The organism is Paractinoplanes ovalisporus (assembly GCF_016834655.1).
GTDB classification, from domain to species: domain Bacteria; phylum Actinomycetota; class Actinomycetes; order Mycobacteriales; family Micromonosporaceae; genus Actinoplanes; species Actinoplanes ovalisporus.
Map to the genome: position 1 here is coordinate 1 of NZ_JAENHP010000022.1, position 185,723 is coordinate 185,723.

Annotated in this window: 162 protein-coding genes, 3 tRNA genes and 1 riboswitch; of the genes, 91 read left to right on the top strand and 74 right to left on the bottom strand. The window is 70.7% G+C overall.

The genetic code is table 11. The features are described 5' to 3' along the window. Positions 1-94: 94 nt before the first annotated feature. Positions 95-844, top strand: a complete 750-nt coding sequence (locus JIG36_RS40640; protein ID WP_203381893.1) for an SDR family NAD(P)-dependent oxidoreductase — start codon at positions 95-97, stop codon at positions 842-844. Here JIG36_RS40640 and JIG36_RS40645 read toward each other — a convergent pair. From JIG36_RS40645 to cbiE, 3 genes are read right to left on the bottom strand one after another with little or no spacing between them, the layout of a single operon-like run. Then, positions 835-1,551, bottom strand: a complete 717-nt coding sequence (locus tag JIG36_RS40645; protein WP_203381895.1) for a cobalt-precorrin-6A reductase — start codon at positions 1,549-1,551, stop codon at positions 835-837. The two genes, JIG36_RS40640 and JIG36_RS40645, sit on opposite strands and share 10 nt — an antisense overlap. Before the next feature lie 5 nt (positions 1,552-1,556). Next, the gene (gene cobM / locus JIG36_RS40650; protein ID WP_236049213.1) at positions 1,557-2,348 is read right to left on the bottom strand and encodes a precorrin-4 C(11)-methyltransferase; all 792 of its coding nucleotides are present in this window, start codon (positions 2,346-2,348) and stop codon (positions 1,557-1,559) included. Continuing rightward, on the bottom strand, positions 2,303-3,511 hold the full coding sequence (cbiE, locus tag JIG36_RS40655; protein WP_203381897.1) for a precorrin-6y C5,15-methyltransferase (decarboxylating) subunit CbiE: 1,209 nt from the start codon (positions 3,509-3,511) through the stop codon (positions 2,303-2,305). The genes cobM and cbiE overlap by 46 nt, the downstream gene beginning before the upstream one ends. A 164-nt stretch (positions 3,512-3,675) precedes the next feature. On the opposite strand from cbiE, the gene JIG36_RS40660 reads away from it, so the two are divergent. From JIG36_RS40660 to JIG36_RS40685, 6 genes are all read left to right on the top strand, one after another. Then, positions 3,676-5,319, top strand: coding sequence for a ferredoxin reductase family protein (locus JIG36_RS40660; protein WP_236049214.1), 1,644 nt, complete (start codon positions 3,676-3,678; stop codon positions 5,317-5,319). 22 nt (positions 5,320-5,341) lie between these two features. Further along, a complete protein-coding gene (locus JIG36_RS40665; protein WP_203381899.1) occupies positions 5,342-5,842 on the top strand; it encodes an FMN-binding protein in 501 nt (166 codons plus the stop codon). A 32-nt stretch (positions 5,843-5,874) separates the two neighbouring features. Further along, entirely contained in the window at positions 5,875-6,603 is a 729-nt protein-coding gene (locus tag JIG36_RS40670) for an FAD:protein FMN transferase (RefSeq protein ID WP_203382162.1), read from the top strand. A 187-nt stretch (positions 6,604-6,790) separates the two neighbouring features. Then, positions 6,791-8,383, top strand: coding sequence for an ABC transporter transmembrane domain-containing protein (locus JIG36_RS40675; protein ID WP_236049215.1), 1,593 nt, complete (start codon positions 6,791-6,793; stop codon positions 8,381-8,383). Then, on the top strand, positions 8,380-10,092 hold the full coding sequence (locus tag JIG36_RS40680) for an ABC transporter ATP-binding protein (protein WP_203381902.1): 1,713 nt from the start codon (positions 8,380-8,382) through the stop codon (positions 10,090-10,092). Before JIG36_RS40675 ends, JIG36_RS40680 begins: the two co-directional genes overlap by 4 nt. 137 nt (positions 10,093-10,229) lie before the next feature. After that, the gene (locus JIG36_RS40685) at positions 10,230-11,183 is read left to right on the top strand and encodes a zinc metalloprotease (protein ID WP_203381904.1); all 954 of its coding nucleotides are present in this window, start codon (positions 10,230-10,232) and stop codon (positions 11,181-11,183) included. 35 nt (positions 11,184-11,218) lie between these two features. Here the strand turns inward: JIG36_RS40685 and JIG36_RS40690 are convergent, their stop codons facing one another. From JIG36_RS40690 to JIG36_RS40710, 5 genes are all read right to left on the bottom strand, one after another. Continuing rightward, a complete protein-coding gene (locus tag JIG36_RS40690; RefSeq protein ID WP_307873109.1) occupies positions 11,219-11,407 on the bottom strand; it encodes a DUF5808 domain-containing protein in 189 nt (62 codons plus the stop codon). Between the two features lie 151 nt (positions 11,408-11,558). Beyond that, positions 11,559-12,527 carry an AraC family transcriptional regulator gene (locus JIG36_RS40695; RefSeq protein ID WP_203381908.1) on the bottom strand — a complete coding sequence of 323 codons (969 nt, stop codon included), beginning with the start codon at positions 12,525-12,527 and terminating at the stop codon, positions 11,559-11,561. 109 nt (positions 12,528-12,636) lie between these two features. Then, complete coding sequence (locus JIG36_RS40700; protein WP_203381910.1) at positions 12,637-14,514, bottom strand: tetratricopeptide repeat-containing protein; 1,878 nt, start codon at positions 14,512-14,514, stop codon at positions 12,637-12,639. Positions 14,515-14,906: 392 nt separating this feature from the next. Further along, positions 14,907-16,319 carry an argininosuccinate synthase gene (gene argG / locus JIG36_RS40705; RefSeq protein ID WP_203381912.1) on the bottom strand — a complete coding sequence of 471 codons (1,413 nt, stop codon included), beginning with the start codon at positions 16,317-16,319 and terminating at the stop codon, positions 14,907-14,909. A gap of 135 nt (positions 16,320-16,454) precedes the next feature. Then, on the bottom strand, positions 16,455-17,024 hold the full coding sequence (locus JIG36_RS40710) for a TetR/AcrR family transcriptional regulator (RefSeq protein WP_203381914.1): 570 nt from the start codon (positions 17,022-17,024) through the stop codon (positions 16,455-16,457). Between the two features lie 225 nt (positions 17,025-17,249). Here JIG36_RS40710 and JIG36_RS40715 point away from each other — a divergent pair, with 225 nt between their 5' ends. Beyond that, complete coding sequence (locus JIG36_RS40715) at positions 17,250-18,839, top strand: CocE/NonD family hydrolase (RefSeq protein WP_203381916.1); 1,590 nt, start codon at positions 17,250-17,252, stop codon at positions 18,837-18,839. A gap of 316 nt (positions 18,840-19,155) precedes the next feature. On the opposite strand, the gene JIG36_RS40720 is transcribed toward JIG36_RS40715, so the two are convergent. Next, positions 19,156-19,488, bottom strand: a complete 333-nt coding sequence (locus tag JIG36_RS40720) for a hypothetical protein (RefSeq protein WP_203381918.1) — start codon at positions 19,486-19,488, stop codon at positions 19,156-19,158. Between the two features lie 137 nt (positions 19,489-19,625). Next, complete coding sequence (locus JIG36_RS40725) at positions 19,626-20,807, bottom strand: GNAT family N-acetyltransferase (protein WP_203381920.1); 1,182 nt, start codon at positions 20,805-20,807, stop codon at positions 19,626-19,628. Positions 20,808-20,981: 174 nt separating this feature from the next. Between JIG36_RS40725 and JIG36_RS40730 the strand changes: the two genes are divergently transcribed. From JIG36_RS40730 to JIG36_RS40740, 3 genes are all read left to right on the top strand, one after another. Further along, a tRNA-Gly gene (locus JIG36_RS40730) sits at positions 20,982-21,054 on the top strand. Positions 21,055-21,088: 34 nt separating this feature from the next. Continuing rightward, positions 21,089-21,159: transfer RNA gene (locus tag JIG36_RS40735), tRNA-Cys, on the top strand. A gap of 20 nt (positions 21,160-21,179) precedes the next feature. Continuing rightward, positions 21,180-21,251 (top strand) — tRNA-Val (locus tag JIG36_RS40740). A gap of 435 nt (positions 21,252-21,686) precedes the next feature. On the opposite strand, the gene JIG36_RS54445 is transcribed toward JIG36_RS40740, so the two are convergent. Continuing rightward, entirely contained in the window at positions 21,687-22,121 is a 435-nt protein-coding gene (locus JIG36_RS54445) for a LacI family DNA-binding transcriptional regulator (RefSeq protein ID WP_307873110.1), read from the bottom strand. 159 nt (positions 22,122-22,280) lie between these two features. Here JIG36_RS54445 and JIG36_RS40750 point away from each other — a divergent pair, with 159 nt between their 5' ends. Next, positions 22,281-22,898 carry a hypothetical protein gene (locus JIG36_RS40750; RefSeq protein ID WP_203381921.1) on the top strand — a complete coding sequence of 206 codons (618 nt, stop codon included), beginning with the start codon at positions 22,281-22,283 and terminating at the stop codon, positions 22,896-22,898. Between the two features lie 325 nt (positions 22,899-23,223). Here the strand turns inward: JIG36_RS40750 and tsaD are convergent, their stop codons facing one another. Both tsaD and alaS read right to left on the bottom strand, forming a co-directional pair. Next, on the bottom strand, positions 23,224-24,240 hold the full coding sequence (gene tsaD / locus JIG36_RS40755) for a tRNA (adenosine(37)-N6)-threonylcarbamoyltransferase complex transferase subunit TsaD (protein ID WP_203381923.1): 1,017 nt from the start codon (positions 24,238-24,240) through the stop codon (positions 23,224-23,226). Positions 24,241-24,260: 20 nt separating this feature from the next. Beyond that, positions 24,261-26,867: an alanine--tRNA ligase gene (gene alaS / locus JIG36_RS40760; protein WP_203381925.1), complete on the bottom strand. Its 2,607-nt coding sequence runs from the start codon at positions 26,865-26,867 to the stop codon at positions 24,261-24,263. Between the two features lie 49 nt (positions 26,868-26,916). On the opposite strand from alaS, the gene JIG36_RS52770 reads away from it, so the two are divergent. From JIG36_RS52770 to JIG36_RS40805, 9 genes are all read left to right on the top strand, one after another. Then, positions 26,917-27,258, top strand: coding sequence for a peptide deformylase (locus tag JIG36_RS52770; RefSeq protein ID WP_307873111.1), 342 nt, complete (start codon positions 26,917-26,919; stop codon positions 27,256-27,258). Between the two features lie 37 nt (positions 27,259-27,295). Next, the gene (locus JIG36_RS40770) at positions 27,296-27,925 is read left to right on the top strand and encodes a superoxide dismutase (RefSeq protein WP_203381927.1); all 630 of its coding nucleotides are present in this window, start codon (positions 27,296-27,298) and stop codon (positions 27,923-27,925) included. 2 nt (positions 27,926-27,927) lie between these two features. Further along, complete coding sequence (locus tag JIG36_RS40775) at positions 27,928-28,209, top strand: superoxide dismutase (RefSeq protein WP_236049216.1); 282 nt, start codon at positions 27,928-27,930, stop codon at positions 28,207-28,209. Positions 28,210-28,310: 101 nt separating this feature from the next. Continuing rightward, a complete protein-coding gene (locus JIG36_RS40780) occupies positions 28,311-29,399 on the top strand; it encodes a FecCD family ABC transporter permease (RefSeq protein WP_203381929.1) in 1,089 nt (362 codons plus the stop codon). Beyond that, a complete protein-coding gene (locus JIG36_RS40785) occupies positions 29,396-30,358 on the top strand; it encodes an ABC transporter substrate-binding protein (protein WP_203381931.1) in 963 nt (320 codons plus the stop codon). Before JIG36_RS40780 ends, JIG36_RS40785 begins: the two co-directional genes overlap by 4 nt. Beyond that, the gene (locus tag JIG36_RS40790; protein WP_203381933.1) at positions 30,355-31,161 is read left to right on the top strand and encodes an ABC transporter ATP-binding protein; all 807 of its coding nucleotides are present in this window, start codon (positions 30,355-30,357) and stop codon (positions 31,159-31,161) included. Before JIG36_RS40785 ends, JIG36_RS40790 begins: the two co-directional genes overlap by 4 nt. After that, positions 31,158-31,820 (top strand): class I SAM-dependent methyltransferase, encoded by a 663-nt coding sequence (locus JIG36_RS40795; RefSeq protein WP_203381935.1) that lies wholly within the window; start codon positions 31,158-31,160, stop codon positions 31,818-31,820. The genes JIG36_RS40790 and JIG36_RS40795 overlap by 4 nt, the downstream gene beginning before the upstream one ends. Continuing rightward, positions 31,820-32,431: a nitroreductase family protein gene (locus tag JIG36_RS40800; protein WP_203381937.1), complete on the top strand. Its 612-nt coding sequence runs from the start codon at positions 31,820-31,822 to the stop codon at positions 32,429-32,431. The genes JIG36_RS40795 and JIG36_RS40800 overlap by 1 nt, the downstream gene beginning before the upstream one ends. A gap of 290 nt (positions 32,432-32,721) precedes the next feature. Further along, positions 32,722-33,165, top strand: a complete 444-nt coding sequence (locus tag JIG36_RS40805) for a Fur family transcriptional regulator (RefSeq protein ID WP_203381939.1) — start codon at positions 32,722-32,724, stop codon at positions 33,163-33,165. Positions 33,166-33,475: 310 nt separating this feature from the next. On the opposite strand, the gene JIG36_RS40810 is transcribed toward JIG36_RS40805, so the two are convergent. From JIG36_RS40810 to JIG36_RS40820, 3 genes are all read right to left on the bottom strand, one after another. Further along, on the bottom strand, positions 33,476-33,880 hold the full coding sequence (locus JIG36_RS40810; protein WP_203381941.1) for a hypothetical protein: 405 nt from the start codon (positions 33,878-33,880) through the stop codon (positions 33,476-33,478). A gap of 9 nt (positions 33,881-33,889) precedes the next feature. After that, on the bottom strand, positions 33,890-34,591 hold the full coding sequence (locus JIG36_RS40815; RefSeq protein WP_307873112.1) for a SprT family zinc-dependent metalloprotease: 702 nt from the start codon (positions 34,589-34,591) through the stop codon (positions 33,890-33,892). 98 nt (positions 34,592-34,689) lie between these two features. After that, positions 34,690-35,625, bottom strand: coding sequence for a phosphotransferase (locus JIG36_RS40820; RefSeq protein ID WP_203381943.1), 936 nt, complete (start codon positions 35,623-35,625; stop codon positions 34,690-34,692). Between the two features lie 37 nt (positions 35,626-35,662). Between JIG36_RS40820 and JIG36_RS40825 the strand changes: the two genes are divergently transcribed. Beyond that, positions 35,663-38,881 (top strand): NACHT domain-containing protein, encoded by a 3,219-nt coding sequence (locus JIG36_RS40825; RefSeq protein WP_203381945.1) that lies wholly within the window; start codon positions 35,663-35,665, stop codon positions 38,879-38,881. On the opposite strand, the gene JIG36_RS40830 is transcribed toward JIG36_RS40825, so the two are convergent. The 7 genes from JIG36_RS40830 to JIG36_RS40860 are packed head-to-tail and all read right to left on the bottom strand — an operon-like array spanning position 38,872 to position 48,167. Beyond that, positions 38,872-40,578 carry an ABC transporter ATP-binding protein gene (locus tag JIG36_RS40830; protein WP_203381947.1) on the bottom strand — a complete coding sequence of 569 codons (1,707 nt, stop codon included), beginning with the start codon at positions 40,576-40,578 and terminating at the stop codon, positions 38,872-38,874. The two genes, JIG36_RS40825 and JIG36_RS40830, sit on opposite strands and share 10 nt — an antisense overlap. Then, positions 40,575-42,389 (bottom strand): ABC transporter ATP-binding protein, encoded by a 1,815-nt coding sequence (locus tag JIG36_RS52775; protein ID WP_307873113.1) that lies wholly within the window; start codon positions 42,387-42,389, stop codon positions 40,575-40,577. Before JIG36_RS52775 ends, JIG36_RS40830 begins: the two co-directional genes overlap by 4 nt. Beyond that, a complete protein-coding gene (locus JIG36_RS40840) occupies positions 42,386-43,207 on the bottom strand; it encodes an ABC transporter ATP-binding protein (protein WP_203382170.1) in 822 nt (273 codons plus the stop codon). The genes JIG36_RS52775 and JIG36_RS40840 overlap by 4 nt, the downstream gene beginning before the upstream one ends. A gap of 2 nt (positions 43,208-43,209) precedes the next feature. Next, a complete protein-coding gene (locus JIG36_RS40845; protein WP_203381949.1) occupies positions 43,210-44,256 on the bottom strand; it encodes a FecCD family ABC transporter permease in 1,047 nt (348 codons plus the stop codon). Further along, positions 44,253-45,251, bottom strand: a complete 999-nt coding sequence (locus JIG36_RS40850; RefSeq protein ID WP_307873114.1) for a FecCD family ABC transporter permease — start codon at positions 45,249-45,251, stop codon at positions 44,253-44,255. Before JIG36_RS40850 ends, JIG36_RS40845 begins: the two co-directional genes overlap by 4 nt. A 41-nt stretch (positions 45,252-45,292) precedes the next feature. Further along, positions 45,293-46,276, bottom strand: a complete 984-nt coding sequence (locus tag JIG36_RS40855; protein ID WP_203381951.1) for an ABC transporter substrate-binding protein — start codon at positions 46,274-46,276, stop codon at positions 45,293-45,295. 34 nt (positions 46,277-46,310) lie between these two features. Then, positions 46,311-48,167: a siderophore-interacting protein gene (locus tag JIG36_RS40860; protein WP_203381953.1), complete on the bottom strand. Its 1,857-nt coding sequence runs from the start codon at positions 48,165-48,167 to the stop codon at positions 46,311-46,313. A gap of 99 nt (positions 48,168-48,266) precedes the next feature. On the opposite strand from JIG36_RS40860, the gene JIG36_RS40865 reads away from it, so the two are divergent. The 3 genes from JIG36_RS40865 to JIG36_RS40875 all read left to right on the top strand — a co-directional run bounded on the left by JIG36_RS40865 (position 48,267) and on the right by JIG36_RS40875 (position 51,360). Continuing rightward, positions 48,267-49,811, top strand: a complete 1,545-nt coding sequence (locus JIG36_RS40865) for a helix-turn-helix transcriptional regulator (protein ID WP_203381954.1) — start codon at positions 48,267-48,269, stop codon at positions 49,809-49,811. A gap of 199 nt (positions 49,812-50,010) precedes the next feature. Next, positions 50,011-50,709, top strand: a complete 699-nt coding sequence (locus JIG36_RS40870) for a hypothetical protein (protein ID WP_203381956.1) — start codon at positions 50,011-50,013, stop codon at positions 50,707-50,709. Positions 50,710-50,733: 24 nt separating this feature from the next. Beyond that, positions 50,734-51,360 (top strand): NADPH-dependent FMN reductase, encoded by a 627-nt coding sequence (locus JIG36_RS40875; RefSeq protein WP_203381958.1) that lies wholly within the window; start codon positions 50,734-50,736, stop codon positions 51,358-51,360. A 4-nt stretch (positions 51,361-51,364) separates the two neighbouring features. On the opposite strand, the gene JIG36_RS40880 is transcribed toward JIG36_RS40875, so the two are convergent. Next, positions 51,365-53,023: a VWA domain-containing protein gene (locus JIG36_RS40880; protein WP_236049217.1), complete on the bottom strand. Its 1,659-nt coding sequence runs from the start codon at positions 53,021-53,023 to the stop codon at positions 51,365-51,367. A gap of 267 nt (positions 53,024-53,290) precedes the next feature. On the opposite strand from JIG36_RS40880, the gene JIG36_RS40885 reads away from it, so the two are divergent. Continuing rightward, positions 53,291-53,785, top strand: a complete 495-nt coding sequence (locus JIG36_RS40885; protein WP_203381960.1) for an Lrp/AsnC family transcriptional regulator — start codon at positions 53,291-53,293, stop codon at positions 53,783-53,785. Between the two features lie 324 nt (positions 53,786-54,109). Beyond that, positions 54,110-54,712, top strand: coding sequence for a GNAT family N-acetyltransferase (locus tag JIG36_RS40890; protein WP_236049218.1), 603 nt, complete (start codon positions 54,110-54,112; stop codon positions 54,710-54,712). Between the two features lie 210 nt (positions 54,713-54,922). On the opposite strand, the gene JIG36_RS40895 is transcribed toward JIG36_RS40890, so the two are convergent. Both JIG36_RS40895 and JIG36_RS40900 read right to left on the bottom strand, forming a co-directional pair. Beyond that, positions 54,923-56,461 carry an APC family permease gene (locus JIG36_RS40895; protein WP_203381962.1) on the bottom strand — a complete coding sequence of 513 codons (1,539 nt, stop codon included), beginning with the start codon at positions 56,459-56,461 and terminating at the stop codon, positions 54,923-54,925. Positions 56,462-56,523: 62 nt separating this feature from the next. Continuing rightward, positions 56,524-57,162: a GOLPH3/VPS74 family protein gene (locus JIG36_RS40900; protein ID WP_203381963.1), complete on the bottom strand. Its 639-nt coding sequence runs from the start codon at positions 57,160-57,162 to the stop codon at positions 56,524-56,526. A gap of 231 nt (positions 57,163-57,393) precedes the next feature. On the opposite strand from JIG36_RS40900, the gene JIG36_RS40905 reads away from it, so the two are divergent. Together JIG36_RS40905 and JIG36_RS40910 are read left to right on the top strand one after the other, a co-directional pair. Continuing rightward, positions 57,394-58,242: a helix-turn-helix domain-containing protein gene (locus JIG36_RS40905; RefSeq protein WP_203381965.1), complete on the top strand. Its 849-nt coding sequence runs from the start codon at positions 57,394-57,396 to the stop codon at positions 58,240-58,242. Between the two features lie 46 nt (positions 58,243-58,288). Further along, complete coding sequence (locus JIG36_RS40910) at positions 58,289-58,519, top strand: DUF397 domain-containing protein (RefSeq protein ID WP_203382178.1); 231 nt, start codon at positions 58,289-58,291, stop codon at positions 58,517-58,519. Between the two features lie 117 nt (positions 58,520-58,636). On the opposite strand, the gene JIG36_RS40915 is transcribed toward JIG36_RS40910, so the two are convergent. The 3 genes from JIG36_RS40915 to JIG36_RS40925 are packed head-to-tail and all read right to left on the bottom strand — an operon-like array spanning position 58,637 to position 61,349. Beyond that, a complete protein-coding gene (locus JIG36_RS40915; RefSeq protein ID WP_203381967.1) occupies positions 58,637-59,596 on the bottom strand; it encodes an SIS domain-containing protein in 960 nt (319 codons plus the stop codon). Next, entirely contained in the window at positions 59,593-60,741 is a 1,149-nt protein-coding gene (locus tag JIG36_RS40920) for a hypothetical protein (protein ID WP_203381969.1), read from the bottom strand. Before JIG36_RS40920 ends, JIG36_RS40915 begins: the two co-directional genes overlap by 4 nt. Next, positions 60,738-61,349 carry a TetR/AcrR family transcriptional regulator gene (locus JIG36_RS40925; protein WP_203381971.1) on the bottom strand — a complete coding sequence of 204 codons (612 nt, stop codon included), beginning with the start codon at positions 61,347-61,349 and terminating at the stop codon, positions 60,738-60,740. The genes JIG36_RS40920 and JIG36_RS40925 overlap by 4 nt, the downstream gene beginning before the upstream one ends. A 149-nt stretch (positions 61,350-61,498) precedes the next feature. Between JIG36_RS40925 and JIG36_RS40930 the strand changes: the two genes are divergently transcribed. Further along, positions 61,499-62,755: a glycosyltransferase gene (locus tag JIG36_RS40930; RefSeq protein WP_236049220.1), complete on the top strand. Its 1,257-nt coding sequence runs from the start codon at positions 61,499-61,501 to the stop codon at positions 62,753-62,755. 121 nt (positions 62,756-62,876) lie between these two features. Further along, positions 62,877-64,316: an aminobutyraldehyde dehydrogenase gene (locus JIG36_RS40935; RefSeq protein WP_203381975.1), complete on the top strand. Its 1,440-nt coding sequence runs from the start codon at positions 62,877-62,879 to the stop codon at positions 64,314-64,316. Between the two features lie 514 nt (positions 64,317-64,830). Here JIG36_RS40935 and JIG36_RS40940 read toward each other — a convergent pair. Further along, positions 64,831-65,343, bottom strand: coding sequence for a CAP domain-containing protein (locus JIG36_RS40940; RefSeq protein WP_203381977.1), 513 nt, complete (start codon positions 65,341-65,343; stop codon positions 64,831-64,833). Positions 65,344-65,530: 187 nt separating this feature from the next. Continuing rightward, positions 65,531-67,474: a M4 family metallopeptidase gene (locus JIG36_RS40945; RefSeq protein ID WP_438870794.1), complete on the bottom strand. Its 1,944-nt coding sequence runs from the start codon at positions 67,472-67,474 to the stop codon at positions 65,531-65,533. A 384-nt stretch (positions 67,475-67,858) separates the two neighbouring features. On the opposite strand from JIG36_RS40945, the gene JIG36_RS40950 reads away from it, so the two are divergent. Next, positions 67,859-68,812 carry a helix-turn-helix domain-containing protein gene (locus tag JIG36_RS40950; RefSeq protein ID WP_203381979.1) on the top strand — a complete coding sequence of 318 codons (954 nt, stop codon included), beginning with the start codon at positions 67,859-67,861 and terminating at the stop codon, positions 68,810-68,812. Here JIG36_RS40950 and JIG36_RS40955 read toward each other — a convergent pair. From JIG36_RS40955 to JIG36_RS54450, 5 genes are all read right to left on the bottom strand, one after another. Next, a complete protein-coding gene (locus tag JIG36_RS40955) occupies positions 68,809-69,339 on the bottom strand; it encodes a peptide deformylase (RefSeq protein WP_203381981.1) in 531 nt (176 codons plus the stop codon). The genes JIG36_RS40950 and JIG36_RS40955 overlap by 4 nt on opposite strands. Before the next feature lie 203 nt (positions 69,340-69,542). Then, a complete protein-coding gene (locus JIG36_RS40960) occupies positions 69,543-70,388 on the bottom strand; it encodes a class I SAM-dependent methyltransferase (protein WP_203381983.1) in 846 nt (281 codons plus the stop codon). Positions 70,389-70,818: 430 nt separating this feature from the next. Further along, positions 70,819-72,012 carry a CynX/NimT family MFS transporter gene (locus tag JIG36_RS40965; protein ID WP_203381985.1) on the bottom strand — a complete coding sequence of 398 codons (1,194 nt, stop codon included), beginning with the start codon at positions 72,010-72,012 and terminating at the stop codon, positions 70,819-70,821. 31 nt (positions 72,013-72,043) lie between these two features. Beyond that, positions 72,044-72,874: a siderophore-interacting protein gene (locus JIG36_RS40970; RefSeq protein ID WP_203381987.1), complete on the bottom strand. Its 831-nt coding sequence runs from the start codon at positions 72,872-72,874 to the stop codon at positions 72,044-72,046. Positions 72,875-73,121: 247 nt separating this feature from the next. Further along, positions 73,122-74,555: a hypothetical protein gene (locus JIG36_RS54450; protein ID WP_203381989.1), complete on the bottom strand. Its 1,434-nt coding sequence runs from the start codon at positions 74,553-74,555 to the stop codon at positions 73,122-73,124. A 460-nt stretch (positions 74,556-75,015) separates the two neighbouring features. On the opposite strand from JIG36_RS54450, the gene JIG36_RS40980 reads away from it, so the two are divergent. After that, a complete protein-coding gene (locus JIG36_RS40980; RefSeq protein WP_203381990.1) occupies positions 75,016-75,951 on the top strand; it encodes a hypothetical protein in 936 nt (311 codons plus the stop codon). A gap of 223 nt (positions 75,952-76,174) precedes the next feature. After that, on the top strand, positions 76,175-76,345 hold the full coding sequence (locus tag JIG36_RS40985) for a hypothetical protein (RefSeq protein WP_203381992.1): 171 nt from the start codon (positions 76,175-76,177) through the stop codon (positions 76,343-76,345). A 305-nt stretch (positions 76,346-76,650) separates the two neighbouring features. Here the strand turns inward: JIG36_RS40985 and JIG36_RS40990 are convergent, their stop codons facing one another. Then, positions 76,651-77,412, bottom strand: coding sequence for a glycerophosphodiester phosphodiesterase family protein (locus tag JIG36_RS40990; RefSeq protein WP_203381994.1), 762 nt, complete (start codon positions 77,410-77,412; stop codon positions 76,651-76,653). 96 nt (positions 77,413-77,508) lie between these two features. On the opposite strand from JIG36_RS40990, the gene JIG36_RS40995 reads away from it, so the two are divergent. The 15 genes from JIG36_RS40995 to JIG36_RS41065 all read left to right on the top strand — a co-directional run bounded on the left by JIG36_RS40995 (position 77,509) and on the right by JIG36_RS41065 (position 96,942). Beyond that, positions 77,509-79,065, top strand: coding sequence for a GMC family oxidoreductase (locus JIG36_RS40995; protein ID WP_236049221.1), 1,557 nt, complete (start codon positions 77,509-77,511; stop codon positions 79,063-79,065). A gap of 12 nt (positions 79,066-79,077) precedes the next feature. Next, positions 79,078-80,112, top strand: coding sequence for a quaternary amine ABC transporter ATP-binding protein (locus JIG36_RS41000; RefSeq protein ID WP_203381995.1), 1,035 nt, complete (start codon positions 79,078-79,080; stop codon positions 80,110-80,112). Further along, the gene (locus JIG36_RS41005; RefSeq protein ID WP_203381997.1) at positions 80,109-82,040 is read left to right on the top strand and encodes an ABC transporter permease; all 1,932 of its coding nucleotides are present in this window, start codon (positions 80,109-80,111) and stop codon (positions 82,038-82,040) included. Before JIG36_RS41000 ends, JIG36_RS41005 begins: the two co-directional genes overlap by 4 nt. Then, positions 82,037-82,987 (top strand): ABC transporter substrate-binding protein, encoded by a 951-nt coding sequence (locus JIG36_RS41010; RefSeq protein WP_203381999.1) that lies wholly within the window; start codon positions 82,037-82,039, stop codon positions 82,985-82,987. The genes JIG36_RS41005 and JIG36_RS41010 overlap by 4 nt, the downstream gene beginning before the upstream one ends. Next, complete coding sequence (locus tag JIG36_RS41015) at positions 82,984-85,344, top strand: GcvT family protein (RefSeq protein WP_203382002.1); 2,361 nt, start codon at positions 82,984-82,986, stop codon at positions 85,342-85,344. Before JIG36_RS41010 ends, JIG36_RS41015 begins: the two co-directional genes overlap by 4 nt. Before the next feature lie 17 nt (positions 85,345-85,361). After that, positions 85,362-86,498 carry an N-methyl-L-tryptophan oxidase gene (gene solA, locus JIG36_RS41020; protein WP_203382004.1) on the top strand — a complete coding sequence of 379 codons (1,137 nt, stop codon included), beginning with the start codon at positions 85,362-85,364 and terminating at the stop codon, positions 86,496-86,498. Further along, a complete protein-coding gene (locus tag JIG36_RS41025) occupies positions 86,495-87,610 on the top strand; it encodes an aromatic ring-hydroxylating oxygenase subunit alpha (RefSeq protein ID WP_203382006.1) in 1,116 nt (371 codons plus the stop codon). Before solA ends, JIG36_RS41025 begins: the two co-directional genes overlap by 4 nt. Positions 87,611-87,697: 87 nt before the next feature. Then, entirely contained in the window at positions 87,698-88,474 is a 777-nt protein-coding gene (locus JIG36_RS41030; protein WP_203382185.1) for an L-type lectin-domain containing protein, read from the top strand. 141 nt (positions 88,475-88,615) lie between these two features. Further along, entirely contained in the window at positions 88,616-89,368 is a 753-nt protein-coding gene (locus JIG36_RS41035) for a glycosyltransferase family 2 protein (protein ID WP_307873115.1), read from the top strand. Next, positions 89,365-90,489 carry a glycosyltransferase family 4 protein gene (locus tag JIG36_RS41040; RefSeq protein ID WP_307873116.1) on the top strand — a complete coding sequence of 375 codons (1,125 nt, stop codon included), beginning with the start codon at positions 89,365-89,367 and terminating at the stop codon, positions 90,487-90,489. The genes JIG36_RS41035 and JIG36_RS41040 overlap by 4 nt, the downstream gene beginning before the upstream one ends. After that, positions 90,486-92,420, top strand: a complete 1,935-nt coding sequence (locus JIG36_RS41045) for a hypothetical protein (RefSeq protein WP_203382012.1) — start codon at positions 90,486-90,488, stop codon at positions 92,418-92,420. Before JIG36_RS41040 ends, JIG36_RS41045 begins: the two co-directional genes overlap by 4 nt. Next, complete coding sequence (locus JIG36_RS41050) at positions 92,417-93,220, top strand: hypothetical protein (protein WP_203382014.1); 804 nt, start codon at positions 92,417-92,419, stop codon at positions 93,218-93,220. The genes JIG36_RS41045 and JIG36_RS41050 overlap by 4 nt, the downstream gene beginning before the upstream one ends. Continuing rightward, positions 93,214-94,473, top strand: a complete 1,260-nt coding sequence (locus JIG36_RS41055) for a lipopolysaccharide biosynthesis protein (protein WP_307873117.1) — start codon at positions 93,214-93,216, stop codon at positions 94,471-94,473. Before JIG36_RS41050 ends, JIG36_RS41055 begins: the two co-directional genes overlap by 7 nt. Beyond that, on the top strand, positions 94,470-95,702 hold the full coding sequence (locus tag JIG36_RS41060; protein WP_203382016.1) for a glycosyltransferase family 4 protein: 1,233 nt from the start codon (positions 94,470-94,472) through the stop codon (positions 95,700-95,702). The genes JIG36_RS41055 and JIG36_RS41060 overlap by 4 nt, the downstream gene beginning before the upstream one ends. Then, entirely contained in the window at positions 95,674-96,942 is a 1,269-nt protein-coding gene (locus JIG36_RS41065; protein ID WP_307873118.1) for a glycosyltransferase, read from the top strand. The genes JIG36_RS41060 and JIG36_RS41065 overlap by 29 nt, the downstream gene beginning before the upstream one ends. On the opposite strand, the gene JIG36_RS41070 is transcribed toward JIG36_RS41065, so the two are convergent. The 4 genes from JIG36_RS41070 to JIG36_RS41085 form a co-directional block, all read right to left on the bottom strand. Then, complete coding sequence (locus JIG36_RS41070) at positions 96,876-98,432, bottom strand: glycoside hydrolase 5 family protein (protein WP_307873119.1); 1,557 nt, start codon at positions 98,430-98,432, stop codon at positions 96,876-96,878. The genes JIG36_RS41065 and JIG36_RS41070 overlap by 67 nt on opposite strands. 237 nt (positions 98,433-98,669) lie before the next feature. Next, positions 98,670-100,457: a precorrin-2 C(20)-methyltransferase gene (locus JIG36_RS41075; RefSeq protein WP_203382020.1), complete on the bottom strand. Its 1,788-nt coding sequence runs from the start codon at positions 100,455-100,457 to the stop codon at positions 98,670-98,672. A gap of 1 nt (position 100,458) precedes the next feature. Then, positions 100,459-101,076: a precorrin-8X methylmutase gene (locus JIG36_RS41080; protein WP_236049223.1), complete on the bottom strand. Its 618-nt coding sequence runs from the start codon at positions 101,074-101,076 to the stop codon at positions 100,459-100,461. Further along, positions 101,076-102,410: a ferredoxin-like domain-containing protein gene (locus JIG36_RS41085; RefSeq protein WP_307873120.1), complete on the bottom strand. Its 1,335-nt coding sequence runs from the start codon at positions 102,408-102,410 to the stop codon at positions 101,076-101,078. The genes JIG36_RS41080 and JIG36_RS41085 overlap by 1 nt, the downstream gene beginning before the upstream one ends. A gap of 129 nt (positions 102,411-102,539) precedes the next feature. After that, positions 102,540-102,607, top strand: a riboswitch (cobalamin riboswitch). 52 nt (positions 102,608-102,659) lie between these two features. Here JIG36_RS41085 and cobN point away from each other — a divergent pair. From cobN to JIG36_RS41120, 7 genes are all read left to right on the top strand, one after another. After that, positions 102,660-106,358: a cobaltochelatase subunit CobN gene (gene cobN, locus JIG36_RS41090; RefSeq protein WP_203382022.1), complete on the top strand. Its 3,699-nt coding sequence runs from the start codon at positions 102,660-102,662 to the stop codon at positions 106,356-106,358. A 51-nt stretch (positions 106,359-106,409) separates the two neighbouring features. After that, positions 106,410-106,913 carry a permease-like cell division protein FtsX gene (locus JIG36_RS52785; RefSeq protein WP_203382024.1) on the top strand — a complete coding sequence of 168 codons (504 nt, stop codon included), beginning with the start codon at positions 106,410-106,412 and terminating at the stop codon, positions 106,911-106,913. A 205-nt stretch (positions 106,914-107,118) separates the two neighbouring features. Then, complete coding sequence (locus JIG36_RS41100) at positions 107,119-108,876, top strand: galactose-binding domain-containing protein (protein WP_203382026.1); 1,758 nt, start codon at positions 107,119-107,121, stop codon at positions 108,874-108,876. A 54-nt stretch (positions 108,877-108,930) separates the two neighbouring features. Next, positions 108,931-110,196, top strand: coding sequence for a DUF1996 domain-containing protein (locus JIG36_RS54455; RefSeq protein ID WP_307873121.1), 1,266 nt, complete (start codon positions 108,931-108,933; stop codon positions 110,194-110,196). An 83-nt stretch (positions 110,197-110,279) separates the two neighbouring features. Continuing rightward, positions 110,280-111,326 carry a LacI family DNA-binding transcriptional regulator gene (locus JIG36_RS41110; RefSeq protein WP_236049224.1) on the top strand — a complete coding sequence of 349 codons (1,047 nt, stop codon included), beginning with the start codon at positions 110,280-110,282 and terminating at the stop codon, positions 111,324-111,326. A 21-nt stretch (positions 111,327-111,347) separates the two neighbouring features. Then, positions 111,348-111,992 (top strand): SDR family oxidoreductase, encoded by a 645-nt coding sequence (locus JIG36_RS41115; RefSeq protein ID WP_203382028.1) that lies wholly within the window; start codon positions 111,348-111,350, stop codon positions 111,990-111,992. 40 nt (positions 111,993-112,032) lie between these two features. Next, entirely contained in the window at positions 112,033-112,746 is a 714-nt protein-coding gene (locus JIG36_RS41120; protein ID WP_203382030.1) for a tetratricopeptide repeat protein, read from the top strand. Here JIG36_RS41120 and JIG36_RS41125 read toward each other — a convergent pair. Next, positions 112,743-113,678: a GNAT family N-acetyltransferase gene (locus JIG36_RS41125; protein WP_203382032.1), complete on the bottom strand. Its 936-nt coding sequence runs from the start codon at positions 113,676-113,678 to the stop codon at positions 112,743-112,745. The two genes, JIG36_RS41120 and JIG36_RS41125, sit on opposite strands and share 4 nt — an antisense overlap. 130 nt (positions 113,679-113,808) lie before the next feature. Between JIG36_RS41125 and JIG36_RS41130 the strand changes: the two genes are divergently transcribed. The 8 genes from JIG36_RS41130 to JIG36_RS41165 all read left to right on the top strand — a co-directional run bounded on the left by JIG36_RS41130 (position 113,809) and on the right by JIG36_RS41165 (position 123,747). Beyond that, the gene (locus JIG36_RS41130) at positions 113,809-115,221 is read left to right on the top strand and encodes an Hsp70 family protein (protein WP_203382034.1); all 1,413 of its coding nucleotides are present in this window, start codon (positions 113,809-113,811) and stop codon (positions 115,219-115,221) included. A gap of 54 nt (positions 115,222-115,275) precedes the next feature. Continuing rightward, positions 115,276-116,181 carry a TIGR03619 family F420-dependent LLM class oxidoreductase gene (locus JIG36_RS41135; protein ID WP_203382036.1) on the top strand — a complete coding sequence of 302 codons (906 nt, stop codon included), beginning with the start codon at positions 115,276-115,278 and terminating at the stop codon, positions 116,179-116,181. Positions 116,182-116,963: 782 nt separating this feature from the next. After that, on the top strand, positions 116,964-117,980 hold the full coding sequence (locus tag JIG36_RS41140; protein WP_236049252.1) for an ABC transporter permease: 1,017 nt from the start codon (positions 116,964-116,966) through the stop codon (positions 117,978-117,980). Between the two features lie 31 nt (positions 117,981-118,011). After that, positions 118,012-119,757 (top strand): ABC transporter substrate-binding protein, encoded by a 1,746-nt coding sequence (locus tag JIG36_RS41145; protein WP_203382040.1) that lies wholly within the window; start codon positions 118,012-118,014, stop codon positions 119,755-119,757. 171 nt (positions 119,758-119,928) lie between these two features. Further along, positions 119,929-120,906: an ABC transporter permease gene (locus JIG36_RS41150; protein WP_203382042.1), complete on the top strand. Its 978-nt coding sequence runs from the start codon at positions 119,929-119,931 to the stop codon at positions 120,904-120,906. Between the two features lie 49 nt (positions 120,907-120,955). Then, the gene (locus tag JIG36_RS41155) at positions 120,956-122,044 is read left to right on the top strand and encodes an ABC transporter ATP-binding protein (protein WP_203382044.1); all 1,089 of its coding nucleotides are present in this window, start codon (positions 120,956-120,958) and stop codon (positions 122,042-122,044) included. 12 nt (positions 122,045-122,056) lie between these two features. Beyond that, on the top strand, positions 122,057-123,112 hold the full coding sequence (locus tag JIG36_RS41160; protein ID WP_203382046.1) for an ABC transporter ATP-binding protein: 1,056 nt from the start codon (positions 122,057-122,059) through the stop codon (positions 123,110-123,112). A 2-nt stretch (positions 123,113-123,114) separates the two neighbouring features. After that, the gene (locus JIG36_RS41165) at positions 123,115-123,747 is read left to right on the top strand and encodes a carbohydrate-binding protein (RefSeq protein ID WP_203382048.1); all 633 of its coding nucleotides are present in this window, start codon (positions 123,115-123,117) and stop codon (positions 123,745-123,747) included. Positions 123,748-123,791: 44 nt separating this feature from the next. On the opposite strand, the gene JIG36_RS41170 is transcribed toward JIG36_RS41165, so the two are convergent. Further along, positions 123,792-124,166, bottom strand: a complete 375-nt coding sequence (locus JIG36_RS41170) for an Hsp20/alpha crystallin family protein (protein WP_203382050.1) — start codon at positions 124,164-124,166, stop codon at positions 123,792-123,794. Positions 124,167-124,303: 137 nt separating this feature from the next. Further along, positions 124,304-124,744 (bottom strand): cupin domain-containing protein, encoded by a 441-nt coding sequence (locus JIG36_RS41175; protein WP_203382052.1) that lies wholly within the window; start codon positions 124,742-124,744, stop codon positions 124,304-124,306. A 91-nt stretch (positions 124,745-124,835) separates the two neighbouring features. On the opposite strand from JIG36_RS41175, the gene JIG36_RS41180 reads away from it, so the two are divergent. The 5 genes from JIG36_RS41180 to dinB are packed head-to-tail and all read left to right on the top strand — an operon-like array spanning position 124,836 to position 129,530. Further along, positions 124,836-125,561, top strand: a complete 726-nt coding sequence (locus tag JIG36_RS41180; protein ID WP_203382054.1) for an ABC transporter ATP-binding protein — start codon at positions 124,836-124,838, stop codon at positions 125,559-125,561. Next, positions 125,558-126,313: a DUF2705 family protein gene (locus tag JIG36_RS41185; RefSeq protein WP_203382056.1), complete on the top strand. Its 756-nt coding sequence runs from the start codon at positions 125,558-125,560 to the stop codon at positions 126,311-126,313. Before JIG36_RS41180 ends, JIG36_RS41185 begins: the two co-directional genes overlap by 4 nt. A 20-nt stretch (positions 126,314-126,333) precedes the next feature. Continuing rightward, the gene (locus tag JIG36_RS41190) at positions 126,334-127,623 is read left to right on the top strand and encodes a sensor histidine kinase (RefSeq protein WP_203382058.1); all 1,290 of its coding nucleotides are present in this window, start codon (positions 126,334-126,336) and stop codon (positions 127,621-127,623) included. Positions 127,624-127,677: 54 nt separating this feature from the next. Beyond that, the gene (locus JIG36_RS41195) at positions 127,678-128,322 is read left to right on the top strand and encodes a response regulator transcription factor (protein WP_203382060.1); all 645 of its coding nucleotides are present in this window, start codon (positions 127,678-127,680) and stop codon (positions 128,320-128,322) included. An 11-nt stretch (positions 128,323-128,333) separates the two neighbouring features. Then, positions 128,334-129,530, top strand: a complete 1,197-nt coding sequence (gene dinB, locus JIG36_RS41200; protein ID WP_203382062.1) for a DNA polymerase IV — start codon at positions 128,334-128,336, stop codon at positions 129,528-129,530. Here the strand turns inward: dinB and JIG36_RS41205 are convergent. After that, positions 129,527-130,000: a winged helix-turn-helix transcriptional regulator gene (locus JIG36_RS41205; RefSeq protein ID WP_203382064.1), complete on the bottom strand. Its 474-nt coding sequence runs from the start codon at positions 129,998-130,000 to the stop codon at positions 129,527-129,529. The genes dinB and JIG36_RS41205 overlap by 4 nt on opposite strands. 50 nt (positions 130,001-130,050) lie before the next feature. On the opposite strand from JIG36_RS41205, the gene JIG36_RS41210 reads away from it, so the two are divergent. After that, on the top strand, positions 130,051-131,040 hold the full coding sequence (locus JIG36_RS41210) for a zinc-dependent alcohol dehydrogenase family protein (protein WP_203382066.1): 990 nt from the start codon (positions 130,051-130,053) through the stop codon (positions 131,038-131,040). A 29-nt stretch (positions 131,041-131,069) separates the two neighbouring features. Further along, a complete protein-coding gene (gene cobF / locus JIG36_RS41215) occupies positions 131,070-131,825 on the top strand; it encodes a precorrin-6A synthase (deacetylating) (RefSeq protein ID WP_203382068.1) in 756 nt (251 codons plus the stop codon). Here the strand turns inward: cobF and JIG36_RS41220 are convergent. Further along, complete coding sequence (locus JIG36_RS41220; protein ID WP_203382070.1) at positions 131,819-132,307, bottom strand: hypothetical protein; 489 nt, start codon at positions 132,305-132,307, stop codon at positions 131,819-131,821. The two genes, cobF and JIG36_RS41220, sit on opposite strands and share 7 nt — an antisense overlap. A 105-nt stretch (positions 132,308-132,412) precedes the next feature. Between JIG36_RS41220 and JIG36_RS41225 the strand changes: the two genes are divergently transcribed. After that, entirely contained in the window at positions 132,413-133,033 is a 621-nt protein-coding gene (locus JIG36_RS41225; RefSeq protein WP_203382072.1) for a lipoprotein, read from the top strand. A gap of 2 nt (positions 133,034-133,035) precedes the next feature. Here JIG36_RS41225 and JIG36_RS41230 read toward each other — a convergent pair whose 3' ends face one another. The 5 genes from JIG36_RS41230 to JIG36_RS41250 form a co-directional block, all read right to left on the bottom strand. Continuing rightward, entirely contained in the window at positions 133,036-134,313 is a 1,278-nt protein-coding gene (locus JIG36_RS41230; RefSeq protein WP_203382074.1) for an MFS transporter, read from the bottom strand. A 201-nt stretch (positions 134,314-134,514) separates the two neighbouring features. Continuing rightward, positions 134,515-135,828: a DUF6236 family protein gene (locus JIG36_RS41235; protein WP_203382076.1), complete on the bottom strand. Its 1,314-nt coding sequence runs from the start codon at positions 135,826-135,828 to the stop codon at positions 134,515-134,517. A 125-nt stretch (positions 135,829-135,953) separates the two neighbouring features. Continuing rightward, complete coding sequence (locus JIG36_RS41240; RefSeq protein ID WP_307873122.1) at positions 135,954-137,378, bottom strand: hypothetical protein; 1,425 nt, start codon at positions 137,376-137,378, stop codon at positions 135,954-135,956. Then, positions 137,371-138,714 (bottom strand): type III PLP-dependent enzyme, encoded by a 1,344-nt coding sequence (locus JIG36_RS41245; RefSeq protein WP_203382078.1) that lies wholly within the window; start codon positions 138,712-138,714, stop codon positions 137,371-137,373. Before JIG36_RS41245 ends, JIG36_RS41240 begins: the two co-directional genes overlap by 8 nt. Before the next feature lie 94 nt (positions 138,715-138,808). After that, the gene (locus JIG36_RS41250; RefSeq protein WP_203382080.1) at positions 138,809-141,526 is read right to left on the bottom strand and encodes an EAL domain-containing protein; all 2,718 of its coding nucleotides are present in this window, start codon (positions 141,524-141,526) and stop codon (positions 138,809-138,811) included. Positions 141,527-141,696: 170 nt separating this feature from the next. Between JIG36_RS41250 and JIG36_RS41255 the strand changes: the two genes are divergently transcribed. Beyond that, positions 141,697-144,876 carry a GH92 family glycosyl hydrolase gene (locus tag JIG36_RS41255; protein WP_203382082.1) on the top strand — a complete coding sequence of 1,060 codons (3,180 nt, stop codon included), beginning with the start codon at positions 141,697-141,699 and terminating at the stop codon, positions 144,874-144,876. On the opposite strand, the gene JIG36_RS41260 is transcribed toward JIG36_RS41255, so the two are convergent. Beyond that, positions 144,863-146,644, bottom strand: coding sequence for a hypothetical protein (locus JIG36_RS41260; protein WP_203382084.1), 1,782 nt, complete (start codon positions 146,642-146,644; stop codon positions 144,863-144,865). The two genes, JIG36_RS41255 and JIG36_RS41260, sit on opposite strands and share 14 nt — an antisense overlap. A 75-nt stretch (positions 146,645-146,719) precedes the next feature. Between JIG36_RS41260 and JIG36_RS41265 the strand changes: the two genes are divergently transcribed. Beyond that, complete coding sequence (locus tag JIG36_RS41265) at positions 146,720-147,364, top strand: GNAT family N-acetyltransferase (RefSeq protein WP_203382086.1); 645 nt, start codon at positions 146,720-146,722, stop codon at positions 147,362-147,364. Position 147,365: 1 nt separating this feature from the next. Here the strand turns inward: JIG36_RS41265 and JIG36_RS41270 are convergent, their stop codons facing one another. Then, positions 147,366-147,908, bottom strand: coding sequence for a TDT family transporter (locus JIG36_RS41270; protein ID WP_203382088.1), 543 nt, complete (start codon positions 147,906-147,908; stop codon positions 147,366-147,368). Positions 147,909-147,981: 73 nt separating this feature from the next. On the opposite strand from JIG36_RS41270, the gene JIG36_RS41275 reads away from it, so the two are divergent. Both JIG36_RS41275 and JIG36_RS41280 read left to right on the top strand, forming a co-directional pair. Continuing rightward, complete coding sequence (locus tag JIG36_RS41275) at positions 147,982-148,623, top strand: TetR/AcrR family transcriptional regulator C-terminal domain-containing protein (protein ID WP_203382090.1); 642 nt, start codon at positions 147,982-147,984, stop codon at positions 148,621-148,623. 100 nt (positions 148,624-148,723) lie between these two features. Continuing rightward, complete coding sequence (locus JIG36_RS41280; RefSeq protein ID WP_203382092.1) at positions 148,724-149,269, top strand: GNAT family N-acetyltransferase; 546 nt, start codon at positions 148,724-148,726, stop codon at positions 149,267-149,269. A gap of 64 nt (positions 149,270-149,333) precedes the next feature. Here the strand turns inward: JIG36_RS41280 and JIG36_RS41285 are convergent, their stop codons facing one another. The 3 genes from JIG36_RS41285 to JIG36_RS41295 all read right to left on the bottom strand — a co-directional run bounded on the left by JIG36_RS41285 (position 149,334) and on the right by JIG36_RS41295 (position 153,349). Continuing rightward, positions 149,334-151,376 (bottom strand): NAD(+) synthase, encoded by a 2,043-nt coding sequence (locus JIG36_RS41285; RefSeq protein ID WP_203382094.1) that lies wholly within the window; start codon positions 151,374-151,376, stop codon positions 149,334-149,336. A 545-nt stretch (positions 151,377-151,921) separates the two neighbouring features. Next, positions 151,922-152,455: a hypothetical protein gene (locus JIG36_RS53680; protein ID WP_203382096.1), complete on the bottom strand. Its 534-nt coding sequence runs from the start codon at positions 152,453-152,455 to the stop codon at positions 151,922-151,924. Positions 152,456-152,488: 33 nt separating this feature from the next. Continuing rightward, complete coding sequence (locus tag JIG36_RS41295) at positions 152,489-153,349, bottom strand: SDR family NAD(P)-dependent oxidoreductase (protein ID WP_203382098.1); 861 nt, start codon at positions 153,347-153,349, stop codon at positions 152,489-152,491. A 67-nt stretch (positions 153,350-153,416) separates the two neighbouring features. Between JIG36_RS41295 and JIG36_RS41300 the strand changes: the two genes are divergently transcribed. Next, positions 153,417-154,052, top strand: a complete 636-nt coding sequence (locus JIG36_RS41300; RefSeq protein WP_203382100.1) for a TetR/AcrR family transcriptional regulator — start codon at positions 153,417-153,419, stop codon at positions 154,050-154,052. On the opposite strand, the gene JIG36_RS41305 is transcribed toward JIG36_RS41300, so the two are convergent. Genes JIG36_RS41305 through JIG36_RS41315 form a run of 3 tightly spaced genes read right to left on the bottom strand, consistent with a single transcriptional unit; the run spans position 153,979 to position 159,688 of the window. Further along, complete coding sequence (locus JIG36_RS41305; protein WP_203382102.1) at positions 153,979-155,037, bottom strand: DNA glycosylase AlkZ-like family protein; 1,059 nt, start codon at positions 155,035-155,037, stop codon at positions 153,979-153,981. The two genes, JIG36_RS41300 and JIG36_RS41305, sit on opposite strands and share 74 nt — an antisense overlap. Then, complete coding sequence (locus JIG36_RS41310; RefSeq protein ID WP_203382104.1) at positions 155,034-155,447, bottom strand: PPOX class F420-dependent oxidoreductase; 414 nt, start codon at positions 155,445-155,447, stop codon at positions 155,034-155,036. The genes JIG36_RS41305 and JIG36_RS41310 overlap by 4 nt, the downstream gene beginning before the upstream one ends. A 53-nt stretch (positions 155,448-155,500) precedes the next feature. Then, positions 155,501-159,688 carry a GH92 family glycosyl hydrolase gene (locus tag JIG36_RS41315; RefSeq protein ID WP_438870795.1) on the bottom strand — a complete coding sequence of 1,396 codons (4,188 nt, stop codon included), beginning with the start codon at positions 159,686-159,688 and terminating at the stop codon, positions 155,501-155,503. Between the two features lie 200 nt (positions 159,689-159,888). Between JIG36_RS41315 and JIG36_RS41320 the strand changes: the two genes are divergently transcribed. Further along, entirely contained in the window at positions 159,889-160,728 is an 840-nt protein-coding gene (locus JIG36_RS41320; protein WP_203382106.1) for a PhzF family phenazine biosynthesis protein, read from the top strand. Between the two features lie 135 nt (positions 160,729-160,863). Here the strand turns inward: JIG36_RS41320 and JIG36_RS41325 are convergent, their stop codons facing one another. The 4 genes from JIG36_RS41325 to JIG36_RS41340 are packed head-to-tail and all read right to left on the bottom strand — an operon-like array spanning position 160,864 to position 164,284. Then, positions 160,864-161,973, bottom strand: a complete 1,110-nt coding sequence (locus tag JIG36_RS41325; protein ID WP_203382108.1) for a hypothetical protein — start codon at positions 161,971-161,973, stop codon at positions 160,864-160,866. 4 nt (positions 161,974-161,977) lie between these two features. Then, entirely contained in the window at positions 161,978-162,514 is a 537-nt protein-coding gene (locus tag JIG36_RS41330) for a P-loop NTPase family protein (protein WP_203382110.1), read from the bottom strand. Between the two features lie 4 nt (positions 162,515-162,518). Next, positions 162,519-163,181: a response regulator gene (locus JIG36_RS41335; RefSeq protein WP_203382112.1), complete on the bottom strand. Its 663-nt coding sequence runs from the start codon at positions 163,179-163,181 to the stop codon at positions 162,519-162,521. After that, positions 163,178-164,284 carry a sensor histidine kinase gene (locus JIG36_RS41340; RefSeq protein WP_203382114.1) on the bottom strand — a complete coding sequence of 369 codons (1,107 nt, stop codon included), beginning with the start codon at positions 164,282-164,284 and terminating at the stop codon, positions 163,178-163,180. Before JIG36_RS41340 ends, JIG36_RS41335 begins: the two co-directional genes overlap by 4 nt. 120 nt (positions 164,285-164,404) lie before the next feature. Between JIG36_RS41340 and JIG36_RS41345 the strand changes: the two genes are divergently transcribed. Further along, entirely contained in the window at positions 164,405-164,932 is a 528-nt protein-coding gene (locus JIG36_RS41345; protein WP_203382116.1) for a hypothetical protein, read from the top strand. 45 nt (positions 164,933-164,977) lie between these two features. Next, positions 164,978-165,742: an ArsR/SmtB family transcription factor gene (locus JIG36_RS41350; RefSeq protein ID WP_307873123.1), complete on the top strand. Its 765-nt coding sequence runs from the start codon at positions 164,978-164,980 to the stop codon at positions 165,740-165,742. Between the two features lie 13 nt (positions 165,743-165,755). On the opposite strand, the gene JIG36_RS41355 is transcribed toward JIG36_RS41350, so the two are convergent. Further along, positions 165,756-166,433 (bottom strand): alpha/beta fold hydrolase, encoded by a 678-nt coding sequence (locus JIG36_RS41355; protein WP_203382118.1) that lies wholly within the window; start codon positions 166,431-166,433, stop codon positions 165,756-165,758. A gap of 53 nt (positions 166,434-166,486) precedes the next feature. Here JIG36_RS41355 and JIG36_RS41360 point away from each other — a divergent pair, with 53 nt between their 5' ends. Next, entirely contained in the window at positions 166,487-167,446 is a 960-nt protein-coding gene (locus JIG36_RS41360) for a helix-turn-helix transcriptional regulator (protein ID WP_203382120.1), read from the top strand. 304 nt (positions 167,447-167,750) lie between these two features. Here the strand turns inward: JIG36_RS41360 and JIG36_RS41365 are convergent, their stop codons facing one another. From JIG36_RS41365 to JIG36_RS41390, 6 genes are all read right to left on the bottom strand, one after another. After that, the gene (locus JIG36_RS41365) at positions 167,751-168,707 is read right to left on the bottom strand and encodes a DNA polymerase domain-containing protein (RefSeq protein ID WP_203382122.1); all 957 of its coding nucleotides are present in this window, start codon (positions 168,705-168,707) and stop codon (positions 167,751-167,753) included. A 103-nt stretch (positions 168,708-168,810) separates the two neighbouring features. Beyond that, positions 168,811-169,125, bottom strand: coding sequence for a hypothetical protein (locus tag JIG36_RS41370; protein ID WP_203382124.1), 315 nt, complete (start codon positions 169,123-169,125; stop codon positions 168,811-168,813). A gap of 115 nt (positions 169,126-169,240) precedes the next feature. Then, positions 169,241-170,125 (bottom strand): carbohydrate ABC transporter permease, encoded by an 885-nt coding sequence (locus JIG36_RS41375; protein ID WP_203382126.1) that lies wholly within the window; start codon positions 170,123-170,125, stop codon positions 169,241-169,243. Then, positions 170,122-171,015, bottom strand: a complete 894-nt coding sequence (locus JIG36_RS41380; RefSeq protein WP_203382128.1) for a carbohydrate ABC transporter permease — start codon at positions 171,013-171,015, stop codon at positions 170,122-170,124. Before JIG36_RS41380 ends, JIG36_RS41375 begins: the two co-directional genes overlap by 4 nt. A 67-nt stretch (positions 171,016-171,082) precedes the next feature. Next, positions 171,083-172,396 (bottom strand): ABC transporter substrate-binding protein, encoded by a 1,314-nt coding sequence (locus tag JIG36_RS41385; RefSeq protein ID WP_203382130.1) that lies wholly within the window; start codon positions 172,394-172,396, stop codon positions 171,083-171,085. A 521-nt stretch (positions 172,397-172,917) separates the two neighbouring features. Further along, positions 172,918-173,889 (bottom strand): LacI family DNA-binding transcriptional regulator, encoded by a 972-nt coding sequence (locus tag JIG36_RS41390; protein ID WP_307873124.1) that lies wholly within the window; start codon positions 173,887-173,889, stop codon positions 172,918-172,920. Positions 173,890-174,277: 388 nt separating this feature from the next. On the opposite strand from JIG36_RS41390, the gene JIG36_RS41395 reads away from it, so the two are divergent. Then, positions 174,278-175,360 carry an NAD(P)-dependent oxidoreductase gene (locus JIG36_RS41395; RefSeq protein WP_203382134.1) on the top strand — a complete coding sequence of 361 codons (1,083 nt, stop codon included), beginning with the start codon at positions 174,278-174,280 and terminating at the stop codon, positions 175,358-175,360. Between the two features lie 147 nt (positions 175,361-175,507). Here JIG36_RS41395 and JIG36_RS41400 read toward each other — a convergent pair whose 3' ends face one another. The 4 genes from JIG36_RS41400 to rnhA form a co-directional block, all read right to left on the bottom strand. Beyond that, on the bottom strand, positions 175,508-175,855 hold the full coding sequence (locus JIG36_RS41400) for an MmcQ/YjbR family DNA-binding protein (RefSeq protein WP_203382136.1): 348 nt from the start codon (positions 175,853-175,855) through the stop codon (positions 175,508-175,510). A gap of 107 nt (positions 175,856-175,962) precedes the next feature. Further along, positions 175,963-176,649: a hypothetical protein gene (locus JIG36_RS41405; RefSeq protein WP_203382138.1), complete on the bottom strand. Its 687-nt coding sequence runs from the start codon at positions 176,647-176,649 to the stop codon at positions 175,963-175,965. Between the two features lie 77 nt (positions 176,650-176,726). Further along, the gene (locus JIG36_RS41410; protein ID WP_203382140.1) at positions 176,727-177,845 is read right to left on the bottom strand and encodes an epoxide hydrolase family protein; all 1,119 of its coding nucleotides are present in this window, start codon (positions 177,843-177,845) and stop codon (positions 176,727-176,729) included. Between the two features lie 6 nt (positions 177,846-177,851). Further along, positions 177,852-178,319 (bottom strand): ribonuclease HI, encoded by a 468-nt coding sequence (rnhA, locus tag JIG36_RS41415; RefSeq protein WP_203382142.1) that lies wholly within the window; start codon positions 178,317-178,319, stop codon positions 177,852-177,854. 69 nt (positions 178,320-178,388) lie between these two features. On the opposite strand from rnhA, the gene JIG36_RS41420 reads away from it, so the two are divergent. The 9 genes from JIG36_RS41420 to JIG36_RS41460 all read left to right on the top strand — a co-directional run. Further along, positions 178,389-179,300 (top strand): ABC transporter ATP-binding protein, encoded by a 912-nt coding sequence (locus tag JIG36_RS41420; protein WP_203382144.1) that lies wholly within the window; start codon positions 178,389-178,391, stop codon positions 179,298-179,300. Then, the gene (locus JIG36_RS41425) at positions 179,297-180,061 is read left to right on the top strand and encodes an ABC transporter permease (RefSeq protein WP_203382146.1); all 765 of its coding nucleotides are present in this window, start codon (positions 179,297-179,299) and stop codon (positions 180,059-180,061) included. The genes JIG36_RS41420 and JIG36_RS41425 overlap by 4 nt, the downstream gene beginning before the upstream one ends. A gap of 105 nt (positions 180,062-180,166) precedes the next feature. Beyond that, complete coding sequence (locus JIG36_RS41430) at positions 180,167-181,012, top strand: ABC transporter ATP-binding protein (protein ID WP_203382205.1); 846 nt, start codon at positions 180,167-180,169, stop codon at positions 181,010-181,012. Beyond that, a complete protein-coding gene (locus tag JIG36_RS41435; RefSeq protein ID WP_203382148.1) occupies positions 181,009-181,800 on the top strand; it encodes an ABC transporter permease in 792 nt (263 codons plus the stop codon). Before JIG36_RS41430 ends, JIG36_RS41435 begins: the two co-directional genes overlap by 4 nt. After that, the gene (locus tag JIG36_RS41440; protein ID WP_307873125.1) at positions 181,761-182,906 is read left to right on the top strand and encodes a sensor histidine kinase; all 1,146 of its coding nucleotides are present in this window, start codon (positions 181,761-181,763) and stop codon (positions 182,904-182,906) included. The genes JIG36_RS41435 and JIG36_RS41440 overlap by 40 nt, the downstream gene beginning before the upstream one ends. Then, positions 182,903-183,520: a response regulator gene (locus JIG36_RS41445; RefSeq protein ID WP_203382150.1), complete on the top strand. Its 618-nt coding sequence runs from the start codon at positions 182,903-182,905 to the stop codon at positions 183,518-183,520. The genes JIG36_RS41440 and JIG36_RS41445 overlap by 4 nt, the downstream gene beginning before the upstream one ends. A 200-nt stretch (positions 183,521-183,720) precedes the next feature. Further along, complete coding sequence (locus JIG36_RS41450) at positions 183,721-183,981, top strand: hypothetical protein (RefSeq protein WP_203382152.1); 261 nt, start codon at positions 183,721-183,723, stop codon at positions 183,979-183,981. Between the two features lies 1 nt (position 183,982). After that, a complete protein-coding gene (locus JIG36_RS41455) occupies positions 183,983-184,969 on the top strand; it encodes an FAD:protein FMN transferase (protein WP_203382154.1) in 987 nt (328 codons plus the stop codon). After that, on the top strand, positions 184,966-185,723 hold a 758-nt coding region (locus JIG36_RS41460; protein ID WP_307873126.1), incomplete at its 3' end, for a ferric reductase-like transmembrane domain-containing protein. The genes JIG36_RS41455 and JIG36_RS41460, both read left to right, overlap by 4 nt.

Below are 185,723 nucleotides of genomic sequence, written 5' to 3' on the forward strand. Positions count from 1 at the left end.
GATCGAGCTTACCAGTTGTGTACCGATCGATCCGGAAGTGCTAGCGTACTTCTGTACCGATCGGTTGGTACAAAAATAGAACTGGAGAAAAAAGATGCTCAAGGGGAAAACAGCCGTCGTCACCGGTAGCGGCACGCGGGGAATCGGCCGGGCCACCGCCGCGCGACTGGTGGCCGAGGGTGCGTACGTCTTCATCACCGGCCGCCGCAAGGCCGAGCTGGATGAGGCGGTCGAGGCCATCGGCTCGTCGGTCACCGCGGTGCCGGGCGACATCACCGATCCGGACGACCTCGACCGGCTCTACGCCGCGGTCCGCGAGCGCGGGCAGGGCCTCGACATCCTGTTCGCCAACGCCGGCACCGCGTCGTTCGCGACCCTCGACGACCTCGCCCCGGAGGAGCTCGACCGGATCTTCGATGTCAACGTCAAGGGCACCTTCGCCACCGTGCAGAAGGCGTTGCCGCTGCTCAACCCGGGTGCCTCAATCATCCTGAACGCCTCCACCTCGGGTGACCGGGGCGCACCGGCCTTCGGGGCCTACGCCGCGTCCAAGGCCGCCGTCCGGTCCTTCGCCCGCACCTGGGCGAACGAGCTCGCCGGCCGGGGCATCCGGGTCAACGCGATCTCACCGGGGCCGGTCGACACCAGCGGCGTCGAGGAGCTGAGCGCGGCGCACGGGCAGGACCACGAGGCCGTCAAGACCGCCCTGGCCGCCTCGGTGCCGCTCGGCCGCACGGGCAGCCCGGACGAGGTCGCCCACGCCGTCGCCTTCCTGGCCTCGCCGGAGAGCAGCTTCATCGTGGGAGCGAACCTCTACGTCGACGGCGGCGCGAATCAGGTCTGACGGATCAGGGCCTCGGCCTCGGGCGCGGTGGTTGCCACCAGGGCCCCCGGAAGAGCCGGGCGGTCGACCATGACAACGGGGACACCGAGCTCGCGGGCCGCCGTCAGCTTGGCGTCCGGACCGCCGCTGTCCTTGGTCACCAGCACGTCGATCCGGTGTTCGCCGATCAGGCGCCGCTCGCCGGAAAGGGTGAACGGGCCCCGGTCCAGCAGCACCTCGAGCCGCCGGGGCATGGGCGGCTCCGGCGGTTCCACCGAGCGGGCCAGGAACCACGCGTCCACCTGGGCGAACGCGCTGATTCCCTGCCGGCCGGTGGTCAGGAAGACCCGGTGGCCGAGGTGGGGGAGGAGGGCGGCGGCTCCGGCCAGGTCCCGTACGCGGTGCCACCGGTCGCCCGGCTTCTCGACCCATCCGGGCCGGCGCAGCACGATCAACGGCACCCCGGCCCGGGCCGCCGCCTCGGCCGCGTTGACGCTGATCACGGCCGCGAACGGATGGGTCGCGTCGACCAGGACGTCGATGCGCTGCTCCCGCAGATAGGCGACCAGGCCGTCCACACCGCCGAAGCCGCCGATCCGCACCTCGCCCGCGGGCCGCCGGGGAGAGGACGTACGACCGGCCAGCGAGGTGATCACCCGCAGGTCGGTGAGCCGGTCGGCCAGGGCGCGGGCCTCGCTGGTCCCGCCGAGAACGAGGACGTGCCGCATGACGGTCAGGAGCCGGGGCGGCTGCGGGCGGCGGAATAGAGGTGGCTGTCGGGGAACTGGACCGCGGTCAGGGCCGGCCCGACCACGATGATCGCCGTACGCCGGATGCCGGCCGCGCTGACCTGCCCGGCGATGTCACCCAGGGTGCCGCGCAGGATCACCTCGTCGGGGCGGCTGGCCCGCGCCACCACGGCCACCGGGCAGTCCGCGCCATAGGCCGGGATCAGCTCGGCCGCCACCGCCTCCATCCGCTGGACGGCCAGGTGCAGCACCATCGTCGAGCGGCTGGCGGCCAGGGTGGTCAGGTCTTCGCCCTCGGGCATGGCGGTGGCCCGTTCGGCGGTCCGGGTCAGGATCACCGTCTGGGCCACGCCGGGGACCGTGAACTCGCGCGCCAGCGAGGCGGCCGCGGCGGCAAAGGAGGGGACACCGGGGGTGACGTCGTACGGGATTCCGGCCGCGTCGAGGCGGCGCATCTGCTCGGCCACGGCGCTGAAGACCGACGGGTCGCCCGAGTGCAGGCGGGCCACGTCATGCCCGGCCTCGTGGGCCGCGGTCATCTCGGCGATGATCTCGTCGAGGGTCAGCTCCCAGGTGTCGACCTGACGGCAGCCGGGCGGGCACGATTCCAGCAGCTCGACCGGCACCAGACTGCCCGCATAGAGGCAGACAGGAGAAGAGCCGATCAACTGCTTTCCCCGTACGGTGATCAGGTCGGCCGCACCCGGCCCGGCGCCGATGAAATGCACCGTCACGGTGTCACCGACCAGATCGTCACCGGCATCATGGGTCTCCATCCCGTGAAGCCGCCCACCGGTGAGCCCCGGCTCACCGACAGGCGGGTCAGTTCCCCGCCCAGCTTGGCGTAGGCGGCCGCCAGCGTGGCCTCGGACTCCAGCGTCACCGCGCTCGCGACCAGGCGGCCGCCCGGGCGCAGCGCGGCCAGGCCCGCTTCCAGCACACCCTCGCCGGTCAGGCCGCCGCCGATGAACACCGCGTCGGGCGTGGGCAGGCCGGCCAGGGCCGCCGGCGCGTGGCCGGTCACCGTCTGCAACCCGGGGACACCGAGCGTGGCGGCGTTGGCCCGGATCGTGGCCACGCGGGCGGCCGACGACTCGACGGCGACGGCCCGGCACGAGGGGTGGCTGCGCATCCACTCGATGCCGATCGAACCCGACCCGGCGCCGACGTCCCACAGCAGCTCGCCGGGCACGGGCGCCAGCACGGCCAGGGTCACGGCCCGCACCTCACGCTTGGTGAGCTGCCCGTCCGTCTCGTACGCGGAATCGGGCAGCCCGGGCACGACCGAGACCGACGGGCCGGGGCCGCAGTCGACGGCGATCACGTTGAGCGGGTCGCCGGGCGGGTGCTCCCACGAGCCGGCCGGAGCCGAGAAGATCCGTTCGGCGGGGCCGCCCAGCTGCTCCAGCACCGTGAGCTCGGCCGACTCGAAACCCGCGGCGGCCACCAGCGACGCCACGGCAGCGGGGGTGGCGGCGTCGCGGGCGAGCACCAGCAGGCGACGGCCGGGGTTCAGAGACTTCCGTACGGTGGCCGGGTCGGCGGTGACCAGGCTCAGCACCTCGGTCGTGGCGAGCGGCCAGCCCAACCGGGCGGCGGCCAGCGCGGCGGACGACGGGTGGGGCAGCACCCGTACGCGGGAAGCCCCGATCAGACGCACGAGCGTGGCGCCGATGCCGTGGAACATCGGATCGCCGCTGGCCAGCACAGACAGCCCGGCCGCGGCGTGCTCCTCGACGAGATCGCCCAGCGCCGGGAGCAGCGGAGACGGCAACGGGACACGGCGGGCCGTCACCGAGGGCGGCAGAAGCGACAAATGCCGCGGACCACCGATGATGACGCCGCTGGAGGCGAGCGTGCTCACCGCCGTACGGGAAAGGTCCTCCCACCCGCCGGCGCCGATGCCGACCACCGTGACCAGGTCGGGTTCGGCGCTCATAGGCCGAACCTATCGGAGCCGGTGGCCGCGAGAATTTCCGCATCCGGTTGAGCGAAGGCGGCGCCGGGTGCGTACAACAGCCCGACGGCTCCCCGAGACCGGGTCGTCACGTCCGCCGCAGGGGGTGGCAGACGCCCAAGACGACCGCTGAACGGGTGAGGATCATGGCGCAAGGGCCGCCGACGTTCCAGACCTTTCAAGATCAGCGCTACTCGCCGGACGAGGACGCGCAATACTTCGCCGACCTGCGCGCCACGCCTCAGGACGACCGGGGCGCCGACCCCTGGGGTGAGCAGGACGACGACCGCCGCCTCTCCGACGGCTGGGGCGTGCGCGAGGTCGACGAGGCCCGTGATCCCTGGCCCGACGACCCGTACCGCGACGACCCGTACCGCCGCAGCGACATCCTGGTCGAGTCGAACACCGACCCGACCGGCTGGAAGGCCTCGGGCCCGGCCCAGCCGCCGATCCCCGACGACCGCCCGCCGGCCGAGGCCATCTCGGGCAACCGGCTGCTCACGGTCCTGCTGTTCTTCGCGGGCCTGGCCACCAGTGTCTCGCTCTGGCTGTTCGAGACCCAGTCCGGCGAGATCAGCGACACCGCGTCCCTCATGCTGGCCGCCGGTCGCATCACCGGCCTGATCGGCGGTTACATCCTGTTCATCCAGCTGCTCATGATGAGCCGGGTCAGCTGGCTCGAGGAGTGGGTGGGCGCCCGCGACCTGCTGCGCTGGCACCGCTGGCTCGGCACCTCGCTCTGCGTCTTCGTGCTGGCCCACGTCGTGTTCATCGTCTACGGCTACGCGCTCACCGCCGAGACCGGCGTCGTCGAGCAGGGCTGGACGATCATCACCACGCTGCCCGAGATGCTGAGCGCCAGCGCCGCCACGATCATCCTGGTGGTGATCAGCCTGATCTCGATGCGGGCGGCAAGGACCAGGCTTCCGTACGAGTTGTGGCACCTGATCCACCTCACCGGCTACCTCGTGCTGCTGCTCGGCTACGGCCACCAGGTCGCCACCGGCGCCAACCTCAGCGGCAAGTTCGCCTCGATCTTCTGGCCCGCCCTGACCGCGCTGGTCATCTCGGCCCTGGTCTGGGGCCGCCTGATCGAGCCGCTGTGGCTCAACATGCGACACCGCTTCGAGGTGGCCGAGGTCGTCTCCGAGGGCGGCAACACGTTCTCGATCTACATCGACGGCAAGAACCTGGAGAAGCTGCCCGCCCAGGCCGGCCAGTTCATGCGGTGGCGGTTCCTGACCCGCAACGGCTGGTGGCAGTCGCACCCGTTCTCGCTCTCGGCCGCGCCCAACTCGCAGTGGCTGCGGCTCACGGTGACCGCGGTCGGCGGCCACACCCGCAAGCTGGCCTCGATGAAGGCGGGCACGCCGGTCTGGGCCGAGGGCCCGTTCGGGGTGTTCACCGCCCAGCGCCGCACCCGCCGCCGGGCCCTGCTGATCGCCGGCGGCAGCGGCATCGCGCCGATCCGGGCCCTGCTCGAAGACATGCCGCCGGACACGATCGTCATCTACCGGGCCAGCCGCCCCGACGAGCTGGTCTTCCGCGGCGAGCTGGAAGACCTGGCCGAACAGCGCGACGCCTGGGTGCGCTACATCGTCGGCGGCCGCAACGACCCCGGCCCGCGCCGGCTGTTCACGCCCGAGGGGCTGCTCGGCCTGGTACCTGACGTGACCCGCCGCGACGTCTACCTGTGCGGTCCGCCCGGTCTCGTCGAGGCCGCGGTGGGGACGTTGCGTGACCTCGACGTCCCGGACAGCCAGCTGCACCTCGACCCGTTCGAGTTCTGAGAAGACACGAGGAGTTCTCGACATGCGACGCAGTACCGCAGCAGCCGTCGGCACCCTGACCGGCGCCGCCCTGATCATCGGGGTGCGACTGAGCGTGACGCCGCCCGAGGCTCCCGTCGCCCAGGCGCCGGTCGCCGACCTGCAGGACAGCTCTCCGGCGCCGGCCAAGAAGCCGACGACGAAGCCGGCCGCCAACGGCGAGGGCGCGAAGGAGGAGGAGAAGGCGCCCGAGAAGGCCAAGACCGGCTTCAAGGACGGCGTCTTCAAGGGGAACGCGGCGGCCAACCCGTACGGGAAAATCCAGGTCACCATCAAGGTCGAGGGTGGCGAGATCACGGGTGCGGACGCCACCTATCCCACCGCCAACGACAGCGGGACGATCAATCCGCCGGCCATCGCGACCCTCAAGCAGTCGACCCTGGGCGCCACGAGCGCCGACGTCGCGGCCGTCTCCGGGGCCACTTACACCAGTGAGTCCTATGTCAAGTCACTGCAGGCAGCGCTGGACGCCGCAAAGGCGTAGGGTCACGCTCTGTGCGCCATGTCGAACATGTGATGGGTACGACGGTCAGCATCGAACTGGCCGACGACCGGCCGGAGGAGGAGCTCCGTCGGCTCATCGCGGGCGTGTGTGACTGGCTGCACGAGGTCGACGCGCGGTTCAGCACCTACAAGGCGGACAGCGAGGTGTCCCGGCTGGCGCGCGGCGAGCTGCGGATCGACGACTGCTCGGCCGACCTGCGGCACGTCCTCAAGATGTGCGCCGACCTGTGGCGCGACACCGACGGTTACTTCGACGCGTACGCCGGGGGCTCGCTCGACCCGTCCGGTTACGTGAAGGGCTGGTCGGTCGAGGTGGCCTCGGCCCGGCTGGCCGACGCCGGGTCGCACGACCACTACATCAACGCGGGCGGCGACATCCGCATGCGCGGCCGGCATCCGGAGGGCGGCCCGTGGCGGGTCGGCATCCGGCACCCGTGGGAGGCCGACAAGGTCAGCTGGGTGCTCGCGCTCAACGACGGCGCGGTGGCGACCTCGGGCACCTACGAGCGGGGCGATCACGTGATCAATCCGCGGACCGGGCAGCCGGCCCGTGGGTTGCGCTCGGTGACCGTGGTCGGGCCCGATCTGTCGGTGGCCGACGCTTATGCCACGGCGGCGCTCGCGATGGGGGAGGCCGGGATCGCCTGGCTCGCCAAGCGGGCGGCCGATGGTTACGACTCCGCTGTGGTGACGGATGACGGGCGGGCGTTCAGCTCGGCGAATCTCCCCGCGGCCGTCTGATACCGCCCAGTTTATATGGGCATTTTCCTCATCCCCAGCCTGGGCGGTCCGTCCGTGCGGTTATCCACAAGCGGGTGAAACTGGGCGGCGTTCATCGACTCCCATGAGGCAGCATGGCGACGTGGACTTACGGGGACCGGCGCGCTTTCTCTGGTGGTTGGGCAGATCGAACAAGGGCCGAGTGGGGATGGGAGCCCTCTTCGGGTCGCTGTGGTTCCTCAGCCTGGCGACCACGCCCTGGCTGCTCTCACAGGCCATCGACCACGGGCTCGCGCCGCACGAACCCCGTACGCTGATCGCCTGGGCCGCCGCCGTGCTGATCGTCGGCGCGGCCAGTGCCGGGCTCGGCATCATGCGCCACCGCAGCATGACGAGGCTGCGCATGGCGGCCGCGCTGCAGACGGCCGACCTGGTCATGTCGCACGCCACCCGGCTCGGATCGGCGCTGCCCCGCCGCATCACCGCGGGCGAGGTCGTCACCATCGGCATCTCCGACGTGTGGACGATCGGCCGCGCGATGAACGTGGGCGGCGTCGGTGTCGCCTCCACGCTGGCCATCTCGGTGGTGGCGACCATCCTCTTCCAGACCTCGCACATGCTGGCCGCCGTCGTGCTGATCGGCGTGCCGGTTCTCGCCGTCTTCGTCGGCCCGCTGTTGCAGCGCGGGCAGAAGGCCGGCCTGGTCTATCGCGAGCAGCAGGGGGAGCTCAACACCCGCCTGGTCGACGTGCTCGGCGGCCTGCGCATCCTCAACGGGCTCGGCGGCAAGCAGACACACCTTTCCCGGTACGACGACCAGTCCGCGCGACTGCGTGACCAGGGATATCGCGTCGGTGGCCCGTTCAGCTGGATCGGCGCGCTCGGCGACGGGCTCCCGGTCGTGTTCCTGGCCGTGGTCGTCTGGCTGGCGGCCCGGCTCGCGGTCTCCGGTGAGCTGACCGTCGGCGAGCTGGTGGCCGTCTACGGCTACACGGCCATGCTGGTCATCCCGGTCAACGTGCTGATCTTCTGCTCGTTCGACGTCACCCGCGGGCTGGTCGCGGCCCGCCGCGTGGTCGACTTCCTGCGCCTGCCCGCCGACGACCCGTCCGGCGTGCCCGGCCCTCCGCATCCGGCCGTGCTGCGCGACCCGGAATCCGGTGTGGTCGCCGAACCGGGCCGCCTGACCGCCCTGGCCGGCTCCCGTCCGGCCGACGCGGCCGAGGTGATCGACCGGCTCGGTGGTTACGGCGAGACTGCCGTGACCTGGGGCGACATCCCGCTCGCGGAGGTCGCCCAGCCCGAGGTCCGGGCCCGTCTCCTGGTGGCGCAGCCCGGCGCCGACCTGTTCGCGGGCGAGCTGCGCGACGTGGTGGCCGGCCGGGACGACGCCGACGACGAGCGGGTCCGCGGCGCGATCACCACCGCCGTCGCCCACGACGTGGCGTCCAGCCTCGACCGGCCGATCGAGTGGTCCGGCCGCAACATCTCCGGCGGTCAGCGCCAGCGCGTCCGCCTGGCCCGGGCCGTGCACGCCGACCCCGAGATGCTGCTCGCGGCCGAACCCACCTCGGCCGTCGACGCGCACACCGAGGCCGCCATCGCCGAACGCCTCACCGCCGCCCGGCGGGGCCGCGGCACGGTCGTCGCCACCACCTCGCCGGTGATGCTCGACCAAGCCGACGTCGTGCACTACCTGGTCGACGGCCGGGTCGCCGCCACCGGCACGCACCGGTCGCTGCTCCTGGAGAACCCGGGCTATCGCGCTCTCGTGTCGCGCGTCTTCGGGGAGGACGCGTGACGGCCGCGCTTCCCGTCGCCGATCAACGCGGTGTGGCCCGGGCCGCCCTGGCCCTGATCCGGGCCGACCGCCGCTCGGTGGCCGTCATGACCGTGATCAACGTGCTGGCCGCGCTGGCCGGTCTGGGCGGCCCGTGGCTGCTGGGCCGCATCATCGACACCGTCGCCGGCGGGGGCGGCGCCGGCCGGGTCGACCAGCTCGCCGCGGGTGTGCTGGCCTGCGCCGTGCTGCAGACGCTGCTGGCCCGGCAGTCGCTGGCGATCGCGTACCGCTTCGGCGAACGCACCGCCGCCCGCATCCGCGAGGGTTTCCTGCGCCGCTCGCTCGGCCTGCCCGCGGCCGTGATCGAACGGGTTCCGGCCGGTGACCTGGCCGCCCGCGGCACCACCGACGTCGACGCGGTTGCCAACACGCTGCGCGACATCCTGCCCAACATCCTCATCGGCGTCGTCCAGATCATCTTCATCGTGGTCGCCGTGCTGCTGCTCAACCCGCTGCTCGGCGTCGTCGGTGTGCTCGGCCTGTCCGGCATCTGGTTCGCCACCCGGTGGTACCTGCGCGTGGCCCGCTCCGCCTACCTCAAGGAGGGCGAGGCCAACTCCCGGCTCGCCGACGAACTGGCCGCGACCACCGCCGGCGCCCGCACCATCGAGGCGTTCGGCCTGGCCGAGCGGCGCCTCTCGGCCGGCCGCGAAGCGATCATCGAGACCCGGCGCACGCGCCTGGCGACCCTGGGCCTGCGCAGCGTCTTCTTCCCGTCGGTCGAGATCTCATACGCCGTACCCAGCGTGCTGGTGCTGCTGCTGGGCGGCTTCCTCTACTTCGACGGCCACGTGAGCCTGGGTACGGTCGGCGCCGCGGTGCTCTACCTGCGTCAGCTGGTCGGCCCGCTCGACATGATCCTCATCTGGATCGAGTCGTTGCAGAGCAGCAGCGCCTCCTTCGCCCGCATCGAGGGCCTGGCCGCCGTGCCCGCCGGGCCACCGGTCTCGACCACCCTGCCGCAGGGCGACCGCATCGAGATCTCCCAGGTGCGATACGCGTACGACGAGGGCCGCGACGTGCTGCACGACGTGAACCTGACCGTGCGCCCCGGCGAGCGGCTGGCCATCGTCGGGCTCTCCGGCGCCGGCAAGTCCACATTGGGCCGCCTGATCGCCGGCGTCGACCGCCCCGCGTCCGGCTCGCTGACCGTCGGCGGTGTCCCGGTCGCCGACCTGCCGGCCGACGAGCTGCGCCGCCAGGTAGTCCTGGTCACCCAGGAGCATCACGTCTTCCGCGAGTCCCTGCGCGACAACCTGATGATCGAGGCCCCCGACGACGACCTGCGGCGGGCCCTCAAGACGGTGGGCGCCGACTGGGCCGACGACCTCGACCGTGACCTGGGCGTGAATCCGCCCGACGGCGCCCAGGCCCAGCAGCTGGCCCTGGCCCGGGTGGTGCTGGCCGACCCCCACACGGTCATCCTCGACGAGGCCACCGCGCTGCTCGACCCCACGGCGGCCCGCACGGCCGAGCGCGCCCTGGCCGCGGTGCTCCACGAACGTACGGTGATCGCGATCGCCCACCGCTTGCAGACAGCACACGACGCCGACCGGGTGGTGGTCATGGAGGACGGCCGCATCATCGAGGTCGGCACGCACGACACTCTGGTCGCGGCCGGTGGCCCGTACGCGGCCCTGTGGCACTCCTGGCACAGCAGCGATTAGCCGATCTTCGCGGTCCTGGTGGCCGCACGGACGGTATCGGTGACCGTCATTGGCTCCTACCTTCGGTGATTGTCCGATTACCGGCGGCCGCATCGACGGCCGTCGGTCTTGCCGGATCCTCACGAGGAGGAACCCTCATGCAACGAAGGCGAATCAGCACCGTCGTGATCGGAGTCCTCGGGGCGGCGCTGATCACGGCCCCGTCGAGCGGGGTGGCCGTCGCCGCGGCCGACTCCGTCGCGGCGTGCACCTCCGTCTCGAGCGAACGTGTGCGCGGCAACCGGCCCGGCGGGTCCGACCCCAACGACCTGACCCGCAGCGAGGCCACCCAGGCCGAGAAGCAGATGACCGCCAAGCTGAGGTCGAAGGGTCTTACCTGGAAGTCGAAGGTGCCGAGAGGCCAGATCACCATCGACGTGCGCGTGCACGTGATCACCCGCGCCGACGGCACCGGGGGAGTGACGAAGAAGCAGATCGCCGACCAGATCGCGGTGCTCAACGCGGCCTACGGCGGCCGGACCTCACCCTTCGACGCCCGTACGATCTTCCGCTTCACCACGAAGTCGGTCGACTACACCCGCAACGACGACTGGTTCGACTGGGCCGACCCCGACGTCGACCCGTCCGACGACCAGGAGGCCAAGGCGGCCCTGCACCGCGGCGGCTACGACGACCTCAACATCTACATCGCCGGCTTGTCGGGCGGCCTGCTCGGCTACGCGTACTACCCCAACGAGGCCACGCTGATCCAGGACGGTGTCGTGGTCCTCAACGAGAGCCTGCCCGGCGGCGCGGCGGCCCCCTACAACGAGGGCGACACCCTGACCCACGAGGTCGGCCACTGGCTGGGCCTCTACCACACGTTCGAGAACGGTTGCACCGCTCCCGGCGACCAGGTCTTCGACACCCCCTACCAGGCCGACGGCGACAACATCTTCGAGTGCAACGAGTCCGACGACACCTGCCCCGCCCCCGGCCGCGACCCCGTACACAACTTCATGAGCTACGGCGACGACCCGTGCCTCGACCGTTTCACCCTGGGCCAGAGCATCCGCATGGCCCTGATCTGGTTCGCCTACCGAGCCGGCTGACCCGTGGCCGGAGCCCGCGCCCGCTGACGTGCCGGTCAATGGGCGAGGGCTCCGGCCAGCACCCCGGCGACGGGAATCGCGAGCAGGAGGGTGAGCACAGCCCAGCCGGCCGGGTGTCCGAAGTTGACTGTCCAGCCCAGGCCGCTGCGGCGGGGGACCAGCAGGCGGGGGTCGTCCCGGTTGACGTAGAACATGCCGGCGCGCCAGTGCTCGTCCTCCGGCACCTGGGATCTGCTTGTGTGCGGCCGGGATGCGTACGCGGTCATGCCGAGAAATCCGCCCAAGCCGGCGGCGAAGCAGAGTGCCGCCGCGATCGCGGTGCCGGCGCCCAGATTGCCGTCGTGCCAGATGCGGTCGGGGCCCTGTCTCCGGTCATCAGGTCTGCAGGGTCTGGCTCGGGCGGCGGCCGAACGCCTCGCGGTAGTAGCCGGCGAACCGGCCCAGGTTGGCGAACCCCCAGCGATACGCGATGTCCGCGACGGTGTCCCCCCTCGCGGCGTCGGCGGCCTGCAGGTCGCGGTGCGCCCGCTGCAGCCTCACGTGACGCAGGTAAGCGGCCGGAGTGGTGTCGAGGTGACGGCGGAAACCGACCTGCAGCGTACGGGTCCCGATGCCGGCCGCGGCGGCGATCTCCTCCACGGTGAGCGGTTCGGCGGCGTGCTCGTCCACATAGGCGACCGCCCGGCGGATGACGGCGGGCGCTATCCGGCCGGGTTCCGCGATGTAGTCGACCGTCATGGCGGTGTTCGGGAACACGGTCACCGCCGTCGTCGTCACCACGTCGAGGGCGGTTCTGAGCAACAGCTGATGGATCTCCGGGCCGGCCATCAACTGGTTGAGATAGGTGGCGGTGGCCTCCCAGCGGCGGGCCGCGGCGGGCGACACCGGGTTCATCGCGTCGAACCGGAAATCGGCCGGGTCGAGGCCGAACCGCTCGGAGACCCGCCGCACCTCGCCGACCGGAAACTGAATGGCGATCTGGGTCGACCGGTCCAGCGAGATCTCGAGCGGAAGACCGACCGGATACAGAAGTGCGCTGCCCGCTTTCGCGCCGGCCTGCTGCCGACCGGCGGTCACCTCGGCCCTGCCGTCGACCACGGTCAGAATGTGGATCGCGTCGAACGGCTGGGTGTGAAAGGTCATGCCGGCCCGCCATTGCGGCGAATCGACGATGAGCGGGCCCGCGGTGGCCATGCGAGACCGGAAGAGAAAGTCGGGCTCCGTGCTGCCCGCCTGGGTGTGGTGATCGACGTAGCGCCGCCGGAGCAGATCTTCCGACTCGCCGAAGTCGTAGGTCTCCATGCTGGTGCGCAAAATCGGAACAGAACCCGGCTCCGCGGACATGGCGACCCCTCCTCCGCGGAGAATAGGCCGCCCTCGCCGTGATCAGAATGACCCACCTGGACGATTCCGGGGCACGCTCCCACGCCCTCCCGCGTCGCCGTCCGGGTGCTCAACGGGGCACGATGATGACCTTCTTACGGACCGGATCGCCACTGGATCTGTAGGCGATGGTCACGCCGCGCAGACTCGAAGGCCCATCCGGCCCGGGGCACGGTGCCCGCGGGAACTCCACGTCCACCGGCGCGTCGCCTTCGGAATCCCAGATCTTCAGTTCCTGGCCCGAGAACACGACCGCCTTCTGGCCGCCCAGGTCGATCACCTTCTGCCGGCCGCGTTCCCGGCCCAGATAGATGAGGCGCAGCCCGTGTGAGTCCGGCCCGTCCGGCGCGAGCATCAGAAGATACTCATTCGGATCCACCTGGATGGCGGCCAGCGTCGCCGCCGCGACCGCGAGATATTGGTCAAAGGCCTCATTCGCCGGTGGGTACAGGCTGGTTCCGCCCGATCCGGTGCCCATGAGGTGATGCCAGGCGTGAATAATGATCTTGGATGCGAGCCGGCGGGTGGTGCGGGGATCGTTGGCCGCAGCGGCGTCGGTCAGGCCCGCCATGATGGCCTCGTGCAGGTCGGCGGTGAGGACTTCCCGGTTGTCCCGCAACGCATCGCGGAGAAGCGCCCTGGTCAGGTCGTGCATGCGGACTCCGTCGTCCGTCATGTCGATCAGGAACAGATCGCGGAGATGCTCGAGTGCTTCCTGGGTGGCGGCCCGCGCGACCTGCGGCCCGGGTGTTCCGTTCGGTCCCGGCTTCCGGAACGCCTGGAACAGGAACCTCACCTTGAGCGGTCCGCTCCCGGCATACGCGATCATCCCGAGGAGCAGCGCCTTTCGCGGATGCCGCGCTCGAAGGTCGTGATAGGTCTCGCGGTAGATCTGCGCCAGACCGGGCCGCTCCCGGTCATCGAAACCGTCCAGCAGCAGCGGGGCGTGTCTCTGAAGATCACTGACAAGGCCGTCGACATCCGACGATTCCCTCTGCTTGAGGCGTCCGCAGATCGCTGTGACGGCGAGTGGATGATTGCCGACGGCGCCGGCCAGGGCGGCTCGCTGGTCCGCCGTCAGGTCATCACCGAGAAGGTGTTCGGCCAGCTCGATCGCCTCGGTGGTGCTCATCGCGCCCACCTCGATCACCGCTTCGGGTGGCAGCAGCCGATGCCGGATCCGCGTCGTCACGACGACCGTGCCCTCCCAGTCGGGTGGGATCAGGCGCTCGAGGTCTTCCGCTCGCCGGACGTCATCGAGTATCAGTGATCGGCTCGTTCTGAGATACCGGTGGAATGCCAGTTCCAGCTGCGGGACGGTATACGTCGCCGACCGCGCATGGTGGCTCAGGATCTCTCGCATCCCCCGCTCGATGTCGCTCTCTGAGGTGCACAGGATCACAGGGGCGTCCGCGCCGGCCAGCGACGTCGCCAACGTCGTCTTCCCGGTGCCGGCCGAGCCGACCAGGGCCACGAGCGGGGAGCCCGACTGCACGAGCTTCCGGTAGTTCCCGGACAGCTCCGGCCGGTCGACAAACGGGTGTTTCTGCTTGACGATCAGGGCTTTCCGGCGAGGCTTCGCGCTCGACCGGCGAACGCGGGCGGTGGCCATCTCGTGAAAGAGGGCGTCCGCACGCTGTACCTCCTCGGAGCCTCCACCGAGCGCCCGGGTCAGATCCTCGACCTGTCTCCTGCTCGCCGGCCGGACGCGGCCCGACAGGATGCGGGAGACCTGCTCGTCGCTCAGATGGACAGCGGCGCCGATTTTCAGGAACGACAGCCGTTCTCCGGCCGGCCTGGACTCACGGAGGTCATCGAGCAGCTCCAGCAGCTCCCGATGCGGACCACCGGCGGGCCAGGCTCCACGTGGAGTCTCTTGAGGCTTACGGGGCACCCGGCCTCCCGTCAGGTCGTTCGGGCGGCCATCGTAACGAATCGAAAGCCACATCCAATGCCACGACCGGGCGCCCGCGTCGCTTCGTTTCAGCAGGTCAGAGCACGCCGGGCAGCGTGCTGGGACGAGGTGGCATTCGTGTGGCCATCAGCTGCCCGTTCACTCCGCAGTGTCGGTCGCGACAGCGGCTTCGGCCGGCGAACGGCAGCACAGAGGAGTGACGATGGCGCACTGGCTGGAATGGGCCTCGATGATTGTCGAGGTGCTGCATCTGGGGGTGGCGGCGACAACCCTGGCCCTGGTTGTCCGATCCGATCGCGGCTCGGGTCCCGGCGCGTGATCGCCGCGCCGGGCGGCTGTCCGGCCGCCCGGCACTGAGCCTTCCGGCCGGCCACGCCGGGGCCGGCAGCCGGCGGCCTGATCGGGCCGCCGGCTGGTGCTGGGGTTCAGTCGGTGCCGGACTCCATGGCGGCCTGGTCGAGCAGGTCGTCCTCGACCGGGACGGCGCCGCGCGAGGCGATCTCTTCGGCGCCGCCGGCGGGCAGGGCGCCGACCAGCCCCTGGGGGCTGCCGACCATGCCGAGGCGGGCGTACTGCTCGAGCTTGGCCCGGCTGTCGGCGATGTCGAGGTTGCGCATCGTCAGCTGGCCGATCCGGTCGGCCGGGGCGAACGCCGGGGTCTCGGTCCGTTCCATCGACAGCTTGTCGGGGTGGTAGCTGAACGCCGGACCCGTCGTGTTGAGCACCGAATAGTCGTCGCCGCGCCGCAGGCGGAGCGTGACCTCACCGGTGATCGCGTTGCCGACCCAGCGCTGCAGGGACTCGCGCAGCATGAGCGCCTGCGGGTCGAGCCAGCGGCCCTCGTACATGAGCCGGCCCAGCTTGCGGCCGTCGTTGTGATAGCTGGTGACCGTGTCTTCGTTGTGGATCGCGTTGACCAGCCGCTCGTACGCGATGTGGAGCAGGGCCATGCCGGGCGCCTCGTAGATGCCGCGGCTCTTGGCCTCGATGATCCGGTTCTCGATCTGGTCGGACATGCCCAGACCGTGGCGGCCGCCGATCGCGTTGGCCTCGAGCACCAGGTCGACCGCCGAGCCGAACTCCTTGCCGTTGATCGTCACCGGGCGGCCCTCGGCGAAGCCGATGGTCGCGTCTTCGGTCGCGATCGCCACGTCGGTGTCCCAGAACCGCACGCCCATGATCGGGTCGACGATCTCGATGCCGTTGTCGAGGTGTTCGAGCGACTTGGCCTCGTGGGTGGCGCCCCAGATGTTGGCGTCGGTCGAATACGCCTTCTCGGTGGAGTCACGGTAGGGCAGGTCGTGGGCGAGCAGCCATTCGCTCATCTCCTTGCGGCCGCCGAGCTCGGTGACGAAGGTCTTGTCGAGCCACGGCTTGTAGATGCGCAGCGACGGGTTGGCGAGCAGGCCGTAACGGTAGAACCGCTCGATGTCGTTGCCCTTGAACGTCGAGCCGTCGCCCCAGATCTGCACCTGGTCTTCGAGCATGGCCCGCACGAGCAGTGTGCCGGTGACGGCCCGGCCCAGCGGAGTCGTGTTGAAATAGGTGCGGCCGCCCGAGCGGATGTGGAACGCGCCGCAGGCCAGGGCGGCGAGCCCCTCCTCGACGAGGGCCGACCGGCAGTCGACCAGCCGGGCGATCTCGGCGCCGTACGCGATGGCGCGGTCGGGCACGGAGGTCACGTCGGGCTCGTCGTACTGGCCGATCTCGGCCGTATACGCGCAGGGCACAGCACCCTTCTCACGCATCCACGCGACCGCAACCGACGTGTCGAGGCCACCGGAGAACGCGATGCCGACCCGCTCGCCGACCGGAAGTGAAGACAGAACCTTGGTCACACCGAGGATTATGCACTACTCCGCATTTTCATGCGAGCCGCCACCCTCTTCCGTGTCCGACCTGACCTCCCGCGCTGCGGCGCCGGCGCAGCGTGCAAGCAGCACCGCGAGCTTGTCCGCAACCGGAAGGCGGGCTCAGTGCGAGCGGAACACCCCGTCCAGGGCCAGGTCGATCGTGCGGTCGGCGGCGGCCTGGGGCTGGGCCGCGCCGTCGAGTGTGCCCTCCAGGACGCCCTCGACCATCGTGAAGATCAGCACCAGGTCGCCGGGCTCGAGGTCGCGGCGTACGTAGCCGTGTTCCTGGGCCCGGCGCAGCGGTTCGGCCAGCAGGGCGACGATCCGGCGCAGGAACCGGCCCTGGACGGCGGGTTCGAGCCGGCGCGCCAGCCGTACGAGGGGACGCATGGTGACCTGGGAACGCAGCACGGCGTCGAGGATCGATCGGAACGCGGCCGGCTGCTGGCTGGTGGCGGCGACACAGGCCGCGAGACGGTCGACCTGAAGGCCGATGACCGCGGCCGTCAGGGCGTACCGGTCGGGAAAGTGCCGGTAGAGCGTCGCCTGGCCGACCCCCGCCCGGCGGGCGATCTCGGGCATGCCCACCGCGGAGCGTTCGCTGGTCATCAGATCGCAGGCGGCGCGCACGATGGCGTCCCGGTTGCGTTGCGCGTCGCGTCGCCGTGGCGCCTGAACCCCGTACAGCATCGGGCTGCCTCCGCTCGTCCGCCGCTCGTCCGCCAGCCTCGAAGTGACCTACGTTACTGGCTAGTAACGATAATGTCATGAAGTTCAATTTCTCGGAACCGGCCCATACGCTGCCGAAACTGGAGCGCTCCAGCCCCTCCCACCGACGAACCGCCCATCCGGGTGGGCGTGCCACCGCGTCCCCCGTACGGGCTCGTCGACCTTGCTCTGCACTGAGGAGAGCGCATGGAGCTCCGTCGGAAGATCATGCTCAGCGTCGCCCTGGCCACCGGACTCGTCCTCTCCGGTGCCGGCCCCGCCCCCGTCTCGGCCGCCCCCGCGCCGGGCTCGGCCACCCCCGCGGTCGCGCGTTTTCAAGCCGTCGCCACCACCGGCTACAAGTTCGTCGACATTCCCGGCTCGGGGGTGACCCTCAAGGCCAACGTGATCGCCCCGGCCGCCGCCGGCCGCTACCCGGCGGTGATCTTCCCGGCGAGCTGGGGGCTCAACGACCTCGAATACCTCGCCCAGGCCAGGAAGTTCGCCGAGGGCGGGTACGTCGTCGTCTCGTACACGCCCCGCGGCTGGTGGGCCTCCGGCGGGGAGATCGACACGGCCGGCCCGAAGGACATGGCCGATCTCTCCAAGGTCGTCGACTGGACGCTGGCGAACACGGCCGCCGACCCCGCTCGCCTCGGCGCGGCCGGGATCTCGTACGGGGCGGGAATCAGCCTGCTCGGCGCGGCTTTCGACAAACGTCTGCGCGTCGTGGCGATGATGAGTGGCTGGACCGACCTGGTGTATTCGCTGTACAGCGACTCCACCCGCCACCGTCAGTCGGCCGGGCTGCTGGAACTGGCGGCCGGCCTGCTCGGCAACCCCGGGCCGGAGCTGAGCGGCAAACTCGCCGACTTCAAGGCCAACCGCAACGTCGGCGAGGTGATGGCGTGGGCGCGCGTCCGTTCGGCGTCGACCTACCTGTCGCAGCTCAACACGAACGCCCCGGCCGTGCTGATCGCCAACGCCTGGGGCGACTCGTTCTTCCCACCCAACCAGTTGGTTGATTTTTATCGGCAGCTGACCGGCCCGAAGCGTCTCGAACTGCGGCCCGGCGACCACGCGATCGCGGAGCTGGGCGGCATCTTCGGTTTCCAGAACGACGTCTGGGCTTCCGTACGGGCATGGTTCGATCAGCACCTGACCGGCGCGAGCGGTTCCGGGCAGCCGGTGCTGGTGCGCCCCGAGAACGCGTCGGTGGAGTCGTACGCCGACTGGTCGGCCCTGAGCACGTCGACCACACGCTACGGCCTGGGCCGCATCCGCACCCTCGACGGCACCGGCCTGCTGGGCGGCGCCCCCACCACGGGCTGGACGAAGGCGCTGCCGACCGACAAGGACACCACCGCGAACGGCGGGGTCGTGCTGCTGACCAACGGCATCTCGGCCTTCACCAACACCCGCCCGTCGGTCTGGCTCCCCACGGTCGATCGTTCCCGGGCCGGCGTCTGGGCGTCGTCCCGCCCCGGCAGCACGCTCAAGATCCGAGGCATCCCGCGCGCCCACCTGAAGGTGTCCCAGTCCGAGGGGTCGGCGGTGGTCTACCTGTATGACCTGGACGCCCTCGGAACGGCCCGCCTGATCACGCACTCTCCGGTCGCGTGGTCGGGGACGACCGAGGTCGACCTGGCCTTGTCGGCGGCCGCCTATGACGTGCCCGCGGGCCACTCGCTGACGCTGGTCGTGGACACTGTGGATCCGCTCTACTACGACGCCAACGAGCCCAACCGGCAGATCACCATCACCGGCGGCTCCTACCTGGACGTGCCGACCCGCTGATTTCCCGTACGCCCATAGGGCCGCCCCGCCCACCCAGGGCGCGGGCGGCCGCGCACGTTCACGTCGGCCGCACCCAAGTCACGCGCCGAGCCACCTCAGGGCCACTCACCAGCATCGCGCCCCGCCAACCTGGGCGCGGTGGGTCGCGGACGTGCACGCCGGCTGCCCCCGAGTCACGCGGCGAGCCGCCTCAGGGCCGATCACCAGCATCGCGCCCCGCGCGTGCCCCCTTCTTCCGCTCGCGTCCACGCGGGCGCGACCATTTCTCAGAAGTGCCGGCGTGCCCCACCCACTTCCATGCGGGCGCGACCGCTTCTCAGGCGTGCCCGTGCTCCCGCTTACGCCCGTGTACCCGATGCGGGTGGCCACGATGCGCGCGCCCCTGCCCGCGGCCCTTGACCGGAGGCTGGTCCGGGCTGGCCAGGATCGCCCACCGGCTCCGCCAGGCCATCACGGAACCGATCGAGACCGCCGACAGCACCGACCCGATCGACAGCCACGAGCCGATCGACAGGATCGAGCAGTTCGACCCGATCGACCCGATGGACAACGACGACCCGACCGAGCCGATCGACAGCACCGACCCCTTCGAATAGATGCTCAGAACGGAACCCTGGGACTTGTACGACAGGATCGATCTGTCATTCATCCCGTGATTATCGCCTCCTTCGCCCCTCGCCAGAACCCCGCGCGACCGCCGGCCACAACTCCGCGACCGCCGGCCGGGAATCCGCGCGGGCGCCGGTCAGAATCCGCGGCCACCGGCCATGACTCCGCGCGCGTGGGTCAGAAGTCCGCGCAGATGTACGGCATCTCACGCGGGAACATGCTGCTCAACACGCCCACGGCCGCGCCGTCGACCCGTCCCAGGCCACGCGTGATCACCTCGATCGGGTCGAGAACGCCGTACAGCAAACCGCTGAACCCACCCACCGAGAGCGTCGCCGCCGGTTCCGCCGTCCCCTTGGTCACCGTCAGCCGGCCGCCCTCGCCCACGAGCCGCCACGACCCGCCGACGAGCGTGTCGTCCGGGATCTCGATCGTCACGTCACCGTCCCCCACCGCGGTTCCGCTCAGGCCCGGCATGTCGAGCACCCGCACCATCGCCCCGCCGTGCGTCGGAAAGTCGACACGCCCCTCGGTCGTCACCGCGAAATCCGTGCCCCACAACTCAGGAACGTCATCGGTGCCCACCCGGACCCGCACCCGCGCGACCTGATCAACGTGCCGCGAGAGGAACTGCAGCAGCAGCGCCCGCCCCAACGGCCCCGTCGTCAGAAGATCAGAACCAACAAGCTCCCCGCCGTACGCCTTCACCTGGTACGACAACGCCCCGACCACCTCACCGTCGACGCGCGCGATCGCCACCCACCGCTTGTCGTCACGGAACTCGGCCGCACGGGTCTCGTCGTACACCGCGAACCCGTGGCGCGTCTCGACCAGCCGGCGCTGCAGCCCCTGCCACTCGGCGAACCCGTCGCGCATCGGCAGCCGCTCCACTTCACCCGGCAGCTCGGCCCGGTTCAGGTGAGACAGACCTTCCGGGGCAAACGTCGCGATGCGGTGCCGAGGCGTGCCGACATAGCCGAACCGGGCATAGAACGACGGCCGGAACGGATAAAGCGCGCTGACGGTGTGCCCCTCATCGCGAGCCTGACCCAGCAGCCGCTCGATCACCCCCCGAACCAGCCCCCGCCGCCGAGCCGACGGATGCGAGGCCACCGACGCCACACCCGCCATGTCGTGCACCGTGCCCCGCACGTTCTGCCGCATCCGCAACGCCGCCGCGCAGGCCAGCGTCTCCCCGTTCTCCTCCGCGACCCAGTTCAGAGCCGTCTCGAAGAACTTCATGCGTTCCCCGTACGCCTCCTGGTCGCCCTCAGGCCAGGGCGATGACACAAACGCGTACGACTGGAGGGGAAACATGCTCGCCGTGCGCTCCACCGCGCTGATCTGCCGGAAGGTCATGGGCTCATCCAACACCGAACGGCCCTCGGGCCGCCCGCCCGTTTTCCAGGCTGTGGATAACTCCGGAACCCCAGGTGAGCCCCCGACCGCGACGCGCCGGGGGACCCCGGTTTGGCAAGGCCCCAGGGGACCCGCTAATGTTTCTTCCGTCGCCGGGGGAGCCCGGGCAGACAAGCGGACGTAGCGCAGCTGGTAGCGCATCACCTTGCCAAGGTGAGGGTCGCGGGTTCGAATCCCGTCGTCCGCTCGGAGAGGCCTTCACAGTCGTGCTGGGCCGGCTCGGTGGAGTGGCCGAGAGGCGAGGCAACGGCCTGCAAAGCCGTCTACACGGGTTCAAATCCCGTCTCCACCTCGGCAGTATGATGTACCCGAGGGCGATTGGCGCAGCGGGAGCGCGCTTCCTTGACACGGAAGAGGTCACTGGTTCGATCCCAGTATCGCCCACGAGATGCAGGGGCCGTGTGTCCGCGGAAAGCGCGGACCGCGGCCTCTCGTCATGTCTGCTCAGGGGGCCGAGCCCCCTGAAACCCCACGGTGCGATGGTCACGGTGGGAGATCAGCTCCCAGCACTCCGGCCTCGGATCTTCCTTGATCCGCGCAGGCACTCATTCGGCTGGCTCCATCAACAGCCTGTCGAGCACGGCCACCAGTGACCGCGAATCGGATCGGCCGGTGAGCCTTCAGCGCCGGCCGCCAGAGCGCGGTCAGTCCGTCCAGAAGCCGTTGGGTCATCTCCCTGAGTGACGTGGGAGTGGATGGCCTGCACCGAGCCGTCGGCGTGACCCATCAGGGCGTCCATCAACGCCGCAGGTGTACCCAGCTCGATCGCCAGGGTCTTGTAGGTGTGCCGCAGCCCGTGCGGCGTCAGCCCCGAAGCCATCAGCAACCAGCACGAATCGGCCTTCGCGGTCGCGCCCCGTCCGCGCACCGGAACGCCCGGCTACGGATCAGCCGGCACCGGGACAGGCGCGGAGCCTTCGCCGGATAACGACCCGTCACGGCCGGCTGGAACAGCCAGGTGGCGAAGCCGTTACGCCGCCGGTGAGCGGCAAGCTGTCCCGCAGGACGGCCACGCACGTAGCCCGGGTCCTCCACGGCGGCCATCACCCGATCCCGAGTTGCCGGAGCAACGACCGGCTTACCCGCGAGCACGGCCGAGGCCGTACCCACAGCGACCGCGGCCCGGCGAGCGACATCCACCAGCCGTGGACCTGCCGGTTCCGTGCACCCGGCGCGTTCCGCAGGGACGGCCAGGTGAGCACCTCTGCCGCTGTTCATGCGGCCCCGGACAAGCCGCAGCCGGGCCGTTCCCATCGCGATGGAAAGTCACGGACCCGTACGGGGTCCACCGACCGGCTATCCGCTGACGATCTGTTCAGCACTCAGAGGTGGCCGTCCGCTCGACATCCTGTGTCGGTTAAATGCGGTTTGTCCGAATGTACAGCGCCACGCAAGCAGTACGAGAGGATCACGATGAACAAGCTCACCCGCGCCCTCGCCCTGGGAGGGTTCGGCGTTCTCACCGCTTTGACCGTTGGCATGGGTCCGGCTCAAGCTGCCCCGGCCGGGCCGGTCGGGCCGGCGGCAACGGACAGCAAGATCACCGCCAGCCAGAACATGTGGCGGGGCGAGAGCCAGATCGTCGGCTTCTACCGCTCGTTGCGGGCCTGCCAGCTGGCCGGCATGTACGGCGAGCGCAGCGGCGCCTGGGACGACTTCGACTGCAGCGCCGTTCGTGTCGGCCCCCGCCGCGGTGCCTGGGCCCTCGAGGTCGCTGACTACGACAACTGGGGCTCGTTCGGCTTCGGCCGGCCGTTCCAGGTCGTGCGTGGCTTCCCGGCTCAGTTCCGTCCCGCCTGGGCGGGCCAGTTCCGCCAGGGTCGTCCGGGTCAGTTCCGGCACTTCCGCCCGGGTTCGCACCGCAACGACTGGATGCGGGACCGGGACCGTCGCCACGGTGGCTGGGACCGCAATGACGGTCGCGGTGGCCGGGACAATGACGGTCGCGGTGGCCGGGACAACGACGGCCGGGACCGGGGCAACGACGGCCGCGGCAACCAGGGCAACAACCCGCGCGGCGACCGGCACTGACGCCACGAGCACGATCTCGGGCGCGCCGGCCCCCGGGCCTCCGGGGCATCAGACGCATCCGAGTAGCGCGAGGAGGGGATGCGTTGTCGCGCGATCCCCATACCGATAGGTGACTTACAAACCTTTGGCCGCCAGGCGATCACTTCGCTTGGCGGCCAAGGCCTTTCTGGCCTTGTTGGACAGGCTTCGGCATAACGCACGGTGACGGCGGCAACCGATGCGTTCACGATTGCGCTGGTGCGGCGCGGAAACGAACTGCTGCGATTGGCAACAAGGGGAACCTGAACAGGGAAAACGTGGTTCTTATTTTGACGGCCGGATCGCGTCAGGGATGCACGAGCGCGTGGGTGAGGGTCGCGGTGGGGTGCATGGCGAGGTCGAGCGGGCTGGGCGGCAGCCCGGCGCGGATCACGAGGTCGCCGACGGCGGCGATCATGGCGCCGTTGTCGGTGCACAACCGGGGCGTGGGTACGCGCAACTCGATCCCGGCCTTGGCGCATCGCTGAGCGGTGAGCGCGCGGACCCGGCTGTTCGCGGCCACCCCGCCGACCATCAACAGCGTCGAGGCGTCGTGTTCGTGGCAGGCGGCGACGGCCTTGCGGGAGAGGGTGTCGGCGACGGCTTCCTGGAACGAGGCGGCGACGTCGGCGACGGGCACCGGGCCCGGGTGACGTTCGACCCAGCGCGCGACGGCGGTCTTGAGGCCGGAGAACGAGAACGTGTGGGTGCCGGGCAGGGCTCGCGGAAACGCGATGGCGTGCGGGTCTCCCTCGCGGGCGACCCGGTCGATGGCCGGTCCGCCGGGGTAGGACAGGCCGAGGAGGCGGGCGACCTTGTCGAAGGCTTCGCCCGCGGCGTCGTCGAGAGTGTCGCCGAGGTGGACGATCGGGTCGCGGGCGAGGTCGCCGAGCAGCAGCAGTGAGGTGTGTCCGCCGGACACGATCAACGCGATGCACCGGCCGGGCAGCGGCCCGTGTTCGAGGGTGTCGACGGCGGCGTGACCGGCCAGGTGGTGCACCCCGTAGAGGGGCACCGCGAGGGCCAGCGCGTACGCCTTGCCGGCGGCGAGCCCGACCTGCACGGCGGAGGCCAGGCCGGGGCCGGCGGTGACCGCGACGGCGTCGATGTCGGCGAAGGCGACGCCGGCCCGGTCGAGGGCGTGCCGGACCATCGCCGGCAGGGCTTCCAGGTGGGCGCGGGCGGCGATCTCGGGGACGACGCCGCCGAAGCGGGCGTGCTGGTCCATGCTGGAGGCGAGGGCGTCGCCGAGCAGCACGCCGTCGCGGACGAGGCCGACGCCGGTCTCGTCGCACGAGGTCTCGATGCCCAGTACGAGCGGCACGGCTCAGCCCCGGTCGGCGGTCATGCCGCGGCGACCAGGTCACGCAGGCGGGTCAGCAGCTCGGCCGGGCTCCCGGTCGCCTTGCCCTGGGCGAACGCGTCGTTGCCGCCTCCCCGGCCGGACAGCAGTTGCTTGACCAGGTCGGCGGCGGACAGGCCGCGCTCGGCCGCGGCCGGAGTGGTGGCGACGACCGCGCCGGAGCCGGCGATCACGCCGATGACGGCGGGGCGGTTGCCGAACCGGTCGCGGACCTTCTCGGCGAGCTTGCGGCCGTCGCCGGTGGTGGTGACTCCGACGTAGGTGATGCCGCCGAGGTCGAGCGCGCCGGCCGTGTACTCGGCGACGTCGAGGTCGAGGATCCGGTCGCGCAGGTCGCCGGCTTCGCGTTCGACCTGCTTCATCCGGGCCAGCAGGGCGGTGACCCGCTCCGGTAGTTCCTCGGGGCGGGCCTTGAGCTGGGCGGCGAGCCGGCCGACGAGGTCGCGTTCGCGGGCCAGGTAGCGGAACGCCTCGATGCCGGTGACCGCCTCGATGCGACGTTGCCCGGCGCCGACCGACTGCTCGCCGGTGATCGCGAGCGAGCCGATCTGAGCGGACCGGTCGACGTGGGTGCCGCCGCACAGCTCCCGCGACCAGTCCCCGCCGATCTCCACCACGCGGACGGTTTCGTCGTAGGTCTCGCCGAACAGGGCCAGTGCGCCTTCGGCCCGGGCCTGGTCAAGGGGCAGGTAGCGCACGCCGACCGGCAGGTCGCGGCGGATCGCGAGGTTGGCGACCTCCTCGACCTCGCTGCGGGTGGCGTCGGACAGGCCGCCGCGCCAGGCGAAGTCGAGGCGCAGATAGCCGGGGCGGTTGTACGAGCCGGACTGCAGCGCGCCGGGGCCGAGCACCTGCCGCAGCGCGGCGTGCACCACGTGGGTGCCCGAGTGGGCCTGCCGGGCGCCGGTACGCCATTCCGGGTCAACCTGCGCGTGCACGGTGTCACCGACCGCGATGGTGCCGTCAAGGATCCGTACGGTGTGCGCGATCAGATTCTTGATCGGGCGTTGCACGTCGATGACCTCGGCGCGCAGGTTCGGGCCGGTGAGCAGGCCGGCGTCGGAGTCCTGACCGCCGCTCTCGGCGTAGAAGGGGCTGCGGTCGAGCGCGACGGTGACGATCTCCCCGGCTCCCCACACGGCCAGGACCCGCGACTCGGTCTCGAGGGTCTCGTACGCGAGCCAGTCGGTCGGCCCGTGGGCGTCGAGCACGGTGCGGTAGGCGGACAGGTCGGCGTGGCCGGTCTTGCGGGCCTTGGCCCGGGCGCGCTGCTCGGCCATCAGCGCCCGGAACCCGTCGGCGTCGACGTCGAGGCCCTGCTCGTCGGCGATCTCCAGGGTCAGGTCGATCGGGAAGCCGTACGTGTCGTGCAGCTGGAACGCCTTCTCACCGGTGATCGCCGAGCGGCCGGCCGCTCTGGTCTCGGCGATCGCCGTGTCGAGGATCGTGGTGCCGGCCCGCAACGTACCGAGGAAGGTTTCCTCTTCGCCGTAGGCCGTCTGCTCGATGCGGTCGAACTCCTTGGCCAGCTCGGGATAGGACGGCGCCATGCAGTCCCGGGCCACCGGCAGCAGCTCGGGCAGCGCCCGTCCGTGCCAGCCGAGCAGCCGCATGGCCCGGATCGCCCGGCGCATGATCCGGCGCAGCACATAGCCACGACCCTCGTTGGCGGGTGTGACACCGTCGCCGATGAGCATCAGTGCCGTGCGGACGTGGTCGGCGATGACCCGCAGACGTACGTCGTCGGGGTGGCTCTGCGCGGCGGCGGGCCCGGAGTGCACACCGTAGGTCTTGCCGGTCAGCTCGGCGGCCCGGCTCAGGATCGGCCGGACCTCGTCGATCTCGTACAGGTTGTCGACGCCCTGCAGCAGCGAGGCCATGCGTTCCAGGCCCATGCCGGTGTCGATGTTCCTGGCCGGAAGATCCCCGACGATCCGGAAGTCCTCCTTGGAGACCACGTCGGCGATCTCGTACTGCATGAAGACCAGGTTCCAGAATTCGAGGTAGCGGTCCTCATCGACCTCGGGACCGCCCTCGGCGCCGTAGGCCGGACCGCGGTCGTAGTAGAGCTCGGAGCACGGCCCGGCCGGTCCGGGGATGCCCATCGACCAGAAGTTGTCGCTGCGGCCCCGGCGCACGATCCGGTCGGCCGGCAGCCCGGTGCGCTTCCAGATGTCGATGGCCTCGTCGTCGTCGAGGTAGACCGTCGCCCAGATCCGTTCCGGATCGAGCCCGAAGCCGCCCTGGTCGATCGGCTTGGTGGACAGCTCCCACGCGAGCGGGATGGCGTCGGCCTTGAAGTAGTCGCCGAACGAGAAGTTGCCGTTCATCTGGAAGAACGTGCCGTGGCGCGAGGTCTTGCCGACCTCGTCGATGTCCGGTGTGCGGATGCACTTCTGCACCGACGTCGCCGTGGCGTAGGGCGGTGTCTGCTGACCGAGGAAGTACGGCACGAACTGCACCATGCCCGCCGCGACGAACAGCAGGTTCGGATCGCCGACGGCCGGCAGCGGCGCACTCGGCACGACCGCGTGGCCGTGCGCCTCGAAATGCGCAAGGTAGCGCCGTTTGATCTCCGCCGTCCGCAAGACGCACCCCTTATTGCCGCTGAGTTGCAAATGCATAGTATGGGCAACTGTGCAGACGCGTTCCGGTACCCCGCGCCCGATCACCCGCCACGGCGAGCAGGTGCTGCATCGCCGGTGCGCCGAGGTGACCATGTTCGACGACGGTCTCGCCCAGCTCGTGGCCGACATGTTCGCCGGCATGGCCGCGGCCCGCGGGGTCGGGCCGGCCGCGAATCAGATCGGCGTCGATGCCCGCGTGTTCGTCGTCGACTGTCCCGACGCCACCGGCGCGCACGTGGTGGCGCCGAGCATCCCGGCGTCGGCGCCGGCACCCCGAACGACGCGAGCTGAGGCCTGCGGCGAGGATAGGGCAGCCTTACTCAAATGCCTCTCGATTGGTGTTGCAAGATAGTGGCAATAGCTTGATCACGGCAAGTGGAAGGTTCAGCATGGCCATCTACACGCTTCCTGACATGCCCTACGACTACGGCGCGCTCGAGCCCGCGATGAGCGGCCAGATTCTCGAGCTGCACCACAGCAAGCACCACGCCGCGTACGTCAAGGGCAGCAACGACACCCTCGACCAGCTGGCCGAGGCCCGCGACAAGGGCGACTACCACGCCCTGGTCGGCCTGGAGAAGACGCTCGCGTTCAACCTGTCCGGGCACGTCCTGCACTCGATCTTCTGGAACAACCTGCGTCCCGGCGGCAGCGCCGACCGGCCCGAGGGTGACCTCGAAGCCGCGATCATCGAGCACTTCGGTTCGTACGAGGCGTTCTCCGCGCAACTGTCCACGGCGACCAAGGGTGTGCAGGGCTCGGGCTGGGGCGTTCTCGCGTGGGAGCCGCTGTCGCAGCGGCTCATCGTCGAGCAGATCTACGACCACCACGGCAACGTCGGGCAGGGCTCGACGCCGATCCTGGTCTTCGACGCCTGGGAGCACGCGTACTACCTGCAGTACAAGAACGTGCGCCCCGACTACGTCGACCGCCTGTGGAACCTGGTCAACTGGGCCGACGTCACCAAGCGTTTCGACGCCGCCCGCGCCGCCGGCAACCCGATCATCGTCGCGCCCTGATCGTGGACGCCGCCGACGCTTTTGCCGGCGCGCAACGTGCCGCCGGGGTCATCGCGGCCAAGCACCGCGGTGACCTCGCCGGCGCGCACGACCTGCTGGCCGCCTTCCCCGACGAGCAGGCCCGCACCCAGGGCTTCCAGCTGCTGGCCGAGTTGGCGCTGACGATTCTGCGCACCCAGACCGGCGAGACCATGGACGAGATCGTGCAGGAGATCAGCCTGCACATCGCGGCCGCGGCGGTGAGCGGGCCGCCGGCGGAAGGCGGCCCGCGGCAAGATCGGTGAGGCTTCACACAGCTTCGCGCCCCTTCTTCTCGCCCCGATCTGCTTGGTACGTTCTTGCCTAACTTTGGCAATAGCCGAATCAAGGCAAGTGGGGGATCAGCGTGTCGACCGTCCTCTCGGACGTCCGGGAGCCCGACGTGCTGGGGGTCGGTGCGCAACGCCGCCGCACGAGCGTCTGGCTCGTGTCGCTGAGCGCCGGGCTGATCGTCACCGCGGTGGTCGCGGTGGGCACCGGGGCCATCGCGATCGATCCCCTCACCGTGGCCCGCATCCTCGGCCATCAGTTGTTCGGCCTGGGCGAGGTGACCTGGGAGCCGCCGCAGGAGGCCATCGTCTGGCAGGTACGGCTCCCGCGCGTGCTGCTCGGCATGCTGGTCGGCGGCGGGCTCGCCGTCTGCGGCGTCGCGCTGCAGGCCATGGTGCGCAACGTGCTGGCCGACCCCTATCTGCTGGGCATCAACTCGGGTGCGTCCAGCGGCGCCGCCGCGGCCATCCTGTTCGGGGCGGGCGCCGGCTTCGGCCAGTACGCCCTGTCCACCAGCGCTTTTCTCGGCGCGCTGGCCGCCTCGCTGCTGGTCTTCCTGATCGCGCGCAGCGGCGGCCGCATCACCTCGATCCGGCTGCTGCTCTCCGGGGTCGCCGTCGGCTACGCGCTGTACGCCACCACCAGCTTCCTGATCTTCGCCTCGGGATCGGCCGAGGGTGCTCGCTCGGTCATGTTCTGGCTGCTCGGCTCGCTCGGCTTGGCCCGCTGGGACGCGTTGCTCACGGTGGCCGCGGTCGTGATCGGCGGCACCACGCTCTATCTGACCGTCGTGGGCCGTCGGCTCGACGCGCTCGCGGTCGGTGACGAGACCGCGCACACCCTGGGGATCAACCCCGACCGTTTCCGCGTACGGCTTCTGGTCGTGGTCTCGCTCTGCGTCGGTGTGCTGGTCTCCGCGTCGGGCAGCATCGGCTTCGTCGGCCTGGTCGTGCCGCACCTGGCCCGTCGGCTGGTCGGCGCTCCGCACGTCCGTGTGGTGCCGGTGGCCGCCCTGCTCGGCGCGATCCTGCTGGTCTGGGCCGACGTGATCGCCCGGGTGCTGCTGGCCCCGCAGGAGATCCCGATCGGCATCATCACCGCCCTGCTCGGCGCCCCGTTCCTGCTCGTCCTCATCCGCCGACTGCACGCCGGAGGCATCGCGTGAAGAGAATCGCCGCCCTGTCCACCGTCCTCGTCCTGGCTGCCGGGTGCGGCGCCGCCGCCGACGACACCCAAGCGGGATCGTCGGGCGCCGGCTACCCGTTGACGATGAAGAACTGCGGCGCCGACGTCACCTTCGACAAGGCCCCCGAGCGTCTGGTCATGCTCAAGAGCTCGGCCGTGCCGTTCCTGCACGACCTGGGCGTGATGGACCGGGTCACCGCCCGCGCCGGGCAATATCCGAAGGAGTACTACGACGCGGCGACGCAGGCTGAGATCGACAAGGTCCCGCTGCTCACCGACAAGACCGACACCAGCGGCCACCTGCAGATCAGCAAGGAGGTCGTGATCAGTCAGCAGCCCGACCTCGTGCTCGGCGAGGTCGACAACCTGTCGCGCGACACGCTCTCGGCCGTGGACATCCCGCTGCTCGAAGAGCCGACCATGTGCGAGGGCAACACCGACGCGCCCACCTTCGACTCCATTTACGCGCAGATGGAGGCGTACGGGAAGGTCTTCGGTCGTCAGTCCGAGGCGGCGACTGCGGTCACGGCGCTCAAGGACCGCATGTCCAAGATCAAAGCCGAGAAGAGCGGCCGTACGGCGGCAGTCCTGTACCCGACCGTCGGCGGTGGAGTCACGTACGCGTACGGAAATGCCTCCATGGCGCACCCCCAGCTGGAGGCGGCCGGGTTCACGAACGTGTTCGCCGACAGCAAGGAACGCGTCTTCGAAGTCACCCTGGAGGAACTGCTCGGACGCAACCCCGACGTGCTGATCCTGCTCTACGGCGACGGCGACCCCAAGGCGGTCGAGCAGGCGGTCACCGGGCTGCCCGGCGCCGAGAAGCTGAAGGCCGTGCAGAACAAGAACCTGATGACGCAGCTGTTCAACTTCACCGAGCCGCCGACGCCGCTGTCGATCGACGGCCTCGAGCGCATCGTGGAACGGTTCCCGGGTTGATCACCGCGACCGGTGTCTCCTGGCGGTACGGCGCCAACCCCGTGATCGACGGGGTCAGCGTGACCGCCCGGCCGGGTCGTGTGCTGGGGCTGATCGGGCCCAACGGCAGCGGCAAGACCACGCTGTTGCGGCTGCTCTACGGCGCCCTTCGCAGCCCCACGGGCAGCGTCACGGTCGACGACTCCGCGCTGCCGTCGCTGAGCGCCCGCGAGGCGGCGCTCCGGATGGCGGTGGTCGTGCAGGAGAGTGGGGGCGAGACCGCGCTCACCGTGGCCGAGATGGTGCTGCTGGGCCGTGGCCCGCATCTGTCGACGTTCCAGCGCACCGGCCGGGCCGACCACGAGATCGCCGCCCGCTGCCTGGCCCGGGTCGGCGCCACCCACCTCGGGCCGCGCGCCTTCGCCGGTCTGTCCGGCGGTGAGCGCCAGCGGGTGCTGATCGCCCGTGCGCTGGCCCAGGAAGCCACCCACCTGCTGCTCGACGAGCCGACCAACCACCTCGACATCCGCTTCCAGCACGAGGTGCTGGCGCTGGTGCGTGGCCTGGGCACCTGCTCGATCGTGGTGCTGCACGACCTCAACCTGGCCGCTCGCTACTGCGACGACCTGGTGCTGCTGGGGGCGGGCGGGGTCGCGGCGGCCGGGCCGGTCGACGAGGTGCTCGACCCCGCGATCCTCGAACCGGTCTACGGCATCGGCATCAAGCGCCTCGACCTCGACGGCGACCTGCATCTGCTGTTCCACCCGTTCGCCGAGGAAGCCCGAGAAGCCGAAGAAGCCGAAGAAGCCCAGGAGGCCGCATGACCGCCCAGGACCGCATCAACGACTACTGGACCGGCCGCGCCCCCAGCTACGCCGAATACCAGCGGCAGCCCGCGCGGCTGGCCGACGACCTCGCGGCCTGGTCGCAGGTCTGGGCCGGCGCACTGCCCCCGGCGCCGCTGGACGTGCTCGACGTCGGCACCGGCAGCGGCCAGGTCGCCGGGGTGCTGGCCGGGCTCGGTCACCGGGTCACGGGTATCGACCTGTCACCCGGCATGCTCGAGCAGGCCCGTTCCACGTACGGGAATGTGGGTTTCCGCCTCGGTGACGCCGTCGAGCCGCCTTTCCCGCCGTCGTCCTTCGACGCGGTGACCGGCCGCTACGTCATGTGGACGCTGCGCGACCCCGGCGCCGCGGTGGCGAACTGGATGCGGCTGCTTCGCCCCGGCGGCACGGTCGCGGTCGTCGACAGCACGTGGTTCCCGGACGGGCCGCAGTCGTTCTACGATCCGTCGGTGTGGGAAGCCCTGCCCCTGGCCCAGGCCGAGTCCATCAACCAGACCGCCGCCGTCCTCGAGCAGGCCGGCTTGGCCGACGTCACGGTCACGCCGCTGACCACGATTTATGAGCTGGACGAGAAGTACGGGGTCGCGCCGGGTCACGAGCTGCAGACGCAATATCTGATCACCGGGCACGTCTGATGGAGTTCCGCGAGGCGCTGCGCGGCCGGCGGATCGTCCGCAATTACCGCCCGGACCCGGTACCCGACGAAGTGGTCGAGCGGATCGTCAAGGTCGTGCACCGCGCGCCCAGCGCCGGTTTCAGCCAGGGCCACCGCCTGGTCGTGGTCACCGACCCCGCCGTGCGGGCCGCATTGGCCGCGGTCGCCGAGCCCTGGTATCTGGAGAACGGCTTCGAGCCGTGGATCTCGCTGGCTCCGGTGCAGATCGTGCTCGGCATCCGCGAGCAGTCGTACCACGAGCGCTACACCGAGGCCGACAAGCTCGAGGAGGACGGCGAGGAGATACCGTGGCCGGTGCCGTTCTGGTGGTTCGACTCCGGCGCCCTGTTCACGCTCCTGCAGCTGGCCGCGGCCGACGAGGGCCTGGCCAGCGGCTTCTACAGCCCGGCCCCGCCCGAGGAACTGGCCGCTCTGGCCGCCGCCGCGGGATTGCCGGACGATGTCGCGGTGGCCGGGGTGCTGACCCTTGGCTATCCGGCCGGCGACGGCGCTGTGCCGTCGGCCAAGCTGGCCAAGCACCGCAAGCCGCTCAATGAGCTCGTCACCTGGCGACGCGCCGCCGCGAGTTGATCCACCGGCCTTCCGTCCGGCTCAGATCCGTCGAGTAGGTGGCCGCCGATCCGGTCGGTGCGGCGTAGTGGGCCGGTCCGCGACACAGGCTGACTCCCGGGCCGGGTCCGCCTCCCGCGGGAGGCTCGTTCCAGGGCGGGAGCGCGAAGCACTGCTGGTAGATGACGTGAAGCTGGGCCTGCCGGGCGCGCAGGCCGGCCGCCGTCACCGGTTCGATGACCACCGTCGCGGTCCCTTTCTCGTCTCGGCGTTACCGTGGACGCCGGTCAGGGGTGAACGAGAGGTGGATCGTGACGGGAACACGGCAGCTCGACAGGATGGACGCGGTCCGCGACCTCGTGCGGGCGAACGGCCGCCGCTGGACGGTGGCCAAGGGCGCGGTGGTCGAGGCGCTGCTCGGCACGGACGAGCACCTGTCGGTGCAGCAGGTGCACGAGCAGATCGGCGCCCGGTTCCCGCAGATCGACCGATCGACCGTGCATCGCGTTCTGCTCGGGCTGGCCGAGGAGGACGTCGTGCACGTGCTGGGGCGGCAGGGCGAGGCGCGGTACGGAATGGCCGATCGTCCGCACCACCACGCCGTGTGCGCCCGGTGCGGCCGGGAGGCCGAGATCCCGGCCAAGGTCATCGCGCCCGCTCTCAAGTCGGCCGCGGCGGCGACGGGATTCACCTTCACCGCGGGCAGCATCACCCTGACCGGCCTGTGCGAGTCATGCTCGGCCGGAACAGGCTGAAGGCGCCCCGGCTGGATCATCGCTCCGGAGCGCCCTCGCAGGTCGGAATGACGGGTCACGGTCAATGAACGCCAGTTCCTGATGCCATCATCTAGTAATTGCCAGTCGGATGCAACAAGCGATCTCTAGGCGGGGTCGACCGTTTTCACCATCACGCAGTTCTTCAGGCCCTTGGGGCGGTCGTAGGTGAAGCCGAGCCGCTCGTAGAGACGCCGCGTGCCGTTGTAGAGGAACGACGCCGACATCTTCTTGGTCTGGCCGGTCAGGTCGTGGGGGTAGCTCTCGACCCGCCCGCCGCCGGCCCTCGCGATCAGGTCGAGCGCCCCGGTGATGGCCAGCTCGGTGATGCCCTGACGCCGGTGGCGTTATCGACGAAGACGCAGGTGATCCGGTAGTCGGGATCGGCGGTCTTGGTGGCGTCGTACTGCTTGCGGTGGTGCAGGGTGGGCAGCTCGGCCGGCGTGCCGAACTCGGCCCACGCGATGGCCTCGTCGCCGTCCATCACCAGCGCGGCGTGCGCTTCGCCCCGCTCGACGTAGGTCTTCTTCAGCGCCCGGTTGGCCTCGGCGCCTTGGCCGCGTTCGGGGCCGTCGGGGTGGAACCAGATGCACCAGCAGCCTCCGAAGATGCCGTTGTGCCGCTGCACCAGCGCATCGAAGGCGGGCCAGGTCTCGGGGCTCAGTGGCGCGCTCGTGTACGACGACTCGGTGGCCATGAGGGCACGTTATGCGATCCCACGGCCGAGTGGGGCGGTCACCGGCTGCGCGGCCGTGAAGGCGACACTCAACAGGCCCGCGGTGGTGCGCACCTGGTAGCGGGTCCGGCCGCGCTTCTCGACGGTTCCGGTCAGCCCGGCGTATTTGCCGGCCCCGGTCAGGCGGACGCGGGCGCCGACCGCCACCAGCGTCGGGGCCGGTGACGGGGTGCGGCTGCTCAGACGGGCCAGCTCGGCCTCGTAGCGGGGGTCCATCTCGGCCGGGCGTCCGTGATGGGTCCAGGTGTAGCGGGCCGACAGGGTGAAGCTGGGCGAGCACTGCGGGCACGACCGTACGCGGACCGGGCGCCGGTGGGCCGTCGTCCGGTGACCGGCCGTGCACGTGCCCACCCACGGGCCGTCGACCTTGGGGGCGTCCACCGGCAGGCAGCGGCTCCCGGAGCAGCCGATCCGCCGGGCGATCGCCCGCCACTTCTGGTTGTGGCCCTGCCGGGAACCGGCCAGCGCGTGGGCGATCTCGTGGAGCACGGTCTCGGTGACCTGCTCGGGGGCGTAGAGGCTCATCAGCGGCCGGGACAGGGTGATCTCACGGCGGCCCGAGTGGCAGGAACCGGCGCGGGTCTTCGCGTTGTCGAACCGCAGGGTCCAGCCGGTCAGCCGGTGGCGGGCCATCAGTTCCGCGGCCAGCTCCCGCACATCCCCGAGATTCACCCGACGAATACTGCCACGCCACGGCCGGGGAACCCGATGCCGAGGCGGCGGCCTCCGGGGTGACGATCGTCTCGCGTCGACCGGGCCGGAACCGGGCGTCAGACCGGAGTCGGCCTTCCGATCTCACTCAGGTAATAGGCGGCGGCCGTACGAAAATCCTCCTCGACCGGCAGGGCGGCGTCGCGGACGGCCCGCTGCCAGGCGGCGGCTTTCGGCACCCGGCCGACCCGGCAGGCGAGCGTCGCCGACCGTCGCAGTGTTTCCGCGGGGGCCAGATCCGACCACACGTCGAGATAGGCGTCGCGGAGGCCGTGCAATTCGCCGGGAGTGGTCTCGAAGAAGTACTGGGCCGAGCCCAGAGCGGTGAGCAGACAACTGAACGGATGCGCGACCGCGGCGTCGCCCCAATCGAAGAAACGGTTGCCGGGAAAGACGTTGTCGTCGTGCAGATCGTCGTGTTGCAGGGAGGCCGGCACGCCGTCCGCCGCCAGTTCCGCACACCATTTCCCGTACGCCGTGAGGTCGACCCCGCCGTCGACCGGCGTCTCGGCCAGCATCGTCGCGAGCCGGCCGGGCAGCACCTCGGGACGCATGTCGGGCACGCCCAGGGCCGTCATGGCCTGCGCTTTCGGGGCCAGGGTGCGCTGCAGAACCGCGTACGCCCGAAGCATCTCCCGCCACGCGGCCAGCTTGGCCTCCCGGTCGTCGGGAAGCGACTCCCGCAGGGTGGGCCCGCGATCGGCGGTGAGCAGCCAGCCGCGGGATTCCTCGACAGCGATCGGCGTCAATACCGAATCGGGCGCCCAGCCGGCCAGCGCCTGAACCAGGGCCGCCTCGTACGCGCAGTCCGTCGTGTTCGCCTTGAACCACCGGACCCCGGCCGCGGTCGGCGCCTTGTGCGTGACGGACCACGGGCGTACGCGCGTCTCCTCGATGTCACCCGTCACCGGGGTGCCGATTCCGGCCAGGCTCTCGCGGATCCACGAATGGGCCTCGGCCTGCCACCGGGGGTCATGCCAGTCGTTCGCACGCATAGTTCAGGGACTTTAAGCGGTAGGACATCATGAAGCGATGCCCCAGGGTCTGTCCTATGCCGACGCCGTCCGTCTTCTGGGTGGTTCCGGCCCGCTCGCCAAAGCCGTCGACAATCTGCTCGGCGGGGTGCTCTCGGTGGCGACCGCGGGCGGGAGTGATCTCGCGATCAGCCTGTTCGACGCCAAGACCGAGGTGGTCCGGCTGGGCGGTCTGGTGTCGGCCACGATCAATGATTCCGTACGGGGGTTGGGTCGCTACGACCGCAGCGAGCGCCTGCAAGCGGCGCACGTGTGCCTGGTCGTGGCCGCCTTCTTCGAAGCGCTCGACGACTGCCTCGACGCGGCCGGCATCGACCGGCCCGGGTTCAGCCGCGAGGACCAGCTGCGGGTCGTCGTCCCGGGAGCCGGAACCGGCCTGATGAGCGACCTTCTCGCCGCGCCCGTGCCGATGCCCGCGCCCGACGTCTCGTACGCCGCGCTCCTGGACCGGCTCGGGGACTGGTTCGGTGCCACCGCCGAGCGGATGATCTTCCACTTCCCGGGGCTGGCCGTCTGGGAGAACGCCGGCGACTCGGCCCGGCGCGAGCTCACGAGCCGCCTCCGCGACCGTCTGCCCGGCCTCGCCCGCGACCGGTACGACGAGACGCACCGCCGCCTCGCCGCCGACATCCCCGAGTTCGCGATCTGGGCCGACCGCCTCGAGGCCCGCGCGACCGCCCACGGCCTGGAACGTCTCGAATCCGTGCTGCGGCAGGCCACGTCGGGCCGCGACCCGGACCGCCACCGCGCCGCGCTCGCCCGCGCCTATCGGGCCGAGCTCAACCGCCCGGTCCTCGGCGGCGACGCGGGCGATCTGCTGCTCCCGGCGCTCGGAACCGCATACCTGGACCCGGTCTTCCGCGTCCGCGCGGCCGGCCCGGGTGCCCGGCCCGCCGACGACCACTGGTGGACCGACGCCGCGACGCGCACCGACATCGCCGCTTTCCTGGCCGCGCATCTCACCACCACCCAGGCCACCGAGGCCCCGATGCTGCTGCTCGGCCAGCCCGGCGCCGGCAAGTCGTCGCTCACCCGCATCCTGGCCGCCCGGCTGCCCGCGAGCGACTTCTTCGTCTGCCGGGTGGTGCTGCGCGACGTGCCGGCCGAGGCCGAGATCCAGGACCAGATCGAGCTGGCCCTGCGCGCGGCGATCGGCGAGACGGTGTCGTGGGCCGCGATCGCCGGGACCGGGGGAGCGCTGCCGGTCGTGCTGCTCGACGGCTTCGACGAGCTGCTGCAGGCGACCGGGTTGCATCAGAGCGACTACCTGCAGCGGGTGGCCGCCTTCCAGCAACGGGAGGCGGCGCTCGGCCGGCCGGTGGCGGTCATGGTCACCAGCCGGGTCGCCGTCGCCGACCGGGCCCGCCTGCCCGCGGGCGCTCTCGCCGTACGGCTGGAACCGTTCGACGACGACCAGATCGAGCGCTGGCTGGCCGTCTGGAACGCGACCAACAACCTGACCCGGCCGCTGACCCGGGAGGTGCTGCGGCCGCTGCGCCACCTCGCCGAACAGCCGTTGCTGCTGCTCATGCTCGCCCTCTACGACGGCACCGGGCACGGGTTGCGGGACAGCTCGGTGCCGCTGGACGGCGGTCAGCTCTACGAGCGGCTGCTGGCGTCGTTCGCGGCCCGGGAGGTGCGGCGCGTCCACGCCGGGCAACCCGACGAGCAGATCCCGGCCCTGGTCGAGCAGGAGCTGCTGCGTCTGTCGGTGGTGGCGTTCGCGATGTTCCACCGGCTGCGCCTGTGGGTCACCGAGCGCGAACTGGACGACGACCTCGCCGGGCTCGGCCTCGGCCCGTCGCGCGCGGGCCGCACCGAGGCCTTCCGCACGCCGCTGACCGCCGGGCAGGAGATGGTCGGGCGCTTCTTCTTCATCCAGCGCGCGCGGGCCGTCCGCGACGATCAGACCCTGCAGACGTACGAGTTCCTGCACGCCACATTCGGCGAATATCTCGTGGCCCGGCTCGTCGTGCAGGCCGTCCGCGACACGGCCGCGCGCGAGGCGGCGAGCACGCTGGCGCTGCGCCTCGGCCCGGCCAACGACGACGATCTGCTGAAGTCGCTGCTGGGGTACACGGCATTGACCGCGCGCGCCACGATCCTGTCCTTCGTCAGCGATCTGTTCGCCGGGCCCGGCCGCGACCGGTTGCGCGAGTGGCTGGTCGCGCGCACCAGCCAGGCGGTGACGCGTCCGGCGTACGGGGAAACGGCTTATCGCCCCGTCGACAAGCGCGTGGACCACTGGATGTCGACGTACTCCTTCAACCTGATGCTGCTGACCCTGGCCTGCGGCGGATCGCTGCGTGCGTCCGAGCTGTTCACGCGGGCGGCCGACCCGGCGTACTGGATGCGCGCCTCGGCCCTGCAGTGGCGGGCGGCGATCCCCGGTGACATGTACATGGACGCGCTGGAGGTCCTGACCGTGCGTCGCGAGTGGCACGAGGGCCGCCGCGACATCGTGCTCGAGTTGGCCCTGGACTGGGCGCCGACGTTCCCCGACCCGATGGACGTCACCTGGTTCAACGACCACCCGCCGGGCACCGCGACGCCCGAGGTCCACCGGTCCGAGTTCGGCCTGCACACGCTGCTCAAGTCGATGCAGCTGAGCAATTCGCTGGGCGACAGCACGATGCTGCACGCGTTGGAACCGCTGGTGGCCCGCGTGCCCGACGCGCTGACCACCTTCGTCGGCGACGAGTCCCTGGCCCACAGCCTGGTCGAGCTGTGGCTGGCCTCCGCCCTGGACACCCCGGATTTGCTGGCCGCCCGCTATGACCGTGTGACGTCGGCGATCCTCACGCTGATCGCGCGCGGGACCAGCGCCGAAGCCGCGGTCACGCTGCTGATGCAGGCCTTGCGGGCCGACGCCGACCGCCTCCCACCGGCCCGGGTCGTGGGCATCGCCCATGTGCTCGTCGCCGTGCCGTCGACGCGCGGGGCCGACCTCGCCCTACGCTCCCTGCTGACCCCTCGGGTGGCCGCGACGGACTCGGCGCCCCCTCTGATGGCAATGCTCCTGACCGGTTACCTGGAAGCCTTGGACGACGCGCTGCTGGCTCAGGCCCTCCTGGTCGTCACCGATTCGCCGTCGGTCGACCCCGCGAAGATCCGCGACCTCGTACGGCAGCTGGACGGCCTCGACCACGGGCGCCGGGCCAAGACCGTGGAAAGCCTGGACCCGGCCCTGCCCGAACGGCTCTCGATCTACCGCTGACCGGCCCGCCACGCCTCCCACAGCTCGGCGTAGGTGCCGCCGGACCCCACGAGCTCGTGGTGCGTGCCGGTCTCCACGATCCGGCCGCGGTCCAGGACGACGATGCGGTCGCACTCGGCGGCCTGGGACAGGCGATGCGCGATGATCAGCCCGGTGCGTCCGGCCAGGGCGGCCCCGGCGGCGTGATCGAGCGGTCCCGCCTGCGTGGATCCGGCCTCGGCGGTGGCTTCGTCGAGGATGGCGAGCTCGGGGTCGGCGAGCAGCAGCCGGGTGAGGGCGATCTGTTGCGCCTGCGCGTCGGTGAGCGGATGCCCACCGGCGCCCACCGCCGTGTCGACACCGTCCGGCAACTGGTCGAGGAGATCGGCGGCGCCGGTGGCATCGAGCGCGGCGCGGATGTCGCGGTCGGTGGCGTCCGGGGCGGCCAGGGTCAGGTTCTCGCGCAGGGTTCCGGCGAACACGTGCACCTCCTGAGTGATCACCGCCGCGCGGCCGGGCCGGGCCACGGTTCCGGCCTCGGGCCGGTGGATCCCGGCGACCACCGCGGCGAGGGTGCTCTTGCCGGCTCCCGAGACGCCGACCACGGCGACACGTTGACCGGGCGCGATGTCGAGGCTGACCCCGTCGAGCGCGGGCGGGCCGTCGCCGTAACGGAAAACGACCTCGCGGAGCCGTACGGCGGTGGTCGCGGGCCCGCTCCCGTTCCGCTCGGCGGGGACGGTGACGACGCCGATCATGCGGTTGAGCGAGGCGAGGGCGGACTGGAGGGTGTCGATCACGAACAGCAGTTCGTTGACCGGCCCCAGCAGGCGCAGCACGAGCAGCATGGCGGTGGTGGCGCCGCCGACGGTCGAGTCGCCGCGGCCGACGAGGACGAAGCCGACGACCAGGACGGCGGCCAGGCTCAGGCATTCGCCGAGGTTGAGGCGGGCGCTGAGCATGCTCTGCACGATCCGGGCGCGCACCGACTGCACCGCGACCTCCCACGAGGTGGTCATCACCGCGCGGTGTCGTGGCCCGGCGAGCCCGAAGCCGAGCACGGTGGCGTAGCCGCGCTGGGATTCGAGGATCTGCTGGGCGCGGGCGCTCATTGCCGTCCGTTCGGCGCGGTACACCCGTGGCCCGGTGCGCAGATACCAGCGCATGGCGAGCACGTAGACCGGCAGCACGACGGCCAAGGCAGCGGCGTAGGGCCATTCCAGCGCCGCGAGCCCGCCCAGCGACACCACGATGGTGAAGGCGGTGACGGTGAGCGCCGGGATCACCGCCGGGGCGGCGTCGGCCACGGCGGTGACGTCGTCGCTGGACCGGGAGATCAGGTCGCCGGTGCCGGCGCGCTCGACGACGTGCTGCGGGAGCGTCATGGCCCGGCCCACGAGTCGTTCGCGCAGCGTGGCCAGGATGGTGTGGTAGGTCCGGGTGGCCAGCACGATCGTCACCGCGGTGCCGGCCGCGCCGAGGACCGCCGCGACCACCATGACGGCGGTGACGGTCAGCACGGTGCCGAGGCCGGCGGTTTCCGTCCGCACGCGGTCGACGAGATAGCCGATCGCGACCGGTGGGATCAGGTCGACGCCGGTGCTGACGATCCCGAGCACGCCGGTCGCGGCGAGCCGGAGCCGGTGTCCGTGACTGAGCCGCCAGACCTCCCGGGCCGTCTGCCGGCCGTCCGCGACCGGCAGCACGTGCCCGCTCACGGCGCCGCTTCCCCGAGCAGGTCGACAACCCGGTCGCAGCAGCCGAGCAACGCCGGGGACGAGGCGATCAGCAGCGTCGAGCGGCCCGCCCGGACTCCGCGCAGCCGACCGGCGATGGCGTGCTCGGTCACCGAGTCGACCGCGGTGGTCGGGTCGTGCAGCACGAGCACGGGCGCGTCGCTCGCCAGCGCACGGGCGAGCGCGACCCGTTGGCGCTGGCCGCCGGAGAGGCGGTTGCCGCCCTCGCCGACCGGAACGCCGAGATCGGTGGCGAAGTCGTCGCACGCGGCCGCTCGTACGGCGGTGTCCGTCAGTTCGGGGTTTCCGGCCACGTTGTCGCGGATCGTGCCGATGAACAGCATGGCCCGGTGCGGCGCGACGGTGACCCGGGAGCGGTACGTGGCCGGCGACAGCTCCCGCACCGGCACTCCGTCGAGCCGTACGTGGACGTCGTCGCCGGCCCACGGGTCCAGCAACGCGCCGGCGATGCGAGCGGCGGTGCGATCGTCGGCCCGGACTCCGACGAGCTCGCCCGGCCCCACCGTGACCGGCGGCTCGGACACCTCCAGCACGGGCGGCCGCGTGACCTCGTACGGAAGCGTCTTGCCAGGCTCAGGCGTGGAGGTGTCGTTGTCCCGCGTGACCTCGTACGGAAGCGTCTTGCCAGGCTCAGGCGTGGAGGTGTCGTTGTCCCGCGTGACCTCGTACGGAAGCGTCTTGTCAGGTGCAGGCGTGGAGGAGTCGTTGTCCCGCAGGACGTCGAGGATGCGCGCGGACGAGGCGCGGGCCCCGGCGAGGTTGGGGATGGACAGGTTCGCGATCGACTCGATCTGCGGCAGGAGGGCCTGGGTGAGTCCGACGGCGGCGATCAGCCGGCCGATGCTCAGCTGCCCGTCCACGGCGAACCAGCCCGCCAGTCCCATCACCGCGGCCACGAACAGGCCGGTGACCGCCCCCGAGCCCACCAGGAACCGCCCCAGCAGCCCCGCGTTGCGTCTGGCGCCGACAAGAGTCTCCTGGCTCGCCTGCCGGTAGCGCCGGGTCGCCTCGGCCTCGGCCCGCACACCGATCCCCTTGACGACGCGGTAGCCGGTGACGAGGTCGGTGGCCCGCCCGACGGTGGCGGCCAGCAGCTCCTGGAACTCGCGGGTGTCCCGGGAGAGCCGCTCGCTGAGCAGGCCCATCAACCAGACCGCGACCGGCGCCCCGACCAGCACCACGAGCCCGAGCAGCCAGTGCGTGGCCAGCAGCGACACCGCGATGAACCCGATGGCGACGACCCTCGAGACCGGCATGATCCCCAGGATCACCGCGTTGGCCAGGCGGGCGACGTCGCTCGTCATCACCGACACGACCCGGCCGTCCGGCGCCCGGCCGGTCCCGTCGTCCGGATGCAGCACACCGGACGACAGGGTGCCGCGGAGCCGGTGTTGCAGCAGCTGCACCGCATAGGCGGTCAGCCGCAGCGCGAGCCTCGCCGCGGTGGTCAACGCGACGTAGAGGGCGACCAGCACACCGAGCCACAGCACCAGCTGTCCGGCGTCCCCGGTCGCCAGCGCCCGGTCGATCGCGAGCCCCATCACCACCGGGACGGCGGCCTCGCCCACCTGCCACACGGTCGCGAACAGCATCGCGGGGACACTGACCCGCGGCACCGAGGAGATCACCCGCAGCAGGAACCGGCCCGGTGTGAGCCCCGCCCCGGCCGCGAACGGCCGGATCCCCGCTGGTTCGGCCGGGGCGTGCAGGATCACGGGTAACCAGCGGGTCAGCGGGCCGCGCCCCAGGCCCACCGGGTCGGTCCGCGTCACGACCGGCCCCGGTCCCGGCCCAGGGGTACGACATGCGGTGTGCCGACGACGGGATCGGGCATGACCAGGCACCGCAGGCCGAAGACGTCCTCGACCAGTTCGGCCGTCACGATCTGCGAGGGCGCGCCTTCGGCGACCACCGCGCCGTCCTTCATCGCGATCAGATACGTGCCGAAGCGCGCGGCGTGGTTGAGATCGTGCAGGACGGCGACCATCGTGTGCCCGGTGCCGTTCAGGTCGGTGAACAACTCCAGCAGCTCGATCTGATGCGTGATGTCGAGAAAGGTCGTCGGCTCGTCCAGCAGCAGGATGTCGGTGTGCTGGGCCAGTGCCATCGCCACCCACACCCGCTGCCGTTGCCCGCCCGAGAGCTCGTCGACCAGCCGCCCCGACAGGTCGGTGACCGCCGCGGCGTCCATCGCCCGCCGTACGGCCTGCTCGTCGTCCTCGGTCCACTGCCGGATGAACCCCTGGTACGGATATCGGCCCCGCGCCACCAGATCGGCGACGGTGATGCCGTCGGGGGCGATCGCGGTCTGCGGCAACAGCCCGACCCGCCGGGCCACCTCCTTCGTCTTGTACGACTGGATGTCCGCGCCGTCCAGGATCACCTGGCCTGTGCTCGGCTCGATCAGCCGTGACAGCCCGCGCAGCAGCGTCGACTTGCCGCACGCGTTCGGGCCGACGATCACGGTGAACGACTTGTCGGGGATCGACACCGACAGGCTCTCGCTGATGACGCGCTTGTCGTAGCCGATCGTCGCCGAGTCGATGTGGAGCCGGGCGGCGCCGCTTTCCTGGACGGGGAGGGCAGACACGTTCACAGACGTCTCCTGGCTTCGGTGAACAGCAGCCGGCCCAGGTAGCCGCCGCCGAGTATGACGGTGATGATCCCGACCGGCAGCGGGGTCGGGGCGATGTGCTGTGCGATGTAGTCGGCCGCCAGGCACAACAGCGCGCCGACCAGGGCGGCGGGCACGAGGGTGATTCCGGCGGTGCGGGCGAGCCGCCGGGCGATCTGCGGCGCGACCAGGGAGATGAAGGCGATCGGCCCGGACGCGGCGGTGACGGTCGCGGTCAGCGCCACGCCCACCACGACCAGGCCCAGGCGGGCAGGGGAGACCCGCACCCCCTGCGAGGCGGCCGTGTCGTCGCCCAGCTCCATCTGCCGCATCGACCGGCTCAGCACCGCGGTCGACAGCAGGAGAACCACGATGCAGATGCCGCCGATGACCACCTGATTCCACGACACGCCGTTGAGCGACCCGGCCCCCCAGGCGGCCGCGGCCATCGCCTGCTCCCGTTCGGCCTCGAGGATCAACCAGGTGTTCAGCGACCCGAGCGTGGCCGAGACGCCGATGCCGACCACGATCAGCCGGAACCCCTGCACCCCGCGCCGGTAGGCGAGCACGTACACGGTGAGGGCGGTGGCCATGCCGCCGGCCAGGGCCCCGCCGACCAGCTGCCAGTAGGCGCCGTTGACGACCAGGATCACGAGCAGCGCTCCGGTGTAGGAGCCCTGGGAGAACCCGATGACGCCGGGGTCGGCCAGCGGGTTGCGCAGCATCGACTGGAAGACCGCACCCGACACCCCGAGCGCGGCGCCGAACACGAGCGCCGCCACCACCCGGGGCAGCCGCCACTCGACCACGATGTCGTGGACGAGCCCGGTCTCGCCGCCGGTCAGCGCGGAGACCACCTGCCCGGGACCGAGCTGGTAGGAGCCGGTCATCAGCGCGAGCACGGCCAGGCCCACGACCGCCAGGGCGAGCACCGCGCAGACGACGACCGGGCGCCAGTCGAGCCGTACGGCGATCCGCCCGCGCCGCAGCACCAGCACGCGCCGCCCGAAGTTCACCGTGCTCACAGTCCGCTCGCCTTCTTCCGCCGCACCAGCGCGATGAGAACCGGAGCGCCGACGAACGCGGTGACGACGCCGACCGGGATCTCTCGCGGGTGCATGACGAAGCGCCCGAGGATGTCGGAGGCCAGCAGCAGGATCGGGGCCAGCAGGACGCTGTAGGCGAAGATCCACCGTTGGTGCGGGCCGGCGATCCAGCGGGCCACGTGCGGCACCATGAGCCCGACGAAGCTGATGGGTCCGGCGATCGCCGTGGCGCCGCCGGCGAGCAGGGTGAGCGCGATGATCGCGAGGACACGGGTGTGGGCCAGCCGGACGCCCTGGGCCGCGGCGAGCTCGTCGCCGAGGGCCATGGCGTTGAGCGGTCCCGACACCGCGAGGGCGAGAACGAGTGCCACCACGAGGAACGGCAGGATCGGCCACACCAGGTCGAGCGGGCGGCCCACGATCGAACCGGCGTTCCAGGACCGCATCGCGTCGAAGGCGTCCGGGTTGGTCAGCTGAAGTGCCTCCCGGGCGCCCCCGAGCACCGCGCCGACGCAGACCCCGGCGAGCACCATGGCCACCGGCGACCGGCCGTGCCGGGTCGACCCGAGGGCGAGCGCCATGAGGGTGACGATCAGCGCCCCCGCGAAGGCGAACCACATGTAACCCCGGATGTCGCGGACACCGAGCACACCTACGGCGACCGTCACCGCGAAGGACGCACCGGCATGGACGCCGAGAATTCCCGGATCGGCCAGGGGATTGCGGGTGAGCGCCTGGATCAGCGCGCCCGACAGGCCGAGCGCGACGCCGACGACCAGACCCACGACCGTGCGCGGCAGCCGGTAGTCGCGGATCGCGAACTGGTCGATGTCGGCCGACGGATGGAACAGGGCGTCCCACACCACCGACGGCCGGATCGCGGTCGATCCGATCATGACGCTCAGCACCAGCAAGGCCAGAAGAACCAGCAGCGCGGCCACCAGGCCGAGCAGACGACGACGCGGTCCGGGCACCGCGATGGTTCCCGGACCGCGTCGTCGCAGGGCGAGGACTGTCACTCCTTGGCCGGGAGGGACGCCAGGGCGGCGTCGAGCGAGTCCAGGTACTGCAGGACGGGCCCGTAGGAGTTGTTGCCGGGGCAGAAGACTCCGAGTGCGCGACCGGAGGTCACGGCGGGCAGCGCCTTCCAGGTGTTGGTCTCGACCACCGGCGCGAAGGACTTCTTCGGCTTTCCGGCGGCGTCGACCGGATAGGTGATCACGTCGTACTTGGACAGACCCGCGATCTGCTCGAACGGCAGGGACGTCCAGCCCAGGGGGTCCGCACCGGCGGCCGCCTTCGGGAAGTCCATGCCGATGTCATCCTGGGCGATCTCGACGCAACCGAAGTCGGCCACCGAGAACGTCCCGGGATCGGAACTCTCCCAGCGGTCGACGTTGACGAACGAGGTGTCGCCGATGAGCTTGCCGTACGTCTCCTTGATCTTGGCGATCTTCGCCTCGAACTTCGCCCGTTGGTCGGTCAGCCCGGCCGTGACGTTGCCGGCCTCCGAGAGCCCGCCGGCGAGAGCCTTCCACTCGACGTCGAGCCCCCAGAAGACCGTCGGGGCGATCGATGTCAGCTGCTTCTCGATCTGCTCGAACTCGCTGTCGGGGAGCTGGGCCAGGATGAGATCCGGCTTCAGGCCGGCGAGCTTCTCCATGTCGACCTGGTCGCCGCTGGAGCCGAGACTTGTGGCGGCCTCGTAGGTGGCTTTCTGGTCGGCCGGAATGAGGTCGATCTCGGAGGCGCCCACCTCGGTGACGCCTACCGGCTTACCACCCATGTCGATCAGCGGAAGGGTCGTGTTGCCGATCGTGACGACCCGCTGCGGCGCGGCCGGGACCGTGACGGTGCCGTTGTCGGCCGTGACACTGCGCGTCTCGGCCGGCGCCGCTTCTTCGGTGTCGGCGCTGTCCCCGCCGCAGGCGGTGAGGACGATTGCGGCGCTCAACAGGGTGGCGGCCAAGGCCGCGCCCCGGCGCCTCGATGGTGTCATGGTCATGAATATGTTCTTCTTTCTCTTCCGGGGGTCAGGCGGGTGTGAGCTCGTGGACGGTGGTGCCCCAGCCGACGGTGTGCGTGGCTCTCCGGTCGAGCCCCGCCCGCGTGATGACGGCGTCGAGTTCGGCCGCGGTGCGCAGGCCGGAGCCGTGCACGGCGAGGGCGAGCAGGTCCGCCTCGCCGTCGTGCTCGTCCAGGTCGTCGGTGTCGAAGAGGTCCTCCACCAGCAGCACCCGGCCGCCGGGGAGCAGGTTCTCGGCGGCCCGGCGCAGGGCGTGGGCGGCATCGGCGTCGGGCAGGCTCTTGAAGGCGCGGATGACGAGCACGACGTCGGCGGCGGGGCTGGGTTCGAAGACGGACTGTTCGACCACGCCGACCCGCGCGCGCTGCCGCTCGTCGGGGATCGTGTCGGGCAGGTCGCGACGCAGCCAGTCGGCCTGGGCGGGCAACGCGCAGATCGTCACGCGCAGGTCCGGGTGGGTCGCGAGGAACTCCCGGACCTGGGCGCCGGCGCCGCCGGAGTGGAGCACCAGGTGCTCGACCCCGCCGAGCAGTCCGGACTTGGCGATCGGCTCGGCCAGCGCCGCCTGGAACAGCGCCAGCCGTTCCAGGTAGCGGTCCTCGTAGTCCTGTTCGGCGCGCACCTCGGCGAAGGTCTGCCCGGTGACCGAGGCGTAGGCGGCGCGGCCGGTGCGGATCGACTCGGTGAGCCCGTGGATGCCGATCATCTCGCGTCCCGTCACCCCGGCCGGGTGCAGGGCGTTGGCGACGAACTCGACGGTCAGGACCTCACCGACCGGGGTCAGGCCGTAGTGGTCCGGCCCGGTGCGGGTCACCACGTCCAAGGTGTGCAGGTAGCGCAGCAGCTTGCCCAGCGCGCGCTCGTCGGCGCCGGTCCTGATCGCCAGGTCGGCGACGCTGGTGACGCCGCGGGAGATCTGCTCGGGCACCCCCAGCTCGACGGCGGTGCGGATCGCGATCGGCGCGATCAGCTCGGTCAGATCGTGCAGCTTCTCGAACGGGGTTCTCGTCTTCTCGGGGTCGGGCAGCGCGGCGTCGCCGGCCAGGGCGACGACCTCGCCGCGACGCCAGTACCCGGTGAAATCGATGTTCTCCTTCGGCAGGCCCCGGTCCTCGATCAGATGGCGCCGGATGTCACGCACCGACCGCTGTTCCCCGGCCAGCCAGGCGAAGGGGCGGCCGTCCCACCAGCCGAAGCTCCGGACCGCCTCCAGCAGCAGGGGCGTCGTGCCCGCCTCGGCGCCGTCGCGGACGAGCCAGGTCACCTCGACGCCGGGCGGTGTGGGCAGTTCCTGGCGATGGTCGTGCTCGGCGATCTCGATGAACACCTGGGCCCGCGTGCCCGGGGGGATCTCGTCGAGCAGGCGGCTGATCGCGGGCAGCGCGGTGTCGTCGCCGGCCACGAGCAGCCAGTCCGCCCCCGTCGGGAACGCCTTCGAGCTGCCCGGACCGGCGAGGTGGATGCGGTCACCCGGCTGGGCCCGGTAGGCCCAGGTCGTCGCCGTGCCCACGCCGTGCTTGACGAAGTCCACGGTGAGCTCGCCGGCCTCGGGATCCCAGCGGCGCACGGTGTAGACCCGCGACAACGGCCGGGGGTCCCGGGGCACCTCGATGCCCTTCTCCTTCTGCACCGGGAGCACCGGCTCGGTCTGGCCGGGATAGCAGAAGGCCAGCCGGATGTCGTCGTCGAAGCCCGTCGAAGCGAAGGCCGGCTGGGGGAAGCCGTTGGCCGACGTGAACGCGCCGAGCTGCGGACCGGCCAGCGTGACCCGCCGCATCCCCGGCGTCAGGTCGGCCACCCGGACGACCTCGACCTCCCGCAGGGTCACGGGACGCACGGTCAGTTGGCGTGAGGTCTTCGGCATGCTGAGGGGCAGTCCTTCCCGGTGACGGCGAGATCAACGAGATAAGGTTAGGCAAACCTCACATCCAGGAATGTGCGCAGCTCGCCATATAGTTAGGACGTGCTGGACGTGGGACTGCCGCCGCCGATTCCGCCGGTGCGCGCGAGCGGATCATGGGATCAGACCGCGCATCTCCTGCTGTGGGTCCGCACGGGCTCGGCGTGCGTCCGGTTGGCCGACCACCCGGAGTTCCGGCTCGCCGCGGGCGAGGGTGTCTGGATTCCGGCCGATGTCGGCAACTCCTGGACGGTCGTCACCGAGCCCGGCACGGTCGTCTTCCCGCTGCTGACACATCCGAGCATCGCCGCCGGGGCCTTGTCGGAACCGAGGCGGTTCGTGATCCCCGACGGCTGGCAGGACTGGCTGATCCAGCACTTCAACCTCCGGATCACGCCGCTCACCGGCCACGGGTACTCCCAGGACGTGCTCGCCGACCTTCTCCGCGGGGCCGGCCGGCGACCGCCCGGGACCTCGCCGCGCGCGGTCGATCCGCCGGCCCTGCCGAGAGCCGGTGGGGCCCGGGAAGTGGCGAACGAGCTGCTCCGGAATCCCGCGCTCGCCCTCACCGTCACCGAATGGGCGGCCCGGGTGATGTCCAGCCCGCGCACCCTGCTGCGTGACTTCCGCGCGGACACCGGGCTGACCTTCGAGCAGTGGCGGCTACGGTGCCGGCTCAACGCCGCGGTCGACCACCTCGCGGCCGGCTACGGCGGCGACCACGTGGCGGCACGGGTCGGCTTCGCCAGCCGCAACGGCTTCACCCGCGCGTTCAAGCAGCAGTTCGGGTCGACTCCGTACGAGTTCAGCCGCGCGCTCTCCGCGCACCAGGCCGACCTCTCCCGCGCGACCGCCGCGCGACAGGCCGACGACCTCGTCCGGATGGTGCGGGAAGGGCAGGCCGCGCCCGAGCTGCTGCCCGCAACCCGTACGGCCTCGCACTCCAACGATGTCCATGTGCTGTGCTGGGCGTACCGCGGCCGCGGCTACCTGCACATCGGCGATCGCCGGTACGAGTGGGGCCGGGGCGTCGCGACCTGGATCCCAGCCGGCGTGGAGCACGTCACGGGCGTCCACGAGAACTCCATCTGCCTGCCGCTCGGCGACGCCGGCACCGGAGACCTGCGACTGACCGAGCCGCTGCAGGCGCAGTTCTCGCCCGCCTGGGACGACTACCTGCTGTTCTGCTCGGTCAGCGCCCGCACCCCGGTGCGTCCGGACGGCTACAACCCCAGCCACGTCCTCGACCTGTTCTCCGACCACGTAGCCGCGCAGCGCGCGCTGTCGGTGCCGATGCCGGCCGACCCCCGCGCACGGGCGGTGGCCATGGACTACCTACGCCGCATCGGCACGTCCGGCGGCTCCGGGCCCGAGGTGCCGGCCGACGTCCAGCGGGCCTTCCGCGAACAGACCGGCATGAGCGTCGCCCGGTGGTGCTACGCCGCCCGCATGCGCATCGCCCGCGACCTGCTCGCCGGCGGCGCCAAACCGGTGGCCGTCGCCCGCCGCGTCGGCTACGCCCACCTGCCGACGTTCAGCGCCGCCTTCTCCCGCCTCCACGGGCTCTCACCGCGGGAGTATCAACAACGCGAGACCAAGAAACCCTGACCTGGCCGTGGGGCTAGTCGGTGGGCTTGGCCCCGGTGTGGGAGCGGGCGATGATCTACGTCCACCGGGGACAGGATCGCATGCAAACGGCCGGGGGAGCAGGGCGGGAGCAGGTCGGGAGCAAGGGCCCGGCGGACGAGCCGAGCGGGGTGGTGGCGACCTACCGTGATTGTTACCCCCCTGCGGAAGGACCCCCTGAATGAGCTCTCGCCTGCGTGTGGCCGTCGTTGCGGCCGCGACCCTGGCCACGCTGTCGATCCCGGGGGCCGCGCTGGCCTCCGGTGGCAAGGACCGCGACCGGGACGGCATGCCCGACAAGTACGAGAAGGCCAACGGCCTCGACCCGCGCAAGAACGACGCCCGGGGCGACAAGGACCGGGACGGGCTGCGCAACCTGGCCGAATACCGGGCCGGCACCGACCCCCGCAAGGCCGACACGGACGGGGACGGCATTCGCGACGGTGACGACAAGCGGCCCCGGATCAAGGACGGGTCGCGGGCGAAGTTCACGGTCACCTCGTACGACGGGAGCACCGGCGCGCTCGTGGTGGCGTACGGGAAAGGGTCGTCGTTGACCGTGACCGTCACCGACGAGACCGGGCTCTCGTGGAAGGGCAAGGGATGCGCCTCGCCGGCCACGATCGCCGACCTGGTGACCGGTGCCGGGATCGACAAGCTGCGCCTGGCCAAGCCCCGGTCGGATGACGACGGTAACGATGAAGCCAAGCCGGACGACGGTGCCAAGCCGGACGACGGTGCCAAGCCCGACGACGATGCCAAGCCCGATGACGACATGCCCGGCGACGACAGCGGCCACCACGGCCGCAGCGCCCCGAAGACCAGCGGCACCACGCCGGTGGCCGAACAGATCGCGCTGATCTGCGCCGCGGGTTCGTAACGGGGACGCTCTAGGCTGGGCGGCGTGACCCGCATCCTGCTGATCTCGGGCAGCACCCGCGAGGATTCCCTGCAGACCGCCGCCCTGCGCACGGCCGCCCGGTTCGCGCCGGAAGACATCAACGCCGGCCTTTTCGAGGGCCTGCGCGGCGTGCCCGCGTTCGTGCCGGGGGAGGAACATCCGCACGACACGGTCGTCCTGCTGCGTCATCAGGTGCGCATCGCCGATGCCGTGCTGATCAGCACCCCGGAATATGCGGGCACCCTCCCGGGCGCCCTCAAGAACCTGCTCGACTGGCTGATCGAGGACAACCTGCTCGACGGCAAACCGGTGGCCTGGCTGTCGGTCTCGGGTGAGGGCGAGGACCACGGCGCCCGCGCCACGCTCGAGACCGTGCTCAGCCACACCAACGCCAAGGTGCTGCGCGCGGCCTGCATCCGGGTGCCGATCGATCCGCACGCGGTCGACCGTTCCGGCCTGGTCACCGACTTCCGCCTGCACCAGGCCCTGCAAGACGCGCTGCAGGCCCTGGTGCGGGTGCTGGCCATGTCCGAGGCCCCGCCGCGCCCGGCCTGGCAGCAGTATTCGAGCGTGTTCCCGGTCATCGAGCGCCGCGACACGTCGTCCCTGCCCGACTGGCAGGCGGGATAAGGCGTCAGGCGCCCTTGCGGCTCGCGATCGCCTCCAGGAAGATCTCGCCGATCTTGGCCGGGTCGGTGGCGATGAAGACTCCTCCGGAACCGGAGGCGCGGGCGATCTCCTCCAGCTCCGCGCGGTCGATCGCGGTGCCCATGCCGATGATGATCATGCGGACGGGCCGGGCCGGGTCGCGCAGGCTGGTCATCTTCGCGACCAGCTCGTCGATCGTGAGGCCGCCGGGGTTGTCGTTGCGGCCGTCGGTATAGATGACCACCGAGTTGGACACTCCGGGCCGCCAGCCCTGTTGGACGCGCTGGTAGGCGGCGAGCGCGGTGTCGAAGAGACCGGTGTCGCCGTCCGGCTTGGGGACGATCCGGCCGATCGCCGCCTCGAGCTCGTCGCGGTGGGTGGCGCAGAGCGAGATCGGCACGTTCTCGACCCACGGGCGCCGGCCGTCCATGTCGGTGGAGAAGGTCCAGTTGCCGACCGACCAACGGTCGTCCAGAAGCCCCAGGCCCTGCCGGGCCACGCCCTGCGTCACCTGGGCGCGGGTGAGGCCGCCGGCGGTCGGGACCTTCGCGTTCATCGAGCCGGACACGTCGAACACCGCCAGCATCCGGCCGGGCTGGGTGATCGCGCTCCAGCTGCCGAGCAGCTGCGAGACGGCCTTGACCGGGACCGGGGTGGCGGGCGGGATCGTGGCCGGCGCGCCCTTCGGCGTCTCGAAGCCGGGACCGGCCGTGCCGTCGGGGCCGCGGACGCCCGCCCGGGCCAGCGCGGCGGTGAACAGGCCGGTGCTCAGCGCGGTGCGGAGCGTGGCGGCGGCGGCCGCCTTCGGGGGGTCGATTCCGGGCATGACCGCGTACGGGTAATCGAGCATCACCGACGCCGGTGGGTAGACCGCGGTCAGCGGGGCGGCCGGGTTGTTCCGGTTGTAGGTGATCAGATCGGCCTCGGACAGCGGGGCCAGGCCGATGCCGGAGCGGCTCTGGAACCTTTCGAGCAGGGCGCCGCGGGTGCCGGCCCGGTTGGCCGACATCGCCTGCATGGCGCCGACCTTCAGCTTGGCGCCGGTGGCGTCGGCTCCCGCCGCGCCCGCGATGAGCAGCAGCCCGGCCAGTCCGGTGGCGTCGCGTTCGGGGTCGACGACCGCGGGCCGCAGCTCCTTGTCGGTGGCGATCCGCTGCACGAGGGCCTTCGGGGCGGCGGCGGCCGGCACCGGGCGGTCGGCCGGAACGGCGAACACCAGCGGGCTCTCGGCGATCGACCCCAGCATCGACGGCGTGAACCCCGGCGCCTCGGCCGCGATCCGCAGCATCCACGTGCTCGAGTCCGCGATCCAGACGTCGGCCTCGGTGTCGGCCCGGCTCGCACCGCCGTTCACGAGGTTGACCCCGTGCTTCCGCCCGACCGCGGCCGCCATCGTGGTCGGGTCGACGACGCTGACGGTGACGGCGACGCACGCCCCGCTGCGGACCCAGGTGTCGGCGGCGTCGCGGACGGCGGGCTGGATCTCGTTGGGGGCGGCCACCTTCAGCCGTACGGGGGCCGGGCAGTCCTCGGCGGACAGTTGCCGATAGCCGGCCCAGCCGGCGCCGGCGACGGTGACCACGGCGAGCGCGGCCAGGGCGGCGATCACTCCGGAGCGGCGAAGATGTCGATGGCGACCGGGCATCGGGACATCATGATCGGGCCGCCCGGGCGGGGCCATGGACGAACGGATAAATATTTCACCCGTGCTGCACATAGTTGACGATCGATAGCTCTCACCTGCGGATCGAGCCGCGGCCCGGTGGCGGGCATCCCGGTCACGGGCCATGACGAATTTCAGATGAAGCACGCACTCGAGTCCGGTCCACCGGTGGGCATCCTGCATCCCCATGTGCTTGCCCGTTGTGCGTTTGCACAGCAGAATGGCGGTCGACGGGGGAGGATGGCAACGATGCGATCTCTGGACGCCACCGATGCGCGCATTCTGCTGGCGCTCGACGCCGATCCCGACGCGACGGTGGTCGCCCTGGCCGAGCGGCTGTCCATGTCGCGCAACACCGTGCAGGCGCGTCTGCGCCGCATGCGGGAGTCGGGGGCCCTGGGGGCATACTCCCGCCGCCTCGAGCCCGCCTCGCTCGGCTATCCGCTGATGGCCTTCATGACGCTGTCGCTCAGCCAGCGCGAGGGCGACCTGGCCGCGCAGCAGATCGTCCGCATCCCCGAGGTGGTCGAGATCCTGGCCACCACCGGCGACGGCGACCTGCTGGTCCGGATCGTCGCCAAGGACACCGGCGACCTCTACCGCATCACCAACCTGGTGGTGGCCGCCCCGGGCGTGGTCCGCACGTCGACCTCGATCGTGCTGCACGAGGTCGCACCCAACAGCGTCGACGGCCTGCTGCGCCGGCACACCCATCCGCAAGAATCGTCACCGAGGGTGATGTGAACCGTTTTGGAAATGGGTATGGTGGCCGGGAAATGATCTCCGTGCATTCTTGATCATTGACCATTATCGTGGATCTTGCTATTCGTTCGTTTCCGCAAGACAATCAAGGGCCTGCACCAGGGGTAATGCGCACGATGTCTAGTACTCCGGGGCCTGAACCGATTGTCGAATCGAGGGACGAATCTACTGTGGCCATTGCAAGTTGCATGCCAAAACGGGCACTCGACGCATCCGGTAGATGAATTGGCACATTCAATCGGCCGACACGCATTGTCGTGGTCGCCTAACGGTTCGTACTCTGATGGTCAACAATCATCGATCTAGATGAGTGCGACAAGCGGGCCGACCTGGCGGCGGCCTGCGGGGGAGCCGAGCATGCTTATCAAAGTCATCGACCGGATCACCGACCAAGCGCTCCACGAGACAATGTGGACCATGTACCGGGATGCGTTCGAAGAGCTGAACCACCTGGCGGTTCAGCGGCATCTGATGTTCCGGCCCGAGTTCGACGCGGTCATGGAAGACCCACGGGTCGACAAGTATCTTGCCCTCGATGACGACGGCACGATCTGCGGTGTAGCGACCTACACGAATGATCTCGACGCTGTACCCCTCATCGCACCTCAGTACTTCGAGCGGCACTGGCCCGATCAGTACGCCGCTCGCAAGATCTGGTACATCGGCTTCGTCGCGGTGAGCCCGGAAGCCCAGGGCCGCGAGGCGTTTGCCCAGCTCGTCGAGCAGATGTACATGGTGGCGTCGGCTCAGAACGGCCTGGTTTGTCTGGACATCTGCAACCACAACGACGAGGTCCGTCGGATGTCGCGGGTGTTCCGGATGATGGTGAGCCGTCTCTCCGACAACATGAAGTTCACCCGGATCGACCAGCAGTCGTACTGGCTCTACGAATTCCCCACCGCGGCCTGACGGCACAAAACGCGGCAGGCCGCCGACTTTGCCGACGGTCTGCCGCGGAGCTGGGGGGAAACCTTCATGCCATAGGCAACCTCCACATCGGAGGGGATGCGATGGTCATCGGGTAGCTGCGTTTTCGAGTGCGGCCACCTCCTTCACCGTGCGGTTCTTTTCCCACGGCCGGCGCGACGTCTCGCGTACGTCCATGGCAGCCTCGGGAAATCAGTAGGGATATCCGCTGCGGGCGCCCACCGGGTCGGCGTGCAGCGGCCGCAGCGACGATGTGTTGTCAGGGACGACACTCACCCGCCCCTCGGTGCCACGGCCGATCGCCGCATACACCTCCGGACGCGCGGCCCGCATGATCATGGCCCAGACGAAGCCGACCACGGCGACGGCCAGATAGAGGGCCGGAATGAGCCACTGGAACGGCGAGTCGCCGTCGACCTGGAGCAGTTCGCCGAATCCGATACACGTCGCGGCCAGCACGACGGTCAGCAGCAGGAATGCCGTGGCCGGCGCGATGTAGGCCTTCCAGACGCTTTCCCCGCGCCGGTTTCTCATGAAGAAGGCCAGCACCGCGGCCGACGCCGCCCACATGAGAATCAGAACGCCCAGGCCGCCGATCGTCGTGAGCCACGCGAAGACGAAGACCAGCGGGTCGGAGCCGACGAGGGCGTACAGGCTGAGCACGATGATGGCCAGCACGCTCTGGGTGATGGAACCGAGAAGAGGAGCGCCCGTACGCGGGTGGGTGCGGCCCCACGCGGCCGGGAGCACGCCTTCGCGCCCCAGAGCGAACTGGTAGCGCGAGACCGCGGCGTGGAACGCCAGCAGCGCCGCGAACACGCTCGTGAGGAACAGGACGTAGCCCAGGTCGACCAGGAAGCCGGGGAGGTGCGGCCCGACGAGTTGGAAGACGAGGTCGGTCTGATGTTCGGCGGCCCGGGCGGCGATCTGGTCGGGTCCGGTGTTGACGGACATCGCCCAGGCCGAGATCGAGCAGAGAACACCGGCCAGGATCACCGCGATGTGAGTGGCCCGGGCGATCGTGCGCTTCGGGTCCTTGGCCTCCTCGGAGAGGACCACGGTGGCCTCGAAGCCGACGAAGCCGGCGATCGCCAGCACCAGCAGGATGCCGACCACCGGGGTCGCCAGCGGTGCCGGGGAGAACTGCGAGAAAGTGATGTGGCCGTTGGCCGGGTTGCCGATCATGACCAGGTCGTAGATCAGCACGATGCTGATCTCGAGCACCAGCAGGACCGCCAGGACCTTGCCGCTCAGGTCGACCCAGAGCAGGCCGAGGATGGCCACCGCGAACCAGGCCGCTATCGCGCAGGCGTACCAGGGGACGGCGAAACCGAAGGCGGAGAGGATGCCGCTGGCGACCGAACCGAACAGCCCGAACAGTCCTATCTGCATCAGGGAGTAGGCCGGTAGGGCCACGAAGGCCGCTCCTACGCCGATGATGCGACCCAATCCGTGCGAGATATAGGAGTAGAACGCTCCGGTGTTGACGATGTGCCGGCTCATCGCGACGAAGCCGACGGTGAACAGGGAGAGCAGTCCCGCCGTGACCAGATAGGCGATCGGTACGGCGGTGCTGCCGATGATCGCGTAGATGGTCGTGATCGATCCGATGATCACGGTGAGCGGGGCAGCGCCCGCGACTCCGAAGAACACCACCGACGGGACGCCCAGCCTGTTCTTGGCCAACGCCTTCGTGACGATGTCCGGTTCTGCGGGTTGCATCTGCGCCATCAACAGCCTCCCGGCCCAATGATCAGAGTTGTGGCGCCCGAGGTGGTGGCGCCCGGTGCCGTTCACCGACGGCCGACAGTGACGACCGAGCCCACGGAGGCTTCGGTGTATTCGACGAGTTCCCGCAGGTCTGCGGGGAGGGATCCGACCGCGCTCGGCAAGGACTGGAACGCGTGCCTATGCGCTTCGAAGTCGTAGAGCACGTGACGGGTGAGGCCGGTGGCGGCCACCAGGCCGATCAGCACCCGGTCACTGATGCTCATGCCGATCCCGCGGACCAGCAGGTTCGCCAGCCGGGCCGGCGCCCACGCGGCGGCATTGCGTTGCGCCGCGCTGTTGGGCATATAGAGGGTCTCGGTCGACAGCATCCGTCGTTTGGTGACGACCTCGACCGCGCCCAGGCGGGAAAGGCGTTCACCGACACGGATCGCCGCGTCCTGAGAGAGGAAGGCCAGCCAGATCCGGACGTCCCGGTGTTGCGGCTGGGCCACCAGCAGGTCGAGAATGTCGTGCGCGAGCGCGTCCGACGGGGGATGCCGGTCGAGGATGATCAGATCTCCGTCCGAAATGCCGATCCGTCCTTCGAGGATGAGCTCGCCGAGTAGTGCAGCGGCCAGGCCTAGGCCGGTCGCACGTGGATGGAGACGGGACCGGCCGGTGCGGTCCTCGTGTGCGATCAGGAAGTACTGGTCAGCCAACACGCCGCCACGCCCCTTAGACAACGTCTTGATGGTCTTTGGTCGGGTTGGCAGTGACCACCATGGCCGCGATGATCACTGTCGGTAGAAAACGCTGTGACTCGATGTCCGCGCATCATGTACCCGCCGGAAGGGCCAATACAAGAAGGCTAGTACTTTTTGTTTGGTGCTCCGTGTTTGGATCATGAAGGCCTGGGCCGTACTATCGGTCCCATCAGGACCGAGGGAGTCCAGGTGTCCGTAGATGAAGGGCCAACCCTGCGCCGTCGCCGCCTGGGAGCGGAACTCAAACGGTGTCGCGAAGCGGCAGGGCTGACGCAAGAGAACGTCTCGAGGCATTTCGAGTGGCACGCCGCGAAAGTCACGCGTATAGAGACGGCGCGTGTGGCGGTGACCCCACGCGACGTAAAAGACCTGCTGACGCTCTATGGCGTCGGTGATCAGGACTATCGCGAGGCGCTGGTCGAACTGGCCCGGCTCTCGCGCGAGCGGACATGGTGGACGGATTACCGCGACATCATGCGTCCCGGCAACTTTGTCGGTCTCGAGGCGGCCGCCGCCTCGATGCGCGCCTGGGAACCGATCATCGTGCCCGGTCTGCTCCAGACCGAGGCGTACATGCGCGCGCTCATCCGCACCGGCCGGTCCAACGAGTCACCGCAGCAGACCGACCGCCGCGTCTCCCTGCGCCTGACCCGTCAGGTGCGGCTGCGCGGCGAACGGCCGCTCGAACTCACCGCCATCATCGACGAGTCGGTGGTGCGCCGGGTGGTGGGCGGTGACGAGGTGATGAACGAACAGCTTCGGCATCTGATCGAGGTTGCTCAATTACCCAACGTGATGCTGCAGATTCTCCCCTTCAGTGCCGGCGAACACACCTTCCTCGGCGGTTCAGCAGCGCTTTTGGAGTTCCGGGAGACCACCCATTTGGATGTTGTCTATCTTGAAGGTCTTGCGGGAGACTACTACGAAGAGCAACCGGCCGAGGTTGTTCGATACCGCCAAGAGTTCGAGCGATTGAGCGCCCGGGCGCTCGACCACCGAATGACCATCAAGATGATCGAGAGCCTGCTCGTCGCGTAGGCCACCTCGACCGACACAACCGCATAGTGAAGGGGGGTGCTTGAGTATGCTCACGCACCAGCTAAACGCTGCTGTTCTCACCGGCGCGGTCTGGAAGAAGGCCAGCCGCAGCAACGGCAACGGCGGAAACAACTGTGTCGAGGTCGCGTTCCTCGACCAGGGCGTCGCTGTCCGGGACAGCAAGGACCGCTCCGGTCCTGCACTGATGTTCACTCAACAGGAGTGGGCGGCCTTCCTCGGCTCGGCCAAGGACGGCGAATTCGACCTCGACGCGTAAACGAATCCTATCGATAGGTACGCACAGATTCCAAGCGCATACTGAAGGTCATCTCCGGGTGCCGTGGCCCTGATTACCGGGCGTCGCGGCACCCGCACTAAGAATCACCATTCTCACTCATTCCGGTGAACTTTGTGCGACGTCTCCCCACCATTTCGCGGCCACCAGTTCCGCGACCAGGGTTTCGGTCGCCAGACGTACCCCCGGATCGTCGTCATGGCGAAAGCGAACCGTTCCCGCGGCGCCCGCCACATCGTCTCCCACCGATACGTAGGGAGAGTTTCGCCGGCGCATCCAATCGAGTGCCTGCTCGTCGTACCGCGACCCCGGAAACAGCAGTGCACGGTAACGCAGCGTCTTCGTCAGGTAGACGTCGACGTGCGCCCAGTCGCCCGTCTCGCAGCCGTCGGCAGGGCGGCGCGGCCCCTCACGGAACATGAGCGCCGACTGCAGCGCGGAGGAGATCCGGTCGACCGGCGCGATCGGATAGACGCCGTCGCCGTCGGCCAGCAGGTCACTGATCGCGGGCAGCCAGGAGTCACGGCGGTCCAGCAGGTCGGTGGTCGCCTCGGCGGTGCGGTCGATCAGCCGTACGGTGCCCTCGGTGTTCTCACCCGACAGCCGGCGCACCAGCGCGTCCAGCAGCAGGCTCGTGTGCTGGAAGGACCGGCAGGCGACACCGCCCGCCTCGGCTCCGGCATGCATGTCGATCACGGCCGTGGCCCCCTTGGCCAGCGGGGAATCCGGATCGTTGGTCATCGCCACATAGGAGCGGCCGGCGATCGCGTCCAGCGTCTCGGCGCTCGTGCCGGACGCCGAGATCGCGATCAGCAGGCTGTCCCAGTCGGGTAGCTCGTCGGACGCGTACTCGGCGACGGCGTCGATGCCGGCCCGGCGCAGGCGACGGGCCGCGACCAGGGCGGCGTAGCGGGAGCTGCCCATGCCGACGAAGGTCACCCGCGACGGCTTCTCGAGGACGGCCCACGGGTCGTCGCCCGCGAAAAGGGCCAGCTCGCGCAGGGCGGCCGGCTTGGCCTCGAGGTCGGCCAGGAACAGGGCGGGATGCAATCGGATCACCCGTACCAGGAACGCAGGACACCCACCGGCGCGTATCGCCAGCGGGGGAGGAACCGGTCCGCGTAGACGAGCTCGCGGCACTCCTGCTCGACCTCGAACGGCCGCAGCAGCTCACCTCGGAACAGGTCGCCGAGACCCGCGAGATCAAGACCTTTCCCGTACGCCGTAAGCAGGTCATCGGCGGCACGGCGGCCCCACTCGACCAGGGCGTCGCGGTGCCGGCCGCCGGTGCGCTTGTTGGCGATCTCGGCGACGTGCAGCACGCTCATCCGCAGCTGGGCCACGTCCCGCGCGACCGGCTCGGCCCGCGCGGCCCGGGTCGGGTTGCCGTCGAAGTCGATCACCGCGTAGCCGTCGCGCCAGCGCAGGATCTGGCCCACGTGCAGGTCGCCGTGCAGGTGGATGGCCGGGCCCGGGTTCCGGCGGGCGGGCGAGTCGAGATCGGCCGCCAGCCGGGGCCGCATCGACCTCAGCCACTCCGCCGCGTCGGTGGCGGGTGCCCAGGGCTCGGTCGCCGTGGCCGGTGACTCGTCGACGTCGGCGGTGGCCAGCGCCTCGTCCAGCAGGTCGGCCCAGCCGTCGGCGGGCGCGGCGGCAAAGATCGGGTGGGGAATGTGAACCGATGGCGTGGCCAGGGCGGCGTGCATCTCGGCGGTGAGGGCGCCCAGTTCGGCCCCGATTCCGGTGGGTGGGCCGCTGTCGCTGCCGTCCAGCTCGGTCCCGATTCTGGTGGGTGGGCTGCCGTCGCTGTCGTCCAGCTCGGTCCCGATTCTAGTGGGTGGGCCGCCGTCCAGTTCGGCTAGCAGGTCATCGACGCACCAGTCGTAGCCGTCCTGGCCGTCCGGCAGGAACTCGGTCACCAGGGCCACCAGGTTGTCGCCGTCGAAGAGGGCGGCGTGCGGGGTGGGCATCCGGCGGAAGCCGTTGGCGGCCAGGTGGGCCAGGATCCGGGTGGAGCGGTCGGGGGCCGGGGTGCGCATCCATTTGACGACCAGTTTCTCGCCGACGACTACCGACTCGTTGGTCTGGTCGACGGTGATCGGGCGCTCGGTCGCCTCTATGTCCTGAATTATGGGGACGAAGATGCGTACGGTCTCGTCGCCATTGATGATCCTGTGGACCAGCTCGGCCGATCTGCCGGTCATCGGCTGAGCTCCAGCGGATTGGCGGTGGCCTGCCGGGCGTACGAGAGAATGAGCTCCTCGGCGGTCGCGGCGTCGAGCGTGGGATGCCGGGCGACGATCCGATAGCCGTACGCGTCCTCCAGCGCGACCAGATTGCGGCCGATCGTCTGCGAGTCGGTGGCCAGCGTGAAGATGCCCCGCGCGGCGCCCAGCTCGAGGATCGTCTGATACATCGACACCTGGCGGTCGAACAGCGTAGTGAGCAGGGCCGCGTAGACCCGGTTGCGCCCGGCCGACCCGCCCAGCTCGCACAACAGCCGTACGTCGGAATCCTCGGCGTCGGTGGGCAGGCCCGACCGGATCGTGACGACCAGCTTCTCGACCGGGTCGGTGAGCCCGGCGATCCGGCGCATCCGCTCGGCGTAGAAGCGTTCCATGCCGGCCTGGTTGGCCTCGAGCAGCAGGTCGCTCAGGTCGGGATAGTGGTAGAGCACGGCGCCGGAGGTCAGCCCGGCCTCCTCGGCGACCTGGTTGAGCAGCACCCCGCCCGGGCCGTGCTGGATCATCGCCCGGCGGGCCGCCTCGACGAGGTCGGCCCGGCGTTCGCTGCGGGTCTTCCGGGTTGCCAAGGTGTTTCCGTTTCTTCCGATCATCAACTGTCGCCGACAACCATAGGCTCTGGGTATTGACCTCGCGCAAGACCACTTGTTGAATTGCCGTTCAACAAGCGCTTGCTTCGTCGAGGCCGGGAGTCGCGATGCCCCTGACGGTACTTTTCATGCCCGAGAGCGCGTACGGGCCGACCAACAACTGCATCGGCATCGGCGACGTGCTGCGCCGCCGCGGCCACCGGGTGGTCTTCGCCGCCGAAGCCTCCTGGGCGGGGAAGCTGACCGCGCTGGGCTTCGAAGAAGACCTCGTGCACCTCGCCGGAGAACCGGACACCCCGCAGGACGCCGGGCAGTTCTGGAAGGACTTCATCCGCGACACCGCGCCCGAGTTCCGCAAGCCGACGATCGAGCAGCTCGACACCTGGGTCAAGCCGGTCTGGCAGGAGCTGATCGACGGCGCGAAGTTCTGCCAGCCGACCCTCACCGAGATCATCGCCCGGGTCCGGCCGGACGTCATCGTCGAGGACAACGTGGTCGCGTTCCCCGCGCTCACCACGGCCGGCGTCCCCTTCGTACGGATCGTGTCGTGCAACCCGCTCGAGGTGAAGGGCCCGGACATCGCGCCCGTGTTCAGCGGTTATGCGGCCGACGACCGTACGGGATGGGAGGAATTCCGCTCCGAGTACGACCGCACCCACCGTCCGATGTGGGAGGCGTTCAACGCGTGGGTCGTCGAGCAGGGCGCACCGGCGTTGCCCGACCTGGAGTTCATCCACGACGGTGACCTGAACCTGTACGTCTATCCGGCCGCGTTGGACTACACGGCGGCGCGGCCGCTCGACGACACCTGGCAGCGGCTCGAGTCGTCCGTGCGCGAGACCGACGCCTCCTTTTCCCTGCCCGCTGACTTTGTGGACGGCTCCAAGATCATCTACTTCAGCCTGGGCTCGCTCGGGTCGGCCGACGTGGAGCTGATGCGGCGGGTGATCGCGGCGCTGGCCGAGACCCCGCACCGATACATCGTCTCCAAGGGGCCGCTGCACGCCGAGTTCGAGCTGGCCGACAACATGATCGGCGCCGAGTTCCTGCCCCAGACCAGCATCCTGCCGCTGGTCGACCTGGTGATCACCCACGGCGGCAACAACACGACCACCGAGGCCATGCACTTCGGCAAGCCGATGATCGTGCTGCCGCTCTTCTGGGACCAGTACGACAACGCGCAGCGGGTGCACGAGACCGGTTTTGGCGTACGCCTCGACCCGTACCGCTTCACGCCGGACGAGATGCGTGGGGCGATCGACCGGCTGCTGGGGGATTCCGCGCTGGCCTCCCGCTTGGCCACCGTGAGCGAGTCGATCCGGTCGGCGGACGGGCTGCGGCTGGCGGCCGACGCCATCGAGAAGATCGGCTCGGCTCGCGCATGACCTGGCTCGACCCGCGCATGAGCTGGCTCGGCCCGCGTGTGACTCGGCTCGGCCCGCGGGTGACCTGGCTCGGCTCGCGCGTGACCCTGACCACCTCTTGCGTGACGGGATCGGTGCGCCCATGACCTCATTGATCAATCCGGCCTCCGGTGCGGTCGTCTCGGATGTTCCGGAGAGCGATGTCACGGACGTCTCCGCGACGGTCGCGCGGGGCCGGGCCGCGTTTGAGGAGTGGCGCGACGCGACGCCCAGCGATCGGGCGCGTGTGTTGTTGCGCGTGGCCGACCTGGTCGAGCGGGACGCCGAGGAGCTGACCCGGCTCGAGGTGGAGGAGACCGGGAAACCGCTGGCGGTGATGCGGGACGGCGAGTTGCCGTTCGGCGTGGACAACCTGCGGTTCTTCGCCGGGGCGGCGCGGTCGCTGGACGGCACCGGCGCCGGGACGCTCTCCGCCGGTTACACGTCGATGCTGGTCCGGCGGCCGATCGGCGTGGTCGGCAGCATCGCGCCCTGGAACTTCCCGCTGATCATGGCGGTCTGGAAGATCGGGCCGGCCGTGGCCGCGGGCAACGCCGTGGTGATCAAACCGGCGCCGCAGACGCCCCGGAGCACGCTGGCCCTGGTGCGGCTCTTCGAGGAAGCCGGGGCGCCGGCCGGGCTGGTTCAGGCGGTGACCGGGGGTGCCGAGGTCGGGTCGGCGCTGGTCCGCGACCCGGGCGTGGACATGGTCAGCGTGACCGGCTCGACGGCGACCGGGCGCGAGGTCATGCGGGGGGCCGTGGACGGGCTGAAACGCGTACACCTGGAACTCGGGGGTAAGGCGCCGGCCATCGTGTTCGCGGATGCCGACCTCGAGGAGATGGCGGCCGGGGTGGCGATGGGTGCCACCTACAACACCGGGCAGGACTGCACGGCGGCGACGCGGGTCTACGTCTCGGACGATGTCTACGACGACGCGGTCGAGGCGCTGGCGTCCGCGCTGGGGCGGGTTCGTGCTGGTGACCCGTGGGATGCCGGGACCGACGTCGGGCCGCTGATCTCCGCCGCGCACCGGGAGCGGGTCTCGGGCTTCGTCTCGCGGGCCGTGGCCGACGGGGCTCGGGTGGCGGTCGGGGGCCGTGTTCCTTCCGGGCCGGGCTTCTACTTCCCGCCCACCTTGGTGCTGGACGCCGACCAGCGCAGCGAGATCGTGCAGGACGAGATCTTCGGCCCGGTCGTGGTCGTGGTGCCGTTCTCTTCCTCGTCGTCCTCGTCCTCGTCGTCTTCGTCGCCCGAAGATCACGCCGTTCGGCTGGCGAATGACGTGCGCTACGGGTTGGCGTCGTCGATCTGGACCAGGGACGTGGGACGTGCGCTGCGGGTGGCGAACCGCTTGGACGTGGGCGTGACCTGGATCAACGACCACTTGCCGATCGCTTCCGAGGCACCGCACGGCGGCGTGAAGGGCTCAGGCTTCGGCAAGGACATGAGCCAGGAGGCCGTCGGCGAGTACTCGGTGACCCGCCACCTGATGATCAAGCACGCCGCCCCCGCCGCCCGGGGCTCGTTCCGCCCCGCCTGACCACCCCTTGATCGCCCTTAGTAATGGCAACTTAACTTTCAGTGCCACAAGACAGAAATGCCGCACAGCGGGCGCTGTGCGGCATTTCGGTTGTGGACATCGATGCGGCCTGTGGACAACCGGCCTTCCTCTCAGCCCCGTTCGTTAGCCTGGCTGCGGGGTCGCCCCCCAGTGGAGAGGCGGGGGCTGGGTAACTACCAGTAGGCCAACTTGATCAAGGTCAGGCGCGGCACCGGTCGTTGGGGCTTGGCCTTTGACTTGGGTTTTGGGCGCAACCGCTCACTCACGTCGCCGTGGTGGGGTTCGCGTTCTGGACGCGCCAGCGGCCAGCGAAGCCCGCCGCGGTCCCCGCGGGAGCGACGGTCCGTCACCCACCACCCAGCCGGGACATCAAGCTCTTGACCTTGTTTTGGTGGGGCGGAGCGACGGTCACCCGCCACCCCGTTGGGACATCCGGCCCCGGAGCTTGATCTTGAGCGTCCGGGACATCCAGATCTTGACCTTGGTTACGTTGTCAGACCCGACCGAAGTCCTGGGTCCAGTAGGGGGCGCCGCCCGACGTGTAGGCCACGCCCACGCCGACTGCGGTGCTCGCGCAGTTCAGGATGTTCTTGCGGTGGCCGGGGCTGTTCATCCAGCCGGTCACGACCTGCTGCGGCGTGCGGTAGCCCCACGCGATGTTCTCGGCCGAAGCGCCGTTGCGCGGGTAGCCGGCGCGCACCTCGCGGGTGACGAAGTTGCTGCCGTCGGAACCGGTGTGGCTGAAGAAGTTCTGCTTGACCATGTCCGTGCTGTGGGCGCGGGCGGCGGTGACCAGGCGGTCGTCGATCCGCAGGGCCTTGCAGCCGCGGGCGGTGCGCTCGGCGTTGGTCAGCTTGACGACCTCGGTCTCGTACGCGGCCTGGTCGGCAACCGCAACCTTCTTCGGCGCCTCGGCGGTGGCGGCCGCGAACGCGGGGGCGCCGACGAGGGTCGGGATGGCGATGATGGCGGCGGCAACGACGGCCTTGCGGACGAAACGCTTCAAGATCTGGCTCCTTCTGACGTTCGGTTGCTGTCAGCGATACCGATCGGGGAGCGCGGCGCCGGATGAAGAAGCGGACCCGGAAGGCAACGCGGGGCAACCTGCGCGCACCCGCTGATCCGACAACCAGGGCGAAAAGGGACGCGGGACCGGCTGCGTCAAGCCGGTCCCGCGTCAGGGGGAAGGACGATCAGACGGTCAGCGTCCAGGTGTTGATGTAGCCGGTGTCCTGCGAGTAGACGTCCTGCACCCGCAGCTGCCAGGTGCCGTTGGCCTGCTCGCTCGACAGGTTCTTGGTGTAGGTCGTGTTGACGTTGTCGGCGCTGTCGGAGCTCGACGTCGCCTTCAGGTTGTAGACCGTGCCGTCCGGGGCTACCAGGTCGACCCTCAGGTCACCCCGGTAGGTGTGGACGATGTTGACCGCGATCGTCGAGGTCGCCGAGGCGGCCCGGGCGCAGTTGCTGATCGCGATGCTGCTGCTCACCGCGGAGCCGGCGTCGGGGATCGTGACGTCGGTGGCGTTGGTGCCGGTGCACGAGCCGCTCGGCGGCGGCGTGGTGGTGGGCGGCGGGGTGGTGCCGCCACCGGTGCAGGTCGGGTCGGCCGACTGGGCGGGCACGCTGACCGCGTCCCAGGCCGCCTTGACCGTGTTGAACTCGGTGCAGCTGTTCGGGAAGAGGTTCTTGGCCGCGGTCAGCGTCCAGGTGCGGTACTTCAGGTACGACGAGCTGGACGTCTTCATCAGCATCGCGTTGTACATGATCTTGATGGCGTTCTGGATGCCGAGACCGGTGATCGCGCCCGAGCCGGAGCAGCGGGTGCTGGCCGGCTGCCCGTTGGTCGGGTTGGTGCCCTCGGCCATCAGGTAGAACCAGTGGTTGCCGGGGCCGGCCGCCGCGTGGACCTCGGAGCCGGGGGTGCTGCTGGAGTAGCAGTTGCTGTCGCCGGCCAGCGACGGGTTGTACATGTACCGGATCGGGCCGCTGCCGACCAGGTTGACCTCCTCGCCGACCTGGTAGTCGGGGGCGTCGTTGGGGTTGTTGATGTACCACTCGGTGGCCGCGCCGATGGTGTCGGCGACGAACTCCTGGGTGCCCGAGCGGGAGATGCCGCCGGGGGTGGTGTCGTCGATGCCATGGCCCAGCTCGTGCCCGACCACGTCGGCCGAGGCGATCCACTGCCCGGCCGTGTTCTTGCCGATCTGCACCTGCGTGCCGTCGTAGTACGCGTTCTGGTCGTTCAGGCCGACACGGATCGGCCACGCGCCGCCGCTGCCGTTCTGGCCGTTGCGGCCGAGCCACGACGAGAGCATCGCGTACTGCTTCTGCGCGACGTAGAACGCGTCGACGCAACCGGTCTCCCGGTCGGTGCCGGAGCCGTTGCCCCACACGTTGTCGGAGCCGCTGAACGTCGTGTTGCCCGAGGCGTTCTGGCAGCGGATCGTGGTGTGGCTGGGGTCCTGCAGCAGATAGGTCGAGCCGGACTGGGTGGTGTCGATCGAGACCGAGCCGTTGATCCAGCCGGTTCCGGTTCCGGTGACGTCGATGACCCGCTCGGTGGTGCGCAGCACCTTGCCGGTGGCGGCGTCCACGTCAACGGTCAGGCGGCTCGGGCCTTCGGCGTTGGTGCCGGCGACCGTGGTCTGCCAGGCCAGCTTGGCGGCCGCGCCCTCCTCGGCGAGCACGACCAGCTTTGTGCCCTCGACGGTGGTCACGGTCTTGAGCTGGGCCTTGGCCGTCGCCGCGGCCGCGCTGTCAGCGATCTTGGCGACGGTGGAGAGCTCGCCGATCGGGGCGCTCTGCGCGACCGAGGTGGCCTTCGTCTGCCCGGCCGCGTCGGTGACCACGACGAAGTCGCCGCCCTCGACCGGGAAGCCCTTGTAGGTGCGCTTGTAGGGCACGTAGTTGAGTCCGGAGGACTGGATGACCTTCTGCTGCTGGAAGGTCTCGTTCGAGCCGGCGTGCAGGATCGCCGGGCGGCTCGCGACGAGGGCGTCCGCCTTGTCGGCGGCCAGCGCGGCGGCGGCCGAGGGATCCTGCGGCGCCGCGGTGGCCGGCCCGGTCACCGCGACCATGGCCCCGGCGGCCGCGGTTCCGGCCGCCAGCGCGATGATCAGAGGGGTTCGACGTTTCACGCGGGTACTCCTTTCCCGCCCGGGGGTTTAGGGCGGGCTCAAGGTCCGATGGTGAGACGGTAGGCATCGACGCTCGTCACCGAATCAGGGAAAACCCTTGCGCCGTACGACCACCGGCCGCGCGACATGACGGCATGACTGAGCGGGAGCTTCGATTCGGGGGTTGTCCCGGCCTGCTGTGCCACCGCCGCGGGGAGTTCGGCGTCTGCGGGGAGCGGTTTGCGCCGCGTGGCAGCTCTGCTGCGAGCATGATTCAACAGGATGAACGGTCATTCAAGTGTGCACAGAGTAATCTTCTGAATCCGTAAAGTGACCACGCTGACTCTGGCCGGGTGGTTGCCGGTGGGGCATCATGGCCGGACAGCGTCCCTTCAGGAGTGTGTGATGACCTCACAACTCGAGCTCACGGCCCGCGCCGCGTTCGCACAGGTGCTCACCGCCTGGCGCACCCGCCGGGGCCTCTCCAAGAAGCAGCTCGCCGCGTCCATGGGTTACCACCCGTCGTACATCAGCCACGTGGAGAGCCTGCGCCACCACCCGACCCTCGAGTTCGCCGGCCGCGCCGAGGCGGTCCTGGCGAGCGGGGGTGAAATCATCTCGCGGTACGAGCAGTGCCGGCAGGCCGCCGGTGAGCCCACGCCGTCGCCGGTCCTCCGCAACGACTACGAGCCCAGCCCGATGCTGCCGGCCACACTGGTGATCGAGGAGGAGAACGCCACCCTCACGTACGCCGAGGGCTGGTACTCCTGCCGCGTCGAGCGTGTGGTGCGCAACGTCGGCGACCGGCCCGTCACGTGCTACCCCGTGCGCGTCGACGTCGACCGCTTCCCCGACCAGCCCGGGGTGTCGCGCCGGCTCTACGCCGAGAGCCCGCTGCAGCTGTCCGACCTCGACTTCGAGGCGTTCGTCGGCGACGACCGGCCCGAACCGATGGACGTGAGCGTGACGCGCTCCTCCGATGCGTACGTGAAAATGGTGCTGGTCTTCGGCAACGCCCGGGCGAGGTTCCCGCTCTATCCGGGCGAGCGCACACGGGTGACCTATTCCTACCGGGTGCCCGCCAGCCTGTGGGGCCAGTGGTTCCAGCGCGACATCCGGTTCCCGACCCGGGCGCTGACCATGTCGCTCCGGCTGCCGGCCGCGCTCGCCGCCGAGGTGAGCGCGGAGATTCTCTCGTACGCGGGCATCAAGGGGTTCTCGCCGACCGAGGCACCCGGGGAGAACGGCACGGTCGTCTACACGCTGCGGTTGCGCGAACTGCTGCTGACCAGCCAGATCCGTCTGCGCTGGAGGTTCGCCGAGCGTGCGCCGTCGGCGTGGGGAGACCTGGCCGCCTAAGGTTCGCTCCACGGGCGGCCGGTGCCCTGATATTCCGAGAGCGGGATGACGGTCGTGCCGGTGGGCATGCGGTCGGTGTAGAGGCGGCCCTCCAGGTGGTCGATCTCGTGGAGCACGTGCCGGGCCAGGCCGCCGCTGAACCGTGTGGTCTCGACAGTGCCGTCGGGCCGCCGGTGCTCGACCGCGACGCAGGCCGGGCGCTCGACCTCGCCCCGGACGTCGAAGAAGCTGAGGCAGCCCTCGAACCGGATGTCGCGCTCGGCCGCCTGGTCGGTCACGCGCGGATTGAGCAGCACGAGTTCACCCTCGGCGGTGCGGATGACGGCGGCGGCCCGGTCGAGGCCGATCTGCGGCGCCGCCATGCCCATGCCCTTGGCGAACTGGTGGGCCTCGGCTACGCGGTCCATCGCCGTACGGATGCTTTCGACGACCTCGTACGCCTCGGCGGCCTCGCGGGGCAGGTCGAAGGGTTGGGCCGGTCTGCGCAACCCCGGATCACCCACCTGCACGATGCCGATCGCCGCCATGCGTTGCGCCGGGGTCGGTTCTTCGGCCGGCTTCTGCTCGTCTGCTGCCCCGCCCGGTTTTGCGCGATGCGCCGCGACGGGCTCGTGGGCCGCCGCCTCCAGACTCGCGCGTTGCGTCGGTATCAGGCTGTGGCCTGTCGTGCCGGGGTTCTGTTCTTCTCGTGTGATGGGTGGGGTCGGCTGGTCCGCTGGGCCGGGCCGCGTCATGCGTCGCCCGGGGCCGGCGCCAGGCCGCGCACCGCCCACGCGGACGCGGTGAGGGCGATGCTGCCGTCGGGCCCGTCCGGCAGGCGTTCCCGTAGTCGTTCGCGGATCTCCATCTGTTCGTCCTCCCCGAGGGTCGCCAGATATGCCGGGGCCGCGCCCTGACCACCGAGGAACGGCCGCCAGAAGTCGTCGAACCCGGAGAACACGGTGGGGATCTCGATCGCCCGCGTGGCGACCTCGGTGAACCCGGCCCCCGCCCAGGCCGCCCGGAGCGCCGGCTCATGACAGATCGGGAAGCGCGACCCCTCGTCACGATCGGCGGCGGCCGGCACGACCTCGGCCGCGACGTCCCAGAAATAGCGCATCATCCGCATGCCGGTCGCGTAGTCCCAGACGTACGACGCCACGACCGCCCCCGGCGCCGCCACCCGCGCGAACTCGGCGATCGCCTGCTCGGGGCGGGGCACGAAGTTGAGCGCCAGTCCGCTGACCACGACGTCGAAGCTGGCGTCGCGCAGAGGGAGGGCCGCCGCGTCGCCGACCACCAGGCGAGCGCCGGCCGTTTGTGGGGTGCCGCCTGTCTGTGGGGTGCCGCCTGTCTGTCGGGTGCCGGCCGTTTGTGGGGCACTGCGCAGGAAGCCGGCCGACGGGTCGACACCGGTGACATCGGCCGGGGCAGCCAGGATCGCCGAGGTGAGAGCCCCCGTGCCGCAGCCGGCGTCGAGCCACCGTCGCCCGGCCGGCACACCGAGCCAGCCCACGAACTCGACGGCCACCCGGCGGCTCCACCGGCCGACATAGGCCTCGTAGGCGTCGCCCACCTCCCACACGTCACCGGTCATGGCTCACACTCTGCCTCATCAGGCCATTGATCAGCGTGCTTGTGGATAACCAACGTTAAGGTCTCGTCGTGCCTGTGGACAACCCAGTCGCCGACCCCGTCCCCAGGCGTAGTTTTTTCCTTGTGGGACGGGGGTCCCCGGTGGGTGGGCCCCTATTTCGGGACTTGATCAAAAGAACGAGATCAAGAGCGCGAGATCAAGAGCGCGAGATCAAGTGCGCGGGATCAAGACGGCGCGATCGGAGGGCGCGGTCAGACCGGCACGATGGGCGAGGCGCGGCCAGTCCTGTGCGATCAAACGGGCGCGATCAAGCGAGTGGGGTCAGCAGGGCGATCAGCAGGGCGCGGCGCGGTCAGGTGGGCGAGGGCTCGGCGGCCTCGGTCAGCCGAGCCCGTACGCCTCACTCCCGCGTGATCCGCCGGATAGGGCCCTAGACCTGGCGGTCCCGGCCGGCGAACCAACCCGCGATGATCTGGGGCACCATCAGGCACAACACCAGCGCCAAGGGGGCCCGCCAGCCGTCGGTGGCGTCGTGCAGGGCGCCGACCAGGAACGGGCCGGGGATGGCGATGATGTAGCCGACGCTCTGGGCGAAAGCGGACAGCTTCACGACCGTGGCGGGGGTGCGGCCGCGCAGGGCGATCAGGGTCAGCACCAGCGGGAACGCGGTGTTGACGATGCCCAGGAAGGTGGCCCACAGCCACGGGGCGGCGGCGGGATCCCACCACAGGCCGCCATAGCCGGCCAGGCCGAACACGCCCAGGACGACGGCTATCCAGGACTGGCTGCGCACCCGGCCGGCCAGGGCGGAGAGACCGAAGCCCAGCGGCACGCCCAGGAACGACGTGAGCGCGAACAGGACGCCGGCCGTCTCGGCGGACACTCCGGCGTCGCGGTAGATCTGGGGGAGCCAGCCGATGATCACGTACGCCGAGGTGGACTGCATGCCGAAATAGACCGCCAGCGCCCAGGCGACCGGGTGGCGGCTCACGCGTACGAGGTCGTCGGTCCGGACCTCGGTGGGCCGGGCGAACGGTTCGCGGGCCAAGGGCAGCCACGACGGCACGGCCAGCAGGGCGACCGCGGCCCAGCAGGCCAGGCCGATCCGCCAGTCGCCGCCGAACGTGTGCTCGGTGAGGGGGACGGTGGCCGCGGCGGCGGTGGTGGCGCCGACGTTGAGCGCGACCGTGTAGAAGCCCGTCGTAGCGCCCACGCGGTCGGGGAAACGGTCCTTGACGACCGACGGCAGCAGCACGTTGACCACCGCGATGCCGGCCAGCGCGACCAGGCTGAGCAGCAGGAACAGGGTGGTGCCGGGGGCGAACGGGCGTACCGCGAGACCGGTCGCCAGCACGGCGAGACCGACCAGGATCACCCGGGACGCCCCGAAGCGGCCGGCCAGGCGGGGCGCGGTCAGGCCGACGGCGGCGAAACACACCACCGGCACCGATGCGAGCAGCCCGGCGACGGTCGAGCTCATGTGAAGACCGGAGCGGATCTCGTCGAGCACGGGGCCGACGCTGGTCACCGCCAGCCGCAGGTTCACGGCGGCCAGCAGCAACGCCACCAGCGCGACCGTGCGCCCACGGCGCTTGTTGGTCAGGTCTTCCTCGTCCACCACCACTTACACATCATCGACCCACCGAAGATCGGGGTCACGCGCGGTCCTGCTCCTGTTCCACCTGCTGGTTCCACTCGCGCTTGGAGGACTGCCAGCCGTCCTCGTTCATGCCGCGACGCCAGTAGCCGGAGATCGACAGCTGGTCCATCGGGATGCCGCGCTCGTTCTTCAGGTAGCGGCGGAGATCCTTGACGAAGTTCGCCTCGCCGTGCACGAACGCCTGCAGCCGGCCGGCCGGGAACTCGTACCCCCTCACGGCCTCGATCAGCGCCTCGCCCACGGGGCGCCCGTCGCGGTGCAGCCAGGTGATTTCCGCGTCGGCCGGGGTCTCGAGCTTCTGCTCCTCGTCGGGGCTTTCGATTTCCACGTACGCCCGTACGCGCGCACCGGCCGGCATGCCCTCGAGCGCGGCGGCGATGGCGGGCAGCGCGCTCTCGTCACCCGCGAGCAGGTGCCAGTCGGCGTCGGCGCTGGGCGCGTAGCCGCCGCCGGGGCCCATGAACCGGATCACGTCACCGGGCGCGGCCGCGGCCGCCCACGGGCCGGCGATGCCCTCGTCGCCGTGCACCACGAAGTCGATCCACATCTCGGGGAGCTCGGGGCGCCAGCGGCGGACCGTGTACGTGCGGACTGCGGGCCAGTCCTCACGGGCGACGCTCTCGCGGATCGCGCCCATGTCGAACGGCTCCGGATAGGCCACCCCGGCCTTCGGGAACAGCACCTTGACGTAGTGGTCGGTGCAGTCGCCCGCGGTGATCGCGCGCAGGCCCTCGCCACCGAGAACCACGCGGACCATGTGCGGGGTGAGCTGCTCCACCCGGGTGACGACCGCCTCGGTCGCTGCTCGTGCCGGCCTGTTAGCCATGCTTAGTCCTTCGCTACCGGGATTCGGCGCCGTCGAACGAGCGCCAGTTGGTCATCGTTGGTAAGGCTACCCTCACTTCGCACCCCGCGGGAAAGGGCAGCCGCACGCTCACGGTCGAGGGCGCTCGCACCCCGCGGAAAGAGCCGATTGCGCCGTACGGGGGAGGTGGGCGCGCCGCGGGAAGGAGCATACGAAAAAGGGCGGCCCGCGTGATGCGGACCGCCCTTAGTCGTCGTTGCCGGGCCGGCTACTCCCAGGTGCTGCCCGGGAGGCTCCGGCGCCGCGTGAGGGCCATGATGATCAGGCCGATCATCAGGAGGACCGCCGCGCCGCCGATCACCGCGACCGTGTTGTTGCCGGTCAGGGCGAGCAGGCCGCCTTCGTCCTTCTTCGGGGCGTCGGCCTGCACCTGGGCGACCTGGTCGGCCACCGGGGCCTTGTTGCCCGAGTTGAACTGGCCGTCGTCGTAGGTGTAGTCGGTGCCGCCGGCCGCGGGCGCCGCGCTGCTGGTGGTCGCGCGGGGCTTCGGGGCCTTGGTCACCGGGGCGTCGTCGTCGCCCGAGTCCGACTCGTTGCCGCTGCCGGCATTGCCGCTGCCGGCGTTGTTGTTGCCGCCGCTGTTGTTGCTACCGCCGCCGGTGTTGGCGGGCGGCTGCGTCGTCGCGGGCGGCCGGGTGCCGGTCGGCTTGGTCGGCTGCTGGGTGGCCGGCTTGGTCGGGTCGGGCGTGAAGTCGTCCTTCACGGTCGGCGCGGTCGTCGGGGTCTGCACCGGAGGCTTGGTCGGCGAGACGGTGGTGTTCGGGTTGCCCGGCGTGCCGCCGTTGTTGCCCCCGCCGTTGTTCCCACCGTTGTTGCCGCCGCCGTTGTTCCCACCGTTGTTGCCGCCGCCGTTGTTCCCACCGTTGTTGCCGCCACCGTTGTTGCCGCCACCGTTGTTGCCCCCGCCGTTGTTGCCGCCACCGGCGTTGCCGACGGTGATGCGGACGGCGTCGATCGCGGGCGTCTGGTTGGCGCGCACCATCATCGGCGTGCGGTGGGAGCCGTCACCGGCCCACGAGGAGCACTGCGCGATGCCGTCCTCCGGCATGCCGGGCACCTGGATGACCACCTCGTCGGGGGTCGCGCTGCCCTTGCTGTCCTCGGTCGCGACGAAGAAGGCCGGAACCGGGTCGGGCGCGGGCGCCTCGTCGGTGCTCGGCAGCATCCGGCACGCGGTGTGGAAGTGGCCGCGGACCAGCCCGTCCTTGAGGACCGAGCTCTCCACGTAGTAGCCACCCTTGCCGGCCGCGAGGAAGCGGTCGCGGATCAGGTTGCGGGTGCTGATGGTCAGCGTGAACGGCGTGTTGGCCGCGACCCGCTCGGGAGCCTGGGTGATCAGCAGGCTCGGGTTGTCCTTGGCCTCGCCGACCTCACCGAACTCGGTGGAGATGCAGCGGCTGCCCTCCTGGAACCCGTTGTGCGGGGTCAGGTTGCTGTCGATACAAGTGTCAGTGAGGATCACCTGTCCGTTGACGACCTTGCCGGCTCCGCTGCCCTCGGGCCGGTCGTTCTCGGCGGCGCCGGAGATCTGGGCGAAGCCCACGGCCGCACCCAGGGCGGCGATCACGGCCCCGACCGCGAACAGCCGTCGGTTGCGTCCCGACGGCGTGGCGGCCGCGCGGCGGTAAGCAGACCTACGCATGCGTGATACCTCATCTTCGAAGAATCCACCCGGCCCAATTTCCGACCGGCTCCCAGACGGTAAGAGCCACCCCGCCGGAATGCAATTCCGGGAGCAAACTTGATGGATTCTTAGCCAGAACTTAAAGAAAAAATATGGGCCGCATGCCGAACCCCGGACATCAGCCGAACGGATGATGTGGAGGGTTCAACCATGATCGCAAAAATCTTGCTGAGCTGGAACTTTCTCGGAGAGTCACCGTGAGGTGACTCCGGTCGTCCCGCTCCCAGGAAAATGTAGACCACGTTCGGCCGGATGCACCTTGGAGCAACCTGGGAAAACCATTCCAGCATGATTGTCGAGCATTTCGAAAAGGTCGCAGGTCGGCTGTGGACGGTGGCGCGGGGCTGCGGGGGCGGTGCCGGGGGCGCTAGGGTCGCTGGAACTCAACACATCGATCACGGGGGATCTGATGAAGAGCATGGGACGTTTGCTGACCTCGGCCGCGGTTGTGGCGGTGGCCGTCGCGGTTCTGCCCGCGCCCGCCGGCGCGGCCGAGCCCGCACCCTTCGACCTCCTCGTCCCTGACGTAGGGGTCTCCACCATCACCGGTTCCTATCTGCCGGTGGTCATCGCCTCCAACGGCACGCCCGCTCCGGCGTCGCTCGACGGCGTGCGTCTGACGGTCGACACCACCGGCGCCGGGTTCGCTTCGGTGACGCTGGACGGGCAGGACTGCTCGACCGGCTGCGACCTCGGTTCGCTGGGCGGGCCGGACGCGTGGCGGGTGCCGCAACTGTTCGCGACGGCGCCCGGGGCAGCGGTCGGCACGTCCGGTTCGGTGCAGGTCACGATCGAGGCCGACGGCTTCGACCCGGTCGTGACTACGGCCGCCCTGACCGCCACCGACGTCAACGTCGTCGCCGGACCGGCCACGGCCACCTACAACGTGCCCAACTCGACCACCAAGGCCCAGGTGGTGCTGCAGGTGACGAACCTGGGCAGCACCACGGTCACCGACCTGACGTGGCGCCTCGTCGGCGACACCGGTCTGCGGTGGCGGCCCGGTGGCCCCGACGTCAACTGCGGGTACGGCGGTCCCGGCGTCCCCAGCTCGGCCTTCTACGGTCCCGAGCAGTTCTGCGACGTGCACAACTTCAACCTCGAACCCGGTCAGACGTACGAGTTGAGAGACACGGGCGTCCTGACTCCCGGCGCCACCAGCGGCGACCAGTTCGCGTTCGAGGCGACGTTCTGGGCCGGCGACGGCGCCGAGCAGGTCACCGACGTGCTGCGCGAACTCCCGGGCATGCACTACTACTCGCACGGCATCAACGTGCCGCAGCGCATTCCCGAGGGCACGGGCGCGCCCGCGGCCCCCGGCACCGCGGTCACCGGAACCATCACGGTCGACTGACGCCCCGACCGGTCGCGGGGTGGCGTGAACGGTCATCTGGTCGCGATGGCGCGCGGCTCTCATGAGCGTGGGCGCGCGGGTGGGGTGGTGTGTCGCGCTGTCCTGAGTGTGGGCGGGCGTTGAGCGAGGTAGCGCTGTCGTAGTTGCGGTGGGCGTGCGCGTCCGGTGCGGTGATTCGGCCCGCGGGTTGATGTGGCGTGTCGCGCTGTCGTGGTGCGTTGGCGTGCGGCAGGCGGGTGTGCGCGGTGGTGTGGCGCGCCGCGCTGACGTGGTTGCGGCCGGGCGCGCGGGGTGGCGTGCCGCGCTGGAGTGGCTGCGGCGGGCGCTCGGGGTGGTGTGGCGCGCCGCGCTGACGTGGGTGTGGGCGGGCGCGCGGGGTGGCGTGCTGCGCTGACGTGGTTGCGGCCGGGCGCTCGGGGTGGTGTGGCGCGCTGCGCTGACGTGGCTGCGGCCGGGCGCGCGGGGTGGCGCGCTGCGCTGACGTGGTTGCGGCCGGGCGCTCGGGGTGGTGTGGCGCGCTGCGCTGACGTGGCTGCGGCGGGCGCTCGGGGTGGTGTGGCGCGCCGCGCTGACGTGGGTGTGGGCGGGCGCGCGAGGTGGTGTGGCGCGCCGCGCTGACGTGGGTGTGGGCGGGCGCGCGGGGTGACACGGCGCCGGGCGTGTCGCCCTCGATGCGGGTGCCGGCGGGGTTGGGGCTCGTCAGGGGGTCGGCCAGAGGCCGCGCGACTGGTAGACGTCTCGCAGCACGGTCAGGCGGTCGGTCATGATGCCGTCGACGCCCAGGTCGAGCAGACGGTTCATCTCGGCCGGGTCGTCGATCGTCCACACGTGGACCTGCACGCCGAGGCGGTGGGCGAACGCCAGGAAGCGGCGGTCGACGATCGGGACCGGGCCCTGCCGGGGCGGCACCTGCACGGCCGCGACCGACGGGGGTAGCCGTAGCGGCAGGCCGGTCAGCGAGGCCATCCGCAGCATCGCCACCGAGCGGACGCCCAGCGACGTCGCGACGGTGGGGCCGGCCAGGGCCCGGATGCGGGCGAGGCGACGGTCGCTGAACGAGGCCAGCAGCACCCGGTCGGCGGCGGCTGAGGCCTGCACACACGAGACCGCGGGTTCGGCCCCGGCGTCGGACTTCACGTCGATGTTGAAGTGGATCTCGGGCCAGGCCGCCAGCACCTCGTCGAGGCGGGGGACCGCGGCCGCCCCGCCGATCCGCACCGAGCGCAGGTCGGCCCACGTCATCGACGAGATGCGGCCGGCGCCGTCGGTCACCCGGTCGAGGGTGGTGTCGTGGAAGACGACCGGCACGCCGTCGGCGGTGGCGTGCACGTCGGTCTCGACGTACCGGTAACCGAGTTTCACCGCCCGCTCGAACGCCTCCGCGGTGTTCTCGTCGCCGTCGGCGGCGCCACCGCGGTGGGCGAAGGCCAGCGGTGGCGCGTCCAGGTACGGGTGGGGCACGACGTGATCCTAAGGTCCCGGAACGGGGGCGTGCTTTGTTGCACAGAGGTAAAAGTCCGTCGATGACATTGACCGGCGCCGTCGCCTGATGATTCTTTGACGACGGCGGGGAGAGGGCGCGACGGAAGGTGGCGCATCCTGGAAACCATCGAGTACGACGTGGTCATCGTCGGCGGCGGAACGGCCGGTTCGGTCATCGCCTCGCGCCTGTCGGCCGACCCCGGCATCGAGGTCTGTCTCATCGAGGGCGGCCCGTCCGACGTGGGTGACCAGCGGATTCTTCACCTGCGCAACTGGCTCGGCCTGCTCGAGTCGGAGTTCGACTACGACTATCCGATCGTCCCGCAGCCGCGCGGCAACTCGTATCTGCGGCACGCGCGGGCCCGGGTGCTGGGTGGCTGCTCGTCGCACAACACCATGATCAGTTTTCTGCCCCCGCCCGACGATTTCGCCGACTGGGTGAACGCGGGGGCCGCCGGGTGGTCGTACGAGGAAATGGTTCCGCTCTTCAAGCGTCTTGCGGTGAACATCGTGCCGGTCGCGCCGAAGGACCGGAACCCGCTGACCGAGGACTTCGTCGCCGCCTGTCACCGCGCGCTCGGGGTGCCGGTCGTCGAGAACTTCAACGCCGCGCCGTTCGCCGACGGCACCGGCTTCTTCCCGGTCGGCTACTACCCGGAGACGGGTGTACGGTCGTCGGCCTCGGTCGCCTATCTGCACCCGCACCTCGACCGCCCCAACCTGACGGTCCTCACCGAGCACTGGGCCTACCATCTCGACCCGAGCACCGGTGTATCCGTAAAAAACGGGCGAAACGTGAAACGGATAAAGGCGCGACATGAGTACGTCCTCAGCGCCGGCGCCGTGGACACGCCAAGACTGTTGCTCCTCTCCGGCATCGGCCCGGCAAAAGACCTCGAGCAGCTCGGCATAAAACCGCAACACGACCTGCCCGGCGTCGGGGCGAACCTGCTCGACCACCCCGAGTCACTGATCCTCTGGGAGGCGAGCCGCCCGATCCCGCCGATGTCCGCGATGGACTCCGACGCCGGCCTGTTCGTGCGCCGCGACCCGTCCGCCGACCGTCCCGACCTGATGTTCCACCTCTATCAGATCCCGTTCACGGTCAACACCGAGCGCCTCGGCTACGACGTGCCCGAGCACGGTTTCGGCATGACCCCCAACGTGCCCCGCCCGCGCAGCGTCGGCCGCCTCACGCTGGCCGACGCCGGCCCGGCCACCAAGCCGCTGCTCGACTTCCGCTACTTCACCGACCCCGGCGGCTACGACGAACGCACGATCGTCGACGGCCTGCGCCTGGCCCGCGAGGTCGCCGCGACCGAACCCTTCGCGTCGTGGATCGCCCGCGAGATCGCGCCCGGGCCGGCGTTGCGGTCCGATCAGGAGCTTTCCGCGTACGGGCGGGCCGCGCACCACACCGTCTACCACCCGGCCGGGACGTGCCGCATGGGCCGGGCCGACGACGAGATGGCGGTGGTCGACCCGGAGCTGAGGCTGAAAAACGTTCCCAACGTACGCATCGCCGACGCCTCGGTCTTTCCCACGATGCCCTCGGTGAACCCGATGGTGACCGTCCTGATGGTCGGCGAACGCGCGGCCGACCTGATCAGCGCCGAGTTGAACCGAGAATAGGAGGTCCCGGGGATGGCACCGATGATCGCGGTAACGGATCTGTGGAAGGTGTTCGGTCCCCGGGCCGGGCGGATCGTCGGAACGCCCCTGGCCGACCTGCCCCGGGCCGAGCTGCGCGCCCGCACGGGCTGCCTGGCCGCCGTACGGGACGTCAGCTTCGACGTCGAGCCGGGTGAGGTCTTCGTCGTGATGGGACTGTCCGGCAGCGGCAAGTCGACCCTGGTCCGGTGTCTGACCCGGCTGATCGAACCGACCAGCGGCGAGATCAGCATCGGGGGCGAGCCGGTGCGCGCGATGGGCCCGAAGCGGCTGCGCGACCTGCGGCGGCGGCAGGTGGCGATGGTCTTCCAGCACTTCGGACTGCTGCCGCACCGCCAGGTGCTCGACAACGTCGCCTACGGGCTGGAGATCCAGGGGGTGCCCCGCGCCGAGCGGCACCGCAAGGCGGGCGAGGTGCTGGCCCTGGTCGGCCTGGACGGGCACGAGCACCAGTATCCCGACCAGCTCTCCGGCGGCATGCAGCAGCGCGTCGGCTTGGCCCGCGCGCTCGCCGCCGACCCCGAGGTGCTGCTCTTCGACGAGCCGTTCAGCGCCCTCGACCCGCTGATCCGGCGCGACATGCAGGCCGAGGTGCGCCGGCTGCACGCCGAGGTGGGCAAGACGCTGGTCTTCATCACGCACGACCTGGCCGAGGCGCTGACCCTGGGCGACCGGATCGCGGTGCTGCGCGACGGCGAGCTGGTGCAGGTGGGCACGCCCGAGGATCTGGTCGGCGCCCCGGCCGACTCCTATGTGGCCGACTTCGTGCGCGACGTGCCGCGGTCGGACGTGCTGACGCTGCGCTGGATCATGCGCGATCCCGGGCCGGACGAGCTCTGCGAGGACGAGCCGCTGAGCCACCGCACGGTGATCCGGGACGCCGTGCACCGGGTGATGCGGGCCGAGCGGCCGATCCCGGTCGTCGACGGTGACCGGCGGCTCGGTGTGATCGACGCCGACCGGATGCTCGCCGCGCTGGTGAGCCATCACCGCCAGGTGCCGGCATGACGGCCACCTCGCCGCCGGCGGTTCTGCGGGTGACGGCCGCGGCGCTGGTCGACGCGACGCGGCGGCGCGGCTTCTGGACCCGTACGGTGGCCGCGGTCTTGATCGTCGCGACGGTGGTGGCCTATCTGATCTTCCGCACCGACGGCGCGGCCGACAGCGACGACGCGGCGGCGTTCCGGTTCTTCGACAGCGTGCGGGACTGGGTCGACGCCAACCGGGACACCAGCCCGTTCTTCCTGTACGGCGTGAATTACGTGCGCCTGGGCGTACGCCTGCTGGTCGACGCCGTGCAGGCCGTGCTGCTCGGGCTCGGGTTCGCCGGGCTGGTGGCGGCGGTCTCGGCGATCGGTCTGGTGTTCGCGGGCTGGCGCACGGGTCTGCTGGCGTTCGGCGGGTTCCTGGCGTTCGGGGTGCTCGGGCTGTGGGAGCAGAGCGTCGACACCCTGGTCCTGACCGTCTCGGCCGTGCTGCTCAGCGTGCTCATCGGGGTGCCGCTGGGCGTGCTCGCGGCCCGGGTGCGGTGGGTCGGCGCGACGCTGCGGCCGGTGCTCGACGTCATGCAGATCATGCCGACGTTCGCCTATCTGGCCCCGATGACGCTGCTGTTCCTGATCGGCGAGCCGGCCGCGGTGATCGCCACGATGATCTACGCGGTGCCGGCCACGATCCGGATCACCGCGCTCGGCATCAGCGAGGTGCCGCCGACGGCGGTGGAGGCGGCGACCGCGCTCGGCTCGACCCGCTGGCAGTTGCTGAGCAAGGTGCGGCTGCCGATGGCCCGCACCACGATCGTCCTGGCCGTCAACCAGACGATCATGCTGGCGCTGTCCATGGTGGTCATCACGGCGCTGATCGACGCGCCCGGCCTGGGGCAGAACATCGTGAACGCCCTGCAGCGGGTGAATGTCGGGGCCGCCTTCGACGCCGGGGTGGCGATCGTGATCCTGGCCGTGGTGCTCGACCGGATCACCACCAACGCCGCCCGCCGGACCCGGGTCCACCAGAACCGGCGGAGGCGGGCGATCGTGGCCGGCGGCGCGATCGTCGCGGTCATCGCCGCCGCCCTCATCACGATCAATCCGGACAGGTTGCCCGGTTACACATTCGCCGAACCGGTCAACGACCTCGTCGGCTGGATCGAACTGCACTGGTACGACGTCACCGAGGGCCTCAAGAACGGCATCAGCGCCGGCATTCTCGACCCCCTCGAAACCGTGCTCGTGACCACCCCCTGGTGGCTGTTCGTGCTGGTCGTCGCCGCCTTCGGCACGCTGGTCAGCGGCTGGCGGGCGGCCGGCCTGGCCGCCCTGGCCGCGGCCGGCATCGCGGGCCTCGGCCTCTGGCAGCACTCGATGCAGACCCTGGCCACGGTGCTGGTCGCGATCGCGCTGACGATGGTGATCGGCGTCGCCACCGGTGCCTTCTGCGCCCGGCACGACCGCCTCGCCACCGCGATCCGCCCGGTGCTCGACGCCGCCCAGACCATGCCCTCGTTCGTCTATCTGCTGCCCGCGGTCGCCCTCTTCGGCGCCAGCCGCTTCACCGCGATCGTGGCCGCCGTCATCTTCGCCGTCCCGCCCGTCGTCCGGCTGGTCGAGCGCGGCCTGCGCGACGTGCCCGCGACGGTGGTCGAGGCGGCCACCTCGGCCGGTTCGACGCCGCGTCAGCTGCTCTGGAAGGTGCAGCTACCGATGGCCCGCGGCGGCCTGCTGCTCGCCGCCAACCAGGGGATCGTCATGGTCCTGGCCATGGTGGTGGTCGGCGGTCTGGTCGGCGCGGGCGCCCTCGGATACGACGTCGTCGCCGGGTTCTCGCAGCGCGAGCTGTTCGGCGAGGGTCTCGCCGCCGGCCTCGCCATCGTCCTGCTCGGCATCCTGCTCGATCGCCTGACCCAGGGTTTCCACGACTCGAAGGGACCTCGAAGATGAGAAGCATGCGCGCGGCCGCCGCGGCCGCCCTGATAGTCAGCCTGACCGCCTGTGGCGGCGCCACCTCGGGCGCCGGCGAGGACGAGCCCAGCTCCGGCGCCAAGGGAACGGTCAACCTCGCGATCAACCCGTGGGTCGGCTACGAGGCGAACGCGGCCGTGATCGCCTATCTGCTCGAGAAGAAGATGGGCTACACGGTCGAGAAGAAGGAGCTCAAGGAGGAGATCGCCTGGCAGGGCTTCGAGACCGGCGAGGTCGACGCGATCGTCGAGAACTGGGGGCACCCGGATCTCAAGAAGACCTACATCGAGGACAAGAAGGTCGCGGTCGAGGTCGGGCCGACCGGCAATCAGGGCGTGATCGGCTGGTACGTGCCGGAGTGGATGACCCAGCAGTACCCCGACATCACCGACTACAAGAGCCTCAACAAGTACGCGAACCTGTTCAAGACCTCGGAGAGCAAGGGCAAGGGGCAGTTCCTGGCCGGTGACCCGTCCTTCGTCACCAACGACGAGGCGCTGGTCACCAATCTCAAGCTGAACTACACCGTGGTCTATTCGGGCAGCGAGGCCGCCATCATCAAGGCCGCCCAGCAGGCCACGGCCCAGAAGAAGCCGCTGCTCTTCTACTTCTACGAGCCGCAGTGGCTGTTCGCCCAGGAGAAGTACGTGCGGGTGAAGCTGCCCGCCTACAGCGAGGGCTGCGACGCCGACCTCAAGAAGGTCGCCTGCGACTATCCCGACTACGTGCTCGACAAGATCGCCAGTAAGAAGTTCGCCGACACCGGCGGCGCCGCGTACCAGTTCATCAAGAACTTCACGTGGACCAACGACGACCAGAACCTCGTCTCGGACTACCTCACCAACCAGGGCATGTCGGCCGATCAGGCGGCCGAGAAGTGGGTGAACGAGCACGAGGCCACCTGGAAGCCGTGGATCCCGGCGTGACGACCCCGAAAGTGGTGGTCATCGGCGCCGGCGTGGTCGGCTGCGCCCTCGCCGATGAGCTCACCGCGCGCGGCTGGACCGACGTCACCGTGCTCGAGCAGGGCCCGCTGTTCGTGACGGGCGGGTCCAGCTCGCACGCGCCGGGACTGGTCTTCCAGACGAACCCGTCGCGGACCATGTCACGCCTGGCGAGGTACACCGTCGAGAAGCTGACCGGGCTCGGCTGTTTCGAGCCGGTCGGCAGCCTCGAGGTGGCGACCACGCCCGAGCGCCTGGCCGAGCTGCACCGGCGCTTCGGCTTCGGCCAGTCGTGGGGGATCGGCTCGGCCGTGATCGACCCGGTCGCGTGCGCCGAGATGGTGCCGCTGCTCGACAAGGACCGGATCCTGGGCGGGTTGCACGTGCCGACCGACGGGCTGGCCCTGGCCGTCAAGGCGTGCGAGGTGCAGGCCGAGAGGGCGCGACAAAGGGGCGCTCGGTTCATCGGGCATGCGGAAGTCATCAAGATCATTGAAGCCGAGGGAAGGGTCGCGGGCGTCTGGACGATGGACGCCTCCTACCCGGCCGACATCGTCGTCAGCTGCGCCGGCTTCTGGGGTCCGAAGATCGGCGCGATGGCGAACACCGTGATTCCGCTGCTGCCGATGGCCCACCAGTTCGTCCGCACCACGGCGGTGGGCGCCACGGCGACGATGCCGATCGTGCGCCATCAGGACCAGGATCTTTACTTCCGCGCGTACGGGGAACGCCTGGGAATTGGCTCTTATCGGCACGAGCCGATGCCGGTCAGCCTGGACGAACTGGCCGACGGCCCGCACCCGTCGATGCTGCCGTTCACCCCCGGCACGTTCACCGAGTCGTGGGACGCGGCCGCCGACCTGATGCCGTCGATAAGAACCGCCGAACGCACGGACGGCTTCAACGGCGTGTTCTCGTTCACCGCGGACGGCTTCCCGCTGCTCGGCGAATCAACGACCTTGCCCGGGTTCTGGGCCGCCGAGGCGATCTGGGTGACCCACTCGGCCGGCGCCGCCCGCGAGGTCGCCGAGTGGATGGTCACCGGCCGTCCGAGCGTCGACCTGCACGAGTGCGACCTCAACCGCTTCGACCCGGCCCAGCTCGCCCCGGCCTACACCCGCGAGCGGGCGATCCGCAGCTTCGTCGAGGTCTACGACATCGTCCATCCGCTCGACCCTCCGTCCGTACGCAATGTCCGGACCACCGCCTTCCACGCCCGGCACGCCGAGCTGGGCGCGGTGTTCGGCGAGGCGGCGGGGTGGGAGCGGCCGCTCTGGTACGCGTCCAACCCGATGCCGCCCGATCCCGGCGAACGGGACGCGTGGTCCGGCCGGCACTGGTCGCCGATCGCCGCGACCGAGGCGAAGGCGACCCGCGAGAACGTCGCCCTCTATGACATGACCTCGCTCATGCGGCTGGAAATCACCGGCCCGGTCGCCTTCCTCCAGTCGATGACCAGCAACAACGTCGACAAGCCGGTCGGCTCGGTGACGTACACGCTGCTGCTCGACACCTACGGCGGCATCCGCAGCGACATCACCGTGGCCCGGCTCGGGCCTGAGCGGTTCCAGGTCGGCGTCAACGGCCCGATCGATCTGCACTGGCTGCGGCGGCACGCTCCCGCGGGCGTACGGGTTCGGGACGTCACCGGAGGCACCTGCGGGCTCGGCGTCTGGGGTCCGCGGGCCCGGGACCTGGTCGCCCCGCTCACCGACATCGACGTGTCGGCCGGCGCGTTCCGCTACTTCCAGGCCCGCGAGGGGTTCCTGGGCACGGTTCCGGTCACCATGCTGCGGCTGTCCTACGTGGGTGAGCTGGGCTGGGAGATCTATGCGCGGGCCGACCACGGGCTGCGGCTGTGGGACACGCTGTGGGCGGCCGGGCGCGACCTCGGCCTGATCGCGGCGGGCCGGGCCGCCTTCACCAGCCTGCGCCTCGAGAAGGGCTACCGGCTGTGGGGGGCCGACATGACCGGCGAGGACAACCCGTACGAGGCCGGGCTCGGTTTCGCCGTGCGCCGCGACGCGGGTGACTTCCTCGGCCAGGCCGCGCTGCCCGAGGGGGCGCCGACGAGACTGCTCACGTGCCTGCTGCTGGAGGACGCCGGCGCGGTGCCGATGGGACGCGAGCCGGTGTACGCCGGGGAGCAGCCGGTCGGTTTCGTGACGAGCGCGGCCTTCGGGCACACCGTGGGCGCGCCGATCGCGTACGCCTGGCTCCCGGCCGCCCTGGCGGTGCCCGGCACCCGGGTGTCGATCGGCTACTTCGACCGGAGGCTGGGCGCCACCGTCGCCGCCGAACCCCTGGTCGATCCGAAGCACGAACGGCTGCGCGCCTGAACCCACCTGGAGGCACCTTGTCGGCGTACGACGTCATCGTTGTCGGTCTCGGCGGCATGGGCAGTGCCGCCGCGTTCCAGCTCGCGGCCCGCGGCGTACGCGTGCTGGGCCTGGAGAAATACGGTCCGGCCCACGACCGGGGAGCCAGCCACGGCGGTTCCCGGGTCACCCGGCAGTCCTACTTCGAGGGCCCCGAGTACGTGCCGCTGCTGCTGCGCGCCTACGACCTGTTCGACCAGCTGGCCGTCGACTCCGGACGCGACGTGATCACACTGACCGGTGGCGTCATGATCGGGCGGCCGGAGAGCCGTACGGTCGCAGGCAGCCGGGCCAGTGCCGAGCAGTGGGGCCTGGAGCACGAGATCCTGGACGCGGCCGACATCCGGCGCCGTTTCCCGACGCTGGCGCCGCAGGACGACGAGATCGCGCTCTTCGAGGCCAAGGCGGGTTTCGTACGGCCCGAGGCCACCGTCGCCGCCAACCTCGAGCTCGCCGGCAAGTTCGGCGCCGACCTGCGCTTCCACGAGCCGATGACCGGCTGGACGCCCGAGGGTGAGGGCGTGCGGGTGACCACGGCTCAGGGCAGCTACACGGCCGGCCAGCTGGTGCTCGCGCCCGGCCCGTGGGCGCCCGAGCTGCTGGCCGACCTGGGCGTTGAGTTCCGCATCGAGCGGCAGGTTCAGCACTGGTACCAGCCGCGGGGCGGGGTCGAGCCCTACCTCCCCGACCGGCACCCGATCTATATCTGGGAGGACACCGAGGGCGGCCAGATCTACGGCTTCCCGGCGATCGACGGACCCGAGGGCGGCGCCAAGATCGCGTTCTTCCGCCGGGGCACGCCGACCACCCCGGACACGCTCGACACCGAGGTGCACGAGGGTGAGATCGCCGAGATGGTCGACTACTGCGGACAGCGGCTGCCCACCCTGCCCGGGCAGTTCCTGCGGGGCGAGCCCTGCATGTACAGCACCACGCCCGACGAGCACTTCGTCATCGCCCGCCACCCGGCGCACGAGGCGGTCACCGTGGCCTGCGGTTTCTCCGGGCACGGCTTCAAATTCGTGACCGTGGTGGGCGAGATCCTGGCCGACCTCGCGACCTGCGGCTCGACCGTGCACCCGATCAGCCTCTTCGACCCCCGGCGGTTCTCGTGAGCTCGTTGATCCCCACCCTGGCCGGCTCCTGGTACACCGACCCGTCGATCTTCGCGCGCGAGCAGGAACTGATCTTCGAGCGCATGTGGTTCTGCGTCGCCCGGGGCTCCGACGTGGCGACGCCGGGCGCGTTCCGCACGGTCCAGGTCGGCCGGGAGAGCCTGCTGGTCACCCGCGCCGCCGACGGGCGGGCCCGGGCGTTCCTCAACGTCTGCCGGCATCGCGGGGCCCAGCTGTGCGCCGAGGAGTCCGGCTCGGTGAAGCGCACCTTCAAATGCATGTACCACGCCTGGGCGTACGGGCTGGACGGCAAGCTGGTGGCGGCGCCGAACCTGGTCAAGATGCCGGACATCGACCGGGTCGAGTACGGCCTGACCGCCGTGCACGTGCGCGAATGGCTCGGCTATGTCTGGGTATGCCTGGCCGACCAGCCGCCCTCGTTCGAAGACGACGTGATGGGCGCCTGCACGGAGCGCCTCGGTGACCTGGAGTCGATCGAGCGCTACCGCCTGCCCGAACTCGAGGTGGGCCGGCGCATCCGCTACGACGTGCGGGCCAACTGGAAGCTCATCATCGAGAACTTCATGGAGTGCTACCACTGCTCGACGATCCACCCTGAACTCGTGCACGTGCTGCCGGAGTTCGCCGGGGGATACGCCGCGCAGTACTACGTCGGGCACGGCGCCGAGTTCGGCCGCGACGTCGAGGGGTTCACCGTCGACGGCAGCCCCGGCGTGACCACGATCGGCACCATCGCCGCCGAGCAGGACCGCCGGTACTACGCGATCACGATCAAGCCGCAGGTCTTCGTCAACCTGGTGCCCGACCACGTGATCTTCCACCGGATGTACCCGCTGGCGGCCGACCGCACGATCGTCGAGTGCGACTGGCTGTTCCGGCCCGATGTTCTCGCCTCGGGGGCCGACCTGAGCCGCTCGGTCGAGCTGTTCGACCGGGTCAACCGGCAGGACTTCGAAGCCTGCGAGCGCTGCCAGCCGTCGATGAGCTCCCGGGCGTACGCGCGAGGGGGTGTGCTCGTCCCGAGTGAGCACCACATCGGCGCGTTCCATCAGTGGGTAACGGACCGACTGCATCCGATCCGGGGCAAATAGTATCGACTCGGTCACGCGGGTCTGCGCGCTGTCCTACCTTAGGCCACGTCCTAGTGGGGCAAATTATCCGAAATGGAGCGCAGAAACGTGTCTTCTTCACGTTCCTCGAGACTGGCCCGCGGCGGGCTCATCGCCGCCCTGACCCTCTCGATAGCCACCGCGGGCGCGCCCGCGTTCGCGGCCGACGGCGATCCGCTGATCGACTATCCGACGTTCAAGGGCGCCGCCAAGAGCCTCGACCGTAACGGCGCGGCCGACCTGATCCTGTCGTCCGGCGACAAGACGCGGCAGAAGATCCTGCGGCTCACCCCGGGCGGCTACCGGCAGTCCGGTTCGGCCTGGTCGACCACCAGGCTCGACGTCTCGGAGTCGTTCGAGACGACGTTCAAGGTCTACCTGCACCACTTCCGGCCGGGCGCCGACGGCATCGCGTTCGTCGTGCAGACCGAGGGCCCGCGGGCGCTCGGCGGCTGGGGTGGCGGTCTCGGGTACCGCGGCATCAAGCCGAGCCTGGCCGTCGAGTTCGACATCTACCAGAACTCGTACGACTCGAGCCGCAACCACCTCGCGGTGGTGCTCGGCGGCAACCCGGACTACCAGGACACCGTGTCCGAGTCGCCCATCGCGCTGTACGGGCGGCCGTTCAACGCCCGGGTCGCCTACGACGCCGAGGCCGGGTTGCTCAGCGTCTATGTGAAGGCCCTCAACGCCGGCTCGCAGGAGCGGCTGGTTCTGGAGCAGGAGATCGACCTGGCCCGGCACGTCGGGAGCGACGCCGCGTGGGTGGGTTTCACCGGCTCCACCGGCACGGGCCTGTCGAAGCAGGACATCTACTCCTGGAACCTCCAGGGGTCGGAAGCCTGACCAGGTAAATCGCCGGTGCCGCCGGGGTTCGCCGCCGGCACCGGCGGCACTTGTTGTCCCCACCGAGTCTTGGAGAGAAGTATGTCGACGGTCCCCTACGCTCGCCCTCAGGCTGGAGCGGGAACCGAGCTTCCGCCCCCGGTGCTGTCCACCGCGAGCGAGCCTCTGGTCAGCGTGATCATTCCGGCGCTCAACGAGGCCCGGAACCTCCCGCACGTGATGGCCGCGCTGCCCGCGGTCGACGAGGTGATCCTGGTCGACGGTGGCTCCACCGACGACACGGTGGACGTCGCCAAACGCCTGATGCCCGGCATCCGCGTCGTCCAGCAGAACCGCCGGGGCAAAGGCAACGCCCTGGCCTGCGGGTTCGCCGCCGCCACGGGCGACATCATCGTCATGATCGACGCCGACGGGTCGACCGACCCCAAGGAGATCCCGAGCTTCATCGCGGCGCTGCGGGCCGGCGCCGACTTCGCCAAGGGCTCCCGCTTCTCGGGCTCGGGCGGCAGCGCCGACATCACGTGGCTGCGCCGGCTGGGCAACCACGGCCTGAGTCTGATGGTCAACGTCCTCTTCCGCACCCGCTACAGCGACCTCTGCTACGGCTACAACGCCTTCTGGGCCCGCCACCTCGACGTCTTCGACCTCGACAGCACCACCGAGGCCGAGGGGCGGCTGTGGGGCGACGGCTTCGAGATCGAGACCCTGCTCAACCTGCGCGCGGCCCGGGCCCGGCTGCGCATCGTCGAGGTGCCGAGCTACGAGCAGCAGCGCATCCACGGCGAGAGCAACCTCAACGCGTTCACCGACGGCATGCGGGTGCTGCGCACCATCGCCCGCGAATGGCCCCGCCGCCGGGCGTCGGCCCACCGCGAAGCGGAGCGCACACGGTGAGGATCGGGGTCGTCACCAGCGCCTACCACCCGGACATCGGTGGCGTGGAGACCCACGTCCGCCGGCTGTGCGCCGCGCTGGTCGCGACCGGGGACGAGGTCGAGGTGCTCACCCAGCACGCGCACGCCTCGGTCGAGTCGATCGACGGGGTGCTGGTCCGCCGGTTCCCGCTCACCGTCTCGGCGGCCAACTACCGCTTCTCGCTGGGGCTGTGGCGCTGGCTGCGGCGCCACGCGGGCCACTACGACGTGCTGCACGCGCACAGCTACCACGCCCTGGCCGCGCTGCCGGCCGCGCTCACCAACCGGACCCCGCTGGTCTTCACGCCGCACTACCACGGCACCGGGCACAGCCGGCTGCGCGCGGCCCTGCACCCGATCTACCGGCCGCTGGGCCGCCGGATCGTGGCCCGCGCGGGCCGGATCATCTGTGTCACCCGGGCCGAGCGGGAGCTGCTGATCAGCCACTTCCCCGAGGCCCGGGGCCGCATGGTGGTGGTGCCCAACGGCACCGACCCGGCGCCCGACCTGGTGGCCGGCCCCGAGCCCGGGCGCAGCATCCTCTGCGTCGGCCGGCTCGAACGCTACAAGCGGGTCGACCGGGTGATCCGGGCGATGACGCAGCTTCCGGCCGACCACCGGCTCGACGTGGTCGGCGCCGGTCCGGCCGCCGAGGAGTGGGAACAGCTGGCCGCCCGCCTCGGCCTCGGCGAGGACCGGGTCGTCTTCCACGGCCGGCTGCCCGACGGCGCCTTCCACGCCCGGATGGCGTCGGCCGCGGCCGTGGTCTCGGCCTCGGCCCACGAGGCGTTCGGCATGGCGGTGGCCGACGCGCTCACCGCCGGCATCCCGACCGTCGCCTCCTTCATCCCCGCGCACCGGGAACTGGCCGCGATGGCCGCCCCCGGCGCCCCGCTGTGGCTGGTCAACCCGGACGACGAGGTGGCGCTGGCCGAGGCGCTGCGGGTCGCGGCCGGCACCGCCCGGGCCGAGCACGGCCGCAACACGCTGCCCACCTGGAGCGACGTCGTGCTGGCGACCCGGGAGGTCTATTCGAGCGTGGCGCCGCCGGTCCACGTGATCCAGCAGGCCAAGGCCGGCGCCGGAGCCGGCGACCGATGACCCTGACCCGGACCGTCGCCGACGACCGTCCCGGCCTCGCCGTCGCGAGCACGCCCGAACCGCCCGCGACGGCGTCCCGGCGGCCGGCCCTGGCCTGCGCCGCCACCCTGGTCGTGACCGGCGCGGCCGGAGCCGCCCTGCTCGTGGCGGCCAACCGGGCCGCCGAGTGGGACACCGGCGACCAGTTCGGGTTCTTCTGGCTCGGCCTGCTCGTCTTCACCCTGCCCGCGGTGGTCTGGCTGGTGCGCCGGGGCACGGGCGCCCGCCTGCGGATCGCGGTCCTCACCGCGTACGCGGGCTTCACCTATCTGCCCAAACTGCTGCGCACGCCGGACGGCCCGCTCTATCACGACGAGTTCGCGCACTGGCGGCAGGCGCACGAGATCCTGGTCGACGGCCGGCTCTTCGAGCAGAACCCGATCGTCAAGGTGGTCGGCGACTTCCCCGGCCTGCACTCGACGGTCGCCTCGATCTCGGCCCTGACCGGCGTCTCGATCTGGCACGGGGCGCTGATCGTGCTGATCACCGCCCACCTGCTGGTCGTGCTGGGCGTGTTCGTGCTGGCCGAGGAGATCTGGCCGGAGCCCCGGACCGCCGCCGTGGCCGCCGTCCTCTATGGCCTGAACAGCTCGTTCCTGTTCTTCGACACCCAGTTCGGCTACGAGTCGCTGGCCATCCCGCTGCTGGTGTGGACGCTGGTCGCGCTGCACCGGGCGATGCGCGGACCGGCCGGACGCGCCCGCTACGGCTGGTCCGCGGTCACGCTGATGCTGTCGGCCGCGACCATCGCCACCCACCACCTGACCGCGCTCGGCCTGCTCGGCGTGATGCTGATCCTCTGCGCGGTGGCCACCGCCCGGGCCCTGCGCCGCAGCCATCCGCGCGCGGTCACCTGGACCGCCTGGGTGCTGACGGTCGCGGCGGCCGTGCTCGTGGTGACCTACCTGGCCGTGGTCGCGCCCCGCACTGCCGGCTACCTCGACCCCTATCTGGCCAAGGCGCTCGACCAGTTCGCCGGGATGGCCGGCAGCAGCGGCTCGGGCAAGCGCACCCTGTTCCGCGAGTCGGTCGCGCCCTGGTGGGAGCGGTACGCCGCGTTCGGCGCGCAGGGCCTGGCCGGGATCGCCATGGCCGCGGCCCTGTGGCGGCTGCGCTACCGGCGTGAGGGCGACGCGGTTTCCCGTACGGGCGCCCTCGCCATGTTCGTGCTCGGCTCGCTCTATTTCCCGGCCGCGCTGCTGATCCTCACCCCGTCCGGCGCCGAGGGTGCGCGTCGCTCGTGGGCGTTCAGCTATCTCGGGATCGCGCTGGTCGTGGCGCCGGTGGTGGTGGCCCTGCTCGACCACGCGACCCGCCGGCCGGTCCGGATCGCCACCGCGGGCGCGCTGCTCGGCGTCTGCGCGGTGGCGCTGGTCGGCAATACCGCGGCCGGCATGAACCCGTCCTACCGCTTCCCCGGCCCGCCGGTGTTCGGCTCGGACACCCGCTCGGCCATCCCCGAGGTGTCCGCCGCGTCGGACTGGCTGCGCGCCACCCAGGGCCGCGACCTGCGGATCGTCGCCGACCGCTACTCCGGGTTGATCTTCGGCTCGTACGGCGGGCAGCGGCCGGTCACCGGCTCGCAGTCGTTCCGCACCTACGACCTCTATCTGGCCCAGCCCGACCGGGAGATCCCGCCACTGCTGATCCAGCAGCTCAGCTCGTGGAACTTCGGCTATCTGATCGTCGACCGGCGGATGGCCCGGGAGGTGCCGGAGATCCAGATCTACTTCGAGACCAACGAGCCCGTGCCGCACGACGGGAAGCCCGCCTTCACGCTCGGCCAGCTCACCAAGTTCGACGGGACACCGTGGACCATCAAGATCTACGACAGCGGCAACATCGCGATCTACCGGTTCGACTTCGCCTCGCTCGGGCGGCCGGTGCGATGACGACCCCGCGCCTGATCGCCGCCGTGCTGGCCGCGCTGACCCTGCTCGTATTCTCCAACGGTCTGCCCTGGGTCTTCGTGGCGGTCTGCCTGGCCGCGCTGGCCGGCATCGGTGAGCTGTGGCTGCGGGCGCTCAGCGGCGAGGTGATGCCCCCGGTCACCCGGATCGGCCTGGCCGCGGCGTCCGGGCTGGTCAGCCTCCCGTTCGTGGCGATCACGCTGCACGCCCTGGGGATCCTCATCCGGGCCCGCTCGATCGCGATCGGGCTCGCCGTGCTGGTCGGTGTGCTCGGCGCGGTGGTGCTGCTGCGCGAGCGACGCAGCGGCTCCCCGGCCGATCCGCGCCTTCCGCGCATGATCGGCGCGGTGGCGATCCCCGGCCTGCTCACGCTGGTCGTCGGGTTCCTCGCCCTTTCCGCGTACGGGCGGTTGCCGCACCCGCCGCAGCCCGGCTACACCAGCCTGGCCCTGGCCGGATGGGCCGCCGACATCAATCAGCCGGTCGCCATCGGGGCCCGCGGAGTGCACGTGCCCCTGCGGGTGAGCAGCGCCGGCCGGCCCGGCGCGACCGAACCCCTGCGCGTCCGGGTGGGCCCGCGGCTCGTCTCGGGCCGCCCGATGGCCGTCGCGGCCGACGCCACCCGCTCGGTCGAGGTGTTCGTGCCGGCGCCCCCGGACCACTGCCTGCACCGCATCGAGATCAGCCTGGGCGCCACCAGCACCGTCTTCTACGGCCGGGGACCGGTCGCCCGTGTCTCAACCGGCCGGGTCTCAACCGGGCCGGGGCAGACCGGGTGCTGAGCACCGTCCGGCGGGACTCGCTGGCCCGCAACAGCGTCCTGATCATGGCGAGCACGGTCGGCACGGCCGGGCTCGGCTACCTCTACTGGCTGCTGGCGGCGCGGCAGCTGGCCCAGCCGTCGATCGGCACGGCCACCGCCCTGATCTCCATCTCGACCGTGGTCAGCATGGTGTCCAACCTCGGACTCGGGCACATGTTCATCCAGCGGCTGCCGGGCACCGGCCCCCGGGAATGGTCCCGGATCGTCAGCGCCGGGCTGCTGCTCGGATGTGGCGCCACGGCCGTCGTGTCCTTCGCGGCCTGTGCCGTGCTGCCCGCGCTGGGCGGCAACTTCGCGTTCCTGCGCAGCACCTCCGGGGTCGTCGCGCTGGTCACGGCCTCGGTCGCGCTCACCGCGACCACGCTGCTCGACAACGTCTTCGTCGCGCACCGGGCCAGCCACGGCATGTTCACCCGCAACCTGGCCCTGGCCGGCGGCAAGCTCGCGCTGCTGGCCCTGCTGACCTGGGCCGGCTATGGGGGCGCGGGGGTCGTGCTGATCGCCTGGACCGTGCCGTCGCTGGCCGTCACGGCCTACACGCTGGCCTCGATGCTGGGCCGCCTGCAGCCGGGCGCCCGGCTCGGTGGCGCCGGGCTCGGCGGCGAGCTGCCGCACGTGCGGGGCGCCATGAGCGGCCACCACCTGATCAACCTGGCCCAGGCCGGCCCCACCGCGCTGCTGCCGGTGCTGGTCACCGCCCGGCTCGGGCCCGAGGCCAACGGCCACTTCTATGTGGCCTGGATGACCGCGTCGGTGCTGTTCATGGTCTCGCCCGCGGTCGCCTCGGCGCTCTATGCGGAACGCACCAACTCGGCCGCCGCCGGCCTGCCCCGCGCCTCCGCGGTCGTGCTGACCGTGACCGGGCTGCCCGCGCTGCTGCTGTTCTTCGCCGGCGAGTCGATCCTCGGCCTGTTCAGCGCGGGCTACGCCGCCCAGGGCGCGCTGCTGCTCAAGATCCTGGTGCTGGCCGCGCTGCCCGACGCGATCACGAACCTGGCCGTCGCGCACTGGCGCTCGCTCCGCGAGTTCCGCCGCTGCCTGCGCCTCAACCTGCTGATGGCCACCGTCTGCCTGACCCTGACCTGGCTCTGGCTGCCCGGCACCGGCATCGAGGCGGCCGGCCTGGCCTGGCTGCTGGGCCAGGGCACGGGCGCGGTCGTCGTAGCTCTCCATTTCCTGACGAGACGACGGAAGAAGGCCTGCGCCGGATGAAGATCCTGCACCTGTCCAACCTGTACGCACCCGTGATCGGCGGGCTCGAACGCAGCATCGCCACCAGCAGCGAGGAACTGGTGCGGCGCGGGCACGAGGTCACCGTGCTCACGCTGGCGACGCCGCTGGCCGGCCACGACGAGCAGATCCGGGGCGTACGGGTCAGACGCGTGCGCAGCGTGGCCAACACCCTGCTGCCGGGCATGAACCAGGACGCCGGCAAGCCCTTCCACCCGACCACGGCCGACCCGCTGACCACGGCCGCGATCCGGCGCGAGCTGCGCGACGGCGACTACGACGTGGTGCACAGCCACGACTGGATGATGTACAGCTACCTGCCGCTGCGCTTCGGCCGGGGCGGCCGGCCGCACGTGCACACGGCCCACGACTTCGGCTTCACCTGCGTCAAGAAGACCTTCGCCCGCGACGGCCGTACGTGCGGCGGGCCGCGGCTCGGCCAATGTGTGCCCTGTGCCTCCCCGCAGTACGGGCGGCCCAAGTCGACGATGCTGGCCACCGCCCTGCGGGCCCAGCGGCACCGGGGGATCGACGCGCTCACCGCCATCTCGCCGGCCGTGGCCGAGGGCGTGAGCCGGGGCCGGATCCACGGCGACGTGCCGGTGCAGGTGATCACCTCGCTGGTGCCGGACGGGCTGGACGAACTGGCCCGCAACACACCCCGCCCGGACTGGCTGCCCGACCGGCCCTACCTGCTCTTCGTCGGGGCGCTCGGACCGCACAAGGGCATCGACGTGCTCTTCGACGCGTACCGCCGCCTGGTTTCCGACGGCGACGCTCCGGCGCTGGTGTGCCTGGGCACGCCGCGGGCCGACACGCCGCCGATCCCGGAGGGCGTGGTGGTGCGTCACAACGTGCCGCACCCCGAGGTGATGGCGGCCTGGCACCACGCGGCGGCGGGCCTGGTGCCCTCGGTCATGGAACCGATGGGCCAGGTCGCGGTCGAGGCCCTGCTGGCCGGCACGCCACTGATCGCCACCGCGGCCGGCGGCCTGGCCGACATGATCCGCGACGGCGAGACCGGCCTGCAGGTGCCGGTCGGCGACGCGGACGCACTCGTGGCCGCGATCCGGCGGCTGCTCGACGACCCCGGCCTGACCGCGCGGCTGCGCACGGCCGGCCACCGCCGCGGGCTCGACTACACCGCCGCCCGCGTCGTCCCGCAGATCGAGGAGGTCTACCGTGCCTGCATCGCCACCGCTGCCCGCTGACGGCCGGACGAGGGTGGTGGTCGTCGGCTCCGGCTGGCGCTTCCTCTCCGGCATCAGCTATTACACCTGCCGGCTCAGCAACGCGCTGGCCGAGCGCTACGAGGTGGGCGCGATCCTCATGCGGCAGCTGCTGCCGACCCGCCTCTATCCGGGGCGGGGCCGGGTGGGTCAACGGCTCAACCAGCTTGCGTACGACCGGGAGGTGCACGTTTTCGACGGCGTCGACTGGTGGGGCGTCCCCAGCCTGGTCAACGCGGTGCGGTGGCTGCGCTCGTTCCGGCCCGAAGTGCTGGTGCTGCAGTGGTGGACCGGCACCGTGCTGCACTCGTATCTGGTGCTGTGCCTGGCCGCGCGCCGTCTCGGCATCCGGGTCGTGGTCGAGTTCCACGAGGTGCAGGACACCGGCGAAGCCCAGCACCTGCTGGCCGCCTGGTACACCCGCAAGCTGATCAAGCCGCTGCTGCGCCGCACCGACGGGGTGATCGTGCACTCCGCGTTCGACCGGGTGTCGGTGCGCACCACGTACGACCTGGCCGGGGTGCCGGACGAGATCGCGCTGCACGGGCCGTTCGACCACCGCACGACCGAGCTGCCGCTGCGCGTGGCCGACGGGCGGGTCCGCCTGCTGTTCTTCGGCACCATCCGGCCGTACAAGGGCCTGGAGGATCTGGTCGAGGCCTTCGGCAAGCTGCCGTCGCACTACACGCTGACGGTGGTGGGGGAGACCTGGGAGGGCTGGACCATGCCGGCCGACATGATCGCGGAATCGCCGGCCGCCGCGCGGATCACGTTCGTCAACCGCTACGTCGCCGACTCCGAGGTGGACGGGTTCTTCGCCGACGCCGACGTGGTGGTGCTGCCCTACCGGCGCAGCTCGGCCAGCGGGCCGCTGCACATCGCGATGAGCCACGGGCTGCCGGTCGTCGTCACGGCGGTGGGCGGGCTGGTCGAGGCGGCGTCCGAATACACCGGGACCACCTTCGTGGCCGCCGGGTCGCCGTCGGCGCTGGCCGATGCCGTGCTGTCCGCGACCGAGAAGGCCGGAAGGCGGCACACCGACCCCTCCTCGTGGGAGAAGTCGGTGGCCGCCTTCACTCGCTTGTTCGCCCGGATGGGCGTGGCCGTCACTTCTTCGTCGGCCGTTACTTCTTCGTCGGCCGTCTCTTCCTCGCCTCAGGAGGCGGTGATCACCGCGTCGTCGAACCAGACGGTGCCGGTGTTCTCACCCGACTTGAGGTGAACCTGCATGCTGGCCGAGCCGGCCGGGGCGACCCCGTCGACCGACAGCTTGGTCCAGCCGGTGGTGCCGACCGGCAGCCAGTTCGACGACACGCCGCCGAGCCACTTGTCGTTGGCGTCGAACCAGCTCAGGGCGATCTGGGTGGTGCCCGTGGCCGCGTTGCCGCGGGCCCACACCTCGCCGTGCCACTTCTGCGCGGACTTGACGGGCGCGATCGGGGCGACCCGGTAGGACGGCGAGCCGGCCGAGGTCTTGCCGGTGTTGGTCATGCTGACCGACCACTTGCCGGTGCGGGCCATGCTCTGCGTCTTGACGGCCAGACCCAGCTCGGGCATGTAGGCCCGCCACGGGGTCAGGTTGTTGCCGGCCTCGAAGCTCGGGTCCATGACACTGGCCGGCATGGTCGTGTTGGTCCACCCGGCCTTGACCACGGCGGCGGCCGGCTTGGCGGTGCCGTCGAGGCGGTAGAGGCCGTAGCTGTACTGGGCCGGGATGCGCGAGACGGCCGAGGACGGGATGGCGCCCGTGGCGAAGTCGTTGAGCGTCCACGGCGCCACCGACTGCACGCCGGCGGCCTCGGCCGCCTCGAAGACGCGGGCCAGGAACGCGGCCTGCTCACCCTCGGTGTTCTGCAGGGTGTTCAGGCCGGTCTCGCCGATGGTGATCGGGGTCGGCGCGACCGCGGCCTGCGCGCCCTTGATCAGGGTGAGCGCGCGCTCCGAGTTGCCGTACAGGTGGAACTCGTAGAAGTCGACCGAGGTCGAGCCGAGGGTGCTCTTGACCTTGGCCAGGCCCTTGGCGCCGGAGACACCGTCGGTCGAGACCGTCAGCGGCATCGTCGGGAACGCCGACCGCAGCGCCGGGATCATCTTCTTGGCCCAGGTCATCGCGGCGGTGTTGCCGGGGTCGATCTCGTTCTGCAGCTCGAAGGACAGCACGCGCTTGTCGTCCTTGTAACGCGTGAGCACGGTCTTGGTCCAGGCCACGCTCTCGTCCACGTCGCCGTAGGCGTCCCACCAGTCGAAGAGCGTGAACTTGACGGTCATGCCCCGGGCGGCGGCGATGTCGACGAACTGGGCCAGCCGGTCCTGGTAGCCGTTCCACGGCTTGGGCCAGCCGAACGTGCTCGGGAAGATGATGACCCGCACGTTGTCGGCGCCGAGCGCGTCGGCCTTGGCCAGGTCGGCGTCGATCTTGGCCGGGTTCCACTCGGTCCACATCTTCGACCAGCCCGCCGCCGACGGGTAGTAGTTCAGCGTCTTGGCGTTCTTCACCAGGGCCAGGCGGGAGGCCAGCGTCGGGACGGCCGGGGCGGTCTCGGCGGCCTTCACCGTCGTCTTCGGCGTGGTCGCCTTGACGGCGGGAGCGCTGGTCCGCATGACCGACTTCGCGGCCTTGGCCGGGGCGGCGGTGGCCGGGGCGTGCGGAAGGGCGAGGCCCAGGAGCAGCGAGGAGGCCAGGACGGCGGCGCAGCGGCGAGGCGAGAACACGACTGGTCGTTGCCCTTCGATAGATAACGCGGATATGAGTTCGGTAGCGGCTCTCCCATCGGTCGGATCGTTCGGCGCATCTGGGTTTGTGGATTGCATTGCCGTTGCCGTGGGGTGCGGGCACGGTGCATCGGCCGTCCATCAAGATCGATGTCGGCTGAGCGCTTTTCCTGAGCGGTTCTATCGACCGCCGTTCATGGTTCTTGAGCGGCGCTCGGTCTTGCCGGGCCTTCGGGCTTATCCGGCGGGGTAGGTCCTCGGGGTGTAGACGGCCGTGGTGCCGTCGCCGCGGGTCACGGCCCGGGTCTGCGAGCTGCCGATGATCAGCAGGCAGCGCATGTCGACGGTGTCCGGGTCGAGGTCGGCCAGCGTGGTCACGCGAACGGTCTCCTGCGGGCCGCCGACGTCACGCCCGACCACCACCGGGGTGGCGCCGTCGCGGTGCTCGAGCAGCAGGTTCCTGGCGGTGACGAGCTGCTCGCGGCGCGACCGGGAGGCCGGGTTGTAGATCGCGATCACGAAGTCGGCCCGCGCCGCGGCAGTCAGCCGGTCGGCGATGACCGACCACGGCTTGAGCCGGTCGGAGAGCGACAGGACGCAGAAGTCGTGGCCGAGCGGGGCGCCGGCCCGGCTCGCGACGGCCTGGGCGGCGGTGAGGCCGGGGACGACCCGCACCGGGACGTCCTTCCACTGCGGGTCCTCGCTGACCTCGAGCACGGCGGCGGCCATGGCGAACACGCCCGGGTCACCCGATGACACGACGGTCACCTTGCGGCCGCGCTTGGCCAGGTCGAGCGCGAAGGCGGCGCGTTCGGCCTCGACCCGGTTGTCGGACGGGTGCTTGCGCTGGTGCGGGGCGGTTGCGACGCGGTCGAGGTAGGGCTGGTAGCCGATCAGGTCGTCGGCGCCGGCGAGGGCGCCGCGCGCTTCCGGGGTGAGCCACATCGGGTCGCCGGGGCCGAGCCCGACCACGGTCACGCTCCCGCGTCTTGAGGCAGCCGTGTCGCCGGCGGTCGTGCCTTCTTCCGTCGCGGCCGTGTTCCCGGCGGTCCTGCCCTCCTTCGCCGCGCTGCCGCTTTTCCCCTCCGCGAGTGCGGTCGCGCCCCTCGCCTCCGCGCCGCCGTCGTGTTCCTCCACGAATGCGGTTGCGGCCGGGCTGGGCAGCAGCGCCAGCGAGAAGTAGGGGACGGAACCGGGGTCGACGTCGGCGAGTTTCGCGTGGCGTTCGCGGTCGGTCGTGGCGCGCTCGACATACCAGGCGTCGTCGGCGCGGCCGGCCCGGGTCAGGGCCTCGCGCACGCCCTCGAAGGTGCGGCCCAGCTTCATGACGGCGGCGGAATCGGTGGCGGCCAGGCGGGCGGCCAGCTCGGCCGGGGGCAGGGTGCCGGGCAGCACGGTCAGGATCTCGTCGCGCTCCATCAGCGGGCGGCCGAGCACGGCCGAGGCGGCGCTGACCGAGGTGACGCCGGGGACGACCTCGGTCGGGTAGCGGTGGGCCAGCCGCTTGTGCATGTGCATGTAGGAGCCGTAGAAGAACGGGTCGCCCTCGGCCAGCACGACCACGTCGTGGCCGGCGTCGAGGTGCGTGGCCAGGCGGGCGGCCGCCTCGGCGTAGAACTCGTCGATCGCGCCCTGGTAGCCGCCCGGGTGGTCGGTCGCCTCGGTCGTGACCGGGTAGATCAGCGGCTCCTCGATCTGCCCCTCGCGCAGCAGTCCGGCCGCGATCGCGCGGGCGTTGCTGCGCCCGTGCCGCGCCGCGTGGTAGGCCACGACGTCGGCCGCCTCGATCAGCCGGGCCGCCTTGAGCGTGATCAGGTCGGGGTCGCCCGGTCCGACGCCGACGCCGTAGAGACGCCCACTCGGCCGGTTGTTCCCGTTCGGCCGGCTGTTCCCGTTCGGCTGACTTTCTCCGTTCGGCTGGCTGTTCCCGTTCGGCCGGCTGTCTCCGTTCGCCGCGGGCGTGACGGAGGATGGCGTATTGGTGCTCTCCGCGTGGCCGGGGGCGCCGGGTGGGGTTGTGGTCATCTCACTCCGCCTCGGAGGCCAGGGCGTTGACGGCGGCGGCGGTGATGGCGCTTCCGCCGCGGCGGCCGCGGACGATCAGGTGCTCGAGGTCGGAGGCGGCCAGGGCCTCCTTGGATTCGGCGGCGCCGATGAAACCGACCGGGATGCCGAGGACGGCGGCCGGGCGCGGGGCGCCGGCGGCGATCATCTCGAGCAGCCGGAACAGGGCCGTGGGGGCGTTGCCGATGGCCACGACCGACCCTTCGAGGTGGTCGAGCCACAGGTCGAGTGCGGCCGCGCTGCGGGTGGTGCCCAGACTCTCGGCCAGCGCGGGGACCTCGGGTGCCCGCAGGGTGCAGACGACCTCGTTGGCGGCCGGGAGGCGCTTGCGGGTGATGCCCGAGGCGACCATCTCGGCGTCGCAGAGAACCGGGGCGCCGTCGAGCAGCGCCTTGCGGGCGGCGACGGCGACCTGGGGGGAGTAGGCGATGTCGCGGACCAGGTCGACCATGCCGCAGGCGTGGATCATGCGGACGGCGACCCGGGCCACCTCGGCCGGCAGCCCGCCCAGGTCGGCCTCGGCCCTGATCGTGGCGAAGGAACGCCGGTAGATCTCGGCGCCGTCCCTCTCGTACTCCATCAGATCCTCCTCGCGGCGGCGACGGCCCGTGCGGTGTCGCCGGTGAACATCTCCTCGTCCGGTTGCCGGGTCACGGCGTAACCGGACGGGGTGGCCTCGACCCGCACGTGCGGCCCGGACGGGCTGCCGCACCCGCGGGCGCAGCCGATCCAGTGCACGGGCAGACCGTCCGAGTACGCGCTGGTGCTATCGGCATCGGCCCGCACGTCGGCCAGGGATTTCGCGCAGCCGGGTCGCCCGGCGCAGGCGGTCACGCCGGCCCAGCGGGTGGTCGGGTCGACCGGCAGCCCGGCGTCGTCGAGGGCCCGGGCCCACCGGCGGGCGGCTTCGGGCGTCAGATCGGGCACCACCACCCCGCGCCACGGCGTCACCACGAGCCGCCGAGCCGTGGCGAGCAGCCGCAACGCCTCGCCACCGAGCCGCCCGAGCGGCACAAGCGCCCCCACTGCGACCAGCCCGTCACCCTGCCGCACAACCCCGATCGGGGCCGGTGCCGGGGCCAGGGTCGGTGCCGGGGTCAGGGTCGGCGTCGGATCCCCCATCCCTTCGCGGACAAATCCGATTTGTCGGACAGGCTCGAGCGGGGGTGGGAAAAGCGGGAGGCCGTCGGTCGCAACGGAAGCAGGAGGCGCGTCTGCGGGTTTGCCGGCGCCGACCGTCGACGTGGGGAGGCCGAGGACCGCCGCGGTGCGGACGGCGACGCGGGCCGGGCCGTTCGGCAGCTCGTGCAGTCGCCACGCCGGCGCATCGGAAGCGGACCCGGCCTGCGCAGCCCGCTCGGCCAGGAAAGCGTTCGCGGCGGCCAGCAGGGCAGCGACCACGCCGTCGGCGGCCACTCGCAGACCGGCGTCGTGGCCCGCGAAGAGGATGGCGAACGCTTCGTCGGCGACGGGGAGTGCGGCCACGTCGGCGTCCAGGGTGGTCGGGCCGATCGCGAAGAGGAAACGGCCCGGCAGGGCGGCCAGCGCCGGGGTGGCGCAGAGGGCCCGGTCGAGGTCGGTCACCAGGGCGCGGATCGTGGCGTCGGCCAGAGGTGGGGCGGCGATGTTGCGTACGGTCTCGTGGGTCTCCGAAGGCAGCAGGCCGGCGGCCGACAACCGGGCCGCGAGCACCGCCGGGTCGGCCTCCCGCAACGCTCGGAGCTGGACGTTCGCGCGGGATGTCAGCTCCAGGTGGCCGTCGCCGAAGGCCGCGGCGAGCGAGGCCAGCGCCGTCAGCTGCGGGCCGGTGAGCATGCCGCCGGGGAGCCGGACCCGGGCCAGCGGACCGTCGGCCGCCTTGTGCAGACGCAGGGCGCCCGGGCAGGCATCGACGGGAGACTCACGGGCAGGCACGGCCCGGATACTACGTTCGTCCGGGGGCCGGACCGCATCCTCGGGTCGGGATCGTCACACAGCGGCACCCTCCTTGACTCCGGGTATCGGCTCCGGGAAGGCTGGGAGGTCACGAGCGGCGACGCCGCGGAGGAAGCCGGTGCGAGTCCGGCGCGGTCCCGCCACTGTCACCGGGGAAACCCGGGAGCCAGGAACTCCGGTCGCCGTGATCTCTACTACCCGGGGCGCGGACCCCGAGGGGAGCTGTGCGTGTTCCTGCTGCTGTCGACCTCCGACACCGATCTGCTCAGTGCCCGGGCCAGTGGCTCGCGGTGGCGCCTGGCCAACCCGGCCCGCACGGCCGTCGACGATCTGCCGGGCCTGCTCGAAGACGTGACGCTGGTCGTCGTGCGCATCCTCGGCGGCCGCCGCGCCTGGGAGGAGGGGCTCGACGCGCTGCTCGCCGGGCCGGTCCCGGTGGTGGTGCTCGGCGGTGAGCAGGCCCCCGACGCCGAGCTGATGAAGCTCTCGACCGTGCCGGCCGGAGTGGCCGCCGAGGCGCATGCCTATCTGGCCCAGGGCGGCTCGGACAACCTGGCCGCGGTGCACAACTTCCTCTCCGACACGGTGCTGCTGACCGGGCACGGGTTCGCGCCGCCCCAGGCCGCGCCCGACTGGGGGCCGCTGCCCCGCGAGACGACCGCGACCGGGCCGACCGTGGCGGTGCTCTACTACCGGGCCCACCACATGGCCGGCAACACGGCGTTCGTCGAGGCGCTGTGCCAGGCGGTCGAGGCCAAGGGCGGTCGTCCGCTGCCGTTGTTCACTTCCTCCTTGCGTACGGCACCCGAAGATCTTCTGGCTGAGCTGCGTAAAGCCGATGCCCTGGTGGTGACCGTGCTCGCGGCCGGCGGAACGCGCCCGGCGACGGCGAGTGCGGGCGGGGACGACGAGGCGTGGGACGTCGGTGTGCTGGCCGGTCTCGACGTGCCGATCCTGCAGGGGCTCTGCCTGACCAGCAGCCGCGCGGCCTGGGAGGCCAGCGACGACGGCCTGTCCCCGCTCGACGCGGCGACCCAGGTGGCGATCCCCGAGTTCGACGGCCGGATCATCACCGTGCCGTTCTCGTTCAAGGAGATCGACCCCGACGGCCTGTCGGTCTACGTCGCCGACGAGGAGCGGGCCGCGCGCGTGGCGGGCATCGCGGTGGCGCACGCCCGGCTGCGGCACGTCCCGCCGGCCGAGCGCCGCATCGTGCTGATGCTCTCGGCCTACCCGACCAAGCACTCCCGCATCGGCAACGCGGTCGGCCTCGACACCCCGGCCTCGACGGTGGCCCTGCTGTCGGCGATGCGCGAGCGTGGCTACCAGGTCGGTTCCTTCTCCGAGTACGACGGTGACGGGCTCATCCACGCGCTGATCGCCGCGGGCGGGCAGGACCCCGACTGGCTCACCGAGGACCAGCTCAGCGAGAACAACGTGCGGATCTCCGGGGCCGCGTACGCGTCCTGGTTCGCCACCCTCCCCGACGACCTGCGCGAGTCGGTCGAGCAGCACTGGGGACCGCCCCCGGGCGAGCTCTACGTGGACGGCGGCGACATCGTGCTGGCCGCCCTGCGCGACGAGAACACCGTGGTCATGGTGCAGCCGCCGCGCGGTTTCGGCGCCAACCCGGTGGCCATCTATCACGACCCCGACCTGCCGCCCTCGCATCACTACCTGGCCGCCTACCGGTGGCTGGCCGACGACTTCGGCGCGCACGCGGTGGTGCACATCGGCAAGCACGGCAACCTGGAGTGGCTGCCGGGCAAGAACGTGGGCATGTCGGCCTCGGACGGCACCGACGCCGCGCTCGGTGACCTGCCGCTGATCTATCCGTTCCTGGTCAACGACCCGGGTGAGGGCACGCAGGCCAAGCGGCGGGCTCACGCGACCCTGGTCGACCACCTGATCCCGCCGATGGCGCGGGCCGAGTCGTACGGGGACATCGCCCGTCTGGAGCAGCTGCTCGACGAGCACGCCAACATCGCGACGCTCGACCCGGCCAAGCTGCCGGCGATCCGGGCCCAGATCTGGACGCTGATCCAGGCCGCGCGGATGGACCACGACCTCGGGATGGAGAGCCGCCCCGGCGACGAGGAGTTCGACGAGTTCATCCTGCACGTGGACGGGTGGCTCTGCGAGGTCAAGGACGTGCAGATCCGCGACGGGCTGCACGTGCTCGGGGCGGCGCCGGCCGGGGAGGCGCGAGTCAACCTGGTGCTGGCGATGCTGCGGGCCCGTCAGATGTGGGCCGGGCAGGTCGCGGCGCTGCCGGGGCTGCGCGAGGCGCTGGGCCTGGCCGAGGAGGCGTCGACCGCCGAGACCGACCGCGTCGAAAGCCTTGCCCGCAGCCTGGTCGCGGCCATGGAAGAGGGGGGATGGCCAGTCGAGCCGGCCGCGATCGACTCCCTGGTCAGCCCCCTCCTCCCGGCGCCCGACATTTCGAAAATGTCCGGCGGGGTACGAGGTGCGGTCGGCGTTGACGCGGCGGGTGACGGCGTCGGCGGAGGCGTGGCTGGCGTTGGCGTGGCGGGTGACGGCGTCGGCGGAAGTGCGGCTGGCGGCGGCGCGGCGGGTGTTGACGTCGCGCGCGTCCGGGACGTGCTCGCGTTCGCGGCCACCGAAGTTGTTCCGCGGCTCGAACGCACCACCGACGAGCTGGGCAATCTGCTGCACGCGCTGGACGGCGGCTACGTTCCGGCCGGCCCGAGCGGCTCCCCGCTGCGCGGCCTGATCAACGTGCTGCCGACCGGGCGCAACTTCTACTCGGTCGACCCCAAGGCGATCCCGAGCGCGCTGGCCTGGGAGACCGGTCAGGCCATGGCCGAGTCCCTGCTGAAGCGCTACCGGGACGACTACGGTGACTGGCCGCGATCGGTCGGCCTCTCGGCGTGGGGCACGAGCGCCATGCGTACGGCCGGGGACGACATCGCCGAGATCCTGGCGCTCATCGGCGTCCGGCCGGTGTGGGATCCCGCCTCCCGCCGCGTCACCGGGCTCGAACCGATCTCGCGCGAGGAGCTCGGCCGGCCCCGGGTCGACGTCACGGTGCGCATCTCCGGGTTCTTCCGTGACGCGTTCCCGCACGTCGTGGCCATGATGGACGACGCCTTCCGGATGATCGCCGAGCTCGACGAGCCGGACAACTACGTGCGGGCGCACGCCCTGGCCGACAACGACGACCACGGCGACTGGCGGCGGGCCACCACGCGCATCTTCGGGTCGCGGCCGGGGGCGTACGGGGCGGGAATTCTGCCTCTGATCGAGAGCCGCAACTGGCGTGGGGACGCCGACTTCGCCGAGGTCTACGCGGTGTGGGGCGGCTTCGCGTACGGGCGTGACCTGGACGGCGTGCCGGCGCGGGGCGACATGGAGAACGCGTACAAGCGGATCGACATCGCGGCCAAGAACATCGACACCCGCGAGCACGACATCGCCGACTCGGACGACTACTTCCAATACCACGGCGGCATGATCGCCACGGTGCGCGCGCTGACCGGCAAGGCTCCCGCCGCGTACGTGGGCGACTCCACCAACCCCGACGCCACGCGCACCCGCAGCCTGACCGAGGAGACCGCGCGCATCTTCCGGGCCCGCGTGGTCAACCCGCGCTGGATCGCCGCGATGCGCCGCCACGGCTACAAGGGCGCCTTCGAGCTGGCCGCCACCGTCGACTACATGTTCGGTTTCGACGCCACGGCCGGCGTGGTCACCGACTACATGTACGAGCAGCTGGCCAACACCTACGCCCTGGACCCGGAGAACCAGAAGTTCTTCCAGCAGTCCAACCCGTGGGCCCTGCACAGCGTCACCGAACGCCTCCTCGAAGCGGCCGAGCGCAAGCTCTGGGAGTCGCCCGACCCCGAGACGCTGAACGCGTTGCAGCAGCTCTACCTCGAGACCGAGGGCGACCTGGAGGACAACTGAGCCCGGAGGAGCGTCAGGACCGCGGGTCCGTTGTTGGTAGTGTCCGGGCCCGTGAGTGAGGCCTTCATCGATCCGTCCGTGTCCCCGCCGCCCGCCGCGACGAGTTCGCGGCGGGCGATCCTGATCGCCGCCGTGGCGGTGGCGTCCCTGCTGGTGGGGTCGGCCCTGGCCGTGTCCGCGATGTATCTGCTGGGGTGGCGCCCGCAGCCCGAGCGGAACTACACCGTCCTGGTCTTCATGAAGACCGACGCGACGACCGAGCAGAGGGCGGCCGTCGAACAAGCCGTCGGGCAGATCCCGAACGCCGGCCCGGTGGAGTTCACCGACCGGGCCACGTCCTTCGCGCAGATGAAGGAGATGTTCAAGGACCGGCCCGAGGTCGTCGAGGCCCTGACCGAGAAGGCGGCCCCCGAGTCGTTCAAGGTGCCGGTCAAGGCCCGCGAGATGACCTGCGACGGCATCACCGGGATCCGCCAGCTGCCCGGGGTGAGCGATCTCAAGGTGACCGCGCCGGTCACGAAGTCCCGCCCGCCCCTGGATGTCATCTGCTTCTGACGGGGCAGCCCCTCACGGTTCCGGAACCGTGAGGGGCTTTTTGCTGTTCACCTGCGGGAATGCTGAGAAAGCGCTTCCCGGGCCCGCTACCAGGCATTGACAGGTGCCGACACGCCGGTTCACAGTGTCGTCACAAAGAGCGCTTTCACAGGCCGGTCCCCAGGTTGAAACCGCTCGGACACATCCCCTAAAGCAGGAGTCCTCCATGACATCCCCGGTCCTGGACGGGCTCGGGACGCCTCGCAAGAGGCTGTCCCCGGCCCGGATTCTCACGCTCGGCGCGGCCCTCACCGGGCTCGTCGCCGCCTTCTTCGTCGCCACCACCCAGACCGCGCAGGCCGCTGAGGTGGTGGTCTCGCAGGGCAAGCCGGCCACGGCCAGCTCGACCGAGGTCGCCGGCGCCTACCTGCCCGGCGAGGCGGTCGACGGCAACAACGGCACCCGCTGGGCCTCCTCGTTCACCGCGAACGCGTGGTGGCAGGTCGACCTCGGCGCGGCCACCTCGGTCAGCCGGATCGCCATCAACTGGGAGGGCGCGTACGCGAAGGCCTTCAATATCCAGTTCTCGACCAACGGCACCAGTTACACCCAGGCGTACGCGACCACGACCGGCGCCGGAGGGCAGCAGAGCATCGCCGCCACCGGCACCGCCCGGTACGTGCGGATCAACCTGACCGAGCGGGCGCTGCCGATCTACGGCTACTCGTTCTGGGAGTTCCAGGTGTTCTCGGGCGGTCCGACGACCCCGCCGACCACGCCGCCCACGACCCCGCCGACCGGCACCACGCGGCTGCTGTCCTACAACAAGCCGGCCGCCGCCTCCACCTGGCAGAACGACGTCAACTGCAACCCGTGCAGCCCGGACAAGGCGTTCGACAACGACCCGGCCAGCCGCTGGGCGACCAGCTCGACCAACGGCTGGGTCGACCCGGGCTGGATCTCGGTCGACCTGGGCGCCACCGCGAACATCTCGCAGGTCGTGCTGCAGTGGGACCCGGCCTACGCCCGCAGCTATCAGATCCAGGTGTCCGGCGACAACGCGAACTGGACGTCGATCTACTCCACCACCACCGGTGACGGGCTCAAGGACGTCATCAACGCCACCGGCACCGGTCGGTACGTGCGGATGTACGGCACCGTCCGCAGCAGCGCCTACGGCTACTCGCTGTGGGAGTTCAGCGTCTACGGCACCGGCGGCGCCCCGACCACCCCGCCGGCCCAGCCCGCCGACCCGACGTTCCCGGCCACCCGCCTGGTCTTCGAGGACAACTTCAACGACGCCGCCGGCACCAAGCCGAGCACGGCCAAGTGGACGTACGACCCGGGTGTCCCGCAGAACGGCGAGATCCAGTACTACACGCCCAACAGCGAGAACGCGCAGACCGACGGCGCGGGCAACCTGGTGATCGAGGCCCGCCGGCAGGACTACCAGGGCCGCCAGTACACCTCGGCCCGCATGAACACCGGCAACAAGTTCAGCGCCCAGTACGGCCGGTTCGAGGCCCGGATCAAGGTGCCGAAGGGCAACGGCCTGTGGCCGGCGTTCTGGATGATGGGCGAGGACTTCCTCAGCGGACGCCCGTGGCCCTACAACGGCGAGATCGACATCATGGAGGTCCTGGGCCGCAACACCAACGAGATGTACACGACGCTGCACGCCCCGGCCTACAACGGCGGCGGTGGCTACGGCCAGAAGAACGCGGCCGGTGTGGACCTCTCGCAGGACTTCCACGTGTACGCCGCGGAGTGGGACAGCAAGGGCATCCGGTTCTTCCTCGACGGCCGGCAGGTCTTCAACGCCGACAAGGCCACCGTGGAGAACACCCGCGGTCCGTGGATCTTCGACCACAAGTTCTACCTGATCCTCAACCTGGCCGTCGGTGGCGACTTCCCCGGTCCGATCGACGCCACCACCCCGTTCCCGTCCCGCATGCTCGTCGACTACGTGCGCGTCTACCAGTGATCGCCGGCCGGGGGCCCGACGAAGGCCCCCGGCCCCTTCCCCCAAGGACGGCAAATGCGCAAAAAAGCATTCTTTGCGGCGGCCGCGGCGGCGACTTTGACCGCCTATCTGCTGGTCGGGGCCAGTGGCGCCAGCGCCGCGGACACCCTCATCTCGCAAGGCAAGACCGCCACCGCCAGCTCCACCGAGTCGGCCGCCTTCCCCGCGTCCAACGCGGTCGACGGCAACCTCGGCACCCGCTGGTCGAGCGCCTTCAGTGATCCCCAGTGGCTGCAGGTCGACCTCGGCGCCTCGGCCACGATCACCTCGGTCGTGCTGAACTGGGAGGCGGCGTACGCGCGCAGCTTCAGCCTCAAGACCTCGGCGAACGGTTCGTCGTGGACCACGATCTACAACACGACCAACGGCACGGGCGGGCGTCAGGCCCTGACCGTCAGCGGCACCGGGCGTTTTGTTCGGCTCGAGACCACCGTACGGGCAACGCAGTGGGGTGTCTCTCTGACCGAGTTCCAGGTGTACGGCTCGGGTGGCGGCACCACCACGCCGACGATCCCGCCCGGGGCCGTGCGGGTGGCGGAGTTCCTGGCCGACTGCCCGTTCAGCCACCGGCTGCCCGACGACCCGATCGTCTTCCCGGGTCTGCCCGGCGCCTCGCACATGCACAGCTTCTTCGGCAGCGAGGTCACCAACGCGCACAGCACCACGCAGGACCTGCTCAACGCGAACTCGAACTGCAACCCGTCGATCGACAAGTCGTCGTACTGGATCCCCACCCTGTACAACGGCAACACCGAGGTCGAGCCGGTCACCGGCATCTTCTACTACCTGGGTGAGGGCGTGCGCGACGACCTGATCGCGCAGACCCAGCCGTTCCCGCTCGGCCTGCGGGTCGTGGCCGGCAACGCCAAGGCGACGGGCCCGAACGACAACACCATCGCCCGGTGGTCCTGTCTGCACGCGGGTGACGCGGGGTCGTCGAGCAACTTCGTGAACTGCCCGGCCGGCACGATGCTGGAGTCGTACCTCGACTTCCCGCACTGCTGGGACGGCGTGAACCTGGACTCGCCCGATCACAAGAGCCACATGGCGTACCCGGTGAACAACGCCTGCCCGGCCAGCCACCCGGTCGTGGTGCCCAAGCTGCGGCAGGTCATGCGCTACCCGGTCAACGGCAACCCGGCGAACTTCCGGCTGGCCTCCGGGCCGGGCTACACGATGCACGGCGACTTCTTCAACGCCTGGCCGGTCGACGAGCTGGCCCGGCGCGTGAACGACTGCATCCGTCCGATCATCAAGTGCGGCACGGACGGACGTCCCTGATGACCACGGGTGTCGCCGGCGGAGCAACGGACGGCGGCGGCACCCGTCACCAGCAGAACCTGGGCGCTGCTATAACGGACCGCATGACAACCAGGCCCGCGCGTGGTGGGCAGCACCCGACGATGGATCAGGTCGCGGAGGCGGCCGGGGTGTCGCGCGCGACCGTGTCCCGAGTGATCAACGGCGCGCCCAGCGTCGACGCCAAGATCCGCGAGATGGTCCAGCGGGCGATCGCCGAGACCGGCTACGTGCCCAACGTCGCCGCCCGCAGCCTGGTCACGCGCCGGTCCGACTCGGTGGCGCTGGTGATCAGCGAGCCCGACCGGCCCGACAACAACTCGTTCCTCAACCGGATCTTCACCGACCCCTATTTCGGGCGGATCACGGCGGGTGCCACGGGGGCGCTGCGCCCCCACGACGTGCACCTGGTCGTCATCCCGACCGACTCCACCGACCACCACCAGGTCATCCGCTATCTGCGCCAGGGCCACGTGGACGGCGTCCTGCTGATCAGCAGCCACGAACAGGACACGCTGCCCCGCCAGGTGCACGACCTGGGCATTCCGGCCGTGGTGTCGGCCCGGCCGACCTCGCCCATCGCGGTCAGCTACGTCGACGTCGACCAGCGGCTGGGCGCCCGGCTGGCCGCGGAACACCTGCTCGGGCGGGGGTGCCGCCGGCTCGCCACGATCAGCGGCCCGCTCGACATCCCGTCCGGGCTCGACCGGCTCGACGGTTTCCGGTCGTTTCTGGCCAACCGCGGCCTCGGCGAGGTCCCGGCCGTCGAGGGCGACTTCACCCGGGCCGGGGGAGAGGCGGCGGCCCGGCGGCTGCTGGCCGATCACCCCGACCTCGACGGGCTCTTCGTGGCCAACGACCTGATGGCCGAGGGCGCGTTGCGCACGGTTCAGGATCTCGGCCGTCGCGTGCCCGACGACATCGCGGTGGTCGGCTTCGACGACAGCACGGCCGCGCTCGACTGCCGGCCGCTGCTCACCACCGTGCGTCAGCCGGTCGAGGAGATGGCGGCCGAGATGGCCGAGGTGCTGCTCGCGCAGATCGCCTCCCCGGGCCGTCTGCCGCGCTCGGTCACGTTCCAGCCCACCCTGGTCATCCGGGAGTCGGCCTGATCCCGGCATAGGGTCGGGGGCATGGACATTCTCGTCGCCGGCGGCCACGGTCAGGTCGCCCTCCGCCTGCTGAAGCTGCTCGCCGCCGAGGGGCACACCGCCCGCGGCCTGATCCGCAACCCGGCCCACGCCGCCGACCTGCAGGCCGTGGGGGCCGTGCCGGTGATCGGCGACCTGGAGAACGACGCGTCCCTCGCCCCGTACGTGAAAGGGGCCGACGCCGTCGTCTTCGCGGCCGGCGCCGGACCGGGCAGCGGGCCCGCGCGCAAGCGGACGGTCGACCTCGGGGGCGCGGTCAAGCTGGCCGACGCGGCGGCCGAGGAGGGCGTGCGGCGCTATGTGATGGTCTCGTCGATCGGCGCCCAGGACCCCGCGTCCGGTGGCGAGTCGATGCGCCCCTATCTCGAGGCCAAGGCCGAGGCCGACACGTACGTCACGGCGCGGGCCGACCTCGACTGGACGATCGTGCGCCCGGGCGGTCTCACCGACGAACCCGGCACGGGCCTGGTCACCGTCTCGCGTGAGCTGGGCAACCGTGGTCCGGTGCCGCGCGACGACGTCGCGGCCGTGCTCGCGGCCTGCCTCACGACCCCGTCCACCGTCGGGGTGACGTTCGAACTGTTCGGGGGAGCAACCCCTGTCGATGAGGCACTGCGCCGCCTTTGATGGCTGGAGCCCAGTGTGAGTGGTCGGTAACGTAGCGCGCATGGGGAGCGAGGAGAGCGCGGGCGCCCTGCTCGCCGCGGGCAGCGAGGCCATGCTCGAGGCGGCCTACCGCACCGGCGACTTTCTCCCCGCGTGGCAGCTGCTCGAGGGCGCGCGCCGGCGGGCCTGCGACGAGGAGAACCGGGTCGACGAGGCGGCCGCGCTGACCCGGCTCGGCATGCTCGCGCACTTCGCCGCGGCCAACGGCGACCTCTCCCGGGCCGACTGGGCCACCGAGGAACAGCTGTTCACGGCGGCGCTGCGCATCCAGCGCGAGGCGGGTGACCCGGCCGGCGCCGCCGAGTCGCTGTTCGGGCTGGGCCTGGTGCATCAGATGTTGCGGGGCGACTGGACGACCGCGATGCCCTATTACACCGAGGCGCTGGCCCTGGCCGAGAGCTACGCCGACGAGATGGTGCGGTCCGAGGTGCACCGGCACATCGGGTTCTTCCACGTCTTCGTCTCCGGCGACACCGAGCGCGGTCTGCGGCACCTGCGCATGTCACAGGTGCTGCGGGAACGCTACGGCGACCCCCGGCGGGTGGCGACCGGCACGCTGGCGCTGGGCGAGGCCGAGCTGGCCGCGGGCAACCTGCCCGAGGCGCTGCGCCTGTTGCGCGAGGCCGTGCACCAGGCCCGCAAGGCCGGCCTCTCACCCCAGCGGGTCGCCTGGGCCGAGCACGCCCTGGCCGACGCCGAGCGGGCCGCGGCCTAGGCCAGGTCCTTCACCATCTGCTCGGAGGCCACCTCGAGGCCGAGGTGGTCGGTGAACGCCACGGCGCCGGGGCTGGCGGCGGCCGCCCACAGGCCCATCCGCGGCACCCGCAGGCGGGCGAACTCGGCCTCCGCGGCGGCCATCAGGGCGCGGCCCAGGCCCCGGCGGCGGTACGGCTCGTCGATCGTCAGGTAGTGCACCATTCCGGTGCCGGGGCGCAGCGGGTTGGGCGGGGCGAACCAGATCCAGCCGACCGGGCGACCGTCGGCCACGGCGTGCCGGAAGAAGACGTCGGGGGTGTCGACCCCTTGGGGCGCGAGCACGGCGGCCACGTCGCGGGCGCGGGCGGCGGGGGCCGCGGCGTCGCGGGTGAGCGCCATCGGGTTGGTCGCGATGAGGTCGGTCAGGCGGTGGGCGTACTCGGTCGCGGTCATCGGCCGCAGATCGAGACCGGTGGCGCCGGCCGTCACCGGACGGGTGCGCAGCTGGGCCAGCACGCGATAGCCGAGGCGGCGGTAGAGGCGGCGGGCGCCGGTGTTCACGCCGAAGACGTGCAGGCCGACCCGGGTCACGCCGCGCCGCAGCAGGTCGGCCTCGCCCGCCCGGAGCATCGCGCTGCCGTAGCCGTGGTTGCGGTGTTCCTCCCGCACCGAGATCTCGCTGATCCAGGCCATCGTCGGATAGGCCGCCCCGGGCATCGTGATCCACAGGAAGCCGACCTCGTCGTCGCCGGCCATGCCTTTGCGCAGCAGCTGCCCCGCCGTGTCGACCCCGTCGGGCAGCAGCTGGTCGGTCTGCCGGGCGGCCTCGGCGTACGCCTCGCCGGCCGGGATGCCGTAGTTCTCGACCATGGCGTCGGCGAACAGGGCGATCATCGACGGCCGGCGCTGCACGAGCTCGGACGGGGTGAGATCGACGAGATCCAGTGCCATGCCGTGCACACTGCCACGTTTTGTCCAGCCTCAGTCGGATGTCCGACGGATCGATCGAGGTCAGTTCTGTCGGGTCGCCGACGATGTTAATTTGGCGACCAGAGCACGTTGCAGGTCATAGGGGGCGGCCTTGACCGAGCATCCCGACGGTTACGCGTTTTTCCATCGTGTGGTCGGGATCGACCTCGGCTCCAGCTCGTGCGCGGTCTCGGTCTGGGACGGCGCGAAGCTGCTGATGGTGCGGGGCCCGACCGGCGCCGCCACGATGCCGGCCTCGGTCGGTCAGGACCGGGCGGGCCAGGTGGTCGCCGGGGTGCCGCCGGCCGACGACGCGGAAACCGTGATCGCCGACATCAAGCGCCGGCTCGGCACGGGTGAGCAGATCCGGTTCCGGGGGCGCACCTATCAGCCCCGCGAGGTCTGCGCGTTCCTGATGATCGAGCTCAAGCGGCAGGCCGAGGTGTTCGTCGGCGAGCCCATCCACGACGCGGTCGTCACCGTGGCCACGGCGGCCGGGGAGGCCCAGCGGCGGGCGCTGCGCGAGGCGGCCGGGCTGGCCCAGCTCAACGTGCGCCGTCTGGTCGAAGATCCGGTGGCGGCGGCGATGGCGCTCGGTGCCGACGCGCGCCCGGGGACGTACGCGATCTTCGACCTGGGCGGGGGCACCTTCGACGCCTCGGTCGTGCGGGTCGGCGACGGCACCGTCGACGTGCTGGGCACGGCCGGCGACCAGCGGCTCGGCGGCGACGACTTCGACGAGCTGATCGTCGCCTACGCGCTGCGGCAGATCCGCGAACGGCACCACGTCGACCTCAGCCGCGACCCGGCCATCCGGCGCCGGATCCGCTGGGAGGCCGAGATCCGCAAGCGTGAGCTGTCGGCCGCCGACAACACCACGCTCGAGCTGCCGGTGCTCACGGCCACGGTCAGCGCGAGCGTGCCGCTGAGCCGCCGCGCGTTCGAGGCGATGATCGAGCCGGACGTGCAGCGCACGCTCGACCTGCTCACCGAGGCGATCGCGGCCGCCCGCGCGGCCCACGGCGTGGGCTGGGGCGACATCGACCAGGTGGTGCTGGCCGGCGGCTCGACCCGCATCCCGGCCATCCGTGACCGGCTGGCCGGCTATTTCGGCTGGGGCGCGGCCCGCATCCGCACCGACCTCGACCCCGACGAGATGGTCGCGCGCGGCGCCGGCCTGGTCGCCCGCGACTACGAGGCGGCGTCGCTGTTCGAGGGCTCACCGGTCGGGCTGCTCAGCGCCAGCCTGCGGCTGCGGGCCGAGCTGGCCGTGCCCGAGGCGCTCCCGCCGCCCGAGGAGCCGCCCGAGGCCCCCGGACCGCCGGGCCCGCCCGCCGAGACCCCGGCCGACTTCCGGCGGGTGGCCGAGGCGACCTACATGCTCCTGCTTCAGGACGGCGATCTGGGGGCGCTCGAGGTGGCGTACGGGTCGTTCATCTCGGCCGTGCAGGCCGCCGCCCCCGACGCGCGGCTGGCCGAGCTGGGCGCGGCGCTGGAGGAGGAGTATCAGCGCGCGTCCCCCTAGCTGTGCCGTTCGTGGCTGGGATCCGGCTCCGGAACAGGCGTTAGGGTTTCCGGCATGCTGATCAGTTGTGGGGCCCCGGTGGCGGGCGCGTGGGCCGATCCGGAGACCCTGGGCGGCTTCGCGGCGCGGGCCGAGGAGCTCGGCTATCACGGGCTCTGGGCGTTCCAGCGGCTGCTGGTCGGCGTCGAGCAGCCGATGCTGCCGGTCTATCACAGCGTGCTCGACCCGATGCTCGCGCTGACCTGGGCCGCCGCCCGCACCGGCACGATCCGCCTGGGCGTCGCGGTGATCAACATCCCGTACGTCTCCCCGGTGCTCCTGGCCAAGCAGGCGGCCACCCTCGACGTGCTCTCCGGCGGCCGCTTCGACCTCGGGCTGGGCACCGGGTGGTCGGAGCCCGAGTTCGTGGCCACCGGCTCCGACCCGAACCCGCGCGGCAAGCGCCTCCGCGAATACCTCGAGGTGCTGCGCACGCTGTGGACCGATCCGGTGGCGTCCTACGACGGCGAGCTCTACCGGGTGCCCGAGAGCACGGTGGCGCCCAAGCCGGTGCAGCCGGGCGGTCCGCCGGTGCTGCTCGGGGGCACGGCCGACGTCGCCCTGCGGCGGGCCGGCCGGCTGGGGGCGGGCTGGGTGAGCAGCAGCCGGGTGAGCTTCGAGGACATTGCCCGCGGAACCCAGATCGTGCGGCGCGCGGCCGAGGAGGCGGGCCGCGACCCCGATTCCGTACGGGTCGTCGTGCGCGCCGTGGTGCGTCCGGGCCGGCGTGACGACGCGGTCCCGCTGTCCGGAGACTGGGATCAGATCCGCGCCGGGGCCGAGCTCTACGCCGAGGCGGGCGTCACGGAGCTGTTCTACGACCTCAACTGGGACCCGCTGATCGGGGCGCCCGACGCCGACCCGCGGGTGGCCCGCGAGCGGGCGGGCGAGATCCTTACCGCCCTGGCCCCCGGGCGGTAATGATCACTCTGCGTCGCGACCGTGACCGCGGCCCGACATGTCGCGTTCACCCGGTGTCGTCGCAGCGAACGCGGGGCGTGGCGCACGCTCCCAGGGGGTCGTCCGCGGTCGCTCGGCGTCGCTCCGAGGTAGCAGGTTGTCGATGGCCCGGTCCCATCGGTGAAGACGTGCTTCGAAGTCTTATATAGCGTCGAATGGAGGGGGTATTCGTTATCGAAATGGCGACCGTCTTCCTATGGGGCCCTTTCCGGGCTCTACGCGGCGTAGTGCCGGCGACACGCCAGGAAGCTGGAGATCACCACGGAACCGCGTCCCGCAACGCGAGATGACCGTCGATACGGCCCCGGGGCGCCGCGCCGACCGAAGATCTTGCGCCATCAGGGCGGATGCACCGGAGAAACCCACGGCGGCCCCCCGTCAAGATCGACACTCTCGCGAAACCGCGCCGAAACAGCGGCCCGGCGCGGCGTGAACGTGACTTCGATAACTTTGCGCAACAGTACGATTGCCCTCTGGCTTTCCATAACGGACATTGGGGGCGAACATGATCGCCGTTTCGGGTGATTTGTGGGCTGGAGGGGCGCTTCGCGCCCTACGTGGACGGGACGGGTTGTGACGTGGATCATCCACGGCTTTCAGCGGGCTGTTATTCATTCGATGCGTCAACTCATTTCCTACGAGCCAGTTCCGGGCTACCTTTCCCAGCGCAGCATCCGAATACCTCTCACGCACGACGCATGTGAGGTGTGTCGTCCGATGGAGGTGACCGACGCGTGGAACCGATGATCGAGGAAGCTGAGCTCTCCCGAGCCGGTGCCCCGACCGATCCGATGGCGAGCCCGAAAGCCGACCAGGAGAAGAAGGTCGACACCCGGCGCAAGTCGCCGACGCAGATCGCCTTCGCGCGACTGCGCAAAGACCGGGTCGCGGTCATCTGTGCGAGCATCTTCGGTTTCTTCGTCCTCATCGCGATCTTCGCGCCGCTGCTGGCGAAGCTCGAGGGCCAGGACCCGACGACCCTCCACCAGGACCTGATCGACCAGTACGGCTATCCGACGATCCCGCCGAACGGCGAGCACTGGTTCGGCGTCGAGCCGCGCCTGGGCCGCGACCTGTTCGCGCGCTTCGTCTACGGCGCCCGCCCGTCCCTGATCGTCGCGGGCACGGTGACGATCCTGACCACGATCATCGGCGTGACCATCGGTCTGCTGGCCGGCTTCGTGGGCGGTTGGCTCGACCGGATCGTCTCGTGGGTCATCGACTTCGTGCTGAGCCTGCCCTACCTGCTGTTCGCGATCGCGGTGCCGGCCGTGCTGCTGACCATCTTCGTCGGCACCTCGGAAAACGCCGCCGCTCAGGACGTCGCGAACGCGCGCTTCTTCTCTCTGATCATCGTGCTCTCCTTCTTCGGCTGGGCCAGCCTCGCGCGACTGATCCGCGGCGAGGTCCTCTCCCTGCGCGAGCGTGAGTTCATCTCCGCGGCGAAGGTACTCGGTGTGCCGACCCGCAAGATCCTCTTCAAGGAGCTGCTGCCTAACCTGGTGGCGCCCATCGTCATCTCGGTCTCGATGGCTCTACCGAGCTACATCGTCGTCGAGGCGGGCCTGACCTACCTCGGCGTCGGACTCACCGAGCCGACGCCGTCCTGGGGCCTGACGATCGCTGCAGCCCAGAACTACTACCGGGCCGATCCGCTCTACCTGTGGATCCCGGTTCTCGCCATCACGATCCTCGTGCTCTCGCTGAGCCTGCTCGGTGACTCGATTCGTGACGCATTCGATCCCCGCACCCGACGGTGACGTGGTGACGCCCCGTATGAGAAGAGGAGAAATGGCAAGGCGATTTAACGTTGCCGTGGCGGCCACCGCTGCCGTGGCGCTCGGCCTGGCAGGCTGCAGCAGCCCTTCGTCGAACAACGACTCGACCGGTGGTGACACCGACTCGGGCAAGATCACGACGCAGTCCAACGCGACCGACCCCAACGCCAAGGGCCCGGCCAAGGAGATCGAGGGCGCCCGCAAGGGTGGTGTCCTGAACGTGCAGGCGCAGACCACGCCGAACACGTTCGACCCGACGGACATCTACTACGTCGACTCGAACCAGATCGGCAAGCTGCTGTTCCGCACGCCGACCCAGTTCGACATCCGTGACGGCAAGCCCACCCTGGTTCCGGACCTGACTGACCTCGGCACCGTGTCCGAGGACAAGCTGACCTGGACCTTCAAGATGCAGCCGGGCATCAAGTACGAGGACGGCACCGAGGTCAAGGTCGAAGACCTGGCCTACGCGATCAAGCGGTCCTTCGCCCACGACATCTACGTCAACGGCCCGGCCTACCAGCTCTCCTACTTCAAGGACGGCGACAAGTACAAGGGTCCCTACAAGGACGGCGACACCTACTCCGGCGTGGAGACCCAGGGCACCGACACCCTGATCATCCACCTGGCGACGCCGTTCTCGGACCTGCCGTTCTACATGACCTTCCCGATGTTCACGCCGATCCAGAAGGCGAAGGACACCCGGCAGGACTACAAGAACAAGCCGGTCGCCACGGGCCCGTACAAGTTCAAGTCCTACCAGGCCGGCACCTCGCTGGTGCTCGAGAAGAACACCAACTGGGACCCGAACACCGACCCGGCCCGCCACCAGTACCTGGACGGCTTCAACTTCCAGTGGGGCGGCGACGCGGTCAAGTCGCAGCAGGCCGTGCTCAACAGCAACGGCCAGGACGCCAACGCGATCAACTACGACGTTCTCGACGCGTCGCTGATCCCGCAGCTGACCGGCGAGAAGAAGGCGCAGCTGGTCCAGGGCGAGAGCCCCTGCACGATCGTGTGGCAGCTGGACAGCCGCAAGATCCCGCTCGAGGTCCGCAAGGCCGTCGCCAAGGCGTACCCGAACGACCAGATCTGGAAGGCCTCGGGCCTCAACGACTACGTCGCCGAGCCGGCCAGCACGGTTCTGCCGCCCTCGGTTCCGGGCTACGAGAAGTACGCCCCCGTCGCCGACCTGACCGGCACCGGTGCCGGTGACCCGGCCGCCGCCAAGGCGCTGCTGGAGGCCGCGGGCAAGGTGGGCTTCGAGCTCAGCTACTACTACGACAACACCAAGCCGCTCGCGCAGCAGGTCAGCCAGATCAAGGCCGACGCGCTGACCAAGGCCGGCTTCAAGGTCAAGCCGATCGGCGTCTCGACCGCTGACCTGCGGACCAAGAAGGGCGACTACGACGCCCCGGTGAACATGGGCCAGAGCCCGGCCGGTTGGTGCTCGGACTGGCCCGCCGGTGGTTCCTGGTTCCCGGTGCTGTTCCGCACGCAGAGCATCGCCGAGGGTCAGAGCTGGGGCATGCTCAGCGACGCCGCCCTCGACAAGGAGATCAACGACATCGCGAACCTCCCCGCCGAGGAGTCGACCTCGAAGTGGGCCGCGCTGGACAAGAAGATCATGGAGCAGTACATCGCGATCCCCAGCTACTACGACAAGCTGGCGGTCGTGCAGGGCACCAACGTCGGAACCACGACCGGTGACCCGACCATGGGTATGCCGAACTTCAGCAACATGTACCTGAAGAGCTGAAACACCGGTAAATAGCTAGAAACCCGGGGTGGTCCGGTCCGCTCAACCGGCGGACGGGACCACCCCGGGCGCAAAATCGCACACCGGCGTGCCGAGCTAGCGGCACCGCACGCCGGGTTCTCCAGATTCCGGGACACCCACCCGGCGCCGTGATGAAAGAGGAGCAAAGCGGTGCTGCTGTACATCTTGAAACGCGTCCTGAGCGCGATCTCCGTCGTGATCGTGACGCTGGTGGCCAGCTTCGCGTTGTTCTTCCTGGCGCCCACTGACCCGGCCGGCGTCATCTGCGGCCCCCGCTGCACCCCCGAGCGGCTGGCCGACATCGAGGCGAGCCTCGACCTCAACGAGCCCCCGATCAACCAGATCGGCGCCTACATGAAGGGCATCGTGGTCGGCCGCGAGTACAGCAGCGGCGGCACCGTCCGCGAGTGCGCGGCGCCCTGCCTCGGATACTCGTACACGCTGGGCCAGCCGGTCACCAAGCTCCTGGGTGCGGCCCTGCCGGTCACCATCTCGATCGTCCTCGGCGGCGCGGTCGTCTATCTGGTCGTCGGCATCCTCACCGGAACCATCGCGGCCCAGGTCAGAGGCACCTCCCTCGACAAGCTGGTGGTCGGCTCGACGCTGGTCGTGCAGTCGATCCCCTACTTCGTCTTCGCCCTGCTCGTCGCGCTCTACGCCACGTTCCTGCCCGATTCGGGTTATCACCCGTTCACCGACAATCCCCTGACGTGGGCCAGCGGCCTGCTCGCGGCCTGGCTCTGTGTCGGCCTGACGAACGCCGCCGCCTACACGCGTTACTCGCGGGCCTCGATGATCGAGGCGCTGGGCCAGGACTTCGTGCGCACCGCCAGCTCGAAGGGCATCAGCCGGCGCCGCGTCGTCTACCGGCACGGCCTGCGCGCCGGGCTCACCCCGGTCGTCACCATCTTCGGCATCGACCTCGCGTTCCAGCTCACCGGCGCGATCTTCACCGAGAGCATCTTCAACCTCCCCGGCCTGGGTCAGCTCACGCTGCGCGCCTTCGGTCAGTACGACCTGCCCGTGCTCATGGGCGGCGTTCTCATCGGGTCGGTGGTACTAGTGGTGATGAACCTCGTGGTGGACATCGCGTACACGTTCCTCGACCCCCGGGTGCGGCTCGGATGATCCCGGCCCGCATCCGCGTGTTCCCACCCCGCAGCACGAAGGCGGCAGCATGAGCGACCAGAGCATCCAGGCCCCGCACACGGTGAGCCGCGTTCCCCGCACCCCGGCGGCGAACGAGGAGGCCTACCTCGAGGTCTCGGACCTGCAGGTGCAGTTCCCGACCGCGGACGGCCTGGTCCGCGCCGTGCAGGGCCTCAGCTACTCGGTGCCGCTGCGCCGCACGCTGGCGATCGTCGGCGAGTCCGGCTCGGGCAAGAGCGTCTCCAGCATGGCCGTCATGGGCCTGCACGACCGCCGGGTCGCCCGCATCGCGGGTTCGATCAAGGTCGGCGGCCGCGAGATCGTCAACATGAGCGACAAGGAGCTCGAGGGCTACCGCGGTGGCGACGCCGCGATGATCTTCCAGGACCCGCAGTCCTCGCTCCACCCGTACTTCACCATCGGCGACCAGATCATGGAGTCGTACCGGGCGCACAACAACGTCAGCAAGCGCAAGGCCAAGGACCGCGCGATCGACATGCTCGGCCGCGTCGGCATCCCGAACCCGCGCCGGCGCGTCGACCAGTACCCGCACGAGTTCTCCGGCGGCATGCGGCAGCGCGCGATGATCGCGATGGCGCTGGTCAACGACCCCAAGCTGCTGATCGCGGACGAGCCCACCACGGCCCTCGACGTGACCGTGCAGGCGCAGATCCTCGACCTGATCTCCGACCTGCAGCGCGACTTCGGCTCGGCGGTCGTCTTCATCACCCACGACCTGGGCGTGGTGGCCGAGATCGCCGACGACATCCTGGTCATGTACGCCGGCACCGCCATCGAGCACGGGCCGGTCAACAAGATCCTCGGCGAGCCCCTGCACCCGTACGCGTGGGGTCTGCTCGAAAGCATCCCGGCGCTGACCGGTGAGCCGCAACCGCTGCACCCGATCCCCGGCTCCCCGCCGAGCCTGCTGGCCGTGCCCACCGGCTGCCCGTTCCACCCGCGCTGCGAGTTCAAGGACCGTGTGGGCGGTGACCTCTGCACCACCCTCAAGCCCGACCTCATCCCGCGGACCGGCGACCTGGGCCGCACCTCGCGGTGCCACCTCAAGGAACCCGACAAGGTCTTCGAGACCGAAGTTCTGCCCCGGCTGCCGTAAGAGGAACCCGACATGACCGCTACCACCACCGCCAAGTCCGGGGTCCGCTCGGTGCCCGGCGCGCCGCTGCTCGAGCTCGAGAACGTCAAGATGCACTTCAAGACCAAGGGCGACGGGTTCTTCGCCCGCGGCACGAAGTGGGTGCAGGCCGTCGACGGCGTCGACCTGACCATCTCGCCCGGCGAGACCGTGGGCCTGGTCGGCGAGTCGGGCTGTGGCAAGTCCACGACCGCCCGGCTGGTCACCCGGCTGCTCGAGCCCACCGGCGGCCAGATCCGCTACCAGGGCGTCGACATCGCGCACATGAACGAGCGGCAGCTGCGGCCGTACCGGCGCGAGATCCAGCTGATCTTCCAGGACCCGTACTCGTCGCTGAACCCGCGGCACACCGTCGGCACGATCGTCGGCACCGCGCTGCGCACCCACGACATGGTGCCCAAGAGCGGCGAGCTCAAGCGGGTGCAGGAACTGCTCGAGGTGGTCGGCCTCAACCCCGAGCACTACAACCGCTACCCGCACGAGTTCTCCGGCGGCCAGCGCCAGCGCATCGGCATCGCCCGTGCGCTCGCGGCCCGCCCGAAGATCATCGTGGCCGACGAGCCGGTCTCGGCGCTCGACGTGTCGATCCAGGCCCAGGTCATGAACCTGCTGGAGAGCCTGCGCAAGGAACTCGGCATCGCGTTCGTGTTCATCGCGCACGACCTCGGCGTGGTGCGGCACTTCTGCGACCGGATCGCGGTCATGTACCTCGGCCGGGTGGTCGAGGAGGGTCCGCGCGACTCGCTCTACGAGAAGCCGCAGCACCCGTACACCCAGGCCCTGCTCTCGGCCGTGCCCGACATCGGCGTGGTCCGGGGCGTGCCCCCGAAGAACCGGATCCGTCTGGTCGGTGACGTGCCCAGCCCGGTCGACCCGCCGTCGGGCTGCCGGTTCCGCACCCGCTGCTGGAAGGCGCAGGACATCTGCGCGACCGAGGACCCGGCGCTGATCGAGCGTGCCCCCGCCCAGCGGGTGGCCTGCCACTTCGCCGAGCCGCCGGCCGAGTCGATCCTCGCCGAGACGGCCTGACCTTGGTCGCTCCACCGCCCAGCCGTCCCAACGTCTATCGCACCAGGGCCTACCGGGTCCGGCAGCGCTCGCTCCTCGCGCTGGCCGGGCTCGGCCTGCTGCTCGCCGGCTACGGCATCGGCCGCTGGCAGGAGTCCCCGGCCCCGGCCGCGGCCCTGCCCCCGGTCGCCTCGGCCCCGCCCGCGCCGTCGGAGACCCCGTCCGCGGTCCCGCCCACCAGCGAGCCGCCCACGCCGACGGTCTATCCGAAGCTGGAGCCCGAGGCGGCCGACGGCAACATCGGCATCCAGTCGCAGGCGACCGAGGACGAGGGCGGCGGCCAGAACGTCGGCTGGATCGCGAACGGCGACCAGCTGCGGTTCGACGACGTCGACTTCGGGCCGGTGGCCGCGACCAAGCTCGACGTGCGGGTGGCCGGCGACGCCGAGGGCGGGCGGATGGAGATCCGGCTCGACGGCGCGGACCAGGCCCCGATCGGGACGCTGAACGTGACCCGTACGGGCGGATGGCAGAACTGGCGTACCGACCAGGTCGACATCACGCCGACGACCGGGAAGCACACGGTCTTCCTGACGTTCGCGCGCGAGGACGGCAACGAGTTCCTGAACCTCAACTGGTTGCAGTTCGTCCACTGAGCTTCGCCTGCGCATGAAAAAGCCGCGCTCTCGCGCGGCTTTTCTCAGGCGGCAGCTCCGGCTAGTTCGTGCTGCACCACCGGGATGTGGAGTGTCACGACTCCGTTGTCACACTGGGCCTCGAGGCGATCGGTGTCCAGGTTCTCGGACTCGCGGAGATCAACCTCGCGGGTCACCGGGGCGCTGACCGGAACACCGGTCTCACCCTCGGTCGCGCGTCGTTCCGCGCGGATGGTCAGGACGCCGGCGTCCACCGAGACGTCGATACCGGCCCGGTCGATTCCCGGCAGGTCGATGTCGACATAGAAGGTCCCGTCGATCCGGTACGCGGCGAGGCGCGCCCCGGAACTGCGGGTGCTGTCGAACACGCGGCAGGTGAGCTGGTCGAGCTCACGAACCGTCGCGCCGTGAGGCGACATGGTGGTTCCTCCAGGCGGAGTTCTTCTCTGCTGGACCCGCGCGGGGTGGGCCCGGGTCCGGTTATGACCAACGGAGATTCTGGCCCCCGGATTCCCGATTGGACATGACCGGCGTCACGATATGCCCTAATACTTCGTTACGATCTGTTGTCGTCGAGTCGAAAGTCGTCGAACTCGAAGCCCGGCGCCACGACGCAGCTGACCAGCACGTATTCCGTGCCCGCGGGCTCCGCGGCCTGCCAGACGCCGGCCGGGACGAGCACCTGCGGGTGGTGTCCCTCACCGACACCCAGAGTGACGGTGCTCTCCTCGGCCGGGTGCTCCCCGTCACCGCCGAAACGTAAGGTCAGCGGGCCTCCGGCGTGCCAGAACCACAACTCGTCCGAGCGCACGACATGCCAGGCGGACGTCTCGCCGGGCTGCAGCAGGAAGTAGATCGCGGTCGCGGCGGCACGCTCTCCGGCGTACCCCTCGGGGTGGAAGGTCTGCTCCGACTTGAACGTCTGCCGGTACCAGCCGCCCTCGGGATGCGGCTGAAGGTCGTACTGCTCGGCCAGGGGTGGACGCGGGGAAGTCATGAGATCCATTGTCCCGTGGGGGTTAACCCCCGGCCCGGGGCGGCGGCTTTCCGGCTTCTGAGCGGTCGCCGCGCTGCCTAGCGTCGAAGACGTGATCGAACTACGTGAGCTGACCAAACGGTACGGCGGCCGGGTGGCCGTCGACGCCCTGAGCGTCCAGGTCCGGCCGGGGGTGGTCACCGGCTTCCTCGGCCCGAACGGGTCCGGCAAGTCGACGACGATGCGGATGATCCTCGGCCTGGACGCTCCCGACCACGGCGAGGCGCTGATCGACGGCGTCCGCTACGCGCAGCTGACCCGTCCGTTGCGGACGGTCGGCGCGCTGCTCGACGCCGGGGCGTTCCACCCCGGCCGCAGTGGGCGGGCACATCTGGCCGCGCTGGCCGCGAGCAACGACATCCCGGCCGCGCGGGTCGGGGAGGTGCTGCGCGTCGTCGGCCTGTCCGGTGCGGGTGACCGGCGGGCCGGCACCTATTCGCTCGGCATGCGCCAGCGGCTGGGCGTCGCGGTGGCTCTGCTCGGCGACCCGGGGGTGCTGCTGCTCGACGAGCCGGTCAACGGGCTCGACCCGGAGGGGATCCGCTGGATCCGGGACCTGCTGCGCGGGCTGGCGGCCGAGGGCCGGACGGTGTTCGTCTCCAGCCACCTGATCGCCGAGATGGCCCTGACCGCCGAGCGGCTGGTGGTCATCGGGCAGGGGCGGCTGCTGGCCGAGACGACCGTGGCCGGGCTGGCCGCCGGCCACGACAGCCTGGAGGACGCGTTCTTCCGGCTCACCTCGCAGGCCACCGACTACCGGGGAACAGGAGTGTCATGAGACTCGCGGCCCGCATGGAATGGATCAAACTGCGCAGCGTGCGGTCGACGTGGTGGCTGGCGATCGGGGCGGTGGTCGCGATGGCCGCGGCCGGGGCCGGGGTGGGGCTCGGCTACCGGTCGCACACCCCGGTCGCCACCGCGGCCCAGATCTTCAACAACAGCCTCGGCGGCGCCGTGCTGGCCCAGTTGCTGCTGAGTGCGCTGGGCGTGCTGATGGTGACCGGCGAGTACGGCAGCGGGACGATCCGCTCGACCCTGGCCGCGGTGCCCCGCCGCCGGACCGTCCTCGCGGCGAAGACCCTGGTGTGCGGCGGGTTCGCGCTGACCGTGGGGCTGGTGGCGAGCTTCGCCGGTTATCTGAGCGGGCAGCTGGCGATCCGGGGGACCGCCATCCCGGCCGCCGGCCTGGGCGACCCGGGAATCCTGCAGGCAGTCGTGCTGACCGGCGTCTATCTGGGGGCCACGGCCTTGATCGGGGTCGGTCTGGGCGCGGTCGTACGGCACTCGGGCGCGGCGATCGGCACGCTGTTCGGGCTGATGTTCGTACCGATGATCGCGGCCGGTCTGTTCGGGGAGAGCGGCATCACGATCGGGCGGTTCCTGCCGCTGTTGATGCTGCTCAACTCGATCGCGGTCACCAAGCCGGTTCCCGGGTTGTTCACGGGCTGGGTCAGCGTGCTGCTGATGGCCGGGTACGCGACGGTGATCCTGCTGTCCGGCGGTGTCGTGCTGCGGCGCCGCGACGCATGAGCGCCGGTGACAATGGAGCGATGACCGCGCTGCGCGCCCCGTTCACCGCGTCGGCCCTGCGCCTGGTGGTGTTCTGCGTCGCCGGCGTGGTCAGCGCGGCCCTGGTCCTGGCCACCCCGGCGCTGCTTCCGGCGACCGGGGTGCTGGCCCTCAAGGTGGCCGGCGCCCTGGACACCGGGCCCGCCCCGGTGGTCGCCCCGGTGTTCCTGGTGCTGCTCGCGATCACCGTCGTGCTCCTGGTCGTGCTGGCCGTCCCGGCCGCGCGGGCGATGGGCGTCCTCCAGCGCCGGCTGGCGGAGCGGCTGCTCGACCGGCCGGTGCCCGCGCCGCCGCCCCGACGCAGCTGGCGAGCCGTCGGATATTGCCTGCTCAAGGTGCCGCTGGCCATCCCGCAGGGGTACGGCGCGTTCTGCTACGTGTTCGGCGTGGTCAACCTCAGCTACCCGGTGTGGTGGCCGCTGTTCCGCAATCACCCGCCGGGCACAACGCTCGGGCCGGTGCGTGCGCTGACGCCGTTCGGGATGATCAGCACCCGTACGGTCGCCGGGGCGTTCCTGATCGCCGCCGCCGGCCTGGGCATGCTGCTGGTCGCACCGTGGCTGATGCGGGCCGGCGCCGCGATGGACGTGGCCGCCATGCGACGGCTGCTCACGCCGGGCGGGCTGGCCGAGCGGGTCCGCGAACTGCAGGTCACCCGGGCCGCCGCCATCGACGACGCGGCCGCGATGATGCGCCGGCTGGAACGCGACCTGCACGACGGCGCGCAGATCCGGCTGGCCACGCTGGCGATGAACCTCGGCATGGCGAGCGAGAAGCTCGGCTCGGACGGCCCGCCACCCGACCTGGCCGAGGCCCGCGAACTGGTCGCGCTCGCCCACCGCGGCGCCAAGGAAGCCCTGGCCGACCTGCGCGACCTGGTGCGCGGCATCCACCCGCCGGTGCTCGACAACGGTCTCGGCGACGCGCTGGCGACCCTGGCCAGCGGCAGCGCGGTGCCGGTGACGGTCACCGTCGAGCTGCCGGGGCGGCCGGCGTCCGCGATCGAGACCATCGCCTACTTCTGCGCCGCCGAGCTGCTGACCAACGCGGCCAAACACAGCCGGGCCGGGCGGGTCGACGTCGGCGTCCGTGGCACGGAGGAACGGCTGACGCTGACCGTCGAGGACGACGGCGCCGGCGGGGCCGACCCGGACGGTCCCGGCCTGTCCGGCCTGGCCCGCCGCATCGCCGTGGTGGACGGCCGGATCGACGTGCACAGCCCGGCCGGCGGCCCGACCCGGGTCACAATCGACCTGCCGACCCATGCGTGACCATCGGCCTTGGGCCATTGACCTGCCGACGCACGGGTGAACGGAGACGACAGCATGCGGGTGGTGATCGCGGAGGACGCCGCGATGATGCGGGAGGGGCTGGTCCGGCTGCTCACCGACCGCGGCTTCGAGGTGTGTGCGGCGGTGGCCGACGCCGAGGCGCTGCGGTCCGCGGTCGCCGCCGACGAGCCGGACGTGGCCGTGATCGACATCCGGATGCCGCCCACCCACACCGACGAGGGGCTGCGCGCCGCGATCGACATCCGGCGCGACCACCCCGGCGTCGGCGTGCTGGTGTTCTCGCAGTACGTGGAGACCCGCTACGCGACCCGCCTGCTGGCCGACCGTCCGACCGGCGTCGGCTACCTGCTCAAGGACCGGGTGGCCGACGTCGCCGACTTCGTGGACGCGCTGCGGCGGGTGGCCTCGGGCGGCACGGCGCTGGACCCGGAGGTGGTCGGTCACCTGATGCGGGCCGGGCGTGACACGACCGGGCTGGCCTCGCTGACCCCGCGCGAGCGGGAGGTGCTGGCGCTGATGGCCGAGGGCCGGTCGAACGCCGGGATCGCGGCGGCCCTGGTCATCACGCCCGGCGTGGTCGAGAAGCACGTGGCGAACATCTTCGCGAAGCTCGGTCTGCCCGTGTCGGACAGCGACAACCGCCGGGTCCTGGCGGTTCTCCGGCATGTCAGCGGCTGATCTTTTCGAACATGTGTTCTATAGTGTCGTGCGTGGCGATCCTGCATGCCGACCTCGACGCTTTCTACGCGTCGGTCGAGCAGCGCGACGACCCGGCTTTGCGGGGGCGTCCGGTGCTGGTCGGCGGCGGAGTCGTGCTCGCCGCGAGCTATGAGGCCAAGGCTTTCGGCGTACGCACCCCGATGGGCCTCGCCCAGGCCCGCGCGCTGTGTCCCCGGGCGGTCGTGGTGCCCCCGCGCATGAAGGCGTACACGACGGCCAGCAAGGCGGTGTTCGAGATCTTCCGCGACACCACGCCCGTGGTCGAGGGCATCTCGATCGACGAGGCCTTCCTCGACGTGAGCGGCCTGCTGCGGGTCAGCGGCACCCCGCGCGAGATCGCCCGCCGGCTGCGGGCCGAGGTCCGGGCCCAGGTCGGGCTGCCGATCACGGTCGGCATCGCCGGCACGAAGTTCCTGGCCAAGGTGGCCAGCGCGGTCGGCAAGCCGGACGGCCTGCTCGAGGTGCCGGCCGGCGACGAGATCGCGTTCCTCCACCCGTTGCCGATCGAGCGGCTGTGGGGCGTCGGCCCGGTCACCTCGGCCAAGCTGCGCGAGCGCCGGGTCACCACGGTCGGCGACGTGGCCCGCATCGGCGAGGCGGCCCTGGTGTCGATGCTCGGCCCCGGCTACGGCCGCCACCTGTTCGCGCTCGCCCACAACCGCGACCCCCGGCGCGTGCGGGTGGGGCACCGCCGCGGTTCGATCGGCGCGCAGTGTGCCCTGGGCCGCCGGCCGCGCCCGTTCGCCGAGATCGAGGCCACGCTCGACGCGCTGGTCGACCGTGTGAGCCGGCGCATGCGGGGCGCCCACCGGGCCGGCCGCACGGTCACGCTGCGCCTGCGCTTCGACGACTTCGGCCGCGCCACCCGCTCCCGGTCGCTGCTCAAGGCCACCATGCAGACCCGCCTGATCCAGTCCACCGCGCGTGACCTGCTGCGCGAGGCCCACCCGCTGATCGCGGAGCGGGGCCTCACCCTGGTCGGGGTCGCGGTGAGCAACCTGGACGGCGACGGGCACGTCCAGCCCTCGCTCTTCGACGACACCTTCGACGACCGCCTCGACGTGGCGATGGACGCCGTACGGGATCGTTTCGGCTCTTCGTCCCTGACCCGCGCCGCCACGATCGGCCGCGAACTCTCCCCGTCGGTCCCGATCCTGCCCGACTAGCTGTCGCGGTCGTCCCGTTTCGCCGAGCTGCTCTCCCGCTGTTCCTGGCCGCTCTCCCGCTGTTCCTGGCCGCTCTCCCGCTGCGCCTGGCTGCTCTCCCGCTGTTCCTGGCCGCTCTCCTGCTGCTCCTGGAAGTCGACGATCGCCTCGCCGTTGTCGCGGGCCCAGTCGGTGAGCATCTTGATCGGCTCGACCAGGGTCTGCCCGAGGTCGGTCAGGCTGTACTCGACGCGGGGCGGCGCCTCGGCGTACGCGTGCCGCTCGACCAGCCCGTATCCCTGGAGCCGGCGCAGCGTCTGGGTGAGCACCTTGCCCGAGATGCCGCCGATGAGATCGGCCATCTCGCCCGGCCGCTGCGGCCCCAGACTGAGCGCGAACAGCACGATGACCGCCCACTTCTCGGTGATGATCTCGACCGCCAGACGGGTGGGGCAGTCGGCCAGGAAGACCTGCCCGCGAAGGTTCCGCACGGGATCGAAAGTTACCAGGGGGTTCCTATCGGCTCCCTAGCGTTTCGGGCATGCCTAAAGTTGTTGTCTTTGACGAGGTCGGCGGCCCGGAAGTCCTGCGCGTCGTCGACGAGCCGATCGCCGAACCCGGGGCGGGTGAGGTGCGCGTACGGATCGAGGCGTTCGCGGTCAACCCGCTCGACCAGATGGTCCGGGCCGGCCAGTCGCCGCGACCGATCCAGCTGCCGCACGCCCGGCTCGGCGCCGAAGGGACCGGGGTCGTCGATGCCCTGGGCGCCGGCGTCACCGGGCCGGCGGTCGGCGACCCGGTCATCCTCGCCGCCATCCCCGACTTCGAGGCCCGCGGCGCCTACGCCGAATACACCACCCTGGCCGCCGACCGGGTGGTGCCCCGCCCCGACGGCATGGACCCGGTCGACGCGGCGGCGCTCTGGGTCGCGTACTTCACCGCGTACGGCGCCCTGGTCGAACGCTCCGGGATGCGGCCCGGCGACCACGTGCTGATCACGGCGGCGTCGGGTGGTGTCGGCCGGGCCGCGATCCAGATCGCCAACCAGATCGGCGCGGTCCCGCTCGCGGTCACCCGGTCGGCCGCCAAGGAACCGGACCTGCTCGCGGCCGGCGCCGCCGCGGTCATCGCCACCGATCGAGAAGACGTGGGCGAGGCCACGCGGCGGCACACCGGTGGGACGGGCGCCGACATCGTCCTGGACGCCGTCATGGGTCCCGGTCTGGCCGAGTTGTCCCTGGCCGCGAAGCTCGGCGGCACCCTGGCCACCATCGGCTGGCTGGACCCCCGGCCGGCGTCGTTCCCGGCCAACCCGTCCCTGACCATCCACCGGTTCATGGGCTTCGCGGACATGGTCAACCCGGTGATCACCCGGCGCGTCGCCGCATTCCTCGCCGCCGGCGTCCGTACGGGCGTTCTCCGGCCCACGGTCGACCGCGTGTTCGGCCTGGACGACATCGTCGAGGCGCACCGCTACCTGGAGAAGGGAACCGCGACCGGCAAGATCGTCGTGCGGGTCCAGCCGACGTAGCCCCGAACGGGTGCGGCACACTGGTGCGGGTGCGGAAGATCTATCTGATCGGGATCGGCGCGGGCGACCCGGACCACCTCACCCTGCAGGCGGCCAAGGCCATCGGCCGTACGGACGTCTTCTTCCTTCTCGACAAGGGCGAGGTGAAGGCGAGCCTGGTCGACCTGCGGGAGCGGATCATCCGGGGCTACTCGAAGCCCAGCCGCCGCATGGTGACCGGCCGCGACCCCGACCGCGACCGCACCCCGGCCGACTATGAGGGCACGGTCGCCGACTGGCGGAGCCGGCGCGCGCTGGTGATCGAGGAGATGCTGGTCGAGCACCTCCGGGAGGACGAGACCGGTTCGTTCCTCGTCTGGGGTGACCCGAGCCTGTTCGACTCGTCGTTGGCGATCCTCGACGAGGTGCTGGGCCGGGGCGCCATCGATTTCGAGTACGAGGTGATCCCCGGCATCAGCAGCGTGTCGGCGCTCGCGGCCAAGCACCGGGTGCCGCTGAACCGGGTCGGGCAGCCGTTCCAGGTGACGACCGGCCGCCGGCTCGCGGAGGGCTGGCCCGAAGGGGTAGACGACGTGGTCGTCATGCTCGACGCCCAGCAGGCCTTCACCGCCTACCCCGACGCGGACATCTTCTGGGGCGCCTACGTCAGCACCGAGGACGAGATCCTCCGGTCCGGCCGGGTGTCCGAAGTGGCCGACGACATCGTGCGGACACGTTCGGACGCCCGGGCCGAACACGGTTGGATCATGGACACCTACCTGCTGCGGCGGCGCACCGATCAGTAGTTGACCGTGACCCCGGCCGTCTTGCACGCGGCCGTCAGGTCCGAGCCGGCCTTGGTGAACTCGGGGTTGTCGGCCGCGGTCACCGGGTCGGCCGCGTTGGCCGCCTCGGTGGCGTCGGCGACGAACGCCTTCACGGCCTTGCCCACCTCGGTCTCGCTGGAGCCGACGGCGGTGGTCAGCTGGGTCGCCAGTCCGGTGAGGACCTTCTTGTAGTCGGCGGCCGTCGGCTCACCGTTCGACGCCTTCAGGGCCTCGATCAGTTCGGCCTTCATGGCCTTGTCGGCCTTGCCCGCGGCCTCGCAGACGTCCTTGTCGGCCGGCGCGTCCCCCGCCGGGGCGACCGCCTCGGTGGTGGTCTCCGCGGCCGGCTGGGCGCTGGTGGCCGTGGTCGGGGTGCTCGACGCGGTCGAGGTGTCGTCACCGGAACAGGCGGCCAGGGACATAAGGGAAGCGCCGACCAGAGCGGCGAAAGTCGTGCGCATACGAATCATTGGATCTGAACCCCCGTACGGAAAAGGTGTTGTTGGCGCCGGGACTGTAGCGGCGGGATAGAACGAGATCAAATCAGGGCCTACACTCTCGGTCCCGTGAGACTTCCCGCCCTGGCCGGCTTCGGTGCCGTCGCCTTCGCCGTTGTTGCTCTGACTGGTTGTTCGTCGACGTCGTCGCCCGCATCGGCGCTCCCGCCCTCGTCGGTGCCCTCATCGGCGCACGCACAGGCGGCGCCAGAGGCGGCCCGGGTCGGCGCTGCGGGCAGCGGCTGCGAGCTTCCCGTGTCGTTCGGCCTGCAGGCCTCGTGGCGGCCCCAGGCGGTGCGGGTGGACGCCGGTGATCCACTGGCCGGACTGGCGCGCCGCGGCACACTGACCATGGTGTGCGAGATCGATGCGAAGCCGGCCGGGAACATCGGCTACCTGCGGGTCTACACCGGGAAGACGGACGACCTCCGGGCGGCTCTGACCGCGTTCGCCGGGACCGAGGCGCAGAACGCGGTCTACACCGACCTGCGGATCGGCGGCCGGCCCGCGCTCGAGGTCACCTACCAGGCGAAGAGCCAGCTCGAGGACGCGCTGGAGCCGGAGCGGGCGTTCGTCGTGCAGGCCGGGTCGAAGCTGGTCGCGGTGGCGCTCGACAGCTTCGACAGTGACGAGCACGCGGCCATGACGCCCGCCTTCGAGCTGGCTCGGAGCAGTCTTACGGTGCCGTAGTCTCATCGCGTTTTCTCCGTTGCTGTCACGGTTGTCTGGGCCGGCTCCGGCTCTGTCCCCGGCGCTGCGGCCGGGCCGTTGGCCTTGGTCGTGGCCGGGTCGGCGGCGGATTGCTTGGTGGCGAGGGCGAACAGGGCGACGGCGGGGAGCACGAACAGCCCCGCCACCGAGATACCGGCGCCGATCGCCCGGCGCTGGGCCACGAACCCCGCGGGCGGGCCACCGGCCACCTGGCCGAGCGCGTCGGCCTGCGACACGATCGAGAAGACCGTTGCCCTCGACCCGGGAGCCGTGGCCGAGACGAGCCAGACGTTGAGGATCGGGGTGGCGGTGTCGCGCAGAAGCCGTACGGCCAGATAGAGCCCGACCGCCGCCCACCAGTGACCGGCGAAACCGAGGCCGATCAGACCGGCCGCCGTCAGCGCCTGGACCGCGGCCAGCACCCGGCCGACCCGTTCCGGCCGCACCACGTCGATCCACCGCCCGGCCAGCCCGGTGACCACGATCGAGCCGAGCGCGGCCACCACCGCCAGCCCGCCGAAGACCAGCTCGGTCGGGAGGTCGCCGATGAACGGCAGCAGGAACGGTTGACTCAGCCGGTCGAAGCCTTCGCTGCTCATGCCGGCGAACAGCGCGCCCCCGACGATGGCGGCGAGCACGGCACTGTGCCGTACGGCTTGGGCGCCCTCGACGACCTGACGGCGCATGCTCCCGGTCGTGGCCGGCGACGGGCGCCAGTTGTTCTCGGTCATGAGCAGCATGAGCAGAAGCCCGAGGGCCAGCGTGAGGACCGCGCCGACGACGATGGGCAGGGCCGGGGCGACCGCCGTGAGCGCGACCGCGGCGACGATGCCGAGCAGCGACCCGGCCTGCGCGACCTGACCACCGCGTACGAAAGCCCGGGTCACCAGCCGAGGTTCGATCTCGTCGGCGGCCCAGGCCTCCTCGGCGCCGTCGACACAGACCGCGCCCACGGCCCAGATGACGTTGGCGACGAGGATGGCGGCGTACGTGGGAAGCAGCCCCCAGACCAGAAGACCGGCCCCCATCAACAGATAGCCGGCGATGACGGAGAGGCGGCGGCTGTACCGGTCGGCGATGACACCGGTGGGAACCTGCGCGACGAAGCAGACGGCCTCCATGAGAGTGCCGACCAGCACGAGCTGAAGCGGCGACAGCCCGACGACGGTCGCCTGATAGATCAGGTTGAGGGTGAAGGCCGTCCGCGAGGCGAACGAACCCAGCCCGGAAATGAGCAGATAGAGCCGATAGGAAGACATGCGGAAGCGCTCCGGGATCAAACGGTTCGTCCCGGTGCCGCGGGGTGTGGCGCTGCTGCTAAAGGGTCATCAGCCCGGCAGACGACACAGGGCACCGGACAGAGAAGCGATGCCGCACGCAGAAGTCATGCCGAGATCGTGACCGCCCCCGGCCGCCCCGGTCAACCGGGTTTCCGAACCTGTCCTCTCGCCTGGCCACGATCAGGCGCGGGCGTCGGCGATCAGTCGCATCCGCGCGACGAGACGCTTCAGGGCCGATGCGGGTTCGAGGGAGCCGCGAACCGCGGCCAGATAGCCGTGCGGTGAAGCCAGCTGCAGCTGCCGGCTCCGGCGGTGCCGACGCCACAGAGTCGCCACCGTAAGCCCAGCGCCGGCCGCGGTCACCACCGGATTCGCCGACATGACGCCGATGGCGGCCACCGCGGCGGGTGCCTCGAACTTCGTATTGACCAGAGTGTCCAATGTGTCCAAGCCTGAGCTGGTCAGCGCGCTTCGAAGCTCCGCGGCCGGTGCTTCCGCGTAGCGCCGCACGGCGTCGGTGAGGTAGCCGCTGAGCACCTGTTCCGACTGGACGTCCTTGAGTTCCTCGGCGAGCTGGGCGCCGACGGCATCGACGTACGTGCGCCAGGCGTCGAACCGGTCTCCGTACCTTCGCCGCACCTCAATGATCTTTTCGACCGGCACGGCCGACAGGTCTTTGGGGATGACCGTGCGTATTGCCGCCAACCCGAACAAGCAAGAGACGTCATCGGCATCGCGCTCGGGCGGAGCGGCCCGACCTGGCGCGGGGATGGCATCGAATCCGGTGGCAACCAAATGCGCGTCGGTGTGATCCGTAATGGTGCTCAGCCGGTTCTGTGCGGCGACTGTCTCGCTGAGCACGCATTTGTAGACCCAGGCGAAGTCGGCCTGCATGGCCATCCAACCGCCGTCGCTGACGAAGCGCCTGATCGTGCTCTCGCTGAGCGGAGCGGTCCCGGGGTCCTGTTGGAAGAACTCCCAAGGGCGGTGGTCCAACGCCGGGTCCGTTTCGTCGGGCATCGGCATCGCGAACCCGCGGACAATGAGTTCGACCGCGACCTCGGGCGCGAACTCCGAGGAATAGACGCCGGCGAACTTACTGGGCAGGAACCCGTGCATCGTCTGTTGCCCGACGCGAGAGGTCGATGACCACTCTGGCGTGTCGAGGTCGCCCGGTTGGACGCGATCGACCCACGACACATCCTCATACCAGTGGTCGATACGGAACTGAGCCAGTTCGCCGTCGAGGTGTGTCCGGAGCTCGTCGGCCACGAGTCCTCGGACGTCTTCGACAGGGATGTCGATCGTCCAACCGAGCTCGCCGCTCAAGGCTCGAACGGTGTCCGAGTCGCGCATCCGGTGACCGGTCGGCACGATCCGTGCCATGCGGGGCCAGTACAGGGCCGCGAGCTTGGTCCACGTGTCGTTCTTGAAGTGGATGTACGGGTAGTAGAGGCCGTAGCGGGGGAGGCTCATCGCCGGTTCGTCGGACATGGCGGTTCCCTCCGTTAGTCGAGTCAGAAATGCACTCAACCATGCATACGGGCAGCTCGGCTGCATCGCGCCGACATCTGACAACCGGCGCGCCGTACCGGGGCGATTGGTTATCCACAGGGCCGTCAGGAGTGGGCCAGGCGGCGGAAGATGTGAGGCGCGGTGGTCAGGCCGGCCCACAAGGTCAGGGTGATCACGCCGAGGACGAGGGAGGCGGCGCTCGCGGCCAGGCCGATGGCGGAGGTTGCGACGAGCATGGGGAGGAGGCGTACGGAGATGGCACCGCCCAGCGCACGAACCGAGGCGCTGTAGGCCAGGTCCCGGGTGACCGACTCGGGTTTGGCCTGGGCGGCCACGCGGGCGTCCATGTCGCCCTCGAAGGCGGTCTGGCTCAGGCCGGCGGCGAACTGGGCCAGCAGCACCATGGCGGCGTAGGAGGGAGCCAGGATCCAGCCGGCCAGCATGCCGAGGCCCCAGAGCGACCAGCGCAGGACGGCGGGGAGCTTGAGGCGGCCGACGGCGGCGACGGCTCGGGTGGCGAGCAGGGTGCCGATGCAGAAGGCGATGGCGGCCGCGGCTACCCAGCGGTCGCCGTGGAGTTCGGCGGTGACCGGGACGGCCAGCAGCGTCGGGCCGGAGGCGAGCAGCATGATGCCGGCGCCGGCCAGGAGAAGGCGGGGCTGGGGGAGCCGCCAGTGCGCCGGGGCCGAACGGGGAGCGGCGGCGTGTCGCCAGCGCGTCCGGGCTTCGGGGGCGGTGGCGCTGGTGGGGGCGATCGACCACGAGGCAGCCACGCCGGTGGGCACGGTCAGGCCGCTGCCGGCCTTGTTCGCGGCTGGGCTGCTCGAGGCGGCTGCCGTGGGTGCTGGGTGTGACGGCTGGGTGTGGAGAACGGCGGTGGAGGTGGCGGGGGTGGGAGAGGAAGCGGGAGAGATCCGGGCTCGGCGGGCCACCAGGAACGTGGGCAGGAGGGAGCCCAAGTAGACGATGTAGACGGCGGTCAGCAACCAACCGGTGGGGTAACCGAGGGCGCCGGTGGGGAGAAGCGCGGCCAGGGCGGTTCCGGCAGCTTCGACGCCGGCGATGGCTACCGCATAGCGGGTCATTGAGCGCGGGGACGCGTCCACCGCGGACACCTCGGCGCGCATGCCGGCGAAACCGGCCCACGCGGCTACGTGCTGGAGCACCACCAGCGTGGCGATCAGCCAGGACGGCCAACCGGCGATCAGGCCGTGCAGGGTGCCGAAGCGCAGCACGACCTCGATGCCGGCGGCGCCGCGCAGCAACGCCCGGCCGTCGAAACGGCGGGCCAGCCAACCGGTTACGGGGGCCGACAGGACGACGCCGATGAGCATGGCGGCGTTGTAGAGGGCGGCCTCGGCCAGGCCGCCGCGGGTGGTGGCGATGAGGACGACGAACGTCCAGCCGAGGGCCATGCCGAACGAGTCGACGATTCCGGAGGAGAGGAGTTCGCGCAGGCGGCCTGCGCGACGCAGGCCGCCGGGGCCCACCCGGCGGCGGCCCCGGCGGAACGCGAGCGGATCAGTCACGGGCGCCGGTGAAGAGCGGGGTGGGCGGGTCGAAACCGTTGAAGTTCGAGGCGTAGGCCAGGGTGTAGCCGCCGGTGCTGCCCAGGTAGAGGACGTCGCCGGTGGTGAGGTCGGCGGGGAGCAGAACGCCGTACGCGATGGTGTCGGTGCTGTCGCAGGACGGGCCGGTGATCGTGTACGGGATGAGGTCGGCGGCCGCGTCGAATGAGCCGGACTTGCCCAGCGAGTCAGACGTGCTGGACGAGCCGGGCGCACTCGACGAGCCGGACTTACCCAACGAGCCAGACGCGCTGGACGAGCCGGACTTACCCACCGAGCCAGACGCGCTGGACGAACTGGATGCGCCTGACGAGCCGGGCGCGCTGGACGAGCCGGAGGCAGCGGGCGCGGTTGAGGGGGCGGCCTTGCGGGTCTGGATCGGGAAGTCCCAGCCGCCGGGGGTCTGCAGGACCTCCATCAGGCCGTTGTAGGCGCCTACCTCGATGTAGAGCCAGTTCTCGTCACCGCGGCGTTCGTGGCCGATCACCGTGGCGGCCAGCACTCCGGACTCGGCTACCAGGTGGCGGCCGGGCTCGGCGACGATCAAGGCGGGGCGGTACGGGAGGTCGTCCAGCGCCTCGTTGGTGTACTTGGCGATCTCCTCGATGGCGGGCACGTCCGTCGTGTAGCGGGCCGGGAAACCGCCGCCCAGGTCGAGCATCTCCAGTTCGATGTTGTCGTGGCGCAGGCGGTCCATGAGCTTGCCGGCGACGTCGACGGCCTCGGCCCACGCGTCGGGGCGCACACACTGCGATCCGACGTGGAAGGTGATTCCGTACGGGCGGAGGCCGAGCCGTTCGGCCAGCAGCAACAGGTCGTACGCGTCCTCGACGTCGGTGCCGAACTTGCGCGACAGCGGGAAGACGCTGGCCTGGTCGTCGACGCGCAGGCGCACGTAGACGGCCGCGCCGGGGGCGTGCTCGGCGATCTTGACCAGCTCGTTGGGGGAGTCGAAGCTGAACCGCCACAGGCCGGCCGCGTGGGCGGCGGCGATGTGGGCGGGCGGCTTGACCGGGTTGCTGTAGAGAACGTCGGCCGGGTCGACCCCGACCGCCTCGAGCATGCGCAGCTCACCGAGCGAGGCGATCTCGAAGCCGGCGCCCTCGGCGTGCAGGGTGCGCAGGATCTCGGGGGCCGGGTTGCACTTCATCGCGTAGTGGACCCGCACGTCCGGCATCGCCGCCCGGAACGCCGCGTGCCGGTCGGCCACCGTGCCCAGGTCGGTCACCAGGTAGGGCGTCGGCGTGCCGATCGCCTCGAGTGCGGCCGGGCTGAGGGTGGCGGGCCACGAGGTCATCCAGGTCTCCTTCGGGAAAGCGGGTCGAGCGGAAAGCGGGTCGAGCAGAGAAAGGGCGGAGCAGGCCGAGCGGTGAGCGGCACGATCGGGGAGATCAGGGAGCGGGCGCGGGAGCAGCCGCCGAGGCGCCCTCGAGGAACAGCCGCCCGGCCTCGCCGGCCGGCACGGGACGCGAGAAGTAGTAGCCCTGCGCGAAGTGGCACCCCATCTCGCGCAGCGCCGCCAACTGGCCGAACTCCTCGATGCCTTCGGCCACCGTGTCCATGCCGAGGCTCTTGCCGAGCTGGACGATGGTGTCGGCCAGCGCCGTGTCGTCGGTCAGGGCGCCGAGCCGTTCCACGAACGAGCGGTCGATCTTGAGGGTGTCGACCGGGAAGCGGCGCAGGTAGGCCAGGGACGAGTAGCCCGTGCCGAAGTCGTCGATGGCCAGGGTGACGCCGAGCGCCTTGAGGCGTACGAGCTGTTCGAGGTTGTCGTCGGTGTCGGTCATCAGCACGCTCTCGGTCATCTCGAGGCACAGCTGGTCGGCCGGCATGCCGGTCTCGGCCAGGATCCCCGCGACGACCTCGACCAGGTCGGCCCGGTCGAACTGGCGCACCGAGACGTTGACGGCCATCTTGACCGGGCGCCCGCCGCCGGCCCGGCTCCACGTGACGGCCTGGCGGCACGCCTCGCGCAGCACCCACCGGCCCAGCGGCACGATGAGCCCGGTGGCCTCGGCGATCGGGATGAACTCGGCCGGCGGGATCAGGCCGCGCGTGGGGTGCTCCCAGCGGGCCAGCGCCTCGAACCCGATGACCTCGCTGCTGGCCAGGTCGATGGTCGGCTGGTAGTGCAGGTGCAGCTGCTTGCGTTCCAGGGCCAGGCGCAGGTCGGCCTCGAGCTCGAGCCGTTCGACCAGGCCGGACAGCATCTCGGGGTCATAGCTGGTGTATCCGCTGCCGCCGGCCGACTTGGCCTTGTACATGGCCAGGTCGGCGTTGCGCATGAGCTGCTCGGCGCCGTCGGTCTCGCCGCCGTCGAGCAGCCCGGCCGCGGCCAGGCCGATGCTCGCCTGCACGTGGATGTTGCGGCTCTGGCTGGCGAACGGCTCCTCGAGCACGTCGATGATGCGCTGGGCGACCTGTTCGGCGTCGGTGCCGTCGGCCGGCGCCTGGATCAGCACGGCGAACTCGTCACCGCCGAACCGGGCGACCAGGTCGTCCTCCCGTACGGAGGCTCGCAAGCGGTCCGCCACCTGCACGAGCAGTTGGTCGCCGGCCAGGTGACCGAGGCTGTCGTTGACCTCCTTGAACCCGTCGAGGTCGAGGAAGAGCACGGTGACCTCGTCGTCGTCCGGCTTGCTGTGCAGCGCCTCGCTGACCCGCTCGCGGAACAGCGCGCGGTTGGCGAGCTGGGTGAGCGCGTCGTGGTAGGCCTCGTGGACGAGCTGGTCCTGCAGTTCCTTGCGCTCGCTGATGTCGCGGGTGTTGAGCACCAGCCCGGCGACGCTGGGGTCGCTCAGCAGGTTGGTGATGGTCATCTCGGCCTGCCGCAGCCGCTTGTCGCGGTGCCGCACGGTCAGTTCGAGCACCGTGGTGGCGTACGGGCGTCCCGCGACCTGCCGCAGCGCCTGGGCGAGACGGATGCCCGACTCGGGGTCGATCAGCTTGGTCAGGCGGCGGCCGGTGAGGCTGTGGGCCGGGTAGCCGAAGACGCGCTGCACCGACTCGCTCTGGTAGAGCACGTCGGCTTCGGGGCTGACCACGGTGACGACGTCGGAGCTGTGCTGCACCAGGGCGTGGAACCGCTGCTCGCTGGCGAACAGCTCGGCCGTGCGGGCGGCGACGCGGGCTTCCAGCGTACGGGTGAGGTTGCGGTTCTCGCGGAGGGTGAGCAGCTGCCGGCCCACGATGAGCAGGATCAGCGCCGAGCGGGTGTAGGCGACGAACAGGTTGGTGTGGCCGGTGGTGGCATACCAGATGACCGACGTGAACAGGGCCGCGAGCACCGCCACGTACGGGAGCAGGATGCCGATCGGCTGCCCGTTGTCCTCGTCGGTGGTGTCCTCGGTGCGCTTCACCGGCATCAGCGCGGCCAGCAGTATCAACGAGAAGCCGGTGAACCAGCCGATGTCGGTGACCCCGCCCGAGCGGTACGCGTCGAGCAGGTTCAGATAGGCGTACCCGATGTCGGAGATCGCGAAGGCCACGATGCCGGCGCCGACCATGGCCAGTTGGTTGAAGGTGCGGCCGCTGCGGCGCTGCTGGGCCAGCATGTAGAGCACCATGGTCACGATGACCACGTCGCCCAGCGGGTAGGCCAGGCTGACGTAGAGCTCCAGGCCGGCCCGGCCGTCCTCGAGCAGCGGCACGACCACGAAGATCCACGCCATCAGCACGAGCGAGGCGGCGATCATCAGGCCGTCCAGGACGCTGCGGATCCGGCCGGCCAGTGCCTGGGTGCGGCTCGGCAGCACGAGCAGGCCGATCGGGGTGAGCACGACCATGCCGAGATAGCCGAGGTCGGCCTTCGACGGCAGGGGCACGTCCTGGCCGGCGATGCTGTACCAGCAGGCCACGGCCTGGCCGAGTCCCCAGCTCAGCACGCCCAGGCCGATCAGGGTCCAGCCCCAGCGCATCCGGCCGGTGAAGCGGCGGGAGCGGTGCAGGCAAGCCACGGCGGCGGCGAGGGCGCCCAGGCAGAGGCCGAAGTTGGAGACGGGCACGGCCATGGCGGTGCCCGTGCTGAGGATGAACGCGAAGGCCACGACGACCGCGCCGATGACCCCGCACAAGCGGTACCAGTCGGCCGCACGGGTGCTGGTTGCCATCACGTCTCCCCAGATAGGCGGTCTAGCCGAAGATCGGGATCGGGGCGCCGGGGTTGAGAGGTTCGGCCGGGCAGTGCGTTGCGAATCGGGTGCAGAACTTATTGACGTATGTCACTGTCCGGTGACAACGTTGTCAAAGCTCGATCACGCCGGTCACGGGAGGTTCATCCATGCACTTGTTGCTCAGCGCGCTCCTGGTGCTTCCAGGGGCCGCGGCTATAGAGGCGGAAGCGCAACCCGTCGACCTCGTACGGCCGTTCGTCGGCACCCAGAACTTCGGCAACACGTTCCCCGGCGCCAGCGCGCCCTTCGGGATGGTGCAGGTCAGCCCCGACACCGGCGGGCAGGGCGGCTACGACTACCAGCAGTCGTCGATCTACGGCTTCAGCCAGACCCACCTCTCGGGCGTCGGCTGTGGCGTGGCCGGCGAGCTGCCGATGATGCCGACCACGGGCGCGATCACCAGCGTCGACCCGAACGCCTACAAGTCGGCCTACAGCCACGACGACGAGGAGGCCTCGCCCGGCTACTACCGCGTCGGCCTTTCCCGGTACGGGGTCGACGCCGAGCTCACCGCGACCGAGCGCACCGGCTGGCAGCGTTACACGTTCCCCTCCACCGGCGCGGCCAACGTGCTGTTCAACACCGGCAAGGCCAACCAGTCGGTGTTCGACTCCGAGATCCATGTCGTCGACGACCGGACGATCGAGGGCCGGGTCGAGGCCGGCAACTTCTGCGCCGGCAAGGACGATCACACGATCTTCTTCACCGCGTCGTTCGACCGGCCCTTTTCCGCGTACGGGACCTGGCGCGGCTCGACGGTCACGGCGGGCAGCCGGGACGCCGCCGGGTCGGGGTCGAACGGCGCGTACGTCACGTTCGACGCGACCTCCGACCGGGACGTCGTGGTGAAGGTCGGGCTCTCGTACACGGGCCTGGCCGGGGCGCGGGCCAACCTGGCCGCGGAGACTTCGGGTTTTGATTTTGCGGAAGTTCGCGACGCCTTGAGAGCGAAGTGGGTGTCGGCCCTGGGCAAGATCAAGATCGGGGGCGGTACGGAGGAGAGGCGCGCGGCGTTCTACACGGCGCTCTACCACTCGCTGCTGCACCCCAACCTGGCCGGTGACGTCGACGGCTCGTACGTGGGCTTCGACCGCGAGGTGCACAAGGCCGAGGGCTACACGCCGTATCAGAACTTCTCGTTGTGGGACACCTACCGCCCGCAGAACCAGTTGCTCGAACTGCTCACCCCCGACGTGGCCCGCGACGTCGCGCTCAGCGTGCTCGCGATCGGCCGCGACGGCGGATGGCTGCCGCGGTGGGCCCTGGCCAACAGCGAGACCAACATCATGACCGGCGACCCGGTGACCCCGTTCCTGGTCGAGGCGTGGTCCAAGGGGCTGCTGAAGGGGCACGAGACCGAGGCGTACGCGCTGCTGCGGGCCAACGCGACGAGCGAGCCCCCGGCCGGCTCGCCCTACAACGGCCGCACCGGCGTCAAGTACTACAGCGACCGCGGCTACATCCCGTCCGGGCTCAAGCTGGGCACCGACTGCGTGCACAAGGGCGGCGACAACGACTGCGTGCACCCGGCCTCGGCCACCCTCGAATACGCGGCGGCCGACGCCTCCCTGGCCCTGATGGCGGCCGGGCTGGGCAAGAAGGACGACGCGAAGCTCTTCGCGGGGCGCGGTCAGTGGTACCGCAACCTCTGGGATTCCTCGATCAAACAGTTCCGGCCGCGCACCACCGACGGCACGTGGCTGACCCCGTACGACCCGGTGGCGGCGGCCCAGCAGTTCCACGAGGGCGGCGCCTATCAGTACCAGTGGCTGGTTCCGCAGGACCCGGCGGGACTCGTGAGCCTCATGGGTGGGCGGGCCGCGACCCAGAAACGGCTGGACGACTTCTTCGCGTACGGGAAACTCTTGAATGACCCGGCCGGAACCGCGCGCAACGACTGGATCGCCAGCCCGTACGACTACTACGCCAAGGCCACCTACAACCCGAACAACGAGCCCGACCTGCTGGCGCCCTACATGTACCACTGGGCCGGCGCGCCCGCGAAGACCGCGACCGTCGTCCGGGCGGCGATGACCCTGTTCACCACCGGGCCCGACGGCATGACCGGCAACGACGACCTGGGCACGATGAGCGCCTGGTACGTCTTCTCGTCGCTCGGCCTCTATCCGACCATGAGCGGGGCGAACTTCCTGGCCGTGTCCTCGCCGCAGTTCCCCTCGGCGGTGGTGTCGCTCGGCTCGCGCTCGCTGACCGTCACCGCGCCCGGCGCGTCGGATCAGAACCGCTACATCCAGCGCGTACGGGTCAACGGCTCCTCGCTGACGAAGAACTGGGTGCCGTGGTCGGCGGTCGGCTCGGGCGGGACGATCGCGCACACGCTCGGCACGTCCCCGTCGTCGTGGGGCACCTCGACCGGCGCCGAGCCCCCGTCGGTCAACCAGGCGCCGGCGGACAACCGGACCCAACTGTCGGCGGCGGTCCGCCCGTCGTCGGCCGCGGTCCCGCCCGGCGGCAGCGCGACCCTCACGGTCGACATCGTGGGCCAGTCGCCGGGGGTGTTGACGCCACGCGTCACTGTCACGGCCCCGACCGGGTGGAAGGCGACCGTGCGGCAGCCGGGCCCGATCGTCTCGCGGCATCTGCCGACCTCGGCTACCGCAACCGTCACCGTCACGGCCCCCGCTGCCGCCTCCGTCGGCTCCTATCCGCTGCAGGTTGACGTGTCCGGCGTCAAGAAGACGGCTTCCCTGGTCGTCACGAATCCCTCGGCCTGCGCGTCGTCGTCGGCGGCCGGTCAGTGCGCGGTCACTCTCACCCCGACCCGCGACGGCACGGCCACCGTGGAGGCCTCGTCGCAGGGCGACTTCGACGGCGGGGGCTGGAGTTACGACGCCTCCCTGATGCCCGCGGCCGGCCCGGTGACGTGGGACGGGCTCACCTACGACGCGCCCGACCCGACCGGGACCGCGCCGAACTTCACCGCCGCCACCGGGCAGACCCTGCTGCTCCCGGCCGGCTCCCACACGTCGGCCAACCTCGTGCTGACCAGCCACAACGGGCCCGTCGGGGGATCCGTGACGATCGGTTACACGGACGGCACGTACGCCTCGGCGCCGGTGACGATCGCCGACTGGTGCGGGAGCGCGGCCGCCGGCACCACGGCCGTGCTGGCGATGCCCCACCGCATCAAGGCCGGTCAGGGCGTCGACGGGCCGCCGGTCTCGCTGTTCGGCGCCCGTTTCCCGCTGACCGCGGGCAAGCAGATCCGCTCGATCACCCTGCCCGACGACCCCCGGGTCTACGTCTACGCCGTCACCCTCGCCTAGACGCCCGGCGGAGGCCGGCGTAATGGCTGGCCTCCGCCGGGCTCAGACGCCGGTATTCGTCGTCGTGCCGTCCGTACATGACCTCCCACAGGAGCGTCGTGCTCGTCCCGGACCCGTCGGGGTGGACGCGCTCGTCCACCTCGTGGCCGTCGACGGTGACGGTCCGGCGCACCACCTGATAGGGATCCCGGCTGATGATCGTGTTCACGATGCCGAAGTACTGGTAGGGCGGTGGGTCGCCGGCCAGCAGCCTCCGGACGTGGGCGACGTCCTCGGCGGCGAAGGCGCGGACGTCGTCCCACCCCAGTCGAACGGCGTTGCCGGGCGGGGTCAGGGCCGCCTGCAACCTCATGCCGGGATGCTCGACGAGGAGTTCGAGCACGAGGGACCGGTTCGTGAACTCGGTGGTCGCCGGGTCGAGGGCGAGCGGCAGCAGCATCCGCATCACACGCTCGCCGGTGAACCGCAGCGGCCCGCCGTCGACGAGCGACCCCGGAACCATGTCGGCCCGGGTGCGGCCGGCTTCCGGGGTCAGCGCGAGCAGCGGGCCGTCCGGGCGGTCCATCGCCAGCACCGTTTCGCCGGTCCACGTCGCGGCCACCGCCGGGTCGCGCTGCCACTCGGCGATCATCCGAGGGGGGTCGTCGGCGGTCACCAGAACGTATCGCCCGTCTTTGTCCCGGTAGGCCTCGCTCACCTCGTCCACGTGGGTGTGCCGGAGCAGGGTGGCGATCCGGTGCAATCGCAGGGGCAGCGGCACCGGGGTGAGGGAGCGCAGCCACGTCTCGACCACCGGGCCGGCCCAGACGGCGGTCACCGGCAGGGGCTGGGCGGCGCGGACGCGGTCGAGAGCCGCCGTCGGCGTTCTGCCGGCGACGATCTCGGCCGACCGGTTCCGGACCATCAGGTTCCGCAGAAATTCCGCCGCCTGCTGGTACGGGTCGAGGCGCGGGTCGTCGCGGTCCATGTCACCGGCGGCCGACTCCAGGGAGATGGCTTCCCGGCCCACCGGCTCACCCCGTTCGGCCGGCAGCGTCAAACCCTCGAGCAGACGGCTCAGCCGCTCGGGTGGCTGCGGGGGAGCGGGCCGGGCGGCGAGGAACCAGCCGTCGCCGCGGTCGGGCAGGCGCGCGTGCCCCGCCCGGACCGCGTTCAACGTGATGTTGTGTTCGAAGGCCAGCGCGGCCCAGCCGTACGGGTGTGACTCCGGAAGCCCGGCGTCGATCGCCCGCAGCAGCCTGGCCTCGCTGCGCGGCCACTTCGACTCGTCGGGGACCGTCACCGTCTGCCCCGGCTGGGCCAGCGCGGCCCGGGCCGTCACCACGGTGTTGGAACCCTTCACCCAGATCGGCAGGTCCGTCTGCAGTGTCCGGCCGATCGGTCCCGCCAGCTGCCGGCTGCCCGAGGCGAGCCAGACCTTCCCGTCCCCGGCGGTCGTGAACCGGGCCGGGCGCACGTGGAGGTGCGGGCCGACGCTGGTCTCGTGGGCCAAGGAGTCGATCAGCACGGGGAAGGGGTTGAGCAGCACGACGTCGTCCCACGGTTCCGGGCCCAGAAGATCACGACCGAGTTCCCGTACGAACGATGTCTCGTCCACGGTGGATTCGTCGTCGCGCAGCCGTTCGAAGAACAGCACCCGCCCGCGGTCGGTCTCCCAGAGGATGACGTACGCGGTGACAACTCCGCTCTCGACCAGCTCGTGCCGCACTTCGCGCGGCCGCACCGCCTGCTTCGACCGGTTGACGAGCCACGGCTTCCACTCCGGCATATCGACCATCATGCCCACCGGTGTCAACGCGCTATTTCGGGTGCGCCGGGCGGCCGGCCTGGCTACCGTCCGGGCGTGGCCCACACCTATCCGCCGCTGAACGTCGAGGTCCGCACGCCGCGCCTGACGCTCGCCGGCGCCACCGACGACCTGCTGGAACGTCTCGTGCCGCTGGTGCGGGCCGGGATCGCCGACACCGAGCCGTGGCCGTTCGACGACCCGATCTCGTTCTACGCCGACAGCCCCGAACGCGAATGGCGCTGGCTGCGCGGCATCTGGACCGGCCGCGGCCGGGTGACCCCCGAGGCGTGGCGGCTGTATTTCGTGGTGCTGGCCGACGGCGAGCCGGTCGGCATGCAGGACCTGGTCGGCCGCCACTTCACCCGCTTCGGCACGGTGACCAGCTTCTCGTGGCTGGCCCCGGGCCGGCGCGGCCAGGGCCTGGGCAAGGAGATGCGGGCGGCGATCCTGCACCTGGCCTTTGCCGGCCTGGGGGCGCGCGAGGCCGGCAGCGACGCCTTCGTCGACAACGAGGCGTCCAACGGCATCTCGCGCCGGCTGGGCTACGAGCCGAACGGCCTCGACTGGGACACCCGCCGGGGCGAGCCGGCCCGCATCCAGCAGTGGCTGCTCACCCGCGAGGCGTGGGAGAAGGGCCGCCGCCACGACATCGAGCTGTCCGGCGTCGAGGCGTGCCGCCCCGTCCTGGGGCTGCCCTGACTCAGCGTCCTTTGCGGAGCAGTGCCCGCACCTCGCGTCCCAGGTCGAACGACGGGCCGCCGACCAGGTCCCAGGCCCGGTAGACGCCGATGACGAAGCAGGCCACCACCAGCATGGCGAGCGTGCTGACGAGGCCGCTCTCCTCGAGGTGGCCGCTCAGTCGCACGCCGACGGTTATCTGGTAGACGAAGACGACCGCCAGCCCGATCAGGAACACCGCCTCGTGGACGCGGCGTGACATGAGCACCCGCAGGCGGGCCAGCGAGAGCAGGGTCGCCAGCACGAACAGCAGCCCGGCGGCGGCGACCACGACGGCCGCCCAGGCCAGCCTTCCGCCCGGCACGAGCGCGAACAGCGAGACCGTCAGCGCGTTCATGAACGACATCAGGGCGGCCCCGGCCCGTACCCGATGGATCGGGGCCGCCTCCTGGTCGTCGGCGAAGCGCGGCTCGGCCACGGTGAGAACGACGAACAGCAGCCCGATCAGAGCGCCCGCCACACCCGCGCTCGCCACGAAGAAGTCCGTCAGATCCTCCGGCGTCACGAATCCTCCTTAACTAAGTTAAACAAGCGTTGCTTAACTTAGTTAAATCGTCAAGGGGCGGTAGATTCGGGGCGTGGCCAAGGGCGTGACCCGCGACGGGGTGGTGGCGGCGGCGCTGGCGGTGCTCGACGAACACGGCATCGAGGCGGTGACCGTCCGGGCGGTGGCGGCCCAGCTGGGCGTCCGGGCGCCCGCGCTCTATTACCACGTCCGCAGCAAGCAGGACCTGCTCGACGAGATGGGCACCGAGATCAACCGCCGCGTCGTGAGGGCGCTGACCGGCCGCCCCGCCAGCGGGTCCTGGCACGACGACCTCATCGCGTACGCCCGTGCCCTGCGCGCCGAATACCTGGCCCACCGCGACGGCGCCCGCACGTTCAGCGGCACCCTGATCACCGACGTCGACGTCCTGCGGGCCCAGGAGCCGTGGCTCCGCCGCTGGACCGCCGCCGGCGTCCCGGTCGCCGACGCCGCCGACGCGACCGATCTGGTCACCGCGTTCGTGGTCGGCTACGTGATCGAGGAGCAGGAGAGGGCCCAGTCCGACCCGGCGCGCTACGCACCCGAGGAACGGGACCAGCGCGTGGGCGGCGACGCCCCCCTGGTCGCCCGGACCGGCCACGCCCGTCAGACCGGAGAGGCCCGCTTCGAGCGACAGCTGGAGGTCCTCATCGCCGGCATAGCCGCCAAGCTGGGCCCGGGTCCCCGCCGCTGACCGGCGCAGCACCCGGATTGTCGGTTCCGGCGGGTCGCTGCGTCGCGGCCGGTCTCCTCACGCCGGTCATCCTGCGATCTCCAGTGGGTGAAGGTGCAAGATGGACGCCGTGGTGGATGCCAGTGTTTACGCGGCCTACGAACCGGAGCCGGCCGGGGAGCGTGGTCCGTCCGCGGCCTTCGCCGTCCGCGAGGCCGTTCCCGATGACATTCCGGGGTGCCTCGACCTGGTCGAGTCGGTGCTCAAGCTCGACCGGGAACCGTGGCGGAAGAAGCTGAGCGAGAGCACGATGCTGCACGTCGCCGAGGAGGCCGGGCGGATCGTCGGATATGCGCGGGCCACGTTCTGGACGCCGCCGGACGACGCGCCGGCGAACGCCGCGCCGTCCGGGTGGTATCTCATGGGGCTGGTCGTCGCGCCCGAGCAGCGCCGCCGGGGTGTCGGGCGGGCGCTGACCCGGGTGCGGCTCGAGGCCATCGCGGAACGGGCGTCCGAGGTCTGGTACTTCGCGAGCGCCCGGAACCAGTCGTCGATCGACCTGCACACCCGCCTCGGGTTCGTCGAGGTCACCCGTGACTTCTGGTTCCCGGGCCTGACGTTCGAGGGCGGCGTGGGGGTGCTCGCCCGATGCACGTTTGAGGCGTGACCACCGGGAACCTCCCGCTCGTGCGCCACGGCATCGAACCACGCCGAAGCTCGCCGGTGGTCGGTCAGGGTCGACGTGGCGTACGAAATTCTTCGAAGCGCTCCAGATCTCGCAGCCAGGCGTTCGCGTTGCCGTCGGACGGGGCGCGCCAGTCGCCGCGCGGGGAGAGTGAGCCGCCGGCCGAGACCTTGGGGCCGTTGGGCATCGCGGAGCGTTTGAACTGGGCGAACGCGAAGAAGCGGCGGCAGAACGTCTCGAGCCAGTGCCGGATGTCGGTCAGGTCGTACTCGACGCGCTTGGGGTCGGGGAAGTTCGGCGGCCAGGCGCCGGTGGCCGCGTCGCGCCAGGCGTGCCAGGCCATGAAGCCGATCTTGGACGGGCGCATGCCGTAGCGCAGGATGTGGAACAGGGCGAAATCGTGCAGCGCGTACGGCCCGATGGTGCTCTCGGTCGACTGAAGCTCGGCGCCGGGGACCAGTTCGGGGCTGATCTCGGTGTTGAGAACGTCGGTGAGCACGTCTCCCACCTCGGCGTCGAAGATCTTCTCGGAGACCACCCAGCGGATCAGGTGCTGCATGAGCGTCTTGGGGACGCCGCCGTTGACGTTGTAGTGGCTCATCTGATCGCCGACGCCGTACGTGCACCAGCCCAGCGCCAGCTCGGACAGGTCACCGGTGCCGAGCACGATGCCGCCGCGCTGGTTGGCCAGCCGGAACAGGTAGTCGGTGCGCAGGCCGGCCTGCACGTTCTCGAACGTGACGTCGTAGACCGGCTCGCCCGACGCGAACGGGTGCCCCATCTCGGACAGCATCAGCTTGGCGGTCGAGGTGATGTCGAGCTCGGCCGCGGTCACGCCGAGCGACTGCATCAGCCGGTGGGCGTTGCTCTTGGTGTTCGCGCTGGTGGCGAAGCCCGGCATGGTGAAACCGAGGATGTCGCTGCGCGGGCGGCCGGCCCGGTCCATGGCGCGGGCGGCCACGATCAGGGCGTGGGTCGAGTCGAGGCCGCCCGAGACCCCGATGACGACCTTCGGGTTGCCGATCGAGGCGAGACGCTGCTGCAGACCGGCGACCTGGATGTTGTACGCCTCGTAGCAGTCCAAGGCGAGCCGGTCGACGTCGGCCGGGACGAACGGGAAGCGCTCGATCCTCCGCTTCAACCCGAGGTCGCCGGTGGGGGCGTCGAGCCGGAACCGTACGTGCCGGAACTCGCTTGTGCGGCCCGCGTGGGTGCGCCGGTTGTCGTCGAACGAGCCCATCCGCAGCCGCTCCTGGCGCAGCAGGTCGAGGTCGACGTCGGCCACCGCCATCCGGTCGTCGAGCGGGAACCGGTCGGTCTCGGCCAGCAGCGACCCGTTCTCATAGATCATGGTCTGCCCGTCCCAGGACAGGTCGGTGGTCGACTCGCCCAGACCGGCGGCGGCATAGACGTACGCGGCCAGGCAGCGCGACGACGCCGACTTGCACAGCAGCCGCCGGTCTTCGGCGCGACCCACCGTGATCGGGCTGCCCGACAGGTTCACCAGCACGGTCGCCCCCGCGAGGGCGGCCTCGGCGCTGGGCGGGATCGGCACCCACATGTCTTCGCAGACCTCGGCGTGCACCACCAGCCCCGGCACGTCTTCGGCGGTGAACAGCAGATCGGTGCCGAACGGGATGTCACCGTCGTAGAAGCCGCCACGCTCGTCGTCGCCCGCCGCGATCTGCCGCTTCTCGTAGAACTCACGGTAGTTCGGCAGATAGGACTTGGGTGCGATCCCCAGGATCCGCCCACGGTGCACGACGACGGCACAGTTGTAGATCCGGTTGCGGTGCAGCAACGGCGCCCCCACGATCAGCACCGGCACCAGGTCGGCCGACCCCTCGACGACGGTTCGCAGCCCTGTCAGCACGTCGTCGAGCATCACGTCCTGCATGAGCAGGTCTTCGATCGAATAGCCGCACAGCCCGAGCTCGGGAAAGAGCGCGACGGCCACACCTTCCTCGTCACAGCGGCGGGCCTGCCGCAGAATGGCCTCGGCGTTGGCGGCGGGGTCCCCGACAACGGCGTGGTTGGTGCACGCGGCCACGCGCGCGAACCCGTGCTGATAGATCGACCGGAAGTTCACGTCCCCATCATTGCCAAACGCGCCGGGTGTGTCCTATCAACCCCCGGCTTTCGTACGCAACGTCTCCTCCGCCAACCGCAACCGGGGCCGAACCAGTGTGCCTGCGATCCGATCGGTGCTCACGGCCGTAGCGCACGACCGGGATGTTCCCGGTGGCCGGGCTCGGCACCGCACCCACGGTCTCCCACGCCCGAAAATCAGGACGTCCACCGCCCGCCCCTCGCGGCGGCACCCCGGCCGTTCGCGCGAAAGATCGATTTTGCGGGCTGTGGAACTATCGGCCAACAGCGATGCCGGGAAGCCTCGAGGATCCGCATGCCAAGTGTTTTCGCATCGGCGCGGACCCGTGATCTGTACGTCGGAGTGCGCACGAACCTCGTGTGTCCCATCGGTTCCATCGTTCCCGCGGCGCTCGCGGAAGAGCTCAGGTCACTGAAGCCGGCCGAGGCGGAGCGGAGGCGTGGCTGCGTGGTCATCCGCCAGTTCTCGCTTCTGCGGGCGCAGCTGAAGGCAGATCTTCAGCCTGAAGGCCGGGCGAACCGCCTCTATGACAGGGCCTTCAGCACGTCGGTCATGACGGTGGTGAGCTTGGATGAGTCGGCCGCGGTGCCGGGGTTCATGATGACGACGACGTACGCGTTGCCCGCGTGGGTCGCCAAGGTATACTCCGGCTCGTCGGACCAGGCGAAGCCGCCGCTGTCGCCGACGGCCGGCACGGTCACGAAACCGGCGCCGGACTCCGATGTTGTGCTCTGTTCGGCATCGGCCAGGGCCGTGGCCTGGGCCGGTCCTTTTTCGCCCTGGAACGCCCGCACGTGGACCGCGATGTCGGGCGGCCCCGGGTACTGGCAGACGACGTAGTCGATCCGTGCGCCCGGCACGATCCGCTCCAGCACCTCCTGCTCGTCCCGGTTGATCTGGATCACCTGGCGTTCGCCGGCCGCCGGGACCGCGGACAACTTCGGGCAGCCGGCCGACAGGACCGGCGATGCCGGGGCCGGCTTCTCGTCCGGAGTGCAGCCCGCAACCGCCATCACCAGGGCCGCCGCGGCCGCGACCCGTTGCCATGTCCTGTTCATCGAGGCCGAACGATAGCGGGCCTCGGCCCCGCGTCAGCGGACGGGTCGGTAGTGCTTGCGCAGGTCGGCGGTCGTCATGCGGTCGAGCAACCGGTCGGGCAGGAAACGGGACACTCCGATGAGGAACGCCGCCGTGGTGCCGATCGTGTAGCGGGTACGTGGCCTGCGTACGGTGGCCGCCTTCGCGATCGTGCGGGCCGCCTCCTCCGCGGTGTTGCCGGCCTCGGTGAAGGCGGCGACGTGCGACGGCAAGGCCTGCACCAGGTCGCCGTAGCGCTCGTTCTGCTCGGGGGACATCCGGGCGCCGAGGTCGCTCAGGCGGGCGGTCCCGTGGCCGGCCATCGCGGTCTTGACGCCGCCGGGCTCGACCACCACCACCGGCACGCCGTGCGGGGCCAGCTCGTTGCGGAGGGCGTCGCTCATCGCTTCCATGGCGAACTTGCTGCTGGCGTACGGGCCGTAGCCGGCCATGGAGAGCCGGCCGTTCAGCGACGTGATGTTGACGATGCGGCCCCGCCCGCGCACCAGCGCCGGCAGCAGGGCCTGGATGACGGCGACGTGGCCGAAGAGGTTCACCTCGAAGATGCGCCGCCACTCGTCCAGCGGCGTCACCTCGATCGGGCCGGCGCCGGGGATCCCCGCGTTGTTGATGAGCGCCCGCAGTGGACGCGGGTCCTGCTCGACGCGGGCGGTCAGGGCGGCGATGTGGCCGGGGTCGGTGATGTCGAGGATCACCGGTTCGACCCCGGCGTCGAGCAGGGACTGGCCGTCGCGTTCGCGGCGCACCCCGGCCAGCACGTGGTAGCCGCGGCGGGCCAGCTCGCGGGCGGTGGCCGCGCCCATTCCGGTCGACGCGCCGGTCACGATGGCGAGGCTTTCAGATGACGTTGTCACCTGAACGAGTGTGCGGCATTGAGATGACGTTGTCAACTGAATGGTGGCCGCGGATAGGATCACCGGCATGACCAGCCGCGCCGAATCGGCCGCCGCCACCAGGCGGGCCCTGCTCGACGCGGCCGCGGAGCTGCTCGATCTCGGCGGGCCCGAGGCGGTGACGCTGCGCGAGGTGGGCGCGCGGGCCGGCGTGACGCGGGGAGCGCCCTACCGGCACTTTCCCGACAAGGAGAGCCTGCTGATCGCGATCGGGTCGCAGGCCTGGGAGGCCCTGGGCCGCCAGATGCAGGAACTCCGCGCCGATCCGCACATGTCACCGGCCGGCAAGCTGCGGGCCGGGCTGATCGCGATGATCGAGATCGGCCGCTCCCGGCCGCACCTCTACAAGCTGATGTTCAGCAACCCGCCCGGCGATCCGGCCGCCCTGGCCCGGGCCGCGCAGCACAGCCAGACCGAGTTCCTGGCCGTCGTGGCCGACCTGGTCGGCGAAGGCGAGGCCCGCCGCTACGGCGCGCTGCTGGTCGCCAGCGCGAACGGCATCGCCGGGCTGGAGGCCAGCGGTCAGCTCGCCGACCCCAAGTGGGGCACCACCGCCGAGGATCTGGCCGCCACGCTGGTCGATCTGGTCGCTAGGCCGGGAGGTCGAGTCCCAGACCCAGCCAGCGGGCCAGGTCACGGATCTCGGCCAGCACCGCGGCCATGACCTTCTGCGGGAACGGGGAGTCTTCGTGGACGGCGTCGACGCGCAGGACGCCCTGCTTGCGGTCGGCGGTGGCGTCCAGCTTTCCGATCAGGCGGTCGTGGTGCAGGATCGGCATCGCCCAGTAGCCCCAGCGGCGGGCGGCGGCCGGCTTGTACATCTCGAGGTTGTAGTCGAACTCGAACAGCTCGACCATCCGCTTGCGGTCGAAGATCAGGCGGTCCAAGGGGGAGACCAGCGCGGTGCGACCCTCGAACGGGCCGGACAGGAAGGCCGGATCGACCCGCCACACGCCGCGGGTGCCCTCGATGCGCGCCGGCTCGCCCGCGTCGATGCGGCGGGCGATGCCCAGGGAGCGGAGCAGCCGCGCCGAGCGCAGGGAAAGAGCCTCATCAGCCGGCACGGTCTCGCTCGGGTAGACGCGGTGGGCCAGATCCCACATGCGTTCACGGCCGTCGCGGTCGGCCACGGCGATCTCGCCCCGCACCATCAGGCACTCCAGCATCATGCCGACGTTGCGGTTGTTGTTCCATCCGGAGGAACCCCACGGCACCTGGGCCGTGTCGGGGATGACGGAGTGGGGCACCGGGCCGTCGCGGTCCAGCAACTCGAGCACGTCGCGCCGGAAACCGTCGTTGGCGAGCACCCAGTGCTGGGCGCCCTCGTGCGCGAACGGGGAGTCGGGCACGGTCAGCGCGGCCATCTCGGCCTTGAAGAGCGGGATGTCGGCCATCGGGCGGATCATGCCGCGAAGGTCCACGTAGGTGCGGTCGGCCAGGCCCGCGGCCAGTTCGGCGGGCCGGTAGGACGAACCCAGCCGGCTCCACAGGGCCAGATCGGCGTGCGGCGCCACGGCCGCGGTCTGGTCGAACTGGAGGAACGTGAGCCGGTCGATGGTCTCCTCCACCGACGACGGCCGCGGAAGAGCGAGCAATTGCGCCCGTACGGCGATCCGGCGGGCTTCGGCGCGGGTCAGTGAGACGGTCACATCACCCAGCCGTACAGGTGCTCGACCCGGATCCGCACCACCAGGCGGCCGTCGGCGACCATCGCGCGCCGGTAGTCGTCCCAGTCGGGGTGTTCCTGGCCGCGGATCAGCCGGTAGATCTCGACGAGTTCCTCGACCACCTCGTCGTCCAGGCTCCACGCGACCTGGCTCAGCTCGGCCGTGCCCTCGGCGACGGCGTATCCCTGCTCGCCCGAGACCTTGACGCTCACCCGCGGGTCGCGGCGCAGGTTGTGCACCTTGGCCAGCGTCGTGCGGGTGGAGAAGCGGATCAGCCCGGGCAGGGCGATGTAGCTGACGTCGGACAGCTGCGGCCGTCCGTCCTTCTTGATGGTCGCGACGGTGCCCAGGTTCCCCGCCGCGACCACACCCCACAGCTTCTCGTCTGACATGGTCATGACATTACTGAGAACGGGGCGGCGGGAAGGCCCGCCGCCCCGAATCGTCACAGCTTCGAGCACTGCCCCAGTCGGAGACCCGTACCCGCGTTCTTGAGGCCGTTGTTGACCGGCGCCGGGTTGTTACCGGTGCAGGTCAGAGCCCCGTTGATGGTGTTGCCGGCGACCACGGTCGACGTCTTGCCGCTCGTCAGGGTCACGATCCCGCGCACCGTCGAGCCCTCGATCGACACCGGCCCCGAGTTGGTCGCTGTCACGAAGCCCTGCACGTTGGAGCCGAGCAGCGAGATCGTGCCCGCCCCGGTCGCCGTGAGAGCCGCCTTCAGGGTCGCGCCTGTGGCATACAGGGAGGCGCCATTGCGTACGGTGACCAGCCCGGTGACGGTCGAGCCGGGGGCCAGGCACGTCACGCCGGAACTGACCGTGAGCGCCCCCGACACCTGGTCCGCGATGGTCGTCGTGCAGGCCGGGGCCGGCTTGCCGAGCAACTCCACCTCGGCGAGCGTGCCGTCGAAGACGACCGAGTAGTGCTTGTACCGCCCGGGCGACGTGATCTTGAACGGCCGGGTCTGCTGCCGCCAGTCGAACTTCTCGCCCGACCGGGTGTCGATCGTCGTCCAGGTCGTGCCGTCGTACGAGCCGCGGACGGTCCACGACGCCGGGTCGCTGCCGGCCGCCGCCGCCGAGGTCAGCGTGTAGTACGTGGCCTGCTCCCCGGCGCTCGCGAACTGATAGGTGAACGGGCCGCTGCCCGGGGTGGCGCTGTTGTCGTCGACCAGTCCGGCCACCGAGGCGGTGCCCTTGCCGGACCCGGTCAGGTCGCGCAGCGGCTCGGCCGGCGCGCTGCCGGTGGTGAGCGACGGCGGCGGGGCGTCGGCGCCCCACGACGACGGGTTCGGGCCCATCTTGAAGTCGAGCACCGCGCCGTCGGCCAGCGCCGAGTGTGGGATCGACGTACCGGCCGTCCTGCCGTTGATCTTCAGATCCTGGACGTAGACGTTCTCGGCGCTGTTGTTCGGCGCGTTGATGACGATCTTCTTGCCGTTCTCCAGGTTGACCGTGGCCTTCTTGAAGAGCGGAGACCCGACCGCGTACGCCGGTGAGCCCATCTGCAGCGGGTAGAAGCCGAGTGCCGAGAACACCTGCCAGGCCGACATCTCGCCGTTGTCCTCGTCGCCGGGGTACCCCTGGCCGATCTCGCTGCCCAGGTAGAGCCGGGACAGCGCCTCGCGGGCGAGCTTCTGGGCCTTCGCGGGCTGACCGGCGTAGTCGTACATGTAGATGATGTGGTGCGACGGCTGGTTGCTGTGCCCGTATTGGCCCATCCGGACGTCACGCGCCTCGAGCATCTCGTGGATCGTGCCCCCGTACGAGCCGGGGAAGGTCGCCGTCTCGGGCGTGGCGAAGAACTCGTCCAGCTTGTCGGCCAGGCCCTTCTTCCCGCCGTAGAGGTTGGCCAGTCCCTGACCGTCCTGCGGCACGTGGAAGGCCATGTTCCAGCCGTTGGTCTCGGTGTAGTCGTAGCCCCAGACGCGCGGGTCGTAGTTCTCCGGCGACTGCCGCCACACACCCGACGAGTTCTTGCCCTGGAAGAAGCCGACCGACTTGTCGAACATGTTGACGTAGTTGAGCGCGCGGTTGCGGAAGTACTCGGCCTCCTCGGCGTACCGCTTCTCGCCGGTCTTCTCGGCCAGCGCCGACGCCATGTTCGCGATGCCGAAGTCGTTGATGTAGCCGTCCATGGCCCAGCTCATGGCCTCGCCGGTGGCGTCGCTGGGCGTGTAGCCCTTGAAGATCGACGTCGCCAGACCCTTGCGGCCCACGTTCTGGTTGGGGGGCGTCACCGTGGCGTTCTTCACCGCGGCGGCATAGGCCTCCTCGACGTCAAAACCCTTCACACCCTTGCGGTACGCGTCGGCGAAGGCCACATCCGACGACGTGCCCACCATCAGGTTCGCGTAGCCCGGGGACGACCAGCGCGAGATCCACCCGCCGTCCCGGTACTGCTGCACGAACCCGTCGACCATCTCGCCCGCCATCTTGGGGGTGAGCAGCGAGTACGCCGGCCAGGTGGTGCGGTAGGTGTCCCAGAACCCGTTGTTGACGTAGACCTTGCCGTCCTTGACCGGCGCCCCGGTCTCGGTCGGGGTGCTGGCCGGGCTGGTCACCGCCGACTGCACGGTGTGCTTGTAGGCCGGGTCGGCGTCGGTGCCCGTGTTCTCGTAGGCCGAGTTCGGGTAGAGGAACAGCCGGTAGAGGTTCGAGTAGAGCGTGACCAGCTGGTCCTCGCTCGCGCCCTCGACCTCGATCGTCTTCATCTTGGCGTCCCACAGCTTCTGGGCGCTGTCCCGCACCGACTCGAGCGTCGCGCCGTCCGCGATCTCCAGGTCGAGGTTGTGCTTGGCCTGGGCCACGCTGATCAGCGAGGTGGCGATCCGCATGTGCACGGTCTTGTCGCCGAAGCTGACGTAACCGGTGGACGGCCGGTTGCCCGCGGCCAGCGAGCCGCTCGCGGTGACGGTCTTGTCGAACGTGGCGTAGACGAACATGCGCGTCCAGCCGGCCGAGAGGCCACCGCTGTTGACGTCGGTCCAGCCGCTGATCGCGTTGTTCGCCGCGTCGATGGTCAGGCCGGCGTTGTTGTTGACGTTGTCGAAGATCAGGTTGCCGTTGTCACCGGGGAACGTGAACCGGTAGAGGGCGGCGTGGTCGGTCGGCGCGAGCTCGGTCCTGAGCCCGTTGTCGAAGGTGACGCCGTAGTAGTACGGCTTGGCCACCTCGTTGTCGTGCGTGAACGGCAGCGCCCGGGCGGTGCGGGCCGGGTTCAGCGCCGTCGACGGCATGACCTGGAACGTCTGGCGGTCACCCATCCACGGACTGGGCTCGTGGCTGGCCGAGAACGCCTGGATCGTCGGCTTGTTGTCGGCGTTGTTCTGGCGCGACCACTGGTAGAGCCAGCTGGTCGAGCCGGCGTCGGTCACCGGCGTCCAGAAGTTGAAGCCGTGCGGCACGGCGGTGGCGGGGAAGTTGTTGCCCCGCGAGAAGTCGCCGCTCGACTGCGTTCCCCGGCGCGTGTCGACGTACGCGGAAAGGTTGGTCTGCGGCCTGGCCGGGGTGACGTCGCCGATCGCGATGTCGTCGAACCAGGTGCGGAACGAGGTGGGGCCGCTGGGCTTGTCGTAACCGACGAGCACGCGGTCGACGGTCTTGCCCTTGGCGACGGCGCCGATCCGGGTCTTCTTGAGGTTCCACTGTCCGGTGTAGAGCGTCTTGGAGGCGCCCTGCGCGGACGGGCTCACCACGATGCCGTGCTGGTCCTTCGCCTTGAGCCCGGACAGATAGGTGCCGTCGGTGAAGGCGAGATCCACGGCCGCGTACGTGGCGGGGTTGCTCAGGTCGGTGCGGTTGAACTCGGGGAAGACCAGATAGCTGAGCTCGGTGTCGTCGGTGACCGTGACGTTGACGTCAAAGACCTTGTTGTACGCGTATCCGCGGCCCTCGGCGGTGTGGCGCCCGGCGATCTGGAACGCCTTGAGGCCGGTGTAACCCGCGTTCGCCTTGGCCGTGGGGGAGCTGGCCGGGCCGTTGCCGACCCGGCTCTGCATCGGGCCGGTGGGCGGGGTCGTGGTGTTGCCGTCCGCCAGCTCGAGGTCGGCCAGCTGGGTGAGGTTGCCCGACGGGTGCCCGGTGATGTTCAGGCGCCAGATCTTGAAGCTGGCCGGGTTCGCGACCTCGTACGTCTTGGTCTGGAACCGGTCGTCGAAGGTCTCGCCGCTGCGGGTGTCGACCGTGGTCCAGGTCTCGCCGTCGGCCGAGCCCTGCAGGTTCCAGTCCCGCGGGTCGCGCTCGGGGGCGTCGTTGGCGCTGGTCAGGGCATATTTGACGACCTCGGCGGGGGCGTCCAGGGTGTACTGGGCCCAGCTCGTCGGGGTGTCGACCAGCCACTTGGTCGCGGCGTCGCCGTCGTTGAGGTTGTTCGCGCCCTCGTTCCCGTTGGGCTGGGCGTTGACCGCGATCGCGGTGACCCGGCCGCGCAGGCTGCCCGGCATGCCGACGATCACGGTGCCGTCGACGCCCTCGGCCCGTTCGGTTGTGTCTGTCCAGTCGGGCTCGGGCTGACCGGTCTCGAAGGAGGACGCGAAGTCGGGGGCGGCCGCGTGCGCCGGCGCCCCCATCAGCATCGTTCCCGCCATCGCCAGGGGCACTGCCGCGACTAACCACCGTGGTCGGCGCATCCGACCTCCTCCGATCATCCACGTAACGTCCGCGACACATCGTTACTGGTAAATCAATCAATGAGCAAGAGCGGAACGCACACAATCGCGCAACGCCTGACATCGATGTCAGTGGGGACCTTGTGTCCTGTTCTGGCGCTCGATATGGTCACTTCGGACGACCGGATCTTCCGGTCCCGGTGTTCAAATGTGTGCGATTAATGGGGGCCCGGACGGACGTCGCCGTGGTGCACTCCTGCCGGCGCGAGGGTCGCGGTGGCAGCCCCACCGCTGTCCTCTGCCTCTCCGGCGCCCCGCCCGATCTGCCCTCGCTCTGCCGGCTGCCGGGCCGGGTCGGCGCCTCCCACGTGGTCGTGGTCTCCGGTCCGCCCGAAGGCCCGGTCGACCTGCGGTTCTTCACCGCCGCCGGTGAGCTGCCGGCCTGTGGGCACGGCACCGTCGCGGCCCTGGCCTTCCTGGCCGAACAGGCCGGACTGCCCGACATGATCGTGCCGCTCCGGATCGGTGGCCACAGCCTGACCGGCTATGTCACCGGTGGCACGATGGCGACCTTCCTGGAGAGCCGGGTCGACCTGCGGTTGCCGACCGGGCCCGAACTGACCGAGGTGCTGCCGATGCTGGGCTTCGGCGGCAATGGGATCGGCATTCCGTTGGGCGTTCTGGCCGCCTCGACCGGGCGCTGGCGGCTGCTGGTGCCGATCGAGTCGCGGGCCGCGCTGGCCACGCTGGCGCCCGACCCGGCGCGGCTGGGCGCGGTGTGCGAACGGCTGGGCCTGATCGGCTGTTACGTGCACAGCCCGCCGGACGGCGAGGGGCGGCTGGCCGCCCGCATGTTCGCCCCGGCGATCGGCGTTCCCGAAGACGTGGCCAACGCCAACAGCACCGCCTGCCTGGCGGCCGCGATGGCCGGGCGCACGATCGCGGTCGACATGGGCGACTCGTTGGGTTCTCCGGCCACCATCCTGGCTTCGGCCCGCCCCGGAGGCCTGGTCGAGGTCGGCGGCGAGGCCGTCATAGCCGGCAAGTTCCGCCTGGACTGAGCCGCCGCAGCCAACGCGCCGCTGCCACGCCCGCGCCCTCGCGCCCCGCGCCCTCGCGCCCGCGCCCTCGCGCCTCGCGCCCTCGCGCCCCGCGCCCGCCGCCACTGCCGCCGCGCTGTTCGTCGGCCCGGGCGCTCAGAAGTCCCGGGCGTCGTCGAACCACGCGGCGGCGGCCTTGCTCAGATCACCGAGCGGCGTAGCCGCAGTGAGCAGGCCGACCGCGACCGCGGCGTCCTCACGCTCGGTGGTCTCGATGCGGGACAGCCGGTTGATCGCGGCGACGAACCCGCGCACAGCCGCCTCGACCTGAGCCGGCGTGGTGGCTCCGAGAATCGCGGCCTCGGCCGTGCGGAAGGCCTTCACCGCGGCGCGGGCCGACCGGGACGGCCAGCCGGCGAACGGCAGCCCGTACTCGGTCGTGAACCATTCGGGCTTGCGCACCTTGGAGACCGACGAGTTGCGCCACTCCCGGTCGGTGCCGCGCAACTGGGCCCGCAGCCGCTTGCCGTCCGCTTCACCGACGTTCCAGGCGATCAGGTGGGTCAGCCGCGGCCAGGTGTCGAGCGGGGCCAGCCCCGGCAGCTCGGGCGCGTAGCGCAACTGAAGCGCGGTCAGGCCTTTCAGCTCGGTCAGCGCTTCGAGCCCGACCAGGCTGCCGGACAGCTCGACCCGGGTCAGCCCGGGGAACTGGAGCAGGCTCGCGCAGTCGAACGGCTGCCGCAGCGGCGGCACCGACACGGCGAGCGACGTCGCGCCGGCCAACGTGGGCAGGGGCGGCAGCGCGTACGGCCGGTCGGGCGCGACCATCGTGTCCGGGTGCAGGCTCAGTGGCGGGCACTCGGCTCCCGGCGCGAGGCGTGGCGTGAACAGGCCGAGGTCGCCGCCGAGGGTGAAACGGCCGGCTGGCAGCGTCAGGCTCAGCCGGGCGCGGCGCAGCACGACGGCCAGACCGTGGATGTCGGCGCCGCTCGCGTCCAGGTCGTGGGCGGCGTACGGGGTCCAGGTGAAGCCCTCGATCGGGCGCCGGGCCGCCCACGTGATCCAGCCGGTGTCGTCGCCCTCGTAGTCGATCCAGCGCGGCCACGGCGACCCGGCGGGGGTGGTGAACTGGTCGAAGACGGTCCAGTCCACGTGTTCGTCCGGGGCGACCTCGAGATCTCCGTATGGGCCGATCGAACAACTCCCGACCCCAGGCTTGCGGACGAGCTCGTGGCTGCCGGGCCCGGTCAGCGAGATGCGCTCCACGAGGTCATGATCGCTCATCGAGGGCCGGCAATGCCGCCAGCCATCGATGCACCTCGGCCCGCGAGCGCAGCAGCACGGTCTCGGGGAAGTCGGGGCTCGAGTGCCACAACCGCATGCGGCGGCGCTTGCGGGCGAACGAGTGGACGTGGAACCAGAGCATCGACTCGCGGCTGAAGAACGCCAGGCGCCACGTCTCGTAGTTGCCGTTGCACGTCGGGGTGCGCCGCACGACCTGCGTCACCGTGCGGCGCAGCAACTGGCCGTACGAGCGGTGGCGGGGCAGGTCGAGGCCGACGATCAGATCGGCGCGTTCCAGGGCCAGGTCGTGCCAGAAGCCGTACGCGGCGTCGATCACCCACTCGTCGCCCGCGAGCAGTTCCTTGATGATGGCCCGCTGTTCCGCCTCGGGCACCGGCACCCAGCCGGGCCGCCACATCAGGTCGTCGATCGAGTGGTAGGGCAGGCCGAGCCGCCGGCCGATGAGGGCCGCGAGCGTCGACTTGCCGGAGCCGGTCACCCCGTAGACCAGGATCCGTCGCATGTCGTCACGATAACGGGCCGGCCAGCCCGTCCTCGAACGCGATTATCACCAGCTGGACCCGGTCGCGGACGCCGAGCTTGGTGATGGCCCGGGTGATGTGGGTCTTCGCGGTGAGCGGGCTGATCACCAGCTCGCGGGCGATCTCCTCGTTGGACAGTCCGGCCGCGACCAGCCGTACGACCTCACGCTCGCGGTCGGTCAGCACGGCCAGCCGGTCACCGCCGGGAGCGGCCGCCGCCACGACCGGGCGCGAGGCGAACTGGCCCACCACCCGCCGGGTGACGCTGGGGGAGAGCAGCGCGTCGCCGGCCGCCACCACCTTCACCGCCTGGCGCAGCCCGTCCGGCCCGATCTCCTTGGTGAGGAACCCGCTGGCCCCGGCGGCCAGTGCCGCGAAGACGTACTCGTCGGTCTCGAACGTGGTCAGGATGATCACCCGGGTCTCGGGGCGTTCGGCCAGGACGGCCCGGGTGGCGGCGATCCCGTCCATCCCGGGCATCCGGATGTCCATGAGGATCACGTCGGGCCGCAGCTCGCGAGCGGTCCGGACGGCTTCGTCCCCGGTGGACGCCTCGCCGACGACCTGGATGCCCTTGTCGCGCCGGAGCAGGCTGCGGAACCCGGCCCGTACGAGGTGCTGGTCGTCGGCGAGAAGCACTGAGATCATGCGCGCTCCAGGTAGGGGATCGTCGCCCGTACGGCGAAACCGCTCTTGCCCGCACCGGCCGTGAGCGCGCCGCCGAGCGCGGCCACCCGCTCGCGCATGCCCGCGATCCCGTTGCCGTCGACCACCACCTCCGGTGCCACCCCGTCATCCTGCACGTCGACCACAACGCTTGTCGGCGCGTAGCGAAGCGTGACCGTCGCCCGCCGGGCCGACGCGTGCCGCACCGTGTTGGTCAGCGCCTCCTGCACCACCCGGTAGACCGTCGTGGCCACCGGCGCCGGCACGTCCGACCGCTCGCCGAACTCGTTCAGCGACACGGTCAGCCCGGCCCCGCGCACCTGCTCGGCCAGCCGTTCGATGCCGTCCAGCCCCTCCACCGGTTCGGCCCGGCCGCCCTCGCGCAGCACATCCACCAGCGACTTCAGGTCCGACATGGCCTTTCCCCGTACGTCCTGAGCCAGCCGCAGAGACGAGCGGGCCTCGTCGGGGTCGCTGTCGAAGGCGTCGAGCGCGACGTTGAGGTGCACGCCCACCACGGCCAGGGTGTGGGACACGACGTCGTGCAGGTCGCGGGCGATGCCGACCCGCTCCTCGGCCCGCCGCCGCCCGGCCTCGACCTCGCGCTGCTGCCGTTCCTGTTCCAGGCGCAGGCCCATCTCCTGCTGCCAGCGCCGGGTGCTCAGATAGGCGTTGGTGACGGCGAGCGCGGCGGCCAGCCACAGCGCGTCCCCGCCGACGTGGGCCAGCGCCCAGTTGCCGTTGTGGTCCTGGTTGACGAAGCCGTCCCAGGCGGCGCCGTAGGCCAGCGCCACGCCACCCGCGATCACCGCGAAGCGTGCCTGGCCCGCGAGCACGACGGCTACGAACGCCGCGGTGGCCGGCCACACCCAGCCCGAGCCGACCAGGTCGGAGCCGCGGAGCCCGGCCACCATCGCGAGCGAGACGACCAGGACCGTACGGGGAAAGCGGTTGGCGAAGAACGCGGCCACGGCGAGCCAGAAGGCCAGCGTGACGGTCATGACGGTCTGGGTGTTGCCACCGGTGATCGCAAGGCCGGCCGGAACGCCGACGACGGTCAATGCGGAAGCGAGATATCTGGTCATGGCCGGAACGTTAGGAACGGACCGGGGTGCCGGGCGTCGTCCGCCGGTGGTCACTTCCATCGACGCCTCCCGACTACGCGCTACACCATCTGGAGTATCCCCGCCGATAGGGTGTGCGGTGTGACCGCCGCGGAACTGATGGCCGCCTCGGGCCGTTTTCCCCTCGCCCCCGGACTGTCCGATGCGGAGTTCTCCGCGATCGAGCACGAGTTCGGTTTCACCTTCGCCGACGACCACCGTGCCTTCCTCGCCGCCGGCGTGCCGACCGGCCGCGGATGGCCCGACTGGCGCGGCCCCGACCGGGACGCCCTGCGCGAACGCCTGGCCTGGCCGGTCGAGGGGGTGCTCTTCGACGTCGGTTCCAACAATTTCTGGTACGAGGGTTGGGGCCCCCGCCCCGGCGACCCCGAGCAGGCCGTGGCCGCCGCCCGCGCCTCCCTGATGACCGTGCCGCGCCTGGTGCCGGTCTATTCGCACCGCTTCCTGCCGGCCGCCACGACGGGTCACCCGGTGCTGTCCGTCTATCAGACCGACATCATCTTCTACGGCAGCGACCTGACGGACTGGCTGAACCGCGAGTTCGCCCTGGGTTCCCCGTCGGCGACCCCGGCTCGCGCCACCGTCCCGTTCTGGCGCGATCTGGTCTGAACCGGTGGCTTGACGTTATGCAGGTATCTGCCTGCATAACGGGGCGTGAGCTTGGACCCGGTCTTCAAGGCGCTCGCCGACCCGACGCGGCGGCTCCTGCTCGACCGCCTGCGCGAGCAGAACGGCCAGACGCTGGGTGAACTGTGCGAGCGGCTGAACATGGCCCGCCAGTCCGCCACCCAGCATCTCGACGTGCTGCAGCGCGCCAATCTCGTGACCGTCGTGCGGCGGGGGCGGGAACGGTTGCACTACCTGAACCCGGTGCCGATCCACGAGATCGAGGACCGCTGGATCTCGGGTTTCGACCGTCCCCGCCTCGACGCCCTCGGCGCCATCAAACGTCAGGCCGAGGAGAACGCGATGACCGTCCCCGACTACGTCTATGTCACCTACATCCGGGCCGGCGCCACCGAGGTGTGGAAGGCCCTCACCGACGCCGACCTGACCGCCCGCTGGTGGGGCCACGCCAACGTCTCCGACTGGGAGCCCGGCTCCACCTGGGAGCACCGCCGCGCCGACGACTCGGGCGTGGTCGACGTGACCGGCCGGGTGCTCGCCGCCGAGCCGCCGACGCGCCTGGTCATCACGTTCGAGGACGACCCGGGCGCCACGCGCGAGCCGTCCGCCGTCACGTTCCTCATCGAGCGGTACGAGGAAATCGTGCGTCTCACCGTCACCCACGAGAAGCTGGCCAACGCCGAGCAGCTGGGTGGCATCTCGAAGGGGTGGCCGGCCGTGCTGGCCAACCTGAAGTCGCTGCTCGAGACCGGCGAGACCCTGCCGCAGGCCCCGTGGGAGATGCACCGATAAGACTCGCGGACTCCTACTGGAGCTTGGCCAGGATCGCGGCCAGCTCGGCCGGCTTCGTGAGCTGCGGCCAATGGCCCGAGTCGATGTCGACCAGGTCGACGTGCTTGGCCCGGGCCAGCTCGGGCAGCTCGCCGGCGTCGATCCACTCGCGGGCCTGGGCCGGGGTGTATTCCGGGCAGACCATGACCACCGGGATGTCGTAGCGCCGCTCGTCGGTCAGGTGCACGGTCGCCTTGGAGACACCCTCGGGCACCGGGATGGCCTTGGCCGAGAACTCGGCGCGGGCCTCGGGCGAGAGGTCGGCCGAGTCCGGTCCCTCGAACGGTTCCCAGCCCGGGAACGCCATCGCGCCGTTCTCGGCCGGGAAGAAGTCGGCGTAGGACTGGCCGTCGGCGTTCGGGAAACCGCCGATCAGCACGACCTTGGACACCTTGGCCGGGCGGGCGTCGGCCACCAGCCAGGCCAGCGTGCAGGCGGCCGAGTGGCCGACCACCACCGACCGCCCGGGCGCCGCGTCGACCACCGCGACCGCGGCTGCGATCTGGTCGTCGAGCGTGGCCGCGGTGTTGCCGTCGCCCTGACCGGGCAGCGTCACCGCCACCGCATTGCCGAGCTCGGCGACCACGCCGTCCCAGGCCGAGGCGTCGAGCCAGAGGCCGCCGAGGAGCACGATCCGTACGTCGTCAGTCATGCCCCCAACCTAGGACCGGTTCCGGACGTTCCACTTCCGGTAGCCTGCGGCAGGTGGAGAATCCTTCGAGTCCCACCGCCCGCGCCCTGCGCACGCTCGAGATTCTGCAGGCCCGCCCCGGCACGACCGCCGACCAACTGGCCACCCAGCTGGGCGTGACCGAACGGGCCGCGCGGCGCTACGTCGGGATCCTGCGTGAGGCCGGCATTCCGGTCGAGTCGGTCCGGGGCCCGTACGGGGGATATCGCCTGGGCCGCGGCACCCGGCTGCCACCGGTCGTCTTCACCGAGGAGCAGGCCCTGGGCCTGGTGATGGCGGTGCTCGACGGTCAACCGGCCGCGATCGACGCCGACGACCTGGTCGGTTCGGCGCTCAGCAAGGTGATCCGCGCCCTGCCCGAGGGCATCGGACGGCAGGCGGCCGCACTCCGGGCGTACGCGTCGGCCGCCCCCGACCGGCACTCGGCCCGAGCCGACCCGGCCGTGATGAGCGCGCTGGTCGCCGCCGTCGCCGACCGCTGCCGCGTGGCCGTCACCTACGCGAACGAGGTCGGCGACACCTGGGACTCCGAGGTCGATCCGTGGGCGGTGGTGGTGCGCTTCGGCAAGTGGTACCTGCTGTGCCATTCCCACCGGGCGGACGCGATCCGTACGTACCGCATCGACCGGATCCGCGCCGTCAAGTCGCTGGTGCAGAGCTTCACGCCACCGGACGACCTCGACCCGGTCGCCGCTCTGGAGCAGAACCTCGGTTCCGGCTGGAAGTACCAGACCCGGGTCGTCTTCCACGCGCCGCACGAGCGGGTGGCCCCCTGGATCCGTGCGACGATGGGCCGCCTCGAACCCGACGGCGACCGGTGCGTGCTCATCGGCAGCACGACCAACACCCGGATGTACGCCCACGAGTGGCTGGCCACGATCCCCATCGACTTCACCGTCGAGGAGTGCCCGGAGCTGCGCGCGGCCGTGGCCGAGCTGGGAGCCCGCTTCACCGCCGCCGCCCGGGAAGTCTGAGCCGCCACTGTTTGCTCGGTCGGCGGGTCTGGCGGCTTGGCTGGCGCCGCGGACCGTGCTGCGGTGGCCGCTGCCTTGGGGCTTATCCACACGCTGCCGCTGTGCGGTCGGCAAAGCCTGTCGTGGTGGCCGGCGTGTTGACGGGCTGTTCCGGGCGATTCCGGGCGACGTCGAACTTGTCAGCAGCGTCACTTGTGGACAAGTCGTTTTGCCGTTTTTGCGCGCGCTATTTTTTGGCCAGCCCCCTGTGGTGCGGTGGGGAGGGTCTAGTTGGCGGTCACCTGCGCGGTGCGGCGGAGTGGGGCTAGCTGGCCTCGCGGCGGGCCTTTGCCCTGCGTTTGCCCTCGTGCATGGCCTGCACGCGGGCGATCGGAATGGTGCGGCCCTCCTCGACCAGGCCGGGGTCGAGCGCCTGCGGCTCCGGCATCTCGGCTGCCCACGGGTCCTTGTCTCCGAGCCGGTCCAGCGCCGTGTGGAGGGTGAAGTCCGACGGCTTCACGTCGTCCAGCTCGTCCCACGCCAGCGGGAACGAGACTGGGCACCCCGGCCGCACCCGCGGGCTGTAGGTCGCCACCACCGTCGCCCCTCCGGCTCGGGTCGCGTCGAGGAAGACCTTGCCGTGGCGGTCCTCGCGGATGAACGCGGTTGTCGTCAGTTCGGGGTCCAGGCGTTCGGCTCGCGCGGCCACCGCCCGGGTCGCCGCTGCCACCTCCTCGGGGTCAGCCTTGCCGTCGAGCGGCACGAACACGTGCACGCCCTTGGCGCCGCTCGTCTTCACCGCCCCGGCCATGTTCGCGCTCTTCAGGGCCTCGCGCACCAGCCGGGCCGCCTTCACCGCCAGCTCGAACGCGCCGCCCTCGGGCGGGTCCAAGTCCATGATCAGGTGGGTGGGGGAGTGGGTGCCGGCGAGCATCAGCGCGGGGTGGTATTCGATGGCGCGCTGGTTGCCGAACCACAGCAGGGTTCGGCGGTCGTTGCAGAGCCCGTACGTAACTTCGCGGTGGGACGAGTCGGCCCAGACCGCCGTGCGGGGGACCCAGTCGGGCGTGTATTTCGGGAGGTTCTTCTGCATGAACTTGTCCTGGCCGCGCAGCAGCCGGATGACCGAGAGCGGCCGGTCACGCAGCACCGGCAGGAACCGGTTGCTCACCGCGTCCAGATAGTCGACCAGGTCTCGTTTGGTCGCTCCCGCACCCTCGAACAGTTCCTGATCGAGGTTGGTGAGCTTGACCCCGTCGCGCTCCTCGCCCTTGTCCGCCATGCGCCTATCGTGCCGGACTCGTGAGAGCAGAGCGACCCGGACCGCCGAGTGACCCCCGCGAGGAGTCAGAGCGACCTGGACGGCGGAGCAACCCCGCGAGGAGTCAGAGCTGAGCGATCCACACCGCGGGGAGAACCATCAGGAGCGTCAGGACCACGTACGCCCCACCGATGCCGAACCGGCGGCCATGAGTCGCGATGACGGCGGCCAGGAAGGGCAGCAGGAGCGTCAGGGTGGCGGCGATCGAGAGCACCTCGGTCTCGCGCTCGCGGCCCGTCACCCCGTACACGACGAGGATCGGGACGATGACCGCCCAGCCGGCCGTGATCGCGGTGACGCGCAGCCCCACCTTGGCATGGCGCTCGTCGTCAACCAGGTCTTTCTCGAGGGCGTAGGCCATGCGATCGGTGAAGCTCACGCCGTTGAGCCTAGTGGTGATCAAGCATCGGCGTCTTTACCACCGAGGGGGAATTGACCGAATAGTGACCCGGTCCCCGGCACGCCGTCGAGCGTGCCGGGGACCGTGGGCGGTTCTAGCTCTTGACCGAGCCCGCCATCAGGCCGCCGATGAACCAGCGGCCCAGGAGGACGTAGACGACCAGCGTCGGCAGCGACGTGATCAGCGCGCCCGCCATCGACGCCGCGTAGTCGGGCGACTGGGCGCCGGCCAGGGCGTTCAGCGCGATCGTGATCGGCCCGTTCCTGGTGTTGGACAGGAAGATCGCGAACAGATAGTCGTTCCAGGCCGACGTGAACTGCCAGATGATCGTCACCACGAAGCCGGGGATCGAGATCGGCAGGATGATCCGGCCGAACGTGCGCAGCAGGCCCGCGCCGTCGACCCGGGCCGCCTCGATCAGTTCCTCGGGAACCGTGGTGGCGTAGTAGTTCCGGAAGATCAGCGTGCAGATCGGGATGCCGTAGACGCAGTGCACGAACACCAGCGTCGTGATGCCGGGCGGGATGCCCAGGGTGGTGACGATCTCGCGCAGCGGGATCATGACGGCCTGGTACGGGATGAACATGCCGAACAGGATCAGCGTGAACACCACGTCGGCACCGGGGAAGCGCCAGCGCGACAGCACGAACCCGTTGGCCGCGCCGATCAGCGACGAGATGATCGCGACCGGGATGGCGAGCTGGAACGTGCGGAAGAACGCGGGCCGCAGGGCGTTCCAGGCCTTCTCCCACGACGCCATGGTCCACGTCTCGGGCAGGCTCCACTGGCTGGCCACACCGATGTCCGAGCCCGACTTGAAGCTGGTCACGATCAGCACGTACATCGGCATCAACACGATGATCAGGAAGATCAGGGCCAGCGCGTACTTGACGATCGCACCCGGACCCCCGCGGCGCTTCGGTTTTCGCGCCGGCGCCAGGTTGGGCACGCTCTCCGGCGGAGCGACGACGGCCGTCATGCGTTCTTCTCCTGCCGGTTCGTGTAGATCAGGTAGGGCACGATGACCACGGCCACCAGCAGCAGCAGGATGATCGAGATCGCCGCCGCCTTGGCGTAGTCACTGGTCAGCAGCGTCTGCCAGACGTAGATCGCGGGCACCTCGGTGAGCCACTGCGGGCCCGAGACGCTCATGATCAGGTCGAACATCTTCATCGACATGTGGCCGAGGATGATCAGTGCCGAGAGCGCGACCGGGGTCAGCTGCGGGAAGATCACGTTGCGGTACAGGCGGTAGGTCGACGCGCCGTCCATCGCGGCGGCCTCGCGCAGCTCCTGCGGGATGCCGCGGAAACCGGCCAGGAACAGCGCCATCACGTAACCCGACAGCTGCCAGATGGCCGGGATCGCCATCGCCGCCATGCCCCAGTCGGGGTTGGTCCACCAGGTGTTCTGCAGAAAATCAAGACCCAGCCCGCCCAGTACGGAGTTCAGGCCGCCGGCGCTCTCACCCTTGTTCGGGTTCATCAGCCACCGCCACACCACACCCGACGCGACGAACGAGACCGCCATCGGGAACAGGTAGACCGTACGGAAAAAGCCTTCCGCCTTGATGCCACGCTCGAGGATGAAGGCCCAGAGCAGGCCGAAGAACATGGCTCCGACCAGGAACACGACCGTGAAGATGAGCAGGTTCTTGAGCGAGTGCGTGAACCGGTCGTTGATGTCGTTGGTGAACAGTTTCGTGTAGTTCTCGAGACCGACGAAGCCCTTCGACCCCAGAGCGTTGTGCTCGTCGGACACCGAGACCTTGGTCGTCCAGGCGATGAGGCCGTAGACGAAGACGGCGAGCAGGATCAGTGAGGGGGAGAGCAGCAGCAGGCCCGGTCCCCAGTGCCGGAGTTTGCGCATCCGGGCTCCTTTGTGTCAATGCCGAAAATGGGGACGGCATTCGGCCGCCCCCATTTTCGGCTGGTGCTTACTTCTTGACGAACTCGGAAGCGGCAGTGGCCATGGCCTTCTGCAGCTCGGCGACGTCCTGGTTGGTGGAGAACTTGCCCAGGGCCGAGTTGGCCGCACCCTGCCAGCCCTGCGAGCAGGCCGAGCCGTGGGCGCAGGACGGAACCTGCTTGAACGACTTCCAGTCAGCCATGGCGGCCTGCTGGTACTTCGGGTAGTCGGCCGGCTTGGCGTCCGTACGGGCCGGGATCGAGCCCTTGGTGGTGTTGAAGGCCTTCTGGCCGGCGTCCGAGCCGACCGTCTTCAGCCAGCACTTCGTGCCCTCGGCGTTCTTCGCGCCCTTGGGCAGGACGAACGAGTCGGCCAGCCATTGGAAGGTGTCGCCGTTGCCCGGGAACGTGAACCACGCGTAGTCGGTGAACTTCTTGGCGTCCAGGTCGGCCGCCTCCCAGTCACCCATCAGCTGGTAGGCCGCCTTGCCGTCCATGACCAGCTTCTCGGCGTCGGTCCAGTCGAGCGCGTCACGGTCCTTGTTGGTGTACGTGAGCAGCGTCTTGAAGTCGTTGATGGCCTTGGTGACGCCGGCGTCGTTCCAGTCGGTGGCGCCGGTCCACAGGCCGGTGAACTTGTCCGCGCCCAGGTCGGTGATCAGCACCGACTCGAACAGCATGAGCTGGGTCCAGTCCTTGCCCACGGCGAGCGGGGCCTGGATGCCCTTGGCCTTGACCTTGTCGAGGTCGGCGATGAAGCCGGCCATGTCGGTCGGGTCCTTGGTGATGCCGGCGTCGGCCAGGACCTTCTTGTTGGTCCACACGACGTTGGCCCGGTGGATGTTCGCGGGCACCGAGTAGATCTTGCCGTCGACCGTCAGGTTGTCGATCAGGCCCTGCGGGAACGCCTGCTTGAGGCCCCAGCTGTCGTAGTCGGCGCTGAGGTCCTCGATCTGGCCGGCGTTGATGTAGTCCTGCAGCTCCGCCCCGGCGTGCGCCTGGAACGTGTCCGGCGGGTCGTTCTGCTGGAGGCGGGACGCGAGGACCGACTTCGCGTTGGCGCCGGCGCCACCGGCGACCGCGCCGTTCTCGAAGGTCTGCCCGGCGCAGTCGGTGCCGAACTGCTTGACCAGGCCGTCGAGGCCGGCCTTCTCGCCGCCGTCGGCCCACCAGGTGAAGACCTCTACCTTGGTCGAGCCGGAGCCGCCCCCGCTGCTGTCGTCACTGGACCCACAGGCCGTGGCGGTCAGGAGCGCGGCGACACCGACAGCTGCCACAGCAGCCCGTCGAGTGAAGCCCGTCCGACCGCCCCGCCCGCCACCCTTAACCGGACTGAAGGCCATCCCGATTATCTCCTATCGAAAGATTGACATCGTTGTCACGCGATGGGGAGTACCGTGCCGCCTCAACCGCACAAGTGTCAACGGCTGTTTCCGTGTCGTTACGTGCGCACTCTGTTGTTACCTGAGTGGAAGATCGTTGACCTGCGGTTTCATCGGCAGAAATCACTGTTTCGGCGATCTTCGAAATTTTGGGGCCGACCAGAGAGGGGGCAAAACGGTCACCTCCCGTACGTCATCGAGCCGCGCATGCCGTCGCTTGTGTTCATTTGTGAGCGGCTGACTCCGTTCCGCTGACAGATCGGCGCGGTAGCCGCCCGTGATCAGCGGTGGCCGCTAGTGATCAGCGAAGCCGCTGCTCTCGATCAGCGCGGTGGCCGATCTCGATCAGCGCAGCGACTGCTCCTGGATCAGCGTGGTGGCCGCTCCCGGATCAGTGCAGCGACTGCTCCTGGATCAGTGCGGTGGCCGCTCCTGGACCAGCGCGGTGGCTGCTTCTGGATCGCGCGGCGACTGCTCCTCGATCAGCGTGGTGGCCGCTCGCCCGAACCGCGGGCAATGATAGAGGTCGAAATCACGATGGTCCGGGCGGGGCCGGAATGCCCACTGATGCGCTCGTACGCGAGACGCGCCGCCTCCCGCCCGAGCGCGGTCATGTCATGCGCGACCACGGTCGTCCCCAGCACGTCGGCCAGGTCGAAGTCGTCAAAGCCGACCAGGGCCGGCGGATCCGTACGCCCGCGCATGCCCCGCAGGGCCCCGGTGGTGAGCCGGTTGTTGGTCGTGAAGATCGCGGTCGGCGCCGGGTCGAGCGCCAGCAGTTCGCGGACGGTGCGTTCGGCATGCCGTACGTCGTGCACATCGGTCCGCAGATAGGGCTCCCACGCGTCGTTGCCCGCGGCGCGCATCGCCCCGACGAACCCGTCGATCCGGGCCCGCTGCGGCGCCATCCGGGCCAGGTCGGCCACGAGCGCGATCCGCCGGTGCCCCGCCGCCAGCAGGTGCTCCCCGGCCGACCGCGCCCCACCCGCGTTGTCGATCAGCACCGCGTCGGCGGCCAGCCCGTCCGGCGGCCGGTCGAGAAAGACGAACGGCACACCCCGGTTGCCCTCGATGGCGAGATATTCGTGATCGTCCGCACTGGGAATGACGAGCAGCGCCCGTACGCGTCGTTCCAGGAACGCATCCACGAGACTGCGCTCGAGCATGGCGTCCTCGTCGTTGTTGGCGGTGATCAGCAGGAGCCCGTGCTGGCGCAGTTCCCGCTCGATGCCGCTGGCCACCGCCGAGTAGAACGGGTTGGTGAGGTCACCGCTGACCAGCCCGACCAGCGCCGAGGTGGCGCCGCGCCGCAGTTCCCGGGCGATGCCGTTGAGCCGGTAGCCGAGCAGGTCGGCCGCGTCACGCACCCGCCGCCCGGTCGAGGGGGCGACGTTGGGTTCCTGGTTGAGCGCGCGGGAGGCCGTCTTGAGGCTGACCCCGGCCAGCGCGGCCACCTGAGTCAACGTAGGCCGGCGAACGGTCACATCGTCGGCGGGCATATTGCTCCGAGCACTCTCAGTGGCGGGACGCTCAAGTATGACATCGATGTCTATACGTCCGACCTCGGCCGTTCGCCCCGCAACGGTGTCATGACGGAGACAGCCCGAGACCACCGTACGGCCCCAGGGCCGGTGTCGAAGTGGGAGACGGGCGGCGGCGTGGCCCGCTCGCCGTCTGGCCGCGCGCCGCGAGCACCCGTGTCGGGTTTGTCGGCGGGATCGGACGATCGGCCGCACCAGCCGCACCGCCTTGTCGTTCGGGCGCCCGCGACGCACACCCGGGCCCGTCTCGCTCCGGCCCCCTAGGTTGGAGCGGGGAGATCGCGAGCGAGGGGACAGGCAGATGGTGACGGTCGCACTGGTCAGTGCCGGATATATGGGGTCGGGGCTCGGCGCGGCGTTGCGGCAAGGCGGCGCCCGGGTGGTCACCACGCTGGAGGGGCGATCCCCGCGGACGGCCCGGCTGGCCACCGAGGCCGGGTTGGAGCTGCTGCCGACCCTGACCGACGTGCTGGTGGCGGCCGACGTCGTGCTGTCGGTGACGCCGCCGGGCGCCGCCGTCGAGACCGCACGGTCCATCGCGGCCGCGGCCCGCCAAGCCGGCCGAGCACCGATCGTGGCCGACCTCAACGCCGTCTCGCCCACCACGATGGAGGCCGTAAGCGCCGCTCTAGCCGGCACCCCCGGTCCCGCAGCCGTGGGCGGCGCTTTGGGTGTGGCGGGCGATGCTGTGGGTTCTGCGGGTTTCGTGATGGGTGGCGTCGCTGGTTCTGCGGCCGTGGCTGCGGGCGGCACTGCCGCTTCTGCGGGCGTGGCAGAGGGCGGCACTGCTGCTTCTGCGGCCGTTACTGCTGGCGGCGGTGCAGCTTCTCCGGCCGCGGTGGCGGGCGGTGGCTCGTCGGGCATCGAGGTGGTGGACGGCTCGATCTCGGGGCCGCCGCCGACGGTCACGCCGGGTGCCCGGCTCTATCTCTCGGGCGCGGCGGCCTCGGTCGTGGCCGAACTTCCGTGGGGCGGGCTGGTCGAACCCGTGGTCGTGGGGGAGCGGATCGGCTCGGCCAGCGCGCTCAAGATGTGCACCGGCGGCGTCTACAAGGGTCTGACCGCGCTCATCACCCAGGCCATGCGGACCGCGGGCGCCCACGGGGTGCTGGAGCATGTCATGGCCGACCTCGGTCGCAACGGACTGGCCGACGGCTCGGGGGTGGCGCGCTCGGCCACCAAGGCGGGGCGTTTCGTCGACGAGATGCGCGAGGTGGCCGCGACCCAGGCCGCCGCCGGTCTGAGCCCCGACCTGTTCACCGCGATCGCCGCCGTCTACGCGGACGTCGCCGGAACCCACCTGGCCGAGGGCGCGCCCGAGGACGATCGAAAGCTGTCCCCGTCCGAGATCGTGGAGCGGCTCGACTCCAGGCACGGCAGGTGAGCGACCAGCGTCCTTCGGGCCGGGATCGCAGGGCGGCTTGAATCCAGGCGCGGCGGCGGAACCGTCCAGACCCTTGGGCCGAGACTGCAGGCCAGGCGCGGCAGGTGAGTCGGGCAGACCTCCTTCGGGTCGGGCTGCGGGACGGTTTCAGGCCAGGCGTGGCAGGTAGGCCGACCAGACCTTTTTGGGCACGACCATGCGCCACGCGTCGAGCACCAACTCGGTCATCTGTTCCTCGTCGAGCTCGGCCATCGTGGCCTCGACCCAGTTGAAGCGCATGTCGGACTCGCGGGGCAGGTGGAACGTGACGGGATCGCCGGCGACCAGCGCGGCCCTCTCCTCTTTGGGGAAGCCGAAGCCCATCACGGTCTCGTCGCGCGAGAACGCCACGTAGACGATCGCGCCGACCCGGAATTTCACCCGGTCATGGATGAGGTGTTCGGAGCTGCGCGGGAGGTCACTGACAACCCGCCGGACGTCATCGACGGTGACCATGCGACGACCCTACGGCGGGGGTACGACAACTTCGGCCGGAGCGGCGGAACCGTACGACACGGGCCGGATCTGGGCGGCGGGAACCGGTCGGGGTCAGCGGGAACCGGTCAGGGGCGGCGGGGCTTCGGCACCGGGATGTTGGTGGTCGTCTCCTCGGGCAGCGGCGTGCTGTTGGGGACCTTGGCCCGGAACACCCGGTCGGGCGGCAGACGATAGGTCGCGGCCTGCACCAGCTCGTCGGGCACGGTGTGCTTTCCGCCGGAGGAGCGCGGCTGGGCGGGCTCGGCCGGTTCCTCGGTGGGCCGCGGCTCCGGGAACCTCTGGTAGTGCACACCGCCCACGGCGGCCGGCTCGCTCACGGTGTTGCGCGGCGGCGGGGGAGGCGCCGGAAATCCGAGCGCCGCCGGGGCCGCAGGGTGGTCGGCCCCGAGCGGAACAGAAGCAGCGCCGGGCAACAGGGGCGAAGCGGCGACAGGCGGAACAGGCGAAGCATCGGGCGACCCGGCAGAAGCAGCAGCCGCGACCCCCTGATGCCGGAAAGCCCGCCCGGGATCGACCTGACTCCCCGCCTGCGGCGCCGGATCCTCAGCGGCTGGCGGCGGCTTGGCCACCGTGGACCGGACGGCCAGGCTGAAAACCTGGTCGGACGCGGTCTCGTACCCGTCCCGGTAAGCCTCCTCCCGGTCGCGTTTCAGCTGGTACCGCTGGTGCACGCGACCCGCCGCATACCCGCAGCAGGCGACGAACAGGGCCACGAGAATGACGATCAGCACAGTGTCGCCGGGCGCGCTCATGCCCCCAATTGTTTCGAATTCGATAGACCGGGAGCTATGGCCCGTTTGACGTACCCCGATCGTAGTAACGGGAACGCTCAGGTTCCCGCCGTGAGGGCGGCCACGCAGGCCCGCACCTCCTCGACGAACTGGCCGGGCTGTTCGAACGCGGCGAAGTGCCCGCCGCGGGCCGGCTCGTTCCAGTAGCGGATGTCGCTGAAGCGCCGCTCGGCCCACCGCCGGGACGGGCGCGGGTTCTCGCGGGGGAAGATCGAGCAGCCGACCGGAACGGGCACGGGCGGCGCCTCGCTGCCGTCGCCGCGGAAGACGGCCTGCACGGCGGGGAAGCTCTCCCAATAGAAGCGGGCCGCCGACACCCCGGCGCCGGGGAGCCAGTACATCATCAGGTTGTCCAGCAGCTGGTCACGCGTGAGCACATCGCCGTCGGTCCAGGCGTGGAACTTCTCGACGATCCACGCGCACAGTGCGGCCGGCGAGTCGACCAGGCCGTACCCGATGGTCTGGGGCCGGGTGGACTGCACGAACGAGTAGCCGTCACCCCGCGCGGCGGCCTCCAGATCGTCCAGGGCGGACTGCTCGGCCGGGGTGAGCGCGCCGAACGTGGCCGGGTCGGGCGCGACCAGCGGCGGTACGAGGTGCAGGCCGATGACCCGGGACGGGTGCCGCAACCCGATCTCGGTCGACACGCTCGTCCCCCAGTCGTGGCCCTGGGCGACGAATCGCGGGTAGCCGAGGCGTTCCATGAGGACGGCCCAGGCGTCGGCGACCCGGGCGACGGCCCAGCCGGGTTCGGTGGGGGCGTCGCTGAAGCCGTACCCGGGAAGCGACGGGCACACGATGTGGAACGACTCCGACAGCGGCCCGATCACGTCGGCGAACTCGACCACCGACCCGGGCCACCCGTGGGTCATGAGCACCGGCACGGCGTCGGCCCGCTCCGACCGTACGTGCACGAAGTGGATCTTCACCCCGTCGATCTCGGTGCGGAACTGCGGATGCCGGTTGAGCCGCTCCTCCGCCGCCGAGAAGTCATAACCCGATTGCCAGTACGCGCATAAGTCGGAAACGTCCGACAGGGGGGAACCCTGCTCCCAGCCGGGCCCGGGCGCGGGCGACGGCCACCGCGTCCGGGCGAGCCGTTCCCGCAGGTCGTCCACCGAAGCGGGCGGCAGCGGAACGCGGAAGGGCGTGATCACCGCGGATCAGGCCCCGCCGACGATCGAGCCGGAAGCCACCGCCTCCTGCAGGCCCCGCGCGGCCAGCCGGTCGGCCCGCTCGTTCTCGGGATGCCCGGCGTGCCCCTTGACCCAGTGCCACTGCACGTCGTGACGCTTCACCGCCGCGTTCAGGCGCTGCCACAGGTCGACGTTCTTGACCGGCTGCTTGGCCGAGGTCTGCCAGCCGTTGGCCGACCACCGGGGCAGCCACTTCGTGATCCCGTCCCGTACGTAGATGCTGTCCGTGTACAACTTCACCGTCATCGGCGCCCGGTTCAGCGTCTCGAGGGCCCGGATCGGCGCCATGAGCTCCATCCGGTTGTTCGTGGTCGGCTCGGCCGTGCCGCCGAAGAGATCCTTCTCCTTCGCGCCGTAACGCAACACCGCCCCCCAGCCGCCCGGGCCGGGGTTGGGCACGCAGGCCCCGTCGGTGTAGATCTCCACCACGCTCATGTGAGCACCCTAACGGGGCGGCCCCGCCCAGGGCCGGACAGCCGAGGGCGGCACGTAAAGTGGTTGACCGTGAGGGACGAGGCGGTCGAGGTTCGCGACATCGTGGTGCGCTACGGCGACACGACCGCTGTCGACGGTGTGTCCCTCACGGTCCCCCGCGGCCGGGTTCTTGCGCTGCTCGGGCACAACGGCGCCGGCAAGACCAGCCTGCTGCAGGTGTGCGAGGGTTTCCGCCGGCCCGACAGCGGCGTCGCCACCGTGCTCGGCCTCGATCCGATGGGCGACCACGACGCGCTGATGCCCCGGCTCGGCATCATGTTGCAGTCGGGCGGCGTCTATCCCTGGGCCACGGCCGGCGAGATCCTGCGGTTGTTCGCCTCGTTCGCGGCCACCCCGCTCGACGTCGACATGCTTCTCGATCGTCTGGGACTGCGCAAGTTCGAACGTACGCGGTGGCGCCGGCTCTCCGGGGGCGAGCAGCAGCGGCTGTCGCTCGCCGTCGCGCTGGTCGGCCGCCCCGAGCTGGTCTTCCTCGACGAGCCCACCGCGGGCATGGACACCGAGGCCCGCCACACCACCTGGCGGCTGATCGAGGAGCTGCGCGCCGACGGCGTGTCGGTGCTGCTCACCACCCACCTGCTCGACGAGGCCGAACGCCTGGCCGACGAGGTCGTCATCATGCGCTCGGGCGTGGTCGCCGCCACCGGTTCGCCGGCCGAGCTGACCGCGGCCGCCGGCATCGACCTGCTCGAGGTGCGGGCCGACCCGGGCCTGGTTCCCGACGGGCGGCTGGCCGACCTCAAGGTCACCGAGACGACCCCGGGGGAATACGCGATCACCGGCGCCCTCGACGCGGCCGCCATCTCCGACGTGCTGGGCTGGTTCGCCGGTGCCGGGGCCCAGGTCACCGCCGTGAACACCCGCCGGCGCACCCTCGAAGACGTCTATCTGGCGCTCACCACCGAGAAGGTCTACCGATGAGTGGCACCGGCATCTTCGCCCCGGCCCCGGGCCGCGCCCCCCTGCGCAGCGTGGTGGCCAGCCAGATCCGCATGGAACTGACCTTGACCGCGCGCCGGGGCGAGGCCGTCGTGCTGGCCCTGGCCGTCCCGTTGCTGGTGATGCTGGGCGCGGGCCTGACCGAGGTCACCAACGTGCCCGGCGACGACCGGCTCGCCTTCGTGGTCCCCGGTGTGCTCGCGCTGACCGTGATGTCGACCGCGTTCACCGGCCAGGCGATCACCACCGGCTACGAGCGCAGTTACGGCGTGCTCAAGCGGCTCGGCGCCTCCCCGCTCACCCGGCCCGGGCTGCTCCTCGCGAAGATCGCCGCGGTGCTGGGCCTGATCGTGGTGCAGCTGATCGTGCTCGCGGCGGTGGGGGTCGCCGTCGGCTGGCGGCCCCACTTCGAGGCGCTGCTGCCCGCGCTCGGCGTCACCGTGCTCGCCGCCGCGGCGTACAGCGGCCTGGCTCTTCTCATGGCCAGCCTGCTGCGCCCCGAGGCCACCACCGGCGCCGCCACCCTGATCTACGTGCTGATGCTGGCCGCCGGCGGCATCATGTTCGCCGCCCCCGACCTGGGCACGGCCGGGTGGTTCCTGCTTCCCCTGGCCGCTCATGCCGAGGCGTTGCGCAGCACCCTCTCGTACGGGGGAAGCGTTCCGACCGCCATCTGGCTGAGCCTCGGCGCGTGGGCCGTGGTGCTCGTGACCGTGGCCGCCAAGAAGTTCCGCTGGGAGTAGTGGAGCCAAGGCAGTAAGCAGAGCCAGGGCGATAGGTGTCCACCGTTCGGTTGACACCTACTGACGGCCGAGCGGTCGTCCCTCCACGAAGGAAAAGCCAGCAGTATCGATGGCATGACAGCCATTGAGGTTCGGGGCCTGCGCAAGGCCTACCGCGGGCACGAGGTGGTCCGCGGCATCGATCTCGAAGTGGGCCGCGGCGAGGTGTTCGCGCTGCTCGGCCCGAACGGCGCCGGCAAGACCACCACCACCGAGATCCTCGAGGGGCACCGCCGCCGCGACGCGGGCGAGGTGCGGGTGCTCGGGGCCGATCCGGGGACGGCCGGCCCGGACTGGCGGGCCCGGATCGGCATCGTCCTGCAGAACACGGAGGACGCCGCCGACCTGACGGCGACCGAGATGGTGCGGCACATCGCCGGGTTCTACCCCGATTCCCGCCCGGTCGCCGAGGTGATCGGCCTGGTCGGGCTCGAGGAGAAGAAGAACAGCCGCATCCGTACGCTCTCCGGCGGTCAGCGCCGCCGGCTCGACGTCGCGCTCGGCATCGTCGGGCGCCCCGAACTGCTGTTCCTCGACGAGCCGACGACCGGGTTCGACCCCGAGGCCCGCCGCCACTTCTGGGACCTGATCCGCACGCTGGCCGCCGAGGGCACGACGATCCTGCTCACCACCCACTACCTGGAGGAGGCCGAGGCGCTGGCCGACCGGCTGGCCGTGCTGGCGGCCGGGCAGATCGTCGCCGAGGGCACCCCGGCCACGCTCGGCGGCCGGGCCCAGGCGGGCGCGCGGGTCACCTGGCACGAGAACGGCGTGGCGCGCACCGAGCAGGTCGACGACCCGACCCCGCTGCTGCGCAAACTCGTCGCCGCCGACACCGACCTGAGAACGCTGACCGTCACCCGGCCGACCCTCGAGGACATCTACCTCAACCTGATCGGAGCGCACCGATGAGCACCCTCTCCTTCGGGGTCAGCCGCGGCCACGTCGAGCTGCTCCAGTTCCTCCGCGACCGCACGGCCATGATCTTCACGTTCGCGTTCCCGGCGATGCTGCTGCTCCTGTTCGGCACGATCTTCTCCGACTCGTACGACCAGCCCGGCGTCAGTGCCGCCCACGTCTTCTCGGCCAGCATGATCGCGTACGGGATCCTCACCACCGCCTTTGTGACCATGGGCGCGGGCCTGGCGCTGGACCGGGAGGACGGCACCCTCAAACGCCTGCACGGCACGCCGATCACCGCCACGTCGTACGTACTCGGGAAATTGCTTTTAGTGGCTTTTCTCGCCGTGGCCGAGGCGATCATCCTGGTCGCGGTGGGCGCGCTGGTCTTCGGCATGTCGTTGCCGGACGCGTCGCACTGGCTGGCCTTCGTGTGGATCTTCCTGCTCTCGGTGATCTCGTCATCGCTGCTGGGGATGGCGATCAGCGTGATCGTCAAGCACGGCCGCACGGCCGGCGCGATCCTCAACGTGCCGGTGGTGGCCCTGCAGTTCATCTCGGGCGTGTTCATCTACCCGGTGATCCAGCTGCCGTCGTGGCTGATCACGATCGCGTCGTTCTTCCCGGTGAAGTGGAGTGCCCAGGGCTTCCGGTACGTCTTCCTGCCCGACGGCATGCGGGTCAACGAGGCGGCCGGGCAGTGGGAGCTGGGCCGCATCGCCCTGATCCTGGGCGCGTGGTGTGTGATCGGATTGGTGCTGTGCCTGATGACCTTCCGGTGGACGCGGCCCGACCAGTGACCTCGGAACCGCGCGCCCTGTTCTGGGACGCCTACCTGGTGCTGATCTCGATCGTGGTGGTGGCCGCGGTCCTGACCACCCAGGGCCCGGCCCTCGCCACCCGACTCGGGTCGGCGGGGGCGCTCGCCGCCATCGTGGTGCTGCACCTCGCGATCGGCCGGCGGCTGATCCGGGCCGACCGGGCCAGCCGTCTGCTGCTGGCCGTCCACCTGGTGCTGTTCGCCACCGCGGTCACGCTCGTGCCGAACGCGAACTGGCTGTTGTTCGGCGTGATCCCGCTGGTCTTCCAGATGGTGCCGCTGCGCCCGGCGGTGATCGGGGTGGTCGTGGCGAACGCCGCGCTGCCCGTCTCGGGCCTGATCCTGCGCCCCGACGAGCTCGGCATGAACCTGGTGATCGCCGCCATCTCGGCCGCCGCCGGCATCTGGCTCGGCTACTGGATCACCCGCGTGGTCGAGCAGAGCCACGAGCGGCAGCGGCTCATCGACGAGCTGGAGAGCAGCCGGGCCGAGGTCGCCCGCCTCTCCCGCGAGGCCGAGCGGGCCCGCCTCTCGGCCGAGATCCACGACACCCTCGCGCAGGGTTTCACCAGCATCATCGCGTTGCTGCAGGCGACCGACCCCGATCTGAAGGACGACCGGATCGCGCTCGCCGTGCGGACCGCCCGCGAGAACCTGGCCGAGGCGCGGTCGCTCGTGGCGGCGCTGTCGCCCGCGCCTCTGACCTCAGGGTCACTGCCTTCCGCCGTACGGCGTCAGGTGGACCGCTTCCACGAGGAGTCGGGCGTGACGGCGGGTTTCCGCGTGACCGGCGACGAACGGGAACTGCCCACGGCGGTGGAGGTGGTGCTGTTGCGGGCGGCGCAGGAGGCGTTGACCAACGTACGGCGTCACGCCGGCGCCCGGGAAGCGGCGGTGCTGCTCGCCTACACTGCGGCCTCGGTCCGGCTCGTGGTGCGCGACGACGGGCGTGGTTTCGTGCCGGGGGCCGCCGACGGTTACGGGCTGGCCGGGATGCGGTCGCGGGCGGAACAGGTCAGGGGAGACGTGCGGGTGGTCAGTGACCCCGACACCGGCACGACGGTCGAGGTGGAGGTGCCGGCGTGATCCGGATCCTGTTGGTGGACGACCACCCGGTGGTGCGGCACGGCCTGCGCGGGATGCTCGAGGCGGAACCCGACCTGACCGTGATCGGCGAGGCCTCCTCCGGCGACGAGGGTGTCGCGCTCGCCGTCGAGCTGCGCCCCGACGTCGTGCTGATGGACCTGCGGATGCCGGGCGGCGACGGGGTGTCGGCCACCGAGCGGATCGTGGCCGAGGCTTCCGGCGTACGCGTGATGGTGCTGACCACGTACGAATCGGACCGTGACATCCTGCGCGCGATCGAGGCCGGCGCCGGGGGTTACCTGCTCAAGGACGCCTCACCGGCCGAGCTGGCCGACGCCGTGCGGGCCACCGCCCGGGGCGAGACCGTGCTGGCCCCGAGCGTGGCGTCGACGCTGGTGCGACAGGTGCGCAAGCCCGCGCCGCCCGCCCTCTCGGCCCGCGAGACCGAGGTGCTGCGCCTGGTGGCGAGGGGCCTGACCAACGCCGACATCGGCAAGCAGCTGTTCATCTCCGAGGCCACCGTCAAGACCCACCTGTTGCGCGCCTTCAACAAGCTCGACGTGGCCGACCGCACGGCCGCCGTCACCACCGCCATGGAGAACGGGCTGCTCTGAGGCTTTCCCCGCCCTTGACGGGCACACCCTCCAGCACCGAGCCGCCGCCGGCCAGGGCGGGCGCCACGGTCCGGAGATGGCACGTATCCAGGGCTCAGGTTCACAGGAACCGCCAAGCAGGCGCACAGGGCAGGGCGAGGGGGAACGCGCACCGTTGCTGAGGTGTCCATCAGTGGGGACCTCAACGAACGGAGGCACGGATGAAACGGGAGTCCGGCCGGCGAAGTGCCGCGCTGCTCACCGGCGTCCTGGTGGCGGCCAGCGCGGTGGGGACCGCAGCGGTGGCCGCCGCCGCGTACGCGTCCGAGAAGTCTGATACCGCGGTGACCATAAGCACCGATTCCGAAAGCGGCACGTCGTCGACCACGACCGACGAGTGGCCGTCGCTGTCCGGTGACAGTGGCAGCGACAGCAACAGCGGCAGCAGCGGCGGGCAGTCCGCGACCTCCGGAGGGTCCTGACATGCCGCTCATCGAGACATTGCCGGTCGGGGCCGACACCGCGCAGTGGGAGGTCTGGGGCACCGTCGCCCGGGTTGTCGTCACCGATCCGGCGCGCTTCGCAGGGGCCTCGCGTGACGCCCGAGCTTCGCGTGACGCCCAAGCCTCGCGTGACGCCCAAGCCTCGTTGGTGGCTCGGGCCGCAGACCTGGTCCGTGACGAGCTGGGCGCGGTCGAGCTGGCCTGCAGCCGGTTCCGCGACGACTCCGAGCTGCGTCGCGCCGGCCGGGCCGGTGGCCGTCCGGTCATGGTCAGCCCGCTGCTGGCCGAACTGGTCGCCGCGGCGCTGACCGCGGCCCGCGAGACCGGCGGCGACGTCGACCCGACCGTGGGCGCGGCGCTGTGCGGCCTCGGCTACGACCGGGACTTCGCCGCGCTGACCGGGCGTCAGGTGGCGCCGGCGGTCCGTGTCTTCGCCACGCCCGACTGGCGGTCGGTGCGGTTACGCGGCTGCGAACTGACCGTGCCCGACGGCGTGCAGCTCGACCTGGGCGCCACGGCCAAGGCGGTCACCGCCGACCGGGCCGCCGAGCGGGTCGCGGCCGAACTCGGTGCAGGGGTGCTGGTCGCGCTGGGCGGCGACATCGCCACCGCCGGCCCGGGCCCCGAGGGCGGCTGGCGGATCCTGGTGCAGGACCGCCCGGGCGACCCGGCGTGCACCGTACGCCTCCCGGCCGGCGCCGCCCTGGCCACCTCGAGCACCGCGTCGCGCACCTGGGGCCGCCCGGGCGAGCTGCTGCACCACATCGTCGACCCGCGCACCGGCCGCCCGGTCCCGCGAGTCTGGCGTACGGTCTCGGTCGCCGCCTCGTCGTGCCTGCGGGCCAACACCCTCACCACCGCCGCGATCGTCCGCGGCCACGACGCTCCGGCCCTGCTCGGCGGCGCACCCAGCCGTCTCGTCACCCCCGACCTCGACGTGCTGCGCCTGGGCGGGTGGCCGTTGTGACCGACGCGCTGTGGTATTTCGCCCGCGGCAGCGGCGTCATCTCGCTGGTGCTGCTCACGGTGGTGGTCGCGCTGGGCATCGGGTCCCGCAGCGGCCGCCCGGCGTTCGGCCTGCCCCGGTTCGCGGTGAACCTGCTGCACCGCAACGCCGCCCTGCTGTCCGTGGTCTTCCTGGTCGGGCATGTGGTCAGCCTGCTCTTCGACCCGTACGCCCAATTGCGGCTCTTCGACCTGGTCGTGCCGTTCGTCGGCAACTACCGGCCGGTCTGGCAGGGCCTGGGCACGCTCGCCTTCGACCTCGTGCTCGCCATCGTGATCACCAGCCTGCTGCGTCAGCGCCTCGGCGCCCGGGCCTGGCGGGCCGTGCACTGGCTGGCCTACCTGTGCTGGCCGATCGCGCTGATGCACGGCCTCGGCACCGGCTCGGACAACGGCACGGTCTGGCTCTGGGCGATCTCGGCCGTGTGCGCCGCCGTGGTCCTGGCCGCCATCGTCTGGCGCCTGACTCCGACGTTCACCCGCTTCCCTCAGCGCACCCCGCGCCACATCAACCCGCGCCTGCGTTCCGACTCCCAGCCCGCCCAGTCCGTCACCGCTTCGGCCTGGCCTGGGAACCCGTCGTCGGCTCGGAGTGGCGCTTCGTCGGCGGCCCGGCCCGGCTATTCGTCGTCGGCTGGGAGTGGCGCTCCGACGGCGGCCCGAGCCGAGTACCCGTCGGCGGCTGGGAGTGGCGCTTCGTCGGCGGCCCGGCCCGG

What these genes read in the sequence shown, in the direction of transcription:
- JIG36_RS41250 (WP_203382080.1), bottom strand. Translation starts at nt 141,526, where the DNA reads ATGGCAACCAGCACCCGTGCGGCCGACTGGTACCGCTTGTGCGGGGTC.
- JIG36_RS40855 (WP_203381951.1), bottom strand. Translation starts at nt 46,276, where the DNA reads ATGACACCATCGAGGCGCCGGGGCGCGGCCTTGGCCGCCACCCTGTTG.
- JIG36_RS41330 (WP_203382110.1), bottom strand. Translation starts at nt 162,514, where the DNA reads ATGCGACGGATCCTGGTCTACGGGGTGACCGGCTCCGGCAAGTCGACG.
- JIG36_RS40960 (WP_203381983.1), bottom strand. Translation starts at nt 70,388, where the DNA reads ATGACCGGTGACGTGTGGGAGGTGGGCGACGCCTACGAGGCCTATGTC.
- JIG36_RS41355 (WP_203382118.1), bottom strand. Translation starts at nt 166,433, where the DNA reads ATGACTGACGACGTACGGATCGTGCTCCTCGGCGGCCTCTGGCTCGAC.
- JIG36_RS41115 (WP_203382028.1), top strand. Translation starts at nt 111,348, where the DNA reads ATGGACATTCTCGTCGCCGGCGGCCACGGTCAGGTCGCCCTCCGCCTG.
- JIG36_RS41400 (WP_203382136.1), bottom strand. Translation starts at nt 175,855, where the DNA reads ATGGTCACCGTCGATGACGTCCGGCGGGTTGTCAGTGACCTCCCGCGC.
- JIG36_RS40870 (WP_203381956.1), top strand. Translation starts at nt 50,011, where the DNA reads ATGAGCTCTCGCCTGCGTGTGGCCGTCGTTGCGGCCGCGACCCTGGCC.
- JIG36_RS41365 (WP_203382122.1), bottom strand. Translation starts at nt 168,707, where the DNA reads ATGGCGGACAAGGGCGAGGAGCGCGACGGGGTCAAGCTCACCAACCTC.
- JIG36_RS41175 (WP_203382052.1), bottom strand. Translation starts at nt 124,744, where the DNA reads ATGACTTCCCCGCGTCCACCCCTGGCCGAGCAGTACGACCTTCAGCCG.
- JIG36_RS40920 (WP_203381969.1), bottom strand. Translation starts at nt 60,741, where the DNA reads ATGACCGGCAGATCGGCCGAGCTGGTCCACAGGATCATCAATGGCGAC.
- JIG36_RS41385 (WP_203382130.1), bottom strand. Translation starts at nt 172,396, where the DNA reads ATGGCCTTCAGTCCGGTTAAGGGTGGCGGGCGGGGCGGTCGGACGGGC.
- JIG36_RS41435 (WP_203382148.1), top strand. Translation starts at nt 181,009, where the DNA reads ATGAGCACCCTCTCCTTCGGGGTCAGCCGCGGCCACGTCGAGCTGCTC.
- JIG36_RS41255 (WP_203382082.1), top strand. Translation starts at nt 141,697, where the DNA reads ATGCACTTGTTGCTCAGCGCGCTCCTGGTGCTTCCAGGGGCCGCGGCT.
- JIG36_RS41405 (WP_203382138.1), bottom strand. Translation starts at nt 176,649, where the DNA reads ATGAGCGCGCCCGGCGACACTGTGCTGATCGTCATTCTCGTGGCCCTG.
- JIG36_RS40660 (WP_236049214.1), top strand. Translation starts at nt 3,676, where the DNA reads ATGGCGCAAGGGCCGCCGACGTTCCAGACCTTTCAAGATCAGCGCTAC.
- JIG36_RS40795 (WP_203381935.1), top strand. Translation starts at nt 31,158, where the DNA reads ATGACCGCCCAGGACCGCATCAACGACTACTGGACCGGCCGCGCCCCC.
- JIG36_RS41045 (WP_203382012.1), top strand. Translation starts at nt 90,486, where the DNA reads ATGACCCTGACCCGGACCGTCGCCGACGACCGTCCCGGCCTCGCCGTC.
- JIG36_RS40970 (WP_203381987.1), bottom strand. Translation starts at nt 72,874, where the DNA reads ATGGCTAACAGGCCGGCACGAGCAGCGACCGAGGCGGTCGTCACCCGG.
- JIG36_RS41060 (WP_203382016.1), top strand. Translation starts at nt 94,470, where the DNA reads ATGAAGATCCTGCACCTGTCCAACCTGTACGCACCCGTGATCGGCGGG.
- JIG36_RS41335 (WP_203382112.1), bottom strand. Translation starts at nt 163,181, where the DNA reads ATGATCTCAGTGCTTCTCGCCGACGACCAGCACCTCGTACGGGCCGGG.
- JIG36_RS41395 (WP_203382134.1), top strand. Translation starts at nt 174,278, where the DNA reads ATGGTGACGGTCGCACTGGTCAGTGCCGGATATATGGGGTCGGGGCTC.
- JIG36_RS40910 (WP_203382178.1), top strand. Translation starts at nt 58,289, where the DNA reads ATGCTCACGCACCAGCTAAACGCTGCTGTTCTCACCGGCGCGGTCTGG.
- JIG36_RS41160 (WP_203382046.1), top strand. Translation starts at nt 122,057, where the DNA reads ATGACCGCTACCACCACCGCCAAGTCCGGGGTCCGCTCGGTGCCCGGC.
- JIG36_RS40645 (WP_203381895.1), bottom strand. Translation starts at nt 1,551, where the DNA reads ATGCGGCACGTCCTCGTTCTCGGCGGGACCAGCGAGGCCCGCGCCCTG.
- JIG36_RS40640 (WP_203381893.1), top strand. Translation starts at nt 95, where the DNA reads ATGCTCAAGGGGAAAACAGCCGTCGTCACCGGTAGCGGCACGCGGGGA.
- JIG36_RS41310 (WP_203382104.1), bottom strand. Translation starts at nt 155,447, where the DNA reads ATGTCAGACGAGAAGCTGTGGGGTGTGGTCGCGGCGGGGAACCTGGGC.
- JIG36_RS41185 (WP_203382056.1), top strand. Translation starts at nt 125,558, where the DNA reads ATGAGACTCGCGGCCCGCATGGAATGGATCAAACTGCGCAGCGTGCGG.
- JIG36_RS41125 (WP_203382032.1), bottom strand. Translation starts at nt 113,678, where the DNA reads ATGGCACTGGATCTCGTCGATCTCACCCCGTCCGAGCTCGTGCAGCGC.
- JIG36_RS41050 (WP_203382014.1), top strand. Translation starts at nt 92,417, where the DNA reads ATGACGACCCCGCGCCTGATCGCCGCCGTGCTGGCCGCGCTGACCCTG.
- JIG36_RS40955 (WP_203381981.1), bottom strand. Translation starts at nt 69,339, where the DNA reads ATGGCGGCGATCGGCATCGTGCAGGTGGGTGATCCGGGGTTGCGCAGA.
- JIG36_RS40715 (WP_203381916.1), top strand. Translation starts at nt 17,250, where the DNA reads ATGGAGCTCCGTCGGAAGATCATGCTCAGCGTCGCCCTGGCCACCGGA.
- JIG36_RS41245 (WP_203382078.1), bottom strand. Translation starts at nt 138,714, where the DNA reads ATGACCTCGTGGCCCGCCACCCTCAGCCCGGCCGCACTCGAGGCGATC.
- JIG36_RS40860 (WP_203381953.1), bottom strand. Translation starts at nt 48,167, where the DNA reads ATGCCGAAGACCTCACGCCAACTGACCGTGCGTCCCGTGACCCTGCGG.
- cobM (WP_236049213.1), bottom strand. Translation starts at nt 2,348, where the DNA reads ATGGAGACCCATGATGCCGGTGACGATCTGGTCGGTGACACCGTGACG.
- JIG36_RS41320 (WP_203382106.1), top strand. Translation starts at nt 159,889, where the DNA reads ATGGGGGCCCGGACGGACGTCGCCGTGGTGCACTCCTGCCGGCGCGAG.
- JIG36_RS40890 (WP_236049218.1), top strand. Translation starts at nt 54,110, where the DNA reads ATGAGTGCGACAAGCGGGCCGACCTGGCGGCGGCCTGCGGGGGAGCCG.
- JIG36_RS40675 (WP_236049215.1), top strand. Translation starts at nt 6,791, where the DNA reads ATGGGAGCCCTCTTCGGGTCGCTGTGGTTCCTCAGCCTGGCGACCACG.
- JIG36_RS41080 (WP_236049223.1), bottom strand. Translation starts at nt 101,076, where the DNA reads ATGGAGTACGAGAGGGACGGCGCCGAGATCTACCGGCGTTCCTTCGCC.
- JIG36_RS41120 (WP_203382030.1), top strand. Translation starts at nt 112,033, where the DNA reads ATGGGGAGCGAGGAGAGCGCGGGCGCCCTGCTCGCCGCGGGCAGCGAG.
- JIG36_RS41000 (WP_203381995.1), top strand. Translation starts at nt 79,078, where the DNA reads ATGGCACCGATGATCGCGGTAACGGATCTGTGGAAGGTGTTCGGTCCC.
- JIG36_RS41075 (WP_203382020.1), bottom strand. Translation starts at nt 100,457, where the DNA reads ATGACCACAACCCCACCCGGCGCCCCCGGCCACGCGGAGAGCACCAAT.
- JIG36_RS40880 (WP_236049217.1), bottom strand. Translation starts at nt 53,023, where the DNA reads ATGCCCGGTCGCCATCGACATCTTCGCCGCTCCGGAGTGATCGCCGCC.
- JIG36_RS40750 (WP_203381921.1), top strand. Translation starts at nt 22,281, where the DNA reads ATGAACAAGCTCACCCGCGCCCTCGCCCTGGGAGGGTTCGGCGTTCTC.
- JIG36_RS54455 (WP_307873121.1), top strand. Translation starts at nt 108,931, where the DNA reads ATGCGCAAAAAAGCATTCTTTGCGGCGGCCGCGGCGGCGACTTTGACC.
- JIG36_RS40825 (WP_203381945.1), top strand. Translation starts at nt 35,663, where the DNA reads ATGCCCCAGGGTCTGTCCTATGCCGACGCCGTCCGTCTTCTGGGTGGT.
- JIG36_RS41100 (WP_203382026.1), top strand. Translation starts at nt 107,119, where the DNA reads ATGACATCCCCGGTCCTGGACGGGCTCGGGACGCCTCGCAAGAGGCTG.
- JIG36_RS40800 (WP_203381937.1), top strand. Translation starts at nt 31,820, where the DNA reads ATGGAGTTCCGCGAGGCGCTGCGCGGCCGGCGGATCGTCCGCAATTAC.
- JIG36_RS40930 (WP_236049220.1), top strand. Translation starts at nt 61,499, where the DNA reads ATGCCCGAGAGCGCGTACGGGCCGACCAACAACTGCATCGGCATCGGC.
- JIG36_RS41450 (WP_203382152.1), top strand. Translation starts at nt 183,721, where the DNA reads ATGAAACGGGAGTCCGGCCGGCGAAGTGCCGCGCTGCTCACCGGCGTC.
- JIG36_RS40895 (WP_203381962.1), bottom strand. Translation starts at nt 56,461, where the DNA reads ATGGCGCAGATGCAACCCGCAGAACCGGACATCGTCACGAAGGCGTTG.
- JIG36_RS40665 (WP_203381899.1), top strand. Translation starts at nt 5,342, where the DNA reads ATGCGACGCAGTACCGCAGCAGCCGTCGGCACCCTGACCGGCGCCGCC.
- JIG36_RS40670 (WP_203382162.1), top strand. Translation starts at nt 5,875, where the DNA reads ATGGGTACGACGGTCAGCATCGAACTGGCCGACGACCGGCCGGAGGAG.
- JIG36_RS40810 (WP_203381941.1), bottom strand. Translation starts at nt 33,880, where the DNA reads ATGGCCACCGAGTCGTCGTACACGAGCGCGCCACTGAGCCCCGAGACC.
- JIG36_RS41260 (WP_203382084.1), bottom strand. Translation starts at nt 146,644, where the DNA reads ATGCCGGAGTGGAAGCCGTGGCTCGTCAACCGGTCGAAGCAGGCGGTG.
- JIG36_RS41300 (WP_203382100.1), top strand. Translation starts at nt 153,417, where the DNA reads ATGACCAGCCGCGCCGAATCGGCCGCCGCCACCAGGCGGGCCCTGCTC.
- JIG36_RS40700 (WP_203381910.1), bottom strand. Translation starts at nt 14,514, where the DNA reads ATGTGGCTTTCGATTCGTTACGATGGCCGCCCGAACGACCTGACGGGA.
- JIG36_RS41145 (WP_203382040.1), top strand. Translation starts at nt 118,012, where the DNA reads ATGGCAAGGCGATTTAACGTTGCCGTGGCGGCCACCGCTGCCGTGGCG.
- JIG36_RS41340 (WP_203382114.1), bottom strand. Translation starts at nt 164,284, where the DNA reads ATGACCAGATATCTCGCTTCCGCATTGACCGTCGTCGGCGTTCCGGCC.
- JIG36_RS41455 (WP_203382154.1), top strand. Translation starts at nt 183,983, where the DNA reads ATGCCGCTCATCGAGACATTGCCGGTCGGGGCCGACACCGCGCAGTGG.
- dinB (WP_203382062.1), top strand. Translation starts at nt 128,334, where the DNA reads ATGTGTTCTATAGTGTCGTGCGTGGCGATCCTGCATGCCGACCTCGAC.
- JIG36_RS41170 (WP_203382050.1), bottom strand. Translation starts at nt 124,166, where the DNA reads ATGTCGCCTCACGGCGCGACGGTTCGTGAGCTCGACCAGCTCACCTGC.
- JIG36_RS40770 (WP_203381927.1), top strand. Translation starts at nt 27,296, where the DNA reads ATGGCCATCTACACGCTTCCTGACATGCCCTACGACTACGGCGCGCTC.
- JIG36_RS40710 (WP_203381914.1), bottom strand. Translation starts at nt 17,024, where the DNA reads ATGCTGTACGGGGTTCAGGCGCCACGGCGACGCGACGCGCAACGCAAC.
- JIG36_RS41375 (WP_203382126.1), bottom strand. Translation starts at nt 170,125, where the DNA reads ATGACGGCCGTCGTCGCTCCGCCGGAGAGCGTGCCCAACCTGGCGCCG.
- JIG36_RS41280 (WP_203382092.1), top strand. Translation starts at nt 148,724, where the DNA reads ATGGACGCCGTGGTGGATGCCAGTGTTTACGCGGCCTACGAACCGGAG.
- JIG36_RS41220 (WP_203382070.1), bottom strand. Translation starts at nt 132,307, where the DNA reads ATGCGCACGACTTTCGCCGCTCTGGTCGGCGCTTCCCTTATGTCCCTG.
- JIG36_RS40885 (WP_203381960.1), top strand. Translation starts at nt 53,291, where the DNA reads ATGCGATCTCTGGACGCCACCGATGCGCGCATTCTGCTGGCGCTCGAC.
- JIG36_RS41235 (WP_203382076.1), bottom strand. Translation starts at nt 135,828, where the DNA reads ATGTCCGACGAACCGGCGATGAGCCTCCCCCGCTACGGCCTCTACTAC.
- JIG36_RS41010 (WP_203381999.1), top strand. Translation starts at nt 82,037, where the DNA reads ATGAGAAGCATGCGCGCGGCCGCCGCGGCCGCCCTGATAGTCAGCCTG.
- cbiE (WP_203381897.1), bottom strand. Translation starts at nt 3,511, where the DNA reads ATGAGCGCCGAACCCGACCTGGTCACGGTGGTCGGCATCGGCGCCGGC.
- JIG36_RS54445 (WP_307873110.1), bottom strand. Translation starts at nt 22,121, where the DNA reads ATGGGAACGGCCCGGCTGCGGCTTGTCCGGGGCCGCATGAACAGCGGC.
- JIG36_RS40685 (WP_203381904.1), top strand. Translation starts at nt 10,230, where the DNA reads ATGCAACGAAGGCGAATCAGCACCGTCGTGATCGGAGTCCTCGGGGCG.
- JIG36_RS41425 (WP_203382146.1), top strand. Translation starts at nt 179,297, where the DNA reads ATGAGTGGCACCGGCATCTTCGCCCCGGCCCCGGGCCGCGCCCCCCTG.
- rnhA (WP_203382142.1), bottom strand. Translation starts at nt 178,319, where the DNA reads ATGAGCGTGGTGGAGATCTACACCGACGGGGCCTGCGTGCCCAACCCC.
- JIG36_RS41005 (WP_203381997.1), top strand. Translation starts at nt 80,109, where the DNA reads ATGACGGCCACCTCGCCGCCGGCGGTTCTGCGGGTGACGGCCGCGGCG.
- JIG36_RS41380 (WP_203382128.1), bottom strand. Translation starts at nt 171,015, where the DNA reads ATGCGCAAACTCCGGCACTGGGGACCGGGCCTGCTGCTGCTCTCCCCC.
- JIG36_RS41210 (WP_203382066.1), top strand. Translation starts at nt 130,051, where the DNA reads ATGCCTAAAGTTGTTGTCTTTGACGAGGTCGGCGGCCCGGAAGTCCTG.
- JIG36_RS41315 (WP_438870795.1), bottom strand. Translation starts at nt 159,688, where the DNA reads ATGCGCCGACCACGGTGGTTAGTCGCGGCAGTGCCCCTGGCGATGGCG.
- JIG36_RS40720 (WP_203381918.1), bottom strand. Translation starts at nt 19,488, where the DNA reads ATGAATGACAGATCGATCCTGTCGTACAAGTCCCAGGGTTCCGTTCTG.
- JIG36_RS40695 (WP_203381908.1), bottom strand. Translation starts at nt 12,527, where the DNA reads ATGTCCGCGGAGCCGGGTTCTGTTCCGATTTTGCGCACCAGCATGGAG.
- JIG36_RS40980 (WP_203381990.1), top strand. Translation starts at nt 75,016, where the DNA reads ATGGGACGTTTGCTGACCTCGGCCGCGGTTGTGGCGGTGGCCGTCGCG.
- JIG36_RS41195 (WP_203382060.1), top strand. Translation starts at nt 127,678, where the DNA reads ATGCGGGTGGTGATCGCGGAGGACGCCGCGATGATGCGGGAGGGGCTG.
- JIG36_RS53680 (WP_203382096.1), bottom strand. Translation starts at nt 152,455, where the DNA reads ATGAACAGGACATGGCAACGGGTCGCGGCCGCGGCGGCCCTGGTGATG.
- JIG36_RS40725 (WP_203381920.1), bottom strand. Translation starts at nt 20,807, where the DNA reads ATGACCTTCCGGCAGATCAGCGCGGTGGAGCGCACGGCGAGCATGTTT.
- JIG36_RS41135 (WP_203382036.1), top strand. Translation starts at nt 115,276, where the DNA reads ATGCTGATCAGTTGTGGGGCCCCGGTGGCGGGCGCGTGGGCCGATCCG.
- JIG36_RS41190 (WP_203382058.1), top strand. Translation starts at nt 126,334, where the DNA reads ATGACCGCGCTGCGCGCCCCGTTCACCGCGTCGGCCCTGCGCCTGGTG.
- JIG36_RS54450 (WP_203381989.1), bottom strand. Translation starts at nt 74,555, where the DNA reads ATGCGTAGGTCTGCTTACCGCCGCGCGGCCGCCACGCCGTCGGGACGC.
- JIG36_RS40935 (WP_203381975.1), top strand. Translation starts at nt 62,877, where the DNA reads ATGACCTCATTGATCAATCCGGCCTCCGGTGCGGTCGTCTCGGATGTT.
- JIG36_RS41140 (WP_236049252.1), top strand. Translation starts at nt 116,964, where the DNA reads ATGATCGAGGAAGCTGAGCTCTCCCGAGCCGGTGCCCCGACCGATCCG.
- JIG36_RS41110 (WP_236049224.1), top strand. Translation starts at nt 110,280, where the DNA reads ATGACAACCAGGCCCGCGCGTGGTGGGCAGCACCCGACGATGGATCAG.
- JIG36_RS41230 (WP_203382074.1), bottom strand. Translation starts at nt 134,313, where the DNA reads ATGTCTTCCTATCGGCTCTATCTGCTCATTTCCGGGCTGGGTTCGTTC.
- JIG36_RS40820 (WP_203381943.1), bottom strand. Translation starts at nt 35,625, where the DNA reads ATGCGTGCGAACGACTGGCATGACCCCCGGTGGCAGGCCGAGGCCCAT.
- JIG36_RS41155 (WP_203382044.1), top strand. Translation starts at nt 120,956, where the DNA reads ATGAGCGACCAGAGCATCCAGGCCCCGCACACGGTGAGCCGCGTTCCC.
- JIG36_RS40950 (WP_203381979.1), top strand. Translation starts at nt 67,859, where the DNA reads ATGACCTCACAACTCGAGCTCACGGCCCGCGCCGCGTTCGCACAGGTG.